This window comes from Novosphingobium aquimarinum, assembly GCF_009746585.1.
Lineage (GTDB): Bacteria > Pseudomonadota > Alphaproteobacteria > Sphingomonadales > Sphingomonadaceae > Novosphingobium > Novosphingobium aquimarinum.
This window is the reverse complement of the sequence record NZ_WRPO01000002.1, coordinates 1-230,686: the sequence shown is the minus strand read 5'-3', so window position 1 is coordinate 230,686 and position 230,686 is coordinate 1. Positions and strand designations below refer to the sequence as shown.

Sequence of the window (230,686 nt, the reverse complement as noted above, 5' to 3'; positions counted from 1 at the left end):
AGGTTCTCGCGCAGCTTCGCGGCGAGGCGTTCCTCACGCGAAGCGGGGGCCTGACGTGAAGCGGGGGCGGAGCCTTCGGACATCGCCACCTCATGCCGCAATCGTACCGCGAGATGCAAGGCGCGCTTGACAATGACCCCTCTCGCGCACAATAGCGCCCGCCTGCCGAACAGCCCCGTTTCGCGCTGTCGGCGACCGTTTTCGCTGCTGTAGCTCAGTGGTAGAGCGCACCCTTGGTAAGGGTGAGGTCGGGAGTTCAATCCTCCCCAGCAGCACCACGGTCCCAGGCCCCGAAGGCCGCCGGTTGCGCCATCGGGCCAACCGCCCCGCATGAAATTGCTTTGCTTGAAAGACAACGCCTTGGCAGTCCCGCCGCAAATGCGATAGGGGCGCTCCACCGGGTGCGGGAAAAGGACGATTCGGTGGGGTTGATCACGCGTACGGGCAGGACCGGTTTTGCCGTCATGCTGGCAGTCGGAGCGGCGGTGGCTGCTGCGCCCGCGCAAGCCGATGTGCTCGAAGTCGGTACGGATGGTTATGCGTGGATCGCAGGCGGCCCGCAGCCATCTTCGCAGACCGACGGGGTGCTGACTCCGGATGAGATCGCCGCCTTCGCTCCCGATGGCGCCGCGTTGCACCCCCAGTCGTTGACCGAGGCGGTCGACGCGGCCGGCCCGGACCGCTGGCGGGCGCATGTCGCCGCGATGGCCGCCAAATACGATATCAGCCCGACGCTGCTCGAAGCCGTCGTCTGGCAGGAAAGCCGCTGGAACGAGCGCGCGGTCTCGCCGGTGGGTGCGCGCGGTCTCGCGCAGCTGATGCCCGGCACCGCGCGGCAGATGGGCGTCGATCCCGGCAACCCCGAAGCCAATCTCGAGGGCGGTGCGCGGTACCTGCGCATGCAGCTCGACGCGTTCGGCGGCGATATCGAGAAGGCGCTTGCCGCTTACAACGCCGGGCCCGGACGCGTGGTCCGTGCCGGCGGCATCCCCGCGATCCGCGAAACCCAGCTCTACGTCGCCTCGATCATGGCGCGGCTGACCGATCCGGTGCGCCAGTGACGCGCGTCCTGGCATCGGCGAGCCGTCTCGCAGCGCTGCTCGCGGCCTTCGTCGGGTTCGCGCCGGCCGCGATGGCGCAAACCGCCGATCCCGCCGGAAGCGGGCCGATCGTCAATGCCCTGGCCTGGCTCCAGGGGACGCTGCTGGGCAACGTCGCGACGGCGGTGGCCGTGATGGCGGTCGCCGCAGTGGGCTTCATGATGCTGACCGGACGGCTCAACTGGCGGTTCGGCGCGACGGTGATCATCGGCGTCTTCATTCTGTTCGGCGCGGGGGCGATCGTTACGGGCATCCAATCCGCGGCGGGAGGGTGAACGCAGGACGGGGATAAAAACCGGCCGGCGCGAAAAACCACCCGGCCACAGACTGGGGGGATCCGATGGCAATAACCGATCACGTCGATTTCAACGGCTTCATGGAAGGCGTCAAACGGCGCAATCCGCACCAGCCCGAGTTCGTGCAGGCGGTGCAGGAAGTCGCCGAGGACATCTTCGCCTTCATCCAGGACAAGGAAGAATACCACGAGCAGCAGATCCTGCGCCGGATCGCCGAACCCGATCGGGTGGTCTCGTTCCGCGTCTGCTGGGAGGACGACAACGGCAACATTCGCGTCCAGCGCGGCTATCGGGTGCAGAACAACAACGCGATCGGCCCCTACAAGGGCGGCATCCGCTTCCACCCGAGCGTGAACGAAAGCGTCCTGAAGTTCCTCGCCTTCGAGCAGACCTTCAAGAACGCGCTGACCGGTTTGCCGATGGGCGGCGGCAAGGGCGGATCGAACTTCAATCCCAAGGGCAAGAGCGTGCGCGAGATCATGCGCTTCTGCCAATCGTTCATGACCGAGCTCTATCGCCACATCGGCGCCGACGTCGACGTGCCGGCAGGCGACATCGGCGTGGGCGGGCGCGAGATTGGCTACATGTTCGGCCAGTACAAGCGCATCACCAACCAGTTCACCGTCGTGCTGACCGGCAAGGGGCTGGAATACGGTGGATCGCTGATCCGGCCCGAGGCGACCGGCTATGGCGCGGTTTACTTCCTGGCGAACATGCTCGCGGTCAAGGACATGACGCTCGAGGGCAAGACCGCGGTCATTTCGGGATCCGGGAACGTCGCGACGCATGCGGCCGAGAAAGTCGTGCACTTGGGTGGCAAGCCGGTCACGCTGTCCGATTCGGCGGGCTTCATCCATGATCCCGAGGGGCTGACGCTCGAAAAGATCGACTGGGTCAAGAAGCACAAGACTTATCGCCGCGGCCGCATCGCGGACTATTGCGACGAATTCAAAGGCGCCACGTATCACGAGGGCAAGACGCCGTGGGGCGTGGCGTGCGACGTGGCTCTACCATGCGCCACGCAGAACGAATTGCTGGGCGACGATGCCAGGACACTGGTGGCCAACGGCTGCATCGGCGTGTCCGAAGGCGCCAACATGCCGACCAATTTGGAAGGCGTGCACGTCTTCAAGGACGCCAGGATCCTGTTCGCGCCGGGCAAGGCCGCAAATGCCGGCGGCGTCGCGGTTTCGGGTCTGGAGATGAGTCAGAACTCGGAGCGACGCTCGTGGAGCGAGACGGAACTGCAGCAGATGCTCAAGGACATCATGTCGGGCATTCATTCGAACTGCCTGACTTATGGCGAGATGGGCGGGGGCTATGTCGATTACGTAAAGGGCGCCAATATCGCCGGCTTCAAGAAAGTGGCCGACGCGATGCTGGCGTTCGGAGTGGTGTAGGGCAACAGGGATCATCGATGGCGGAAACCGAATTCGAAGGCAGTCGCGACAGGCATCCGGCGGACGATCCGGTCCCCGCAGAATTCCGCTTCGACGATACGCGCTACAGTCCGCACGCGGTTCATCTCGTGCGCACCGCGATGACCAATCACATGGCGCTCAGCCAGATGGCCGACCAGAAGGCCAACATCCTGCTGGGCGCCAACTTCCTCGCTTTCACGCTGGCCGTCGGGCAGTTCGGCGGGGGAAGATATTCGGTCTCGCTGCTGGTGCTGGCCGTCACGGCGTTCTTCTCGGCGCTGCTCGCGATCGTGGCGGTGGTGCCCAAGACCGCGACCATGATCGACCTCGACCGACCCGATGCCAATCTCCTGTTCTTCGGCACCTATACGTCGCTGGCTCAGGAAGAATGGGTCGAACGCATCATGGTCCGCTCCCAGACGGACGGCCGGGTGCTGTCGACCATGCTGCGCGACATCTATCAGAACGGCGCGGTGCTGAGCGCGAAGAAATACCGCTACCTCGGGTACGCCTTCAATGTTTTTCGCGTCGGGCTGATCGTCGCCTTCGTGCTGTTCCTGTTCGAGAATCGCACGCTGATCGGTGCGGTCACGCTCTAGCGCGCATTGCCTGAGTGAGTCGGGATCCCTGGCCATCCGCGTATCGTCATCCTGAACTCGTTTCAGGATCCATCCCGCCAGCCCGCTCAGGTCGCCCGAGGGGGCACCATGGATGCTGAAACAAGTTCAGCATGACGGGATGGGCAATGGTGTGGTGCTTCAAGACATGACAGGGCCGGCCATCACGCCCTGAACGCCGGTCATCTCCCCTCGGCCTGAAGTTCGGTCACCCCGGCACCGACCGCTTTACTTGATGCCGAGGATCGCCGCTTGCTGGCGCAAATACTCGGCCTTGGCCGGGTTCGCCTTGACCGCATCGGCCAGGGCCTTTTGCGCCTGCGCCGGCTGTTCGAGCACGACCCGGCTGCGCATCAGCATGATCCAGCCATCGACGTTGGCGGGCTCGGTCTGCAACCGCTGTTCGAGCCGCGCGACCATCCCTTCGGCCATTTGCTGCTGTTCGGCAGGCCGGATGTTCGAGGCCGAAGCCAGGTCCTGCGCGCTCGGTCCCGGTATCGCCTGAGCGGCGACGGGCCGCGCGGCCGCAGGAGACTTGGCGCCGGCATCGGCCAGTTTTTTCGTCACGTCGATTTCGTGGATCTTGCCGACTTGTTCGATCGTACGGATCAGATCGGTGCGCCAGGGGGCGTCGGCGGGGGTGTCTTCGAGCAGGGCGAGCCAGTCGGCGATCGCGCCTCGATGATCGTTCGCCAGGTCCTTGCGCACGGCGAGAAAATACCGCGCGCGTGGATCCTTCGAATCGAGGGTCAGCGCCCGTTCGAATGCCTCTGCAGCATCGGCTGGCATCGGATCGCGTTCGCTCGCCATGACCCGCGCCTCGCCCAGTGCCGACCATACGATGGCCTGGCCCGGATCGAGCTCGGCCGCGGTCTGGTAGCTGCGCGCCGCGTCGGCGAACCGGTCCGATTCGAAATAGGCCATGCCCAGTTGTTGCCAGGCTGCCGCATCCCTCGGATTCGCACGCGTTTTGGCCTCGAGGTCGGAGATGATGTCCCCCGACCCGGCTGGCGTAGTTGCAATGGTATCAGAAGCTTCGTTGCCACGATTGCGCGAGATCGCGAAGACTATGGCGAAAGCAGCAACCATTGCAGCCAATACCAGCAATACCTTCCCTAGTCGGAAAGTTTTCGTGGCGTGTTGTATCATCGGCGAATACCGTTCATTACAAGGTGGGAAACCGAGGGGCGATGTTCGGTCTGCCTAGGGGATTTGCGCGAATTTGCAGAGGGCAGATTTGCAGGAAAGGGCAAATCGCTTTTGGGGCTGTGACGGGGGTGAAGGGGTGGAAACTCGCGTTCGCATAGCTGTTGTCGGGTCCGGACCGGCCGGAATGAGCGCCGCGGGGCGTGCCGCCGCGCTCGGCATCCCGCATGTTCTGCTCGAGAAGACCGATCACTTGTCCGATACGATTTACAAGTATCAGAAGGGCAAGCACGTCATGGCGACGCCCAACCAGTTGATCTTGCGCTCCGATCACGAGTTCGATGCCGGCAAGCGTGAACAGATCCTGGAAAAGTGGGTCGGCCGTACCGACGAGCTCAAGATCAACGTCAAGTACAACGCCGAGGTCAAGGCGATCCGCGGCACCGGTCCGGCGATCCCGGGCAGCGTCCAGAAAATCGTCATGCGCCGGCGCGGCAAGCCCGACGAGGTACAGGAAATCCAGCGCCACGAACCGCCTTACGAAATCGAGCTGACGAGCGGCGAGACGATCATCGCCGAAACGGTGATTCTCGCCATCGGCACGCAAGGCAACCCGACGCTCGTCACTGCGCCCGGCGGCGACTTGCCGCATGTGACGTACCAGCTCGACGATCCGACCGAAGTGCTGGACGAGCATATCGTCGTCGTCGGCGTGGGCGATGCGGGGATCGAGAACGCGCGCGGTCTGGCCGAGGATCCGGCGCAGCGCAACGTCGTCTCGATTCTCAACCGCAAGCCCAAGTCGACCAACGTTCGCGAAAGCTTCGCCAACGCCAAGGAGCCCAATGCCAAGGCGCTGATCGAGGACGATGCCGAGGGCAAGCTGACGATCCGCTACGAATCCGAGATCAAGCAAGTCGAGGAAGGCTGGGTCACGCTTTCGACGCGCGACGGCGAGGAGCGGATCAAATGCGACCGCGTGATCGCACGCATCGGTTCGGCGCCGCCGCGCACGTTCGTCGAACAGTGCGGCATCGAGTTCACCAGCGACGACCGCCAGGCCTATCCAACGCTTTCGCCGGTGTTCGAATCGACCGCGCCCGGCATCTTCGTGATCGGCGCGCTGGCGGGCTATCCGCTGATCAAGCACTGCATGAACCAGGGCTACGACGTCGTCGAGTTCATCAACGGCAACACCGAGCTCAAGCCCGCCGACGAACCGCTGTTGGTCGAGACCTTTGCGGGACTGCCGCACAATAAGTCGGTCGAGGACTGGCTGGCGCATCTCAAGGCCAACGTCTCGATCCTGCACGACATGAGCACGCTGCAGCTGCGCGAATTCATGCTCGATTCGGACATGCGTGCCTATGCCGCGGGAGAGACGATTTTCGAAAAGAGCGCGCCGGGCTCCTCGCTGTTCGCCATCGTCGAGGGCAGCGTGTCCGTCCGGATCGACAAGAACGATCCGACCAAGACGGTGACGATCCCGCAAGGCTCGATCTTCGGGGAAGTCGGCCTGATTTCCGGCCGCCGCCGCAGCGCCACCGTGGTCGCCGCCGAGCAGACGATCTGTGTCGAGATCAGCCGCAACGCCGCGCTCAAGCTGATGAGCCAGGTCCCGCCCGCCAAGCGCGAGATCGAGCGGATTTCGACCGAGCGACAGCTGTTGCAGATGTTCGGATCGGGCCTCACCGCCGAAGACCTTTCCGAAGTCATGGCCACTGCCAAGTTCAAGACGATCCCGGCAGGCACCGAGATCATCACCGAGGGCGATCGCGGCAAGAACATCTTCGTCATCCGTTCCGGATCGATGACGGTCGAGAAGAACATCGGCGGCAAGCCGGTGTTCCTCTCCTACCTGCCCGCAGGCTCCTATGTCGGCGAAATGGCGCTGATCGACGATCTCCCACGCTCGGCAACGGTGCGCGCGGCGATCAAATCCGACGTCATCGAGCTCGACGGCGAGGCTTTCCAGCGCGTGCTGCAGGCGAAGCCCGCGCTGTTCGCATCGGCGCGCAAGGAGATGGAAGTGCGCCGCCGCACCAACGAGATGATCGAATCGCGCAAGGAGAACTTCTCCACGATCGTTCAGCTCTATTCCGAACAAGCCGACTTCCTCGTCTCGCAAGGCATCGGCGAGGCGACCGACGTGCTGCTGATCGACGAAACGCTGTGCGTCGGCTGCGACAATTGCGAAAAGGCCTGCGCCGACAGCCACGACGGCCTCTCGCGGCTCGATCGCGAAGCCGGACTGACGTTCGCGCACTTGCACGTGCCGACCAGTTGCCGTCATTGCGAACACCCGCACTGCATGGCCGACTGCCCGCCCAATGCGCTGCATCGCGGGCCCGACGGCGAAGTCTCGATCGACGAGACCTGCATCGGCTGCGGCAACTGCCAGCGCAACTGCCCCTACGGCGTCATCCGGATGGACGCCCGGCCGCCCAAGAAACCATCGCTGCTCGCCTGGATGTTCCTCGGCAAGGGGCCGGGCCCGGGCGAGGCCTCGAAGCTGTGGCGCAAGAAGAATTCGCAGGGCGATCAGGTCAAGAAGGCGATCAAGTGCGACATGTGCACTGGTATCGAAGGCGGTCCGAGCTGCGTGCGCGCGTGCCCGACCGGCGCCGCGATCCGCGTCTCGCCCGACGTGTTCCTTTCGGTCACCAACATGGTGGACGAAGGCTGATGGCGACCAACCTCTCCTCGGGCGCGCTCCAGGCGGGCCGCGAATTCCGCACCGACCACGAGAGCTTCCTGCAGCATCGCAGCTTCCGCTGGCTCAAGCTGTCGAGCCTGCTGATGCTGGTCTGCATCGCCGCCTATTTCCTGATCGACGTCGAGCCGCGCCCCAATGGCGGGACCTGGGTGGGCTACACGCTGGGGACGATCGGCGCGGGGCTGATCGTGTGGCTCTCGCTGCTGGGCTTTCGCAAGCGTGCGATCACCGAGGGTGGCTGGTCGCTGAAGGCCTGGACGTCGGCGCACGTCTATCTCGGACTTTCACTGATCGTCATCGCCACACTCCACACCGGTTTCCAGCTCGGCTGGAACGTGCATACACTGGCCTATGCGCTGATGATGCTGGTGATCGTCTCGGGCATCGTCGGCATCTGGTTCTACAGCACGATCCCGGCCGAACTCAGCCTCAACCGCCGTGAGATGACGCAGCGACAAATGCTCGAAGGCCTGAAAGCGCTCGACCGCCAGCTCAACGAGGCGGCGCAGCCACTGCCGCGCGATCAGGCCGATACGGTGCTGGCGGCGCTGGGCGATAGCCCATTCTCGGCGGGCTTCTGGCGGCGCACGTTCAACTACTACCCCGGCTGCAAGACGACACGGGCCATCGCCGTGTTCGACGACGTGCCTGCGTCCGACAAGGATGCGAAGCGCGTCCAGCGCCTGCTGATGCGGCGCAAGGGGCAGCTCGAGCGCATCCGCCGGCACATGAAGCTCAAGGCGCTGCTGGAATCCTGGCTATTCGTGCACGTCCCCGCGACGCTGGCCCTGATCGCCGCGCTCGCCGCGCACATCGTCAGCGTCTTCTTCTACTGGTAGGCCGCGGCGATGGCGTTCAAGCTCAGGTCGATCGACGTTACGGCCACCGGGCGCGAAATCGTTCGCGATACGGACCTGGCAAGCAATGTCCTGACGATCGGTCGCTCGGCGGAGTGCGACATCCATCTGCCCGATCTTGCGCTCGAATCGCGGCACGCGCGGATGAGCCTGCTCGCGGGTGGACGTGTCGCGATCGAGGCCACTGGTACGCTCGGCTTCAGCGTCGATGGAACCGATGCCAAGGCGGCGGAAATCGATCCGCAAATCGGCGCCGAACTGGGATTTGCGACGTATCGCATCACGATCGGGCGCGAAGGCGAGGATGTCCTTCTCACCGTGCGCAAGACCGCCTCGGTCGGCGGGGATCTCGAGGAAAAGCAGGGCTTCTCGCTCGCTGGCGTGCTGCCGAGCAAGCGCTGGATTTCGTGGGCCCTCGTGCTCGTCATTCTCGCTGCGTTCCTCGCGGTGCCGATCATCAGCCACGCCACGCGCGATGCGGCGGCGAAGGAAAAAGTGATCGGCGATGCCGCATGGAGCACCGGAGAGCTCAGCCTGGCGCACCATTCGCTCAAGGACAGCTGCGAATCTTGCCACGTCGATGCTTTCGTTTCGGTCCGCGACGAGACCTGCAAGTCCTGCCACAAGGACACGCACGACCACGCCAGCCGCGAGCGGTTGCTCGCCGCGCACGGCAACCAGCCCTGGGGTACCAAGCTCTTGTGGTCGGTGGCGGAGACGTTCGGCAAGGAAGGGCAGGACTCGTGCTCGGACTGCCATAGCGAGCACGAGGGCCCGGTCGAACTGCAAGCAGAGAACCAGCAGTTCTGCTCGGACTGCCATGCCGATCTCAAAAGCAACCTGGCCGACACGCGGCTTGGCAACGCGTCCGATTTCGGCCTGGAGCACCCGCAATTCATGCCGGCGATCGTCGCCGATCCCGCAACCAGGACGATCAAGCGCGTGCCGCTCGACGGCGACCTGAAAGAGGACAACGGCCTCAAGTTCCCGCACAAGCTCCATCTCGATCCGCGCGGCGGGGTTGCGCGGATGGCGGCGAACATCGGTGCGGAGCGCGGCTACGGATCCAACGGGATGGAATGCAAGGATTGCCACCATCCGACCCAGGACGGCGCCCGGTTCGTCAAGGTCGATATGGACCGCGATTGCGAGGCTTGTCACAGCTTGTCCTTCGATGAAGTCGGTGGCCAGTTCCGCAAGCTCGACCATGGCAATATCCAGAAGATCGTCGCCGAGCTGAATTCCGCGGACGTCTCGCGGCCGCTGCCCAATCCGCGGCGCCGGCCCGGGCTCTATTCCGAGGGACCGTACCGCTTCGCCTTCTCGGCGCCGGTCTGGCGCGGACTGCAATGGCGCACGGCGCTGTCGCCTCAGGGTGTTTGCGGCGAATGCCATCGTCCCGAGTTTCAGGGCGGCAAGCCCGGAGTGATGCCGGTGACGCTGCAGACGCGCTACTTCCACAAGGGCTGGTTCGATCACGAACCGCACAGCCAGGAAAAATGCGAGACCTGCCATCTGGCGGACGCCTCGACCAGCAACACCGACTTGCTGCTACCCGGCGTGAAGGATTGCCGCACCTGCCACCTCGGGGAGGACGCCAGGGCCCCCAAAATTCCCTCGACGTGCGCGATGTGCCATGGCTTCCATACGCCGGCGCAAGGAGTTCTCTCCCAATTCGACGATTCCAAGCCAGCCAAGACGACGATCAACGATAAGAAGAAAACGAACGAAGCGAGTTAGAGCGCGGGAGACAGGAAGGCTCATGTGCTGATCGCACAGATTACGGATATCCATGTCGGCTTCGACCGCGGGAACGCCGACGAACACAACTTGCGACGGCTTCGCGCCGTCTTGAACCGATTGAACGACGGCCCGGACCGGCCCGATCTCCTGCTGCTGACGGGCGATCTGACCGAGTACGGCGATCGCGAAAGCTATGCGCTCTTGCAGGAGGCGCTGCAGGACTGCGCCTACCCGGTCTGGCCGGCGGCGGGAAATCACGACATGCGCAGCGCGCTGATCGAGGCGTTTCCGCAAGTCCCGGCGCAGGACGGCTTCGTCCAGTACGTGCTGGATTACCCCGCGATCAGCATCATCGTCATCGACACGCTCGAGGAGGGTCGTCACGGCGGTGCGTTCTGCGAGGTTCGCGCGGACTGGCTCGAGAAGGCGCTGGCGCCGCGTGCGGACCGCCCCTGTATCATTGTCATGCATCATCCGCCGTTTGAATCGGGGATCGCCTGGCTCGACAGCGGCGCCGAGGAACCCTGGATCCAACGCTTTGCCACAACCGTCGCGGGGCACGATCAGGTCGTCGCGATCCTGTCCGGCCATCTTCACCGCCCGATCAGCACGGTGTGGAACGGCATCGCGCTGACGGTGGCGGGATCGACGGCCCCACTCGCCGCGCTGGACCTGACGGCCATCGATATCACGCGTCCCGATGGCCGGGCGATGATTTCCAACGAGCCGCCGGTGCTCACGCTGCATCGTTGGGACGGACGACGATTGATCTCGCACATGGAAGGCGTCGAAGGCGCGCAGATCCTCGCGCGCTACGACGAGAAATTCCTGCCGGTGGTGCAACTGATCGACCGGGAGCGACGCGAGCGCTGAGGGCGATCAGGCCGTACCGCTCACCACGATCAGCGGATCGCCATGCAGGCCGTCGGCGAGGACATCGCCGCCGATATCTCGGAATCCCGCCGCCTCCAGGTAGAGCGCGACGAGGCGGGCGCGGTTCTGCAGATCCAGTTCGAGCCAGATCCGCACTGCTTTGGTCGGGAAGCAGCGGTTCGAGATGGAAATGTGGACCCGGCCACCCGGTCGCAGCATGCGCCGGACGTCGGAGAACACTTCGGCGGGCTGGACGAGGTATTGCACCGATACGCAGCACAGCGCCGCGTCGAACGCGGCATCGCCAAGCGGCAGGCCGGGATCGCGGTTGAGATCGTGCATCAGTCGCTGCGTCAGGCGCGGATTCGCCTCCAGTTCGGCGCGGTTCATGCCTTGCCCGACGACGTCGCCGAGCCGCAGATCGTCCGGCAAATGGCTCACCCAGCTCGACATCAGATCGAGCACATCGGCCCCCGGCGACAGGACACTGCGATAGTGCGCGGTCAGCGCCGCGATCGCGCCTTCGTCGATATGCGTGACCAGCCGTTCGGGCGCGTAGAAGCGGCCATCATCACTCTCGTCCTGACGACGAAAAGCGCCTGCTGGAAGTTGCGCCAACGCGCTCAATTTGGAATCGCTCAATCCTTGGCGAGGCGCCGCATGGGGATCCAGGCGGTCATGTCCGGCTCGTCGCTCACCTTATAGGGCACGCCGCGCCGATTGATGAACAGCTTTTCCATCTCGGGCCGCGTGAAAGGCCGCGAGCCGAGCCGGCCGAACACTGCGATCTGCCCGCCGGTCTCGTCGACACCGCGGTCGCGGTCGAGACCCTTGGACAGCGCGCGGGCCGGTGAAGGGGTGCGCGCCCAGGCGATCAGCTCGGGCTTGGGCGGCGGCGAGAAGCCGTAGAAGTTGGGCTGGATTTCTGGCGAGGTGAGCTGCAGCACCTTGAGCCCGTTGCGGCCATCGGCGACGTAAGCGAACAGCGAGGCGTTGGTGGTGGCGACGACCACGTCCATCGCATCGTTGAGCTGCCCGTCGAGCGTGACCTTCTGGTAGATCCGCGGGCTTTCCGGCCGCGTCACGTTGACGATCACCAGCCCGTCCTGCTTCGCCGCGACATAGGCGTAAGTGCGTGCGACATAGACTCGCTGCGCATCGGCGAGCGGCACCGTGGCGGCGGGGATCGCGACCGGCTGGCGCAAGTTGGTCACGTCGAACAGTTGCAGGCCGGCGCCCGACGTCAGCCACAAGTAGCGGAACTGCACCGCCGTCGCGCGCGCGTCCGCCACCGGCAGCACCGCGGTGACCTTGGGCTCCAGTGGCTTCGCCAGATCGACCACCACCAGCCCGGCATCGGCGGTCACGTAAGCGATCTCGCCCGCCAGCGTGATATGCCGCGCGCCCTTGAGCACGCCGTCCGGGTTCCAGGTCAGCGAGCGCTTGAGGAAGTTGTTGCGGAACTCGCCGTCCTGCAAGGTATCGACATCGACCAGGATCAGGCCCTCCTCGCTGTCGGTGATCACGGCGTAGCGGTAGATGTCCCGCATGCGCTGTTCCTGATTGACGTCGAGCAGGCTCAGCGGGCTGCCGTCGGCCTTCATCACCGGCTTGCCGTCGTCGCCCTTGATCTGGTTCGCGGCCATGTCGTCGTTGCGCTTGACCGAGACCGGCTGGTTGGTCGCCAGCGCCATGCAAGTCGCGTTCTTGCTGGAGACCCGCGTGTCCTGGCCGAGCGGCGAGAACGGCGCGGTGATCAGCGCGTCGGAGAAGGTCTTGTTGCCGATCGAGGCGGCATCGTAGACGTGGAAGCCCCCCTTGCCCTCGGCCACGTAGACGTATTCGCCGCGCAGCTGGATGCAGCCGACTTGCCCGCGCGTGGATTGCACCACGTTGCGGAAGTTTTCCAGCGCCTTGGTCTCGCCCGATCCGGCGGCGTCGAAGGCCTTGCCGCGCACCCAGGACTTGAGCTCGCGCTTGTTGTCGTCGACGTGCATGCGCCAGTAGTCGGGATAGGCGTATTTCTGGAGATAGGAGCCGATCACGGCTTGCGGCTCGTCCCACTCGGTGACGCGCACTGCCTCGATGCCGCTGTCGAGCCCGACCCAGGCGTTGAGCCCGACGAAGTTCACGAAATTGGTACCCAGCAACAGCGTCTGCGCCATGATCGCGTTGTTATCGTCCTGGGCGGAGACGTGACAGTCGGTGCAGGTCTTGGTCTCGGTCAGGCGCACAGTGTGCGGGAAATGCGGCGCAAAGGCCTGGCTCGAATAGCCCGGCGCGCTGACCGGCGGCTGTTGTACATAGATGCGCTCTCGATTGACGTTGGTCGAGGAGAGCACCAGCGCCGAGGACGAGCGGATCGGCGCGACCTGATTGCCCTTGGTGGTCATGTGCTTGCCGAGCTGGAAGATCTGGTCGCGCGCCACTTGCGGGTTGTAAGTCGCGAAGTTGCGCGTCTCCTCACCCTCGTAGTGGTGCATCACCGTCTTCCAGTTCGCCTCGATCGGCAAGTGGCAGCCGCCGCAGCTGGTCGACCACGAGAGGTGGCAGGTGAAGCACGCCATCTCGCCGTCCTTGTGCGCCCGGTCTTCGAGCGGGACGCCGGGGCCGAAGCCGAATGTGCCGTCGTCGGCACCCGATGCGCTCATCAGCTTGGCGCGCGCGGACTTGGCGTTGAATTCGGGCGAGGCGGGATCGACCGAGTTCTTCACCAGGCTGACGTTCCATTGCAGTCCGGGATCGGCGATGGAGCGCTGGATCAGATGCCTGCGGCCGAAGCTGTCGGTGCTCCACTCGAAGCGGCGCGAACCGTCGGGGTTGCGCAGCAATGCGAGGTTGTTGCCCTTGGGGGGCGCGGCGGGGCCCGAGGTCATCAGCGTCGGGTACGCGTCGGCAGTGCCGTGGCAGTCGTTGCAGCGGATTTCGACCGCATTGGCCACTTCGGTGTAGATCAACCCATTGCCGTGCGCGTCCTGTGCGAAGTGGCAATCGGCGCACTGCATGCCCTTCTCGGCATGGATGTCCATCATATGGACCGCCTTGCCGGGGTTCGTGCCGGGCTGGACCCACTTGCCCTCGCCGCCCTTGCGGAACTTCTCGGGATCGTCGTTGGCGACCATGTGCGCCGTGTCGGTGCCGTACGTCGCCTGGTTGCCGTCCTTGTCGAGTAGGTTGCCGTCGCGGTCACGCTTGAACACGGCGCGGAAGTTCCAGCCATGACCGTGGTAATCCGCGAACTGCGTGTCCTTGAGGTCCTTGTTGAGATCGTAGACGTTACGCAGGAAGTCGACGTCGGCCCAGCGCCCGCGCGCGGCGGCGGCTTCCGGATTGCGCTCGTAGGCAAGGTGGACTTCCTCGGCGGTCGGATAGCGCTGGTTCTTCGGCCACATCGCCGGCGCATCGGATTCGTAGTCCCACATCGTGTAGCCGAGGTAGGGATTCACGAAGACGTTGGGCTGGTGCATGTGGCAGTTCATGCACATCGAGGTCGGGATGGCGCGGGTGAAGACGTGCTGCAGCGGGTGGCCGTATTCCCGATCGTCCTCGTCGCTGCGCGAATAGGGCTCGGGGTCCTTCCAGCCTTCGTGGTGGCCTTCGTCCTTGGCCTCCTTCTTGCCGCCTTCGTAGGCCACCTTCTCGCCGTAGCCTTCGTCGCCGTGCTTCGCGTCGTCGTGCCCGCCCTTGAGGCCACCGTGCGCGCCGGGCTGCTTGAGGCGCGCGATCGTCGGGTCCTTGGTGATCGATTGGCCGTCGCGCCCGAGCGGGGCGTAGATCGAGCTTTCGCGCGGTTCGCGGCTGTTGGCGTAAATCACGTGGCAAGAGGAACAGCCCGAGCTGCGATAGTCGCCCGGCTGGTCGTTGGTGCCCATGAACCAGGTGAACGGGTCGTTGAGGCGCGTCTTGGTGATGTTGAGCACCGGGATCGACACGCGCAGGCCCGTACCGGGGCCACGGTTCGACTGGCGGATGTCCGGCCGGCCGGGTTCCTCGAGCCGCTGGATCAGCCCGGTCGGATTGGGCAGGCCGACTTCGGCGAACTGGGTATTGATGTTGCGGCCGCCGCGCTCGAACACGCGGAACACGTCGGCGGGCGGCACGACGGTCCAGGCGGGCAGCGGATAAAGCGTCGCGATGGCGCCGCGCGCTTCCTGTTCCTTGGTGATCGTGCCGGGCTTCTCGCCGGGCGACTGGATCACCGCAGGCTCGCCCTCGCGGGTATAGGCTTCGCCGAGGACGTAGTTCTTGAAGGGCAGAATGCCGTTGTTGTACGATCCGCCGCCCCACAGCATGGCGCCCGAGGCCATGATCGACCGCTCCGCCGCCTCGATCACCGGCATGTGGCAGGCGCCGCAGGCTTCGCGCGCAATGCGGTAGTCGCCGGGGTTCACGAACCGCACGAACTCGGGCGATTCCTTATTGAGCAGGGTGTAGCTGCGCTCCGGATTGCGCGAGTGCGGATAGTGCCAGCTTTCGGGATACTTGGGCAGCACGTGCGCCTGTTCGCGCGCGGCGACGTATTGCGGATGCTCGAAGCCGAGCTCGGGATTACCCATCACCGAAGCGTTGCCGCCGTGACAGTCGATGCAGCCCAACTTGACCGCGGGCGTCGCGTGCATGCTCGGCGCGTCGGACGCGGTGTGGCACGAAACGCAGCCTGCCGACTTGGCGTCCACTTCGGCTTGGGTCTGGCGCGCTGGTGCGGGGCCCGCCTTGACCAGCGAATAGTCGCGCGAGACCGGTTTCTCGCCGCCGGAGGCGAAGACGGTGGTCGCCGGCACGGCGAGGATCGCCAGGAGGGCGGCCACGATGAGGAGCAAGCGCGAGATCGGCATCGGATGGCGCATCAGTAGGTCAACACTATGTTGCCGAGGATCGAGTAGTAATTCTCGTTCCCGTCGAAGTTGGTGAACAGGTCGTTGAAGCCGTCACCCGGCACCAGGACCGCGCCCGAGAGCCGGAAGACGATGTTCTGGTTGGCCTTGGGCCGCCAGGTCGCGGCGGCGGACAAGTCCCAGCCGATCTCCTTGGGAATCGAGCCTTCGCTGCGCAGCGTCTGCAGCACTGCGGTGTTCTCGAACCACAAGTGGTTGGCATTGGTCGCGATGCGCAAGGTCGGCGTCAGGTCGAAGTCCGCGCCGGCACCGACGAGGATCGTGCCCGGATTGATGAAGTTCGACTGGCCTTGCTCCTTGGAGGAGCGCAAGTCGTTGAGAATGCCGTTGCGGCCGTTGATCCCGACCGCGCGGCCACCGCCGATGAAGGGGACCGGCTGGCGGATCCAGTAGCTGGTGTCGGCGCCTGCAAAGACCGGATTTTCGAAGATCGCATCGAAGCCGTTTTCGGTGTCGTCGAAAGGATCGTCGTCGCCGCTGGCGTAGAGTCCGGAAAGGCGGAAGCGCACCCAGTTGCGGTCGTAGCTCAGTTCCGCGGCGCCGAAGAAGGCGCGAATGTCCGCCGGGCGGCCGGTAAAGACGTTGTCGCGGTCTTCGCCCAGCGCGGCGTAGCCGAAAGCCGTGAGGTTGAGCCGTCCCAGGCGCCCGTCGACGCCGTAGCCGAGATAGGCGACGTCGTAGTCGCGCCCCTGAAGATTGCCGATCAGCGCCGGGCGGACCGGAAAGCCGTTGTCGTCGGACTTCGTCTCGTTCGCCTCGCGGTTGATGTTGATCGCCGCGATCAGTTCGCTGGTCATGCCGACGAACGGAAAGTCCTGCCGGTAGATATTGCCGATGAAGACGTAGTCCTGCCTTGGCGCCTGAACGATCGAATTGAGGCCGCTGTTGGTGTCCTTTTCGAGGCGCCAGGCGAGGTACAGATTATACTGGAAGCGGTTGTTGTCACGGTTGCCGAAGTAGCGGAACGACAGCTGGTTGTCGTTGAACAGGAAGCCGCGGAAATCGGCCTGAAACGGCTGGATGCCGACCCGCAGCGATTCGAAGTCGTAGCGGTCCGACGTGTTGCGCACGTGATAATCGAGGAACGCTTCCTGCACGCCAAGGAACTGGTCGAAGCGAGTGCGGCCCTTGGTCGGCTTGACGTAGAGGATGCGCTTTTCGGGCACCTCGACGTAGTTCATGTTGTAGGCGAGCGTGACGCGCCATTCGACGTCCGGCGGCTTGTAGGCGGTGTAGCCCTTGATCAGCGCCGCACCGACGAGGAACGTCTGCGACGCGATCAGACTGGTCGGGCGGCCGAAGACGTCGTTGGAGCCCGGCCGCGCGGGATACTGGATGCCCACCGGCAGCGGCAGGCTGCGCGGTTCGATCACGGTATCCGAGACGGCGTTGAGCACGAAGAACCAGTCCTCGCCCTTGATCGGCAGCCAGGGGACCTTGGCCTTGTTGATCGGCCGATCGCCCTTGTAGGTGTTCTGGTGATAGGGGTCCCAGAAGTTCTCGGTGACCAGCCCCAGCGTCTGGATCAGGCGCCAGCGGTCGGGAATCGCGATCTGCTCGGCCGGAAAGGCTTCGGGCGGCGGCGCGCGCACGGCTCCGGGATTGTCCTGCGTCACCGCCTCGGGCAGCTCGGCCTGCACGCCGGGGCGGCGGCGGCCGTCGATCAGTTCGTCCTCGACCGCGTCGGGTTCGTCATCGCTGCCGGGGCGGCCGATGATGTTTTCGGGAGCGGTCTCGTCCCCACCGACTGCCGGCGGTGCTTCGTCGCTCGCGCCGTCCTCGGTGGGCGGCGTATCCGCGGGCGGTGGCACCGGCGCATTCGCGGTGTCCGCCGCGGGTTGGGCGAAAAGCAGCGGAAGCGCGAGAGACCAGTACGCCATTATTTGCCCTGGCAGACGTTCTGTTCGGGCGTGCCGATGAACGGCGCGAACGGGCAGGCGATGAAGGTCAGTTGCTGCTGGCCGCTGCCGGCGGGAATGACGATCTGGTCGGAGCGGATCCCGAGCGGCGGGACGTTGATCGAACCGAGCTTCTGGCTGGCGTTGAACAGGCCGAGGAAGGCGATCATGTCGCTCTGGTCGTCGCCGTCGCCCGAGGAGCCGATCGCGCCGACCAGCTCGTTGCCGCGATAGATCGGGGTGCCGCCCGCGAACAGGGTGATGCCGTTGTTGATCCGGTTCTTGCCCGTCGCCGGTACGATCGGCAGGTCCGAACACATCTTGGGCACGTCGGGCCCGTTACCCAAGATGAAGTTCACGTGCTGGATGATGTCGGGCGTGATCAGTGCCGACTGCAGCCCCGTGTTGAAGATGCTGAATTTCGTCTCGGGCACCGAAAGCGGCCCCGGCGGATTGCCGCGCTCGCCATCGGGGAAATTGGGCCGCGCGAGGTTGCCGATCGCCCGCACCGAGTAGGCGGTGCCGCCGGTGAGCGCGCTGGCATCGTTGACGAAGGCGCGGAACGCCGCGACGTAGGGCGGTACGTCGGGATCGGCCGCAGCAAGCAAGTCGGGAGCGGCGAACCGGCTCGAGAAGAACGCCATCGTGCGGGCCTTCTGCGGCACCGCGTCGATCGCGTCGACCAGCGCGTCGGGTCCGCGCACCAGCCCCAGGATCTCCCCGTTGGTATCGACCACCACGATCGTATTCTGCGCACGGTTGTCGACCGGGCGGCGGACTTGCGCGCGGGCGCGGCGCTGCACGTCGAACGCCTCGACCAGCATCGTACGCACTTCGTTCTCGGTCAGCGGCTGCGAGACGTTTGCGCCGTCGGTCCCGGCCTTGGGCAGGTAGCGGGTGTTGCCAGTGCCGTCGCTCACCACCCAGATGTCGGGATCGTTGTAGCCGTCCGAGGGCTTGGCCGGGCGGATCCCCGATTCCTCGGTCCCGTAGATTGCCCCTGCGAGAATGCCGAAACTGGCGTCGTAGTAGCCGGGAACATTGAGAAAGCTGCCGACCGATCCATTCAGCGCGGCGAAGCTGGACGTGGCGCCCGAGCTCTTGAAATCGGCGGGTGTGGCTTCGGAAAAGCGCAGCAACGTGCCGTCGATGCTGATGCGCGGGGCCTTGATCTCTTCTGCGGGTTCGAAGCCGCGCGTGGCGGCAAGCGCAACGATTTCCTCGCGCAAATCGGCGTCGCGCTCGCGGTATTCGGTGTCGAAGCCGTAGACGCCGTCTCCGATCACCGCGACCGAACCGACCACTGCACCCTGTTTGTAGAGCGGGAAGGCTCCCGCATCCGCGCCGACGCCGAGCGGGCCGCGCTTGGTGCCCGCGAGATTGCCCGGGACGCCCACGCCGAGGAAGCGGCGCGAGACGTCCGAGCAGGGCAGCTGGCTGAACTGGACGCTGAAAAGCGCGCCGCTCTCGAGGCCTTGCGTCAACTTCGAGGGCGGAAAGACGTCCTGGACGATGTCGTTGGCGGTGCGGCTCGAGAAGGCGCCGCCGACCGACGAGAAGTAGGAGGAAGTCAGCGCCTTGGAAATGCCCCCGGCCACCGCGGCGGGGGCGGGCAAGTCGAGCCCCTGCAAGTTCGTCAGCGACGAATCGAGCCGCGAGCCATCGGGCGCGGGCGGGGTCTTGAGCGTGAGGTCGGTGCCGTTCATCGCCCAGACCGCGAGCACGTTGCCGACGCGATCGATCACGACGAAGCCTGCGTTGAAGTTCTGTGCCTGCGCCTCGGCAACGCCCTGAGTGATGACCTTTTCGATGTCCGCGACCGTGAGGCCGACTTGCGCGGGCACCTGGAAGACGCTGCCCGAAGGCGGTGGCGGCACGGTCGGGCTCGGTGTCGGCGTCGGGCTCGGCGACGAATCGTCATCGCCCCCGCAGGCCGACAGCAGCAGCGCGAGGCTGCAGACAATCGCCGTGACTCCCCGCACCAGCATCAGCGCAGCCTGCCGATGGCGCCCGCCGCCTGCCCGAGAGCGCTCCGGAAGGTTCCGGGATCGAAGCTTTCGGGTGAGCCGACGGCGGCATAGGCGCGATTGATGTTCGAACGGATGCCTGCGGCGGCGCCGACAGTGACGCGGCCTTCGCGCACCAGCGCATTGAGCAGCGTATCGATCGCCATCACCGCCTGCGCCGAACCGGCATAGTCCGTGAAGCGCGGGGCGGTGGTCTTGCCGGCGATGGCCGCGATCACCTGGAACGCCGTCTCGCCCGAATAGCCGCGTGCGGCCAGGGCGTCGGAAAGGCCCGCGGCCGCCGAAGCCAGCTTCTGCGCCGCAGCCGCCGCTTCGTCGCGGCCCTTGCCCATCGCGACGTGGAAATTGCGCGCAGCCGCGTCGAAGCTCGCGCCTTGTCCCGGCGCGAGGACCTTGGACACGGCCGAGAGCATGATGATGTTCTCGTCGTTGTAGGGCGGATTGCCGAAAGGGATCGGACGGGCGGGATTGGTCTCGAAGGTCCGCTTGGCATCCGGATTGTCGCTGATGCCGCGATGGCAGCTGTGGCAATCGAAAAAGTAGAACTGCGGGAAGGCGCCTTCCGTGCCGAACTTCGGATCGGCGTAGAGCGTGGCCTGCCGCCGTACCGCTTCGGCCTGGCCGACCGCCCACATCTGGACACTGTCCGGCTGCCCCTTGCGGCGCACGTAATCGGCATCGAGGTTGTAGTGCTGCTGCAGCGAAGAGAACAGGTCGAGCTCGAACGAGACGCGCGGATGCCCGGCGGCCATCATCGAATGCGTGACGAACTGGCCGGCGTCGCTGCTGCCGAAGTGGCAATCGAGGCAGACCTGCGCGCGCACCTTGGGCCGCTCGAGCGGAACGAGACCGGCAGCGACGTTGGAGGCATGCGTCGCCGGCAGCGCATAGTGCGCGGAAAGCCAGCCCGAGGCGGCGCCGTGGCAGCCTTCGCACGAAACGCCGTCCGAGGCCTGATAGCGATCGCCGCGCGCGCCGGCCGGGGCATTGGTCGCGTGGCAGCCGAGGCACGCCGTCGCGCTTCCCGCGCGGCCGAGACCCAGCGCGGACGCGATCCGCTCGCCGCGCGGGGTCGAAAGCACGGCAGCGGCCCGACTGTGCGCGCCGGTCTTGCTCGAGGGTTCCTGCCAGATGCGCAGCTCGTCCTGACGCACGATCTTGCCATCGCCCTCGTTGCGGCCATGGCAGGTCGATCCGGCGCAGCTCGCCACGCCTTCGAAGGTGCCCGCCGCCTGCGCGACGCTCCAGACGCCGCAAGCGATCAGGAACAGGACAAGTACTTCAAATCCTTTGAAGACTTTCCGTAAGGACCAGCACAACGCCCCCGTTTGCGCCACAGTCATGACCCCCCTTGTTTACAGCGATCCGAATCGTCTTCGCTGCACTCCCCTTCCCACAAGTCGTCATTACCTACTCCGGTCACCGGTTCGTCAACAAGAGGCAGCAGCGAATCCAGGGGACTTTCTTCGAACCCGACGAGTACTGATGCGGTGCCGGAGAGTTCTTCGGGATCGGCGGGCGTGCCGATGCCGTCACCCCCGCCCGGAATGGCGATGGCTTCGTTGATCGCTTTGATCTGATCGCTGCGCGGCAAGTCCTTGGTGATGGACGGCGGTTCGGTTGGTGTCGGAGTTGGAGTTGGAGTTGGAGTCGGAGTTGGTGTGGGTGTCGGAGTTGGAGTCGGCGTCGGAGTTGGTGTGGGTGTTGGAGTGGGCGTTGGTGTCGGTGTCGGAGTGGGCGTCGGCGTCGGAGTCGGAGTTGGTGTGGGTGTTGGTGTTGGTGTTGGTGTTGGCGTCGGCGTTGGCGTTGGTGTCGGAGTGGGCGTTGGCGTCGGCACGGGGGTAGGTGTCGGTGTCGGCACCGGCGTAGGAGTTGGGGTCGGAACGGGAGTCGGAGTGGGTGTCGGAGTCGGCACAGGTGTAGGAGTTGGAGTCGGCGTCGGCACCGGCGTTGGAGTTGGTGTCGGTGTCGGTACCGGGGTCGGAGTGGGCGTGGGTACCGGCGTCGGAGTCGGTGTCGGAGTTGGCGTCGGAGTGACGCCGCAGCCGGTGGCGGTCGCGCCGATCACGCAGCCGTTGATCGTCGAGCGCGCATCGAAGCCGCTCGCCGTGGGGGCGGGCGTTCCGTTGATGATCACTGCACTCTCGGTGGCCAGACCCTGCCGGTCGTTGACGATGCCGTTGATGGCGATGATCGTATCGGGGGAACCGGTCGCGATCGCCAAGGCATCGCTGTTGATCCCGCGACGATCTGCATATTCGGTCGTCGCACCGGTGTTCTGTACTGCAAGCAGCGACCCGGCATTGGCCACGATCGCGTTGGCAACGATGACATCGGGCGAAGCCGAAGCCGTGTAAGGCTGATTCGTCAGCGCCGTCACTTGATCGGCCGTGGTCGCAGCGTCGATCGCGGAAATCGTGCTGGTCGTGGCGGCGATGATCTCGTCGGCGCTCAGCTGAAGATTGCCGGTCGGCGTATTCCCGTTGGTAATTTCGATCAGCCCGTCACGGTCGAGCACGATCTCGATCCGGCGCGCCGTAATCGCGACGGTGGAATCGTTGCTGGGGCTGGTCGCGACGAACGGCCCGTTGACCTGGACGAGACCGCCGTTCGCGATGGTCAGCGTGCCGCCATCGCCGATTTGTCCGCCGGATCCGAACACCGGGGAGAACGAATCGATCAGGGTGGGGAAGGCGGCGTCTCCCGGCGAGGCGATGATGATCTCGGTGTCGGCGGCCAGCTGCTCGAATTCCGCCTGACTGACCCCGAACGAGGGCCCCGAACCGACGACGCCGATTTCCACGGGAATGTCGGGATCGGTATTGATCAGGCTGATCGTGTCGGTCGTCCCGAAAGCGCCGACTTGTCCCCCGCTCAGCAATTGCAGATCGCTGCCGGCGATCTCGATCGTGGAGCCCAGGATCGTATTGTTGATGAAGACGGTGTCGCCGGCGTCGAACGCCGCATCCGTCGTCGCCGTCACGGTGCCGTCGACGAAGATGTCGGTGCCAGCCCGGACGGTGACGGTATTGCCCTCGACCGATTGCGAGATGGTAACCGAGCTGTCCGTGCTGATCAGGGTAACGTCATCAGGATCGACGATATCGACGTTCAGCGCGCCGACGGTCCGGACGAAGATGTCGCCCGGCGCCTGAATTTCGGCAAAATCCAGGGTGCCCAGCGATTCGATCCGCACGTCGCTGCCGGAGAAGGCGGTGACTTTCCCGTCCGATTCGAGATCGATGCTCACCGTAATCGGGCCGTCGCTCGCATCGAGCTGCGTCGTGCCGCCCGAGGCGAGCCGCTCGAGTTCGATACCCTGCGGCGCGGTGAGCGTCACCGCGCCACCCGCGACGATCGCGCCGGTGCCGCTGATCGTGTTGCCATCGACTGTCAGCGTGCCCGAGGTCGTGTCGAACGTCCCCCCGGCAGCGACGTCGATGCGGACGCCGCCCGTGGCGTCGAGCGCGCTCTGACCGGCCACCACGAGATCACCGTTCAGATCGATCTCGATGGCTGGCGAAGCGCCCGCGATTTGCCCCAGGGAATTGACGAGAAGGTCGCCGCCGACGTCGAGCGAGCCTGATCCCGCCCCGGTGGCAACGATTTGCGCGAGTCCGGCCGTGCTGGGGCCAGTCGCGCTCGATGAATCGACACCCCCGAACCCGCTGCTTTCGATGAGGAGATCGCCGGAGATCGTGTTGGCGCCGTTGCCGAGGCCGAGCGTCGCGGTGCCGCCAAGGCCGCGACCGCCGGGCGCACCCGAAGCGCTTTCGCTGCCCCCGAACCCGCTCGCGTCGAGCATCGCCGCGCCATTAACGGTGAAAGAGCCGCCGGCTTCGTTGAAGGCGACGCTGCCGCCTTGTCCCGTTCCGCCGGCTGTCGAGCCCCCCGAAGAACGGCCGCCGAACCCGCGTGCGCGGTAATCGAACCGATCGAACGTGTCATTGTCGCCGACCACGAATTGCCCGCCCGATGAGATCGAGACGACGTTGCCGAGGCTGCTGGCGTCGAGGAAACCGCCGGTGCCCGTACCGCCGGTTCCTCCATTGGTGGCATCGCCGCCCTCTCCGTTCGCTTCGAAGAAGACCGAACTCACCGTCGTGAAGAGGCCGTCGTTCCGCACGAAGCCACCGACCGAACCGCCGGTGCCAGCGCCGCCATTTCCGCCCGCAACGCTGGCGCCACCGATGCCGGTCGCACTGAAGGATGCGCCGAGGCGTGTATTCAGTATGCCGCCGTCGATATCGAACTGCACGCTGCCGCCTTGCGCCGAGCCGCCTGCCGCGTTGGCGTCGTTGCTTTGCCCACCAATCGCCGAGGCATCGGCGGAGAAGCCGCCTTCGGAGCCGTCGATCGCTATGGTCCCGCCGCCGATGGCGTTGATCGCGATCGCGCCGCCCACCGCGTCGCCCGGCGTGAAATCGCCACCCGTCGCCTCGCCGGCCAGCGCGCGCGCGCTGGCGTAGAGGTCGCCGTCGATCTGCAGCAAGCCATCGTTCCGGGCGGCAATCTCGACGGTGCCACCCCTGGCGTCCGCTCCGGTGTAGACTGTGAGCGGTGTTCCGGCGCGCGTCGCGTCGGCAAGCAGGCTGGGGCTGTTCGAGATCGTGATCGATCCGCCGTCAGCCGCCAGAGTGATGTCGCCGCCCGTGTTGACCGCAGGGTCGAACGTTTCCCCCGAGCCATAGAGGGCCCGAGCTTCCATGCGCAGGCGCTCCAAGGTGACGGTACCTGCGGTGGCGCTCAGCCCGATCGTGCCGCCCGACGCAGTGCCGCCGGTCGCGTCGGGGCCGATCCCCGAGGACGCGACACCGCTGGCATCGAACGAGGTAGTGCCCAGCACATCGAGCGTGCCGCTGGCCACCGCGATGCGGGCCGTGCCGCCGGTGCCGTTGCCGCCGCCGCCATCGCCCGAGGGATCCACGGCCTGTCCGCCCACGGCCATGGTGAGGTTCCCGGAAACGTCGACGTCGGCTCCGGTAAGGTCGAACGTGGCGGTGCCCCCCGTCGCATCGCCCGATGGCGCGGCATTCGCTCCAGAGCCGCCGAGAGCCGACGCATTGAGCGCCAGATTGCCGGTGTCGAGAACGCCCGGTCCGGCGTTGATCGCGATGATCCCGCCCGTCGCCGCGCCGCCGGCGCCATTGCTCGTGCTGTTGCCGCCCGTCGCATTGGCCGCGATCTGGATGGGGCCGGCGATGGCGATGGTCCCGCCCGTGTCGAGATTCAGCGTGACAGTGCCACCGAAGGCATCGCCGGTGGCGATATCCACTGGACTTCCGCCTTCGACGAGATCGCCGGCGGTCGCGCTCGCGTTAACCGTGAACAGACCGCTGCTGGTCGTGATCTCGCCTGCGTTGAGCGCTTCGATCAGGACCGTGCCGCCGCGCGCGTCGTGACCGGTGTAGGCGGTGGGTGTGGGTGTAGGAGTGGGAGTCGGTGTCGGGGCTCTGCGGCTCGCGCTCGCCGAAACCGCGAGGTCGTTGACCAAAGCGATGGATCCGCCATCGGCCCTTGCCGTCGCGCGCCCGCCAGTGGCTGCGGCGGGATTGAATTGCGCGCCCGAGCCGTAGAGCGCATCGGCGAACACCATGCCTCTGTCGGCGTCGATCGATCCCCCGGCGGACGCTATCAACGACGCGCTGCCACCGAAGGCATTGCCGCCGCGCGCATCCTCAGCTGTTGAGGAGCCGCCCAAGGCCTGGCCGTAGATCAGGATGTCCTGAGCGGAAACCGCGCCGCCGTCGGCGATGAGCGAAGCCTCGCCGCCGGTCGCATCGCCCGCGCCGGCATTCGCAGAATCGCGCGTGACGGCATTGGCGCGCACGTCGATCGACGATCCGCTCGCAAGCGATCCGGACGAGGCCGTCAGCGTTGCTGAGCCGCCGGTGGCACTGCCGGTCGCGTCGCCCGACACCGAGTCTCCGCCAGTCGCCAGTGCCGACACGAGCACGTAGCTGGCCGCAACCGCGGCGCCGTCGATGCCGAGGACGGCATCGCCGCCCGTCGCGCTCCCGCCCGCGCCCGCGACGCCAGTCGCACCAGTGGCGTTGGCCCGCACGACGAACTGGTTTTCGACGCTGACCGTCCCCGCATCGAGCTGCGCTGTGGCGGTGCCACCCCGAGCGGTGCCGCCGTCGTCGCCGATATAGGCGGACGCGTTGGGCGCGTCGGCCGCCACCACGAGCGTGCCGCCCACGGTCACGCTGGTCGAACCGCTGACAGTGCCTTCGCCAGTGATCAGCTGCGCGGTGCCGCCCGTGGCGTTGTAGTTCACGCCGAGCGGCGGCGCGTAGAAGGCGTAGTCCGATTCCTTGGCGGAAGCCTCGATCGTGATCGTATCGTCGGTCGCTACGGTGCCGCCCAAAACCGAAAGGGACGCATTGCCCCCCTCGACTTCGGCCGGAGTCGTCCCGCCGCGATAGCCGGACGCGCTCGCATCGATCGTCAGCGTGCCGATTGTTGCGGTCGGCGTGGGTGTGGGAGTTGGCGTAGGAGTGGGAGTGGGCGTCGGGGTTGGTGTGGGCGTCGGGGTCGGCGCCGGTGCTGGGGCGGGGACGTTCAAAGTCCCGCCATCGCGCACGATGACTTCGGCAGTGCCGCCCAGGCTCGTACCGCCAGTCACGCGCGCGCCGGTGTTGGCCGCTTGCGCCAGGACTCTGACGCTGCGGGCGTCGACCGATCCGCCGTCGATGGTGATCCGGGCAGTGCCGCCCTGCAAGTTCGGCGTGGTATCCCGCACCGCCGGACCGCCGTCGTTGCCGAGCACCCCGGCCGAAGCATTGAGCGTCAGATCGCCGCCGACGCTCAGCGCGCTGCCTGCGCCGACGGAAATCTCGACTTGTCCGGCCGTCGCCGCATTCGCGAAGTTGGACGCGCCGGTCGTGCCGAACGCGACCATCTCAACGTTCCCGGACACGTTCAGGGCGGTGCCGTTGCTGAGCGACAGCAGCGATCCCGCGTCGCCCGGCGCGGCATTGCCATTGGTCCCGTCGGAGCTCGCGAAGCCGCCCGTCGCGCTGCTCGAGCTTAAGAGCGAGTTCCAGTTCTGGACACCGCCACCCGCCAGCGAAATCCGGATCGAGCCACTCGTGCCGTCGCCGCCTTGGATCGATCCGAAATCGCCCTCGCCGCGCGCGAGCAGAGTCACGTCGGACAAGGCGAAGGTGCCGCCCGTATCGATCAGGCTGACTTGCCCGCCGATCCCGTTTCCACCGGTATCATCGGAGAAGCCACCGTTGCCCAACGCGGAGGCGAACAGACTCCCCGATATCGATCCGCCATCGGAGACGGTGAGCGAGATCGCTCCCCCCTGGCCATCACCGCCGCTGACGTCTCCGAACGCGCCATTGCCGAGCGCCAGGAGCTGCAGGCTGCTGGCGGATATGCGCGCATCGCCGTCGGCCAGCAGCACGATGGTTCCGCCGGTGCCGGTCTGGGTGGGATCCCCGCTGTTGCCATCGGCGCGAAAGGCGGCACTGCCGGTGATGTCGATGGCGGCGTCGTCAAGCGCTTCGACCGTGATCGTCCCACCGGACGGTTGCCCCGAAACATCGACATCGAGGCTGTTCGCGAAAATCGCGCCTTCGACGCCCGAGGCCCGCAACGTCACCGCATTTGCGGCATCGAGCGTCAGATCGCTCTGGAAGAAGGCCGTTTGATCGGCGGTAGGCACTACGTCGATCGCGTCCGTGGCATAGGCCGAAACCCGGTTGGACCAGTCGCTGGCGCCGATCTCGATGCTGCCCGACGCGGCAGGATCGGCCGGCGCGCTGTCGAACGTGTATCCCCCGTCGGCACCGGCACCCTGGCCTGCCGCCAGGACCACGGCGCTGCCGTCGTTCGAGGCGAGAGTGGCGGGGGTATAGCCGATGGTGCCGGTCAGCAGCATCGTCAGGGCATCGTTCTTGGGGATCGCGACGACGCGGATTTCCTGCACGTCGCTCGGGCCGGTGCTGGCACCGCCGAAAGTCGAACCGGTGTGGACGATGCCGTTGCCGTCTTCGGTGCCGACCGTGACATCGATGTCGATCAGGCCGGTGTTGATCGTCAGCGTGGCCGCTTCGGCTGCGACGAGAGCCGCGGGTGCGCCCTCGGTGCCGAGATTGACGCGCCCGGCTTGCTCGATGCGCGGAGCGACCGCCGCGAAGTAATTCGAGACCCGGATCGAATCTTCGAGCGTGTTCGACGGCGCTTCGATCGTGATCCGCGAATCGGAAAGGGCCGGGGTCAGCGAGCGAATCTGGCTTTCGGTGAACAGCCCACTCGAATAGTCGATGTCCATCGTCGAGAGCAGCAGGCCGCCGACGTTGAAGCGCGCGTCCTGGCCGATGACGATGCCGTAAGGCGAAAAGAACCAGACATCGCCGCCAGTGCCGTTGACCGCACCGTTGAACTGCACGAGCTGGCCCGCATCGTCCGGAATGATTCGGTTGAGCACGGTGAAGCGGCCGGAAAAGCCGCTGCCGGTCTCGAACGTAGCAGTGGTTCCTGCCGGCTGGAAATCCCACACGGCGGGCGGCGGTGTTGGGGCTGGCGCCGGGGTCGGTGTCGGGGTCGGCCGCCAGGTGATGACGGTTTCGGCGTTGTTGAGCTCGACGGTGGTAGTGCCGCTGCCGTTGAAGATAGCGGGATTGCCGAGATCGGCGGTCGGATCGCCTTGGAACGATTGCGCCCCCGCTGTGCCGGGCAGCGCCAGTCCCACCACCAGCGCGGCGAGGCTGGTTCCGCCCAGAACCCGATGGCGGCACGCGGCGGAGCGGGGCGTGAAGCTGCGGGCGTGTCTTGGCTGTTCCATCATCAGCGACCCCATGGCGCCAGCAGCGCCCTCACATTGAAAAGCACGCGCACGTCACCGCGCTTGGTCTCGTCGGGCGCCGTCTTGAGCGGCGCGGCGACGGTCAGGCTGGCCTGGATGCGGTTGCCCCAGCGGCCGCGCACGCCGCCGCCCGCCGATTGCACGTTCACCGGATCGTCGATCGTGCCGCGGTCGCGGTTGGTCCAGACCCAGGCGGTGTCGAAGAAGGCGAAAGGCTGGATCGAGAACGAGTCAAGCGATTGCGGAATGATCTTGCCGTAGCTGATCTCGAACGAACTGCCGATGCCGCTGTCGCCGATCACTTCGCCGGGATCGTAGCCGCGTCCGTTGGTGTAGTTGCTGACGCTGTACTGTTCGAACCCGAGCAGCGCATCGGGGGAATACTGAATGCGCGGTTCCGCCGAAATGGCGAGCTCTGGCGTCGGACGATATTCGGCGCGCGCGTCGAACCGCGCGACGAAGGCGGAGGGATCGGCGAAGAAGCGGCTGATCGGGGTGTTGGGAGCCACGCAATTGCTGACCGGGGAGCAATCGTTGCTGGCGCCGAGCCCCGACAGGCCCTGGCGCAGCTCGAGCGCGCCCGACACGCGCCACCGGGGCTCACTGTAGGAATAACCGTCGCGGCCGAGATTGCTGTCCGCGTCAGTCGCATCGCCCTCGATCCGGGCGAACAGGACGCGCAGCTTGTCCTTGGTGAAGGGAACCGCGCCGAAATCGACCGACTGGTCGACGATGTCGAAGCCGCCGGCGGCGTAGACGTTGCCGAGGCGCGAGCGCAGCAGCGGATAGCGCAGTTCCAGACTGCCGACGAACGTTTCGGAGCTGAATACGCCGCCGTTCGAGGACGGCTCGCTCTTGGCATAAAGCAGTCGGCCGCCGAGGCGTAGGCCATCGGCATTGAGCGCGAAGTCATGCCCGATTTGCGCGACCAGTTGTTCTTCGAAGTCGATCGTCGCCAAGCCGGAGACGATCGTGCGATCACCCAGGCCGGTCAGGTCGTTGAGCACGAGTTGCGCGGAAAGCGATGTCGGGCCCACCGCCTTCGACCCGTAATTGAGGGCGCCGACCGCGAACTGCACCGGCGTCCGCTCGACGAGGACGTCGCCGACCACCTCGCCCGGGGCGCCGTTCGCCGGACGCAGCTTGAGCCGCACCGTGTATCCAGGAAGATCGCCAAGCAGCAGCAAATGCCGCTCGGCCTGCAAGGCATTGAAGTATTGGCCCTGAGCCAGCTTGGCAAGGTGGCGCTCGATCAGCTTGCCGCTCGGCCCGATATCGCCGCGCGCCTGCACTTCGACGAGCCGCGCGATCAGCACATCGAGGCGCACCGTTCCCATCGGCTCGATGCGTTGCGGCGGGATCTGCACTGCGGCGAGATAACCCAGCGAGCGCAGGATCGTCGCCGCACGGTCGCGCACTTCGCACAAGGTCGAGACGGGAACTTCGCGGCCCGCGAATTCCTGCCAGGTCGAATCGAGTTGCGTGGGGGAGATGACCGTGAGCTGCGGAAACTCCACACGCGCGAACGTTACCTTCGTATTGGCGAAGGAGGGATCGGCGAAAGGGCAGGGACCGCGCTCGATATCGCCTTCCACCGACAGCCGCGGACCTTGCGTGCCTGGTTCCTGGGAGGTGTCGATCCCCAGCTCTTCGCGCGTGGGCGGGGCTTCCGCCTGCTGCGCGGCAGCGGGAAGCGCTGCACCCGCCAGACCGGCGACCGCCAGCGCGACGCAAGACGCGTGCCTCAGACGGAAAGACGACGAGTGCCTTACACGTGCCAACGATACCCCCCAACCGCACTCGCGAAACCGCGAGTCACCTTACAGTCTCAAACCCCTGCCGAGTGCCCGTCGCAAGCTAGCCCCCTCGCTCGCGGAATGGCCCGGATCCGTCTTCTTGGTGGCAGTACTGATACCTTACGGCAAGAGTACAGTCACGACTTAACCTATTGGCAGCGCCATGGCATCCGCCAACATGCGCAACTGTGCATTGCATTGATTGGCAATGAGCGCGCTTGCCAGATCTTCTGCCGTTGCCGGTTGGGCGGGAAGCACCACGAACGTGACGTCACGGCTCGGGCCCGGGCCGCTGATGCGATACGTCGTGCCGTTCGCGATCGGGCTTCCGGCCGGCTGCCAAGTGCCGACATAGGTGTTGCTGTTGAACGTGACGCGCGATTCGGCCGCTTCATCGACCGAACCATTGACCGGACGGATCGAGAAGGACGTCGCGTTGCTGCCGTCGGGCCGCCAGATGCTGACCGAGGCGGGATTGACGATGCACATCCGGCCGTCGCCGGTGGCATCGAGATTCCAGATGTTGGTGTTGCGCGCGGTGCTGCCCGATCCGCGGACGGCACCGGTGCGCACCCGGGTCGGCCGGACCAGCGCGTTGAACGCGACCGTACGCGAGCGCGTGTCGCCGCCGCCGACCTGCTGCGGTCCCGGGCCGCGCAGAACACGCGTGCCGCCGCTGCTGAGTATAGTGACCGAGTCGCCGGCACTCAGCCGGATCGTTGCAGTATCGTCGAGCTTGGTTCCCGTCGGATACTTGGCCGCGGACGGGCCGCTCGAGGCCACGACAACCCCCGCTATCGCCATACCAGGCAACGCCAGGGTGGTGGCTGAGAGCAGGATCGCTGCTCCTTTACCCCAGGACATACGCATTATCCCCTTCACACTCCGAAAGTCGTTTTAGCAGACATTGCAATGCCGTGTCAGCAGGGTGCTTGTCTGTGGTCTTTCGCACGATTGTGATCGCTTCATCGTAATTTGTTGCGAGCAACTTTATTGCGCGAGACAATTGCTCGCGATCTTCGGCGGGAAAGTCGGGTCGCGGCTCGAACAGCTCGATCGGACTGGCGCGGCCGCGCAGGACGACGCGGCCCATCGGCCGCCACCAGTCGAGTCCGGATCTCTCGGCGAATTCGCGACTCGCCATGACGGCCGAGCCCAGCGGCTTGTTGGCCGATTCCAGTCGCGCCGCCGTATTCATCGCCTCGCCCAGCGCGGTGTACTGGATCCGCCGCTCGCCCCCGAAGTTGCCGACCACGGCTTCTCCGAAGTGCATCCCCACTCGCGTCTTGCCCACCGGCGGCATGCCGGGATCGAGGCTTCTGCGAAAATCCTCGCCCGCCTGCCACATCGCGTATCCGGCCAGCGCCGCCTTCTGGCCATCGTTGGCGCGCGCGATCGGCGCACCCCAGAACGCGACGACCGCATCGCCCACGTACTTGTCGATAATGCCGCCGTGTTCGAGCACCACCGCGCTCAGCCGATCGAGATAGTCGTTGAGCAATCGCGCCACTTGTTCGGGCGCGAGCTGGTGCGACAGCTCGGTAAAGCCCTCGAGATCGCTGAACACGATGTAAAGCTCGCGCTTCGCGCCGCTGAGTGCCAGCTTTTCGGGATTGTCGATGATTTCCTGCGCGATGTCCTGCGGCAGATACTTGCCCAGCGCGGTCTGCGCGAATTCGCGTTCGACCGCCGAGGATGCGCGCACCAGCGAACTCACTGCGAACAGCGCCAGCACCCAGGCGATCAGCCAGCCCGCCGCCGGGAGCCCCAGCGTGTCGTAGCCGCTATCCTGCATCCAGAACGGGATGCCGACGATCATGCCGACTTGCAGCATCAGGAACGGGATCGCGCGGCTCACCCGGGTTTCGATGAGACTGGTCAGCCCCGCCGCCGTCACCCACAGCAGCGCGGTCAGCCACAGCTGCCAGGGCGCGAGATGCGGCAGTTTCGCTCCATCGAGCATCTGCGAAATCATCGCGGCGTGGACCCGGATCCCGGGCGGTGCGGGCGACAGGTCTTCGATCGGCTTGGCGCAGTATTGCGAGCCGTCTTCCGCCATTTCCATCTGGCAATCGGGCAGGAACGGGGTGAACGGTGTCTCGACTCGATCGTTGTCGACGATCTCGCCGCCGATCAGCACGTAACGATCGCGGATCTGCGCAGCGAACAGCGCGATCAACTCGGGATCGAGATCGGCGAGAGTCTCGATCGGCAAGGCGGAGAAGACCGGCGTCGAATCGCCCGCAGGCAGGCGGTAACGGATCGCGCCGGTGTAGTCCGCGAAACGCCGCCAGGCCGGATCGCCCGCATCCTTGAGCATCGATTTGCCGAGGATCAGGGGAAATCCCGCGAGCCGCGCCGGCCAGTTGCGTGCAGCGCCGTCCTCGTAGTTGAGGCGGATACTCGCGGGATGCGCGCGCGATCCCTTCAACCGCGCCATGAATGTGTTGAGGTTTTCCTGCTGGCGATAGACGATGTTCTGGGCATTTCCCTCCATCGTGGTGAAGGCGATGCTGACGGGCGTCTTCATCCCGCGCAGGACCTCGATAAGCTCGTCGTCTTCGTCCTGCTGCTGGTCGAACAGGATATCGATACCGATGGCGCGAGCTCCCATCGCATCGAGATTGCGCAAGACTCGTGCGAGCAGTCCCCGGTCGAGCGGCGAGCGCTTGCCCAGGTTGATCAGCGTGTCATCGGTATAGGCAACGATCGTGACGCGTTGGTCTTGTTCGACGTGTTCGGCCGTGGCGAAAACGCGCAAGTCGTAAAGCGATCGCTCGGCCGCGCCGACGACCGGCAGCTCCCAGCTGTATCGCGCCAGCAGCAGTGCGAGGACCAGCAGCAGCAGGTTGGTCGCCATGCGCAGCGGGCTCGCGGCCCGCACGCTGCGCCAGCCCCGCTTGAGCAGCGAAAAGCCGCTCTTCCCGCTCGTGTCCCGCGCCACGGGAAGTCCGTCAGTTGCCCGAGATCGGCTTGGCCGCGTCTCCGATGATGGCGAAGCCCGCCCAGTAAAACGGGTGCGAGGTCGCCGGATCGTTCATCAGCTTGAGTTCGGCCTGGCGCATGGCCTCGCCCATCGAGGCGCCGCGATCCTGGTAGAAGGTGGTGAACAGGCGCTCGGTGGCATCGTAGTCGTCGGGCGCCGGCCAGTGGCTGGCGATGACCTGCCGCCCGCCCGCGGCGATGAAGGCGCGCACCAGACCGTCGAGCGCCTGCCCGCCGCCGCCGACCACGCCCGCGTCGCGCGTCGCCTCCATGCTCGCGCCGCCCGCGGTGTCGCAGGCGGAAAGCACGACCAGATCGGCGTCGAGCCGCAAGTCGAAGATCTCGGAGAAGGACAGCAGACCGTCGGACTGCGGTCCCCCGAACGACGTCAGCAGCGCCGGGCGGACCGGGCAGCCCATCGCCGGCGCCGTGACCAGCCCGTGGGTGGCGAAGTGGAGGATGCGGTAATTGTCGAGATCGCCCCGCTGCTTGATCGCGGTATCGGTGAAGGCGGCGTCGGTGATGAGCGTCGCCCCGCCCGGATTGAGCACTTGCGAGGCAGTCACCAGCTCGGACTTGGAGATCGGATTGTTCCAGACTTCCTCGGGCCAGAAGCAACCGCTGTCGTCGCCGGCCGCCGTGCCGCCGCGTACGCCATTGGGAAAGCCCGAGGATCCGAGCGGCGCATTCTCGCCAAGGCCGAGGAAGGCGTTGCCGGCGCGCGAACGCGGCGCGGCCCTGGCGTCGCGGAAGCTGGCGGCGGACAGCGAGGTGCTGACGGCGCGGTCGCGTCCCACCCAGTCGATCCCGGTGAAATCGTATTCGTCGCCGCCCTTGGCGACGCGCGTGCGGTAGGCCGTCACGCCGGACGTATCGCCGGTCAGCAGATTGATCGGCAGTTCGAGTAGCGCCCCGTCGGGTTCGAAGACGACATGCCTCGTCGCCGCCAGATCGCCCGATACGGGGCCAAGCAGCGCATCGTAGAGCTCCATCGCGGCATCGACCTGGAACGGATAGGTCGTCTGTGCGCCGTTGACGACGATCGAGATGCTGTCCCGCATTGTCGCGACGAGTTCGTTGATCCGTCCGGCCGGGATCGCCAGCTTCCACGCCGCGACTTTGGCGGGGCTGGCGTAGATCGCGTAATCATTGCCTGCCAGCTCAACCATCTTGAGATAGGCCTCGCCAGCGCCGAGCGTGCTGCGCAGTTCCGGCAGATCGATCGTCTTCGAGGCGACCGCGCGGTAGGCCGGGTACGCAGACAGAGCGTTGACCGTCTCGCGCTGTTCGGCGGCAAGGCGCGTCACGGCCTCTTCGGCCGCGGGCAACTGCTCGGGGTTGGCGCCCGCGCTTGCGGCGGCCTTGAGCCGCGCGAGTTCGATGCGAGCGCGTTCGAGCGCGCGGCTCTGTTCCTGCACGCGGCGGAAGAGTTCGCCGGCTTCTCCGCTTCCCGATTCGAGCGCGCGCGTAAGCTGGATCAGGGTGTCGGCGGCGCCAGGCCGGGGAACCAGCTGGGCGACGGCGAACAGTTCCGCGACGGCCTCAGGCGAAGTCGCACTCTGCGCTACGAGCATGTCGAAATAGGGGCGCATCAGATTTTCGAAGCCGGTCAGCTGGCCGCGTGAGGATGCGACGTTGCTCACCACCTCGCGATACAGCGTCCGCGCGTCGTCGGTCTGGCCACGGCGGGAATAGAACCCTGCCAGCCGCGCCCGCGCCATGTTGACCGACGTGCTGTCCGGATATTGCAGTTCGACCAGATCGAGTGCGCGCCGCAAGTTGGCTTCGGCCTCGCCGTAGTTCCGTTCCGACTCGTAGATCGCGGCGAGCTCGGAATAGATCTGCGAGCGCAGCCGCGAGATCGAGGCGACTCGCCCGTTGCGCACGCTGACCGCCGTCTCGAGCGCGGACACGAGGTCGGCGCGTGCAGCCGCGAGCTCGCCGTTGAGCCGCTGTGCAGTGCCGCGCAATTGCTGCGCCTGCGCATCGATGATGGTCGCGCGCTCCTGCGGCGAAAGCCGGGTTTCCTGGCCCAGCGTGCGCGACACGACATTGGATTGCGCCGAATTGAGGCCGGCAGCGGTGAACGCGTCGATCCGAACCGCGCCGCCATCGGTCATCGGCGAGGCCATCAACGGCGGCACTTCGCCGTCGAGAATCCGGATCGCCTCCTCGCGCTGGCCGCGATTGAGGGCGTGGATCGCGGTGTAATTGCGCGTGAGGCGCGATTGGATCACGCCCGTCACCCCGTCCGTCTCCGCTTCGGCGAAGAGCCGGTCGGCCTGTTTGAAGTCGCCCAGATTGGAAAGCTGCAAGGCGCGGTTGATCTTGGCTTCGTGCAGCCGGTCGGCGCGCGCCTCGATCGTGTCTGAGCCTTTCTCGATCAGCAGCGGCGCTGCGGCGAAGGCTTGCGCGGCCTCGGCGTAGGCCCCCGCGCTGTTGCCGCGATAGCCTTCGCCGACAAGCGTTTCGGCATCGCTAACGTCGCCGCGTGCCCGCATCGTCGAGCCGCCGGTGCCGATCGCGGCGATGGCGACTTCGCCCGGGACCACCGCATCCTGGGCGAGGTTTGCAAGCGTCAGCCGGATCGCGCTGTCGTAGCCGGACAGCCCTTCGACGACATAGTCCTTGCCATTGGCGCTGAGCACATAGCTGTTCCAGTCGAGCCCCGACTCGCGTCCTTTGCAGCGGCGCATCTGGGCGTCGGCGCTGCCGGGAAGGTCGACCGCTTCGGCGGCGCCGCAATCGAGCGCTTCCTCGCGCGCGGGTTCGGCGCGGGCCAGCGGGTCGCTACCGCGCTCGAACGCGTAGGCCGTGGCGACGGGAAGCGAGATGTCGGAGCACAGGACCAGCCACTTGCGCTCGAAGACCGAGCGGCGCTGCTGCCCCATGCTGACGCCTTGGGCGTCGCACGACGTCCCCGATGTGCCGACCGGAAAGCTGGAAGCGACCGAAGGCTTCGGCTCGGCCGCGAGCGCGCCTTGCAGACTGAAAGACAAGAGCCCGCCGACGATGGGCCCGAAGAGTGCAAGTCGTCCTGCGATCACGTCTGTTCCCCCAGCTGTAAGCCGGCATGACGGACGAATCGGTTCTGTGGCCGATTTCGATTTCGTCCTCACCGCCGATCCGGCAATTCCAGTTCCCCACGCAGCACAATTAAACCCAACCGGCGCCTGCGGACAAGTATTTGCGACGCGGCCGCTAAGTCATAAGCAAATACGCAGACAAAATTCGCGGCGATGCGCCGCGCGGCGGTGCCCTTGCCGCACGGCGGTTTCGCGCTAAGGGCTATCCATGGACAAGATCATCATCCGCGGCGGCTGCAAGCTGTCGGGCACGCTGCCGATTAGCGGTGCCAAGAATGCCGCGCTCACGCTGGTGCCGTGCGCCTTGCTGACAGACGAGCCGCTGACCCTGCGCAACTTGCCGCGCCTGGCCGATATCGACGGCTTCCAGCATCTGATGAACCAGTTCGGCGTATCGACCACGATCGCCGGCTCGCGCCCCGAGGACTTCGGCCGAGTCATGACGTTCGAGGCGCCGCGCATCACCGGCACGGTCGCGCCTTACGATCTGGTGCGCAAGATGCGCGCCTCGATCCTGGTGCTCGGCCCGATGCTTGCGCGCATGGGCGAGGCGACCGTTTCGCTGCCCGGCGGCTGTGCCATCGGCAATCGTCCGATCGATCTGCATCTCAAGGTGCTCGAGGCGATCGGCGCCGAGATCGAGCTGGCCGCGGGCTATGTCCGGGCCCGCGCGCCTGATGGCGGCTTGCCCGGCGGGCGGTTCTCGTTTCCGGTGGTTTCGGTCGGCGCGACCGAGAACGCGCTGATGGCCGCGGTCCTCGCCAACGGCAAGACGACGCTCCACAACGCCGCGCGCGAGCCCGAGATCGTCGACTTGTGCCGGTTGCTGGTCGCGATGGGCGCCAAGATCGAGGGGATCGGCAGCAGCGACATCACCATTCATGGCGTCAAGCGGCTGCATGGCGCGACCTATCGTGTCATGTCGGACCGGATCGAGGCCGGGTCCTACGCGTGCGCGGCCGCCATCACCGGCGGCGAAGTGATGCTTGCCGGCGCCGAGATCGAGGAGATGGAAGCGACCGTCGCCGCGCTGCGCCAGGCGGGCGTCCACGTCGAGCCGACGCAGGAGGGGCTGCACGTCGCGGCCAACGGCGCGTTGCGCGCGGTGAACTTGTCCACTGCGCCCTACCCCGGCTTCGCCACCGACATGCAGGCGCAACTGATGGCGCTCTTGTGCCGCGCCGAGGGCACCAGCGTGCTCAACGAAACGATTTTCGAGAACCGCTACATGCACGTGCCCGAGCTCAATCGGATGGGCGCGCATATCGAAACATCGGGCCGTACCGCGATCGTTCACGGCGTCGCGCAGCTTTCGGGCGCGGAAGTGATGGCGACCGACTTGCGCGCTTCGATGAGTCTCGTGATCGCCGGGCTAGCGGCCGAGGGGGAGACTCAGGTCCACCGGCTGTACCATCTCGATCGCGGTTACGAGCGCCTCGAAGAGAAACTGTCGCTGATCGGCGCGGATATCGAGCGGGTCGGCGACGGCTGAGCGAAGCCTTACGGCGGGCGGCCCGCCGCTTGCGCACGACGATCTTCCGTCCAGCCGTGAAACCGGATGCCTTCTGGGGCGTTTAACCCCCGAATATCCCAGAAGGAGGCAATACCATGGGTCTCATCAAGATGGCCGTCGCCGGCGCTGCCGGTTATGCGCTTTACAAGTACGCGACACGCGAAGACGAATACTCATATGCAGGCAATGTCCGCGATGCCGGTCCCGGTTCAATGAAAGAGCCGCCCAAGTCGTGGAGCAAGGTCGACGAAGCGAGTGACGAAAGCTTCCCCGCCAGCGACCCGCCAGCGACTTACTGACGCAATCGCAATTGATTGCCCGAGGCGGGCGGAGACCTTGTGTTTCCGCCCGCCTTTCGCATGCACCGACGCCTTATGCCGCGCTTTTAGCTATTCGTCCGCTGCGGTGCGCGCAGAGGTCGAGACCAGCCAGACTCTGATCGCTCCCGCCAGGCCGGGAGGCGTCTCTGCTTCGAGTCGCGCCGCATCGATCCGCGCGACCAGTGCGTTGATCGGAATGCCCTCGCATGAGGCGCGTTGGCGCAACATGTCCCAGAACACGGGCTCGAGACTGATCGAGGTCTTGTGCCCGGCGATTTCGACCGAGCGCTTCACCGGCGGATGAAAGGGAACCGTCATCGTATGAGGGCTTAACCGGGCTGTGGTGAGGGACCTACGAATTTTTTGGGGTCGCGATCTCGCGCGGCGCTCCGTAACCCATGGCTGAAAAACCGCGACATGGTTCGGACCATACGATGCAGCAGGGCTACCAGGATCTTACCGAGCGCGAGAAGCAGACGCTTCGGCTGATGCTGCGCGGCCACGACGCGAAGTCGATGGCCCGCGAACTCGATCTGTCGGTCCACACGATCAATGAGCGGCTGCGGTATGCGCGGCGCAAGCTCTCGGTTTCGAGCAGCCGCGAGGCCGCCCGGATCGTTCACGAAATCGAGGAGGCATCCCCCAATTCGCCGGGGGACGCAAGTTTGGGGGATGCCGATCGCGCCCCAAGTCCGGCATGCCAATCGGATTCGAAGCCCGGCGGGATCGCGAACCCGAGGTTCGCCTGGCTCACTGGAGGAACCCTTGTCATGTCCATCCTGATCGCTGCCGTCGCGTTATCGTCCACGTCGTATCTCGCCTCGGACCCACCGCAAACCGCGCCGACGCCGGCGCACGCGACCGAGCTTCGCCCCGCCGCGGAAACCGAAGTGGTCACGAGCGCCCGCAGCTGGCTGGCGCTGGTCGACGCCTATCGCTGGGACGCAAGCTGGGAGGCCACCGGCACGCAGTTCCGCGAACTCAACACGCGCGAGACCTGGGCCTCGCTGTCGAAGGAAGTCCGGCCGCCGTTCGGCGCCGTCGAATCGCGGACCCTGATGTCCCAGGAAGAGGTTCCGGCGCCGCCGCGCGGCTACGAAATCGTGAAGTTCCGCACCAGTTTCGCCAATAAGCCGGAGACGATCGAAACCCTCTCGCTCGAGCGGGAAGGTACGCAATGGAAAGTCGTCGGGTACTGGATCGGATAAGGCCTGAGCCGGGGGCAGGGGGCGGCACGATCGCCTGCCCCCTGCCATCTTGGCTCAGTACATGTGCTGGCCGCCGTTGATCGACAGCGTCGACCCGGTCACGAAGGCGGCGTTGTCCGAGCACAGGAAGGCGACGCCGCGGGCGATTTCGTGTGCCTGGCCGAGGCGTCCCACCGGAATGCGCGAAACGATCTTCTCCAGCACCGGCTCGGGCACGGCGGCGACCATGTCGGTGTCGATGTAGCCCGGCGCGATCGCGTTGACGGTCACGCCGAACTTGGCGCCTTCCTGTGCCAGCGCCTTGGTGAAGCCGTGAATGCCGGACTTGGCCGCGGCGTAATTTACCTGCCCGTACTGCCCGGCCTGGCCGTTGACCGAGCCGATGTTGACGATGCGGCCCCACTTGCGCTCGCGCATGCCGGGGAAGCAGGCCTTAGCCATGTTGAAGCAGCCGCCGAGGTTGATCCGCATGACGTCGTTCCAGTCTTCGAACGACATTTTGTGCAGCACGCCGTCGCGCGTGATGCCGGCGTTGTTGACGACGATGTCGACCGGGCCGATTTCGGCGGCGACTTTCTCGCAACCGGCGATCGTCGCCTCGTGGTCGCCCACGTCCCACTTGTAGACAGGGATGTCGTGCTTCTGGGAAAAGGCTTGTGCCCTTTCGTCGTTACCGCCGTAGTTCGCGACGACCGTATGTCCGCGCTCCTTGAGCGCGAGCGAGACGGCCTCGCCAATGCCTCGCGTACCGCCCGTGACGATTGCTACCTTAGCCATTTGCAAAATGCTCCCAATCAGGCCTCTCCAGCGCACTTGCTAGAAAAGCACGCAAGCGGCGGCAATAGCGCGATGTCCGGCTCGATACGGTATTTTTCGCATCGATGCTTGCACGCCATGCAAACAGGATGGGATTGATTCAGAACTTGAATTGAGTGCCGACGTAGACGGCCTGGCTGTCCTGCTTGCCGTCGGTGAGCGGAACCAGGCGTTCGCGATCCTGCGAATAGCGAACCCCCGCGGTCACATCCAGGTTCTTGGTCAGGCGATAGGCACCGCCCAGATCGACTTCGCCGGCCTCGCCCGCGAAAGTGCGCGGCGCGCGCCCGGCGGTTTGCTTCTCGTCGATGGAAATGCGCGGGCTGAACCGCCCGTCGTCCGGCTTGCCACCGGGTTTCAGGCTGAAGTTGCCGAGATCGGGCAGCTCGCCACTCGGCTTGCGCTGCACGTCGGCGACGAGATCCTGCGAAAACCCGCGATACCCCCGCGAGACGCCGAGATTGAACGCGCTGGAGGCGATTCGCAGCTTGCTCGCGTCGGTTTCGCCCGAAGCCATGCGAGAGCGTCCGCGCACGGTGATGGCCTTGGCCGTGGCGGCATCGACGCGCACTGCAACGGTGACCGCACGATCGGGCTGATCGGGAGTCTCCGCCGGCGTGAAGGGAAAGAGCTGCCCCTTGGCGAGTGATCGCAGCGGAATCGCGCTGGCGAAGTCCGCGCCGGTCGGTTGCGCGTTCATGGGTGCGATTTCGCGCTCCGCGCCGGTCTTCGGCGGATTGTCGAAGCTGACGGTGAAGGCGAGGACGGCGCTGGGCAATGCGAGCAGGCCGACGGTGCAGGCGAGCACAATGCCGGCTCTCGCGCCCGAGCGCGAGGATGCCCGCGTCGCCGCGTTCGTCTCCACTTCTCCCAGGTCGTCGATTTCGTTGTCCATCCCGCTCATACTCTTCGATGCAACGGCGCGATCGATGCGCTGTCCGGTGCAGGTCACCTTGCCTGTGGCTTTTGGCTCCGGCTTTTTGCTTCGCGGAGCTTAACACACGATGACACGCGATCACAGCCCGGCGTCGCTCCCCCGTGACCGTCCGGGGCCTCGTGCACGTCCGCCCCTTGCCGCATCGGCGGCGTGGCGATAGAGGCTGTTGCGCCGCGCTCGGCCGGTTATCGGCATTGCGAGCGCCACGAGGATACGCGACGACCATGACTGCCCATTCCCGACACTTGCGCAATTTCGCCGTCTACGGCCTGTGCGGCGCCATGGCGCTTTCGCTCGCGGCCTGTGGCGGCAAGAAGAAGGTGGCGGACCGAGTCGCGCCCTCGATGGTCACCACGATCGGCGTCAACGGCTATCTGTGGCGCGCCAGCCTCGATACGCTGTCGTTCATGCCGCTGCTCCAGACCGACAGTGCCGGCGGCGTGATCCTGACCGACTGGTATACCAATCCGTCGAACCCCGGCGAGCGCGTCAAGGTCACTGTCACCATCCTCGACCAGGATCTGCGCGCCGATGCGGTGAAGGTTGCCGCCAGCCGTGAAGTCAATACGGGCGGCGGCTGGGTCGCCGCGCCGGTGCAGGCCGCTACCGTGCAGAAGCTCGAAGACATCATTCTTACCCGCGCCCGCGACCTGAGGCGCAATTCGGTCGGCTGAGGCCGGCTCGGGAGACGCAATCACCATGAACGAGCGGTTCGACCCCGCAGTAGCCGACCAGCGCTGGCAGCGGGTCTGGGACGAGCGGCAGTGCTTCGCCGCCAGCGACACCACCGACAAGCCGCGCGCCTATGTCCTGGAGATGTTCCCCTATCCTTCGGGGCGCATCCATATGGGCCATGTGCGCAATTACACGCTGGGCGACGTGCTCGCGCGCTACAAGCGCATGACCGGCCACGAAGTGCTGCACCCGATGGGCTGGGACGCCTTCGGCATGCCCGCCGAGAACGCGGCGATGGAAAAGGGTGTCCACCCGGGCGGCTGGACGCGCGAGAACATCGCCAACATGAAGGCGCAGTTGAAGCGCCTCGGCTTCGCGCTCGACTGGAGCCGCGAACTCGCCACGTGCGAGCCCGATTACTACGGCCACGAACAGGCGCTGTTCCTCGACCTCTATGAGGCGGGACTGGTTTATCGCAAGGAATCGGCGGTCAACTGGGACCCGGTCGATATGACCGTGCTTGCCAACGAGCAAGTGATCGACGGGCGCGGTTGGCGCTCGGGCGCGCTGGTCGAGAAGCGCAAGCTCTCGCAGTGGTTCTTGAAGATCACTGACTTCGCTGAGGAACTGCTCGAAGGGCTGGGCGACCTCAAGGATTGGCCGGACAAGGTCAAGCTGATGCAGGAAAACTGGATCGGCAAGTCGCAGGGGCTGGAGTTCGCCTTCACCCTGTCGAACGGCGAAAGCCTGCCGGTCTACACCACGCGCCCCGACACGATCTTCGGCGCGAGCTTCGTCGCGGTCGCCGCCGATCACCCGGTCGCGCAGACAGTGGCGGAAGGGTCGAGCGAGGCGCAGGCGTTCATCGTGGAATGCAAGCGCGGTGGCACCACCGCGGCTGAACTCGAAACCGCCGAAAAGCTGGGCTTCGACACCGGCCTCACCGCCAGGCACCCGTTCAGCGGCGCGGACCTGCCCGTTTACATCGCCAATTTCGTGCTGATGGACTACGGCACCGGCGCGATCATGGCCGTGCCCGGTCACGACCAGCGCGACTTCGATTTCGCCACAAAGTACGGTCTGCCGATCGTGCGCGTCGTCGCCACCGATCCGGCGGAGGCCGACAAGCCCTTCGCGGGCGAGGCGGAAGCGGGCGACGGCGTCATCGTCAACTCGGACTTCCTTAACGGCAAGAGCGTGGCGGACGCCAAGGCCGATGTCATCGCTCGGGCCGAACAAGGCGGCTGGGGCGAGGGCAAGACCGTGTGGCGCCTGCGCGACTGGGGCGTCTCGCGTCAGCGCTACTGGGGCACGCCGATCCCGTTCATTCATTGCGATGCTTGCGGCGTCGTTCCCGTGCCCAAGGACCAACTTCCGGTGGTGCTGCCCGAGGATGTCGATTTCCAGACGCCGGGCAATCCGCTGCTGCGTCATCCGACCTGGAAGCATGTCGATTGCCCCAAGTGCGGCAAGCCCGCGACGCGCGAGACCGACACGCTCGACACGTTCGTCGACAGTTCGTGGTATTTCCTGCGCTTCGCCAGCCAGCCCGCCGACCGGCCGTTCGATCCCGGCGTCGTCGCGCAATGGCTCCCGGTCGAGCAGTACATCGGCGGCATCGAGCACGCGATCCTGCACTTGCTCTACGCCCGCTTCTGGACTCGCGCGCTGCGCCGCACCGGCCTGATCAATGTCGGCGAACCCTTCGCGAGCTTGTTTACACAAGGCATGGTGACGCACGAGACGTACTCGCGCGAGCAGAACGGTCGCGATGTGTTCTACAGCCCTGCCGAAGTCGAACGCGGCGGCGAAAGCGCGACACTGATCGAAGACGGCGGGCCAGTCGAGATCGGCCGGGTCATCAAGATGTCGAAGTCGAAGAAGAACGTCGTCGATCCCGACGCGATCCTCGCCGACTACGGCGCCGACGCGATCCGCTGGTTCATGATCTCCGACAGCCCGCCCGAGCGCGATCTGCCCTGGTCGATCGCCGGCATCGAAGGCTGCGCGCGCTTCGTCCAGCGCCTGTGGCGCTTGTTCGGCCAGTACGATGCTGGGGCCGAGGGCGAGGACAAGGCGCTCGACCGCAAGCGCGACCAGACCGTCGCCGCCGTGGCCGACGATATTGAGGCGCTGGCCTTCAACAAGGCGGTCGCGCGCGTCTACGAACTCACCACCGCGATCGAAAAGGCGCAGCCCAGCGCCAGCCGCTCCTCCGCGATCCGCGCAATCCTGCTGCTCGTTGCGCCGATGATGCCGCACCTGGCCGAAGAGGCCTGGGACGCCATCGGCGAGGAAGGGCTGATTGCCGAGGCCGCGTGGCCCCCGGTCGATCCGGCGCTGCTGGTCGATGACGAAGTGACCATCGCGATCCAGGTCAAAGGCAAGCTGCGCGATACGGTGACCGTCGCCAAGGGCACTGCCAAGGACGAGCTGGAGGCGCTTGCGCTCGCCAGTGAGAAGGTCCAGCGTGCGCTCGACGGGGCGGAGATAAGGAAAGTGATTGTCGTGCCCGACCGTCTGGTGAATCTGGTGGCATGAGAGGGCCTTCTGCCCTTTCCTCGTCCTTCCCGCGAAGGCGGAAGGGTATTCTGCTTTGCGTCCTGCTGCTCGGGTCTGCGTCGCTCGCGAGCTGCGGGCTGCAGCCGATGTACGCGGGCGGCAGCAGCGGCGCGGTGGCGCGCGGGCTGTCCGAAGTCGAGGTGTCCGCCATCGAAGGCCGCGCCGGCTGGCTGGTGCGCAATGCGCTGGTCGATCGGCTCGATGCCTCGCAGGGAACCGGCCGCTACCGGCTCGACGTACGGCTCGATGACAATCTCGAAGGTTTCGCGCTGCTGTCCGACGACACCATCAGTCGCGAACGCCGCACCTTGCGCGCGCGCTACCAGTTGGTCGACATCGGCAGCAACGCGATCCTGATCGACGACACCGTCGGCTCCGACGCGGGTATCGACGTGCTCCAGTCCGACTATGCGACGATCGCGGCGGAACAGACCGCGCTTGAGAACCTGAGCAAGGTCATCGCCGATCGCATCGTCACCAATCTCTCGCTGCGCCTGCGCGATCAGGGCGGAGGGTCCACGGGCGCGAGCCGGTGAAGGCGACTCAGAAGGACTTCGCTTCGGTTGCGCCGCGCGCGGTGCGCGATGCGCGCATCTTCTACTTCTGCGGCCAGGACGAATCGGGCATCCATGATGCCGCCGCACGGATCGTCGCCTTGCTGCCCGATCCTGGCGAGCGCATCGAGATGTCGGGAGCGGACTTGCGCAAGGATCCGGTGCGGCTCGGCGACGAGGCAAGGTCGAACTCGCTGTTCGGCGATTCGCGTCACATCTGGGTCCGCGCGCAAGGCGACGATGCCCACGATGCGGTGGCCAATCTGATCGATGGCGAAGGCGAGCCGTGCCCGGTCCTGATTCTCGCCAGCAGCGCCACGGACAAATCTCGCATTGCCAAGCTGCTGGAAAAGCGCAGCGACAGCCTCGTCACGATGTTCTGGCCGCCCGACTTGCGTTCGGTCGCCGTCACGGTGCGGGCGCAGGCGGACGCCCTCGGGCTGCAGCTTGCCAGCGATCTTGCCGAACGCATTGCACGCGGCGCCGGTCTCGATACGCGGCTGGCGCGCTCGGAACTGGAAAAGCTCGCCTTGTATCTCGACGTCGCGCCGGAACGGCCCCGGCGAGTCGCGGTGACGGATCTGAACGCCATATCCGCGCAGACCGAGGACGATGGCTTTCAGGCGCTCGTCGATGCGATTCTCGGCGGGACGGCGCCGGTGGTCGGCACCGAGCTGAAACGGCTGCGCGAACTGGGCCTGAATCCCGTGGGCCTTCTGCTCGCTCTCGAACGACGCTGTGCGCAGCTGGCAGCGCTTGCAGCACGGATGAGCGGTCAGCGCGACGTGGGGAGCTTCGTCGAGGCAGAGGCGAAGGCGCGGCGCATCTTTTGGAAGGATAAAGGCGCGATCGCCGTGCAGTTGCGCGCCTGGCAAGGACAACGGCTGCAATGGTTGCAGCATGCGCTCATGACTATGCATCAGAATCTGCTTGCGAATAGCGCGGATGCGGACCTGCTTCTATCGCAGGGCCTCACCATTATTGCGCGTCGCCGTCTCGCATTGACACACCGCAAGTGATGCACAGCAGGACCCTCATCATCGCTTAGCCGTTGCCTTGCCCTGAACTACTGGATTATACGTAGTGCAGCGCAGCATTACTTGACTGCGCATGGGGAACGCACGCTTGTCCGATGTCGATGGACTTCAGGCCGCGAGGCAAATGGTGGGGGGGGCGATGCCGGTGGTTGCGCCGGTACGCGTCCAGCCCGTGCCTGCGCCGTTCGCCGGAGCCGATGATCTGCTCATCGCGCCATCGCTCGAACGGCGTCGGCTGCAATGCTACCTCGCCCTCATTCTTGCCGATATCGCGATCCTGCTGTTCGGTTTCGGCACCGCAGGCTACGTCTATTCGGGAGCCAGCGGCGGCTGGAGCGCGCTGGTTCGCGCGCAGGTTCTGCTGCCGATCTTCCTGACGATCGCCACCTATAACGGCTCCTATTCGATCAAGGCGCTGCGCGATCCGCTCAGCGGCAGCGCCCGGGCGCTGGTCGCGCTGGCTTTGTCCTTCGCCGCCGTCGTGTTCATTGCCTTCTACGCGCGAACGTCGACGGCCTATTCGCGATTCGGATTCAGCGCAGGCGCTATTCTCGGGGGCATTCTGCTTATCGTCGGCAGATGGAAAATGCGCCGGTTCGTCCGCTGGCGGTGCGGCGCAAATGCCATCAACGAACTCGTGATCGACGATGGCGGCCCGCGGATCGACATTGCCGGATCGATCCGGATTTCCGCCGCCGGGATGGGGCTCAAGGCCGATCTCGAAGATCCGCACGCGCTGGACCGGCTCGGCCTCGTGCTGCGCAACATCGATCGTGTGGTGGTGAGCTGCCCGCCCGAGCGTCGCTACGCCTGGTCGATGCTGCTCAAAGGCGCCAATGTCGATGGCGAAGTCCTCGACGATCAAGTCGTCCGGCTGGGCGCCCAAGGCGCGCGCGTGGTCGGCCACCATGGCCTGCTGATGATCTCGACCGGGCCGCTCGGCCTGCGCGATCGCGTAATCAAGCGCGCGTTCGATTTCGGGCTTACCGGTCTGGGAGTCCTGGCGCTGTCGCCGTTGATGATCGCCATCGCCATTGCCGTCAAACTCGAGGACGGCGGGCCGGTGTTTTTCGTCCAGCGCCGCATGGGGCGCGGCAATTGCTTCTTCCAGATGTACAAGTTCCGCTCGATGTCGGTCACCAAGTCCGACAGCGACGGCACCGTGTCAGCCTCGAAGGACGATCAGCGGGTGACGCGCGTCGGCCGGTTCATTCGCTCGACCAGTCTTGACGAGTTGCCGCAGCTGCTGAACGTGCTGCGTGGGGACATGAGCCTGGTCGGCCCGCGGCCCCATGCGATCGGTTCGCAAGCGGGCCAGAAACTGTTCTGGGAAGTCGACTTGCGCTATTGGCAGCGCCATTCCCTCAAGCCCGGTCTCAGCGGCCTGGCCCAGGTGCGCGGATTTCGCGGCGCGACCGATCACGAGCGCGATCTCGTGCAGCGGCTGCAGTCCGACCTCGAGTACCTCGAAGGCTGGACGATCTGGCGCGATCTCAAGATCCTGCTGCTGACCGCGCGCGTGCTGGTTCACGACCGGGCGTTTTGATTGCTGCGATCACGACATCCGTCGTGACCTTGGCGGCATCGGCCTAGAGCCGTTGTGAATGGCAACCTGCATCCGCCGGTACCGCACACTCGTCACAACCCTGACGAGCGCGCGCCGCAGAACCCTCGAACTTACTGCTTGGGAACGCTGAACGTGCCCGAAACGCGGCCCTCGGCGGCTGAAACGCCGCTGTTGAGATCGATCACGAAGCGGTTGCCGCGCAGCGTGTCGCTGCCCCGCTTGAGCGAGGCGTTGCCGACCATGGTGATGATCCGACGATTGAAGTCGTAGACCGCGACATCGCCGGTCGCGACTTCGTTCTGACGATTGACCCGGACGCCGCCCGTGGCCGTGATGCGCTGGATGCGCAGCGCGCCGGCATCGCTGAAGTTGACGATCGTACGCGCCGCCTGCAGCCGCAGGTCGGCCTGCTTGATGTCCACGTTGCCCGACAGGACGACGCGATCCTGCCTGTCTTGCAGCTCGATCCGATCCGCCGCGTAGTCGACGGGCGCATTGGTGTTGTGGCCGGGAAAGCCCTGCGCCCCGGATTGTTGGATCGTCAGGAGCCCGGCGCCTGCCAGCGCGAGAGCAAGGACGGGGCGGATCATGCGCGAACTCATTGCGGTATCCTCATCTTGCCCGGCACCATGCGCAGTCGCGCGTTGCCGTCGAGCGTGACCGTCCGATTCTCGAGATCCGCGACCATGCGCTCGGCGCGGAAGGTTCCGGTCGGCACTTGTCCCGAAACGCCGCCGGTGCCCACCGCCGTGCGGTTCTTGAGGTCAATCTCGACGTTGTTCGTATTCATGCGGTAGCCGTCCGGACCGGCGAAGGCGACGGGGCCGTTCACATCGATGCGCGATTGGTCGTAATCGTAGGCGCCCCGCGGCGCGCGGATCTCGGCCGGACCGTCATTGAGCTGCATCTGGGCCAGCAGCGTTTCCATCTGCACCACCGGCGCGCTGGAGCTCTGCTGCACGGCACTTCCAGCCTTCACCACGAAGGGTCGGCCAGTGGTGTCCTTGCCGCGATAGGCGGCATCGTCGACCGCGAGCCGCTCGTTGGTAATCGCCACCTTGTTGCGATCGAGCAGGAAGCTGATCTCACCACGCGGGCTCAGAGGGACGAGGATCATCACCGCCGCGACCACGCCGATACCGATCGGCATCGCTTTGCCGAGGAAGCCGACGAACCGATCCAGCGACCCGCCGGGAGTCGCGAACTGGCGCCGCCGGTTGCGCATCTGCGTGGCTTCGACTGACATGGCGCGGCTCAGGCCGATTCGTGACTGAAGATGTCGTGATCGGGCCAGCCGGCGAGATCGAGCCGCGCGCGGGCAGGCAGGAAATCGAAGCAGGCCTGAGCCAGTTCGGTCCGATGCTCGCGCGCGAGTCGTTCGACCAGGATCGTGTGCATCGCGTGGAGATAGCGCACGTCGGACGCGGCATATTCGCGCTGGGCGTCGCTCAGTTCGGGCGCGCCCCAGTCGCTCGACTGCTGCTGCTTGGAAATCTCCTTGCCCAGCAGCTCGCGCACCAGATCCTTCAGCCCATGCCGGTCGGTATAGGTGCGCACCATCTTGCTGGCGATCTTGGTGCAGAACACCGGCGCGGCGGTCACGCCGAGATAATGCTCGATCGCGGCCAGATCGAAGCGGGCGAAGTGATAGAGCTTTAACCGCGCCGGATCGGCCAGGACCGCCTTGAGATTGGGGGCCGCATAAGGACTGTCGGGCGCGAACCGGACCAGGTGCTCGTCGCCGCCTCCGTCCGAAATCTGCACGACGCACAAGCGGTCGCGCAGGGTGATGAGCCCCATGGTTTCGGTATCGACCGCAATGGGGCCCGGCGCGAGCACGCCTTCGGGGAGATCTTCTTCGTGGAGATGGACAGCCATAATCGCAAAATGCTTAGGGACTGGGCCTGTCTTACGCAATGGGCCAGTCCTTCTCCAAACGGATATGCGAGGCGATGAACGGGCAAACGAACGTCACACCAGTCCCCCCAAGCTGGCAAGCCGCGCTGGATCCGGTGCTGAACACGCCCGAATCGCGCAAGCTCGGCGGGTTTCTGCAAGCGGAGGAAGCGGCCGGCAAAACGATCTATCCGCCCCGCGGCGTTCGACTGCGCGCGCTCGAACTGACGCCGCTCGATGCGGTCAAAGTCGTGATTCTCGGGCAGGACCCTTACCACGGCCCCGGACAAGCGCACGGCCTCGCCTTTTCGGTGCAGTCCGGCGTGAAAGTGCCGCCGTCGCTGGTGAACATCTTCAAGGAACTGGAAAGCGATTGCGGCTGCCGGCGGCCCGCTCACGGCAATCTCGAAACCTGGGCGCGGCAGGGCGTGCTGTTGCTCAACAATGCGCTGACTGTCGAGGCCGGACGCGCTGGCGCGCATCAGGGATTGGGCTGGGAAGCGATCACCGATGCCGTGGTGGCGGCAGTGGCAGCCAAGCCCGAGCCTTGCGTGTTCCTGCTGTGGGGCAACCATGCGCGCCGCAAGGCGGAACGCGTGCCGGGCCTGCGAGGCAGCCACCACCTGGTGCTGACCGCGCCGCATCCGAGCCCGCTTTCGGCCCATTCGGGCTTTCTCGGCTGCAAGCACTTCAGCCGCGCGAACGCGTTTCTCGAAGAGCATGGACGCGGCGCCATCGACTGGCAGCTGTGATCATCGCGAAATCTGCCAAGCTCGAACTTGCGTCCGGCAGCGATAATTCACTTACGCCGAGGCACCCGGAATAGGTTCGTCCATCTCGTAGTGGCTGACGCGGCCGCCGGACGTGAGATTAGCGAAGCGCGCGCTGAAGGCCTTGAAAGGCGCGAGCGAGCGTGCCGCCATATGATCTTCGATCGAGGTCCACACCACGTTGAGCAAGAACGTGCTGGGGTCTTCGACGCCGCGGCCCAGCCGCACCGAGACCACACCCTTGCATTGTGCCAGATCGGAGAGCCCGCCGCCGGCGTTCATGATGTCGGCAAACTCTTCTTCCATGCCTGGGACGCATTCGACTTCGGCGACTTCCAGCAGCATTCGGCCTTCCCTTCGCAGAGATATCGCAGTTTTCTGCGATCCGCCCATAGATGCGTCAAGCGCGATCGCGTCGCAAATCATCCCAAGTGGTCATGGCAGGCGAGCGCGATCTTGTTGCCTTCCGGATCCCGAAGGTACGCGCCGTAATAGTCCGAGTGATAGTTTGGACGCAGGCCCGGCGCGCCCTCGTCGGAGCCACCGGCCGCGAGCGCTGCGGCATGCGCGGCATCGACCAGCGCCCGGCTGGGTGCGAGCAGGGCCAGCATGACGCCGTTGCCGGGATTGGGTTCGCCCTCGAGCGGTCTGCCGTAGACGAGCAGTGGTCGTCCGGTCGGCCCGTCGAGATGCACGGGCTGCCAGGCAGCCCAAGGCTTGTCCGGTTCGCAGAAGCGCAGCTTCCAGCCGAGCGGCGGCAGCAGCTGGGTCCAGAAGCGATGCGCGCGCTCGAAATCGCGGACGGGCAGATGGACGTGGCTGATCACCGGCCCATGCCCCCGCGCTTGGTCAGCGCGGCAGTTCGCTCTTTCCCATCAGCGCGAGGTCGACGGCGCGGGCGCACTGGCGGCCTTCGCGGATCGCCCAGACGACCAGGCTTTGTCCGCGCCGCATGTCGCCGCAGGCAAAAATCTGCTCGTCGCTCGACTGGTATTGCACCGTATCGGCCTTGACGTTGCCGCGCGGGTCGAGTTCGAGCCCGGCCTGCTCGAGCATGCCCTTGCGAGGACCGAGAAAGCCCATCGCGAGCAGGATCAGATCGGCCTGGAGCGTGAATTCGCTGCCGGCGATTTCCTGCATGCGGCCGTCTTTCCATTCGACGCGGACACATTCGAGGCCCTTGACGTCGTTGTCGCCGACGACGCGCTTGGTCAGGATCGCCCAGTCGCGCTCGCAGCCTTCCTCGTGGCTGGAAGAGGTGCGCAGCTTGAGCGGCCAGAACGGCCAGCTCATCGCCTTGTCTTCCTTCTCGGGCGGCTTGGGCATGATCTCGAGCTGGGTGACGGACGCCGCGCCCTGGCGGTTCGATGTGCCGACGCAGTCCGAACCGGTGTCGCCGCCGCCGATGACGATGACGTGCTTGCCGGTCGCGGTGAGCGAGCCGCGCGGGGCGGCGCGCAGTTCGTCGTCGCCCGCGTTGCGCTTGTTCTGCTGCGTGAGGAATTCCATCGCGGCGCGCACGCTGGGCAGCTCGGCGCCGGGAATCTCCAGTCGACGCGCTTCCTCGGCGCCGCCTGCCAGGACGACGATGTCGAAGTTTTCCTTCAGTGACTTCATCGACACGTCGACACCGACTTCGGTCGAAGTGCGGAAGGTCACGCCTTCCGCTTCCATCTGTACCGCGCGGCGGTTGATGTGGTGCTTTTCCATCTTGAAGTCGGGAATGCCGTAGCGCAGCAACCCGCCGACGCGGTCCGACTTTTCGATGACGGTTACCGAATGGCCCGCGCGGGCGAGCTGCTGCGCGCAGGCCATGCCCGCCGGACCCGAACCGACCACCGCGACCGACTTGCCGGTCTTCTCGGCGGGAACGCGCGGGGCGATCCAGCCTTCCTGCCACCCGCGATCGACGATGGCGCATTCGATCGACTTGATCGTCACCGGCTCGTCGATGATGTTGAGCGTGCACGCCGCCTCGCACGGGGCGGGGCAAATGCGGCCGGTGAACTCGGGGAAGTTGTTGGTCGAGTGCAGGACCTCGAGCGCGTTCTTCCAGTCCGCTTCGTAGACCAGGTGGTTCCAGTCCGGGATGATGTTGTTGACCGGGCAGCCCGTGTGGCAGTGCGGCACACCGCAGTTCATGCAGCGCGACGCCTGCGCCTTCAGCGCATCTTCCGGAAGCGGGACGACGAACTCCTTGTAGTCCTTCAGCCGCTTGGCGGGGTCCTCATAAGTCCGGTCATGCCGGTCAAGCTCGAGGAAGCCGGTTTCCTTGCCCATGGTTTCCTCCTTATTCCGCCGCGACGCTGGCGGCTTCGAGGCGCTCGGCCTCGAGCTGACGCAGCGCCTTCGCGTAATCGCGCGGCATCACCTTTTTGAACTTGCCCACCGCGTTGTCGAAATCGTCGAGCAGCGCGCGCGCCCGCTTCGAGCCCGTATGCAGGTGGTGGCGTTCGAGCAGGATCCGCAAACGATCGGCGTCGTGGCGCAGCATGTCGCCCATGCCGAGATCGTTGACCCCGTTGGTGCGCTGCTGCGGACGGCCAGTCCCTTCGTCCTCGTCGCTGGTCGGCGAAATCGTTTCGAGATCGACCATCGCCATGTTGCACAGCTTATCGAAAACATCGTCCTCGTCGTAGACGTAGGCGACGCCGCCCGACATGCCCGCCGCGAAGTTGCGCCCGGTCTTGCCGAGCACGACGACCACGCCGCCGGTCATGTACTCGCAGCCGTGGTCGCCCACGCCTTCCACCACCGCGATCGCGCCCGAATTGCGCACCGCGAAACGTTCACCGGCGACGCCGTTGAAGAACGCTTCGCCGCTGATCGCGCCGTAAAGCACGGTGTTGCCGACGATGATATTATTGAGCGGATCGCGGTTCACGCGCTCGGGCTGGCGCACGATCACTCGGCCACCCGACAAGCCCTTGCCCACGTAATCGTTGGCATCGCCGGTCAGGTCCAGAGTAACGCCATGCGCGAGCCAGGCACCGAAGCTCTGCCCGGCGACACCGGTGAGCTTCACGTTGATCGTGTTGTCGGGAAGGCCCGCGTGGCCGTAACGCCGCGCGACTTGGCCCGAAAGCATCGCGCCCACCGTGCGGTTGACGTTGATGATCGGTTTTTCGATGCGGACCGCCTGGCGGCTTTCCAGCGCATCGGCCGCCGCTTCGATCAGTTCGTTGTCGAGCGCGTTTTCCAGGCCGTGATCCTGCGTGCCCGACCAGTTGAGCGAGGGGCTGTCGCCTTGTCCGGGGAAATGCAGCACCTTCGAGAGGTCAACGCCCTTCGCCTTGTAGTGCGAAATCGCCTTCTTCATGTCGAGGCGGTCGACGCGGCCGACCATTTCCTCGACGGTGCGGAAGCCCATCTCGGCCATGATCGCGCGCAGTTCCTCGGCGACGAAGAAGAAGTAGTTGACCACATGCTCGGGCGCGCCAGTGAAGCGCGCGCGCAGCACCGGGTCCTGCGTCGCGACGCCGACCGGGCACGTGTTGAGGTGGCACTTGCGCATCATGATGCAGCCCGCCGCGATCAGCGGGGCGGTGGCGAAGCCGAACTCGTCGGCGCCGAGCAGCGCCGCGACCGCGACGTCGCGTCCCGTGCGCAGACCGCCGTCGGCTTGCACCGCGATGCGGCTCCGCAAGTTGTTGAGCAGCAGCGTCTGCTGGGTCTCGGCCAGGCCGATTTCCCAAGGCGAACCCGCATGCGTCAGCGACGTCAACGGCGAAGCGCCGGTGCCGCCTTCGTAGCCTGAGATCGTGACGTGATCCGCGCGCGCCTTGGAAACGCCCGCCGCGACCGTGCCGACGCCAACTTCGGAGACGAGCTTGACCGAGATCCGCGCGGCCGAATTGACGTTCTTCAAGTCGTGGATCAGCTGCGCCAGATCCTCGATCGAGTAGATGTCGTGGTGCGGCGGCGGCGAAATCAGGCCGACGCCCGGCGTCGAGTGCCGCACTTTGCCGATCGTCTTGTCGACCTTGTGACCGGGCAACTGACCGCCCTCGCCGGGCTTGGCGCCCTGCGCCATCTTGATCTGGATGTCGTCGGCGTTGACGAGGTATTCGGTGGTCACGCCGAAGCGGCCCGAGGCGACCTGCTTGATCGCCGAGCGCATCGAATCGCCGTTGTCCATCGGCGTGAAGCGATCGACTTCCTCGCCACCTTCGCCGGTGTTCGACTTGCCGCCAATGCGGTTCATTGCCATCGCCAGCGTGGTGTGCGCCTCGCGGCTGATCGAGCCGAAGCTCATCGCGCCGGTGGCGAACCGCTTGACGATCTCGTTGGCGGGCTCGACTTCGGAAATGTCGATCGGCTTGTCCGCCGCCTTCAGTTCCATCAGTCCGCGGATCGTCAGCATGCGCTCCGACTGGTCATTGATCGTCTTGGCGAACTCGGCGTACTTTTCGGGCACGTTGCCGCGCACCGCGTGCTGCAGATTGCCGATGTTCTCCGACGTCCACGCGTGCTCTTCGCCGCGCACCCGCGAGCCATAGATGCCGCCGACGTCGAGCATGTTGGCGTAGATCGGGTTGTCGCCATAGGCCTCGGCGTGGCGGCGCACGGTTTCCTCGGCGATTTCGGCAAGGCCCGCGCCTTCGATCGTGGTCGCGGTGCCGGTGAAGTAGGCATCGACGAACTTGCTCGACAAGCCGACCGCATCGAAGATCTGCGCGCCGCAATATGACTGGTAGGTCGAGATGCCCATCTTAGACATCACCTTCCGAATACCCTTGCCGATCGCGTAGATGTAGTTCTTGCGCGCCTGATCGGCGTCGATCGGCAGCTTCTTGCGAACCCGCATGGCTTCGATCGTCTCGAACGCGACGTAGGGGTTGATTGCTTCGGCGCCATAGCCCGCGAGCGCGCAGAAATGGTGCACTTCGCGCGCTTCGCCGGTTTCGACGACGAGGCCGGTCTGCATACGTAGGCCTTGGCGAACGAGGTGATGGTGCACGGCGGCGGTCGCCAGCAGCGCGGGCATCGGGATGCGATCGGGACCTTGCGCACGGTCGGACAGGATGAGGATGTTCTTGTCCGCCAGCACCGCCTCGGTCGCGGCCCAGCACATTTCCTTGATCGCCATTTCCAGGCCCTCGGCGCCGCTTACGGCATCCCAGGTCATGTCGATGGTCTCGGTGCGAAACGCGCCGTCGAGCGCGGCCTCCACCGAACGAATCTTGGCCAAGCCCTGGTCGGTGAGGATCGGCTGGCTGACTTCGAGCCGCTTGTGCGTGCCCGCATCGCGGCCCAGCAGGTTGGGGCGCGGGCCGATCATCGAGACCAGGCTCATCACCAGCTCCTCGCGGATCGGATCGATCGGAGGGTTGGTGACTTGCGCGAAGTTCTGCTTGAAATAGTCGTAGAGCAGGCGCGACTTGTTCGACAGCACCGGGATCGGCGTGTCGGTGCCCATCGAGCCGATCGGATCGTCGGCATTCACCGCCATCGGCTCGAGGAAACGGCTCAAGTCTTCCTGCGTGTACCCGAAGGCCTGCTGGCGATCGAGCAGGCTGCCGGTCGGCTGCGGCAGTTCGGCCAGCTCGGGCTCGATCACGTCGAGGTCCTTGAGCATGTACTGCGCCTTGTCGAGCCACATCTGATAGGGCTCTTCAGCGGCGAGCTGGGTCTTGAGCTCCTCGTCCTCGATGATGCGGCCCTGCTCGAAGTCGATCAGCAGCATGCGGCCGGGCTGAAGCCGCCACTTGCGCACGATGTTGTCTTCCTTGATCGGCAGCACGCCCGATTCCGACGCCATCACGCACAGATCGTCATCGGTGACGAGGAAGCGCGCGGGGCGCAAACCGTTGCGGTCGAGCGTGGCGCCGATCTGGCGGCCATCGGTGAAGGCGACGGCGGCGGGTCCGTCCCACGGCTCCATCAGCGCGGCATGATACTCGTAGAACGCGCGGCGTTCCGGGCTCATCAGCGGATTGCCGGCCCAGGCTTCCGGGATCAGCATCATCATCGCGTGGCTAAGCGAATAGCCGCCCGCGAGCAGCAGCTCGAATGCGTTGTCGAGGCAGGCCGTGTCCGACTGGCCGTGCGGGATCAGCGGCCACATCTTGTCGAGATCGGAGCCCAGGAGCTCCGATTCCATCGTGCGGCGGCGTGCGTTCATCCAGTTCACGTTGCCGCGAACGGTGTTGATCTCGCCGTTGTGCGCCATGAAGCGATAGGGGTGCGCCAGCTTCCAGCTCGGGAAGGTGTTGGTGCTGAAGCGCTGGTGGACGAGGCCGAGCGCGGACACGCACGCGGGATCGCGCAAATCGTCGTAGAAGCTGCCGACCTGGGTCGCCAGCAGCAGGCCCTTGTAGACGCACGTGCGGCTCGAGAAGCTTGGCATGTATAGCTCGGTCAGGCCCGGAAGCTGATGCTTCGCGGCCATCTGCGCGAGCGGGTTCTGCGTCTGCTTGCGGATCGAGAGCAGCTTGCGCTCGAACGCGTCCTGATCGGGCGTGCCGGCCCCGCGCGCGACGAAGCACTGGCGCACGACCGGCATCGAGGCGATCACCGCCTTGCCCAGGCCATCGAGAGTCGTCGGCACATCGCGCCAGCCGATCAGCTCCTGGCCTTCCTTCTTGATGAACTTCTCGAAGGTCTCGATCACGAGATCGCGCGCGGCTTCGTCCTGCGGGAGGAAACACATCGCGACGGCGTAATCGCCTTCGGCGGGAAGCGTCTTGCCTTCACCTTCGGCCCACTTGCGGAACAGCGCGTCGGGCATCTGGATCAGAATGCCGGCGCCGTCACCCATCAGCGGATCAGCCCCAACCGCGCCGCGATGATCGAGGTTTTTCAGAATCTCCAGGGCCTGGGTTACGATCGCATGCGATTTCTGCCCTTTGATATGGGCAACAAAGCCCACACCGCAGGAATCGTGTTCGTTACGCGCGTCGTAAAGGCCTTGGGGTTCCGGAAATCCCATCTATATCATCCATCCTGTCTGTTGCGGGTCCGCGCCCCGGCTCTCGCGCTTGCCGAACGCGATTCGCGCAGCCGCGCGCTGCGACGAGACCACCCGAATTTTCCCCATGACGAAACAACATGCTTTTTGCAACCGCGAAGCCGAATCAACGAACGAAAATGACCCGCAGAACGCGGGTCATCGTTCGATAGTTGTGCGCTAAGGCAGCAGAGAGGAACCGAATGTCGGTTCCGCGCGATTCAGGCCGCGCCGCTGATCCGCTGCAGGTTCGCGAGTGCGGCCCGCAGTCGCCGCTCGGTTTCTTCGGCCTCGTCGCGCGATTCGGCGGCTGCCGGCGGATCGAAGGGACGCTGGTCCGAGAAGGGGTTGTCGAAGGCGGCCGCATCATCCTTGCGAACCGATTTGTCCTCGCCGGGAAAGACGACGAACGGCTGGACTTCGTCGCTGGTCTCGGGCTCGTCGATCCGGACGAACTGCTTGTCGAACGGTCGCGACAGATTGAGCAGCGAGGAATAGCCTTCTTCCAGCGCTTCGGCGTCTTCCTCGCCGTCGCCTTCGTCTTCGTCGGTGTCCGCCGCCGCGCGCGATGCCGCCGGGATCGATGTGTTCATCGCCATGCCGATGCTGCGCGGGGGCACATAGCCGGGAAGTTCGTCGTCCTCGCCATCGGCTTCGAACGAAACCGGGCGCAGCGCCGCGGGGATCGTGCGGGGCATCGCCAAGGGCTGGGGAGCCATGTCTTCGGGTTCGTCGGATTCTTCCGGTTCGTCCGAAACATCCGAAGGAATCGGGAGAATGTCGCTCCAGGGATTGGGCATGGGCGACGGGTCTTCTGCCGGCGCCTCTGCTGTCGGCATTTGCGCTTCGGGAGCGGACGCGTCCCCGACCGCCGTAGCGCGATCGAGCCGGCGCCGTGCCATCGACATGGCCAGACGCTCGAGCAGTTCGACCGGCGAGAGTTCATCCAGTTCGCTGGACGCGATCCGCTCTGCCGCGGTCGAGTCCCTGCCATCGATCTCGGCTGTATCCAGCGGCGCGGGATCGTCGCGACCTTGGGCTTCTTCTTCCGATGGCTCTTCCAGAGCATCGTCCTGAGACGTTACTTCGTCATCCTGAACCTCGAACATCGTCGGTTCGGTTTCCGGCGCATCCGGGGCTGCCGCGGGCGCGTCTTCCGCGCTGTCAGTGAACGGCGCGGGTTCTTCGGTCGCTTCGTGCGTCGCGGCGATGGATCGCGGGAACAGCGGCGCGTAGTGCTCGGGCGCGGCTTCGCTGGTCTCGTCGAGTTCGGTTTCGTCCCAATCGCCGAGGGCCAGGCGCGGCAGCAATCGCGCGTTCGGCTCCGCAGTCGTCGCTTCGGTGCGCTTGAACAGCGGATTGGCTGCGGCCGCGGTCGCGCGTTCGGCGCGGGAGGCGATTTCGCGGGAATAGGCCTCGAACAAGCGATTGTTGAGCGAGGAGCGCGACGCGGTTTCCGACGTCGGTGCGGCGTCCGGGAAGGCGACGTCGCTGTCCGCGAACGGTGGCGCCTGGAACGCCTGGCGATCGGCTTCGTCAGCAGTGGGCTCCGTATCCAGAGCCTCGGCTGACGCTTCGGTAGTCTCTTCGTCAGCCGCTTCGTCAACGGGTTCGTCTTCGAGATCCGCTTCGAGCTCCATTATGGAAAACCCTGGATTCGGCGCGAAGACTTGCGCGTCAGCGGGAAGCTGGATCGACCGGGCGGGGGCCGCCTGCTCGCGGAACGCGTCTTCGAATGCTTCGCCTTCGTCTTCGTCTTCGGAAGCCAGGAAGGCGGGCTCACGATCCCGGTCATCATACTCTTCGTGATCGTACGGTTCGTGATTGCCGGCACCGGCACGGTCATCGTCATCAGCGTCGGCCAATTCCGGCTCGTCATCGCCAAGCTGTTCGAAGCCCTCGAGCTCGAACTCGGTGACGTCGAGAATGCGCGCCGAATGGCCGGGGACAGGCGCGTTGTCGCGGGCTTCGAGCGGGCTCGTGTCTTCCTGCATCGCCAGCGCGCGGCGGCGGGGCGAAGCGGCACCGGTCGTGGCTTCGGGCAATTCGGCAGCGTGTACGCTGGCGCTCTTGGGGGCGCGGCGCCGTTCGGGCTTTTCCTGGCTGGGTCGCGAAATCTGGCGCGCGATCAGCCCGCCGATCAGTCCGCCAAGGCCGGTCATAGCGAGCGCCAGCAGGATGCGGGTGGTCACGCCGAGCGGTGGCGCAGCCATCGGGATCACGCTGTCGATTCCGCCCGCCAGCACCATCTGCTCGATCAGCGCGGGCCGAATCGCCAGGCTCCCGAGACCGAACAGCGCAGCGAACCACAACGCGACGATCGCGGGGAAGAGCGGGTGACGGGTCAGGGATGGACGGCTGACCGGTTTCTTGCGGTTCATTTCGGACAAAATCATACCCCGTTGCAGCCGTTGGCGGGAGCGATCACGTCAGGCGACCGCGCCAAGCCCCGTTTTTTCGACACTCGGGGGTAACAAGCTTTGGTAAACGGGAAGATAACGCGCAACATTGCGGGCCCAATCGTGGGACTCGCGGACATGCGCCTGACCCGCCTTGAGGTAGTTCGCCCAGTCGCCGCGATGGGTGAGCAGATTGGCCAGCGCACCGGCACAAGCGGCCGCATCGTCCGGCTCGAACAGTCGTCCGGTGACGCCATCCTCGATCAGTTCGCGGTGGCCCCCGACGTCGGACGCCGCCACGAGCTTGTCTTGCGCCATCGCTTCGAGCGGCTTGAGCGGCGTCACCAGATCGGTGAGGCGGCTGCGCTTGCGCGGATAGGCCATGATATCGGCCAGTGCGTAATAGCGCTCGACTTGGTCATGGGGCACGCGGCCGACGAAGCGAATCGCGTCGGCGGCAGGGCTGGCGGCGGCCTGCTCGCGCAAGGCGGCCTCCATCGGGCCGCCGCCGACAAGCATAAGGCGGGCATCGCGATGATAGCGCGTGAGCAGCGCCATCGCATCGATCAGGACGTCGATGCCTTCGTAATCGTAGAAGCTGCCGATGAAGCCGATCACGGGGCGCGGACCAGTCTCGCTCACGAAACCGAGTTCGCGGGCAAGGCTTTCGTCGCGCGGCACCGGCTCGCCGAACATGGCGAGGTCGACGCCGTTCGGCATGACCGTGATCTTGTCCGCCGCGTGGCCTCGGCGGATCAGATCCGCCCGCAGGCCCTCGCAGATCGTGACGACCGCGTCCGCCTGCGCGATCACGCGGTCCTCGAGACGGCGCGTGAGCCGATAGCGCAGCGAGCCTTCGCTGCCGGTTCCGTTGCCGACGGCAGCATCTTCCCAGAAAGCGCGGATCTCATAGACGAACGGCAGCTTGAGCCGCCGGGCCGCGCGTGCCGCGGCCTCGCCGCAAAGCGCGGGCGAATGGGCGTGGATGATATCGGGGCGCCAGTCTTGGGCCAGGGTCTCGATCGCCTGGGACAGCATCGCGATCTCGCGCCATTCGCGCAGGCCAACCGGTCCGCTGGCGACGCCGGGGGTGCGGTGGAACAACAGCCCGTCCGCCGCTTCTGCCGGAGGCCCTTCCGCCGTGTGGCGCAGCCCGGTGATCCCGCGAATCTCGAACCCCATCGCCTGCTGCGACTTGAGAATGGCGCGTGTGCGGAAGGTGTAGCCACTGTGCAGCGGCAGCGAGTGATCGAGGACATGAAGGATACGCGTCATGATCCGAATTCCTAGACCGCGAAGGCTTAACGCGCCGTCAACTCCGTTCTTCTATGGATTTGCCACAGGTTAGCGGACCTGAGGCGCAGGCCTCATTGTCATGGCGCAATTCGGAACGAGGGCAAGCATGGTCGACATTTTCGCGCTCGCGCTGCCGCATGCCTTGCTCGTGATCGCGTTGTTGCGGATCGTGATGCGCGACGATCTCGACGACGAGAACGAACCGGGCGACGAAATCGGCGCGCCACAGGGTTCGGCGTCACAGGGTTCATCCGTCCGTCGCGCGCGCGTTGCGCGTGGAGTGCGTGTGCGTGACTGAGCTTGGCCTGCTCGCCGTCTTCGGGATCTTCCTCGCCCTGGGCTTTCGCCGGCCCTTCGTGTGGGTCCTGCTCTATCTTTGGGTCGATATCCTCGCGCCGCAGCTGATCGGCTATCGCATCTTGCCACTTCTTCCGGTTTCGCAGATCGCCTTCGCCGCGGCGTTCGGCGGCTGGCTGCTGGTCGACGACAAGACCGATTCGCGTTTCACCTGGCGGCAGGGCCTGATTGTCGTGCTGATGATCTACTGCGGCATCAGCACGCTCGGCGCGACGTTCGCGGAGGAAGCGGCCGGCAAGTGGTCGTGGGTGTGGAAAGCGCTGCTCTTCGCGATCTTCCTGCCGCTCACGCTGCGCACTCGTCTGCGGATCGAGGCGGCGACGCTGGTCATCACACTGTCGATCGCGGCGATCATCATCGACGGCGGCATCAAGACCGTGATCAGCGGCGGCGGCTACGGCACAATGCAATTCTTCGTGTCGAACAACATCGGCCTCTACGAAAGCTCGATCATTTCGACGGTGGCGATCTCGGTAATCCCGATCACGATCTGGCTTGCGCGCCACGGCACGATCTTTCCCAGCGACTGGCGAGTCTGGACGTTCGCTTGCGCGCTGGTGTTCTCATGCGCGCTGATCCCCGTCGGCACTGCCGCGCGCACCGGGCTCGTCTGCCTGCTACTGCTTTGCGCCTTGTACTTGCGGACCGCGAAGCACCGCTTGTTGATCGGGGGGGCGATGGCCCTGGCCGGTCTTGTCGCGGTCCCGTTCCTGCCCTCCGCGTTTACGCAGCGCATGAGCACGATCGAGAACCATGCCGCCGATGAATCGGCCAGCACCCGCCTGGCGGTCTGGGCCTGGACGCTCGACTATGTGAAGGATCACCCGTTCGGCGGTGGTTTCGACATCTACCGGGCCAACAAGCTCAGCTTCGAGACGGTCGAGGCGGACACTTCGGGCGCGACGACGATGGTCGAAACCAAGGAAGTCACCGAGAACGGCCGCGCCTTTCATTCGAGCTATTTCGAAATGCTGGGCGAACAGGGCTGGCCCGGTCTGTTCATATGGCTGCTGCTGCAAGTCTCGGGGCTGTGGCAGATGGAGATCGTGCGCCGCCGCTATCGCAAGCGCGAGGAGCCCGAGTGGCAATGGACCGCGCCCTTCGCCAACGCGCTACAGCTCGCGCACATCGTCTATCTGGCGGGTTCGGCCTTCGTCGGGATCGCCTTCCAGCCGTTCATCTATATGCTGATCGGCCTGCAGTGCGGCTTGTGGACCTACTTGCGCCGCGTCGATCCGGTGGTGACGCACAAGCGTCGCGAGCCGAAACGCGGGGTCCGTGCGGAACCTCTCGCCGAAGCCGGCTGAGCCGGCCTCGCAAGATCAGACTGCGGCGAGGTGCGGGAGCAGGCTCGATCCGCGCAGCCCGGCAGGCGTCGGCACGCCGAGCAGTTCGAGCATGGTCGGGAGGATATCGAGGATCGAGGGACGCTCTTCGAACCGGCGATGTGCGCCGGTCTGAATCCACAAGCAGCCGTCGGGATGGTGACGCCCGCTCTTGATCGCTTCGATCTGGTAGAACAGCGAGCCGAACGGCACGGTCCGGCCCGTGGCTTCGTCGTGGACCGGCGTGTCGGGCGCGGTCTTGCGCGCGATCTGGCAGCCGAGATAGAGGCCGTGGCCGGCGGCCCGTATCGCCGGAAAGTCGAAGATCGCGCGGCCCGCCTCGGGGCCCTCGCCCGCCAGCACGAAAGCGGCCAACCGCGCGCGCGCCGCCTCGTGCTCCGCAGCGCTGGCGAAGCTGGCGAGATACTGGTGCGTCATCGTCGGATCGACGTCGCTGCAGGCGATGCCGACGCTTTTGAGGAAGCCGCGCACGTCGTGCAGGCGGTGGAAATGCTGGCCGCCGGTTTCCTCGTGCCGCAGGAACGGCTGCTGGCTGAGCGCGGTCATGAACACCAGGGTCGCACCTTCGCGGCGCGCGAAGGTCCGGAACTCGCCGACCAGCTTGTCCATCGCCTCGTAGCCGAAACGAATCGCATCGCCGTAAATCGCCATTTCCCGCGCATCGGGCCGGACCGTGAACGCGTTGGGGTCCATGTGCCGCCAGTAGCTATGCTGCAGATGGGCGATCGAATTGGCGAAGAAGCTCGCGTAGTGCGGGCGATGGCGGCGCCAGGTGCTGCGAAAGACATCGAATTGCAGCCGATCGAGCAACGCGACGCGCTTCCATGAAAGCGCGGGATCGCGTCTCTTTTCGTCGGCGAGCTGCGCGAGGATCTGAAAAACGGTTCGCGCCGAAAGTCCGTGCGAGGCCATGAAGGCGAGAAAGCGCGCTTGTTCGGCCTTGCCGAGCCCCCCGGCCGCGTTCGAATATTCGCGCACATTGTGGCTGACGAAGCGGTTGTAGATGTTCAGTTCGGCTGGCGAGGCGTTGCCGTCCTCGGTCCAGGGATCGCCGAGATAGACGCTGCCGGGCGCCGAAAACGGCGCGACGTTCATGCTGGCGAAGCTCGCCACGCGCCGCCCCGCCGCCATCAGCATGCGATAGATATCGGGATGACCCGCACGAGCGCCATCGGTCAAGTGGAAGACCCGATGCTCCTCGTAGGGCAGGCCGGTGTGAATCGAGTACCACTGGATCCAGGGTTCGAGCTGCGCCGGCTCTGTCACGTCGGCGCTGGTCACGTGGACGGCGCTTTCCTCGTACAGCGCCCGGAAGTTGGGCAGCCGGCCCTCGGCCATCCAGCGTTCGAGCAAATCGGGGCACAGCTCGTTCAGCTCGAGCGCGATTATGCGCTCGGCGCGCGGCGCGCCGGATTCGAAGTGCATCGGAAGGTCTGTCATCAGCTTGGTCTCGCGCAATCCTGGCAGGGGGCGGGGATTGCAGCCTTCCATAGCGGCAAGGAATTTCAATGTGGTTGACGAACCGGTCCCGAAGCGGGGCATAGCGGGTTGGGCATGTTAAGGATTAGACGCGATGTCATGCATCGCCGGAACCGCTCCAAATATCTGACGCACATCGGCTTTGGGTCATCTTTGCGCCGATTGTCGATGCTGGAAGACAACGCGCGCTTGTGTGAAAAAATGTGATGCAAACGGGCCACAGCTTCTAAGGGAAACTACTTGGAATCAAAGGCTAAACGAGCTTAGGATAAAATTAACCTTTAACCTTCATAGTTCGCATGGTTAATTCGAGGCAGTATCCAGTTCAGCCGGATAGCCGCAAAAAACGCGTGAACACCACACTAGGGCAATCAGGGGGATCTCCCGAATGCGAGTGCTACTGATCGAGGACGAGCCGACCACAGCACGGGCCATTGAGCTCATGCTTTCGGCTGAGGGCTTCAATGTCTACTCCACCGATCTGGGCGAAGAAGGCCTCGATCTGGGCAAGCTGTATGATTACGACATCATCCTGCTCGACCTGAACCTGCCCGACATGCACGGGTACGACGTGCTGAAGAAGCTGCGCGTGTCCAAGGTTCAAACGCCGGTGCTGATCCTCTCGGGTATTTCCGAAATGGATTCCAAGGTGCGCAGCTTCGGCTTCGGTGCCGATGACTACGTGACCAAGCCTTTCCATCGCGAGGAACTGGTCGCGCGCATCCACGCCGTGGTGCGCCGTTCCAAGGGACATTCGCAGTCGGTCATCAAGACCGGCAAGCTGCTGGTCAACCTCGATGCCAAGACGGTCGAGGTGGATGGAGCGCGGGTGCATCTGACCGGCAAGGAATATGCGATGCTCGAGCTGCTTTCGCTGCGCAAGGGCACCACGCTGACCAAGGAAATGTTCCTCAATCACCTTTACGGCGGGATGGACGAGCCCGAACTCAAGATCATCGACGTGTTCATCTGCAAGCTGCGCAAGAAGCTCAGCCATGCGTGCGGCGGCGCCAACTACATCGAAACCGTCTGGGGCCGCGGCTACGTGCTGCGCGATCCGGACGAGCAGGCCGAAGCCGCCTGATCCCCTTTCGCTTGCGGGAAATGCGAACGGCTCGTCTGCACAGGCGGGCCGTTTTCACGTTTGAGCCGGATGACCGTTTGGCCCGCGACCAGGGTGATGCAGGTCATTCTTCTTCGTGCGTCGCGGCCCAGACCACGCTTCCCGCGGTGAAGCCGTGGACGATCGTCGAAAGCACGATAGTGAAGACGACCGTGGCCCACAGGACGCCGGCCTCGGCGAAATGCTCCGTCCCGGCGGCGTAAGCCATGTAATAGACCGATCCGAGCCCCCTCACGCCGTAGAAACCGACGACGGCCCGCTGGCTGGTCGAATACTCGGTCCGAAAGAGCGAGAGGAACCCGAACAGGGGACGAATGACGAAGATCAGCGCAATCGCGATGAGGGCGTGCTGCCAATCGAGGTAAGGCAGCAGCGCAGGGATCGCACCGCCCAGAAACACCAGCAGGATCGCAGTCACCGCATGTTCCAGCGCCGCGGTAAAGCCATGCAACCGGCCGTGAAACTCGTGCTCGGATTCCGCTCTGCGCAAGAAGAAGCCCATGACGAACGCGGCGATGAAGCCATAGCCCTCGATCAGTTCACACGCGCCGTAAGTGAGCAAGAGGCCCGCCATCGCGACCACGCCCGAGGTCGTATCCGCTAGGGGATTGCTGCGCGGCACGCTGAATAGCAGTTTGCCCAAGAGCCAACCCGCGCCCGCTCCGACGGCGACGCCGACGACGATCTTGTAAATCAGGTAGAGGCCGAACCATTCGCCGAACCATTCGCCTGCGGCTCCCGCGGAGGCGATGAACAAAGCGAGATAGATGAACGGAAACGCCAGTCCGTCATTGAGGCCCGCCTCGGTGGTGAGCGCAAACCGCACCGGATGCTCTCCACCCTCGAGCGGCGGGCCAACTTGCACGTCGGCCGCGAGCACCGGATCGGTCGGCGCAAGCACTGCGGCCAGCAGCACCGCCGCGGCGAGGCCGAGGCCCGCGACCATCCCGGCGAGCGTGACCGCAAGCATGCACAAGGGCATGGCGATCACCAGCAGCCGAACGGTCGGCGTCCACAACCCCGCGCCAATGACGCGATCGATGCGCAGGCCCGTTCCGAACAGCGCCGCGATTACCGCGAACTCGGAGGTGATCTCCCAGAAACCGGGGCGCTCGAGGGGACTGAAGATCGGCGCCACGCCTGGGATCATCCCGAAGGTGATAACACCGCCGAGGATCAGCAGGGCGGATCCCGCCGGCTCTCGCCCTGAAAAGAACCGCGGCAGCCAGTAGCCCAGAACGATCACCAGACCGCAGGCGAGCATGAGATAGTGATACGGCGACAAGCCGAAAAACGCATCCTTCATCGCGGAGCAACGCGGCCGGGCCGCCGATGTGCCCGATCGTTATCGGATTTCGACCGCCCCGGCTGCCGTGCCCCTCGAATAGTGGTTGAAGCAGGCCGGTGTTCAGGCGACCGCCGGCTCCAACAGGCGGATCGAACCGGCATCCGCGTCGATCTCCGCCATCGCACCGACGGGAAGCGGGATCTGGCGCCCGACATGGCCGAACTGCGCGCCCTGAAAGGCGGGCACCCCGAGCTTCGCGAAGTGCTGGTCCATCACTTCGTAGACGGTGAAGTTGCCGTAGCCCGCATCCTGGTTCACGCAGTTACTGCATTGGCCGAAGACGACCCCGGCGACGTTGCCGAGAATTCCGGCCAGCGCGAGCTGCGTGAGCATCCGGTCGATGCGGTACTCCGATTCGTTGGTATCCTCGAGAAACAGGATCGCGCCGGTGAAGTCCGGCAGATACGGCGTTCCCGCCAGTGCCGAAAGCACGGTGAGATTGCCGCCGAGCAGCCGTCCGCGCGCGCTTCCGCCGTGAAAGCGACGCAACTGGCCGGCGGTGCGGCCGAGGCCCCCCGTCCTTTGCTCCGACACGGTCCAGGTCGGCGTTGCGCCGTCGAAAGCGACCGCGCGGAAATCGTTCCAGGCCGCCTCGGGCCACGACGAGGAGGCGTTGGGGCCATGAATGCCGATCACGCCGGTGCGCGCGGCGAAGGCGAGGTGCAGGGCAGTGTTGTCGCTGAAACCGACGTAGAGCTTGGGATGCCGCGCAATCTTGGCGAAATCGAGCAGCGGCAGCAGCCTTGCGCAGCCCCAGCCGCCGCGCACCGCCATCACCGCGCGCACCGCATCGTCCTCGAACATCGCCGTGAGCTCATGAGCCCGCACGGCATCGGTGCCGGCCAGGTAGCCCTCGCGCGCGGTCACGTGCGGCGCGACTTTGGGCACCAGGCCCATCGCGCGCACCGTGTCCTCGATCGCCTCGATGCCGAAGCGATCGGCGACGAAGCCTGCGGGCGCCACGAGCCCTAACGTATCGCCTTCGCGCAGCCGTGGCGGTTTCACCGCGTGCGGGTCTGCGCCGAGGCGCGGAGCAACGGCGATGGTGGCGAGGCCAGCGGCAAGGCCGCCGAGTAAAGTACGACGGGTAGGCATGGCAAAGCTTGCTAGCGGCAATGCGCGCGCCTCGCGAGCCCTGCCTGCCCGCTTTTGCACTCGACGCTGCGCGGCCGAAGCGCCAAGGAGCCAGAATGACCAAGACGACAGACGAAAAGAACATCAATCGCCGCCGCTTCTACAAGGCCGAGCAGGAAGCGAATTTCGCCGACAAGCAGGCAGGCACGTTGCAGACGACGCACCCGGCCTACCGGCTGGCATTCCGCGACACCGACTTCCTGCTGCGCGACGAGCTGCGGCCGGTGCGCTTCCAGCTCGAATTGCTCAAGCCCGAGATGCTGTTCGAGGAAGCCAACATCGGCTCGACCCTGGTGGTCTACGGATCGGCGCGCATCCCGGCGCCCGAGCAATGCGACGCGCTGCTGGAGGCGGCCACGACGCCCGAAGCCAAGGCCGTTGCCGAAAAGCTGGTGGCCAAGGCGAAGTATTACGACGAGGCGCGCAAGCTCGCGCGGCTCGCCAGCCAGTGCGCGATCGTCGAGGACGGCAAGCGGCACTTCGTGGTCTGCTCGGGCGGCGGACCGTCGATCATGGAAGCGGCCAATCGCGGCGCGGCCGACGTCGGCGCCGAGACTCTGGGGCTCAACATCGTCCTGCCGCACGAGCAGGCGCCCAACCCTTACGTGACGCCGCGGCTCTCATTCCAGTTCCACTACTTCGCGCTGCGCAAGATGCACTTCCTGCTGCGCGCACGCGCCGTGGCCGCGTTCCCGGGCGGGTTCGGCACGCTCGACGAACTGCTCGAACTGCTGACGCTGGTGCAGACCGGCAAGATGAAGCCGATCCCGATCCTGCTGTTCGGCCGCGAATACTGGAGCCGCGTCGTCAATTTCGAGGCGATGGCCGAGGAAGGCGTGATCAATCCGCAAGACCTCGATCTGTTCCGCTGGTGCGAAACCGCCGAGGAAGGCTGGGAGCACATTACCAAGTTCTACGATCTCGACTGCGCCTGAGGGCAGCCAGTGGCGCCGGTACGGATCCGCACCGAGCGATTGCTACTGCGCACGGCACAGGCTGACGATCTTGCCGGACTCCACCGCGTCCTTTCCGATCCGCGCGCGACGCGGTTCTGGTCGACCCCGCCGCACGAAACCCTCGCCGTCACGCGGCAATGGCTGGATGCCATGCTGTCGATCCCCGATGGAGAGGGCGAGGACTTCGTCGTCGAGGCCGAAGGCAGAGTCATCGGCAAGGCGGGGTTCTTCCGCTTTCCGGAGATCGGCTTCATGCTCCATCCCGATATGTGGGGCCGGGGGCTGATGCGCGAGGCTTTGGCGGCGGTGATTTCCCGCGCCTTCGAGGTTCACCAGTTGCCGTCCATCGAGGCCGATGTCGATCCGCGCAACGACCGCTGCCTTGCGCTTCTCGCGCGCCTGGGCTTTCGCGAAACGGGACGTGAGGCGCGCACCTGGCAAGTCGGCGACGAATGGTGTGATAGCGTCTACCTGGCGCTGGACGCGGGTGATCAGTGCACCGCCTGATGCCCCATCGGTCCATGGCCGGCACCGAAGCCCGGCGCGGCATCGAGCGCGGCGCGCACGAATTCGCGGGCAGCTGCAACCGCCTCCACCAGGTCGAGACCGCGACCGAGCCCAGTGGCGATCGCGCTCGATAACGTGCAGCCAGTGCCGTGCGAATGGCGCGTCCGGATGCGCGGCGCGCGCCAGACGACGGGCTCTCGACCGGGCCGTTCGAGCCGGTCCTCCACCACATCCCCGGTCGCGTCGCCGCCCTTGGCGAGGTAGGCGATGCCGCGCTCGCGCAGGGCTTCGTCGCCGCCCAGCGCCGCGAGTTCGGGCACGTTGGGCGTGGTCAGCGCGGCAAGCTGCATCAGGCGTTCGAAGGCGGTGATCGTCTCCGCGTCGGCCAGCACGGACCCGCTCGTTGCGACCATCACCGGATCGAACACCACCGGCACGGCGATGGCTTCCAGCCGGTCGGCGACGGCCTGCGCAATCGCGGCCGAGCCGAGCATGCCGATCTTCACCGCATCGACGCCGATGTCCGACACGCAGGCGTCGATTTGCTCGGCGACGAAGTCGGGCGACAGCACTTCCACGCCCGTCACGCCGGTCGAGTTCTGCGCCGTGATCGCGGTCAACGCGGTCATCGCATAGCCGCCCAGCATCGTGATCGTCTTGATGTCGGCCTGAATGCCGGCGCCGCCCGAGCTGTCGGAACCGGCGATCGAGAGGATGCGGGGGGGCTTGGTCATGCGGGAGGTGTTAGGGGCTTGCTGGCGGGTCGGGCAAGCATCCTTCGACAAGCTCAGGATGAGCGGGACTCGTGGGAAAACTGGTCACATCGACCGGAAATCGACCGCATTAGGGCTGTCACAACCTTCAGGACCGTCATGCTGAACTTGTTTCAGCTTCCATCGTGCCTCCCAGACGGACGGCGCGCGGAGAGAAATGGATCCTGAAACGAGTTCAGGATGACGAGTGGAAAGGACACGGATCAGGCGCTCTAACTCTATCGCACCCTCTCTCCCGCTCACCCTGAGCCTGTCGAAGGGCGAGCGTCGCGGCTACGCCCGATACCGGCGTTCGTCCGATGGCGGATGCTTCGCGTGATGCCGTTCGGCGCGAGTCGGGCGGTCGACGAGTTCGCCGCCGCAATTGGGGCAACGATCGTCGAGCGTTTCGGCGCACTCGGCGCAAAAAGTGCATTCGAAGCTGCAGATGAACGCGCCGGGCGCTTCGGCGGGCAAGTCCACGCCGCAGCGCTCGCAGTCCGGACGCATTTGCAAAGTCATCAGCAGGGACGCGCGATCATGCCGCCGCGCGGGCGACCGCGCCGCAAATGTTGGCGACCGCTTCCTCGATGAGCGATGCATCGTCGCCTTCGGCCATCACGCGGATCACCGGCTCGGTCCCGGACGGGCGGATCACGAGCCGGCCCTTGCCGTCGAGCGCGGCTTCGGCATCGGCGATGGCGGATTTGACGCCATTGTCCTCCAAAGGCTTGCCCTTGGCGAAACGCACGTTGCGCAGCAGCTGCGGCAGCGGATCGAACACGTGGAGCAGTTCGCTCGCGCGCTTGCCCGATTGCACCAGTGCCGCCAGCACTTGCAGCGCGGCGATCGTACCGTCGCCGGTGGTGGCATGGTCGAGCAGGATCATGTGGCCCGATTGCTCGCCGCCGACGTTGTAGCCGCCCTTGCGCATCGCTTCGAGCACGTGGCGATCGCCGACTGCGGTGCGCACCAGATTGAGGCCCTCTCCGGCGAGGAACCTTTCGAGGCCGAGATTGGACATGACCGTGGCGACGACGCCACCCCCGGTCAGGCGCCCGCTGGCAGCCCACTGGCTCCCGATCAGCGCCATGATCTGGTCGCCATCGACCACGCGGCCCTTCTCGTCGACCACGATCAGCCGGTCCGCATCTCCATCCAGCGCGATGCCGATGTCGGCGCCCTCGGCGACGACCGCCTCGGTAAGGCTCTCGACATGCGTCGAACCGCAGGCCTCGTTGATGTTCTTGCCGTTGGGATTGACGCCCAGCGCGACGATTTCGGCGCCCAGTTCCCACAAGGCGGAGGGCGCGACCTGGTAGGCAGCGCCGTTCGCGCAGTCGATCGCGATCTTGAGTCCGTCGAGCCGGACCTGATTGCCGAGCGATTGCTTGACCGCGTGGATGTAGCGCCCGCGCGCATCGTCGATCCGGCGCGCGCGACCGATTTCTTCGGAGGAGGCAAGGTCCAGGTCCTGCCCCAGCATCGCCTCGATCGCCAGTTCGTCGTCGTCCGACAGCTTGAAGCCGTCCGGCCCGAACAGCTTGATGCCGTTGTCCTCGTAAGGGTTGTGGCTCGCCGAAATCATCACGCCGACATCGGCGCGCAGTTCCTGCGTGAGTAGCGCGACCGCGGGGGTGGGCATCGGACCCAGCAGGACCACATCCATCCCGACCGAAGTGAAGCCCGCCACCATGGCATTCTCGAGCATGTAGCCCGAGAGCCGCGTGTCCTTGCCGATCACCACGCGGTGGCGATGGTCGCCGCGCAGAAAGCGCGTGCCGGCCGCCTGGCCGACTTTCATCGCGATGGCGGCAGTCATCACGCCCGCGTTGGTGCGACCGCGGATCCCGTCGGTGCCGAAGAATTGCTTGCCCATGAACCATCCATACGAGCCAGTTGTCTATAAATTGCTATGTCGCGGCAGACTGATAAAGTCACGCCCGCATGAGCCATTTCCCAGGATGAACGACGCTACGGGCCCATCCCGCATCCCCGAAATCAGGGTTCCCGGCTGGCTGACGCTGGGCGGTCTCATAGCCGGGCTCACGCTGGGCCTGCTGACGGGCGATGGCCGCGCCATGGCGCCGCTGCTGGAGATCGCCGGGACGGTCGGCACGCTGTGGCTGCAGGCGCTCAAGATGACGATCCTGCCGCTCGTCTGCGGCCTGCTGTTCACCGGTATCGCCGATACCGCCATGGCGGCTCGCGCCGGCGCGCTGGCACGGCGCACGCTGGGCGCGATCGTTGGTCTGCTGGCGCTGAGTACGCTTGCCGGTGCGTTGCTGATGCCGCTGTGGTTGCGCCTGTCACCGGTGCCGGCAGGGATCGCCATCGAGGGGAGCGCGACACCAGAAAGCGCGGTGCCGACGCTGGGAGACTTCTTCCTCTCGCTCATCCCGAGCAACGTGATGACGGCGGCTGCCGAGGATAGCTTGCTGCCGGTCATCATTTTCATCGCCTTGTTCGCGGCGGCGACCACGCGGCTGTCCGACAGGCATCGGATCGCGCTGACGACGTTGTTCGAGGCTCTGATGGCGGCGATGCTGGTGTTGGTCGGCTGGGTGCTCAAGCTCGCGCCGATCGGCGTCTTCGCGCTGGGTCTGACGCTCGCGGCGTCGAGCGGGGCTTCAGCGCTGGGCGCGCTGGCGCATTACATCGCGCTGGTCTCGTCGGTGGGGCTGGTCATGCTGGTGCTGGCATATCCGCTGGCGCTGTTCGTCGGCCGCCGATCGCTCGGCGCGTTCGCCCGCGCGGTGTTCCCGGCGCAAGTCTTCGCGCTTTCAACGCAGTCCTCGCTCGCCAGCCTGCCGACCATGCTGTCGTCCTGCAGCGCCTTGCGGGTAACGGCGGCCACCGCGGAATTCGTGCTGCCGCTCGCGGTCACGCTGTTCCGCGCGACCAGTCCGGGGATGAACGTGGCAGTGTGCATCTACGCCGCACACCTGGCGGGCGTCGAGCTCACTCCGGCGGCGATCGCGGCCGGTGCGCTGGTCGCCTTCATCACCACGTTCGGCACGGTGTCGCTGCCTGGCACCTTGAGCTTCATCGCGTCGACCGCCCCGATCGCGGCGGCGATGGGCGCGCCGCTGTGGCCGCTCGGCGTGCTGGTGGCGGTAGAGATGCTGCCCGACATGATGCGCACCGTCGCCAACGTGACGATGGATGTCGCGCTGGCGACGAGCGTCGATGCGCAGGATGTCGCGAGCGACGGCGAGGGGATGGCGCCGGAATGACGAAGGCCCCCGCGCGGGGCTGAGGCCTTCTCGTTCAAACTGCAAGTTGCCCAAGGTGCAGGGGATAGGCCCTGGCAAGACCGCCCGACCGGACAGGCCGGGACGGTCTTTGGCGATGCGAGCTTAGGGCGTGCGCGCGCTGGCCCGGGCCTGATCGAATTCGCTCGGCGACAGAAAGGTGTCGCCATCGTCGTCGAAGTAGAAGAACGTCGTTCCGGCTTCGTTGATCTGCTCCGGCGAAAGGTACGGGCGCTTCTGATCGTTCGCCTTGGGATCGGTCGGATCGACGCGGGCCGCCCAGATCGCGTATTCGGCGACCGAGAGCTTGCCGTCGTTATTGCGATCGAGATAAGTGAAATCCATCTGGCTGCGCGGCATCGGAGCGCCGCCGCTTCCCGCGTTGGAATTCATCGCGTCGGGCGTTGCGGTTGCATCTGCGTTCGAGGGATCCGATGTCCCCATTCCCGAATTCATCTGTGGGTTCTCGGCAGGCGTCGCCGCCACCAGGATCGTCCCGTATTCTTCCGCCACGGCATCGCGGTCCATCGCATCGAAATTGGCTTGCTGCTGCGCGTTCAGCGGCTGCCCCACCGGATAGGCATCATCGGCGATGACGGCGACCCCGGGTTCGGTTTGGGTTTCCTGTACCGGCACTTCTTCCGTGTTGTCGCAACCAGACAAACTCAAAGCGACAGCGATCAATGGTACTGCGACTAGATGTTTCAAAGCGTACTCCTGTGTGTTTGTTCGTCAAAGCTTACTGACTATTCAACACACGGATTCGATGTTTGTTCACTATAAATTTGGATCGGGATTGATACCCAACCTGCGGCACATCGTGCGACATTCAAAGGCCGATGCCAAGCCGTCAGAAGAACCTTGCCAGCTTGAACTGGATGCGGTGGCGGGAGCTCTGATACAGCGCATAGTTGGAATCGACGCGGATGTACTGGTACTCGGCCGAGGGTGAGAAACCCGCGACGCGTACGTTGCGCAGGCCTGCGTAAGCCCGGCCCTGGAGTCGCCAGTCCTCGCGGCGATCGAACGAGAAGAAGACTTGCGGTTCGTCATATCGCGACCATGTCGCACCGCCGGATAGTCCCGCGTTGATGCCGAACGGCAGTTCGCCGCCGATCCCGCCGCTGACCCCCAGCGTGGTGTTCGAATAAGCCTCGACCGTATCGAATTCGCGCCGACCGATGAGGCTGGCCGAAACGATCGCGGAGCGCTCGACCACTTGTTCGTACGTCAGGTTGGCGGCGACTTGCCAGCCATCGAACCCTGAGTTGATCTCCGAAACATTGTGCCGCCCGTCGAGCTGCAGAGCGACGCGCTTGTCGCGGCCGATCTCCTGCTGGAGGGTGGCGCGCGCACCGAATTGGCGCGCCGCGGTGTCGCCGCCGTACCAGCGATTGAGCGCGATCGCCTGCACGGTCAGCGTCCGGCCTTCGTCGAGCCGCAGTTCGGGGCCGCCCGCGACTTGCATGGTGTAGTCGTCGAGATTGCTGCCCTCGTAGTTCACCATGGAAAGATTGGTGTCGAACACCAGCGACATCGCCTCGGCGGTGGGCAGGCGCAGACTGGCGTAGCCACTCGCGGTCACGCCGACGCCCGAACGCTCGCGCGCCGCATCATCGAGCTCGAGCGGCAGGCGGGTCGAGCCGAAGTTGACGTCGATCGTTTCGGCGGCGGTGGCCGAATTGATATTGCTGTCGGGCGCAAAGCCGAAGTCGAACCCGAAGCGGAACCGGCGATTGGAGCGGATCACGTTGCGCGCATCGCCGATGACGCGGGCGATGTCCTCGGGCAGGCTCTCGTCCTCGGCGGCGAGCCGCAAGTGGTATTCGGCGCCGTCGTAGTTGCGCAGGGCGAGCAGCGCGCGCGCCAGTTCGAGCCGGACGCGGGTCTGTTCGGGGTGCGCCTGGAGGATCGCGCGGAATTGCCCGGCCGCCGCTTTCGCATCGCCTTCGCCGAGCAGGATCAGGCCTTCGAGGAAGCCATGAGGGATCTCCATGCCCGGCGCACTGCGCAGCGCGGCGACCAGGGGACGGGCCTCGTCGTATTTATGCGCGAGCACCAGTTTCTCGGCCAGTGCGAGCATCTGCCCCGGCGCGAGCCGGAAAGTGCATTGTCCGGCCGAGCAATCGGCGCGCGAGAGCCCGGCGGCCCCTTCGGCCACCGGAGCGTCCCCGGCGTGGGCGGAAGGCGCAAGGGCCGCAGCGCCCGCCGCCGCGCAGGCGATGGCGAGGCGCTGCATCGCGATAGCCATGATTATTTGCCGATGAAGGCGCCGAGAATGTCGATCCGCTCGTCCGGCGTGCCGCCGACGATGCGGAACCCACCGCCCACTTCTTCCGCCGCCGGGCCGTAGAAGGCGCCGTCGAGGCTGGAGCCGGCAATGTTGACGTCATAGCGGGACCCGTCGGGATTGACGAAGCCGGCCTGCGAGAATTCGCCACGGAACCCGCCGAAGTTGGCGAGGTTGATCGTGCCCGCGCCGGTGGCCGAGAACGTCGCGCCCTGGGCCAGGACGCCTTCGCCGGTGAAGCCGCTGACCCCGTCGTCTTGCGTGGCGAAGGCGCGACCGCTCAGATCGAGACCGATCGTGCCGGCGGCGAAGTTCACCGCGAGGTTTGCGCTGCCTTCCACCCACTGGAAATAGCTGGGGTAAATGTCGGAGCCGACCTGGCTCTGGCCATCGAGCGTCGGGTTGAAGATCATCGATGCGATCATCGAGCCCTGGTAGCTCGCGCTGCCGGTCTTCGGCACCGCGGCGGTATTGGTCAATTCGCCGTAAGCAAAGGCGCCACGCTGCAAGGTGAAATCGACGACATCGAAATTGACCTCTTCCCCTGCAGCGTTCGTCGCGGAATCTTCCGACCAGGAAATCTGGTTGCTGACGAAGCCCGCATAAGTGACGTATTGGGTTTCGCTTCCGGGCTTCAGCATGAACATCGTCGTGATGTCGAGTGACTCGTCGGTTTGGCCGACAGGCGGTGTCTCCGCGCCACCCTTGGACGCATCGCCGGTACCGCTTTCGAGGAACTGGACATTGGGATTCTGGAAACGTGCGTTGCCGAACTGGGGTTCGTTAGCGCCGCCAAAGTCCACCCGGTGTGCCGGGTCTTGAAAGCGACCATCGAACGACGCGCCAGATAGCGCGTCGACAACCTTGAGAGTGTAGATCGCGTCGCGCGGATCATAGGAGATCGAAATATCGGAATCGCGCACGGTCGAGGCATTGCCCTGATAGAGCTGGCCAGTTTGGCCATTGTTATCGCTGCGATCTTCGACCCGGTATTGAAAGGTGTGCGTGCCGCCGATCGCCTTGTAGGTCTTGGCTTCGGTTGGATCGACGAACGAGCCTTCCTTACCGCCGACAACCGGGGGCGGAGCACTGACGACATCGGGACCGGCGCCACTGCCACCTCCACAAGCACCCAGAAGAAGCGTCGTGGTCAGCAAGAGATATTTGCGCATTGGATAAAGCCCCCGATCCGAATTGGCGGAGCGAGACCTAGAGGAACGCGGTTAACACCGAGTAAAATCTCTTAACGACGAACGCCGTATAGCGCGATTATTCAAGCTTCGAGTGCGACGTCCCAGTAAAGCCAGTCGCGCCAGGTCTCATGCAGGAAGTTTGGCGGGAACGCGCGGCCCCGTTCCTGCAATTGCCAGCTCGTCGGCCGGATCGGATGGACGATCGGCGGCATCTTCGCCTGCTTGGGGGTACGCCCGCCCTTGCGCATGTTGCACGGCGCGCAGGCGGTCAGGATGTTTTCCCAGCTGGTCCGGCCCCCGAGACGGCGCGGCACGACATGGTCGAAGGTCAGGTTCTGCGGGCTGCCGCAGTACTGGCAGCTGAACCTGTCGCGCAGGAACACGTTGAAGCGGGTGAACGCGGGAAACTCGGAAGGGCGGACATATTGCCTGAGCGCGATCACCGAGGGGATCTGCATCGTCCAGCTCGGGCTGTGCACCGCGCGCGCATAGCTTTCGAGAATGTCGACGCGTTCTAGCACCACCGCCTTGATCGCGGTCTGCCAGGGCCACAGGCTCAGCGGGTAATAGGAGAGCGGCGTGTAGTCCGCATTGAGAACGAGGGCAGGACAATCGGCGAGATTTCTGGAGGGATCCTCCGAGGCGCTACGGAAACGGGCCGCGCGCTCTATCAGCTCCGACTTGAGCATGGCCTCCTGTGGCAAATCTCGATTGCGGTTTGATGGCAGCGCATGGCGATAAATCAGCACTTGCACGGGATAACGTCAAGACGGGTCCACAGGCGCAATCCACAGCGCGGGCGCGGGGCAGCCCATGACGCTTTCCGGAACGGGTGGAGCACCCTATTTGCAAGCCGATGATCGTCACGCGCTTCGCGCCCAGCCCCAATGGACCGCTGCATCTCGGCCATGCCTATGCGGCAATCGTCGCGCATGATCTCGCTCGGGCGCGGGGCGGCGAAGCGCTGCTGCGGATCGAGGACATCGACGGCGGACGCAGTCGCCCCGAATGGATCGCGGAGCACGTGGCGGATCTGGCCTGGCTGGGACTGGAATGGGATCGCGCGCCGGTCCGGCAGTCGCAGCGGCTCGAAAGCTACCGCGCCGCCGGCGAAAGCTTGAAGCGGCTGGGCCTGCTTTACCCGTGCCGCTGCACCCGCGCCGAGATCACGGCCGCAGCGACCCGCACCGGACCCGACGGCCCGGTCTACCCCGGCACCTGCCGCGGCCGTTCTGTCGATCCAGAAGGCGCGGCTTGGCGGCTCGATGTTGCCGCCGCGCTCGCACGGACCGGTCCGCTCGAGTGGACCGACGAACGCGCGGGCACCCAACGGGCCGATCCGGCGCGCTTCGGTGATGTCGTGCTGCTCCGGAAGGATCTGCCGGCGAGCTACCACCTCGCCGCAACGCTCGACGACGCGACCGACGGCGTGACGCTGGTGACGCGCGGGATGGACCTGTTCGCGGCCAGCCATCTGCACCGGCTGCTGCAGGCTCTGCTCGGCCTTCCGGTGCCGGTCTGGCATCATCATCCGCTGCTGGTCGAGCCCGACGGCCGCAAACTCGCCAAGCGGCGCGGGTCGCCTTCGCTCGCCGATCGGCGCCGCGCGGGCGAGGATGGCATCGCGCTGGCCGGTGCCCTCAGGGACGGGGTGCTCCCCGCTGGCATTTCGCTGTCATCACGCCTACATTAGGCCCATGACCTATGTACTCGTCCCGCTCATAATCATCTTCATGGTGATGGTCGTCGTCAGCCTGGTGCGCGGGATCGCCGCGTTCCTCAAAAGCACGCGCGAGGATTTGGAGCGTGATTCCGGGCAAGGCGCGACCGAGATGCAGATGATGCAGAACAAGATGATGTTCGCGCGAATCAAGTATCAGGCGGCCGCGGTCGTGGTGGTTGCGCTGCTCATGGCGATGGCGAAGTAGCCGCGCGCCAGCCGGTACGGTCGACACTTCCTTGGTTCGCCTCAACAAGATCTACACCCGCACCGGGGACGACGGGACGACCGGGCTGGTCGACGGCTCGCGCGTACCGAAGCACGCCGCGCGCATGGAAGCGATCGGCGCGGTCGACGAGGCAAACAGTGCGATCGGCCTGGTGCTGGTCGTGGTCTCCTACGGCGAGCCGCTCGGCCGTGACCTGCATCGCATTCAGAACGATCTGTTCGATCTTGGAGCCGATCTGGCGACGCCCGGCGATGACTTCACTCCGTCCGAGATGGTCTTGCGGATCGTCGATGCGCAAGTCGAATGGGTCGAGGGAGCGATCGACACGCTGAACGAGCACCTCGCCCCGCTCACCAGCTTCATCCTGCCCGGCGGCAGCGAAGTTTCGGCCCGGCTGCACATTGCGCGCGCTGCCACTCGCCGCGCCGAGCGCTCGGTCGCCGCGCTGGCGGCAGTGGACAGCGTCAATCCGGCGGCACTCGCTTACATCAATCGCCTGAGCGACTTTCTGTTCGTCGCGGCTCGCGCTGCCAATCACGATGCCGGCGGCGATGTGCTATGGGTTCCGGGCGCAAATCGCTGATTGCCTCGGCAAGGCAAAAACATCAGGTTTTCTCCATCGCATCGACGCGCTAGGCAGCGCGCGATTGGCTATTGAGGGAGACCACGTGTGAAGACAGTCGCGATCATCGGTTCGGGTATCATGGGTTCGGGCATCGCCCAGACCGTCGCCGGCAAGGGCATCGACGTTCTGCTTTCCGACATCGAGCTCGCGATCGCCGAGAAGGGCAAGGCCGGCATCGAGAAGGGCCTCGGCAAGCTCGTCGCCAAAGGCAAGATCGAACAGGCCGATGCCGACGCGACGCTGGCGCGGATCACGCCGGTCGGCGACTATGCGCGCTTCGGCGAGGCCGATCTCGTGATCGAGGCGGCGACCGAGCGCGAGGACATCAAGCTCCAGATCTTCAAGAAGGCCGGCGAAGTGCTGGCGCCGAATGCGATCATGGCGTCGAACACCAGCTCGATCCCGATCACGCGGATGGCGGCGAGCTCGCCCGATCCGACGCGGTTCTGCGGCCTGCATTTCTTCAACCCGGTGCCCGTCATGGGCCTGGTCGAAGTCATTCCCGGTCTAGCGACTTCGCAGGATACGATAGACCGGATGAAGGCTTTCGGTGAGACGCTAGGCAAGACCGTCGTACTCGCCGGCGACGCGCCGGGCTTCGTCGTCAACCGCATCCTGTGCCCGATGCTCAACGAGGCGATCTTCGTGCTGGGCGAGGGGCTGGCCTCGGTGGAGGACATCGATGCGGGGTGCCGCGTCGGCCTCAATCACCCGATGGGTCCGCTCACTCTGTGCGATTTTGTCGGCCTCGATACGCTATACGAGGTCATGAAGGTGTTCCATTCGACCACTGGCGATCCCAAGTACCGCCCGGCGCCGCTGCTCCAGAAATACGTCGAGGCGGGCTGGTATGGGCGCAAATCGGGCAAGGGCTTCTACGACTACTCCGGCGAAAAGCCCGTTCCGACCCGCTGATCGGACGTTCGGCGGAACCTGCTCCCGCGCCCGGCCGTTGTGTCGGGCAAAGGAGATCATCATGACCGAACGCAAACCCGATCCCGCACGCGACGGATTCACCCCGGATACGAAAAATACCGAGCAAGTCGACGTCGACACGCAAGCACAGACCGTGGCCGATCAGGCGCGTGCCGCGTCGACTTCGACGATGTCGCTGGAGGAAAGCACCAAAGAGAACGGCGGCATCGAAGATGTCGACACGCAGGATCTCGTCGATCACATGAACCAGATGGAGCGCAGCGGCACGATCGACATGTCGGCGTTCCGAGGCGAAGACAGCCACGACGATCTCGAGAGCCGTCACGGCCGCGCGGGCGCTCCCGATCCGGAAGTGTCCGGCGACGATAGCTGATCGATCGGCGCTTTAGTCTCCGAAGCCCGCGCCTGGCTCGATCATGGGTTCAGGCGTGAGGCCTTCGGGGACGAGCATCGGCTCGGGCGGCACGTCGGCTGAAGGATCGACGCCGGTGGCGTCATCGACCAGCGTTTCTTCCAGGCCCTCGTAATGCTCTTCGGCCGCAGCTTCGTCCGCCATCGGCATGGCGACTGGCGCCGCTTTGCGGGCTTCGCGCGGAGACGGAGAAAGCGCCTGGGCCGTAGCGATTTCTCGCGGCGCCGATTGAAGGCCTTGCGTGACCAGTCCGCCGCGATCCTCGGTACCGACCGCCAGCAGGGCTGCGATCAGCACCACGACCATCAGCACGAGTGCCGCAAGGATGCGAAGGCCTGGTTTAGCAAGCATGGCCTTCGACTTGTAAGTGCTCGTGGTTAACCGAGTCTCACCGGGCCGGGCGGCCTCTACGCGCCCTGACTTGCTTCGCGTTTCAGCTCGTACAGCAACTCCAGCGCCTCGCGCGGGCTGAGCGCATCGACATCGATCGTATCGAATTTGTCGCGCAAGGTGTCGCAATGCTCCTCGCGCGCACCCGCGGCCGCGGCGAACAGCGGCAAGTCGCCCAATCCGGCCGCGAGCCCGCCCGTTTCCGCCCGCCCCTTTTCGAGCTTCTGCAGCACCGCCTTGGCGCGCGCGATCACGGGCGCGGGAACGCCCGCGAGACGCGCGACGGCGAGGCCATAGCTACGATCCGCCGGACCGGTCGCGAGTTCGTGGAGCAGCACCAGCTCGCCTTTCCACTCGCGCGCGCGGACGTGATGCAGAGACAGCGCGTCGCAAGTCTCGGCCAGTCGCGCGAGCTCGTGGTAATGCGTCGCGAACAGGCAGCGGCAGCGATTGCTCTCGTGCACCGCTTCGGCGACCGCCCAGGCCAGCGCCAGGCCATCGTACGTCGACGTGCCGCGTCCGACTTCGTCGAGAATCACGAAGCTGCGTTCGCTGGCTTGTGCGAGGATCGCGGCGGTTTCGACCATCTCGACCATGAAAGTAGACCGCCCCCGCGCCAGGTTGTCCGATGCGCCGACGCGGCTGAACAAGCGGTCCACCAGCCCGATCGTCGCGGTCTTGGCGGGGACGAAGCCGCCCGCCTGCGCGAGGATCACGATCAGCGCGTTCTGCCGCAGAAAGGTCGACTTGCCGCCCATGTTCGGGCCGCCGATCAGCCATAGGCGATCGCTTTCGTCAAGCCGGCAATCGTTGGCGACGAAGCGCTCGCCTCCCGCCGCCAAGGCAGCTTCTACCACTGGATGCCGACCGCTCTCGATCTCGAGGCAGGCAGCGTCGCTGATCGTCGGGCGACACCAGCCGCCCTCCGCCGCGCGTTCTGCCTGCCCGGCGCAGACGTCGAGCCGTGCCAGGGCCGCGGCCGTCCCGGCTATGCTTTCGCGCGCGGCCACGACCATTTTTACCAGCTCGGCGAAATGGCCTTCTTCCGCCGTCAGCGCATGCGCGCCGGCCTCGGTGATCCGGCTGGCTTCATCGTGCAGTTCGAGCGCGTTGAACCGCATCGCGCCGGCCATCGTCTGACGGTGCGTGAAGCCGCTGTCGGCCTCCATCAGTGTATCGGCATGGCGCTGCGGCACTTCCACGAAGTAGCCGAGGACATTGTTGTGCTTGATCTTGAGCGCGGCGATGCCGGTCTGCTCGCGGTAGCGCGCCTCGAGCGCGGCGATCGCGCGCCGCGCGTTGCCGGCGGTCCGGCGCAGTTCGTCGAGCGTGGCATCGAAGCCCTCGGCGATGAAGCCACCCTGCGTGCGCTCGGTTGGCGGCGACGGCACCAGCGCGCGCGACAAATGATCGACCAACGCGCCGTGTCCCGCCAGCGCTGGACGCAGCGTCGCGGCAAGATCGGGCAAGTCGCGGTCGGCCAGGCGCTCGTGCAGCGCGCGGGCCCCGCCCAGGCCATCGCGCAATTGGCCAAGGTCGCGCGGGCTGCCACGACCCGCGACGAGGCGGCCCAGCGCGCGCCCGATATCCGGCAAGGCGCGCAAGGCGGCGCGCAGCTCGTCGCGGAGCAGCGCATCCTCATGCAGCCACGAAACGGCACCCAGCCTTGCGGCGATGGCGCTGGCATCGGTGAGGGGGGCGGACAGATCCTCCGCCAGCTGGCGCGCGCCTGCACCGGTCACGCAGCGGTCGATCGCATCGAGCAGGCTGCCCTTGCGACCGCCCCCTGCCGCTTCGAGAATCTCGAGGCTGGTCCGCGTGGCCTCGTCCATCGCCAGCACCGCGCCGCCTTCGCGCGGGCGTGGCGGCAACAGCAGCGGCAGAGCGCCGCGCCCGACATGCTCGAGATAGGCGATAAGCCCGCCCGCCGCCGCCAGCATCGCGCGCGAGAAGGCGCCGAAGCCATCGAGTGTCGCGACGCCATGCACGCTGCGCAGCCGCGCGTCGCCGCTTTCGCTGGCGAAGTCGCGCGCGGGCCGCGCGATCGCATCGGCGGGAGCGTCGTCCCAGCTTTCAGGCGCGACCACCTCGCTGGCCCCGAGCCGCGCGAGCGCCGCGCCCAGCGCTTCGGGTGCGCACTCCTCTACGTCCATGCGCCCGGTGGAGATGTCGCAAGCCGCCACCCCGCACGTCCCGCGCAGCTCGCAGACGGCGGCAAGCACGTTGGCGCGGCGCGGTTCGAGCAGCGCGTCTTCGGTGAGCGTGCCCGCGGTGACGAAGCGCACGATGTCGCGCGCCACCAGTGATTTGGAGGCCCGGCCTTCGCGGCGCGCGCGTTCCTTGGCTTGTGCAGGTGTTTCGGTTTGCTCGGCGATGGCGACGCGGCAGCCGGCGCGGATCAGCCGGGCGAGGTAGCTTTCGGCGGAATGCACCGGCACGCCGCACATCGGGATCGGCGCACCGTCGTGCTCGCCGCGCGTGGTCAGCGCGATGTCGAGGATCGCGGCGGCGCGCTTGGCATCTTCGAAGAACAGCTCGAAGAAGTCGCCCATCCGGTAAAACAGCAGGCAATCGCCCGCTTCCTCGCGCAATGCGAGATACTGGGCCATCATCGGGGTCGCGCCGCCTGCCATCACGAGACCCTAGAGCAAGCGCGCATCGATTCGGAAAGCGCCACGCCCGAAGCTTTCCCCTATTCAGTCCAGTTATCATTGGTTAGGGCGGGCTCGCACTGGGGAGTTAGCGCGTGTCCGATCAGAATAAAGTCGAATTCACCGAGCGCGAGGCGCTCTTCTATCACCAGACGATTCGTCCGGGTAAGATCGAGATCATCGCCTCGAAACCCATGGCAAGCCAGCGCGATCTCAGCCTGGCCTATTCACCAGGTGTCGCCGTGCCGGTGCGCGCGATCGCCGCCGATCCCAATGCTGCCTACGATTACACCGCCAAGGGTAACCTCGTCGCTGTGATCTCGAACGGGACCGCGATCCTGGGCCTGGGCAATCTGGGCGCGCTTGCCTCGAAGCCGGTGATGGAAGGCAAGGCGGTGCTGTTCAAGCGCTTCGCCGACGTCGATTCGATCGACATCGAGTTGAACACCGAAGACCCCGACGCCTTCATCGAAGCCGTCGCGCTGCTCGAACCCACGTTCGGCGGCATCAATCTGGAAGACATCGCCGCCCCCGAGTGTTTCCAGATCGAGCAAGCCCTGCGCGAGCGGATGAACATCCCGGTGATGCACGACGATCAGCACGGCACCGCGATCATCTCGGCCGCCGGTCTCGTCAACGCGTGCCATCTGACGAACCGCGAGTTCAAGGACGTGAAGGTCGTGGTGAACGGTGCCGGTGCCGCCGCGATCGCGTGTACCGAGCTCATCAAGGCGATGGGCGTGCGCCAGGAAAACGTGCTGATGTGCGATTCCAAGGGCGTGATCCATCGCGGGCGCACCGATCTCGACCAGTTCAAGTCGGCGCATGCGGCCGATACCGATCGACGGACGCTGGCCGATGCGCTGAAGGGGGCGGATATCTTCCTCGGCCTTTCGGTCGCGCGCGCGGTGACGCAGGACATGGTCAAGTCGATGGCGGATCAGCCGATCATCTTCGCCATGGCCAATCCCGATCCTGAGATCACTCCGCCCGAAGTGAAGGCGGCGCGGCCCGACGCGATCGTCGCCACGGGCCGGTCGGACTATCCGAATCAGGTCAACAACGTGCTCGGGTTCCCCTTCATCTTCCGCGGCGCACTCGATGTCCGGGCAACCGCGATCAACGAGGAAATGAAGATCGCCGCAGCCACCGCGATCGCCGAACTGGCGCGCGAGCAAGTGCCCGAGGAAGTCGCCGCCGCTTACGGCAAGAACCACCAGTTCGGGCTGGACTACATCATCCCCGCGCCGTTCGATCCGCGCTTGATGGAAGTGGTTTCGTCCGCGGTCGCCAAGGCGGCGATGGACACGGGCGTCGCGCGCAAGCAGATCGAGGATTTCGACGCCTACCGCCACGCGTTGAAGAGCCGGCTCAATCCGACGACTTCGGTGCTCACGCATGTCTACGCCGAGGTGAAGCAGAATCCCAAGCGGATGATCTTCGCCGAGGCCGAGAACGAAGTCGTGCTGCGTGCCGCGATTCAGTACCGCGATTTCGGCTATGGCGAACCGATTCTGGTCGGTCGCACTCAGGCCGTGCTCGACAAATTCGCCGAACTGGGCGTCAGCGATCCGGAAAGCTATCGGATCGAGAACTCGCTGGTGTCCGAGCATGTCGAGCCGATGGTCGAGATGCTCTACGAGCGGCTGCAGCGCCGCGGTTACCTGGAACGCGACGTGCGCCGCATGGTCAACCAGGATCGCAACGTGTTCTCCTCCGGCCTGCTCAAGCTGGGCGTGGGCGATGCGATGGTCACGGGCATGACTCGCCCGTTCGGCCAGTCAATGACCGAAGTGCGCCGCGTGCTCGATGCCAAGGAGGGCGCGCTGCCTTTCGGCATCCACATGATGGTGGGCAAGGCGCACACCGTGTTCCTCGCCGATACCACGATCAACGAACGTCCGAGCTCGGAAGATCTTGCGGTGATCGCGACCGAGACCGCGGCCGTCGCGCGCCGCATGGGTCACGAGCCCCGCGTCGCTTTCCTCAGCTATTCGACTTTCGGCAATCCTTCGGGGCGCTGGCTCGAGAACATCCGCGATGCGGTGCACATTCTCGACCAACAGCAGCCGGGCTTCGAGTACGAGGGCGATGTCGCCCCCGATGCCGCGCTCAACCCCAAGGTCATGGCGCAGTATCCGTTCTCGCGGCTCAGCGCGCCGGCCAACGTGTTGGTCATGCCCGGGCTGCAATCGGCCAACATCTCGGCCAAGCTGCTGCGCGAGCTAGCGGGCACGACCACCATCGGCCCGATGCTGATCGGCATGGAAAAGCCGGTGCAGATCGTGCCGATGACCGCGATCGCGCCCGATGTCCTGACGCTGGCGGTGCTCGCTGCCGCCGGGATCTCGGGGTAAGCCGCCAGGCGCCAGGCGGTTACTCCCCCGGCAACATCCGGTTCGCGTAGAAATCGGCCTCGTCTTCTGCCGCCGGTGGATCGAGGTTGGCGAGCGCGACGACGATCGCGTCCAGCTCGGGATAGACGCGGATCGATGAATTCATCCCCGGTGCGCCGCCGCCGTGGCCCCAGTTGCGCGTCAGTCCTTCGCCCGCGACGATGAAGCCGAAGCCGTACCAGCCATCGGGTCGCTGGGGGCTGGTGGCTTCGGCGAGCAGATCGGCGGGGATCAGCCGTCCCGCGCGCAGTGCCGCCATGAAGCGCACCATGTCGCCCGCGGTCGAATAGCCGCCGCCTGCGGAAGAGCCGCGCCAGGGGAGCGTGTTCGCATTGTCGCGCAGCGCGCCGTCCTGTTGCACATAGCCTTTCGAGCGGTTCGGGACCGGCGTTTCCTCGGGCAGCGAGCCGGTGTCGCGCATGCCGGCGGGCGCGAAAATATGGCGGCGCACATAATCGTAGTAGGTTTCGCCCGAGACCACTTCGACGATCCTTCCGAGCAAGACAAAACCGTAGTTGGCGTAGGCTCCCTTGCCCGCCTCGCTCGTGTCCGGTGCACGATCGCCGAACAGCGTTACGTAGTCGGCGAGCGTGCGGGTCTGCAGCCGGGCCTTTTCGTACTCCTCAGTGAAGATGTCGCCTGCGCCGCCAGTATGGCTGAGGAGCTGTCGGATGGTGACGCTCCTAGCGAACTCCTTGTTCGGATAGTCGGGCAGGTAGTCGCCGACCGTCGCGTCGAGCGAGATGTCGCCTTTCGCGACCCGCTGCAGCACGCTGACGGCGGTGAACATCTTGTTGGCCGAGCCGAGGCGAAACTTCGTATTTATCGTCACCGGCGCTTCGGATTCGCGGTCGGCGAGACCCGCTGCCGTTTGATAGACGACTTCGCCATGGCGCACGACAAGCACCGTTCCCGCGAAGCGGTCGGCGGCGACGTCGGCCGCGATCTTGCGGTCCGCCATCGCATTGAGCTGCGCTTGCGGGAAACGCGGCAATGCGAACTCGGGCGGGCGATTTGCCGTCGTCAGGCCGTTGCCCGGTTTCTCGAGCAACTGCATCGGGTTGTCCGGATCGATGCTGATCTTGGAGCTCCAGAAGGCGTCGCCCTTTTCGGGCGCGAACAGCACCAAGATTTCGTTGGGGCCGTCCGACGTGACTTTCACCGGCGTCAGCGTGCCGGTGGTCGCGTGCATGGCGATCCAGTCCTCGGGCGGCGCCTTGCGATCGTAGAGCGCGTTGTATCGCTCGAGCTGCGCGCGGTCGGCGGAATTGTAGGCCTCGAGCCAGGTCCGCTCGAACCGGCCGGCAGGCGTGTCGGGCATTTCCACGGCGGGGTACGTCGGGTTGGACGCGGGTGTTTCGATGGCCGGGGGCGAGGCGGCGGCGGGGCTGGCGCTCGACGCTGCCAGCAGCGCTGCGGCCAGGACGGTTGACGTTGGCAAAAGCACGATCCTCTCCAGATGACGTGACGCGCATCGAAGAGGATCGGGGGCTCGGAGGAAACCCGCAAAAACTTGGGGTCTGCGCTATTGGGCGTTTCTCAGGCCCTCAAAACCAGGCTTTCCAGATACCAAAAGCGCTGGTGAGCGTGAGCACCACGCCCACCATGATGAGCATGGGCTTGGGCGGAATCCGCTTGGCGGCCCAGGCGCCGATCGGCGCGGCGAGCACGCCGCCGATCAAGAGACCGAGCGTCGCGCCGGCCACATCCGCGACCCCCAGATGCCAGATGAAGGCGATCGAGACGGTGACGGTGAGGAAGAATTCGACGGTGTTGACCGTGCCCACCACCTTGCGCGGTTCGGCGCCCTGGATCAGCAAATTGGAGGTCACCACCGGTCCCCAGCCGCCGCCGCCCGCGGCATCGAGAAAGCCGCCGACGAGGCCCAGCGGGGCGATGAACTTCGCTTCCTTGAGCTGAGGCGGGTAGAGCAGGCCGCGCACTAGCAGCCACACGCCGATGGCCACGAGGTAGAGCAGCACGAAGGGTTTGACGACACTCGCATCGAGGTTGGACAAGACATAAGCGCCCAGAATGCCGCCGACCACGCCTGGTATCAGCAGACGGAAGAACAGTTTTCCGTCGATGTTGCGATGAAGCAGGTGGCTGATGCCCGATGTCGCGGTGGTGAAGCACTCGACGAGATGGACGCGCTGCGATGCCAAGGCCGGGGGAACCCCGAGGACGGCCACCAGCAGGGTATTGGACAAGACGCCGAACGCCATTCCCAAGGCCCCGTCCACCAGTTGCGCCGCGAAGCCGACGGCAATGAAGGGAAGCAGCGCGGTAAGATCGAAACTTCCGAAATCCATGCCTGTCGTCTCCGTGAATCAAACTCGACCCACGGAGTAGAGATTTAATCTCAACTCAAACAGTAGAATTTTATTGTCAGCGCCGAAGCGAGGCTTTTCAGCGCCGGTTCGAGCGAAGCGCCGCGTGATGATCGCAAGACCGTGAAGGGCAGGACGGCTCGAAGCGTGACGCCGCCGAAAGTGCTCTCAGCCGATGTGAGGCTCTGTCAAATCGTGAGCCTCGGGCGCGGCAGCCAGCAAACCCTTCAACGACTTCATGAGGTCGGCAGGCAATTGCGATCCTGCCGCGGCGTGATCATCGCGGCTGGCCCAGTGCTCGATGAAGAAGAACCGGTGGGGCTCACTGTCGACGGCCAGCAGATCGATCCGCAGGCTTCCTTCACACTCTGACACGACCGTGCGCAACTCGGCCAGCACTCGAGCGAGTGCCTCTGCCTGGTCAGGCGTAGTCGTCATGACATAATGGCGGACAAACGACATGCTTCACTCCAGATCTGCACCTTCACAGGGCGCGTGGCCTTCGACCTAAAGAGCACGGACACTTCTGTCTACGCCCCTGCCTGAAGCACAGGCAGGCGACCTCCTCTCACCGTGAGAGGAGATCGCCTTAGTCTTTACGGCGCCATGTATTGACCGCCGTTGACGTCCATCGATGCGCCGCTCACCACTTTCGAATAATCGGACACCATGAACAACACTGCCTTCGCGCAATCCTCTTCCGGAGGAATGATGCCGATGGGGATGCGCGCGGTGATCTCGCCCACCACTTCGTCGCGATCGCGCCCGGCGGCGACTTCGCGATCGATGTGGCCCCATACGGGCGCGCCGCCGATCCAGCCCATGCGCGTTACGTTGACGCGAATGCCGAAGCGGCCGAAGTCCTTGGCCATATGCCGGGTAAGCGCGTTCATCCCGCCCTTGCCCGCGGAGTAGGCGCCCTCGCCGGGAAACGGATTGACGGTCGACATCGTCGAGACATTGACGATCGCGCCCTTCGTTTCCTTCAAAGAGGGGAGGCAGGCCTGCGCCATCCGCAGCGCGCCAGCGCAGTTCACGTTGAAGACGGACGCGAATTCCTCGGGATCGGCTTCGTCCACCGTCTTCCACTCGCCATGCGCGTAAGCCGAATTGACCAGGCCGTCGATCTTGCCGAACGTATCCTGCGCCGCCTTGGCAAGCGCGTCGCACTGGCTCCGATTGGTGACATCCGTCGCAAGGGCGATCGCCTCACCGCCTGCCGCTTTGATTTCGGCTACGACGGAATCCAGGAACTCCTTGTTGCGCGCGCCCAGCGCCACTTTCGCGCCTTCGGCAGCCGCAATCTTTCCCAGCGACTGGCCCATGCCGGGGCCCACACCGCTGATCACGATAACCTTGTCTTTCAGTAACATCCCATTCTCCTGTTTGCTTGGACGGGCGCCGAAGCGAGCGCCTAGTCGAAGTTTGCTTGACCCCCGTCGAGGGGCACCGTGGCGCCTGTAAGATAGCCCATGTCGGGACCGCACAACGCGGCGACCGCTCTGCCGATGTCTTCTTCGCAGCGACCGATGCGCCGCAGCGGGATCGTCTGGAAAAACGCTTCGGCTTCTTCAGGCCTGGCTTCGATCCAGGCTTTGAGACCGGGCGAGTCCGCATGTGGTGCGACGGTGAGCACGCGGATCCCGTCGGGGCCCCACTCCGCCGCCGCGGCTCGCGTGAGCGAACGGGTGGCTTGCTTCACCGCGGAATAGGCGCCGTACCCGGCCATATCCCAGCGAACCGCCGCCGAAGTCGCCAGATTGATGATGACGCCTTCGCCCGTTCGCTTGAGATGCGGATGACAGATCTTCATCAAGCGAAAGCTCGCGAGCGGGCCGGAGACGAAACCCGCCTCGAAGGCCGCGTCATCGACCGACAGCAACGGCCCCAGAGGCACTTCCTGGGCATTGTTGACGAGGATGTCGAGGCTGCCGAGCTTAGCCACGACGCCATCGACAAGCGCCGCGAGCGAGGCCGCGTTTTTGACATCGCTTTCGAACGCCTCCGCGCGTCCGCCCGCATCCGAAATCTCCTGGGCAACCGTCTCGACCTTCGACCGCGTGCGACCGGCCAGCGCAACTGCGGCGCCGGCCTTGGCGAGCGCGAGCGCGATGCCGCGCCCCACGCCCTGGCCCGCCCCGGTCACGAGCGCGACTTTGCCGCCAAGCACAGCCTCGCTCACGCTTTCATGGCCGGTGCGCAATTGGGCAGCATCGCTTCATAGTGCCCGGCGGTCCAGCCACCATCGACGGCTATCTCAGCGCCCGAGACATAGCTTGCATCGTCGCTCGCAACGAAGAGCGTGACGCGCGCGATTTCCTCGGCCTCGCCGATGCGCTGCAGCGGCACGCGCTGGAAACTGCGCGCGTTGACCACGTCGGCCGCTTCGTTGCCGGGATTGCCCATTTCGGTGTTCACGCCGCCGGGATGAACCGAGACCACGCGAATGCCATGCGGCCCAAATTCATACGCATAGGATTTCGTGATACCACGCACCGCCCACTTCGAGGCCGTGTACGCGGTGAGGCCGTTGCACCCGCGCAGTCCATCGACCGACGAGATATTGACGATCACGCCCTTGCCATTGGCTTTCAGCGCCGGGACGGCATGCTTCACGCCCATCATCGTGCCGATGACGTTGATCCCGAGTACTCGCTCGGCATCTTCCTTCACCATGTCTTCGGCGGCGGTGAAATGCACCACGGCGGCGTTGTTGACGAGAATGTCGAGCTTGCCGAAACGATCCGTCGCCGCCTTGACGATGGCGCTCCAGTCTTCTTCGGAGCGAACGTCGAGATGCTGGAACAGCGCGGCTTCGCCAATTTCATCGGCAAGGGCACGCCCCTTGTCATCCAGGATATCTCCAAGAACCACCTTGGCGCCTTCGGCCGCGAACAGGCGCGCCGTTGCCGCCCCCATGCCTTGCGCCGCGCCGCTGATGATGGCGACCTTATCTTGAAGCCTGCCCATGTTCCTCTCCCTCGAATCGATTTCTTTATATCATGACTACGCAAGCGCCTTGTCAGTCGGGTGAGGGTGTGCGGTAATGCGTTGTCAATTTCAAGCTTGGTTCTGCATACGACCATAGCATAAGACCCATTCGAAGATCGGCGTCAGGCCGAGCGATTGAGAAGGAGAGGTTTATGGACCCCGTCGACACTTTGCTGGCGATCGAAGGCGTAAAGCGCTGCAAGGCGGAGTATTTCCGCTGCGTGGACGAAAAAGATTGGGACGGACTCGTCGCCAATTTCACGGTCGATGCCGAAACCGATATGCGCGAGGCCGTCGAGCCGCATAACCCGGACCTGCTGACCAGGGACCCCAAGGCCTTCGCCGCGAACAACGGCTACGTGCTGGAGGGCGTTACCACGGCGCACTTCGGCTACATGCCGCGGATCGAAGTCCTCTCCGAAACGGAAGCAACGGCGGTCTGGTCGATGGAAGACTGGCTGTGGGTACCTGAAGGAAATTCGGTGCTGCCCGCAGGCCGGATGCATGGCTGGGGGCACTACTTTGATCGATACACCAAGGTCGGCGATCGCTGGTTGATCTCGGCGACCAGGCTGACCCGGATCAAGATCGAGTTCCGCGCATGAGCCGGCCACTCGATGGCAAGCGCGCGCTCGTCACCGGGGCCAGTTCGGGGCTGGGTGAAGGCATCGCCAGGCGACTCGCAGAAGAGGGTGCCGTGCTGTGCATCCATGGCCGGGATGCCGAGCGTCTGGACGCGGCGCGAAGCCGGCTGACCGTTGGAACTGGCACCCCTGTCCACGTGGCGATCGGCTCACTCTCCGACGACGAGAGCGCCGATGCGGTGTTCAAGACGGCCGAGCAGGCGCTCGGCGGCATCGATATTCTGGTCAACAATGCCGGCGGCGAGTCCGCCGGGAACGGGACGATGCCCTGGCTCGATGTCGAGCCGGATCTCTGGAACCGGCACTACAACAGCAACGTCACCTCGATGGTTCGCCTTATTCGTAATGCGGTGCCGGCGATGAAAGAGAACGGGTGGGGCCGACTGATCCAGCTTTCGAGCGAATCGGCCAGTTTCCCGATGCCCATCATTCCGGACTATCAGGCGGCCAAACTGGCTATTCGCTCGCTGACCCGCAGTCTGGCGATGGCCCTGGCACGCACGGGAATTACCGCGAACAGCGTAAGTCCGGGATTGACGCATTCCGACGGGCCCGACCGCTGGCTGGCCAAGATAGCCAAGGAAAAAGGCTGGGAGGATGATTGGGACGCGATCACGCGCCACGTGCAGGACGAGATGATCTCGAACTTCGCGGGACGTATCGGGGAACCCGCGGACGTCGCGCATGCAATCGCGTTCCTTGCAGACCCGCGTGCCGATTTCATCAACGGCATCGACATCGCGGTAGACGGAGGGCGATAAGTCTAAAGAAAAATCCGGCCGCAATCGCGCGGCCGGATCAGTTGATGATGGAAGAACGATGCTGGCGCCACCGACATCGCCTGGCCATAATGCAAGAATAGGCAGGCAGCAGGCGGATCGTCACGTTCGGCAACGGACAGGGGATCAAGAGATGATGCCGGATAGATCCTACGGTGATACGAGCGCGCGGGAGGAGGGTGCTTTGCTCGCTGCCTTGCGGCGTGCGCTGAGTGGGGCGGGCTGGACTCAGGCGGGGATCGCCACCGAGCTCGGAGTGGGTACCGCAACGGTGAAGCGCTGGCTGCACGGGCGCGGCCTCAGCTTCCATACGCTAGGCACGCTGTGCGCCATGGCGGATACCACGCTGGCCGAGCTCGCCGAAACCAGCCGGATGACCGCGCAACAGCAGGACAAGCTGACGCTTGCCCAGGAAGAAGCGCTGACCAAGGATTCCAATCTTTCCACTCTCTTTTTCCTGATCGTCAACGGCTGGCCGCCGAGCGAAGCGACCGAAGCCTTTCACATCGCGGCCGAAGAAGTCGAACATCATGTGCAACGTCTGGAACGCCTGGCTCTGGTCGATCGGTTGCCGGGCGGGCGGTTGCGCGCGCGACTCAGCCCCACCCATGCCTGGCAGCGCACACCCATGCGACGGCACTTCGAGCGGCACTTGAAGCCGCTGTTCTTCACGATGGATTACGGCGAGCCGGACGCAATCTACGGTGCGGAGACAATCAAGCTGTCTCCATTGGGGCTCGCACGACTGCGCGAACGCATCGAGGGCTTTCGTGCAGAAATGCGGGCGCTCGAAACAGAGGATCGGCGCACGTCATCGCTACCGGCCGATTGGTACGCGGTTCTTGCCGTCGCTCGGTCGATGGGGCCGATGATCAAGCCTTGATCATGGCGCTGCGCTGGCGCGAAGAATTATCGAAGCCCTCTTGACGCCTGCGCTCGTTCTTTTAGTTCTTCCAAGCAGCATTCCTTGAGAAATGCGTAGCTATGGGTGCACTTCCGCTTCGCGGATGTCGCATTGGGAGACAAAGCAGTATGATGAAACGGGATCATCTAGCCTGAATTTCGACGCATGAGCGGCTGACCGGCACAGTCGGCAGCGCGCCTCTTGCTCATATGGTGCCACGAACATTCACGGGTGAGCCTGCGCTCATCCCGCCCCGAAAACGTGCCGACAAAAACCCGATAAAAAATAACAGGAGTGGATTGCCATGAGGATCAGTACAATTGCGCTCGCTCTCGCCGGAGTGTCCGGCATGGCGACAGCAGCCCACGCGCAGAGCACGGACGTAGAGCCGCTCGTCAGTGATACGAAAGCGCCGGTCTCCAAAACCACGCCGCCCGCCGAGCCTGACGGATACACCGGTCTGGCCGACATCGTCGTGACGGCGCAGCGCCGCGAGGAAAGCCTGCAGAAGGTTCCGGTCGCGGTCACCGCGATCAGCAGCGAGCAGATCGATCAGCTTCGCGTGACCAACGTCAAGAACCTCGCGGGCGTTGCGCCGAGCCTTCAGATCAACAACCAGGGCCTGTCCTCGAACTCGACCATTATCGTGCGCGGTATTGCTTCAGGTACGTCGAACAACGCAGTCGATCCCAAGGTCGGCATCTACATCGATGGCGTCTATGTCGGCCGTACCGTGGGTTCGATCTTCGATCTCGCTGACATTCAGCGCGTCGAAGTGCTTCGCGGACCGCAGGGAACGCTGTTCGGCCGTAACGCCACTTCGGGCGCGATCAGCCTCGTTTCGGCACCGCCAAAGGGCGAGTGGGGCCTCAAGGCGACCGCGTCCTACGGCAATTACGACCAGCTTCGCGGCAAGGCGGTTCTGGACTTGCCGGCGTTCGGTCCGTTCACCGTCAAGCTTGCTTATCTGCATGACGAGATCGAAGGCGATTACACCAACCTCATCGGCGGGCAGACGATCGACTTGTCCTTCCGGGCTCCCTCGTTCGGCACGCAGAAGTTCGCCAAGAAACTGGGCAGGCGCAACGTGGACGGCGGACAAGTCGCCGTCCGCGGCATCTTTGGCGATGTCACCGCCGATTATCGCTTCGACTACACCGATGCGCGCGCGACGGGCCGTCCGGTGCAGGCCTTCGGCGTGATCCCCGATCAGTCCGGGCAATTGCTCCAACCCATTATCAGTCTGCAGCCTTTGTTCGGAGGCATTACCAACCAATCGCCGACGCGCTTGGACCAGGTCGCGAACGCCACGAGCGAGGAACGTACCGTTACGCAGGGCCATAGCCTGACGCTTACCGCGATCGGTTCGGATCATCTCACCGTCAAAAGCATCACCGCGTTCCGCAAGTTCAAGCAGTACCCCAATATCTTTGACCTCGCCGCTACGGGCGGCCTGCGTTTCAGCGCGGCGCAATTCGGCGCTTTCCTCGATCCTACGCTCACCAACGAACAGCGGCAGGCGATCCTGTTCAATCCGGCCAACGCGCCGGGCATGAACGATTACTTCTTCTCGCTGCTGACAGCGCGCTCCACTAAGCAGAAGCAGTTCAGTCAGGAACTTCAGTTCCAGTTGAGCGACGATGCATATGAACTGACCGGCGGCTTGTTCTATTTCCACGAACGCTCGCCCGCGACCGACGTTCTCGGCATTCTCGAGCCCATTATTGGGGGAACCGTGGTGCCGCTTCCGTTCGATGCGGCATTCGGCAGCGGCACCACGCGCACGCTGGCGATCAACGATTCCATGGCGGGTTACGCGCAAGGCACCCTGCACCTGACCGATACCCTCGACATCACCGCAGGCTTGCGTGGCACGATCGACGATCGTGAGTTGCAGATCGACGAAATTGCCGGCGGTCAGGGGGGTGTTCTGGGCGTGGGTACCTACAAAGTCAGCTACAAGAAGCTGACGTATACCGGCATCGTCACCTGGCGCCCGAATACGGACAGCACGCTCTACGCCAAGATTTCGACCGGTTATGTTTCCGGCGGCATCCTGAGCGGCATTCCGTACAAGCCTGAAACGCTGACCGCTTACGAAATCGGCGCGAAGACGACCATGCTGAACAATCGGCTGCGCGTGAACGCGGCCGCGTTCTACTCCGACTACAAGGATCTGCAGACGCAGAATTTCATCAACGGTCGGCAGTTTTTCGACAACGCGGGCAAGGCGACAATCAAAGGCTTCGAAGTCGAGGCTGAATTTATACCCGTCGACGGCCTGACGCTCAGCGGCAACGTCGGGTATGCCGATCTCAACTACGACACTTTCATCCTGAACGGCGTCGAAGTCGCGGACTTTGCTCGTACAACGTATAATTCCGATTGGACCGGCCGCCTGGCCGCGCAATACGACTCGCCCGAAGTGTTCGCGGGCGCGCACTTGCAGGCTCGCATCGAAGGACGGTATCGGAGCGGCTATTTCCTGACGTCAACGCCGTTGCGCAATCTCGCTGGGCAGGAAGTCTTGGAAGACCTCAACAAGCAGCCAGGCTTCTGGCTTGTTGATGCGCGCGCGGGGCTCGTCGACTTTGATCTCGGCGGTTCCAAAGTGTCGATTTCGGCCTTCGGTCAAAACATCTTTGATAAGCAGGTCGTCTCGTTCGGCGCGCCGGTTCTGTCGCTCATTGGCAGCTACGAGCGTGGCCGCCTCTACGGCGTCGAAGTCGGATACGCGTTCTGATCGAAAATGCCGCCGGAGCATGCGTGCTTGCTCCGGCGGAGTTTCGGAGTTACTATCCGAAAATAATCCGACACCGAGTCAGCGCGAACTGACCGGGCGGATTAGGCGCCGCAGTTTGGAGAGCGATGATGAACGATATCGCGTCGAAGGTAAGTGATGCCGACTACGCCTACTACAACGGTAGTGGACCCAGCTACACGACGGAGAGCTCGACGCTGATCAGCTCCTCGCCCTATCTCAATCACCGGGAACTCCGGTCCTTGATTGCGCAGGAAATGCTGCGGCGGAATGGGCCCGATGTTCCCAACACCGCCTACATTCCCAATGTCGTGAAGATCCTCATGGAGCTTGAGGATTGGCCGCGCATCTTCCAGCTGTTCGAGGAAGAAAAGGCCCGCCTGCCTCTGTTCAAGTCCTGGCTCGAAGGGCGCAAGATCTCGCTGTTCACGCCAGAGGAACTGAAGGATGCCAAACCCGGCACCTTGCGCGCGGTGATCCATGATTTCGTGGTGAACAGTGGTTACAACATGGACCACTTCTACCAGGGTATGGAAATCAAGACGGACTTCGACTTCTACATGAAGGAGAGGACGCACACCCACGACATCGAGCACATGATCACCGGGTTCGAGACGAACCATGCCGGTGAAGTCGCGCTGCTGGCGGCCAACGCGCGCGCGCTCTACAGCTACTTCACGCCCGAACTGGCGGCGTTCTTCAATCGCGTCAGCGCCTATCTCAAGGCCAAGACCACGATGAAGAGCGGCCTGTTCTATCCCGAAGCCTACAAGGTCGAGCTTGACGCCGAGGATATCGGCGCCGTGCAGGGCCGGGCCTGGAAGCATCCGCTCTTCCTGATCCCATTCCGCGACTATCTCGATCATCAGGTCAGCGACATTCGCGAGGAATTCGGCATCACCAATCCGCCGCCGGCGGGTGAGTGGGCCTGGACCACGGCCGTTAGCGAGGATCCGCGCTTCGACAACGATGACAGCCCGATGGCCACCGCCGCCGAATAGATCGCAAAGTCAAACCTTACCCAACCGAACGGCGCTTCTCCTCACAGGGGCGCCGTTTTGGTTTGGAGGACACGTTCTTTCGCGCGCTGATCAAGACGCAAGGTCGATCGTGCGAACCGGCTCTTGCCCATCCCAAGCACGCGCTTCCGCCACGCCGGCTTCCCACATCTCCCGCATGCCCTCGCCCTGGATGAACTCGAATAGCGTTTCGGGTTCGTCAGGAGTGCTCAGGTAGGCGACACGGGTCGACGGGTTCGAAGCCGTGAAAACCACGACCAGGCCGCGAGCTTGCGCGTCACGGACCGCGAGGTCCAGGTCGTCCACGATATGGGCTATATGGTGCAGACCCCGCAGTCGCCGACCATCGGCGGCGCGATAGGGAGAGGCGGCCTCGTCCGTGACCGCGATCAGCTCGATTTGCATGTCGCCCTGATAGCCCAGGGCAACGTCCATGCCGACCCTGGTCGGAGCGCCGCGATAGTGGCCATCCAGCACGACATTGCGGAACACTGTCCACGGCCCGACGCCGAATTGCCGGATCCATCGCGCGATGGCCGCGTCGAGATCGTCGACCAGAAATCCGATCTGATCGATGGCTTGCGCTCTTGTGTCCATTTCCTCTCCTTGAAAAACGAAAAGGGCGGGCCGCATATGGCGGCCCGCCCTCCCCCGTGACATTCGCAATCAGCGCAGCTTATTCGGCTGGTTCCAGCTCGCTTTCGGCCTCGACCGGACTTGCCGTCGGGTTGAGATAGGTACCCGGCCGGTTGCCGGTGTACTCGCCGTCGGCAAAGGTCTTGACGCCGTTGACCAGGGTGAGGCGCATCGGCGCGGCCTGGCGGGTGAAGCGCCACGTGGTGCCGCCTTCCCCGTCGGGAACGTCGAACCGCTTTTCCATGTTGCGGTAGCCAATTTCCTTGAGATCGAAGACGACGACGTCCGCTCGGCGGCCGACCTTGAGTTCGCCCGTCTCGTGCAAGCCGAAGAAATTGGCGAGCTTGCCGGTCATGATGTGCACCGCCTGCTCCAGCGTCAGCACCCCTTCCTCCACGTACTTGGTGAAGAGCAGGATGTTCTCGCCGCCGCCGCACAGCATCTGCAGGTGTGCGCCCGCATCCGAGATGTTGCCGACGGATTTGGGATCGAGCATGAGATCGAGCGTCAGGTCCTCGTCCTTCGGGAACGGGGCCATGTGTACGGTCGAGCGGGTGCCGTTTTCGAGGATCCATTGCGCCATCGCGTCCGAACGATGCAGGCCACGGCTCTCGGCGAATTCCTTCAGCGTGCCGCCGACCGGACCCGTGCCGTTCTCGCTATCCAGCAGGAACAGGTCCTGCGGATTGTTCATCGGCGAATGCGGCCAGGCCTTGGTATCCCAGCTTTCGCGGGCCCGAGCGCGCCAGTCCTCATCGGCCAGCAGGCGGGCCTTTTCCTCGTGCGATTCGGCCAGCACGACTTCATGCCAGACGTAATCGTTCGATTGCGCGAAGATAAGAGACTTGATGAGGCTGAGCGTGCTGGTCGGCGAGACGTGGGCATAGCCCGGCCATATGTCAGCGCCTTCGGAGCGGAGACGAGCCAGGGTTTCCTGCAGCTGCGGCAAGATGTCCTTCTGGAATTCCAGCGTGGGAACGGCGCCCGCGATCTGCATGCGAATGCCGCGGCCATGCGTCAGACGGCCAAGGCGTTCCAGGCTTTCCGGACCGGTCTTGCGCATGAAGGTGTCGATGATGCACTGATAGGTCGTGCCGGGGTAACGCTGCATGACGTCGAACAGCGCTTCGAATTCCGCGTCGTCCGCCAACAGCGTGGGGATCGCGCGGTCATCGCCGTCGTGGTCGTGCAGGTTGTCGGACATGCCGAGCGCGCCTGCGGCCAGTGCGTCTTCCAGCAGTTCGGCCATCTTGGCGATTTCGTCCGCCGTTGCGGCGCGTTCCCAGGCTTCGATGCCCATCGTCGCGAGGCGCAGCGCGATGTGCCCGACGAAAGCCGAATAGTTGGTCGGCAGCTGGACGTTCTTGGCCATCGAATCCTTGTACTGCGACCAGGTTTCCCAATCCCAGGGCACATGCTCGAGGAACGGCTTGAGCGGAATGTCCTCGAAGAAGGAGAAGATCTTGATCATCTCCAGCTGCGCGGCCTTGTCCTTGGAGAGCGGCGCGGCGGTGAAGCCGCAGTTGCCCAGAATGACGGTGGTCGCGCCGTTGCCGGGCAGCGGATCGAGATCGGGCTGCCACCACATGGTGGCGTCGTAGTGCGTGTGGCTTTCGATGAAGCCGGGCGAGACGTAGCACCCCGTCGCATCGACCACTTCGTCGCCCGAAGCAGCGCTGAGGCCTTCGCCGATCTCGACGATGCGCTCGCCTTCGACGCGAACGTCGGCGCTGTACGGCTTGGCTCCGGTTCCATCGACGACAGTGCCGCCGCGAATAAGAATATTGGCCATGGTCTTACCTCTCCTTCTGTTTATTCCGCCGCGATCGCGACAGTGTCATCGTTTTGGGCCGGTTCCAGGAAGGCGCCCGCCTTCACGCCGGTATAGGCGCCGTCGCGGAAGATCGGTTCGCCATTGACGAGGGTCAGCTTCATCGGCGCGGCCTTGCGAGTATAGCGCCAGGTCGTTCCGCCCTTGCCGTCGGTGACGTCATAGACCTTTTCCATGTCGTGCTGGCGGATCTCGTCGAAATCGAAGACGACGATGTCGGCGCGCTTGCCTTCCTTGATCTCGCCGATGTCGGTCAGATGGAAATGCTTGGCGAGCTTGCCGGTCATCGAATGCACGGCCTCCTCGACGCTGATGGCCTTCTGATCGCGCACGTACTTGGTGAGATAGATGAGGTTCTCACCGCCGCCGCAGAGCATCTGCAAGTGCGCCCCGGCGTCGGTGATGTTGCCGACCGTCTTGGGATCGCGGATCATCTCGACGACGACTTCGTCGTCCATGTCGAATGGCGCCATGCGGACCGTCGAAAGCACGCCGTTGGCGAGCAGCCAGTCGGCCATCGCATCGGAGCGATGCAGGCCGCGCTCCTTGGCGTATTCCTCCAGCGTGCAGAACGGACCCGCGCCGTTGTCCGAGCCCAGTTCGGTGAGCAGCAGCATGCCCGGATTGTTCATCGGCGACTGCGGGTAGCACTGGGTGTCCCAGCTTTCCCGGGCGCGCGCACGCCAGTCGGGATCGCGCAGCAGCGCTTCCTTGGCCTCCGCGCCATCGGCCAGCACGACTTCGTGCCACACGTAATCGTTCGACTGCGCGAAGATCAGCGACTTGTAGAGGCTGAGCTGACCCGTCAGTGGCACGTGCGCATAGCCCGGCCACACGTCGATGCCGTCCTTGCGCATCTGCTCGACGCGGTCGCGCATCGGCTGCAGCAGGTACTTCTGGTAAGCGACGGTCGGGATGGCGCCGGTCAGTTGGACGCGGATGTTGCGGCCTTTCAGCAGCTTGGCCATGCGATCCGTCTGTTCGGGGCCCGTATCGCGCATCAGCCCCACGTCGATGATGCACTGGAACGTCGTGGCCGGGTACTGGTCGAGCACGTCGAACAGGGCGGAAAATTCCGCGTCGTCGGCGACGAGGCTGGGGATTGGCCGGTTTTCCCCGTCATGATCGAGCAGGTTGGTGGACAGGCCCAGCGCGCCGTTGGCAAGCGCCTCGTCCAGCAACTTCGCCATCTTCGCGCGCTCGTCCTCGTTGGCGGGGCGCTCCCAGGCGTCCGTACCCATCGCCGCCATGCGCAGCGCGATATGGCCGACATACGCCGCATGGTTCAGCGGCAGGCGCACGTTCTTCTCGACCGAGGTCTTGTACTCGGGCCAGCTGCGCCAGTCCCACGGCACATTCTTAAGGAACGGCTCGAGCGGAATATCCTCGAAGAAGGAGAAGATCTTGATCATCTCCATCTGCGCGGCCTTGTCCTGCGACAGCGGCGCGGCGGTGAAGCCGCAGTTGCCGGTGATGATGGTGGTCGCACCCACGCCCGGCAGCGGATCGAGATCGGGCTGCCACCACATGGTCGCGTCGTAGTGCGTATGGCCCTCGATGAACCCCGGCGCGACGTAGCAGCCGCTGGCATCGACCACTTCTTCGCCGTCCTGCGGCTTGAGGTCCGCTCCGACCTCGACGATCCTGTCGCCTTGCAGCCGCACATCGGCCTTGAAACCGGGTGCCCCGGTGCCATCGACGACGGTGCCTCCCTGAATCAGCATATCGCTCATAATCACTCTCCCGTTATCAGCTCGACGGGCGGGTACGATTGGATGGCCGCACCTTCGCCTCGCGGTTCGAATTGCTGTGGGAGTGAGGCTATGCGGAGCGTGTTTCGCTCACAATCGACCTGAAGGCCAAGGGATCAATGAGTGGGCTGCAAGGTAGCGTCAGATGATCCCGCCATGTGCTGGCTCGAGGCATCGCAGCGGAGCCAGGCACGGCGCAATTCGTACCCCGTGACGAGGTCGTTCCAGCTCACGTCCGGCGCCTTTTCCAGGCGCAATCCCGGCAGTCGCAACAGCCGAATCAGGAAGATGTCGGCCTCCTGAATCGCGAGGAAACCGCCAGGGCAGCGGTGATGCCCGTCACCGAAGCTCATCACCGCTGAACCCGCCCGGTGCATCGGGCAGCGATCGGGTTTCACCGTCAGGGGTTCCTCGCCGCTGACGGCCGGATCGGCGTTGACCGCGCGGACGTCGATCGCCACGCGCTCGCCTTCGGGGATGGTCACGTTGTCCAGTGCGACGTCCGCCGTGGTGCGGCGAAACAGCGTGCCGACGACCGGTTCCAGCCGCAGCACTTCCTCCAGCAGCGTATGGCGCTCCGGCTCGTCTGCTTCGACATAGCGCTGGCGCAGCGCGGGATCGTCGAGCAAGTGCCAGGCGCACACGGTGATGAACTCGCGCGTGGTTACCATTCCCGCGGCACCATACGTGATGCATTCGGTCAGGATCTCGCTGTCCCGGTAGCCTTGGGACAGCAAATGCGAGATTACGTCCTCTTGCGGCTGCTTGCGGCGCGCGGCGATGCTCGGGCGAACGTCCAGCCAATAGAAGCGCGCAAGCCGCGCCTGGGCGACCAGCGCCTGCCAAAGCCTTTTGAATCTCCCGCCGCTGTCCTCAAGACCACCGGCGAAGAAGGCGTTGATGCGCCGGTCGAGACCGCGCACACGGCTGTCGGTCAGGCCGACCACTTCGGAGGCGACGCCGACTGCCATTTCCATGCCCATGGCGCTCAGCTCGCCGCGCCCTGCCTTCGCGAAACGACCGATGACGTCGTCGGCCAGGCGGGCCATCAGTTCGCGGTAACGCGTGTCCACCGCGCGCGGCGTGAAGAACGGCGCGGTCAGCCGCCGCTGTTCGTGATGTACCTTGCCTTCGAGGAACAGGATCGGGACATGCCCTTGTCGCGGCAGCTTTTCCAGCAAATCTGCCTTGAAGCCTGCCTGCCGCGTGGCATCACCCCGCAGCAGCTTGCGCGCATCCGCGAAAGTGCGGATGTGCCAGGTGCCTGCGTCATCCCGTTCGATGGGTACCGATGATGGGGTGTGCCCTTGCGCGGTTCGCCGCGAATCATGCTGCGTGGCCATCGCGCATTTCTCCCTGACATCCTTTTACGGAACCAGGTTATCGAATTAATCAGGCTTCCGCAAATTCTTGCGCGAAAGGCGCCTTTCTTCATCGCGGAGAATGGCTTCCAAGGGCTCTCGCCAGTCGTCCGCCGCCGCCTCGTCCGCGTAATCGTCCGCCGCGGCGCGCAAGTGCGGCAGCTCGTCGTCGTCCCATGTCGCGAGGGCTGCGGACAGTTCCCTTGCCTGACTGGTTCCCCGCCCTGCCAGCGCGCCGAAGTGACCGGCGGCGACTGCCGCGCCGAGCACGATCTTGGTCATCGCGCGGTAGATTCGCATGGCATCTTCCGACGTGAAGCCACGCGACTTGAGCGCACCCAGAAACGTGTCGACGAATTCCAGTTCGACCGAGATTCCCCACCGCGCCTCTAGAAATTCGATGACGAGCGCGGGGTCATGGCCGACGGAGCTGAACAGCGATTCCGCAGATTGGCACACGATGGTCTGCCAGGACTGCCCCGTATCGACCGGCGCCGCGCGGCGCGCGCGCCGGCCCGCTGCGAGCCGGATCAGCGCATCGCGATTGTCGACGTAGCGGTAAAGTGTGGCGATGCCGACGTTCAGCCGGCTGGCCAGTTCCTTCATGCTGAGGTCGGCCAGGCCGAGCTCTAGCGCCGCATCCAGCAGTTCTTCGAGAGTCAGGCGCCGGGGACGTCCGACGCCGCGCGCAACAGGTTCCAGATCAGCCACCCGCGCATCTTGCGGACGCGCGGGCGGCAATCAAGAGGTGTTGAGCCGGTTTGTTCTTACATATCCCGATATTGCGCGACGATCTCCTTGATCGCCGGCACGATGTCGTTGCGGCGATAGCCGAGCAGGGCGGCCTCCTCGGCATCCACTTCGTAGTAGAGCTTGTTGCCGCGACCGAACGGCATCGCCGAGTCCGGCAGCAGGGGATGCTCTTCATCGCGAATGGGCGGACGCTCACGGCCAACCGCCTCGAAGAACGCCCCGAAGTAGTCTTGCCAGGTCAGGTTCTCGTCACCCACCAGGTAAGACGCCCCAGCCTTGCCGCGCTCCAGGCCACCCTCGGCGGCTTCGGCGAGCGACTGCGTGGAAATGAAGTTCACCCCGCCCGGCGGCACGAACTCGGGCATGGGCGCGAACTTGCCCTGGGCATACTGGGTATAAGCGACGAACATCGGAATGATGAGCCCCGGCACAGTGCCCACCACGAACGGCGCGTTGACGCTCATCGCGGTGAAATTGTCGTCGGCCAGCGCGCAGACCCCTTCATCGGATTCCTTGCGCGAGCGGATATAGGCGTTGCCCTCCACCAGCTGCGGGGCCGCTTGCGGATAGTAGCTGCCGATATTGACCGCGCGGCGAATGCCGGCGGACTTGGCGGCCTCGAAAAAGCGCGGAATGCCGATCGAGTTCACGCGTTCCCAGTAACTGTCATCCTCGCCTTCCGGCAGGTGGCGGATGTCGTTACCGGCGGCGAACACCATGGCATCGAACCCGCCGAGCGCATCGGGATCGAATTCCATATTGACGAAGTCGATGCGCTGAAACGGCAGATCGCCCAGCGGCGTCCCCGCTTCGGGCGCGTTGCGCCCGGCGATCGTTACGTCATGCCCCTTGCTTTTCAGATGCAGCGCGGTGCGGCCACCGATCATGCCGGCGCCGCCGACGATAAGAGTTTTCATGAAAATTATCTCCGTTTCAGAAATTCAGACCATTGCCGCTGATGATCGGCATGTTCGTCCAGACACCGCGCTCATCGCGGTACCAGCCGGCGGCGGCGAGGGCGCCGCCATCGATATGCAGCGCGGTGCCGGTGATCCACGCGGCGTGCTCGCTCGCCAGGAACAGAATGCCGCTGGCCATGTCCTTGGGCTGGCCGAAACGCCCGAGCGGCAGCCACGTGGAGACATGCTTGCGGTTCTCTTCCGGCACCATCATCGAGACGGGCACTTGCGGGGTATCGGTGGTTTCGGGTGCGATCAGGTTGACGCGGATGCCCACCGGTCCGAGTTCGAGCGCCAGGCTTTGCGTGAAGCCCGTGATGCCCGCCTTGCACGCCGCATAGACGGCGCAATTGGGAATGCCGCGAAAGCCTTCGACCGAGGAAACCGAAACGATGCTGCTGCCCGGCGCGTTGTTGCGCAACAGCGGGAGCATCGCATGCGTGACGCCGAAAACGTGGCCCAGGTTCGTCATGTAGAGGCGATGGATGTCGGCTTCGGACAGCTGCTCGAACGGAGCGGCCAGATTGAGGAAATCTCCGACGTTGTTGACCAGCACGTCAAGCCCGCCAAAGCGATCCTCGATCGTCTTGGCGGCATCGCGCGCAACCTCGGACTGCGTCACGTCGCCGGTGATGACGAGCGCGTCGTCACCCAGTGCCGCTTCCGCGTCGGCGGCCCGCTCCGGATCGATCTCGATGATCGCCACCCGGGCACCTGCTTTTGCGAAGGCTTCGACGGTCGCGCGGCCAATGCCCGCGCCGCCGCCCGTGACCAGCACGGTCTTTCCTGCAAAATCAAACATCGTCTCTCCTCGGTTTCGTGTTCGTGGGAAGGTGGTTCGCGCCTAGGCGCGCAAGGTTTGTAACGATGCCGCCGCCAGCGCGATTGCCTGATCGGCGATCGGCGCCATGCCGAAGAAACTGGCGAAGCCGTGGATGGCGCCGCCGAAATCGTGCAGATCCGTCGGCACATCCGCCGCGCGCAGTCTCTGCGCGTAGGCCAGCCCTTCATCGTGCAGCGGATCGTTGGCGGCGATGATAATCGTCGCGGGCGCCAGACCGCTCAGATCCTTGGCGCGCAGCGGCGCCGCCAGCTCGTTGGGTTCGGAAGCGCCGATGTAGGCGTCCCAGAAAAAGCGCATCATGCCAGATGTGAGGAACGCGTCATCCGGCGTGGCCCGGTACGACGGGGTTTCAAAATCGGCATCCATCACCGGATAAAAAAGGATCTGGCGGGCTGGCGCGTTGTCCTTCCCGCGCAGCGCAAGCGCGACCGCGGCGGCGAGATTGCCGCCCGCGCTGTCCCCCACCACGGCATAGCCGTTGGCGCGAACTCCGAACTCCGCCGCGCGCGAGGGCAATTCGGCGATCACCGCGAGGCAATCGTCCAAGGGCGCCGGGAAGGGATGTTCCGGCGCCAACCGATAAGCGATGGAGAGGACCGCGCATCCCGATTCGCGCGCCAGGATACGAGCAAGGCCATCATGCGTGTCGAGCGTTCCCAACACCCAGCCGCCCCCGTGCATCAGCAGCGCCAGCGGCCGCACTTCGCCAGGCGCCGGATGATACAGCCGTGCCGCGATCGGACCTGCGGCTCCTGCAACCTCGACCTCGCGTACGGCGGCGACTTCGACTGGCGGCGCCGGCATGGGCACGTCCATGACCGCACGCAGGGCCGGGGCCGTCATCGGCTCCGGCAGCTGAACCCCGCTCTCCGCCATCGCCACCAAGATTTGCTGCAAATGGGGATCGATCATTATAAGACTCCTCTACCATGCCGGAGTTGAACCCCCAGGCCGAATATGCGGACACGTCAGGCGTGTTGGCTGCGCTTTTCTCCAGCCTGCTGGATAAAGAACCGTGGTCTGCGTTTCTTGACCGGCTTCGGCACGAAGCGCAAGCCAGCTATGCCACCTTAATCCTAACCCCGCGCACGGCTGAGCAGCCCGGCATGATCCTCACGCCGGGCGCGGACCCGAGCGTGGGAGCCGATTATGCCAGTCGGCTGTTCACGATCGACCCATTCACGGGTCTTCCGGAAGGGCAGGTCGCCAGTTTTCGCGAATTCGTTTCCGAAGAGGCGCTCCAGCGCAATCCGGCTTTCCGCGATTTCATGTCGAGCCTTGAAGTGCTCGGCGTCGATATCGATCTGCCCGATCGCCTGCAGTTGCGATTGCGGCTGACCCGCGCCGTGCATGAACCGCCCTTCGCGCGCGAAGACATCGAACGGCTGCAGCAGCTTGTTCCGCATGTGCGGATCGCCTTGCAACTGTTCGAACGTCTCTCGTCGGTGGAGACGGAGCAGCAGATCTATGCGGGAGCGGTCGCGCAGATGGCGATCGGCGTCGTTATCCTCAATCGCGAGGGCAAGGCGATGCGCCTCAACAGTCAAGCATCCGCCATTCTGGCGAAGTCGGACGGCATATCGCTGCGCAATGACACCGTGATGTTCGAAAATGCCGACCTCGGGCGGCAATTACGCGCCCGCCTGGCCGATACGCAGAACACCGAGCCTCTCACGCTGCGCATCGATCGGCCATCAGGCGCAGGGGACTTGCTCCTGGTAATCTCGCGCGCACCCGGTCCGGACCACGTGGCGGCGGGCGTCGGTCCGGCGGCAGTGCTGTTTCTCACCGATCCGACCGATACCCCGCCGATCGCCGCCGAAGCCTTGCGCGATCTGCTTGGTCTGACGCCTGGCGAAGCCGAAGTCGCTGCGCGTCTCGCCGATGGTCTGAGCCTTGCCGAAGTGGCGGACCGGCTCGGCATATCGCCTAACACGGTCCGCGCGCACTTGCGATCGATCTTCGGGAAGACCGGGGTCAAGCGGCAAAGCCAGCTCATTCAGCTGGTCCACCATAGCTTGCCCGGGCTCGTTCACTCCGTGAGCTAGTTACTCCGCATCGAAGGGAGGAAAGGCGGCCGCATAACCGGCATCCACGACCTGCGCATGCCCATTGATGCCGGCAGAGCGCCGCGAAAGCAGGAACAAGGCTACTTCCGCGATGTGCTGAGCGGAAAGCCCGCCGCGATAATCCGGATCGTCGAGCACGTCTGTAATGGCATTGTCCTGGGGCACGCCGTTCATGGGCGTCAGCACGTTGCCGGGGCATATCGCGTTCACCCTCAGCCCGCGATCGGCGAAAGCCCTTGCCGCAGACCGCACCAGCCCCAGCACGCCGTGCTTCGACGTGGCGTAGGCCGCCGCTTCCGAAAAGCCCAGTAAAGCTGCTGCCGAAGCCGTCACGACACAAGCTCCTTCAGGCCGCAGCCGAGTTCGCGCCTGCTGCAATCCCAGGAAGACGCTTCTGAGGTTTACCGCCAGAACGCGATCGAAGATCTCGAGCGAAACCTCCTCGAATGGCACATAAGGTTGCAGCATGCCGGCATTGAGGAACGCGTGATCGATCCCGCCAAACGCCTGCTTCGCGGCATCGAACATCGCCACCGTGTCGGCTTCGCTGGATACATCGGCAGCGATGGCGATGGCTTCCCCGCCTACGCTTTCGATCAGCGAGACCGTCTCCTCCGCGCGCTTCTTGTCGAGGTCTGCGACCGCGACATTGGCGCCTTCCTGCCCGAGCCGCTGGCAAGCGGCCCGGCCGATGCCGGAGCCGCCACCCGTGACGAGGACAGTCTTGCCCTCAAACTGCAGGCCGGTCATTCAGCCGCCAGCACCTGCTCTTCGCGAAAGTGCGGAATGACCTTTTCGCCAATGTTCTTGATCGTTTCCATGATCGCCCAGTGCGGAACCGTGCCCATCTGGAAGAGAAACAGCACTTCGTCGGCACCGGCTTCCTGCAGACGAGACACGTAGCGGATGCAATCGTCAGCATTGCCGTAGGCGTCTTGCGCAACCGTGTAATTGCTGGTCATCGCGTCGCCGTCCGCGATCTTTTCTTCCGAGATGTAGGCGACGACCTGCTCGCGCGCCTCTTCGAGCGCCTTGGCGTTCTCTTCGTCGGATTCGATGTGCACGGTCGGCTTGGGGCCACCCTGGTACCAGTGAGCGATCGCCTCGGCGAAAAAGCGCTGACCCTTCAGGCCGATGCGGCGCGCTTCGTCGCGGTCGTCAAGCACGCAAGCGGCGCAGAATGCCGCCAAGTGCTCGGTGGGAACGATGCCGACCTGGTCTTCCACCTTCCGGTTGCGGAAATTCTCCCGGTAGACGGCATTCTTGCGCGCGATTTCTTCCGGGCCGGAAAAGCCGAGGACCAGTGCGCCAATGCCGCGCCGACCGGCCAGCTCGAGCGTCGCCTCGCGGGTGCAGGCGTAATAGAGCGGCGGATGCGGATTTTGCAGCGGCTTGGGATGGATCGGGCGACGTGGGATCTTGATGTATTCGCCGTCATGCTCGATCTCGTCCTGCGTCATGATCTTGGGGATCAGGTACATGGACTCGTCGATCATCGGCTGCAGCTGCGTCAGATCGTAGCCGAAGGTGCCGGCCTCCTGCTGGGTACCGCCCTTGCCCATACCGAAATGAACGCGTCCGCCTGAAAGGATGTCCAGCGTCGCCACGCGCTCGGCTACCTTCACGGGATGGTTCATCGCCGGCGGCAGGCAGGTGACACCGTGACCGATGCCGATGCGCGTCGTCTTGCCGGCGAGATAAGCCAGCATGGTCTCGGGCGCGGACATATGCGCATATTGCGTGAGTGCGGTGTGTTCCACGCACCAGACGTTGTCGAACCCTTGCTCTTCAGCGAACATGACCTGTTCGACGATTTCGTTGAAGCAACGAACCTCGGATTCCGGCGAAGGGTCGGCCATCTGAGCTTCGTAAATGATCGAAAATTTCATTGTATGCCTCTCCTGTACCGGTCAGTTCGCCGTCTTGGTGCGCAAGCCATAAAACACGGTCTCACCGCCGGCATCGTCCATTTAGACTAGACTTGCATGTCCAACTCGCCATTTTCCGCATTCGGCGCCATCGGGTGGCCACCATGCGCACTTCATTCCGCGAAGTGAAGTTATTTTTGCGTGTAGATGATGATTTGCGTCGCATATCCTTGTTCTCCCCACGAACAAGAGCTACCCACTTTGGTTCGAGGGCGAGGTTCACATAAATCGAGAGGGGAGCGCGATGCTTGGCAGGGTTACGATAGCTGAGACGGATCTTTCGGTCAGTCCCCTGTGCTACGGCACCAATATGCTGGGCACCGCCGTAGACCAGGAGCACTCCAGCGCGATCCTGGATCAATTCCAGGCGCTTGGCGGCAATTTCATCGACACGGCGCGTTCTTACGGAGACTGGGTGCCCACCGCGCCGGTGGGCGCCAGCGAGCGGGCTGTCGGCACATGGCTGAAGACCAAGCGGCGGGACGAGATCGTGATCGCCACCAAGGGCGGTCAGTTCGATCTGCGCGCGGGCGATTGGCGCAACCGCGTCACGACCGAGGATCTGACCCAGGATCTCACCGAAAGCCTTGAGCATCTGCAAGTCGACACGATCGATCTGTACTGGCTTCACGCCGACAATCCCGAAGCGCCGGTCGGGCCGATCATCGATACTTTGCTTGGTTTTCAGGAAAAGGGCCTGATCCGGTATTTCGGCGCGTCCAACTGGTCGGCGGCACGGATTGGCGAAGCGAATGCCTACGCGCGCTCGATCGGCAAGCAGGGCTTCGTCGCTGCCCAGCCCTTCTGGGGGCTCGCGGTCCCCAACGTCGAGAACGCGGCGGCGCAAGGCTATCAGCTGCATTACGAAGGCCATTACGAAGCGCTGCATGCCGATGGCCTTCCGATGATTCCCTATGCCGGACAAAGCGGCGGTTATTTCACCAAGCTGGCGGAAGGCGGCGAGGCTGCCTTGTCCGATATGCTGAAATCTCGCTACGACGATCCCCGCAACCGTCCGCGTCTTGCCGCCTTGCAGAAGCTGGCTGAGGCGCATGGGGTGTCCGTCAATGAAATCGCGCTGGCTTATCTGCTGAATCAGCCGCACCAGACGATCCCGATCATCGGCGCAACCAGGCCCGAACAGCTGCGAGACAGCGTGAAGGCGGCGGATATCACGCTGTCGCCTGATGAATTGGCACAACTGCGCGCCGAGGCCTGACGCGCGCGTCGACGCGGCCGCTATGATGGGTCCGGAAAGGCCCACGAGGAGAGGAATAATGACAGATAAGCCGTTCGATCCATTCGCTGTGTACGACCCGGAAACGCTGGTCGCGTCCGACCCGATCGAGATCGATGCGCCTGCTTCGATCGTGTGGGAGGTGCTCACGGACATGCCGCGCTATGGGGAATGGAACCCGTTTTGCGTCCACGCCGAATCGACGCTGGAGATGGGGGCGCCGGTGAAGATGTCGCTGGTCAATTACGCGAACCCCGGACAGCTCGCGCCCAATCTCGAATACGTCTGCGCTTTCGAACCCGAACGTCTGCTTTCCTGGGAGCTGCGCGACAATCCGGTGTGGCCCTACCCGGCCCGGCGCGATCAGGTTATCGAAGCGCTTGGCCCAAACCGCTGCCGGTATCTTTCGACCGACGCCTTTCTGGGGCCGAACGGCATCCATGTGATGCGTTTCTGCGGTCCTTGGGTGACCCGCGCGTTCAATGACACCGCACAGGCGCTGAAGGCGCGTGCGCAAGCCATTTACGCGGAACGGGGCGGGGCGGACGCCAACTAGCGCCCCAAGGCACCTATCGCTCGATTGCGCGCAGTACGCTCGAAAGGGCGGCGCGCGCACGGTCCTGTTGCGAAAGGCCGCGATCGATCGCGGCATCGCGCGGCAATTCGATACTGGCAAGACAGTTGGGCGGCAGCGCTTGCGAAAAGCCCCGCAGATCGAGAGCGCCATCGCCCGCCAGCATGCGATCGCTGGACGCCTCGTACGCATGCTGCGCGGCATCGCGTTGCAGTGGCGCATCGCAATATTGCGCGTAGAGGATGTGCTCCGGTGAAGTCGCAGCCAACTGTGCGATGTCGCCACCGGACCGATACAAGTGAAGCAGATCGACGTTGATGCCGATCGTATCGCCCCCGTCCAGCGCGCGCAGCTGAGCCGCTGCGGTGGTTAAGGAAGGGATCTGCGAAGCAGGAAAGAACTCGACGACCACGCCCAAATCGAATGACGTAGCAAGTGCGCAAAATTGCGCGAGTCGTTCCAGGCGTCGCTCAGGATCGCGATCATACATCAGGACGTTGACGAACCTCGCGTCGAGGTCAGCGGCTGCTTCCAGGCTCGGTTTGAAATCCCGCACTTCTGTCCGGCCGGCCAGCGTGAAGGGGTATGCGAGATCCAGGCTTATACCCAAGTCGGTCATCCTGACTTTGGCTTCGCGCCGCGCCGCGCGATCATCGACGAGCGAAAAGCGCGGCATCCGTGGCAGGACGTCCATGGATTCGAGGAAGAGGCAGACCGCCCGATACCCGGTCGTCGCCGCGACTTCGATCAGCTCATGGGGCATGGCGTCGACCACGGTGAGATGATCGAGGGCGAACCTTTGATTTTGCAGGCCCAGGACTGCCTCCCTAGTTTTTGTTTGTCTTCGACCTATGCGTACGCGGGTTTATAGCCATATGCGCAGACAAGAAGCGATTTGAGCTTGCCAAGAATGAGGCTTTCGTGTCGCCTAACATCAAACTGCGTAGGGGGATACGATGCTGAAGTGCGTGGCGATGTTGAAGGCCAAGCAAGGCCTGAGCCGGGATCAGTTCATCGAATACTACGAGAGCAATCACGCGCCCTTGATCCTGAAATTGATGCCGGAAATCAGGGAATATCGCCGCAACTTTTTCGAGACGGAGGGGGCCTTCGAATTTGGCGCGGCCCGGCAATTCGACGTGGTTACCGAGCTATGGTTCGAGGACCGCGCCGCTTACGATCGGTTCGTCGAGCGTTCCACCGATCCCGATATCGCACGCCAGATCGCCGAGGACGAGGAAAACGTGTTCGATCGCGGGGCGACGCGGATGTATATCGTTGAGGAGCGGTCTAGCCCCTCGCGCGCGCCGGCTGGAACGCGGCACGAACTTCGCGAATTGCACGATGAACGCGACATCGTCCGCCAGCTGTCGCGGTTCGCGCGCATACTCGATCGCAAGGAGTGGGACGCGCTAGAGCAGGTCTTCGCGACCGACCTCACTTTCGAATATGGCGAAGGCGAGAAAAGCGGGCTGTCGGCCTTGACCGAGCAGATGCGCCGCTATCTCGATATCTGCGGGGGAACGCAGCATTTGCTGGGCAGCATTCTCGTCGATCTGGACGGCGATACGGCCATCAGCCGCGCTTATGTGCAGGCGCGCCATCAGCGCACGAACGATCCCGTAGGCCCCATTTTCGATTCCAATGGCGAATATGTCGATCGTTGGGAGCGGCGCCCGCAGGGCTGGCGTATCGTGCGACGCGACGCGATCTGGGCCACGCAAAGCGGGGACCCGGCAATCCTCTATCCCACGCACGACTGACGCGCGAATTGCCGCAGCAATTCCACCAAGGCGCGGGTCAGATCGAAGAACGATCCGCGCCCATCAGCGGCAGCAGGCGATAGACCGGATCCTCTTCTCCGGCATGGCCCACCGCCACGCCCTCGCTGCCGAAGTCGTCGCCCGTTTCCACCGTGCGTTCCTCCGACCAGTCGAGGATGAACGCACGGTGCTGAAACCGCCACACGCCGTCCCTGCGCGTGTAGCGATCGGCATAGCGACCATGCGCGACGAAATCCCTCTTGCCATCGGTCGTGCGATGCCAGGCTGTCGCACGCACTTCGCCTTCGGCCTGGTCGCCGTCGATCACGTAAATACCGGTATCGACCCGATGGGATGTCGCGCGCCAGTTGCCCAGCATGCTGGGCAGCCATGCGATATAGCCCGCCACCGGGCCGCAATAATACGGACTGTGATCGTCGATCGCGTCGTCGTGATAGAGCGTCGCGAGCAAGGCGTAGTCGCGCCGGTCGATCGCATGGCAATAAGCCGCGACCAAATGCTGCAGCGCGAGCCGATCGGCGATTTCATCGGCATCGATGACATGAGGGCGGCGCGTGGCCGCCCTCGTAGCGTGATCAGACACCGAAGCCACCGGCGACCGAGATACGCTGGCCGGTGATGTAATTGGCGCGGTCGGAAGCCAAGAACACCGCCGCCTGGCCAATGTCCTCGGCCTTGCCCCAGCGTTTGATCGGGAGCATTTTCTTGACTTCGCGCTCCCAGTTTTCGTCGAAAGTGCCTTGTTCCTGGCCGACCTTGAACTGGCCCGCGTCGATCACGCCCACCAGGATCGAATTGGCGCGAATCTCGTTCACGCCCTCTTCCTTCGCGATGCCCGTGATGAGCGCTTCGTTGCTCGCCTTTGGTGCCACGGAAAGACCATCGAGATGCGGCCACCAGTCGTGCCCGGCCGAGCCGAGGTGCACGAAGGAGCCACCGCCCCGTTCACGGAAGTGCGGAATGGCGGCGCGCGTCGCGTGATAGAAGCCGAACACCTCGATTTCCATCGACGCGCGGTATTGCTCGTCCGTCCAGTCGGCGACCGGGACTTGCGGCACGACCGGGCCCGCGCCCCAGACGACGGTATGGATGCGGCCATGCTGACCGGCGGCGTCATCGAACGCGGCCTGTAGTTGCGCGCGATCGCGCACGTCCGCCTTGTGAATGCTGGCGTTCACGCCCAGGTCGCGTACCTCCTGCGCGGCTTTTTCCGCCACATCGGCCTTAGAATGGTAACAGATCGCGACCGCACTTCCCGCCTTCGCGAATTCCTTCGCGATACCGCGACCAATGCCGCCGCTGCCGCCGAATATAATCACCGCGCCTTCCGGAAAATCGCCGGCCATCAAGTCTCTCCTGCTATGTCTGAAAAATTAGGTTGGTGTGGACATCAGGCCGGTGTGGCCAAGGATGCGACCACGGCTTCCGCCGCGCCTCTGATCGCGCCCTCGATGTACGAGACGCCGGTCGCGTCTCCATAGGCATGCACCATGAGGCCGTCTTGCTTGAGGCTGTCGGCCAGACTGGTGTCGCCATGCGCGCCCATCGCCACGATGACATGGTCCGCCGCCGCGCTTTGCGGGTTGCCTTCCGCATCGAGGAAACGCACCGCTGCCTTGTCGATGGCGATCTCACGAGCGCCTGGAAACATCGCCACGCCATGCTCCTTGAGTTCCGCCAGCAGACGCATGCGTCGCACCAGCAGCAGGCCGCCGCCGAACTTCGTCGCTTCGCCCACCACGGTTACGTTGCGGCCACGCTCCATCAGGAATTCGGCCAGCTCCACGCCCACCAGCTCGCCGCCGATGATGACGATGTTCTGGCCAAGCGGCATCCAGTGATGCGTCGCCTTGCGGACGAGGTCCAGATTGGCGGTCGCCCCCGTCGCCGCGCCGACCTTGGTGGCGATCCGCGTGGTCCAGCTGGTCTTGCGCTTCAGGGCCTGCGTGTCTTCGCCCAGCATCATCGCGCGCATGTCGTCGCCGCTGTAGACATGATCGAGGTCGCTGCCGGGGATCGCGGGCATGTCGCGAACTGCGCCGGTGGCGACGAAGACGACGTCGGGCTTCAGCGCCTTGACCATATCGGCGGTGGCCTCGGTATTGAGACGGACATTGATCGCCGCATGCTCGACCTCGTGCCGCAGCCAGTCGAGCAGCCGCTCGTTCGGCTCGTAGGCGAGCCCGGCAAAGCGCAAGGTGCCACCGAGGCGATCGGACTTTTCGAACAGGATCACTTCGTCACCGCTTGCCGCCAGGCGGCGGGCCGCTTCCATCCCGCCCGGGCCGCCGCCGATCACCACCGCGCGGCGGGGCGCATGTTCGGGGAGCCAGTTCCGGCTTTCGAAGGCCGTTTCGGGCCGGACCGCGCAGCGCACCGGTTCGCGCAAGTACGCGGTGCTGACACACGTGTAGCAGTAGATGCAGGGCCGGATCTCGGCCATGCGGTTCTGGGCCAGTTTGTTGGGCAGGTCCGGGTCCGCGAGCAACTTGCGTCCCATCGCCAGGAAATCGAAGCCGCCGTCGGCCAAGCTGCGTTCCGCGACATCCATCTCGAGACGCCCCGATGCGATGACGGGAATGTTGAGCGCGCTCTTGATGGCCTTCGCCGCCTCGAGATGGACGCCGGGTTCATGCGGAATGTTCGAGGCGGAGTGCAGCTTGCCTTGGCCGACGTCGTGATAGGCCGTCACCGTAATCGCATCGGCGCCGGCCGCTTCGACCAGCGGCGCGACGGCGCGGGCATCGTCGAGCTGAATGCCGACCTTCTTGCCCATCTCGCGCGAATCGAGCTTCACCCAGACCGCGAAGTCCGGGCCGACGGCCGCGCGGACGGCGCGCACCACTTCCAGCAGTAGCCGGGCACGATTCTCGAGCGAGCCGCCGAACTCGTCCGTTCGGCTGTTGGTCGAGGGCGACATGAAGGAGGAGAGCAGATAGCCATGGCCACCGTGGATCTCGACGCCGTCGAAACCGGCCTTTTGCGCGCGCAGCGCGGCATCGGCGAATTGGCGGATGGCGTGATCGATGTCCTCGCGCTCGAGAACCTTGACCGTGGGCACCGCGCCGCCGGCAAAAGCAGCCAGTTCCTCGGGCAGGAAGTAATCCGGAAAGTCGCCGGTAAACGCTGGCGGCACCGCTGGCGCCCAGAGCTGATGGCCATCCCCCGCACTGTGCGTGGCGACCAGACCGCCATGATGCAGCTGCGCGGCGATTTTCCCGCCCTCCGCGTGCACGGCGTCGACGAGGCGGGTGAGGCCCGGCAGGAAGCGATCGTCCGAAATCGCGGTCTGGTTGGGCTGAACCGAGCCGACCGGCCAGGCGACTCCGGTCACGCCCATGATGATCAGGCCCGCGCCGCCCTTTGCCTGCGCGACATGATAATCGATCAGCCGATCGCCGACCGTGCCGTCTGCTTCGGCAAGGCTTACGCCCATCGCGGTCACGATCATGCGGTTCTTGACCGTAAGCGCGCCGATGCGCCCTTCCGACAGAAGCGTCGGGTGGTTGGCGCCGCGATTGGCGGGGCGTCTTGCGGCTTGCGTCTGTGCCATTTTCAGGTCCTTTGTCCCGCCTCAGGCGAGCTTGCGAAAATCGTATTGGCTGGTCGGCAGCACGTCGATCCCGCCCGGCATCTCGACGAAACGGGCGCAGCTATCGGCCATTTCCTGCGCGTTGCGCTGGAATTTCGCTTCGTCGCCCGCCGCATCGAAGAACGTCTGCGGATCGTCCATCGCTTCGGTCGGAAAGCACTCTTCCACGATCGCCGCATAAGGATGAGGCCCTTCGATCAGCGGGCGCACCACCAGGTTCTGCACGTATTCGAAATTGGATTGCGTCTCGATCGCGACGGGCGTGTGCAGCACTTGCCAGTTGTAACGCCACTGATCGAACGAGAAGCGATCGGGCCGCTTGATGAAGCAGAACTGCGACCAGCCATACGTGCGCCCCCCGGGTTGCGAAGGATGCAGCGTATTGGGGATCACACACGATTCCAGTACGACCCACGCCGCAATGCGGCCCGTCGCGGCGGCGAGCATCTCGTCCAGCGGCTTGCGGAATTCGTCATGCGAAACATCGACCCAGACCTGCAGAGCGGCGTCCATCTGCGGGTCGGTGCCGTGCTGACGAAGCGGCTCGGCGCGCGCGACGGCATCGTCTTGCAGATTGATCCGCAAGCCGTGCACGTTCGGCAAATCCAGCAGGCCGGGCGCCGTCTCGTCCTTCAGGCGCTGGTTGAACGTCTCCCGGCTTTCGCCGTGCTTGCGCCAAAGCGCATAGATGATCTTCTCCACGGCAATTTCCTATCTTTGCGCAGGACCAGTGTCATCTTTCGTGGCATTATTCGGCCAAAGCGACAAGCGGAAAGCCGATTGCGTAAAAGAGTAGCGATCTTTAGCACCGTCCTGAAGGAGAGGATCGATGCAGGAATGGCTGGACCGGATCATGCTGGCGGACCTTGTCGCGCTGTATTGCAGGGGCTGCGACCGTCGCGACTTCGCGCTCGTCCGCTCTTTGTATCATGACGATGCGATCGACGATCACGGCGCGATGTTTCGCGGCGGGCCCGATGCGTTCGTCGCGTGGCTTCCCGAAGCGATGGCGCCGTGGGAGCTGACCGTGCACAGCCTCTCCAACAGCCTCTTCGCGATCGACGGCGATGAAGCCGAAGGCGAGCATCACGTCGTGGCCTATCACCGGACTCACCCGCCCGAGAGGCGGGAATATATCGTCCATGGGCGCTATCTCGATCGCTACTCCCGGCGCGATGGCCGGTGGAAATTCAGCCATCGCTCGCTCGTTTTCGATTACGGCGAGATAAAGCAGGTCGATGAAGAAAACTTCGCGCGGATCGGTGCCGATGCCGCCCATGGCCGCGCGAACCGCGAGGATCCCTCGTGGCAATTGGAACGGCTGGCGCAAAGGAGAGGCTGATGCGGGGAATCGTGTTCGATGGCGAACGATTGCAACTGACGGACGCGCTTTCAGTGCGTGACCCCGGCGCTGGCGAGGTCAGGGTCAGGGTGCTGCGCTCGGGTATCTGCCATAGCGATCTCAACATGGTCGAAGGCGGGATGATCCGCACACCGGTCGTGCTGGGCCATGAAGCCGCGGGCGAAGTCGCCGAACTTGGCGACGGCGTGGAAGGCTTCGCGGTGGGCGACCGGGTGATGGTCGGTACCCAGACTCCTTGCGGCAAGTGCCGCGAGTGCGAGCGCGGTTCGCCCGCGAACTGTGATACGACCTGGGGCATGACCGCCGGGCAACCCTTCACCTGGAACGGCCGCCCCACGTATTCCTTTTCGAATGTGTCATCGTTCGCCGGCGAAATCGTGGTCAAGGCGAGCCAGCTGTACAAAACGGGCGACCTTCCCGCCGAACAGGCGGCGCTGATCGGCTGCGCGGTATCGACCGGGCATGGCGCGGCGCGCAATCTCGGGAAAGTCGGCCAGGGCGATCGGGTAGTGGTGATCGGCGTTGGCGGGATCGGCGTGAATGCCATCACCAGCGCGGCGCTGACCGGCGCCCAAGTGCTTGCCGTCGACCTCAACCCCGCCAAGGCGCAAGTGGCGATGGACGCCGGTGCGACGCGGTTCCTGACGGCGGAGCGGGGGATGGATGCGCGGGCCCTTGCCGACGCCCTGCAATCCGCCTTCGCGCCGATCGATGTCGCGATCGAATGCAGCGGCGCGGCGGTTGCCGCCGAAGCCGCGATCGTCGGTACCAAGCGCGGTGGCCGGGTGGTGCTCATCGGCCAAAGCGGGGTGGGCGCGCGCGCGTCGTTCGATCTGAATGGCGTGACGATGGGCAAGGAGATCGTCGCCACGCTGAATGGCGGCGCGCGGCCCGAAACGGACTATCCGGAACTGATCGCCCTGGCACAGGCTCACAAGATCGATCTCGCCGCGCAAGTGACGCAAGTCTGGCCATTGGCCGAATTTGAGGACGCGATCGCGGCCTTGCATTCGGGGAAGGTGACGCGCGCGGTTCTGGACCACACGGCCTGAACGATCACCCGGTCTGAGCGCCGGCGATCCGCCTCCCCATCGCGTCGGCCAGCGACCGCGTCAGCAGCGCGGCCTGCGCGGTCTGCGGCGCGCCGGCGCGGTACAACAGCCATAGCGCGGTATCGTAACGGGTGTCGGGAGGCGCGATCCGTTCCAGGGCCTCGTCAGGATCGGCGGCGAAACACCAGAGCCAGGCGGTCCCAAGGCCATCGCGGACGGCCTGGCGAAGCTCGGTCCAGGAATTGAATCGGCTTGCTGGCTGATCGTCTGGCAGATTGGCGGCGGTCCAGTGCCTTGGCAGAGCAAGCTCCACTTCCGAACCCCAGCCAAGCGGCTGCCGGCTGCCCCCGCCGCGCCGGGCGTAGAGGGCTTGTGACACGCTCGCCACGTGCACGCCGGCAAGCCGTCTCGGTGGGGCGCGCACCAGGGCGACGGCAAGGTCGGCCCGGCGGTAGGTTACGGCTTCGATCGGATCGATCGCGCCTGTCAGTTCCAGAGTGATGTCGCTCGAGTTCGCGCAGAAGGCGACGATTTCCGGCATGAATTCCGCCGCTATTCCAACGCTGCCGGCGATGCGGATGGGCGCGGTATCAACCGGGACGACGCCGAATTGCCGGGATACGGCGGCGACTTCCGCTTCCATCCGTTCTGCGGCGGCCAGCAGCATCTGGCCGGCGTGTGTCGGTTCGGGACCGAAGGGAGTCTCGCGGAAAAGCGATAGGCCGAGCGCCGCTTCCAAGGCATTAATGCGTCGACCGACGGTGGTTCGGTTCATGTTCAGGCGCGGCCCGGCAGCGGTGTAGGACCCGGCGCGAACTGCGGTGATAAAGACGCGAAGATCGTCCCAATTCATCGCCGTGCATTGTTGCACACCCTGTGTGTGCGTCAAGAAAGTCGTCTAAAATCTCGCATTGCGAGGGAAGGGCTGCTATGTGGGAAACAACGGACCGCCGGCGTGACCGGCGTCGACCAAGGGATTGAGTGATGGCGACAAGCAAAGATTATGGCCTCGGTGAATTCCAGTTCCCCCGTGGCTGGTTCATGATCGCGGGCGCGGGCGAGGTAACCTCCACGCCCACGCCAATGCGCTACTTCGGGCAGGATCTGGTGGCGTACCGCGGTGAAAGCGGCACGGCCTACGTGGTCGAGGCCTATTGCCCCCACATGGGCGCGCATCTGGCGAAGAACACCACGTCCTACATCGTGCGCGACAACGAACAGGTGCAAGGCGAATCCATTCGCTGCCCGTTCCACGGCTGGCGCTTCGGTCCCGATGGGGCCTGCAACGAAGTGCCCTATTCGAAATTCGTGCCCAAGGCGGCCGCGCTCAAGACCTTTCCGGTGATCGAGCGCGCTGGCATCATCTGGATGTGGCACGATCCCGAAGGGTTGGAGCCGGAATGGGACCTGCCGGATTTCGGCAACCACTATGGCGAACCCGGATGGGTCGAATGGAAGATCGACTACATGGGCGATCTCAATTGCCATGGCATCGAGATCGTCGACAATATGGCGGACTTCGGCCACTTCGTGCCGATCCATGGAGCGAAGGACTTCACGTACTTCGCCAACGAATTCACCGATCACATCGTCCACCAGTATTACAGCGCCGGTCACCGTACGCTGACCGCGTCGGAAGGCGATCAGCTGGTGCTGGATACCTGGTACGAAGGGCCGGGCTTCCTTCAGTCGGAAATGGCGGGTGAGTACGATTCGTTCATCATGATCGCGAACACGCCGATCGACGATGGCATCACCCGCGCCTGGCATGCGCTGATGGTCAACGTGAACGATGGCAGCAAGCCCATCACCGATGGCGAGCGGGAGCTTGCGGCCGCCTATCAGGAAGCGAGCCGCGCCGCTTTCGCGCAGGACGTGGAGATCTGGCAGAACAAGCGCGCGTGCCTCAATCCGCTCGCGATTCCGAACGACGGGCCCTACGGCAAGGTGCGGACCTGGTATCGCCAGTTCTATAATCCGCGCGACCAGGCGCCAACGATCCGCCAGCGGTCGAACGGGCTGGTGGTGACACACGATACGCGCCCCGGAAGCCAGGCCGCCTAAACGCCTCGCTAATCAGGGGGCTAAGGTTTGGTCAGTTTTGCGAACGGCTGCGCGCTGGTGTTCGGCGGCAGTGGCGGGATCGGTCGCGGAATTTCCGCAGCCTTTCTGGATGCGGGAAGCGACGTTGCGGTCGGGTTCCACAGCAACCGGGAGCGCGCTGGTGAAATCGTGGCGCATGCCGACTCGGTCGGACTTCGCGCATCCATGCATGGCGGCGACGTTGCGAATGGCGACGATGTCCGGCGTATGGTCGCGGAGGCGATCGCCGAGCACGGCCGCATCCATACCGTAGTCTGGGCGGCCGGGCCGCTGGTCAACCAACGCTACCTTGCCTCCACGCCGATGGATGAATGGCGCCATGCCTTCGACGTGGAAGTGCATGGCTTTTTCCAGGTCGTTCAAGCAGTCGTTCCGCACATGCGCAACATGGGAGGCGGCAGCTTCGTGACGCTTGGTTCGGCGGGGCATGACTGGTGGCCGGCGCGCGATGGCATGTCCGTGGCAGTGAAGGCCGCGAACGAACAAGTGGTCCGGGGCATCGCCAAGGAGGAAGGGCGCTACGGCATTCGCGCCAATTCCGTCCTCGTCGGCGTGATCGATGCGGGGCAACTGCACGAATTGACCGCACGCGGACAAATCGATGAGCGATGGGTCGACAACACCCATCGCCTGCTGTGCATCAAGCGTTGGGGGACGCCGCAGGAAATCGGTCACGCCTGCGTGTTCTTCGCGTCGAACGAGGCGGCTTACGTGACCGGCCAACGCATATCGGTTTCAGGAGGATTTGGAGTATGACCACCGAGCGCAAGGTCGCCGTCGTAACCGGCGCGAGCCGGGGGGCGGGACGAGGTATCGCGATCGCGCTCGGGGAAGCGGGCTGGCGGGTCTACGTCACCGGCCGCACGCTGAAGGAAGGAACGGCGCCGCTTCCGGGCACGATCGCTTCGGCGGCCGAAGCCGTGACGCAAGCGGGCGGTGAAGGCATCGCCGTCCAGGTCGACCATGGTGTCGACAGCGAGATTGCCGAGCTGTTCGCACGAGTCGAGACAGAGTGCGGCCGGCTCGACCTGCTGGTCAACAATGTCGCCGACATTCACGACGATCTCGTGGCCCCTGGGCCTTTCTGGGCGAAGTCGCCGGATCTGGCGGGCATTCTCGATGTCGGTCTGCGCTCCCATTATCTGGCGTCCTGGCATGCCGCGCCGATGCTGGCGAAGCAGGAGAAGGGGCTGATCGTCTTCACCTCGTCGTTCGGCTCCGTGTGCTACATGCACGGACCGGCCTATGGCGCGCAGAAGGCGGGAGTCGACAAATTCGCCGCCGACATGGCGGTCGACTTTCGCGAGGTTGCGCCCGGCGTTGCCGCGATCTCGATGTGGATGGGGCCGCTTCTGACCGAACGCAGCCGGCGCACGCTGGAAGAACATCCCGAGCAGTACGAAGGCCTGATGGCGCAAGCCGAAACGCCCGAGTTCAATGGCCGGGTGATCCTGGCGATGTATGATGATCCCGCCTTGCGCGACTTGAACGGCAAGACGGTGATCAGCGCCGAGATGGCGGAGAAATACGGGATCACCGAGGCCGAAGGACGCCAGCCCCCCTCGCATCGCGCGATGCTGGGCGACCCGCGCGAGCCGCACCCGGCGGTCATTCGCTAAGCGATGGTCAAGTCCGCAGGTCCGTTCGAAACGCGCCAGGGGGACGGCCGACGACACGGCGAAACGCGGTGGAAAAGGCCGCGGCCGAGCTGAATCCCAAGACTTCGGCGATGCCCGCCAGCGAATGATCGCCTTGGGCCAGCATCGCTTTCGCCCGCGTCATGCGTGCACGCTGCAGGAATACGCCGGGACTGAGACCCGTGCCCGCGCGGAAGGTCCGCATGAAATGAAAACGACTGAGCTCGCATAAGCGCGCCAGTTCGTCGATCGAGGGTGGGCGTCCGGGTTGGTCGATCCGCTCGAGCACTCGCCGCATCTGTCGTGGAGTCAGGCCGCCCGAGCGCCGCGTGGCCAATTTCTCCGCCGCCGACAAGTAGCGCGCCAGATCGATGCAGAGCGTCTTGATTACCAGGCTGGCGAGCGCGCGGCTGTCCGCGCGGGGGCTGGCGACTTCATGCGCCAACCGCAGCATCGCGTCCTCGATCGACTGCACGCCAATGTCGAAGCAGGCGGCCAGCTGTCCCGGACTGAGCGACTCGGCACGCAAGCCATGCGGTAGCGAATTGGGGTCGAACCGGCAGCGGATCGTCTCAAACGCGCCGCCCCCGAAGCGCATTTCAGAGGGCACGCCCGCCGGCCGAAAGCTCAAGGATCCGAACCGCGCGAATCGTACGGGGGCGGCGCCAAAACGGCCCTCCGACTCTTTCAGCAAGGGTGTCAGGCCCAAGGTCAGAACGCTGCTTTTCTCGACGACCGTCACCGTCTCGGGCGCGACTTCGGGAAACCCGCAAAGTTCGACGGCCACGCCCGGTAACTCCAGCGAAGCGCGGACCAATCGCGGATTGCCCTGCGCTTCGATGATTGGAACGGGTTTTGTCGTCTCATTCATACCCGCGATGTACCGTATGAAAATCGGGAAGGCAGCGGTAAACTTGTCCGATCATGCGCCGATATTCGCGATCGTGCGCAATTGTGCGGGCGGCAGTAACCGTCGCTTTGGCCTTCGGATACCAAAGCGTATGCTCTCCAAAACACAACGATCAGGAGACGGCATGCCGCAAGCTGCCTTGTCCGCATCGGCGGACGCCGCATCGACGGCGGCGGAAATCATCAGCGGTCACGATCTGACGGGCAAGACCGCAATCGTCACCGGCGCCTCGTCCGGTATCGGCGTGGAGATTGCCCGCACGCTGGCTGGTGCTGGCGCGCGCGTAACCCTGGCCGTGCGCGATGGCGATGCGGGCAAACGGGTTGCGGAGGCAATTAGCGTGGACACAGGCAGTACGGTGGCTGTCGAGGCGATCGATCTGCTTTCGCTCCAAAGCGTACGCCGGTTCGCGGAACGCTGGGGAGACGCGCCGCTCGACCTGCTGATCAACAACGCCGGACTGATGGCGCCGCCGCTCACGCGGACCGATGACGGGTTCGAAAGCCAGATGGCGGTGAATTACTACGCGCCCTTCCTCCTGTCGGAATTGCTGCTGCCCAACCTGATGGCGGCAGCGCCGGCACGCGTGGTGATCGTGTCTTCGGGCTCGCATCAGCTTGCCGAATTGCGGCTGGATGATCTCGATTATCGGCATCGCGCCTACGACAAGTTCGAAGCCTACGGGCATGCGAAGCTGTGCGCGAACCTGCTCGCGGTCGAATTTAGCCGGCGCTACGCCGCAGCGGGCGTGACGATGAATGCCGTGACACCAGGCGGTGTGCAAACCAATCTTGGCCGACACGTCACCTTCGAGGATGCCGTAAGGCTCGGCTGGGTGAATGCCGATGGCAGCCTTCCGCAAGGCGAGATGAAGTCCATCGCGCAAGGGGCCGCCAGCCCCATTTGGGCCGCCGTTGCCAAGGACTTGGACGGACTTGGCGGCCTTTACATCGAAGATTGCGCGATCGCTGCAACCTGGACCCCGGGAATGCCGGTCGGTTGGGGCGTCGCGGCCGCATCGCTGGATCCCGAGAACGCCCGCAAGCTGTGGGACGTGGCGCAACCGAAAATCGTGGAGCCTGAAACATGAATGAGCATATCCGCGGCCTGGTCTCCGCCAACGACAACATCGCTGCCGAAACGTCGCGCTGGGAGGCGGAAACGCGCGCTCCTTTCGTAGCGGCGAACCCGGAACGGCGGGACACATTCACCACGCAGGCCCTGAAGTGGCCGATAAAAGCGCTCTATACGCCCGCCGATCTGGATGCGGTGGGCTTCGATTACGCCGCCGATCTCGGGTTTCCTGGAGAATACCCATACACGCGCTCGACCAGGCCAAACGGGCATCGCTCGCAGTACTGGACGATGACCCAGGTCACCGGTTTCGGGAAAGGTGAGGCCTGGGCGAAGCGCGCACGCTACATGCTCGATCAGGGGCTGTCCGGCCTGATCCTCGAATACGATCTCGCCACGACCAATGGCTACGACAGCGACGATCCCATCGTCGAAGGCGAGGTCGGGCGCGCGGGCATGGCGCTCGACAGTCTGGAGGATCTCGAGAACGCCTTCGATTTGCCCTTCGACAAGCTGCAGTATCTGATGAGCGTGTGCAACGCGCCCCAGCCCGTCAATCTCGCGATGATCATCGCGGCGCTGGAGAAGAAGGGCGTCGATCCGTCGGAATTCGTGCTGCACATCGTCAACGGCATTCTGATCGAATATACGTGCGTGGGCCGCTACATCTATCCGCCCGAGCATGGCCTGCGCATCGCCACGGACGCGATCGAATACATCATCCGCAATCACCCGAACTGGGCGCCGCTGTCGATCATCTCCGCACAGTTGCAGCCGGCCAAGGCGAACCCGGTGCAGGAGATCGCTTTCAGCCTGGCGATTTGCTGCGCCTATATAGACGCCACGCTGGAACGCGGGTTCGATATCGACACCATCGCGCCTTACCTCAATCACTTCGTCGTCAACGTCGACATGGATTTCTTCGAAGGCATCTGCAAGCTGCGCGCCTTTCGCAAGTGCTGGGCGCGGCTGATGAAGGAACGCTACGGCGCGAGCCGGCCCGAAGCGCTCAAGATCCGCATGATGACGTCACCCACCACGATTGCGCTCACCTTGCAGCAGCCGCTCAACAATATCGCGCGCCTTGGCATCATGGCCACCGCCTGCGCGCTCGGCGGCGCGGGCGAGAACATGACGACGCCGCTGCATGACGAGGCCCACTCGCTGCCCGCCGAGGAAGCGATCCGGGTGGGCGCCGCCATCCAGCACCTCGTCGCGCACGAGACGGGTGTGGCCGAAACCATCGATCCGCTCGCTGGCTCGTACTACGTCGAGACGCTGACCAAGCAGATGGAAGACGCCGCCTTCGCCGAGATGGACAAGATCTTCGCCATGGGCGGCGCGACCAAGGCGATCGAGAGCGGCTATTTCCAGCGCGCGCTCGGCCGCGAGCAGTACGAGCGCAACAAGGACATCGAGGAAGGGCGCCGCAAATGGGTCGGCGTGAACCACTTGGTCCTGCCCGAGGAGAAGCGCGAGATCGAGATCTTCCGGCTCGATGACAGCATGGAAGAAGAACAAATCGCAAAGTTGCGTGATTTGCGGGCTCGCCGCGATCAAGGCGCGGTCGATGCCGCGCTCGAAAAGGTGCGGGCGGCAGCGCGCGGGGATGACAATTTGGTGGCGGTCTGCCTCGAGGCGGTGAAAGTCTATGCGACCCATGGCGAAATCTGCAATGCCATGCGCGACGTCTTCGGTGTCCATGCGCCCGACAGCCAGCTGGCGGGGGTGTGAACAATGCTGGATGATTTGCCGCAGCGCCCGCTTCGGGTCCTGCTCGCCAAGCTCGGCATGGATACGCATACCGTCGGCGTCACGATCATCGCCCACGCTTTGCGCGAAGCGGGCATGGAGGTGATTTTTACCGGCCTCAAACAGACGCCCGAAATGGTCTGCGCCGCGGCTATTCAGGAGGACGTCGACGTTGTCGGCATCTCGACCTTGTCGGCGGGCCATACCCGCCATTTGCCAAAGCTCGCCCGATTGCTGCGCGAAGCGGGCGCCGAGGACAAGTTGTTGCTCGCGGGCGGCGTGATCCCGCAGGAAGATCAGCCCATGCTGCTGGAGGCCGGAGTGGGTAAGATTTTTACCATGGGGGCCGATACCCGCGACATCGTCACGTATCTGAAGGCCTGGTGGGCCGAGCGGCAAGCGGCCGAAGTCCCATAAATGATGGACGTCACCGAGTTCGGTCATGCGGTGCTCGCGGGCAAGGTCGCGGCAGGCGCGCGCGCGATCCGCTGGCTAGACGATGGCGACTCGCGCGGAGCCGCCGTGCTGCGCAGCATTTTTGCAGCAACGGGCCGTGCGCACGTGGTCGGGATCACGGGGCCGCCGGGTGCGGGCAAGTCCACGCTTACCGATATGCTGGTGGCCGAGCTGCGCAAGCGTGAGCGGCGCGTCGGCGTGATCGCGATCGACCCTTCGAGTCCGTTCACCGGCGGCGCGATCCTGGGCGACCGCGTCCGCATGGCGCGCCACACCCTGGATCCGAACGTGTTCATCCGATCGATCGGGACGCGCGGCCAGGCGGGTGGCCTGTCCCGGTCGACCCACGATGCCGCGCTCGTGCTCGATGCTATGGGTTACGACACGATCCTGATCGAGACCGTGGGCGTGGGACAGGACGAGATCGACGTCGTGAACCTCGCGCATACGACCGTCATCGTCGGCGTGCCGGGCCTGGGCGATGAGGTGCAGGCAGTGAAGGCTGGCCTCATGGAAGCGGGCGAGGTGTTCGTGGTCAACAAGGCGGACCGCGAGGGCTTCGAGGCCACTTTGCGGCAATTTGAACTTATGCTGCATCTGCGCGAACAATCGCGACCGGAGGATGCATGGTCCGCGCCCTTGCTGCGCGCGGTGGCGAACCGCGACGAGGGTGGTGGGGCGATCGTCGACGCAATTGAAGCGCACCGCACCTTCCTGAAAGCCAGCGATGGTTTCGAACGGCGTTCCGGTCGGCGCGAGCGCGAGCAAGTGCTGACATTACTGCGCGCGCAGTTGGTCGCGGAGATCATGCGTGGTGATCGGGCGGCGTCCATCCTGGATGATGTCACCGCGCGGCGCATCGACCCTTACAGCGCCGCCGACGCTCTGATGTCTGACTGGCGCCAATAACGAAAGGAGAGTTTGGCGTGACCAAAAGCATCTGCGCCCTGGTGCATCGGCCGGATTCCGATCGGGAGGCGTTTCAGCGCTATTACGAAGAGCGCCACGCCCCGCTTGGAGTGCGGCATTTCCCCTTTACGCGCTATGTACGCAACCACCTGCTCGATGCGCCCGATATTGGCTTCGACACGATTTCGGAATTCTGGGCGGACGATATCGCCGCCACCGCCGCCTTGATGGACGGTCCGGTGGGCGAGATCATGCGCGCGGATGAAGAGCGCTTCATGGACCGCTCGCGGATCGCGCCGGGGGGCTCTGACGAGCATGTCCTATCCGCCGGCGCGCTGGCGGATGCGCATGAGGAGCGGTACGCCGTTTTGATCCGCTATGGCGCAGAAGACAGCATGGATATGCGGGACAAGGTCCTGGGATGGGCGAGCGAAATGGCGGAACGAACTTCCGGGGTGTCTGTCGACTTCGTCCAGAGTTGGCAAACGCCGGCTTTTCCCGCCGATGCCGTCCTGTGGACACCTGACCTAAGCGGGAACGTCCCGGATCAGCTCGCCCAGTCGCAAGTCGTGCGCGTGCGCCGTGTCGAAGCCCCGGCCCATACCCTGCTTGGCAGGGCACAAGCCCAATAAGCGGGCCGCAACGACTTATGACTTTTTACAGGGCGTCGAGGTCGGGTGTCCAAGCCGCTCCGTTGATATGCGACCCTCCGTCGACGAAAAGCGTGTTGCCGGTCATGTAGCGCGCATCCTCGCTCGCGAGGAATAGCGCGACGCCGCCGATATCCTGTTCGGGATCGCCCATGCGGCCCATCGGGTTGGCGCTTGCCGTCGCGGCGGCCATTTCTGGCTGCGCTGCCGCGAAGGCGCGGTATGCCGCGGAGATGGCGGCGGGGCAGATGATGTTCGCGCAAATGCCGTGCCGCGCGCATTCCCTCGCCGCCGTGCGGGTGTAGCTGCGCAGCGCCTCCTTGCCGACGTTGTACTCGGCGGAACCCATATGCGCGTTGACTCCGTTCAGCGAGGCGATGTTGACGATCCGCCCCCAGCCGCGTTCGCGCATGTGCGGCATGGCCGCTTCCATCGACCATTTCGCGGCATAGAGGCAGATCCTCATGCCATAGTCGAAGACGGCATCGGTCTTGTCTTCGATGCGCGCGAGGCCGCTGCCGCTATAGGCATTGTTCACCAGGATATCGATCGAACCGAAGCGCTCGACACAGGCCGCTACGGCATCCGTTACTTGCTGCTTGTCCGTGACGTCGCACCGCAGAAAGTCGATCGACCCACCTTCGGCCTTCAACGCTTCGGTGGTGTCGCGGCCCTTCTCCTCATCGAAGTCCGTAAGCAGCACCGAGCCACCGGCTTGGGCAAAGCGCGCCGCGATGCCTCGGCCAATGCCATCGGCGCCGCCCGTTATCAGCGCGGCTCGTCCCGCAAGAACGCCTTCAGTCATGCTTCCCCTCCCCCATTGTTCTCATTATCGGTCGGTCGTTCAAATGAGGTCCGGCCGCATGATCGCATCGGTACCGCCATCGTTGTAAATGACCTGTCCAACCAGATAGTGGCCTTCGAAGTTCAGCAGGAAGTCGACCATTTCGGCCATTTCTTCCGGCTCGGCATAGCCTTCGACGGCCATCGGATTGGACTGCTTCAGCGCCTCCTGCATTTCGGGCATGTCGAACAGCGGTGCCGTCATCGGCGTTTTCACCACGCCCGGCGCGATCGCGTTCAGCAGAATGCCCGAACCGCCCCATTCCTTGGAGACGGCGGCGCGGCGCAACCAGAGGCCAAGCGCGCGCTTGCTGGTCATGTAGGCGGTTTGCGGCCGTTCCTCCATCAGTGCGCAGGCCTGCTCTTCGCTGCCCGCCAGACACTCTGCGATAACCCCTTCTTCGGTCGGGAGCAGCACGGAGGTGGAGCAAATCGCGACCGCGCGGGAACTAGGACGTTTGGCGAGCAGCGGACGCAGCCCTTGCAGCGTTGCCAGCGCGCCGAAGTAGTTGATCGCGATCGTCTGGCGCGGCCGGTCGAATACGGAAATGCCGGCCCCGGCGAGCACGCCATCGAGCCCGTCCGGCGCCATTTTCGAGGCTTCCTCGATCATGTGCGCACGGCCGTCCGCGGTGCCGAGATCGGCGATGATATCCGCGTCGCGAAGGTCGACGCCGATGACGCGCAGCCCCTTGTCGCGCAACCTCTGGGCCGTCGCCTTGCCGATGCCCGAGCCCGATCCGGTTAACAGTACAACCCTTTGCGCCACGCTCTCGTCTCCCATGATGCCGCTCGGACATCCGGCGGCAGGTCTTTGGCCAGAGGTCTATGGCTGCGCAGTGCACAGGCAAAGCAAAAATTGCGTCCGTGGATCACAAGATGCGTAGTTTACTCGCCGTGCTGCGATGCATTCCGACGTATCCGGTGCCGGTAAGCCCTTGGTGTCTCGCCGGTCGCGCGTCGGAATGCTGCGCAGAAGGAGGACGGCGTCGCAAATCGCAAGTGGGCCGCAACCTCCGCCACCGCATGACTTTCGTCTTCGAGCAATTCGCGCGCCCGCTCCATCCGCAACACGGCGATATGGGTTGCGAGCGAGAGCGCGCTGCTTTGGCGGAACGCGCGCATCACATGGCCGGCGCTGATGCCGCAAAGCGCGGCCAGTTCGCTGACGCTGCAATCCCAATGACCGGACAGGATATAGTCGTCGATGCGGCGCAATTGCCATGGAGCGAGGCCGCCCTTGTGTCCGCTGCCGGGCTTGGCGAAGCCCTTCGCCAGTTCTGCGGCAATCTGCAGTCCAAGGCCCTCGATCATCGCGACATCGGCGAAACCCGGTGCCATCACTTCGCGAGCCAGACGCGAAAGGCTTCTGGCGATCACGGGACTGGACCAGTTCAGGCACTGCTCGAACACGCCGGCTTCGTGCGGGCGCGGCAAGCTCACGTGCGCGGGCAAACGACAATGCAGCATGCGCCGGGCAGGCGTTGCGCTGGCTTTTACGTGCAAGGGAACGTTGCCGGGCACAACGACGATGCGCCCCATGCGCGCATGACCGCCGGACCACTGCGCGGACAGGAATCGGCCCTGCGAGCCGTTGGGCTGCGACGACAGCCAAAGACCCAGTGTCGTGTTCGAATCGATGTGCGTGCGCTCGATCGTCTCGGCCGGGGGATGCTCGGCGACAGCGGCCCATACGCCGCCCACCTCTTTCTCGCCCAGGACACGCCATTGGGTCAGGGTCATCGTCATGCTCTCCTGCGCCGCATAATGTCGCCAAACGCGCACAAAGGCCAGCGCTCCGATTGAAGCCGGGCGCCGAAAATGAAATCTCCTTCGGGAAGGAGAAATGCCATGAACGATACTTCGGTTGCACCGAAAACGGCGTCTCGGACCGATGGCGACGAAGTCCGCCTCGCGTCCGTTTGGCGCGAATTCTGCGAGCGCCTGGCCGAATCCGGCGACATCCTGCTTCGCGAGCAAGCACCCGCGACGCCGCTCGATCAGGCGGAGGGGCTGCGCTATCTCAGCCGCCTGACGCGCACCGCGCTCAACATGCTGGTTGATTCGTCCGACCCCGATTTCCCGCGCATTTTCCTGCTGTGCGATGACAAGATCAAGATCGGCGCGGACAACCCGGATAATCTCTACCAGCAGATCGTCGTTCGCGGCGATCGCGACTATCGCATCTGGGGCACGCGCGGGACCGTTCCCTATCTGAGCATCGGCAGCAAGGCGAACCGCTATGCGATTGACGGCACGATGGCGTCGACTGGCGAGATCGAATTCGACGATGTGAAGCTGGAGGACGATGGCAGCTTCGAAATCATCGTCAGCCGCAATGAGCAGCCCGGTCGCAACTGGCTGCCGATGGCCGAAGACACGACCTTGCTCATCATACGGCAGACTTTCGAGGACAAGGCGACCCAGACCCCGGCCCTGATGCAGGTGGAGTGTCTGGGCGGACCCGCCGTCCCTGAACTGCTGACGCCCAAACAGATCGAAGAGCAGCTGATGGGGAGCGCCGCCTGGGTCAAGGGTACGGCGAACACGTTCGCGAACTGGTCCGAATGGTTCAAGGAAGAGCCGAACAGCATCTACCTCGGCAAGGATCAGTCGGTCTACTTGCGCGCCGGTGGCGATCCGAAAATCTGGTACGGGCACATCTACTTCGAGCTTCAGCCCGGCGAAGCGCTCGAATTGGAAGTGATGCCGCCAAAGTGCCGCATGTGGAATTTCCAGATCGACAACTGGTGGATGGAATCGCTCGATCACGTGCATCAGAAGGTCTGGATCAACAGCGCGCAAGCCAAGTACGAGGACGACGGACGCATACTGCTGGTCTGCGCGGACAAGGATCCGGGCTATGGCAACTGGATCGATCTCGCTGGCCATCGCCAGGGGACCGGGCTGTGGCGTTGGTTCGAGGCCGAGGAATTCCCCGTGCCCGAGGTTCGCGTGGTGAAGCTGTAAACTTTCCGGCATGGCCGCTTCGCATGGCGCGAGGCGGCCGGCCTCTTCAGATCAGGTACCCGCCGTCGATGACGAGTTCTGCCCCCATGACGAACTTGGCCTCGTCCGAAGCGAGGTAGAGCACGCCATAGGCCACATCGTCGGGTTCGCCCAGGTGGCCGATCGGGTGCGCCGCGATCTGGGGATCGAGCGCTTCGGGATGCTCGTCGAGGTAGGCGCGGACCAGGGGCGTGATGCACATGCCAGGATGGATCGAGTTCACTCGGATCGGCAGCTTGTGCGTGGCGCAATGCACGGCGGCCGCCTTGGTCAGATTGCGAACACCGCCCTTGCTGGCACTGTAGGCGGCGGTCGTGGGCTCGGCCGTCATGCCCATGGTCGATGAGATATTGATGATCGAGCCAGGTTCACCGTTCAGCGCGATCGTACGGATTGCCGCTCGAGTGCCGAGGAACGTGCCGTCGAGATTGATCGACAAGGTCTTGCGCCAATCCTCGAAGGACATGGCCATATCGCCGCTGATGGCAACGCCCGCGTTGTTGACCAGCACGTTGAGCTTGCCTGCCCAATCGATCGTCTCGGCCATTGCCCGATCCCATGCCGCCTCGTCCGCGACATCGAGTTTGATGAAATGCGCGCGGTTTGGGGCGGCCTGGTTCAGCTCTTCGACGAGGCCCGCCCCACGGCCCGCGTCAATGTCCGCGACCACGACGCGCGCGCCTTCCTTCGCCAGCATGCGCACCATGGCCTCGCCAAGGCCGCTCGCGCCGCCCGTGACGAAGGCCACTTTGCCCTGAACGCGCCCGGGCATGCTCAGTCCGCTAATTTCACAGCAGCGCGCGCGCTTGCTCGGCGAGTTCCGGACGCTCCTGGTTCTGCATATATTGGATACGCCGTTCGACCGCCTCGCGCGTCATATCGGGCTGCGAATCCACCCAGAAGCGGTTTTCGGCCATCTTTCGCACGAATTCGGCACAGCCTTCGTCGAGGTCCATGCCGTATGCCTGCATCATGTCGCGCATGGCCTTGCGGTGACGATCCGATCCCTCGGGCTCGCCCTTGCCGGCATCGACGTCGAAGATGCTGGTCTTCAGCATGCCGGGAATGACGGAGCAGACGTGGATCGGGGCTTCGGCCAGCTCCATCTCGAGATAGAGACACTCGCTGAACGCCTGCACCGCATGCTTGGACATGATGTAGGACGTCTGCGTCGGCATCGTGCCAAAGGACCCGATCGAGGCGAGATTGGCGATCCAGGCTTCGCCGCCCTGCTTCAGCATGTAGGGCACGAAGGCGCGGCAGCCATGCACAATTCCATGGATATTGATGTTGAGCGTCGCTTCCCAGCGCTCGACGGGAATTTCCCAGGTGTATCCGATCGTCTCGATCCCGGCGTTGTTCACCAGCACGCGAACGGCGCCATGCTTCTCGAAAACGGTCTTCGCCAGACGGTCGAGCTCGGCGGGCTGCGATACATCGACGACCATCGCTTCGGCCTTGCCGCCGCTGTCGCGAATTTCCGCCGCCACCTTCTCCGCGCGTTCGCCCGACACGTCCGTGACGACCACAGTCATCCCCACGGCGGCGAGGCGGCGGGCAAACCCCATGCCGATGCCCGCGCCGGCGCCAGTGACGACGGCGACACCGCCGCTGAACTTTTCCTCTTCAATGGACATTCGTTACTCCAGGTGGGGGAATTGGGTCCGCCTAGTCTTGCTCCACGACGGACAGGACATGGCTCGCCTTATCGGGAAAGACGTAGTCGAATTCGAAGAACATCGACTGACCGAGCGGACCGCTCGAAAAGATGTCGGTCTCAACGAAAGCCTGAACCCCGTTGCGGCCATAGGCATAGCGATCGACATCGCCGTAGATCGGGGAGGCATCGAGCCTGGCATCGACATCGGCATCGCCTTTGCGCGCGCGATTGTACGTGATGCGCAAGCGGCCCTTCAGGTCGGGATCGCTGCGATTGGCTTCCTCAAGGGCCTGAAACCGCGTTTCCAGTTCCTCGAGGCTTTCGACCAGAAAGCCGACATGAAAGCCGTACTCCGGATCCTGGTCGTACTGGTGACGCAATTCGGCGACGGCGGGATGTTCCTCCGCCGTGCCGACCTTGAGTGCCGCTCCGGTGGCTTCGAGCAGCTTGCGCTGGGCATCCGGCAGAGCGGAAAGATAGAGGATTCCGTCCCCGCGCGCGTGATGCCGATCGTCGACCACGAACCGGTAGAAGGTGGTACCGTTCTCGAGCAGCAGCTTTTGCGTTTCGTTAAATCCGAACATCGCCAGCAGGCGAGCTGCCAACGGTCCTTCATGCGGCGCGTTGTAATGGAGCGCGACATGCCCGAGCGAACGTGCGGCGCCCACGTGCTCCTGGGTCAGGACTTCGGCCATCGGTACTCCCTTCGCTTTTGACGTTCGCAAGCGCGCGCTTGAGTCATTCCCCTGTCAGCGAAGCGGGCGCGCCGGGCAGATTGTCGTGGTAGTAACCGGCGGCCCAGCCGCCATCGACGCCCAGTTCCGCCGCGCTGATGTAGGATGCTTCGTCCGAGCAAAGGAACAGGCTGGCGGCGGCAATCTCCTCGGGCGCGCCGATCCGCTGGAGCGGCACACGGCGGTGGGCGTAATTCAGTTCTTCGATCGATCTGTCGCCGCCATTGACCATCGGCGTGTTGACGCCGCCGGGGTGGACGGAGTTCACCCGCACGCCGTGGGGCCCCAATTCGAGCGCGGCGGTCTTGGTCATGCCGCGCACGGCCCATTTCGACGAGGAATAGAGGCCTAGTGCGTTGGCCCCGCGAAACCCGTCGATCGACGCGATATTGACGATCGCGCCGCGCCCGGCCGACCGCATGGCGCCGCCGACGTGCTTGATCCCGAAGAACACGCCTTTCACATTGATGCCGTAAACCCGGTCGAACTCGTCCGCTTCGGCGAAGACCAGCTCACCGAAGCTCAGCACGCCGGCATTGGCGACCAGAGCATCGATCCGCCCGAACTCGGCGACGGTGTCTTTCACGAGGGAGACCCAGTCCGCCTCGTTGCTGACATCGAGGCGGACGAAGCGTGCGTTGCCACCAAGGTCCTGGGCAAGAGCGCGTCCCTCATCCTCCAGGACATCGGCAACCATGACGGTCGCGCCTTCTTGCGCGAACAAACGAGACGTCGCCGCCCCCATGCCCCGCGCGCCACCCGTGATGATCGCGACCTTGTCCGTAAGCCGTCCCATAATATCCTCTCCGTTCATTGCGCGGTAGCGGAGCTCTCTCCAGCGCGCAACGATGATCTGCGTAGATCTATTGACTATATAATGCGCGCAGGCAGAACGTTCGCAAGAAGGGATTGCGACTCGCGCAGTCATGGAGGGCGTGGATTATGAGTGAGAGTGCGCAGCCGCATTGGGCTGGAAGTCGGCGTCTGGCCGGCAAGGGGGCTGTCGTGGCGGGAGCGAGCACGGGCATCGGCCGCGCCACGGCCTTGCGGTTGGCAGGCGAGGGAGCCCGGGTGCTTGTCGGTTCGCCCGCCGGTGAGCGAGCCCTGATCGATAGTCTGGTCGATGAAATCAGGGATTCCGGCGGCGAGGCCTACGGCGCGGACTTCGACGCGACGGACGAGGCTTCGATCGCTGCGCTGATCGAACAGGGCGCGGCGCATCTCGGTAGCATCGATGCGGTGCACGCCAATTTCGCCGATCTGCAAATCATCTTCGAGGACTCCGATGCGGTGAGCGTCAGCGACGAAGTGATCGAGCGCACGCTCGACGTGAACCTGAAAGGCATGATTCGCATCACGCGCCACGCCGTCCCGCGCTTGCTTGAAGGTGGCGGCGGGGCGATGATCTATACGTCATCGACCGCCTCGATCGTCGGAGAGGCGACGCGGCCCTGTTACGCGATCGCCAAAAGCGGCATCAATGCCCTCGTTCGCCATACCGCCTCGCGGTGGGGTCGCGAGGGCCTGCGTGCCAACGCGGTATTGCCGGGCCTAGTGATCACGCCCGAAAAGCGGAACTCGATGCCCACCGATTTTCAGGCTGAAGTGCTCGAGTTGGGGCGGTCCCCCCGGCTTGGCGAGCCCGAGGATATCGCGGCCATGGTCGCGCTTCTGGCGTCGCAGGATGGGTACTGGATCAACGGTCAGTGTATCGCGGTGGACGGCGGCAATACGCTGAGCCGCGGATAGCGAAAGGCCAGTGCATACGGCGGCGCGCTGTTCAGCCGCCGCCGCGTTTGCTTACACTGCCGCGAGAAAGTCCAGCATCGCTTGGTTGAAGGCCTCGGGCCTTTCCTGCTGGACGAAGTGCCCCGCGCTCGCGATCTCGACGATGCCCGCGAGACCAGGCACGCGCCGCTCCATGCGTTCGCGCCACTCGGGGAAAAAGGCGAAGGAGGGATCCGCCTCACCATAAACGAACAGCGTCGGCACGCTCACGTCATGGTCCGCCCATCGCGCGCCCAGACGCCAGTTCTCATCGGCGGCGCGATAGGATGCGAGGCCGCCGATCAGGACGCGGGCCGGATCGGGGTGCGCGAAGTCGGCGACGAAGCGATCGAATTCCGCTTGCGACAGCCAGGGCCACGGCAGTGGCGGCGCGGGGGGCAGGGCGTTGAGGTAGCCCGTGCCTTCGCTCTGATGCCCGGTCCAGCTCCACAAGTCGCCCGCCGCGCTCAGCGCGAAATAGTCGCGGCGGAGGAATTCCGCGAGACGCGGCGCAAGCTCCGCCTCGGCCGGGCCGACGGGTTGGAAATAGTGGAAATGCACGAAGTGCTCGGCCGCCATCGCGGCGAAACGCTCCGTCGGTCTGCTGTTGGGTGAGGCACCCTCGGGCCGTGCCGGCGTGCCTTCCGGCTCGGTGCGTCGGCTTCCCAGCATGGCCCGTCCCGCCAGATCGTAGTCGTAGGGAATAGTGGTGATTAGCGCGCGCACGCGCTCTTCCGAGCGGACGGCGAGGTTCCAGGCATGCTGCGCGCCGAAGTCTTGCCCGATGACGATGGCCTGATCGCCGAAGTGGTCGATCACGCCCAGCAGCTGCCGCCTCGCGTGTTCCGAATCGTAGAATTCCTGTTCGAGCGGGCGGTCGCTGCGGCCATATCCCAGGCAATCGATCGCGACCGCGCGGTAGCCCGCATCGGCAAGTGGGCTTAGCTGGTGGCGCCAGGAATAGGCGCAGCCGGGAAAGCCATGCACGAGCAGAACCAGCGGCCCCTCGCCTTGGACGAGAGCATGGAGGGTAACGCCGTCCGTCTCTATCCAGACGTGGCGGGGATCGGCCTGGTTAGGGTCGGCGGCCGCGCTCAGCGCGCCATCTCGCGAAGCTCCGTGCGCAAGACCTTGCCTCCCGCGTTGCGGGGCAGCTCCTCCACGAACTCGATCGAGCGAGGCACTTTGTAATTGGCCATGTTTTCGCGCGCCCAGGTGATGATCGCTTGGGCATCGGCGGTGTGATCGGGACGCAGCACGACGAACGCCTTGCCGACTTCGCCCATGCGCTCGTCGGGAACGCCGATCACCGCGGCCAACTCGATCGCCGGATGGCCCGCCAGCAGCTTTTCGATTTCCGCCGGATAGCAGTTGAAGCCGCCCGAAATGTACATGTCCTTCATGCGATCGGTGATCCGCAGATACCCCTGCGCATCGATCGAACCCACGTCCCCGGTGCGCAGCCAGCCGTCAGCATCGATGGCCTCGGCGGTCGCTTCGGGGTTCTCGAAATAGCCGATCATCCGGCCGCGACCGCGAACGAGGATCTCGCCCGTTTCGCCCGGATCGACGATGCGATCCGCATCATCGACACACTTCAGCTCCACACCGGGCAGCGGGAAGCCGCACGTCTGCGAGATGATTTCGGGCGAATCGCCCTTGCCGGTCATGGTGATGGCGCCGAATTCGGTCATGCCATAACCATTGACGACGTTCTCCATGCCAAGCTCGCGACGCATCCGTTCGACCAGGATGGGCGGAACCGGGGCCGCGCCGGTCACCGCGACGCGCATGGAGGAAAAGTCACGCTGCTGACCGGCGAGGCCTTGCAAAAGTGACTGGTAGATCGCGGGCGGGCCCGGAATGAAACTGACCTGCTTCTGTTCGATGAGGTCGGCCATCGCGTTGACGTCGAACGTCGCCATCGGCAGCATCGTAACACCCAGCGCCAAGCATGTGACCCAACCGGCCTTGTAGCCAAAGGTGTGGAAGAACGGATTGGCGATCAGATAGCGATCGTCTTCCTGAAGATCGACGCGCTCGGCCCAGTGGCGGAACAGGGGTACGACATTGCCATGGCTATGCAGCACGCCCTTGGGGCTTCCCGTGGTGCCGCTGGTAAACATGATGTCGGACAAATCATCGGGCGTGACGGCGGCTTCGGCCGCATCGACCGCCGCTTCGTCGACATCGTTGCCGCGCGCGAGGAAGTCCTCCCAGCCGTCCTCGCCTTCACCGTCGAGCCGCACGATCCGGTCGAGGTTCGGCAAGTCGTGCCCGCTGACCATCGCCGGGTAATCGAAACCCAGGAAAGTCTCGGTGCACATCAGCAACCTGGCATAGGATCGGCGCAAGATATCGGCCGCCTCGCCGCCTTTCATTCGCGTGTTGAGCGGCGTGATCGCGGCGCCCGCGATATGCGCGCCCAAAGCGGCGAGTATCCAGTGCCGACAATTGGGTGCCCAGATGCCGACGACGTCCCCCTTGCGAATGCCGAGCGCGAGATAGGCCGCAGCCACGCGCCGGGCGTCGCGATAGAGTTGCTGGAACGTCCAGCTTTCCTCCCCCTCGATGAGGGCGATCGTGTCGGGCAGGCGTTCTGCCGTGGCGCGGGCTGCGGCGGGGATGGTCTCCGGGAGCATCGTTGTCAGGCCCCTCTGGGCTCGCGTGGCAGGCCCAGCGCCCGCTCCGAGATGATGTTGCGCTGGATCTGGTCCGTGCCCGCATAGATCGTGTCGGACCGGCTCATCAGGTACATGGTGGGAAGCGACGGCATGCGCTCTTCGATGAGGCCGATCTCGCCTTCCTGGCCGAGCACGTCCATGGCGATTTCGCCCAGCTGCTTGTGCCAGTTGGACCAGTAAAGCTTGTAGGTGAAGGCCGCGCCCGAAAGTGAACCGCCATCGTCCTCGGCCAGCATGCGCAAGGCGTTGTAGCGCATGATCTTGAGGCCGGCATGAGCCTTGGCGATCTTCTGGCGGATGATCGGATCGCTCGCCCGGCCATTGCGTTTCGCGATCGCCACGATCTCGTCCAATTCGTTGCGAAAATGCATTTGCTGCGCGAGGGTCGAGACGCCGCGCTCGAAGCCGAGCAGGGCCATCGCGACTTTCCAGCCGTCATCCTCGTCCCCGATGCGATCGGCCACTTTGGCTTCGGCGCCGTCGAAGAAGACTTCGGCGAATTCGGCTTCACCGGTCATCTGCCGGATCGGTCGCGGATCGACCCCGTCCTGGTCCATGTCGACAAGCAGGAACGACAGCCCCTTGGGCCCGACGCTGCCCGCCTTGGTGCGCGCGATCACGAAGCACCAGTCGGAGATCATGCCCATCGAGGTCCAGATCTTCTGGCCATCGATAAGGTAACGATCGCCATCGCGCCGCGCCTTCGTCTTGACGTTGGCGAGATCGGATCCCGCACCGGGCTCCGAATAGCCCTGGCACCAGATTGTCTTGCCTTGCGCGATGTCGGGCAGGAACCGCGCTTTTTGCTCTTCGGTACCCAGCGCCAGAAGCGTCGGCCCGACCAGCTCGACGCCGAGATGCCCGACACGCGGCGGTCCCTTGGCGCGCGCATATTCTTCCGCGAAGATGACTTGCTGCGCGATCGACGCGTTGCGGCCGCCCCATTCCTCCGGCCAGCCGACCACGCTCCACCGCGCCTCGCCCATGGCCTGTTCGAAGGCGCGGCGTTCCTCGACGTTGTCGACCTGGTTGGTCTGGCCGCGAATGGCCTTGAACGGGCCCGAGAGCGCGGTTTCCAGCCAACCGGCGGCCTCTTCGCGGAAAGCCTTGAGTTCAGGGGCAAAGGCAAGTTTCATCGATCAGGCGACCTCGAACAGTCCCGCGGCGCCCATGCCGCCGGCGATGCACATGGACACGACCACGTATTTGACGCCGCGCTTCTTGCCTTCGATCAGGGCGTGACCGACCTGGCGGCTGCCCGTCATGCCGAACGGGTGGCCGATGGCGATCGCACCGCCGTTGACGTTGAGCTTTTCGGGATCGATCTCGAGGAAGCGCTGGCAGTACAGGGCCTGGCTGGCGAAAGCCTCGTTCAGTTCGAACAGGCCGATATCATCCATCTTCAACCCGGCGCGCTGGAGCAGCTTGGGGATGGCGTAGATCGGGCCGATGCCCATTTCTTCGGCCTTGCAGCCAGCCACCTGAAATCCGCGATAGATGCCCAGAACCGGCAGCTTTTCCTTCTGTGCGGTGGCCAGGTCCATGATCACTTGCGCCGAGGCACCATCCGACAACTGCGAGGCATTGCCCGCCGTGATGTGCTTGCCTTCTTCGATCACCAGGCCGTTCTTGAACACGGGCTTGAGCGAGGCGAGCTTCTCATACGTGGTGCCGGCGCGCACGCCTTCGTCGCGGTCGAGCGTGACGTCTTCTTTGCCGGTCTCGTTGCCTTCCTTGTCGAACACCGCCTTGGTGACGGTGATCGGGACGATCTCCTCGTCGAACGCACCGGCCTCTTGCCCGGCGGCGGCGCGCTGCTGGCTCTCGGCCGAGAAGCGATCCTGATCCTCGCGGCTGATGCCATAGCGCTCCGCCACGATTTCGGCGGTTTCGATCATCGCCATGTAGGCATGCGGATCGTGCTCTTTCACGAATTCCGACCGATTGCGGAAAGCCGGCGTGTGCTTGTTGAGCGTCAGCGAGATGCTTTCCGCACCGCCCGCGACCGCGACGTCGATCTCGTCCGCGACGATGCCGCGTGCCGCCAGCGCGATCGCCGTCAGTCCCGATCCGCACTTGCGATCGAGTGTGAAGCCCGCCGTCTCGTCCGGCAGCACCGAAACATGGCTGGTGAGGCGACCGAGGTTGTAGCTTTGCGTGTTCCACTGGTTGGCGACGCCAAGGTACACATCGTCCACGCGCGCCGGATCGATGCCCGCGCGGGAGATCGCGGCGTTCACGACATGGGCGGTGAGGACAGGGGCTTCGGTATCGTTGAACGCGCCCCGATAAGCCTTGCCGACGCCGGTGCGGGCCGTGGAGACGATGGCTGCTTCGCGCATGAGCTTTCCTTAAAATCCGTGCATGTTGAGCGGGCCGAAATAGGCGCGCATTTCGATGACCTGATTGTCATCGTTGAACTTGAACGTATCGATCACGTCGATCGTCTTGTCCGACCCTTCGACCTGGAGCGCCACGGAGAAGGCGAAGGCGGCGTGGTTGCCGGCAATGCGCACGGGGCCTTCCAGCTTGAGCTTGGCTCCGGTCTTCATCGATTCGGCATAGAAGGCCCGGATTGCGTCGTGCCCTTCGTGGGCCGGTGTGCCCACGGGGTCTTCCACGGTGGCGTCGGGGGCGAAGATCGCGGTAACGGCGTCGGGATCGCCCTTGTCGAACGCGGCAACGTACGCATGGACGGCGGCTTGCATCTTTTCGGGATCAGACATCATTCACTCTCCGGGAAATAGCGGTTTATCGTGTCGACCACGCAGGCCGGCTTGTCCTTGCCTTCAATTTCAACAGTGACGCGGGTGACGCTCTGAATGGCACCGCCTTTCACTTCCTCGGCGGAAATGATTTCGCCGGTTCCGCGAATGCGCGAGCCGACGACGACCGGCTGCAGGAAGCGGGTCTTGTCCATGCCGACATTCACACCGGCGGAGAACCGCCGCACGTCGATCATTTGCGGCATGAAGAGATTGACGAGGCTGAGCGTGAGATAGCCGTGCGCGATCGTCGCGCCGAACGGGCCGTCCTTCGCGCGAACAGGGTCGACATGGATCCACTGCAAGTCGCCTGTCACTCGTCCGAATTCATCGATCCGGTCCTGCTCGATCGTCAGCCAGTCGCTGGCCTCGAGCTTGGTGCCTTCCTGCCCCAGCAGATCGCGCGGCGATGCGAATACGGTGGCCATCGCCTTAGGCCCTCTGGCTCGAGACAGAGACGATCTCGCCGGTCATGTAGGACGACAAGTCGGACGCCAGGAACATCATGACATTGGCGATTTCCCACACTTCGGCGGGACGACCGAACGCTTCTTTCTCGACCAGCTTGTCGAGCGCTTCCTGCGTCGTCACCTTGGCAAGGAAGGGGTGCATGGCAAGGCTCGGCGAAACCGCATTGATGCGCACGTTGTGCTCGGCCGCTTCCAGCGCGGAGCAGCGCGTGAACGCCATGACCCCGGCCTTGGCGGCGGCGTAATGCGCCTGGCCCTTCTGCGCGCGCCAGCCGAGCACCGAGGCGTTGTTGACCATGACGCCAGATTTTGCCGCGTACATCGACGGCAGGAACGCACGCGTCATGCGAAACAGGCTGGTGAGCGTCACGTCGAGGACGCGGCTCCACTGCTCATCGGTCATGTCGACGACATCGACCTCGCCGCCCAACCCGGCGTTGTTGATGAGGACATCGACGCGCCCGAGGCTCGAGAGCGCGGCGTCGCGCAGACCCTGCACCTGCTCCTCGCTGGTGACGTCGCACACGAAGGTTGCCGGACGCGTGCCGACCTTTTCCGCGATGCGATCCGCCGCTTCGCCCAGACGCCGCTCGTGAAAGTCGCTGATCATCAGCGAAGCACCTTCCTCTGCGGCGCGCTGGGCGGCGGAAAAGCCGATTCCCGTGCCGGCGGCGGCGGTCACCACTACCGTCTTGCCTTTGAGCAGGCCACGCGCTTCGGGGTAGGGGGGGACTGGCGAAGTGACGGTCATGCAGGCTCCTGAAGAATGATCCGTGCCAGCGCTTCGCGATGCGCCTCGGGCGTACCGAGCCAGCTGGAAGTCGCGCGGGCGCGCTTGAAATAGAGATGGGCGTGATGTTCCCAGGTGAAGCCGATCCCGCCGTGCAGCTGAATCGCTTCGCCCGAACAATGGCGAAAGCAGTCCGCCGCCCAGGACTGGGCCACGTGGCAGGCCTCGGCGAGCTCTTCGCCATCCTCGTCGATCGCCGCCGCCGCATAGAGCGCGGCGGACCGCGACGCTTCGATCTGCACCATCATGTCGGCCAGCATGTGCTTGTAGGCCTGGAACGAGCCGATGAGGCGTCCGAACTGCGAGCGTTGCTTGGCGTATTCGACCGTGCTGTCGAGGCAGAACTGCGCGCCGCCGGTCTGTTCGGATGCGAGCAGGCCCGCGCCGATCGTCAGCACCCGATCGATCGCGCTAGTGGCGCTGCCGGCACTGCCCAGCACGGCGTGGTCCGGTACGGCGCAATCGAACGAAAGCTGGGCAAAACGGCGGGTCCGGTCGAGCGTCGGCAGGGCTCCCGCGACGAGGCCCGACGTATCCATGGGAAGGGCCAAGAGGCTGCCGTCAGTCGTGGCGACAATCACGAGGTCCGCGACATGGCCGAACGTGACGTAGTTCGCGGTGCCGGTCAGCTTTCCGTCACCAAGCGTCGGACGGTCGGCGGTGCCCGCGAAGCAGGCCTTGATCTGGCCGCTCGCGAGCTTTGGCAGCAGATCGGCTTTCTGCGCCTCGGTCCCGCACGCCATCACCGCCTGCACGGCAAGCACGGCGGTCTCGAAGAAAGGCACGGCGGCCAGCGTCCGGCCGGTTTGCTCCAGCACCAGCGCCATTTCGACCGCGCCCAGGCCGGAGCCGCCATGGGCTTCGGGGATCATCAGGCCGACGAAGCCCATCTCGCCCGCGAGGCTGGACCATAGCGCCTCATCGAACCCAGTCGCGCCTTCGACGGCGGCGCGCAAAGCATCGGGGCCTGCCGCATCGCTGAGGAAGGCTTGCGCGCTTTCCTGAATGAAGCGCTGGTCCTCGGTAAGCGCGAAATCCATTTAGCCGGCGCCGTAAACGGGCTTGGCGGGCTCGCGGTCGGCGATCAGCTTGCGCACGATCGGATCGAGTTCCGCAGCTTCGAACCGCGATCCCTTGTCGTGGGCCTCGCTGTCCGACCAACCCTGCGACAGGAAGATCGTGCCGCCCTTCAATTCGAAGACCTGGCCGCTAACGCCCTGCGATTGCTCGGAAACGAGATAGGCGACGAGCGGCGCCATGTTCTCCGGCGCAAAGACGTCGAACTCGCCGTCCTTGACGTCCATGTCGAACGAGCCGGTATCGGTCATGCGGGTCCGGGCATTGGGCGCGAGCGCGTTGGCGGTGATGCCTAGCCGTGCGAGCTCGGCCGCCTGCACCAGTGTCAACGTGGCGATGCCGCCTTTCGCGGTCGAATAGGCCGATTGTCCGATCGAACCCTGCAAGCCAGCGCCGCTGGTCGTGTTGATGATCCGCGCGTCCACCGGACGGCCCGCCTTGCTTTCGGCACGCCAGTATTCGGCGGCGTGGCGGCTGGTGCAGAAGTGCCCGCGCAAGTGCACGCGAATGACCGCGTCCCACTCTTCGGGCGAGCAGGTGAAGAACATGCGATCACGCACGAAGCCGGCGTTGTTCACCACCGCATGCAGCGCGCCGAAGCTGTCGAGCGCCTGCTCGAGCATGCGCTTGCCCGATTCCCACTCGGCGACGTCATCAGTATTGGCCACGGCTTCGCCGCCCATCGCCTTGATCTCGTCGACCACCTGTTCGGCCGCGCCCTTGGTCGCGCCGGCTTCGCCATGCGTGCCCACGCCCAGATCGTTGACGACGACTTTCGCGCCTTCCGCCGCGAGGCCCAGCGCATAGGCCTTGCCGAGCCCGTTACCGGCGCCGGTGACGATGGCCACCCGTCCTTCGCAAATTCCCATAACTTACCGTTTCTCCAAGAAGCGCATGGTGTCAGTTGGCGACGGGCACGAGCATGTGCTGGCTCATGTCGCCCACCAGATCGAGCATTGAATAATCGCGTTCGGCAAAGCGCCAGGCGCCTGCCTCGCGCACGAAAACGTCGTGATATCGGCCCGCGCAGACCACTTGCAGCGGCAAGTCCGGCGCCGCTTGCAGGACGGTGTAGTAGGACCGGCAAGTGGCGCGGTCCGCGTCCTCGTCGATCTCCAGAATAGGATTGGTGATGACGTGCTTGGTGCGCGGTGTGCCATCGGGATGAAGCTTCACGAAACGCCGCCACAGCTCGAGCATTGGCGCCGATCCCTCGACCTCGCCATCGCCGGTGCGGATGCGCGCCTTTTCGAACAGCGCGGCCACGCCCTCCAGATCGCCCGCGTCCATGCGCTCGGCATAAATGTGGAGCAGATTGGTGATGGCGAGCGCGGCGTCGTTCATGAGCCGGCTGCCTGATGGGCGACGCGCCGCTCGCGTTCCGCGGCGGAAGGGCCGGAGAGCCGCACCGCGATCGCGTCCGACTTCGGGCGGGGCCGATCGGGCTCCGCTTCAGTGAGAGGCGCCACTTCGACCAGTTCGGTCAGCGCCGCGCGTGCGAGGCGCTGGTATTCGCCATCGCCGTCGTTGCGCCAGGTGACCTGATGCGGTTCGAACGTCTTGACCACCTTGGCCGGATTGCCCGCGACCAGGCTGCGCTCCGGCGTCACCGTGTCCGAGCGGACGAGCGCCAACGCCGCGACCAGGTTCTCCGCGCCGATCACCGCATTGTCGAGGATCACCGCGTTCATGCCGACGAGCGCGTTCTCGCCAATCTCGCAGCCATGGATGATCGCTCCATGCGCGATCGTGGCGCCGCGTCGGATGACCGTGTCGCGCAAGGTGTTCGCATGCACGGTCACCGAATCCTGGACGCTGCTGTCACCCTCGACCACGATCCGCCCGAAGTCGCCGCGAAGCGAGGCGCCAGGCGCGATGAAGCAGCCGGGCCCCACGATCACGTCACCGATCAGCGATGCAAGCGGATGCACATAGCTGGTCGGATCGACGACGGGGACAATCCCCTGATAAGCGTAGCAGGGCATGGCGGCCGTTTCCTCCTAGAGCCGCTCGATGATGGTGACGTTGGCCTGGCCACCGCCCTCGCACATCGTCTGCAGGCCATAGCGGCCGCCGGTGCGCTCCAAGGCGTTCAGCAAGGTGGTCATCAGTCGCGCGCCGGTGGCCCCGATCGGGTGCCCCAGGGCGATGCCGCCGCCCTGCACGTTCACCTTCTCGTGCGGGATGCCGAGTTCCTTCATCCACGCCATTGGCACCGAAGCGAACGCCTCGTTGCACTCGAACAAGTCGATGTCGTCCAGCGACATGCCGGACTTTTCCAGCGCATAGCGGGTCGCCGGGATGGGCCCGGTCAACATCCACACGGGATTGTCGGCGCGGACCGAAAGGTGATGAATGCGAGCGCGGGGCTTGAGGTTGTGACTTTTCACCGCCGCTTCGCCTGCGATGAGCAGCGCGGCGGCGCCATCGCAGTTCTGGCTGGCAACGCCGGCGGTGATGAGGCCGCCCTCGTTCACCGGCTTCAGCGATGCCAAACCTTCCAGCGACGTCGTCGGGCGGATCGTCTCATCATGATCCAGCCCTTCGAGCGGCGCGATTTCGTGCGCAAACCAGCCGTTTTCCGTCGCCGCTTGCGCGCGCTGGTGCGAGGCGAGGCTGAATTCCTCCATCTCCTCGCGGCTGATTTCCCACTTCTCGGCGATCATCTCGGCCGAGCGAATCTGATTGACCTCCTCATCGCCGTACCGTTCGATCCAGCCCGGCGAACTGTCGAACGGCGTGTTGAAGCCGAACTGCGCGCCGACCATCATTGCCGACGAAATCGGAATACGGTTCATCGCCTGACTGCCGCCGACGACGACCAGATCCTGCGTGCCGCTCATCACGCCTTGCGCGCCGAAGTGCAGGGCTTGCTGCGACGATCCACACTGGCGGTCGATCGTGACGCCGGGGACATGCTCGGGAAGGCCGCCAACAAGCCACGCGGTGCGGCCGATATCGCCGGCCTGTCCGCCGATCGTATCGCAGCAGCCCCAGACGACATCGTCCACGGCGGCGGGATCGATCCCCGTCCGCTCGATCAAGGCTTTCATCGGATGAGCGCCGAGATCGGCGGGGTGCAGGTTGGCAAGGCTGCCCTTCTTGCGCCCGATCGGGCTGCGAACGGCATCGATGATGTAAGCTTCGGGCATTATGCGGCCTCGTGTGCGAAGAGCTGGTCAGGGCCGGCGGGATGGCGGAACAGGCGTTCGGCCACGCGGGCGCGGTGAAAGGCGGGATCGCCCCAGGCGTACGTCAGGGCCATGGCCCGCTTCAGGAAGAAGTGAACGTCGACTTCCCAGGAATATCCCATCGCGCCATGCACTTGTATCGAGCTGCGCCCCGCCTGATCGGCCGCCTCGAGAGCGACCAGCTTGGCGTGGCTGACGCGGGCCCGGGCATGGTCATCCTGACGACCGATCGCGGCGGCCGCCGCCTGCACCACGGGCCGCGCGAATTCGACCGCGACTTGCGCCGAGGCGAGGTGATGCTTGACCGCCTGATAGCTGCCGATCGGCTTGCCGAACTGCGTGCGCTCCTTGGCGTAGTCCACGGCGAGGTCGATGGCGCGCTGCGCGAGGCCCAGGCCTTGCGCGGCAGCGAACAGCGCGGCGCGGTCCAGCGCCAGATCCCAGCCTGCCTGATCCGCCTCGACGCGGGTCTCGGCCGTTGGGCTCCAGTCCACGCGGAACAGCCGGCGAAACGGATCGATGCTCTCTTCCCGCGTCAGACTGACGGCGGAGGCGGCAACGACATGGGTTTCGTTCTCATGCCGCAGGATCAGCACGGTGGCGGTATCCGCGTCGGCCACGAAGGGGTTGAGCGGGTGCTGGATCGCGATCGTGGCCGAAGGGTCGGTCAGGACGTCGTGATCAGGCGCGATCGCGGCCAACAGAGGCGCGGCCACGCCCGCGCTCTCGACCAGCGGTTCGGGCAAGCCGGCGTATCCCGCGGCCTCGGCGATCGGCGCGAAGTCGACTTCGGCGAGATCGAGGCCGCCGGCAGCTTCCGGCAGCAGGACCAGAGTAAGGCCCGTCTCGACGATCGCGTTCCAGCGCGTATCGTCGCGCGCCTCGCCGCGCGCCATCATTTCGCGCAAGTGCGCCGGCGTGCAAGTGTCGGTCAGCAGCGTGCGCGCCGTCTCGGCGAACATCAGCTGCTCTTCTGTATACGTGAAGTTCATCGATCGTCCTCTCAGCGCGGCAGGCCAAGCATGCGCTCGGCGATGATGTTGCGCTGAATCTCGTTCGATCCGGCATAGATCGGACCGGCGAGAGCGAAGATGTAATCGTCAAGCCAATCGCCCACGTCGCCCGCATCGGGTGCGGTCGGCAGAAGTTCGGCGCGCGGGCCGAGAATGGCGAGCGCGGTCTGGTGCAAGTGGATGTCGAGCTCCGACCAGAAGATCTTGTTGGTGCTCGCCTCCGGGCCGATCTTCGCCCCCGCCATCAGCTTGCTGGCGGTCGAGTAGATAGATAGCGCATAGGCCTCGGCATTCATGAAGGCGCGCACGACGTCGTTGCGGATTGCGGGGTCGACGCTGTTCTCGTGCTGCTTGTAAAGCGCCGCGAGCTTGGCGGCGGCGACCTGGTAGCGCGCGGGCGAACGCAGCATCAGGCCGCGCTCGAAGCCGGCCGTCGCCATGCAGATGTGCCAGCCCTGACCTTCGTCACCCAGGCGGTTGAAGGCCGGAACGCGTACGTCTTCTAGGAAGATTTCGGCAAAACCGGCGTGACCGTTGATCTTCTGGATGGCGTTCACCGTCACCCCCGGCGCGTCGAGCGGGAAGAAGATGAGCGAGAGGCCCTTGTGACGTTCGGTGCCGGGCTCGCGAAACAGGCCAAAGGCCCAGTCGGCGAAGACCGCGCGGCTCGACCAGATCTTGTGGCCATTGAGCACGTATTCGTCGCCCTCGCGCACGGCGGTGGCGCGGACCCCGGCGAGATCGGACCCGGCTTGGGGTTCCGACCAGGCCTGCGCCCAGATCTCTTCGCCCGATGCCATGGCTGGGAGGAAGCGGCCCTTCTGCTCGGGCGTGCCGAATTCGATGAGCGTCGGGCCGAGGAGGAAGATGCCGTTCTGGTTCACTCGGCCGGGGGCGCCCGCGCGGTAGTATTCTTCCTCGAAGATCAACCACTGGATCAGATCGAGACCGCGCCCGCCATATTCGCGCGGCCAGGTCACCATGCCCCAATCGCCCGACTTCAGCGTGCGCTCCCAGTCGCGATGCGCTTCGAAACCCTCGCGCGTCGCATCGAAGTGTTCCAGCGGAGTCGCCGGCACGTGCGCCTCCAGCCAGGCGCGCACTTCGGCGCGAAACGCGTCTTGTTCAGGAGTGTAGGCGAGATCCATCAGAACTTGGCGGCCTTGCCCGTTTCCACGAAGGCATCGCGCGCCTTCTGGCTGTCTTCATGCATGTACATTTCCAGCGTGAAGCCCTGCTCCCAGCGGTAATTGCGATCGACGTCGGTCGCCTCGATGCCGTTCAGCGCTTCCTTGGCGATGACCAGCGCGGTGCGCGACTTGGATGCGATCACCGCGCAGAAGGCGCGCGCTTCCTCGACAAGCGATTCAGGCGCGACGACTTTTTCGACCGCGCCCAGGCGATAGGCTTCCTGCGCGGGAATGTTGCCGCCGGTGAAGAACGCGGCCCGCACCTTGTGCAAGGGAAGCATGCGCGACATGTGGCTCGCTCCGCCCATCGCGCCACGATCGATCTCGGGCAGGGAGAAGAACGCGTCCTCGGCCGCGATGATCGTATCCGACGCGCCGCAAATGCCGATACCGCCGCCGATGACGAACTTGTGAACCGCCGCGACCACGGGGACCGGGCAAGCGCGGATCGCCTGAAACGTCAGGAAGTTGCCGCGATTGAGCAGGGGGATCCGCTCAGGGTGTGCCTGCATTTCCTTGATATCGACGCCGCCGCAAAAGCCGCGACCTTCGGCGCGGATCAGGATCACGTTCACATCCGGGTTGTGCCCCGCTTCCGTGATCATATCCGGCAGGCTGTTCCAGGTCGCGCTGTCGAACGCGTTCACCGGCGGAACGTCGAAGACGATCTCGGCAATGCGATCCTGAATCGAAACGGTGATCGGCATTTTTAAACTCCTGCGGCGCGTTGCGCGCCAGCGGCACTTTGCGAGGGGGTGGAAGCAAGCGAGGCCAGGGCGGCGAGTCGGTCGTGCGCTTCGGCGACGATCCGATCGACCAGCTCCTGGCAGGTCGGAACATCGCTGACCCGCCCGCCGACCACGCCCGTCGCCATCACGCCGTTCTCGACGTCGCCATCGACGACCGCCTTCTGGATCATCATCGGCATGTTCGCGGCCATGATCGCCTGCTTGAGCGGCATCGCTCCATGCGCGGTCATGCCGCGCGCGGACTTGATCAGCTGGAGCCAGGAGGCACCGGTCTGCGCCTTCATCTGGCGGCCGCTTTCGAAGGCGCGCAGCCACATGCCCAGCGGGCCAGAGCGTTCGATCCGTTCCATCGCCTTCGATCGCACCATGCGCTGGGGAATCCCGTCGAGCTTGGTGGTGACGACGATGCCGTCGGTCGAAGCCTTGAGGTATTCGCCCTTGGTACTCTCGGGCACCGGGCTTTCCTGGGTCAGCAGGAACCGGGTACCCATGGCGATACCCACGGCGCCATAGGCGAGGGCGGCGGCCAAGCCGCGACCGTCCGCGAAACCGCCGCTGGCTATGACCGGCACGTCGACGGCGTCGAGCACTTGCGGCAACAGCACCGTGGTCGCGACCGAGCCGGTGTGACCGCCGCCTTCGCCGCCTTGCACGTTCACCATGTCGACGCCGAGCTGCACCATTTTCTGCGCGTGCTTCACAGCCCCCACGGTGGGGACGCACAGGATGCCCGCGTCCTTGAAGCGGCCGATCATCTTGGCGTCGGGGCCACGCCCGAACGAGACGGCGCGGACCTGTTCCTTGTTCTCGATGATGAGGTCGACGATCTCATTCGCGCCGGGCTGAAAGCTGTGAAAGTTCACGCCAAACGGGCGATCGGTACCGCGCCGCACTTGCAGCAGCTTCTCGCGCGCCTCGTCCGGCGTCATCACGGCGGCGCCGAGGAAACCGAAGGCACCCGCATTGCTGCTGCCGATCACCAGGCTCGGTTCCGCGACCCAGCCCATCGCCGTCTGAATGATCGGCCAGCGGCAGCCCAGCCGTTCGACCATGATCGTGTGAAGCGGATCGGCCATCAACTGTCCTTCGAACCTTTGTCCTTAGCAGCGGCCCGGTCGGCTTCCGCCGCCTTGTTCGCCGCCGCCATCGATCGGGCGTCCTGGCCACCCAGGCTGTTCGAGGACGTCAGGTCGTTCTGCGCATGCGCGAAATGGTGCATGTGGAAGGCGGCATCCATCGCGGTACGCTTGCCTCGCAGATCCTCGACGTGGTTGAGCGCCTGCTTGGTCAGCCAATTGCCCAGCCGTGGCCGCGAAGCGAGTTCGTCGGCGATCTTCTTGACGTCGGCCAGCAATGTCTCGCGGGCCGACAGCCGATTGACCATGCCGAAGTTGTAGGCTCGTTCCGCCGGCATGCGTTCGCCGAGCAGAATGAATTCCTTGGCGATGCGCGGCGGCAGTTCGAAGCCATGAGCGAAATATTCGACGCCCGGAATGCCCATCCGGTTGACCGGATCCTGGAAGAAGGCGTCCTCGGTCGCGACGATGAGGTCGCACACCCAGGCGAGCATCAGTCCGCCGGCGATGCACGCGCCCTGGATCGCCGCGATGGTTGGCTTCGGCACATCGCGCCAACGGCGGCACATGCCGATGTAGACTTCCTGCTCGCGGGTATAGAGGAATTCCGCCGCCGGCTTGTTCACGTGATCCGGCACCAGATGCTTGCGCTCCCAGGACTTGGCGACGTCGCGGCCGGGCGTACCGATGTCGTGCCCGGCGGAGAAGTGCTTGCCCTCTCCGCGCAGCACGATCGCGCGCACGGCATCGTCGTCCACCGCGCGCCGGAAGGCGTCGTCCAACGCATAGGTCATCTGACTGTTCTGGGCGTTGTTGAAGCCCGGCCGGTTCATGATGATATGCGCGACCGCGCCATCGACTTCGTAACGGACCGGTTCGTCCGTTTCGTACGTGATGTCGGCCTGACGAGGCGGTACGAGGTCGTCCATCAGGTGCTCCGCGCTGCGGGATTGTCTTTGATGACGCTGGCGCGGACGCCGTGCGGGTCGAGAATGGCGATGATGTCCAGTTCCTCTGCACCGGGCAGCGGAGTCTCGACAATGTCGCCCTTTTCGAGCTCGAATCCGGTTTCGGCTTGCACGTCCTCGAAGGACACGCCGGGATGCAGCGAGATCACGCGGATGGCGTTATCCGTTCCCCCGAAGTCCATGACGCACAAGTTGGTCACGATGCGGCGGAGGTCGACGCCCGAGTAATTGCCGCCCGCCACGCGTTTGGCCGGATTGTAGCCCACGCCCGACACCATATCGACTTCGCCGGGAACCAGCGTGCGAGCCGTGTGCGACGGGAAGAAGAAGCTGTTCGCGTGATAGATGGTGTTGCCCGGAAAGCCGCGCACGCCGAGCATCTGGATCTTCGGCTTGTCGTACGTACCGCCCAGATAGCTCAGGTTGATCTGCCCGAAGCGGTCGATCTGGGTCGGCGTGACCATCGCGTGGCGTCGGCCGGTCCAGACCGCGCTGTCGAAGAAGCGCGAGAAGGGCAGGTAGCCGGCCGCCTTACGGTCATCGTAGCCGCGCGGGCCGATCGGCACCGGCTGCTCCACCAGATAGGCTTCGCCATCGGTCATCATCAGTTCTGGTGTGTGCGTCAGCTTGGCCAGCCCGGCGGCAAGCCGGGGTACGGGCCCCACGCCGGTCGCCACGATCTCACCATTGCCGCGGAAGGCCTCGGAGCAGGCGAAAATGCATAGTTCTGCGAGTGTTACGTCCGTCATCAGAATATCGGGAGCGGGAGAGCCGCAACCGCCTCCTTTCCACCGATGCTATTGAGATAGGCGTCTTCGTCCGCGCCCACGAATTTGTCCGCCACGGCCGACCAGTCTCCGGGATCCTTGGCGGCGGCCGCGTAAGCCTTGAACGCCTTCATGTCCCAGCCGTAAGCGGGCGGCATGGAACTCGGGTGCGCGCCGCCCGGCATATGAACGACGCCGGTGACGAAGCAGCGTTCGAACACGTTGAGTCGCGCGTCGTCCGGGTAATGGTCCTCCATCTTGTCGACGAGCTCCTCGCACGAGACGTAGGCCTTGTCGGCGGCCTTGGCGAACCACTCGTCGTAATAAACGTCGGCCCCGAAGAGATGGACGTTGCCGCGATAGTCGCTGCGATTGGCATGGATCAGCGCCACGTCCAGCTTCAGGGCGGGCATCGCGATCAGGGTCTCGCCGTCCTCATAAGGAGACTGGACCGTCTTGAGACCGCCCAGTTCGGCAAGGTCGGTGCCGAGGCCCACGCGGCAAGGGAGGAAAGGCAGGCCGAAAGCGGCGGCCTTGAGGCCCCACTGGAACATGCCTTCGTCGAGTTCGAGAATTTCGAGGCTGCCCGATTCGCGCGCCTTGCGGAACCATGGCTCGAGCGGAATCGCATCCAGCGACACGAACGCGAAGACGAGCTTCTTCACCTTGCCCGCCGCGCACAGCATGCCGACATCGGCGCCGCCATAGGCGACGATCGTCAGGTCCTTGAGGTCGGATCGTAGGATCTCGCGCACCAGCGCCATCGGCTTGCGCCGGGGCCCCCAACCGCCGATGCCGATGGTCATGCCATCGCTCAGGCTGGCGACGATGTCCTTGGCGGACATTCGCTTATCCAGAACAGGTCTATTCATTTCAGTCACTTTCATGTGCCCACTTGTGGCCCCAATCGCTCACGCCGAGGCTTGTCGTGGGTACCCAGGTATCGGGGTCGATGACCAGCCCGTTCCAACCGTATTCGATGTCGAAACCGCTCGGCGTGCGCATGTAGAACGAGGTCATCTTGTCGTTGAGGTGTTGTCCCAGGGATGCGGAAAGCGGGACATTGCCCTTGCTCTTGAGCACCCGGTCGTAGGCGCGCCCGACATCCTCGAGCGTGCCAACTTCCAGCATCATGTGCACTGCGCCGTTCGGGCTTTCGGGCATTTGCCCGAGCGCGAGGCTGTGGTGACGCCCGTTGCGCGCGTGAAGGAAGGCAAAGCCGACGCCGGCATCGTCCCGGCCGCCGCCATCGAGGTAGAAGCGTCCGAGATCGGTGTCGCCGAAGCCCAGCACGGACTTATAGAAGTCGTGCGTCTCTTCGAAGTTGGGCGCGGTCAGCACGACGTGGCCCAGGCCCATGTCGCCATTGTCGCCCGTCACGAACTTGCTGACCGCCATGGGGGAAACGAACGGCGCGTAATCGTAGAAGCGGCCGTAAAACAGCTCGAAGGCATTGCCCGCCGGATCGGAAGAGCGTGCCAGTTCGTATACTTGGCGCGCCCGCGCTTCCATGACGTCCGCGACTTCCACTTCGCAACCTGCAGCGCTTAACCGCTCCAGGGCCTGATCATAGGCCTGCTTGGAAGCGAACTCCCAGCCGGGCGCTATGAAGGCGTCGCGCTCGCCCTTGCGCACCCAAAGGCGGAAGGGGCGATCATCGATGCGCAGAAGCAGAACATCATCACTCGGCGATTCTGCCGCCATTGCGCCTAATATTTGCGTTCCGAATTCTTGCCACGCTTCAAGGTCACGCGTTTCGATGATAACGTAACCCAGTGAACTGACTGCCACCGCTCGCCGCCTCCCTGACAAACACCCATTCCAGCGGATTGCTACGCAAATCACGCCGACTAAGTCTTGCTGCCACATTAAACCGCTGGTGCAGGACCGCCCTTTGGTGCAAAATCCTACTAAGTGTTCAATGCGGACGACGCAAGCCCCGTCGAGGACTTGACAGTTTGCGTAGAAGAGATCAAGTTCAATTACGCAAACACAGTTTTTGAGATGCCAGCCTAAGGCAGGGAGGAATGACATGAACGTAGCGAGTGCAGCCGTTTCGTTCGCTGACGCCGAAGCCGAGGATACGGGCCATGGCGAAGCGATTACGCCGGACGTTCTGATCGAGCGCGCGCGCAAGATGGTGCCGGTCCTCAAAGAGCGCGCTCGGCGCGCGACGGCGGAGCGCCGCATTCCCGACGAAACGATCGCCGAGATGCAGGAAGCCGGGTTTTTCCGCGTGCTGCAGCCCAAGCGCTGGGGTGGCTATGAAATGCACCCCAATGTGTTCTTCGAGATCCAGAAGCTGCTCGCCGAAGGCTGCATGTCGACCGGCTGGGTCTACGGCGTTGTCGGCGGCCATCCTTACGAACTGGCACTGTTCCACGATCAGGCGCAGGTCGACGTATGGGGCGATGACGACAGCATCCTGGTTTCCTCGTCCTACCAGCCGGTGGGCAAGGTGGAGAGGACCGATGGCGGCTTCTACCTTTCCGGACGCTGGGGCTTTTCATCCGGTTCGGAGCACTGCCAGTGGGTGCTGCTGGGCGCGCTGATCCCGCCCGAGAACGAGGGCGACGCGCCCGACATGCGCACGTTCCTGGTGCCGCGTGCCGATTACGCGATCGAGGAGACTTGGGATGTGTTCGGCCTGCAGGGAACGGGCAGCCAGGACATCGTCGTCGATCGTGCCTTCGTTCCCGACTATCGCACGCACCGTGCCGTCGACGGTTTCCTGTGCAAGAATCCAGGGCAAGCCGAAAACGATGCGCCGATGTTTCGCCTGCCGTGGGCGCAGATCTTCGTGCGCCTCGTCTCGACGGCGGCCCTCGGCGGCGCCAAAGCAGGCATCAAGGCGGCTATGGACATCGCGGCCAGCCGGGTCTCGACCAACACCGGGAAGGCGTCCAAAACCGATCCGCTCCTGCTGAACGCGGTGGCGAAGGCCTACGCGCAGGTCGACGAAATGGAAGTGGTTCTGCGCCGAAACATGGACGAGATGATCGCTCATGCCGAAAATGGCGAAGACGTGCCGATGGAGAAGCGGACGCTCTACCGGTATCAGTCCGCTTCGGTAGTGCGTCGCTGTGCGGATTTGATCGATGAATTGATGCCGCTGCTCGGCGGCCGCGCGATTTACATGTCGAGTCCCGTAATCCAGCCCTGGCTCGATCTGCATGCTGCTCGCGCGCACGTCGCCAACGATCCGGGCAATATGTCGGGCGACGTGGTCGGGAGCCTCTCGGGGCAGCCTCCCGCCTTCATGTTCCTGTGATGACTCAGGTTTGAAGGAGAGGCGCTTGAGTGAGTTTCGGAACAGTGTTCACCGCGTGAGCGGTGATCACGACATCGCGATCAATGAAGCGGGACCGGCCGACGGGCCGGTCGTCGTCTTCATCCACGGCAGTGGCCCGGGTGCCTCTGGCCAATCCAATTTTCGCCAGAACGTTCAAGCGTTCGTCGATGGCGGCTTCCGGGTCCTACTTCCCGATCTCATCGGTTACGGTCAGTCCTCCAAGCCGGAGGGCATCGATTACACTCTTGCCCTGTTCACCGACACTTTGTTCGAGGCGCTGCAGGCGAGCGGGATCGCCAAGGCCACGTTGATCGGCAATTCGCTGGGCGGCGGCATCGCGATCCAAATGGCGCTCGATCATCCCGAATTCGTCGATCGGCTAATTCTGATGGCGCCGGGCTGCATCGAAGAGCGCGAAGTCTATTTCGCCATGCCCGGTATCGCGAGCATGGTCGGATCGTTCGGCGGCCCGGACTTCGACGAGACCGAGCAACGCCGACTGATCACCAACCTGGTGCATGATCCGGTCCATGCGACCGATGCGCTGGTGGCCGAACGCTTCGCGGTCGCCCGAACCCAGCCCAAGGACGTGATCGTGCGGATGCGCACGCCCAATCTTCAGCCGCGCCTTGGCGAACTGAAAATGCCGATCTTGCTCTTCTGGGGCAGCGAGGAGCGCTTCATGCCGCTCACCGGCATCGACTATTTCCTGAAGCAGTGCGACGACGTGCGCGTCGTGACCTTCAACAAGGTGGGGCACTGGGTCCAAGTGGAGCGTGCCGACGAGTTCAACCGGTATTCGCTGACTTTCCTCCATGGCTGAAGCGGGCACGTCCTTTGAGGGAAGTGACGTGGACGTCGATTTCCGCAATGCCATGCGGCGGCTGTCCTCAGCCGTCGCCATTGTCGTTGCCGAAGGAGTCGACGGTTTCACAGGCATGGCGGCGACGTCGATCACGTCTTTGACGCTCGAGCCGCCGGCCGTGCTGATCTGCGTGAACAAGTCCGCCAGCCTGCACGCTTGCATTCAGGATGGAGCGCCGTTCACGGTCAACCTCCTGTCTCGCCACCAGCGCGAAGTGTCGGCGGCATTTGGCGGGGCAGTGGCACGCGAGCTGCGCTTCACTGTCGGGCAATGGACGCGCGACCCTTACGGCATTCCGATGCTCGACGATACGCAGGCGAACCTGTCCTGCGTCGTGGACGGGATCATGGCCTATGGGACGCACAGCATCGTCGTCGGGCGGGTTCGCCACGTCCGGCTGACCGGTGAAATTGCGCCGCTCATCTATCAGGACGGAACCTACTTATGAGCCTGACGGCCACCGCCCAGACGGATAGATACGCGCAGGAACTCTACGAGGCCTTGCGGCAAGGCAAAACCGTCCCACCGCTGATCTCGCGTGATCCGACGCTCACTATCGACGATGCTTATGCGATCTCGCTCGGTGCGTTGAAGCGCCGTCAGGACGATGGCGAGCGCGTTGTGGGCAAGAAGATCGGCGTCACCTCGAAAGCCGTTCAGGACATGCTCGGCGTGCACCAGCCGGATTTTGGCTTTCTGACCGACCGGATGTGGATCGAAGGCGATATCGACATCGCCGCAGAAGGCTTGATTCAGCCGCGCGCCGAAGCCGAGATCGCCTTTATTCTCAAAAGTGACCTGAACGGCCCCGGTGTCACCGCCGAGGACGTCCTCGAAGCCACCGAATTCATCGCGCCGTGTTTCGAGATCGTCGACAGCCGTATCGACGATTGGAAGATCGCGATCGTCGATACGGTGGCCGATAATGCGTCCTGCGGGGTGTTCGTGCTGGGAGATGCGCGGGTCGATCCGCGCGGCCTCGATCTGCCGGCCTTGCACGTCACCGTCACCAAGAATGGTGAGCCGTTGTCGGAAGGTTATGGCTCGGCGGTGCAGGGCTCTCCGCTGCAAGCGGTCGCCTGGCTGGCCAACACTCTCGGGGCTTACGGGGTTACGCTCGACAAGGGCGATGTGATCCTGTCGGGTAGCCTGGTGCCGCTGGCGCCCGCCCAGGCGGGCGACGTTTTCGAAATGGAACTGCATGGGATCGGGCGCTGTGTCGCTCGGTTCGTCTAAGGAGAGACGAGTTGACGAAGGTCAAGGCGGCGATCATCGGATCGGGTAACATCGGTACTGACCTGATGATCAAGATGATCAAATACCCGCAGAACATGGAACTCGTCGCCGTCGTCGGCATCGACGAGAAGTCCGAAGGTCTTGCCATGGCGCGGGAGCGCGGCGTGGCGACCACGCACGAGGGTATCGACGGCCTCAAAAAGATGGACGTCTATCCCGAGATCGGCATCGTCTTCGACGCGACCTCGGCCTATGCCCACAAGGAACACGATGCCGCGCTGCGTGCCGACGGCAAGCAAGTGGTCGATCTGACGCCCGCCGCGATCGGTCCTTTCACCATTCCGCCGGTGAACATGGAAGCGCATCTCGACCAGCCGAACGTCAACATGGTGACGTGCGGCGGGCAGGCGACGATCCCCATGGTCGCGGCCGTCAGTCAGGTTGCCAAAGTGCACTATGCCGAGATCGTCGCTTCGGTCTCGTCACGCTCTGCCGGGCCTGGCACGCGCGCCAACATCGATGAATTCACCCGCACCACGGCCGCCGCGATCGAGAAGGTCGGGGGCGCCGATCAGGGCAAGGCCATCATCATCCTCAACCCGGCCGAGCCGCCGATGATCATGCGCGATACGGTCTTCACGCTTTCGGAAGGCGCGGACGAGGACGCGATCCGTGCTTCGGTGGAAGCCATGGTGAAGAAGGTGCAGGCGTACGTGCCCGGCTACCGCCTGAAGCAGCAGGTGCAGTTCGAACGCTACGGTGACAACAACAAGCTCAAGATTCCTGGGCGCGGCGAGTTCACGGGCGTGAAGACCTCGATCTTCCTCGAAGTCGAAGGCGCGGGCGATTATCTGCCCAGCTATTCCGGCAATCTCGACATCATGACGGCGGCGGCGAAGGCCACCGGTGAACTTCTGGCGCAAAAGGTTCTGGATCGGAGGGCCGCGGCATGAGCTTCGACGTGAGCAAGGACAAGCTCTACATCCAGGATGTGACACTGCGCGACGGCATGCACGCCATCCGCCATATGTATGGCGTCGATCATGTCGCCGCCATCGCCAAGGCGCTCGATCAGGCCGGGGTCGACGCGATCGAAGTGGCACATGGCGACGGTCTGTCCGGCGCCAGCTTCAACTATGGGTTCGGCGCGCATACCGATTGGGAATGGCTGGAAGCCGTTGCCGACGTGCTGGATAAGGCGGTTCTCACCACTCTCATCCTGCCTGGTGTCGGGACGGTCGAGGAATTGAAGCGGGCTTACGATCTTGGCGTGCGTTCGGTGCGAGTGGCCACGCATTGCACCGAGGCGGACGTCTCCAAGCAGCACATCGGCATCGCTCGCGATCTGGGGATGGACGTGTCGGGCTTCCTGATGATGAGCCATATGATCGAGCCCGATGCTCTCGCGCAGCAAGCGGTCCTGATGGAAAGCTATGGCGCGCAGTGCGTCTATGTCACCGACAGCGGCGGCGCGCTCGACATGGATGGCGTGCGCGAGCGGCTGCGCGCCTACGATCGCGTTCTCAAGCCCGAAACGCAGCGCGGTATGCATGCGCATCACAACCTGTCGCTTGGCGTCGCCAACTCTATGATTGCCGCGCAGGAAGGCGCGATCCGCATCGACGCGAGCCTCGCGGGCATGGGCGCCGGCGCCGGTAACGCGCCGCTCGAAGTCTTCGTCGCGGCCGCCGATCGCAAGGGCTGGAATCACGGCTGCGATGTGATGGCGCTGATGGACGCGGCGGAGGATCTCGTCCGTCCCTTGCAGGACCGGCCCGTTCGAGTCGATCGCGAGACGCTCGCGCTGGGCTATGCGGGGGTCTACTCCTCGTTCTTGCGCCATGCCGAGAAGGCGGCGGCCGATCACGGGCTCGATACCAGGGCGATCCTGGTCGAACTCGGTCGCCGCAAGATGGTCGGCGGGCAGGAGGATATGATCGTCGACGTCGCGCTCGACATGGTGAAGGCGCGCGACGCGGCCTGAGTCTGGTCTGTAAACGTATCTAGCCATGCGGTCGCCAGTGCGTTTGCTCTCCAATTGAGAGGCCGCACTGGAGAGCCGCATGTTCGAACACGAGGTTATCGCCCTGAGAGCCGAGATCGCGGGGCTGCGCGCCGAAGTGGCCGCGCTTCGCGATCGGCAGGCGATCGCGGATCTCATCGCGAATTACGGGCCCGCCGTCGATCGGGGCGACAGCGAGGGCGCGGCCGCCTTGTGGGCCTCTGACGGCAGCTATGACCTTGGCGACATGGGTGTGGCGCGGGGGCAGGACGCCATCGCTGCCCTGTTCGAAGCCGACCTCCACCAGGGGCTGATCGCCAACGGCGCTGCGCACATGCTCGGCCCACCCCGCATCGCCATAACCGGCGATCGCGCCGTCGCGGTTTGCTATTCCTGCGTCGCGCGCTGGACCGGCACGGCTTTCGAGCTTTATCGTGTGGCGGCCAATCGCTGGTCCTTGCGCCGCGACACCGAGGGATGGCGCATCATCAATCGCGAGAACCGGCTTCTGGACGGTTCGAAAGATGCGAGGGCTTTGTTAAACGCGTAGCGAAAAACGGCTAATTCTGCGGAGATTGGCGCTCTTGACCCAGATGTTTGGCGTATCTCGCTAGAAAGTTCTGGACTGAAGTCCAAAAATATATAGACCCGCCAACATAAGCCTGGGAGAGGCTATGGCAGACGCAGAACAGACATACATGACTATGCTCACCGGCCCGGGCGGGCCGTTCGAGCTTATCGATATCGTGGTCGAAGGCCATGAGATGCGGGGCCTCCGCCGCGCCGAGGCCAGTCTGACTTCGTTGTTCGACAGCTTCGCGGCTCATGCCGACAGGACGTACATCGTCGATTCCGATCAGCGCCTGACTTTTGCCGAGACGGAAGCGGCGGCCGCGCGTCTCGTGGAAACCCTTCGTGACGCTGGCGTGGGGCCGGGGGATCGGGTCGCTCTCGCCGGTGCCAATTCAGCGGCATGGATGATCGGTTTCATCGCCGCCGTGGCTTGCGGCGCGATACCGGCCCTGGTCAATAGTCGCGGCACGGCCGAGGACATCGCGGCCTCGATCGAACTCGTCGAAGCCAGCCTGGTGATCGCCGACGCGCGCCGCGCCGCGATGCTGGAAGACTGCGGCGTTCCGTGCCTGGTGCCGACACTCGATCCTTCGCCCGGTGCGCCGCCTCTGCCCCGGCCGGACGTGAGCGCGGATGATCCCGCGATGATCCTGTTTACGTCGGGTACCACGGGGCGTGCGAAGGGTGCGACGCTCAGCCACCGCGCCGCGCTGACCGGGTTGCTGCTATCGCAAATGGCGGGCGCGATGATCGCGCTGAAAATGGCTGGTCCCGCCGCCTTGGCCGCGCCTCGGCCGCAGCCTGTCAGCCTGCTTGCCTTTCCCCTGTTCCACGTAAGCGGCTGCCATTCGATTTTCCTCGCCGGGCTGGCCTCCGGCGGCAAAGTGGTGGTGCCGCCACGCTGGAATGCCTCGGATATTCTGGACCTCATCGAAAAAGAGCGGGTCAGTGCCTTTTCCGGCTCCCCGACCATGGTGTGGGACCTGATCCAGGCGCAGAAGACCTCGGGGGCGGACTTGTCGTCGCTGTTTTCGGTGTCGACGGGCGGGCAGGCACAACCGGTCAACCTGCTCCAGGCCGTGGTCGAGACCTTTCCCAACTCGGTGGTCGGCACCGGTTACGGCGCAACCGAGACGGCCGGCGCCATCGCCATGCACACGGGCCCCGATTACCTCGCGAATCCCCGCGCCGCCGGGATGGTCCTTCCGCTGGCCGAAGTGTCGATCCGCAACGCCGAGGGTACCGAGCTCGGCGCTGGCGAACCGGGCGAGATCACGGTGCGCGGGCCCATGGTGATGTCGTACTACTGGAACGATCCGGTCGCCACCAAGCGGGCGATCACCGACGGTTGGCTCCGCACCGGCGACGTCGGCGCGCTGGATGAGGAGGGCCGCCTCACGATCCTAGACCGACTGACCGACATGGTCATCTCGGGCGGCGAGAACATCTACTGCGCCGAAGTCGAAGCCGCCTTGCAGCGCCATGCCGCCGTCGTCGAAGCGGCCGCCTACGGCGTGCCGGACGATCGCATGGGCGAGCGCCTCGTCGCCGTGGTTTGCGGACAAGGCAACGCCACTATCGATCCCGCTGAACTGGAGGCCCACATCCGCGACGTGCTCGCGGATTATAAGCGTCCCACGCAGATCTTGTACCGAAACACGGGCCTCCCGCGCAATGCGCTCGGCAAGGTCGACAAGCGCGCGCTTCGCGCCGCCCACCATCAAGGAGAAGACGCCGATGCGCCCGCGTGACATCAAGGTAATCGACACGATGCTGGGCGTGCCGATGAAGGAGGACCGGTCCGACTGGTTCGACTTTTTCAAGCCGCTGCTGCGCGACCAGCAGAGCCTGCAGCAATTCTCGATGCCCGCGCAGTACATGTTCCGAAACATCCCCGCCGCCGAGGGCGTGGACGATCTGCCCGGATGGACCGTTGGCGAAATGGATCGCTTCGGCATCGAACGCGCGCTGATCGGTTACAACGAAGGGTCGCCGCTCAACGATATCGTGCGCGATCGCTTCGCGGATCGCTTCATTTTCGATATGCCGGTTGACCCCAACGGCGGCGTGGACGTGGTGCGCGCCATCCGCCGTGCCCATGCCGAGGTCGGCATCAAGGCGATCAGCGTCTTCCCCTCCGGTTGCGTGCCGCAAGTGCCGATCAACGACAAGCGGATGTGGCCGATCTACACGCTCGCCTGCGAACTCGACATCGCCGTGCTGGTCAATGTCGGCGTTCCCGGCCCGCGCGTACCGATGGCGCCCCAGCATGTCGAACTGGTCGACGAGGTCTGCTACTTCTTTCCGGAGCTGCGGTTCATCATGCGCCACGGCGCGGAGCCCTGGGAGGCTCTCGCGGTCAAGCTGATGCTGAAGTACCCGAACCTCTATTATTCGACGAGCGCGTTCGCGCCCAAGCACTATCCCAAGGCCATCATCGACTACGCGAACACGCGCGGCGCGGACAAGATCATCTATGCCGGCTATTTCCCGATGGGACTGAGCCTGGAGCGCATTTTTTCGGATCTCGATCAGGTGCCTTTCAAGGATCACGTCTGGCCGAAGTTCCTTCGCGAAAACGCCATGCGCGCGCTCAAGCTCGACTGACCGCACGGGCGGACAAGCGCCCGAATTCGTACCGACACTGACCGCCGCCGAACGGACGAAATGTCCTTCGGCGCTCCGCCGAGGCCACCGATGCAATTTGCCCTGACCGATGAGCAGACCCTTGTTGCCGACACCGCGCGCGGGGTGTTTTCCGACTTTCGGCCCGCCTTGCGCGAGACGATGGAGACGGCTGACGGCTTCGACCGGACGCAATGGCGCAGCGCGGTGAACGAGATGGGCTTCGGCAGTCTGGCCGTGCCCGAGGATCTCGGCGGATCCGGCCTTGGCATGGTGGAACTCGCGCTGGTGATGATCGAGATGGGGCGCACCTTGTGGCCTTCTCCATTCCTGCCGAGCATTGCCACGGCGCTCCCGCTTATCTTGGCGGCGGCACCTGAAACGATGGCGTCCAACTGGGTAGAAAAGCTCGCCAGTGGCGAGGCGATCGCGACCTTCCTGCACGCGCCTGTCTCGGCCCTGTCGCGCGAAGGGGAAGGCTGGCGCTTGCGAGCCGAGGGACTCGCGCCGTTCGGCCATGTCGCGGATCTGGTTGTGGTGATCGTGGAGGACCGGATCGCCGTCCTCGAACCGACTTTCGCTGGCATCACCGTTCAACGTAAGCAGACGATGGACCGCACGCGTCCGCTGGCCTCGGTCACGATCGATGCCCTGCTCGGTGCATCGCAAGTCGGCGACGTGGCGTCAGACGCCATCGCGCAGGCGCTCGATCGCGCGCGGGTGGCGTTGGCCGCTGAGAGCCTGGGCGGTGCGGATGCGGTGCTCGATCACACCGTGGACTACACCAAGCAGCGCCATCAGTTCGGCCGGCCGATCGGCAGCTTCCAGGCGCTCAAGCACCGCATGGCGGATATGATGATCGCCGCCGAAGCCGCGCGTTCCGCTGTTTACTACGCGGCCGCCGCCGCGGACGGACAGGATCCGACTTTCGCGGAAGCCGCCGCCATCGCGCATATGACCGCGATCGAGACCTATCAGGCCAATGCCGGCCATTCGATCCAGCTGCACGGCGGCATCGGCTTCACCTGGGAGCACGACGCGCACTTGTATTTCAAGCGCGCGCGCAGTGCCTCGACCTTGCTGGGTACCACCGATCAATCGCGCGACCGCCTTGCCGGGCTGGTCGGTCTGTCGGCGGAGGCGGCCTGATGCGTCTGGGATTCACGCCCGAGCAGGAAGCGTTTCGCCAGGAGGCGGCGGACTGGCTGCAAACGCAGATGGATGGCCCTTTCGCCATGCTCAAGAACCTCAAGAGCCAGAGCGCGATGCCGGCCGAACGCCGGGCCTGGGAACGCGCCTTGTACGAAGCCGGGTGGAGCGTGGTCGGCTGGCCGAAGGAACACGGCGGCCGGGGCGCGAGCCTTGCCGAACAAGTGATTTTCGCAGAGGAATATGCCCGCGCCGGGGCGCCGGGCCGGATGAGCCATATCGGCATCGAATTGGCGGGCCCCACCATGATCCATTTCGGATCGCCGGAGCAGAAAGCACGCTTTTTGCCGAAAATGGCGTCGGGCGAGGAATTCTGGGCACAAGGCTATTCCGAGCCGAACGCCGGCTCCGACCTTGGCAGTGTGCGCACGCGCGCCGAACTCGACAACGGCGAGTGGGTGGTGAACGGCCAGAAGATCTGGACCTCGCTGGCGCAATACGCCGACTGGATCTTCGTCCTCGCGCGGACCGAGCCGGGGAGCAAGGGTCCGAAGGGCCTGTCTTTCCTGCTGCTGCCGATCGATCAGCCGGGTATCACCATTCGCCCGATCCGCCAGATCAACGGCGAGGCCGAATTCAACGAGACGTTTTTCGATGACGCACGCACGGCGGAGGAAAACGTCGTCGGCGGGGTCGGCAACGGCTGGCAAGTCGCGATGGGACTGCTTGCCTTTGAGCGGGGCGTCGGGACCCTGGGCCAGCAGATGGGCTTCATCGCCGAGTACGACGCGATCGTCGCGGCGGCCAAGGCGAACGGCGCGATCGACGATCCCGACATTCGCCGCCGCCTGACCAATGCCTACGCGGGCCTGCGGATCATGCGCTATACCGCGTTGCGCACGCTGTCGGCGGCGGAAGGGCATAGCCTGTCGCGCGAGGCCATGACGCAGAAGGTCTATTGGGCGACGTGGTATCGCTCGCTGGGCGAACTGGCGATGGATGTGGCGGGGCAAGCCGGCGAAGTATCCGATGACGGCGAGGATCACCTGCCCTTCGCGCAGAACCTGTTCCTGTCGACACGGGCCTCGACGATTTACGGCGGCACCAACCAGATCCAGCGCAACCTGATCGCCGAACGCGGATTGGGCCTACCGCGCGAACCGCGCGGGGACGGAAAGACATCCTGATGAGCCAGCTACCCGACGAAGCGGACTACGTCATCATCGGGGCAGGGTCTGCCGGTTGCGTGCTGGCGAACCGGCTCAGCGCCGATCCGTCGAACCGCGTTGTCGTGCTCGAGGCGGGGGGGCAGAACGCCGGCCTGTTGGCGACGATGCCCGCCGGCATGGCGACGCTGATGCGTGGCCCGAATGCGAGCAACTGGGCCTTTTCATCCGAGCCGGTCTCGGCGCTTGGCGGCCGCAGCATGTTCGTGCCGCGTGGCAAGGGCTGGGGCGGCTCCTCCTCGATCAACGGCATGCTCTACGTTCGCGGCAATGCAGCGGACTTCAATCAATGGCGGCAGATGGGTCTGGCCGGGTGGGGCTATGACGATGTGCTGCCGTTCTTCCGGCGCATGGAGGATGGCCCCGATGGTGCGGACGCGTATCACGGCGAGGGTGGTCCGCTCCCTGTCCGCTATGGTCCGTGGGAAGAACCGATCTATCCCGCGTTCATCGAGGCCGGGCAGCAAGCCGGCTATTCGAAGAGCGAAGATTTCAACGGCGCGCGGCAGGAGGGCGTCGGGCGTTACCAGGTGAACATCGAAGGCGGACGACGCGCCGGTGCGCGCCGGGCCTTTCTGGTACCCGCGCTGAAACGCCCTAATCTGACTGCCGGAACCGATATCCACGTCACCCGGATCGTCGTCGAAGAGGGCCGTACCGTCGCGGTCGAATATGCTCGGGGGCGGGGGCGTGCGCCGGGCCGCATCACCGCGCGCCGGGAGATCATCGTGGCGGCGGGCACGATGCAATCGCCGCACATCCTTGGCCTTTCGGGCATCGGCGATGCGGACCGGCTGCGCGAGCTCGGCTTGCCGGTTGTCAGCGCGCTGACGGGTGTCGGCCGCAACTTGCAGGATCACGTCGATGCGGCGGTGACCTATCGTTCGCGTTTGCCCTTGCTGTGGTCGCGCACGAAGGGCTGGCGCGCCGCGCTGATAGGCCTGCGCTATCTGCTGCGTCGCGATGGCCTGGGCACGAGCAATTCGCTCGAAGCGGGCGGCTTCGTTCGGACCCGACCCGAACTCGATCGTCCTGATGTGCAAATTCAATTCATCCCCGGCGCCATGGCCAATCATGGACAAAAGGGGATGCAGCCTTTCGACGGTTTTTCGGTCGACATGATCGCGCTGCACCCCGAAAGCCGGGGCGAGGTGTCGCTGCGATCGGCGGATCCGTTCGACGCGCCGCGTATCGATCCCAATCATCTCGCCACGCCCGGCGACGTGGCGACGTTGCGTGCAGCGATCCGGATCGCACGCCGCATCGGCGAGCAGCCCGCGCTATCCCCCTGGCGCATCGCCGAGGACGAACCGGGCGCGGACGTGGTCAGCGACGCTGCGATCGACGATTGGCTTCGCGATCATGCGGCCACGATTTTTCATCCCGTCGGCACATGCCGGATGGGCACGAAGGACGATCCCGGCGCGGTCGTCGATGAACGCTTGCGTGTGCGTGGCGTGGAAGGGCTGCGCGTGGTCGATGCCTCGGTGATGCCCACCATCGTGACGGGCAACACCAACGCGGCTACGATGATGATCGCGGAAAAAGCCTCGGACATGATCCTTGGCCATTCCCGCCCTGCACAGTAACCTGGACTGAAATCGGCCAAATCCTTGCAACGACAAGGATTCGCAAAAAAGCCGAGTGAGAGGAAACCATGGCTGGAACGCTCAACAACGCGGAGCTGAGAACCGACCACGCTCGTGTCCGTGTCTATACCTATCGCTATGATACGCCGTCGCGCCAGTCCCGCTCGCCCAATCAGGACGTTCTGGCGCTGTTTCGGGATCAGGCACGCACGGCCTCCGCGTTCTTTCGAACCGGTGAAACCACCAGTCGCATGTTTCCCTTGGGCGGAATGATGATCGTGCCGGCAGGGGTGGAAATTGATGCGGTCGGTCCCGGCGGGGACAGGCGCCTGGCGTCCTGCACGATGGCGGGGGGCATACTCCCCGAGGAATTCGATCGGTGCAGTCAGGCGGATCTGGCCACATGCGGTGACATTCGCGATCCCAATGTGCGCGGCGCCATGCAGCGTATGGCGGCCGAAGCGATCCAGCCCGGTTTCGGCGCCGATGTCCTCGTTGATGCGCTTTCGGCCGCGTTGAAGGTGGACCTGGCCCGCTATTTCGCCCGCAGCCGACCAGAGCAGCCGTCCCACGCCGGGGTACTCGCCCCATGGCAATTGCGCCGCCTGGAAGAATACGTTCACGCGACCAATGCGGGCGGTATGCGCATTGCCGACCTTGCGAGCCTCGTCGACATCAGCCCCAGCCATCTTGCGCGCACGTTCAAGAAGACCACGGGCCGGACGGTCCATCAATTCGTCGAGGAAGCGCGCATCGCTCGTGCGGCGGCCTTGCTCAGCGACACGACGATCCCTCTCAAGCAGATTGCCGCGCAAGTGGGCTTCGGCACCCCCAGCAGTTTCTCGCAAGCCTTCCGCCGCGCCACCGGCGTTGCCCCCGGGCAGTTCCGGGACGAGGGTCGCACGCTGAATTAGCGACAGAGAATTCTTCCCGGCGCCTGGCGGGTTGCGCATTATGCGTTCCGCAAAGCTGATGATTCGCCGTGGATCTGCAATTAAGTCTTGCTAAGAGGATGGAATTGCGCAGCATGTTCGTCTCTAGGTTTGGCAAATCATGCCGATGATGCTCCGTTTTGAACAGTCATGGAGGTTTTTGACAATCCGCTGATCCGCGCGGCCGCTAAAATGTTTCTAAAGTGCCTTCACGAGATAAAACATGGAGGTGAGGGTGAAAGCTCTGCGAGGTATTCTTGCGGCCGGGGCCGCGTCGTGGATTCTGGGAGGAACCGCGATCGCGCAGACGGCCGGTGATGCCGAAACTCAAGGACAATCCGAACAGACCCTGCCCACGCAGCCGGCGGGCAACGCGGGTTTGCAGGATATTGTCGTCACGGCCGAAAAGCGCCAGGAATCGCTGCAGCGCACGCCGCTCGCGATCAGCGCGGTCAGCTCGGAGTTGATCGCGGCGCGCAATATCACGACCGCCGCGCAGCTTGGTGCAATCGCGCCGAACATCACAACCACGCAAGGTCCAAACTCGTCCTCGCATCTCATCGTGCACATTCGCGGTATCGGCGAATCCGAGCCGATCCTGACGTCCGATCCGCCGGTCAGCATTTATGTCGATGGCATTGTCGTGGGTCGCTCTACGGGCGCGATCTTCGATGTCGTCGATCTGGAACGGATCGAGGTGCTGCGCGGTCCGCAAGGCACGCTCTATGGCCGCAACACCACGGGCGGCGCGGTCAACTTCATCACGCGCAAGCCGAGCGAGGATTTCGGCGTTCGCCTGATGGCGGGTTACGGCAATTACAATGCGCTGCAGACCCGGGTGAGCCTCGATACCGGTGCCTTCGGCGACAGCGGCTTCAAGGCGACCTTGTCCTACATGCACAAGGAGCGCGACGGCTATGTCGACAGTTTGCTCCAGAAGGACAGTAAGGACCCGGGCGCTTACAACAACGAAGCGTTCCGCGTGGCCCTTGCCTACGACAAGGACGGTCCGTTCCGCGCCAATTACGCCTTCGACTGGACGGAAGCAAAAGCCGTCTCTCCCGCCAGCCAGCTAGCTGCGGCAAACCCCAACCAACTGGCCTATTTCAGCCGGTCGCCCAACTTCGGGGGGACGGAACTAATCGGCCCCTCGCTGACGCGGCTTTCAACGATTCGGTCCGAAGGCACGTTTACTCTGGACAAGACCCAGTCGCATTCGTTGACGCTGGAAGCAGACCTCACCGACGATATCACGCTGCGTTCGCTGACGGGCTTGCGCAAATGGCGCGGCGACACGGCGAATACGGACATCGACGGCAATGCGGGATTGCGGGGACTCGTCGTCAGCCCGCCGCCTCCTGGAGTGGCGCCAGTCTCGTTTTTCGGCGCCGAGAAGTTCGACAAACAGCGCCAGTTTTCGCAAGAGCTGAACCTTCTCGGCACAGTCGGCGCGGTCGATTTCCTGCTTGGCGGTTTCTACTTCCGGGAGCGCGCGCGCGAGGATAACCCGCAGTTCTACACCTTCGTGATCGCCAATCCGCAGCTTCCGGGCGGTGTGGGGGGCGTCAACCTGACTAATCGCCTCATCTATCGTACGAAGAACGTGTCGAAGGCCGTCTTTGGGCAGGTCACCTGGCATGTCGACGACAAGCTGAGCCTGACCGGCGGCTTGCGGTACACGGCGGACGAAAAGGAACTGGATCAGTCTTCGCCAGCCAGTCTGGTGCGAAACCTGAACCGCAAGTTCGACAAGCTGAATTACGCGGCCACCGTGCAGTATCAGGCGACGCCGGAGTTCATGGTCTATGCCCGCACGGCATCGGGCTACAAGGCGGGCGGCTTCAATGCCCGGTCGGCCAACGACGGGTATGATCCGGAAAGCGTTACCAATTACGAGATCGGCGCGAAGGCGGATATGTTCGACCGCCGTCTGCGGGTCAACGGGACCTTGTTCTACGCCAAGCTGGACGACAAGCAGCTCAATCAGTTCACCGCCAACAGCGGCGGCGCCGCCAGTATCACGGTGAACGCGGGCAGCGCTGAGTTCAAGGGTGTGGAATTGGAAGTCGAGGCGCTGCCGATCGACGCGCTGCGCCTGAACGCGTCATTCGGCTATACCGATCGCAGCTTCAAGACCTTCAACATCCTCGACCCGGCCACCAACCAGATCGTGGATATCGCCGACGAAGCGCAATTCAGCTATTCCGCGAGCACCACTTTCACGGGCGGCGCACAGTACACCATCGGCGAGATGTTCGGCGGGCAACTGTCCGCTCGCGTGGATTACACGTATCGCAGCCGGCTCTATTTCAACGTCGCGCCCCGCTTCGCCCCGTTCGATGACGTAATCAGCGCGCCGGGCGTCGGACTGCTTGATGGTCGCATCGCGCTCAGCAAAGTCGATATCGGCGGGAGCAATGCGGAATTCGCGATCTGGGGCCGCAACCTGACGGACGAAGAATACCGCATTTCGGGTATCGACTTCGGCTCGCTGGGCTTCGCGACCAATACCTATGGTTTGCCTCGCACGTACGGCGCGGAAATTCGGATGGAGTTCTGATTTGGTGACAGGCGAACGTGTCATCCGCATCGGCGGCGGGTCCGCCTACTTCGCCGACAGCGCGCTGGGTGTGCCCCAGCTGCTGGCGGCGGGCGGGCTCGACTACCTGGTGTTCGATTACCTCGCCGAAGCAAGCATGGGCATGTTCGGGCGTCAGCGGCGCGCGGACCCGCCCGTGCTCTACCCACAGGACTTCCTGACGGTTCATGTCGGGCCTCACCTGCATGAAATCGCGCGGCAGAAGATTCGTGTGATCGCCAATGCCGGCGCGCTCGATCCGATCGGATTGGCAAAGGCCGTCGAAGCGAGGATCGCGTCCGAGGGGCTTTCGCTCAAGGTCGCGGCGGTCACGGGTGACGAACTGATTGACCGTGTCGACCAGCTGCGCGAACGCGGCGTGACCGACATGTTCACGGGCGCGTCGCTTCCCGACAAGGTGCTGACGTGTAACGCCTATCTGGGCGCTTTTCCGATAGCCGAAGCGCTCGCCGCCGGCGCCGATATCGTCATCACCGGGCGCGTGGTGGACAGCGCGATCGTGCTCGGCGCCCTGGTGCACGAATTCGGCTGGAAGGCCGACGATCATGATTTGCTCGCGGCGGGAACGCTTGCGGGCCACTTGCTCGAATGCAGCACCCAGATCACCGGCGGCACGTTTACCGACTGGCGCGACGTGCAGGGCTGGGAACAGATCGGCTTTCCGATCGGCGAATGCCGCGCGGACGGCAGCGTCGTCATCACCAAGCCCGTCGGCAGCGGCGGGCTTGTCTCGGTGGGCACGGTCTCGGAGCAGCTGCTCTACGAAGTGAGCGATCCCGCCGACTACGTCGTCGCCGATGTCTCCTGCGACTTCAGCGACGTCTCCGTGGTCCAGGAAGGACCCGACCGGGTGCGCGTCACCGGAGCGAAGGGCCGGCCGCCTACGCCCTTCCTGAAAGCCAGCATCACGTACGATCAGGGCTGGCGGACGGTCGCCTATCAGCCGATCGTGGGCGAGGAGGCGGGGGCCAAGGCCAGGCGTCAGGGCGAGGCGCTGTTCACGCGCGCGAAGGCGTTGCTGCGTGGACGCAACATGGCCGAATTCACGGACACCGCGTTCACGGTGATTGGCGAGGAGGCTAGCTTCGGACCGCATGCCCGGATCAGCGGCGCGCGCGAAGTGATCCTGAAGATGACCGCCGATCACCCGACCATGGAAGGCGCAGGCCTGTTCGCGCGCGAGCAGGCCTCGGGCATCACCACGATGTCTGTGGGCACCGGCGTTAACCTCGCGACGAGCGTCCTGCCGCTCACTGGCATTTTCGGCTTCTTGCTGCCGCGCGAGGAAGCCCCGGCGACCGTGACGATGGGCGACAAGAGCTGGACGGTCGACCCACGATCCGGCCTGAGCACGTCACCCGAAGCATCCCCCGTTCCCGATCAACCGGACGCGGACGAAGACCTGATAGAGATCGACGTCGTCCGCCTCGCCTGGTTGCGCAGCGGCGACAAGGGCAGCCTGTTCAATGTCGCGGTGATCGCGCGCGAGCCGGAGTTCCTGCCCTGGATCGCCGCCGCGATGACACCGCAAGCCGTCGCGGCCTGGTACGCGCATCTCAGTTCCGACGGGTCGCCGCTGCCGGTCGAGCGCTTTTATGCGCCGGGCTTCAACGCGCTGAACTTCGTCGTGCGCAATTCGCTCGATGGCGGCATCCTGAGCGGCAAGGGGCTCGACCCCGCCGCCAAGGGCATGGGCCAGATGATCGCGCGGTTCCCGGTGAGCGTGCCCGTATCCCTCGCCGAAGCGCTTGAGGAAAAGGTGCGGCAGCCATGAGCGATGCAGATATGCAAAACCTGAACGAGGAGGCCGCCGGTAATGCTTCGACCGCGCCCGAAGCCATTGTCGGTTACGTGGGGGCGGGCGGGGTTCAGCTTGTCGCCACTCGCTATGGCCCCGATGACGGTGCCCCAATCCTGCTGCTTCATGGCGGCGGACAGACCCGCGGGTCCTGGCGCGTCTCGGCGCGCCGCATGGCGGAGCAAGGCTTCGCGGTGACGGCGCTCGACATGCGCGGGCACGGCGACAGCGACTGGACGCCGGGCGGCGGCTATACGATGGACTTGTTCGCCGACGACGTTCGCGCGGTGATCGCGGAATTCGATCGGCCACCCCTGGTCGGCGGGGCTTCGCTGGGCGGTCTCGCCTCACTACTGGCGCTGGGGGAAGCGCCCCAAGCCAAAGTGGCGGGACTAGTGCTGGTGGACATCGTTCCCTGGATCGAGCCGAGCGGCGGCGAACAAGTCGTGGGCTTCATGCGCGGCACGTCCGACGGGTTCGATACGCTGGAGGAAGCCGCCGACGCGATCGCCGATTATCTGCCGCATCGCCCCCGCCCCGAACGGCTCGACGGCTTGTCTCGCAACTTGCGGCAGAGAGCGGACGGGCGATGGTATTGGCACTGGGATCCCAGTTTCGTGCGCCCCCAGGAAGGCTGGGATCTCGATCGCATGAACGAGCGGCTTTCCAACGCGGCTCGCGCGATCGACGCGCCGATGCTGCTGCTGCACGGCACCAAGAGCGAGATCGTGACCGCCGATGGCGCCGAGCGCTTCGCGAAGATCCTGCCCAAGGCGGACGTGATCCCGATTGAGGGCGCGCATCACATGGTGGCGGGCGATGACAACGATGCCTTCATCGATGCGATGCTCCCCTTCCTGAAGAGGAACGCGGCATGACCAAGACATTTGAAGCGCCCCCCCGTGAAGTGTCCATGCAGCGCCTGATGCGCGGGTATCAGCGTGTCGCCGATTTTGCGCGGGACATGCCCTATACGGTGGCGGACAGGCTGGAAGAGCGCGCCGCCGATGCGGCAGACGAAGCGTTTATCCTGTTTGAAGAGCAGCGCATCACCTTTGCCGAGATGAACGCGCGCGCCAATCGGGTCGCGAATGCCGCGCTTGAGGCGGGGTTTAAGAAGGGCGATGTCGTCGCGCTGCTGATGCTCAATCGACCCGAGTACGTCATGATCTGGCTCGGCCTCGCCAAGGCGGGGATCGTCACCGCGCTGATCAACACCACCGCCACGGGCGATGTTCTCGCTCACGCCTTGCGGCAAGTCGAGGCGCGAGGCCTGATCGTTGGCTCGGAACTGGCCGAGGCGGTGGAGACGCTGTCGTCCGAGGCTTTGCCTGCGATGGTCTGGGAGCAATCGGAGACGGGCGCGGATCGTTCGTCGCTCGGCTTCAGGGATTTCGACGCGGCTATGGCGGCGGCGTCCGATGCCGATCCGGACAAGGGCTTGCGTGACGGGCTGACGATGTCGGATACGCTGTATCTGATCTTCACCTCCGGAACGACCGGTCTGCCAAAGGCCGCGAAAATGAGCCACATGCGCTTCATCAACGCGGGCGAGATGATGGCCGGGCTGATGCAGTTCGGCGAGGGCGACACCTTCTACTGCATGCTGCCGCTTTATCACGGCGCGGGCGGGATGGTGGTTCCGTCCGTATCTCTGGCGACTGGTCGGCCCTTCGTGTTGCGGCGCAAGTTCAGCCGAAGCGGCTTCTGGCCCGACGTGCGCCGGCACACGATCACGGCAACCTACTACATCGGCGAGATCGTGCGTTACCTGTTGGCGTCCGAACCTTCATCCGACGATCGCGATCATAGCCTGCGGGTGATGTGCGGCGCGGGCATGAAGCCCGACGTCTGGACCGCGTTCCAGGACCGCTTCGGTATTGAGGACATTTACGAGGGGCTCGGCTCGACCGAGGCCAACTTCGGGATCACCAATGCCGATAACCGCATCGGATCGGTTGGAAGGTTGCCCTATCCGGAACACAGCAACATCCGCATCCTCAAATACGACGTCGAAACCGGCGAACACGTGCGCGATGCCGAGGGCAATTATGTCCTGGCAGGACCCCATGAAGTGGGCGAGCTCGTGGCCGAAGTGCTCGACGGGACCGGCGTTGCCGGCTTTTTCGAAGGCTACACCTCGCGCGAGGCGACCGAAGCGAAGCTGATGCGCGACCTGTTTCGCCCGGGTGACCGCTATTTCCGTTCGGGCGATCTCGTGCGCTTCGACGAGGACGATTACTTCTTCTTCGTCGACCGCGTTGGCGACACATTCCGCTGGAAAAGCGAGAACGTCTCGACGGCCGAAGTCGAGACCGTCCTGTCCGGCTACAAGGGACCGTCCGTCGTCAATGTCTACGGTGTCACCATTCCGAATGCGGAAGGCCGCGCCGGAATGGTCGCGCTGACATACCCGGAAGGGGTGAGCTTCGAGCCAGACAGCTTCTACGCCTATGCGCAGGACCATCTGGCGCATTACGCGGTGCCGGTTTTCGTGCGGCTGACCGAAGGCGCGGATATGACTTCCACGTTCAAGCTGCGCAAGGTGCAGCTGCAGCGCGAGGGTTACGATCCCGGCGCGGTAGACCAGGACCCCCTCTACGTCGCCGATCCCGATGCGGGCCGTTACGTGCCGCTTACCGCCGAGGCGCTCGATCGCCTTGGCATTCCCCCGATGGAGACAACGCATGCACGTTGATTTCACAGAAGACCAAAAGGCAATCCGGGCGGAGTTTCGAGCTTACCTCGCCAAACTGATGACACCGGAAGTGCGCGCGGCGACGGTCAGCGTCGAAAGCGGCGAAACCTATCGTCAGGTCATCCGCCAGATGGGCGAGGATGGCTGGCTGACCCCCGGCTGGCCCGAGGCTTACGGGGGGAGGGGGCTCGACTCCCTCACGCAGAAGATTCTGCTCGAGGAACTGGTGCTCGCAGAAGCGCCGTTCCCCTTCGTGACCGTGAACACCGTTGGGCCGGCCCTGATGCGGCTTGGCACCGAGAAGCAGAAGGCGGAGATCCTGCCGCGCATCGCCACGGGCGAACTGATCTTCGCGATCGGCTATTCCGAGCCGAGCGCCGGGACCGACCTTGCCAGCCTCAAGACGCGCGCGGTCCGCGAGGGCGATGAGTACGTCGTCAACGGCCAGAAGATCTTCACCAGTGGTGCGGAGGGCGCGGACTACGTGTTCCTCGCCGTCAGGACTGATCCCGAAGCTCCGCCGCACAAGGGCATCACCATCCTGATGATGGACACGAAGCTGCCCGGCTTTTCGGTTTCGCCGATCTGGACGGTTGGCGGGGTGCGCACCAACATCACCTATTACGAAGACGTGCGCGTGCCGGCCGACATGGTGATCGGCGAAGTGAACGCGGGATGGCGCCTGATCGCCGAGCAGCTCAATCACGAGCGCATCGGCCTTGCCGCGCTGACCTATGGCGCCAACGGCTGCTTCGATCAGGTGGTCGAATGGGCGGGCCAGGTCGAGACGGGCGAGGGCGCGCGGCTCCTCGACGTATCGTGGGTGCAATCGTCGCTGGGCGAGGCTTACGCGCTGCTGCGCGCCATCGATGTGATGGGCAACCGTGTCGCCGCGCAAGTCGCGGAAGGTTCGACGCGGGCAGACCTCGCGAGCGGGCTCAAGGTCTTCGGGACCGAGGGCGTCATCAAGGTCATGCGCCTACTGCTCGACGTGATCGGATCGGCGGGGCTCGTCACGGCGGGCTCGCCGGGGGCCGTGCTGAAAGGCCGGATCGAGCGCGAATACCGCAAGTGTCAGATCAACACGTTCGGCGGCGGAACCGCCGAAGTACTGCGCGACATGGTGGCGCAAGTGGGCCTCGGTATGCCGCGAGGAGCACGCTGATGGAAACCCTGCTCGACAAGGCTCGCGCCTGGGTCGGAAAGGCCGCGAATGCGCCGACGACCGCGCGCGACCCGGTGAACCTGCCCATGATCCGCCGCTGGTGCGAGGCCATGGGCGATACCAATCCGATCTACACCGATGAAGCGGCCGCGAAGGCCGCCGGTCATCCCGGCATCGTTGCCCCGCCGGCGATGCTCGATGTCTGGACGATGGCGCCGTATCGGCCCGGCGGCCGGACCGCCGAACAAGGCTTCGAGGTGCTCAATCTGTTCGATGAGGCGGGCTATGGCGGCGTCGTCGCCACCAACGTGACGCAGGAATACGGCCGGTACCTGCGGCTCGGCGATCTCGTCACGATGTCGACGTTGGTTTCCGACGTGTCCGACGAGAAGAAGACCGGTCTCGGCACCGGACATTTCGTGACGCTTGCCTACGAATTCACCAACCAGGACGGCGAGTTCCTGGGCCGCGAGACGTTCCGCGTGCTGAAGTTCAAGCCGAACATTCCTGACACGAAGCCTCAATCGGACACGAAAGAGAAGTCGGACGGCACGCCCGAATTCCCGCACCCGCGCCCCGCGATCACGCATGACAACGCGTTCTACTGGGAAGGGCTGAACCAGCGCAAACTGCTGTTCCAATCCTGCGAGGGCCGCCTGCGGCATCCGCCCGGGCCGATGGACCCGGTCAGCGGATCGCTCGACTTCGAGATCGTCGAGGCAAGCGGGCGCGGCACGATTCACAGCTTCGTGGTCATGCATCAGCCGCGCTTGCCGGGCTTCGAGTACCCCCTGCCGGTGGTCCTCGTCGAGCTGGAAGAAGGGGTGCGCATCGTTGCCAACATGATCGATGCCAAGCCCGAAGACGTCGAGATCGGACGCGCCGTCATGGCGGATTTCGTCGAGGTCGAGCCAGATTACGTCCTTCCCGCCTTCCGCTTCGCCTGAGGCCCCCTTTACCTGAGAACTGAACATGGATTTTTCCCTTTCCGACGATCAGCGCGAACTGCGTGATCTGGCCGCCCGCATCCTTGGCGATGCGATCACCGATGAAAGCCTGCGCGACTTCGCCGATAGCGATGCCGCCTACGATGAGGCGCTGTGGAAGACGCTCGCCGAGGCGGGGCTGCTCGCGATGGCGATCTCCGAAGACAGGGGCGGGCTTGGTCTCGGAATGATCGAACTCGGGCTTCTGCTCGAGGAGCAGGGGCGCACGCTCGCGCCGCTGCCGATCGTGCCCACGATCGCCATGGCGGCGATGACCCTTGATCGCGACGGCACGGACGCTCAGCGCGAATGGCTGCCCAAGGTGACCGGCGGCGAGGCCATCCTCGCCGTTGCCCTGGAAGAAATCGGCGGTATCGATGCGGCGGCCCCCGCGCTCAAGGCAGAACCCGATGGCAACGGTTGGCGGCTCACGGGCACCAAGATCGCGGTCTCTTATGGGGCCGAGGCCGCCGCGCTGCTGGTGACGGCGGCGACACCGCAAGGCCCGGCGCTGTTCCTGGTCGACCCGCGGACGTCCGGAGTCGAGATCGAGGCGCAAACCTCCACCAGCGGTGAGCCGCAGGCGCGCATCACTTTTGACGCCGTGCAACTTGGCGGCGACGATGTGATCGGCAGCATCGAGGACGGAACGCGCATCGTGCGCGCGCTCGTCGATCGTGGACAAGTCGCCCTTGCGCAGCGGCAAGTGGGCGTCGCGGCCGAAGCCCTGCGGCGAACGGCGGAATATTCCAGCGGTCGCACACAGTTCGGCAAGCCGCTCGGATCGTTTCAGGCCGTGCAGCAGCGCGCCGCCGACGGTTTCATCGATATCGAGGCGATGCGCTCGACCGCGATGCTGGCGGCATGGTCGTTGGACGAGGGCCGCGCGCAAAGCGCCGACATCGCCACGGCGAAGTACTGGGCCGCGATCGGCGGCCACCGGGTGGTGCACACGGCGCAGCATCTGCACGGCGGCATGGGGGCGGATATCACGTATCCCATTCATCGCTACTTCCTGACGGCGACCCAGATCGGCGCGGCGCTGGGCGGTTCCGCCCCGATGCTGGCCCGGATCGGCCGCGAAGTCGCCGCCGGCGCCACCGCGCCGCTTGCTTGAGGGATCCGACATGACCATCACCGACATTCAGGCCGGCCAATCCTTGCCCGAACTCGCCGTTCCCATCACGGCCAGCGCGATCGTCGCGGGCGCGATTGCGACCGACGATTTCGAGGACGTGCATCACGACAAGGCCGCCGCGCAAGGCAAAGGCGTGCCCGATATCTTCATGAACATCCTGACGACCAATGGCTTCGTCCAGCGCTACGTCAGCGACTGGTGCGGCAGCGCGGCGCGGATCGCGGCGGTCGACATCAAGCTCGGCGCGCCGAACTTCGTCGGCGATACGATGACGTTTACCGGAGAAGTCGCCCAGGTCGAAGGCAGCCGTGTCGCCGTGAAGGTACGCGGGCGCAACCGCATCGGTGATCACGTCGTGGCGACCGTCAATCTTGACTTCGGGAGCGCGCAATGACTGGCACTTTGGCAAACAAGGCCGCGATCGTCGGGATCGGCGCCACCGAGTTCTCGAAGGAAAGCGGCCGCTCGGAATTGCGCCTGGCGGTCGAAGCGATCACCGCCGCGCTCGAGGACGCGGGGATCGATCGTTCGGAGGTGGACGGGCTGTGCACCTACACGATGGACAACAACCCGGAGATCGAAGTCTTCCGGAACATCGGCGGCAAGCAGCTCAAGTTCTTCAGCCGCATTCACTACGGTGGCGGCGCCGCGTGCGCGCCCGTGATGCAGGCGGCGATGGCGGTGGCCACCGGCGTCGCGGACGTGGTGGTGTGCTATCGCGCGATGAACGAGCGCTCGCAGTATCGCTTCGGTTCCGGTTACACGCCGCCGCCGGTCCCGAACGCGGAGTCGGCGCATTACGGGTACTATGTCCCGTTCGGTCTGGTATCGCCTGCATCGTGGGTTGCGATGGCCGCTCAGCGATACATGCATGAAACGGGCGCTACGTCCGAGGATTTCGGACGCGTGGCGGTTGCCTGCCGCCGGCATGCCGCGACGAACCCGTATGCCTGGTTCTACCAGAAGCCGATCACGCTGGACGATCATCAGGCCTCGCGCTGGATCGTCGAGCCGCTGCATCTGCTCGATTGCTGCCAGGAATCCGATGGGGCGCAAGCCCTGGTCGTGACGAGCGTGGAGCGCGCCAAGTCGCTTCGCCAAACCCCCGCGATCATCCGCGCCGCGGCGCAAGGCGCGGCCGACGATCAGCAGATGATGACCAGCTATTACCGGCCCGATATCTCGCGCCTGTCCGAAATGGATCTGGTTGCCCAGCAGCTTTACGATCAGGCCGGCATCGGGCCAGACGCGATCCGCACCGCCGTGCTGTACGATCACTTCTCGCCCTTCGTACTGCCGCAGATCGAGGCGTTCGGCTTCGCCAAACCGGGCCAGGCCAAGGACTTCATCCGCGAGGAAGGCATCGAACTGGGCGGGCGCCTGCCCGTCAATACCAATGGCGGCCAGCTCGGCGAAGCCTATATCCACGGCATGAACGGCATTGCCGAAGGCGTGCGGCAAGTGCGCGGCACTTCGGTGAATCAGGTGAAGGGCGATGGCCATGTGCTCGTAACGGCGGGGACGGGCGTTCCCACCAGCGGGCTGATCCTGGGCAATGCCTGATCGCCATTATGACAATCGACAAGGCATGAAGGGAAGGGGTTAGACCATGGACGACACGCCCTATCTGATGCGGGGGCTACAGCCCGTCAGCACCGAGAGCAGCACGCTGATCAGCTCATCGGATTTTCTGAACGAGCCCCGGTTGCGCGACTGGGTGGCCACGCACTTCTTGCGCCGCAGCGGCAAGGATACCCCGACCACGTCGGATGCCTACAAGCTTCACCTGATCCTCAAAGAGGTTCAGGATCAGGACCGGATCGAAGAGCTCTTCACCGAGGAGCGCAAGCACAATTCCGAACTCGATACATGGATGAGCGAAGGGTTCGTATCCACGTTCACGCCGGACAATCTTCTGGAGAACCCGCCGGGCTCGCTCGGCTACATCTTCGGGCGTTATCTGACGGACAACAATTTCCAAGTGGACATCGTCCCGCGTTTCGAACCCAAGACGCAGTTTGAATACTATGCGCTGCGCAGCGGACAGACGCACGACCTCGAACATATCGTTTGTGGCGGCGGGTTCGACATTCTGGGCGAGCTGGTTCCCTATTACATGCGCCTCAGCAACGTTCCGCGTTTCCTGAGCCCCGAACTCGCCGGATCGGTCAACGCGATGCAATTGCTCGGCTCGACCCGCATTATGATGCGCACGGGCCTGCATTACCCGCAGTCCTACCCGATGGCTTTGCGCGCGGCGCAGTGCGGCATGAGAGTGGGGCAGGAATCCGGCCCGATCTTCATGGCGCGGTACGAGGATGTGTTTCACCTGCCCATTCCCGAAGCGCGCGAGGCGCTCGGGATCCGGGGCGCGGTCGATCTGGATTCACGTGAAGCTTCGCTCGCCTGGCACGAATATCACTGATCGGTCGGCGTGGCGGCTCGGATCCGCGCGGACGGAGGTTCATCACGGCATGTAGAGCTGCACGGCCTTGCCGCCATCGACGGGTAGGGCCACGCCGGTGATGTAGCTGGCATCGTCGGACAGCAGAAAGGTGATCGCCGCGGCAAGCTCGTTCGGTTGGCCGGAACGCTTCATCGGAATGGCGGCGGTCGTGGCATCGGCCGTGTCCGGCGTCATCTCCTGATAGGCTAGGGTTGCCGGCGTGGCGACTTGTCCCGGCACGATCGTGTTGACGCGCACGTTGTGCGGCGCGCCCTCCATCGCCGCGACAGCGGTGAAGTGGATGAGGGCCGCCTTCGACGCCGAATAACTGGCCATCCCGGACAGGGCCCGCAGCCCCGTGGTGGAGGAAATGTTCACGATCGCGCCCGAGCCTTGGGGGATCATCACGCGCATCGCTTCGCGCGTGCCGATAAAGACCGCGTCGGCATTGACCGCAAAGTCCTCGCGCCAGTCGTCGAGTGTGGCATCCAGCAGCGGCCCGTAATGGACCGACATGGCATTGTTCACCAGAATATCGAGCCGACCGTGTCGCTCGGCCACATCGCCAATCATGGCCGCGAACGCTTCCGCATCGCTGACATCGAGGACCTGCGTTTCGACCGAGCCGCCGGAAGCCTCGATCGCGGCCTGCGTCTCGGCCAGTCGATCCGCCCGTCTCGCGCAGATCACGACATGCGCCCCTTCGCTGCAGAGTCTCTCTACGGTCGCTCGCCCGATGCCGTCGCTGCCACCCGTGACGATGGCAACTTTGCCCTTGAACCGTTCCACGGCACATCCCCTGATGTATTATACTCTAGTCTATACATATACTCTGATGCAGAACGATCGGGTAGATCAAAAACAAGCGAGGGGAGTTTCGATGGCAGGATCAGTCGATGAGGGTGCACCGCATTTGCCGCCCATGAACTTGTCGCGGCGCGAGGTTGTCGCAGGCGTGGTGGCGACCGCTGCAGGGGCCTCGCTGGCAGGTCGGGCGAGCGCAGCCGCTGCGCCTTCGAGCGTTCTGGAGGAGCACGACGCTCTTGGGCTGGCGCGGCTGGTGGCGCGCAAGCAGGTCACGGCTGCAGAGCTTCTGGATATGGCGATCGTCCGGGCGGAAGCCTTGAACCCGGCCTACAACTTCCTGGCGCGAAAACACTACGACTATGCGCGCAAGGCCATTGCCCGCGGTTTGCCAGAAGGCCCATTCACAGGGGTGCCCTGGCTGATCAAGGATCTGAGTACGTACATCGCAGGCGAAGTGACCGGGCAGGGCAGCAGATACTACAAGGATGCCAGAGCGACCGTCACTTCGGAGCTGGTCCGCCGCCATGAACGGGCTGGCCTCGTCATCTTCGGAAAGACCACCACGCCCGAGTTCGGACTGACGCCGACAACCGAATCGGCGGCGACCGGCGCCACGCGAAATCCCTGGGATCCTTCGCGCACCAGCGGTGGTTCGAGCGGCGGCGCGGCGGTTGCGGTGGCGGCGGGGGTCATCCCCGCCGCGCATGCCACCGACGGTGGCGGGTCTATCCGAATCCCCGCGTCTTGCTGCGGCTTGTTCGGCCTGAAGCCCAGTCGCGGCCGCGTGCCCATGGGCCCGCTGCGCACCGAAGGCTGGGGAGGAATGTCAGTCGCTCATGCCATCACCCGCAGCGTGCGGGACAGCGCTGCAATTCTCGATGCGACCCATGGCATCGAACCCGGCTCGCGTTATGGCGCGCCCTCTCCCGAGCGGCCGTTTCTGGACGAGGTGCGCACAAATCCCGGCAAGCTGCGCATCGCGCTAAGCGTCACGCCGATGGCGGGTACGCCGGTCGATCCAGAGGTCGTAGCGGCAGTGCAGGCCGCCGCGCGGCTGTGCGAAAGTCTCGGTCATCATGTGGAGGAGGCCGCTCCTCAGCTGGACGCGGGCAAGCTCGGGAGAGCCAGCTTCGCCATCGTCTCGTCGTCACTCGCCGCAGACCTTCAGGCCCGCGAGACGGCGACGGGCATCGCCCCCGGCCTCGACGGTCTCGAGCCGGTGACGCTCGCTTATTACACCATGGGTCTCAAGACGACCGGCGTCGAATATGCCCGCGCCAACAATGATTTGCAGGAAGCGGCCGTCACCATGGCGCAATTCATGGAGCGGTACGATGTCTTGCTGACTCCCACTCTGGCGTCGCCGCCCTTGCCGCTGGGGGTTCTCGGCCTCTCGCCCGCACAGATGAGCGACTACTTCACGGCCGTTTCGGCTTTCACACCCTTCACCGGAATCATGAATTACACGGGACAGCCCAGCATGTCTGTGCCGCTCGCCACTTCGCGAAGCGGGCTGCCGATCGGCGTGATGTTTTCGGGGCGCTATGGCGAGGAGGCACTCCTCTTTCGCCTTGCCGGGCAACTGGAGCAAGCCGCGCCCTGGGCGGCGCGGCGACCCGACGTCTGACGGAGCCGAACGGCGCTGGCGCCAGCGCATCTCTATACGGGCGCTCGGCCATGCATTATCGGACGGGCAATCTTGCAGCGAGACAGAGACCACGTGAACCAGCAGGCAACGCAATCCCGGCGAGAGCTCAACAAGGCGAGGACGCGTGCTGCGATCATGAAGGCGGCGCGCTCCCACTTTGCAACGGCCGGTGCGACCGGCGTCACCATGGACCAGATCGCCCAAGCGGCCGAAGTCTCGCGCGCCACCTTGTTCAACTACTTCGCCAGCAAGGCGGCGATCATCGCGGCTTTGGTAGAGCAGCTGGACACCGACTTCATCGCCTTGATCGACAGCTACCGCGAGCGGCCCCTCGCGACGGCGGACCGGATCATCGGAATTTTCACCGAAAGTGCCCGCAATCTCGAAAAGCGCGGCGATGCGGTGCGCTTCCTCGTCGGGATCAGCGAGCAGAGCTGGGGGGATCAGCCGGGCATCGACCGACTTGCGCGCCTCACTGACGCGTTCCTGCGGCTTCTTGATGCCGAAGAAACCGATGACGTTCGCAGCGATGTCGAGCGCCGTGTGCTCGGCGAGATGCTGGTGAGCGTTTACATCGGCATCATTCACAACTGGCGAATGCTCGACTCTTACCCGCTCGAAGCCCGTCTGCATGCCGCTGCCACGATCATTGCAGGGGCTGTGACCCGACAGTGACGAGTATCAGATCAAAAAAGCTGGACTAGAGTATAAAATTAGGCGATAGGTCAAGGAAAGCGAGGATCGACAAGGAATCGCGCCTAGCGCTCGTCTTGGCGTAGCAGCGCGTGAGGGAGAGATGGTTATGGCACATGATCACGCGTCATCGGACGCACGCACGGCGCCCGTCGCGGTCTGGAAGGTGCTCGGCGCCTTGCGCGGGGATGAGCTGAAGAACTGGCGCGTCGCCCCCATCGAGAACAAAGTCAGCGCGGAAGAACGCGGCGCGCTCGATCTGCCTTATCCCTACGGCTGGTACGTCCTGTGCTATTCCGACGAATTGCCCTCCGGCGAAGCCAAGCCCTTGCGCTACTTCGGCAAGGAGCTGGCGGCATGGCGCGGCGAGGACGGCAAGGCGCGCGTGATCGATGCCTACTGCCGTCATCTCGGTGCGCATATGGGCTACGGCGGGCGGGTGAATGGCAACGATCTCGAATGCCCGTTTCACGCCTGGCGCTATGATGAAACCGGCGCGGTCGTCGACGTTCCCTATTCCAAGTCGATCCCGCCCCAGGCCAAGCGACCCTGCGGCGGTTGGCCGACGGCAGAAGCGAACGGCTTCGTGTGGGTCTGGTATCATCCGATGGGTGAGGCGCCGATGTGGGACATCGACGTTTTCCCGGAGACCAGCGATCCGGAATGGACCGCCTACGATCGCTACGAATGGCTGGTCCACGCGCCCCTGCAATTCATGGCGGAGAACGCGGCCGACAACGCGCACTTCAAATACGTGCACGGGACGGCGACATATCCCGATGCCGAGGTCGGCTTCGACGGGCATCGCCGAACGGGTCTCGTAAAGGCGAAGATGGGCACGCCCAAAGGCGAGATCGACGGTCGGATCGCGAATGCCAGCATCGGGCCGGGGCAATCGTGGACGCGCTTCAGCGGTATCTCGGAAACGCTGCTGGTCGCGGGCACGACTCCGATCGATCGCGACCTCGTGCGCGTGCGGTTTGCGTTCACCCAGCCGCGCTCCGAGGCGGAAGGTCCCATGGCGGGCCTCGCCCGGGCGCTGATCCGCGACATCGTCAAGCAGTTCGATCAGGACAAGGTAATCTGGGATCGCCAGCGCTTCGTGGAACGCGCGTTGATCTGCGAGGGCGATGGTCCGATCGCGGACTTCCGCCGGTGGTATTATCAGTTCTACGCCGAGTGGGCGGGGCCGGAAGGTCAGAAGGCGCAAGCCAAGGCCGCGGCCTGAACGTGCCTATGCGGACGAGAAGCGTCGCTTCCCGTCCGCATGGATTTTGCCGATACGGCAATCAGTAGACGGTCGCGCCGCCGTCGATCACGAGCGGATGCCCGGTGATGAAGCTGGCCTGGTCCGAACATAGCCAGACCACCGCGGCGGCGATTTCTTCGGGGCGTCCCATCCGGCCCATCGGCGTCATCTGCTCGATGATGGCGCGGATTTGCGGGTCCGACGCGGCGGTCGCGGACATAGGCGTGTCGATGACGCCGGGGCATACCGCGTTCACGCGAATGCCGGCTTGCGCCCATTTCAGCGCCGCGCTGCGAGTGAGGCCGACCACGCCATGCTTGCCGGCGGTATAGGCGGGCTGGCTGGCATTGCCGACAAGCCCATTGATCGACGCGGTGTTGACGATCGCGCCGCCTCCGTTCTTGAGCATTTCGGTCGCTTCCTCGCGCATGCACAGCATGACGCCCTTGAGGTTGATCGAAAGGCTGCGCTCGTAGGCGGCCTCGTCCCATTCATCCACGGCGGGGTTGTTGATGCCCGCGTTGTTGTGCGCGAAGTCGAGACGGCCGAATTCGCTGACGGCCCGAGCGACCAGTGCTTTGACGTCTTCGGCATTGCTGACATCGCAGCTTTGAAACGCGGCCTTGCCGCCAGCGGATGTCACTTGATCGACCGTTTCCCGGCCCCCGCTCTCGTTCACATCGGCCACGATCACTGCGGCACCCGACCGTGCAAAGGCGAGGGCGGTCGCGCGCCCGATCCCGCCCGCCGCACCGGTCACCAGCGCCACTTTTCCTGCCATGTCGTCAGTCATATCCGCTCCCTGCTTGAGGCTCGGCAAAGCCCCGTCTCTTCCGAAAGAATGTCAGTAAGATTGGATCGCGCCGGGCGTTTCGCTGAAGGGCGCGCCCTGGCCGGTAATAAGCGGTGTCTGCCGCGCGGACGGCTTTCGCTGGAGAGCTTACTGCTCGTAGAAGTCCGGGAAGCGCTCGAGAAGCTTGCCGATCTCCTGGTCGGAAATGTTGAATTCGAATCCTTCGGTCTCGCCGCGACGGCGGTAGCCATAGACGTTCGTCCAGGACCATCCGGGTATCGCGTTCGGGGGGAAGACTTCCCAGGTCACATGACACAGCGCGGCATCGTCGGACACCGGTTCGCAGCGGAACGACGTCAGCCGGATGTCGGATCCGACCCCGGCCCTTTCGAAGCGGGCGATCTGATCGATGCAAGCCGCGTCTGCGCTGTCTCGATCCTCGAAACTGTGGACGTGGCCCAGCGTGAAGGAGATGTAAGGGAACAGATAGTGGCCGGCGATCTGCCGCCCGTCCTTGACCCGCATGGCCTCACCATAACTGCGACAGAAGGCGTCGGGCCCTTTCAACTTCGTTTCCCTCATGATCGTGTCGCTCCTCCCTGTATCGTTATGTCTTTCAGTGGCTCATTTGCTGCAACGGCAACCCTCGTCCCCGGCTGGCACCGTAACCTTCGCCCGATCCAGGAACCAAAGCCAAAACCCGATTCCAATGCGGCGGGTGAATTTCATGTTCCTTTGAGACGATTCCCTTGGTGGCCAAACCCGGGAGCGCCAAATATGCTGAGGACAGTGCCAACGTCTCGACGGCGTCCGACGCCGAGCGTGGGCACGCTGACGAAAAAATAAAAGAAACTTATCGCCGCCAGGAGATCCGAGGATGTCTACCTCCTACCCAGCGAAAATCGCCGCGTTGCAATCCCGCGAGTACGTGAAAAATCACGACAAGGCGGGCTGGCTGAACCTGTTCGCTCCCGATGGGGTCATCGAAGATCCGATCGGCGTATCGTATCTGGACCCCGCCGGGCGCGGACACCGAACGCCGGAGGAGCGCGAGATTTTCTGGAACAGCAATATCGCCAACAGCGATATCGCCATCACGATCCATCAATCTTACGGCGCGGCGAACGAGTGCGCCAACCACGTGACTCTCGACTTGAGGACTGAGGCCGAGGGCGTCCAATCCCATATCCGGATCAACGGCATCTTCACCTACAGCGTCAACGAGGACGGTTTGCTCACGTCGCTCCGGGGCTACTGGGAACCGGATGCCATCGAACAGATGTCGTAGATATGGCGCAGTTTTCCGGAATTCAGACTCCAAGAAATATGGGAGAGTAAAAAGTGCGGTTTCATTGCGCCGAAGGCATGACGCAGATCACCAATTTCGTCCCTCTCGCGCAAGCGGTCGAAGCGCAGGGCTATGCCGGGTTCGCGATTCCGGACAGCCTGATCTATCCCAAGGCGTCCGACACCCAGTACAGCTACACTGACGATGGCGGGCGCGAGTTCCTCGAGAACAAGCCGTTCGTCGAAAGCTTCATCATCGCAACGGCCATCGGCACTGCCACCAAGACGCTCGAACTGACCACGAACGTCGTGAAGCTCCCGGTTCGGCCGCCGCTTTACTCCGCCAAACTGGCGGCATCCGTCGCGGCGATCACCAACGATCGCTTCAACTTCGGGGTGGGTCTGAGCGTCTGGCCCGAAGACTACGCGGTGATGGGCGTCGACTATGCCAAGCGGGGCAAGCGGTTTGACGAGTGCATCGCCATCGTTCGCGGTCTGTGCACGGGCGACTACTTCGAATTTCACGGCGAATTCTACGACCTGCCGCCGGTGAAGATCAATCCCGCGCCCGCGAAGCCACTGCCTATCCTGATTGGCGGACATTCCGACGCGGCGCTCAAGCGCGCCGCGCGCAACGATGGCTTCATGTATGCGGGCGGCGGTGTCGGGCAGCTCGAACCGCTGCTGGAAAAGATCGCCAATTACCGCGAGGAATACGGGCGCACCAGCGAGCCTTTCCGCATCTTCGCAACCGAGATGGGCGAAATCACGACCGATGTCGTCAAGCGGATGGAAGACCTTGGCGTCACCGATATGCCGGTCGCCTTCCGCAATCTCTACGCCGTGGAGGAAGACACGCAGCCGCTTCAGGACAAGATCGACGACTTCGCGCGCTTCGCCGACAGAGTGATCGCCAAACTGTGATGCGGCCGATGGTGGTCGCACAGGGAATATAAATCGAGGGGGGGAACGCTCAGCGCTCCCCCCTCGACGTTTGTAGGACGGTTAAGAACGTCAGGTCGCTACCGCCCTCTCGTCTTGATGAATTGCAAGGCGAGAAGGCGGCATGATCAGAAATTGACGCCCAAAGTCAGCCCATAGGTGCGCGGCGGGATGAAGTTCGCCGTCGTCAGGCCGCCGAAGCTCGGCCCGAAATCGATATAGGTCAGTTCCTTTTCCGCATCGAAGACATTTCGCCCAAACGCGGTCAGCGACCACTTGACGCCGCCCATGTCGATTTCGCTGAGCACGGCGCGCAGATCGACGACGGTGCGGGCAGGGGCCTGCGTGTTGTAGGCGGTCTGCGTGCCCACCGGTCCGCGCAGCGCGAACGGGAAGATGAAGTACTTCGCCGTGTACGCCACGTCCGCGATCAGGTTGAGGCGCATGCCGTCAGCCGCCTCGAAGGCGCGCCAGTCGACGCTGCCGTTGGCTTGGTAATGCGGCGCGTGACTGAAGGCGCGATTGTCCGCCACGTCCTGCCCGCGATCGATGAAGGTCTTGTACTTCGGATCGAGGTACGCGAACGAGCCGCTGACCGTGAGGCTGTCCACCGGACGCGCGACGGCCTCCACTTCCAACCCGCGAATGCGCGCGGAGCCGGCGTTGAGAACGATGGACGACGCCGCGCCCTGGCCCGTGAAGACCGACAGCTGCAGATCCTTGCTCTCGTTCCAGAACGCCGCGATATTCAGCGTAAGCCGGTTGTCGAGCAGGCGGGATTTCAGGCCGATTTCATAGCTGTCCAGCTTTTCGGGCCGGTAGGGCGTGGCCAGCTCGTTGGGATCCGAGGATTCGCCATTGAAGCCGCCGCTCTTGAAGCCCTTCGCGTACTTTGCGTAGAGGTTCACTTCCTGGGTCGGCTTGTAGCTGACCACCAGCGTCGGCGAGACGTTGCTGTATTTCGCCTTCGGCGTCGTATAAATTTGGTCCGCCGTCAGGAAGCCGGCGGGCACGTCCGGCCCCGGAACCTTGTCCAGGTTGTAGGCGAAGCTGTTGGCCGGATTGGCAAGGTCACCATAGAGGCGGCTGATCGTCTTGCGCTCCTTGGTGAGGCGCAAACCGCCCGTGAGCGTGATCTGGTCCGTCACTTCATAGTCGACTTGCCCGAACGCCGCGTAGGACTTCGTCGTGCCCGCATAGCGGGAATCATACTGGGCCGATCCAGCAAAGAAGCTCTGCGGATTGATGGTCTTGGCCTTGTCGGCCGAATAGTACAGGCCGACGACGTACGTCAGGCGATCGAGACTTCCGGCCAGTTGCAGTTCCTGGCTGAACGCGTGGTAGTGCGAATCGCGACCCGACGTCGCCAGCGGCAGGGGCGATCCGTCCAGATCGAGCCGGTCGTCGAAATTGACGCTGCGGTAGGCGGTGATCGACTTCAGTTCGCCAATGTCGCCCAGATCGAGCGCGCCGGTCAGGCTGTGCCCATATACGCGCACGCGTTCGAACACATCCTCATTGATCGAGGCTACGTCCTGGCGCTCCGTGTTCACGTACTTGTCGTAAGGGAACGTGGCGCCGACGAACGGATAGGCGGGCGATGTCGGATCGAAGAAACCGCCCGAATAAAAGCTATAGGGTTGCGTGTAGGCGGGGCGCTGATCGACCTTGCTGTAATCGAACGCATAATCGAGCGTCAGCGCTTCGACAGGATTATAGCGCACTTGCGCCATGAAGCTCTTGGTGTCCTGATTGTCGACCGACTTCACGTTGCTCTGTCCCGCCAGCGGGACGTTCGGCACGGGATTGGGCACGACTTTGTAGAAGCCATCGCGCTTGGTGATCTGTCCCGAAAGCTTGACCGCGAAACCCGCGAAGCTGGGCAGGTCGAGATTGCCGCGAACCTGGCGGAAATCGTAATTGCCGTAGCTGACTTGCGCCTTGCCGCCGAACTCGCCCGTAGGCTTCTGCGTGATGATGTTGATCGCGCCGGCCAGCGTGTTGCGGCCGTAAAGCGTGCCCTGCGGACCACGCAGTACCTCGACCCGGGCAATGTCTGCCACGTCGAAGAAGCCGCCTTGCGCCTTGCCGAGGTAGACGCCGTCCAGGTAAAGCCCGACCGTGGGCTCCCAGGTAAGCGCCGGGTTGATCGTGGTGGCGCCACGGATCGTGATCTGCGCAACCGTCGTGTTGCTGGCGCCGCGTTCGATCTTCACGTTCGGCGCGATATTGCCGAGCTGTTCGATCGAGGTGATGTTGCGCTGCTCCAGATAGCGCTCGTCGACGGCGGAAACCGCGATCGGAACATCCTGCAGGTTCTGCTCGCGCCGCTGCGCGGTGACGACGATGTCGCCATAGGCTTCCGGTGCTGCCGGGGGCGCTGGGGGCGTTACGGCGGTGTCCTGCGCTTGCGCAAAAACCGAAGTGCACGGCAACGCCACAAGCGACACGCCCGACAGAATCGCCGCTCGCAGGCCCTTCCCGCGCGTGAACATCGTACCCTCCATTACATCCTATCCCTTGAATACTTGAGCGACGTGCGCCGCGATGAGCGCAATCGCTTCTTCCGTTGTTGCAATAGCCCCCTACAGCCCAACCTCCCGCTGCGCAAGTGGCGCATAGATATCGATCTTGTGAGCAGTTTGCGGTATGGTGAGGATAGAAAAGTACGCACCTAGCTTATCAGTCGAGATGCGAAAATTGGCCTTGGCGGTGGCTGTTACCGAAAGGCACGGTAACAACACTCGTGAAAGCGCCATTGTCCATGAATGCGGATGATTTCGAACATTCGCGCTATCATGCGACAAAAACGTGGTCGCCAATCGATATATGATCCGATAAGTCTCACTTTGCGTAACGTGAGGCTCGAAATCTCACGCGGTAGCTTTCGCGCGCTCCTTAGACGGGCTTGCGAATAAAAAGATCGGGTCAGGGTACGGGCTGTTCGAGATCGCCCGGATCAACGTTCACTCGATCAAGGAGAGAGGCATGAGCCATAAGGCCGGCGAAATCGTTGCGGTGGTGACCGGCGCAAGCCGTGGCGCGGGTTCCGGATTGGCAGTTGGCCTGGGTTGCACGGGCGCGACGGTCTACGTCACCGGTCGTACGCTCGAGGCGGGGCAGTCCCGCTTCCCCGGTTCCATTCAAGAGACCGCTGATGCGATCACGGCCGCCGGAGGACAAGGCATTCCGGTCGCGGTGGACCACGGTGATGATCGGCAGGTCAAGGCGCTGTTCGAACGGGTGGCCGACGAGCAACAGGGACGGCTCGATATCCTCGTCAACAACGTCGCGTACATCGACGACGATCTGATTAATCCGGGCGTTTTCTGGGAAAAGCCGCTCGATTTGGTGAAGATCCTCGATATCGGCCTGCGCTCGCAATATGTGGCTTCGTACTATGCGGTGCCACTGATGGTCGCGCGCTCAAGCGGTCTGGTCACGTTCTCGTCGTCCTTCGGATCGGCCTGCTACATGCACGGGCCTGCCTATGGCGCGCAAAAAGCCGGCGTCGACAAGTTCGCAGCCGATATGGCGGTCGACCTGAAGGACACCGGCGTCTCGGCGGTTTCGATCTGGATGGGGCCGCTCAAGACCCATCGTACGGACGTGGCCGCGGCGGCGCATCCCGAACAATACGCCGAGTTCATGAAGGTGGCCGAATCGCCCGAATTCACCGGCCGCATCATTCGCGCGATCCATGACGATCCGGAACGCGAAAGCCTTTCCGGCCAGACGCTGATCGGGGCGGAGATCGCGACCCGCTACGGGATCCTTGATGATGGCGATGTGCAGCCGCCTTCCTATCGCGAGATGCTTGGCGAACCGCGCATTCCCCACCCCGCGATCGTTCGATGAGACGAATAAGCCGTCATTATAGCGGCTCGCATTGAGTGCGCGGTCGATTCCACAGGCCGTCCTAACGACGGAGTAGTTGAAGCGCTCCGACAGGCGCGGCCGATAAAACAAGTCCGCACCGAGCACCTTCGGCAGCGGAAGCCCATCAGGGGCATCATGGGAGTTTCAAATTGATGGATGCCCGCGCGAGCACCCCAGCTGACCAAGGCTCGAGTCTCAGCCGATTTTGGCTGATCGCCGTCCTCTTGACCGGGTCCGCTTACTCGGGCCTCATCTTTGTCGTCGTCGGCCCGATTCTGCCGAACCTCGCCAACCGATTTGCCGACGATGGCGGCGATGTGCTTGCGCAATGGGTCATGACCGTGCCCGCGATCGGTCTCGTTCTTGGTGGGCTGTCTGGCGGCTGGCTGCTCAGCCGCTTCAGTTTCGGCTTGCTGTTGCCGTTCCTGCTGCTGGTCTACGGCTTGGCCGGGAGCGCCGGCGCGATCCTCGAAAGCGCGCCGCTGCTCCTGGTCAGCCGCTTCCTGATCGGCTTTTGCGCCGTCATCATTTCGCTAGGCACGACCGTACTGATCGCGGATCGCTTTACCGATGTCGATCGCGCGAAAATGCTTGGTTACAAGAATTCCCTTTCCTCGGCCACGAGCATCGCCGGCATGTTGCTTGCGGGACTGCTGGCCGAGACTTTCGGTTGGCGGATCGCTTTCCTGCTTTACGCCATCGCGCTCGCCTTCGTGCTGCCTGCGATCCTGTTACTCAAGCAAGGCCGTACGATCGCGAGCCAGCCCCAGCAGGGTAAGCTGTTCGCGCCGCTCGCTTCGGCGCGGCTGCTTTACCTTGGCGTCATCCTTTTCGGCATCCTCGTAATGGCGCCCCTTACGCAAGTGCCTTTCCTCTTGCGGGAAATCGACATTACCGGGGCGGGCACGCTTTCGCTCATTCTGGGCTTCACCTCCATCGGCAGCACCTTGGGCGCCTTTGCCTATGGCCGTGTCTATGCCTTGCTGGGAGCATCCGCCACGCTGGTCGCCTTCATGACGCTTTGGGGCACCGGCATGCTCACCCTGGGCACGACGGCGTCGGTCGCGCAGACGATCGTGGGTTGCGGGTTGTGCGGTATCGCCAGCGGGCTGTTCATGGTCCACATGGCGAACCTGATGGTGAGCCGCGTGGCACCGAACGATCGCGCCAACGCGATGGGCTTGCTCTACGTGTCCCTCTTCCTGGGAGACTTCCTGACGCCGCTCGTCCTGGTACCGCTGGCCTCGACGTTCGGGCGACATACCGCCTTTATGCTTCTGGCGGTTCCGTGCTTCGTTACCGCCGCCGGGGCATTCCTGGCTTCGCGCCGCCCTTCGGCCGCTCGGGCCTGACGTCAGACGTTCGCCTTGGCGACATGTCGCGCGGCGCGGCGACCAGAGAACACGCAATCGGCATAAGATAGCCCGCTGACATACGTCTGCGAGGCGATCCCCACCGCGCACCGACCCGCAGCATAAAGCCCTTGTATCGGTTTCCCTTCCGGATCGAGCACTAGCCCCGTCTCTTCCTCGACCCGCAGCCCACCAAAGCTGATGACGGGTAGCGGCAGGAACCGGCTCGCGACCGAGATGTCCATTGCATAGAACGGCCCTTGCTCGATCGTCTGCATATCCGAGATTTCCTTGCCGAAAGGATCGGGCGCTTCGCCGCGCGCGGCGCGGTTGTAATCGGCGACCGTCCGAACCAGCACTGCGGGATCGAACGGCATTTTCGCCGCCAGTGCTTCCAGCGTAGGCGCCTTCTGATAATTGAACAGCAGGTTGAGCAGAGTGACGTCGCGCTGGAACGGCACCAGGATGGGATCGCGCGCCTGCTTAAAGGCCGCCTTGCGCGCGGCGGCGTCGTAAATGATCCAGGCCCGGCCGCCCTGGTGGTCGCCGATGTGTTCGCCCAGCGTCGCGCCATAGACGGTCTCGTCGACGAAGCGCTCGCCGCGCGCGTTGACGACGATGGCATCGGCCCAGGCCTTGGGCGGATTGATGAAGCGCCAGGCGCTGATCTTGCTCATCAGCGCGGTGGATCCGCCAGCGGAGATGCCAAGGTAGATGCCCGCACCCTGATCGCCCAGCGTGCCGTTGGGCATGCCCTCGCGATAGTCGGGCGCATGCTCTGCCACCATCTTGGGGTTCATGATGTAGCCGCCGGCGCTCAGCAAGACGCCTTCGCGCGCGCGGATCCAGCGCGTGACGCGGCCCCGCGATTCGATCGCCATGGCCTTGCGCAAGTAATGGTTGCCGATGCCGATGGTGACCGCGGCAAAGGGCAGGGCGGGGGGCAGCATCGCCAGGAACTTGTCGGCACGGGCGATGTAGCGGCTGAAGCGCTTCGCCTGAGGCGATCCTTCGGGGATCGACAGGACCTTCACGCCGATGACGCGGCCGCTGGTGTCCATGGCCAGTTGCCTGGCTTCGCTATGGCGGTGGAAGCGCATGCCAAGCTTCAGCGCCGCGTCGCGCAAGGGTTCGTAAAGCGCAATGCCGAGGCCCCAGGCCTTCTTGCCGTTGCGCACGAAAGCCCGGTGCCCGCGCGCGGCCGGCTTGGCGCGGCGGGCATAGCTGCCGACCAGTGTGTTGTCCGGATGGTAGAGAAAGTAGTCGAGCGGGGGATAGGACGCTTTTTTGCGCCAGGTCTTCGAATTGAACGGGCCACCGTGTGACATGAGCCAGTCCACGGTCGAAACGCTCTCATCCACGAACCGGCGCAGTGTTGCATCCGATACGACGTCTCCTGCCTCGATCTTGAGGTATTTGTACATCTCTTCGGGCGTGTCCTCCTCGCCCGCTTCCTTTTGGATCGCCGTGCCGCCGCCTGCGTAGAATATCCCACCATTGGCGGCCGTGGAGCCGCCTCCTTCGTACCGATCGACAGCGATGACGCTGGCGCCACGCTCGACGGCCTCAAGCGCCGCCGATACCCCCGCGCCGCCCAGGCCGACGACGACGAGGTCGGCTTCCTCGTCCCAGGCGTGCTGATCGGGATCATCGAGGATGAGCGGGTCCTCGATTTCAAGGCCGAGTTCGCGCGCCTTTTGCGCGACGCCGCCGGTGCTCTGTCGCATATCGTCCCCCAATCAGTCGCCAAGGGCTTCGCGCGGACCGATTGTCCGCTCACGGCCTCGTGCGGTGAGTTTTGACACCTATAATCTGCAATACGATGATGCAATGAAGCATACGTCGTGAGAGATGTGCTTGATCTGGCTTCCGTCTACGCAAATAGCTGCCTACACGTTGCACGCGGAGGCCAGAACCGATCACGGTCACGGGCGTGGGCGTGGGCGTGGGGAGAGTTGACGAATGGTCCGGGCAGAAGATGAACGGATCACGCGCGGTCACGTGCAACTGATCGCGCTGCTGACGATCGTAGTGATGTTCGAAGGGTTCGACGTCAGCGTCACCAGCGTTGTCCTGCCGTACATCAGCAAGGACTTCGGCGCGACGTCGTCCGCGCTGGGCGACGCGCTGGCGCTGATCGCGATCGGATCGATCCTCGCGTTCGCCACGGTACGGCTGGCCGATCGCTTCGGTCGCCGGCCCGTCCTGCTGGTATCCGCGACGGCGTTCTCGCTCGGCTCGCTCGGCACCGTCTTCGTCGATAGCCTCGCGGCCTACACCGCGGTGCAGCTGATCACGCGCATCTTCCTCGTCACCCAGATCGCCACCGCATACGTGATCGTCAGCGAAGTGCTGCCCGCCAGGGCGCGCGGGCGCGCAAACGGCCTGCTGGGCGCGTTCGGCAGCTTTGGCGCCGCCTTGCCGTACCTTCTGCTTTCGCCCGCGGTTACCTCCCCGCTGGGCTGGCGGCTGTTGTTCGTGGTGGGGGCGGCGCCGCTACTGACGTTGCCGTTCCTCTATCGCTGGCTGCCAGAGACGCCGGTCTGGCAAGCGGCGCGAAATCCCGGCGAGCGACGGTTCTCAGCGCTGCAAGAGCTGCGCGCGCTGCTCGCGCCCGCGCTGCGCAAGCGCACCGTCGCGATGACATTGGTCTGGCTCATCATCAATTTCGCCAGTTCGGTCTCCACCTTGTTCTTCACGCTTTACGTCGTGCAGGAGCGGCAGTGGAATCCCGGCGACCTCGCGCTGATCGCGCCTTTCGGACTGGTGGGCGCCTTTACCGGTTATCTAGGTGCCGGCTTCCTGATGGACAGGATCGGGCGGCGCTGGACCCTGTCGCTGCTTCTGGGAGCGCTGGGGACGCTGACCCTTGTTTGCTATCTCAGCCACGATTGGTGGGCGGTGGCGCTCGGCTTCGTCGGAATACAGACGTCGATCGGTGTCTGGGTGGTCGCCTATACGCTCAATTCCGAGTTGTTTCCCACCGAGTTGCGCGCGGCGGCGAACGGCTGGTGCCACAATCTCGTGGCGCGTTGGGGCGTGGTACTCGCGCCTTGGGCTTTGGGAGCCTTGTCCGCGCGACTGGGCGCCATCGCGCCGGCTGCGGCGACGCTGGGCCTGCTCACCTTCCTTGCCATTCCTCTGGTCTGGATATTGCTACCCGAAACCCGGGGGCAGCGGCTTGAGGACAGCGCCGCGTGATGCGTCAGCCTGCGGCGGCGCTGCGCCCCGCCTGACGGCCGAAGAACGTGCAGTCGGCCAAGCTCATCCCCGAGCTATAGCCATGCCCCCAGCGCGGCAGACCCGAAGTCGCGCGGCCCGCCGCATAGAGCCCCGGCACCGGCTCGCCCGCGCGATCGCGCACCTGCCCGGTGGGCAGGGTGGACAGGCCGCCCAGCGTGAAGAACGAAAAGTAGCTATCCGAAAAATTCAGTTCGAGCGCGGCAAACGGCCCTTCGTCCAGCACTTTGAGCCACTGCGGCGCCTTGTGGAACACGGGGTCGTGTCCCTCCCTGGCATAGCGGTTGAACGTCTCGACCGTCGCCGCGAGCGTGCCCGGAGCCAGCTCGAGCTCGCTTTCGACCTCTTCCCAGGTCTCGCCCACCGCCGCGATCGAAATGCGCGCCAGTTCGATCGGCTGGCTGAAGATCGCGTTGTCGACGAGCAGCCAGACTTTGCGGCCCGGCTGATCCACGATCGTGCGGCTCACCCGGCCGTGATAGCAATCCTCGTTGATGAAGCGATTGCCCGCTTCATTGACGAAGATGCCCTTCACGAAATCGGGCGGCATAATCCAGGGGCAGGTGGTAAAGAATTCGTCCATATGAATGGCGTCGCCGCCAGCGCCCATGCCCATCAGGATGCCCGAGCCATTGTCGTTCTCGCCAATCGGGTCGGAGAGCTTGAGCGTGCCGGGCGCATAGCGCGCCAGCATCTCGGCATTCATCGCGAAGCCGCCGGTACACAGCACGACGCCGCGTCGCGCGCGGACATTCAGCGACTGGTTGTCGATCCGCACGACCAGGCCCACCACGCGCTCGTCGTCCATGATCAGCGACTGCACGCGGGCATCGGTGCGGACGTCCACGCCAGCTTCGCGCACGCGCGCTTCGAGGATATCGATCAGCATGCGGCCGCCGCCCCAGCCCATGAACTGAAGCACGTGGCCGCGCGGCGCGGGTTTGGCGGTTTCAGAGAACGGCCAGGCCTCCTCGCTGCCGGACCAGATCAGCGTGTCTCCTCGGGCGGCTCGATGATCTTGCCGGGCAGGTACGTGCCCTTGTACGGCACGCCTTGTTCCTTGAGCCATTCGTAATGCGCAAGGCTGTTCTCGGCATAAAGGTCGCACTTGGCGACATCGGCATCCGGCCCGCCCGCCAGCTTCAGATACGCCGCGAGCGCCTCGGTCGTGTCCTCGAACCCGGCCGAGCGCTGCACGTCGGTGCCGCCGCCGATATAGATCTCGCCACCCGATAGCGCCGAAGCGCCGCCGCTGCCCGAACCCGCCTCGAACAAGGTGACCGAGGCCCCCGCGCGCGCCGCTTCCAACGCGGCGCAGGCGCCCGATGCACCGAAGCCCACCACCGCGACGTCGGTTTCGATATCCCAGCTCTCGACATCCTGCGCCAGCAACGGCCTGTGCAAGGTTCCGCGTGCCATACGTCTCTCCCAAATCTTTGCGCCGACTAGCGCCGGCTTTCCGCTTCCAGATGTCGTTAAACAATGAATTGCGCAACCGTAAGAGGGTTTCGAGACGCAAATGACGATTAGGCGCCTTATTGCCGCGTAAGGATCATTTCCGCCGCCTTTTCCGCAATCATCATCGTAGGCACGTTGGTGTTGCCGCCCGGAACGCGCGGCATCACCGAAGCATCGACGACGCGCAGGCCGGACACCCCATGCACGCACAATTGCGGATCGACGACCGCCATTGGATCGTGACCCATCCGGCACGTCCCCACCGTATGAATGTCGGATACCGCCGTCTCGCGCAGATAGACGTCGAGCTCGTCATCGCTTTGTAGATGCGTCCCCGGTGCCAGTTCCTCGCCGCGCATCGGATCGAACGGAGCTTGCGCGAAGATCTTCCGTACCGCTCGGATCGCGGCCCGGCCCGCCGCCATGTCGCCCGGCGTCGCGAGGATATTCGGATCGATCGCGGGGGCGGCGAGGGGGTCGGCACAGGTCAGCCGGATCTCGCCCACGCTTTCGGGTTTGAGCAAATCGATATGCGCGAAGTAGCCGTGCTGGTTGATCAGCTTGCGCCCCATCGCTTCATAAAGTGCCATCGCGAAGTGGATCTTGATGTCGGGCTCCTGCGAGCCGGGCATGGTGCGCACATAAGCGGCGACTTCGGCGGGCGGCGTGGCCAGCGGACCCTTGCGGAACAGAACGAAGTCGATCACGGCGCGGGAAGCCGCGAGCGGGTGAAAAAAGTTCCACATCGACAGCGGCAACGTGGACGCCTGCTTCACCGTGACCGCAACGTGATCGCGGTAATTCTGCCCCACCCCCGGCAAGTGATGGGTGACGGCGATGCCGTGTTCGGCGAGATGCGAAGCGTCGCCGATGCCGGACAGCATCAGCAAATGCGGCGAATGGATCGCGCCGGCCGAAACGATCACTTCGCGCGCGGCGGTTGCGCGCTCCCGCTTGCCGCCGCGCGCGTCGTACTCGACGCCGATCGCGCGGCCCTCTTCCACAAGGATGCGCCGGACATGCGCGCCCGTCACCACACGCAAGTTGGCCCGGCGTCTGGCGGGGCGCAAATAGGCGCGCGCCGCGCTGTAGCGTCGTCCGCGAGAGGCAGTCACGTCCGCTGGGCCGACGCCTTCGCGCTTGGCGCCGTTGAAATCCGCATTGTAAGAAAGGCCCGCCGCCTGCGCCGCCTCGCTGAACGCTTTGGCAAGCGGGTGCTGTATGCCCGGACGGCTGACATGCACGGGGCCACCGGTGGCGTGAAAGGCGTCTTCGCCCGGTTGATAATCCTCGAGCTTCTTGAAGTAAGGCAGCACGTCCTCATAGCTCCAGCCCTCGTTGCCGAGCTGGCGCCAGCCATCGTAGTCGCTCGCCGTGCCGCGATCGTAGACCATGCCGTTGATCGCCGAGGAGCCGCCCAGCACTTTCCCGCGCGGCGTGTAGACCTGGCGACCGCCCGCGTGTTTCTGAGGCACGCTGACATGCATCCATTGGAACCAGCCCTGATGCATGATCGGCAGCAACCCGCCGGGCGCATGGATGAACACGCTCCGGTCGCGGCCGCCCGCTTCGATCAGCAGGACGCGGTTTCGCGAATCCGCCGAGAGCCGGTTGGCAAGAACGCAACCCGCCGAGCCGGCGCCGACGATGATGAAGTCGTATGCTGAGGCTTGCGTCACGCGTGATCTTTCGCATTGTGGGGACGGGAGACGGAAAGCGCATCGGGTTTCGCCAGCGCCGAAACGAACCGCCAAGCGTCGTGCGGCCCTTCCTATTTCGCGCAGAACTATGCGTTAACGACCTTGCATCTGCAAAGCCGAAAGTTCAATCAGCCAATCAAACGCGTAAATTGGCGCTAAGGAAGGATCCGAGATGGCAGGCACGAATTGGGATGAGGAAGTGGACGTGCTCGTCGTCGGTTCGGGGGCAGGCGGCCTGACCGCCGCGGTCGCCGCCGCCGATGCTCATGCCCGGGTGCTGGTGATCGAGAAGGGGGACGAATATGGCGGGACTTCCGCCACGTCCGGCGGCGGCATCTGGATCCCGAACAGTCCGCTCGCGCAAGAGCACGGCCACGAGGACAGCGAGGAGGAGGCCTTCGCCTATGTCCGCCCGCAAAGTGCCCCCAACGTGCCCGACGAGCTGATCCGCGCCTATATTCGCAAAGCGCCTGAGATGCTGACGTGGCTTCACGAGCAGACGCCCGTTCGCTTTGCCGCGATGCCGTATCCAGATTATCATGTCGAATATCCGGGCGGGAAAATGGGCTATCGCACCCATCTCCCCCTGCCTTTCGACGGCAAGGAACTGGGCGAGGATATCCTGACCTTGCGGGGGCCGTCGCCCGCCGCCAGCCTGCTCGGCGTCATCAACTGGCGGTTCGATGAGACGTACGCGCTGCTGCTTCGCCCCAAGGGCTGGACGGGAACGCTGGGCAAGATGCTGTGGCGCTACGCCTCGGACATGCCGCATCGCTTTCGTTCGATGAAGGACCGCCATCTGACCCTTGGCAATGCCTTGATCGGCGGCCTGCGCCTGGCGCTCAAGCGGCGTAACGTACCGCTGCGGCTCAAAACCGGTCTCGTCCAGCTGGTGCGCGAGGATGATCGCGTTGTCGGCGCCATTGTCGATCAGGACGGCAAGCGCCGGCGCATCGGGATCACGCACGGCGTTATCCTCGCGGCAGGCGGATTCGAGCGTAACCCGGCGCTGCGCAAGGCGCACCTTCCCGGCTCCGACGATCCGACGATGAGCGGCTCGCAAATCAACAACACCGGCGATTCCATCATGGCCGCGCAAGCCGTCGGCGCGGCGCTGCGCAACATGCATTCGACCTGGTCGGCGCCCGTCTTCCGTGTGCCGGGCGAAAAGCGCGCGCGCCTTTCCACGATCGAGCGCGCGCTGCCCGGCTGCATCATCGTCAATCAGGCTGGCAAGCGATACATGAACGAGGCCGCCTCCTACCATGTGGTCGGGCGCCAGATGCTCGAGAATGACAAGCCGGGAGCCGGTACTCAGCCCAGCTTCGTGATCTTCGATGCGACCTTCCGGCACAAGTATCCGATGGGACCCCTGCTGCCGTTGGTTCCGGATGCGCTGCAACTGCCCGCCGTCAAGCGCACCATGTGCAAGGCCGACACGATCGCCGCTCTCGCACCGAAGTTGAGCATTGACCCCGAAGTGCTGGAGGCGACCATTGCTCGATTCAATGCCGATGCCGTGAAAGGTGTCGATACCGAATTCGATCGCGGTGGTCCGGCTTACGACAAGATGTATGGCGACCCCAGGGTTCAGCCCAATCCCACGCTTGCCCCGCTGGTGAAGGCGCCGTTTTATGCGATGCCGATTTATGGCGGGGACATCGGCACCAATGGTGGCATCGTCACCGATGAAAACGCGCGCGTGCTGGATGAGCACGACCAGCCGATCGCGGGGCTTTACGCGGTGGGCAACAATGCGGCCTCGGTCATGGGGGAAAGCTACCCCGGAGCGGGTGTAACGCTGGGGCCGGCCATGACTTTCGGTTATGTCGCGGGCCGGCACGCGATGGGCGCGAACACCTGATCGACCGCGCTTGATCGTGGCGGGGCCGGCCGCCCCGCCGCCCGATCACCCCATGATCACCGGGGTGGCGGCACTGGACCTTCCGCGTCCGAGCGACCCGCCACTTCCACGCGCATGATGCCATCGGGACCGACCGTCCCGACCAGCATCGACATGCGCCGGCTGACCGTGCGTGAGATCAGCCAGCCGCCCTCCTTGCGGACGAACTCGTCGTCGTAATTCACCGCCAGCTGGGTCTGGCGGCCGCTCGCCGTGTCGATCTGGAAGAAGTAAAGGTCGAACGCGCCCGTGGCCCGGTCTCCGTTGAGGGAAATGATCGGATGCAGGCCGTGATGCATGTCGACGATGTTGGGCACGCACCCCCACTTGCGAAACACGTCGACGAAGGCATCGGCGTCGGTGAAGAGCGGAAAGCCCTCGTAGTCGATCACCGCATCATCGGTGAAGCACGCCCGCACATCCTCGGGCTGCTTGCGGTCGCAGGCGCGCAGATAGCGCCATTTCAGCTCTTCGATCGCACGAATATCTTCCAGCGCGGCCAGGCGCTCTTCGATCGATGGCTGGGTCATGTCGGTCCTTTTTCGTTGCTGGCAGCGCGCAGCAGACGCTGCGACGTCGTTAGGAAGGCGGTTGTTCCCGCAACTGCGCAATTCATGCAAGCAATTACCGAACACTCTTCCTTTGCGTATCAGAAATAACCCGCTAGACAGCAGATCGTGTCTTGCTCAAATGGGTTGCCGTTATCGTCGCGCCCTTTGAGGGCAAGGCCGCGAAGACGACAGCATAGTCGAATGGGAGAAACAAACATGGTCAGCGCCGCCGCTGCAACCGGGCAACCCGCCTTCGATCGCGAGACCCTGCTCGACGCGGCGCGTCAGCGCGCGGGGCTCGACGATTTCGGGGACACCTGGTTTTTCGAGCCGATGGACAAGTTCATCGAATCCGCCAACGCCGAGGCGAAGCTGACCCCCGCCGGCTTCGAAGCGCAGACCGAAGTGATCGTGAAGGGCCTGGTCAGCCGGCTGCGCATGGTCGAGGACATCAAGCGCCATCCCGAGATCCTGGACGAAAAGGTCGAGGTCGCGGGTATCATCCTGGGCCTTCCGCGCACCGGCAGCACCATCTTCCACCGCCTGCTCGCCAGCAGCCCCGGCATGACCGCGATCCGCTGGTTCGAAGCGCAGAACTTCGCGCCGTTCCCCGGCGAAACGTTGGGCGATCCCAAGGAGCGGCGCGCCTACGCCGAAGCGATGATCGAGGGCTGGCTGCAGGCCGCGCCCGAACTGACCTCGATCCACCCGCTCGAAGCCGAAGGTCCCGACGAGGAAATCCTCATTCTGGGACAGATGTTCGTCAGCACGATGGTCGAGGGCATGACCTTCGTTCCCGGCTTCACCGCATGGCTCGACGATTACGATCAGTCGCGCGGGCATGAGGATCTGAAGACGATCCTCAAGTATCTGCAATGGCAGGAGCCTGCCCGGCGCGGATCGAAGTGGATCCTCAAAAGCCCCTCCAACCTGCCCTATACCGAAGTCGCGGCGCGCGCCTTTCCCGACGCGCTGCTGATCATGACGCATCGCGATCCTGTGCAGACGGTCCCGTCCTACGTCTCGATGCAGGCGACCCTGTACAAGCTTGGCGCGACAATCGACGATCGCGATGTGGGGGCGTACTGGTTCGCGCGGCTAGTCAACTGGATGAAGCGCTTCGAAGCCGCGCGTCAGCGGATCGGCGAGGATCGCTTTATCGATATCGACTATCGCGACGTGGCGCGCGAGCCTCTGGTTCAGGCGCAGCGCGTGCTCGAACGCATGGGGCTCCCGGTCGATGGCGGCAGCGAAGCCGCGATGGCCGAGTTCATGGCGGGCAACCAGCGTGAGCAGCGGCCGATGCACGATTACTCGCCAGAGCAGTACGGCCTTGACGAGGGCGAGATCAAGCAAGCCTTCGCGGATTATCGCAGCCGTTACATCAAGCGCGACTGAGGAGCGGGCGTGATGGAAATCCGCCCCGGAATACGCCGAACGCCCGAGGAACGGTTCGCGGGGCTGCCGGGCTATGACTTTGCCCCGCGCTACGTCGATATCGCCGGTGGCGCGCTCGGCCCGCTGCGGATGCATTATCTCGACGAAGGACCGCGAGGGGCACCCGTCGTGCTGATGCTGCATGGGAACCCTACCTGGAGCTTCCTCTACCGGCACATGATCGGGCCCGTCGTTGATGCGGGCTATCGCGTCATCGCGCCGGACATGATCGGCTTCGGCCGTTCCGACAAGCCGAACGCGCGCGATGCCTATGGCTACGATCGCTTTGTCGATTGGATGGCGCAGTTCGTGCGCGCGCTAGGCCTCAAGGCGATCACTCTGGTCTGCCAGGACTGGGGTGGGCCGATCGGGCTGCGCGTCCTGTCGGAATTGCCGGACAGGTTCGATGCGGTCCTCGCCACCAACACGCTCCTGCCCAATTGCGAGCCGCCGCCCGCCGGAGTTCCGGGGTGGCCGGGCGAGGGCATCGAGGCGTGGATCAAAACCTGCCGCACGAGCGATGATCTTCCCACGAGCGAAGTCTTTGCCGGCGCCACGGTACAGCGCCCCGCGGATGACGTTCTTGCCGGTTACGACGCCCCCTTCCCGGATGCGGCCGACAAGGCGGGCATGCTGCAGATCACGTGCGGCATCCCGGTGGACGAGAATGCCGAAGGGCTCGAGGCGAACCGCGCCGCCTGGCGCGCTCTGGAAGAGTGGCACAAGCCGTTCCTCACCGCCTTCAGCGACGGTGACCCCGCCACCGCCGCCTGGGCCGACGTGTTCCGTCGCCGCGTGCCGGGGGCAGCCGATCAGCCGCATACCGTGATCCCGAACGCGGGCCATTTCGTGCAGGAAGAGCAAGGCGCCGCGCTTGCCGGAGTGCTGGTCGATTTCCTCGCCCGCAACCGGGCAACCGCCTGAGTCCAGGCGCCTTTGAAGCAACAGGAGTTGGTGATGCTGAGCCTATCCCATCGCGGCATTTGCATAAGCGACATGGCCCGTTCCGAACGGTTCTATCGCGAGGCGCTGGGTTTCGAGCCCTACCAGGACCATGGCACGGTCACGGGTCCGGACATGGAAAAGACCATGCAGTTGCCGGGCGTCCAGCTTCGCTGCATCATGCTCAAGCACCCGGACGGGCCGGTGATCGAACTGCTGCATTTCCTCGCGCCGGAATCGTTCGGACCGCGCGAGCGGCGCTCGATGCTGGACTATGGCCTGGTCCACTTGTCGTTCTACGTCGACGATATCGACGCCTCGGCGGAACGGATCGTCGCGGCCGGCGGCAAGGTCTACGAAGAGACGCGTGCGCACTACGCGGAAGGCGGCACGACGATGCTCTACTGCACCGACCCCGATGGCGTGCGCATCGAACTGATGCATGCGGACGGCGTGCCGGCCCGCTTTTCGCACAGCGGCATCTGCGTCGACGATATCGAAGCATCGATGCGCTATTACCAGGCGCTGGGCTTCGAGCCTTCCGACAATCACATGCTCGACACCGGCATGGATTGGCTGGGCACGATCATGGAAGTGCCGGGCATTAAGCTGCGCGCGCAGATGATCCAGGACGGCGCGGGCAACGTCATCGAATTGCTCAAGGTGTTCGAGCCTGGCTCGACCGGCTCTCGCGAACGGCGCAAGCTCAACCAGTACGGGCTTACGCATCTCGCCTTCTGGGACGATCAGCCGGATGCGACGGTCGACGCACTCACCTCGCGGGGCGGGCATTTCGTCGAGGACGCGCACGTCAAAACGCCGGGTATCGAGCTGTTCCATGGCGCTGATCCGGACGGGGTTCGCATCGAACTGATGAAGCCGATGGCGGCCTGATTCGACGATGGCGCAGTGGACGCACCGGCATGAGACGATCAACGGTATTCGCGTCCATTACGTCGAACAGGGCACGGGGCCGCTGTTGGTGCTTTGCCACGGGTTTCCGCATCTCTGGCTGAGCTGGCACCGGCAGATCGCGGCGCTGGCGGCCGCCGGCTGGCGTGTCATCGCCCCCGACATGCGCGGGATGGGGCAAACCGAGGCGCCCGCCGATTTTGCTGCCTACGATGTCGTGCATACCGTCGGCGATCTAGTCGGGTTGCTCAATCACTTGGGAGAGGCGCAGGCGGTCTTCGCGGGCCTCGATTTCGGGCTTTTCGCGATCTACGATCTCGCTCACCGGCATCCTGAACGGGTGCGGGCGATCATCGCGCTGGAAAATCCACACTTTCCCGATCGGCCCGACATCACGCCGCTGGCCGAAGCGGCGGATTGGGCATCGCGCCACTTTGTGCACATTCACTATTTCGTGCCGCCCGGTATCGCCGATCGCGATCTCGCGGCGCGGCCGAGGACGTTTCTGCACCGCGTGTTTTACGCCTTATCCGGCGACTTCCACTACATCGACATTTGGAAGCATCCTCCCGGCACCACGTACATCGACGCCTTGCCCGAAGCGCCGCCGCTTCCCTGGTCTTGGCTTACGGAGTGGGAGCTCGAATGGTTCGTCTCCGAATACAGCCGTTCGGGGTTCACCGGGGGGCTCAACTGGTATCGCGCGATGGATCTGCGCTGGCATCAACGCGCGGCCTATCGCGGCCACAAACTCAAGCCGCCGTTCTATTTCATCGGCAGCACGCACGATGTCGACCTAGAGGTCTGGCACGGTGACGATCCGCTGAGCGCCATCGCCGATCATCACGAGGATGTGCGCCGGGTCGAGATGATCGAGGGGGCCGGCCACATGATGCAGCTAGAGCGCGCCGAAGAGGTCACGCGCCTGATGCTGGAATTTTGCGAGGAGATTGCATGACCGAAGACCTAGCCCGCCGGATCGACAGGCTGGAATCCATCGACGCGATTCGGCAGCTTGCCGCCAAGTACTCGCTCGCGCTCGACATGCGCGATTCCGATGCCTGGGTGAACCTGTTTCCCGAGGACGTGAAGGTCGGTGGTGGCAAGACCGGCCGCAAGGCACTGCGCGACTGGTTCGACGAAACGCACTCGATGCAGTTCGATGGAACCTCGCATCACATCGGCGGTCACATCATCGACTTCGACGATCCCGATCATGCGCAAGGCGTGGTCTATTCAAAGAACGAGCACGAGACCGGGGCCGAATGGGTCATCATGCAAATGATGTATTTCGACCAGTACGAGCGGATCGAGGGTCGCTGGTTCTTCCGCCGCCGGCTGCCGCTGTATTGGTATGCGAGCGACCTGAACAAGCCGCCGATCGGCGAGCGCAAGATGCGCTGGCCGGGGCACGCGCCCTATCACGGCAGCTTCCACGACCTGTTCCCGTCATGGAAGGCGTATTGGGCGCGCGAAGGCAAGGCGCACGATGCGCCGGTGGCGGAGCCCGCGCCGCTGGAGAAATTCATCGACACTATGCGGGCCGGGGCGCCGCTACCCAAACCGCGCGTGCGCAGCTGATCCGGTCGGTCCGCCGAACGGCTAAAAGGAGATGACGGGGGCGGTTCGCGAGAACCGCCCCCGCATCACATTCAGGCCGCTTCCGTTTCCGGCTGGGCGAAAGGCAGGCAGACACTGTCGAAGCCCAGCACATGGGCTACCCGGCCAAGGCCGACCCAGGAGGCGACGCTGTGCGCGAGATCGACGATCTCACCGTCGCTGAATTCGGCCTTGGTTCGCGTCCAGAAATCCTCGTCGGCGGCCAGCACCTTCGGTTCTTCGGCAAAGCGTTCGGCGAACTCGATCGCCAGCCGTTCGCGCGTGCTGAACACGGGCGACGTGCGCCAATCGCTCACCGCTTCGTAGAACGCTTCGTCCGGCGCGGGGCCGTTGTCGGACACCAAGTGATCGGGCCTCGTGCCCGTGGCCGAGAACATCGCCGGCGCGTCGCGTGCCGCTCGGAACTGCTGGCAGATGATGCAGCCATTGATCTGCGCCGTGCGCGAACGGGCGCCTTCGAATTCGCGCAGCGAAAGCTGGGAGCGGGTGTAGACGGCTTTCGAAAAATCGGATGCGGCCGCCATGATCTCGCGCGCATGGTTGGCGCTGGCGTAGGAATAGGGGTCGTGGCCGTGCTCGTCGGGAATGTCGATGCGTATCATCACTCTCTCCTCTTGCCTGATCTTGTCTTCTCTATTCAGACCTTCATCGTGAATTCGGCGTCATGAGTTTTGCGCCGTAAGTTTGGCGTCGCGGTCGGCGGACGCGATTTGCCAGCCCAATCCCGCGATATCGGCCGCGAGCGCGCCGTGCCGTGCGGCCACGTCGCTTGAAGCGTTTCCGTCCAGGGCGCGGCGGAAGACACCCTGTCGAATGGCCGCATTGCGGAACGTCGCGAAAGCCAGCGCATAAGCCCATGTTTCCGGCGGCGGCACAGGAATACCCCTGCGCTCGCAATACGACTCCAGATACCATGCCTCGCTCGGGATGCCCAGCGCCGCCAGATCGACATCGGCGAGGCCGCGATAACCTTCGTGCGGCACCCGCCAGGCCATCATGTGCTGCGCCAGATCGGCGAGCGGATCGCCAAGGGTCGAAAGCTCCCAGTCGAGTATCGCGCGCACCTTCGGCTCGCATTCATCGAAGATCATGTTGTCGTTGCGAAAATCGCCGTGGACGATGCGGCTTTCCGCTCTGCCGGGATTGTTGGCCGGCAGCCAGTCGATCAATCGCTCCATCGCCTCGATCCGGCTCGTCTGGGTGGCGCGATACTGCTTGGTCCAGCGGGCCACTTGCCGCCCGAAATAATCGCCGGGCCGTCCGAACTCGGCAAGCCCCACCGCCTCGGGATCGACAGCGTGCAACGCCGCGAGGGACCGGTTCATTTCCTGGTAGATGGCCTTGCGCTCGGCCAGATCCATGCCTGGCAGCCGCGCGTCCCAGAAATTGCGTCCGGCAACGTAGTCCATGACGAAGAACGGCGTACCGATCACGCTCGCATCCTCGCATAGCGCGAGCGGCCGCGCGACCGGTACGGCGCTGTCCTTCAAGGCATCGGTCACGCGGTACTCGCGCTCGACCGCGTGCGCCGATGGCAGCAACACCCCCGGCGGCTTCTTGCGCAGGACATAGCGAGGCGTGCCAGCGATATGGATCGCGTACGTCGGGTTCGACTGGCCGCCAGAGAACTTGTGCGCTTCGATCTCCCCATCCAGCGCGGGCAGCGCCGAGGACCACCAGCGTCTCAGCGCATCCAGATCGAGAGCATGCGGGTCAGCCATATTTGGCGAGCTCGAGCCTGCCCAGCTGATGCCGATGCACTTCGTCCGGACCATCGGCGAAGCGGATCTTGCGGGCATGGGCGTAGTAATTGGCAAGGAAGGTATCCTGGCTGATCCCCATCCCGCCGTGCGCTTGCATGGCCCAGTCGATCACTTGGCAGGCCATGCTTGGGGCCGCGACCTTGATCATCGCGATCTCGGCCTTGGCCGCCTTGTTGCCGACTTCGTCCATCCGGTGCGCGGCCTGCAGCGTGAGCAGCCGTGCCTGGTCGATCATGATCCGCGAATTGGCAATCCGTTCGATGATGACGCCTTGTTCGGCCAGCGGCTTGCCGAAGGCGACGCGGCTCTTGACCCGGCGGCACATCGCTTCGAGCGCGCGCTCCGCCATGCCGATCATGCGCATGCAGTGGTGGATACGTCCGGGGCCGAGCCGCGCTTGCGCGATCTCGAACCCGCGCCCTTCGCCCAACAGCAAGTTGGAGGCGGGCACGCGCACGTCTTCGAACAGGATTTCCATGTGGCCGTGCGGGGCATCGTCATAGCCGAGCACGGTCAGCGGGCGCAGCACGGTCACGCCGGGCGTATCGCGCGGCACCAGGATCATCGATTGCTGCTTGTGCCGGGGGGCATCGAAATCGGTCTTACCCAGCAGGATCATGATCGCGCACTCGGGATCTCCCATGCCGGAGATCCACCACTTGCGGCCGTTGATGACGTAATCGTCGCCATCGCGAACGATGCTGGTCTCGATATTGGTGGCATCGGACGAGGCGACAGCGGGCTCGGTCATCGCGAAGGCCGAGCGGATCTTGCCATCGAGCAAGGGTTGCAGCCAGCGCTGCTTGTGTTCGTCGGTGCCGAAGCGTTCGAGCGTCTCCATGTTGCCGGTGTCGGGCGCGGCGCAGTTGAACACCTGCGGCGACCAGTGAACGCGGCCCATTTCCTCGCAAAGCGGCGCGTAATCGAGATTGGAAAGACCCGCGCCATGGCCGCTTTCGGGCAGGAACAGATTCCAAAGGCCCGCCTCGCGCGCCTTGGGCTGCAGTTCCTTCACCAGCGGCACCGTTGCCCAGCGATCGCCGTCGGCCACCTGGCGATAATACAGCGCCTCCTGCGGATAGACGTGCTCGGCCATGAAGGCGCGCAGCCGCTCCAGCAACTCCGTCGTGCGGGGGCTGGGATCGAGACCGCGGCTCATCCGTAGAACCCCTTGCCCTCTTCCGCCAGGCGCACCAGCAGCGGCGACGGCGTCCAGTATCCGGCGCCTTGTTCGTCCTGGAAACGCTCGATCGTCCGAAGCACGTGGTCGAGGCCAAGCTGGTCGGCCCAGAACATCGGTCCTCCCGTATAAGCGGGCCAGCCCAGCCCGTTGACCATGGCCACATCGATGTCCTGAGGCCGCGATGCGACGCCTTCATCGAGGATCTTCGCGCCTTCGTTCACCATTGCGAACAGCAGCCGTTCCCGCACTTCCTGATCGCCGATGTCGCGCAAGGTCAGACCGTGCCGTTCGGCATGTGCGGCGATCATGCGCGTGGTATCCTCGTTCGCGCTGGCCTTGCGGTTCTCGTCATAGCTGTACCAGCCCGATCCGGTCTTTTGACCCAGACGCCCGGCGGCGACCAGTTGCTCGGGAAAATCGGCCCGAAGCTCGCGCGCGGTGGCGCTGTCCTTCCGGGATGCGCGCGCGGCCGCCTGGACGTCGAGCCCGGCCAGATCGCCTAGCGCGAGCGGACCCATCGGGAACCCGTAATCGACCAGCACGTTGTCGATCGCGGCGGGCGCGGCCCCTTCCTCGACGAGGAAGAACGCCTCGCGCGACCGCTTCGATAGCATGCGGTTGACGATGAACCCTTCGCACACGCCTGACAGCACGGGGAGCTTTCCGATGGTCTTGCCGAACGCCATGATGGTGGCGACGACATCGGGCGCGGTTCCTGCGGCGCGGACGTTTTCGAGCAATCGCATGATATGCGCGGGATTGAAAAAGTGCATGCCGCACGTGTCTTCGGACCGCTGCGAGGCCTTCGCCAAGGCTTCGATATCGAGGAAAGAGGTGTTGCTGGCGAGGATCGTGCCGGGGCGCGTTGCCTTGCCAAGCGCGGCGAAGACCTCGCGCTTGATTGCGATGTCCTCGGTCACCGCTTCGATCACCAGATCGGCATCGGCCAGGTCCTCTATCGCGACCGACCACTGGATGCGCTCGAGCCGCCGATCCATCTCGTCTTGCTTCAGGCGGCCCTTGTCGACCGTGGAGGACAACATCTTGGTAATGGCCTTTTGCGCCGCCGCCAGATGATCCGCATCGGCGGCGACAGCCGTGACCGGGATTCCGGCTGCTGCGATCGCCATGACGATCCCGCGCCCCATTACGCCAAGGCCGATGACTCCGGCCCGCTTGATGTCGCGCGGGGCGACATCGGCCGAAAGCCCGGGGACTTTCACCACCTCGCGCTCCGCCGCGAAGATATGGCGCAAGGCGCGTGACTGCGGCGCCGCGATCATTTCCTTGCACATCTCGTACTCACGCACGAGCGCGCTTTCGAAGTCCATTTCGTAACCCAGACGGATCGCCTCGAGCGCTTTCATCGGCGCTTCCTGCCCGCGCATCTCGCGGCCGAGCGATTTGCGCGCCTTGTCGAACAGGTCCGGATCATCGGTCGGCATCGGCAAGTCGCCCGCGCGCCGTGGTCCCTTGCCTTCCGCGACCAATCGCCGAGCGAAAGCGCGCGCCGCTTCGACGAGATCGCCTTGCGCCACCTCGTCCACCAATCCCATCGCTTCGGCCTTGCTCGCGGAAATCGGCTTGCCTTCGGTGATGAGGGTGATCGTGTCGGCGAGGCCAGCAAGCCGCACACCGCGCTGCGTTCCGCCCGCGCCGGGGACGAGGCCCAGTTTGACTTCCGGGAAGCCGAAGCGGGCGTCCGCCGCCGCGACCCGATAGTGACAGGCGAGCGCCACTTCGAACCCTCCGCCCAGCACTGTCCCGTGAACCGCCGCGACGATCGGCTTGTCGCAATGATCGATCGCCTTGAGCACGTCCGGCAGCGGCGGCGGCAGGGCAGGGCGGCCAAATTCCTTGATGTCCGCGCCTGCCACGAAGGTCTTGCCTGCGCAGCGCACGACCATGGCCTTCGCGTCGGCGTCACCGCCGAAACGGCGCACGGCCTCGTCCAGACCGGCACGCACCGCGTGCGATGTCGCGTTGACGGGTGGGTTATCGATCAGCACATCGGCAATGCCGTCATGCAGCTCATAGGAAACGACTTCGTTCACGAGTGGTCCTTCTTGTGCGTGTCACGAATGGCCAGGATCACCTTGCCCTGGGCGCGGCGTTCCATGACGTGTTCGAGAGCGGCCACCGCGTCTTCCATGGGGAAGACGCGATCGATGACCGGATTGATGCGACCGGCAGCGAGGCGGCCGAGGAGATCGGAGATATTGCCCGCGTGATGCGCCGGATCGGCGCGCAGCGACATGCCCCAAAGCACGCCAAGCGAGGCGGCGCTTTTCAGCAGCAGGAGATTGGCGGGGATCTTGGGAATATCGCCCGTCGCGAAACCCACCACCAGATGGCGTCCACCCCAGGCAAGCGACTTGACCGCCGCCAAACTGCTCTCGCCGCCGACCGGATCGTAGACGACATCGACACCCGCACCGTCGGTCAGCGCCTTCACGCGCTCGCGCAAATCCTCGTCGGAATAGCGGATCGTCTCGCTCGCCCCGCGATCCCTAGCAAGCGCCAGCTTGGCATCGGTCGAAGCCGCCGCGACGACGCGCGCGCCCATCATCGCGCCGAGCTCGACCGCCGCCAGTCCGACGCCGCCCGCCGCCCCCAGCACCAGCAAAGTTTCGCCCGACGCCAGCCGCGCCCGATCCTTCAGCGCATAGTACGAGGTGCCATACGTGATAAGAAGGCCCGCCGCGTCCACCATGTCGACTTCATCCGGCAGCGCATAGACTTGCGTGGCGGGAACGGCCGCTTGCTCCGCGAAGGCTCCGGTGCCGCTGAACGCCGCGACCCGGTCACCCGGCTGGAACCCATTCACCTTGGTGCCCACAGAAACGACCACGCCCGCCAGTTCGCTGCCCGGCGCGAAGGGCAGGGGCGGTTTTGTCTGATACTTACCCTGCACGATCAGGCCGTCGGGAAAGTTCACCCCGGCCGCGTGCACATCGATCAGGACGTCGCCATCGCCCATGGCGGGTGAAGGCATGTCGGCAATCGTCAGGTCGCTCAGCGATGCGAAGGCCTGACAGAGAACCCCTCTCATTTCTTTCCCCAACTACTGTATGAAACAAGCGTTTGAACAGCGTTGGGGCTTATGTCAATGAGGAACGACGCGAAGGACGAGGCGGGCCACACTGGAAGGGGCGGGCGTGATGTCTATAAGGCGAGGATGACCCAACAGGCGGATGCGCCCGAACCAGCAGAACCGAAACCCGCCGCCCGATCAGGCGAGGGCGGCGGCGCGCGTGAACGCATCTTTCGCGCGGCCGAATGGCTGGTCGCGGAGCATGGCTTCGACGGCGTATCGACCCGCGACATCGTGGCGCGCGCCGGCGCCAACGTCGCTGCGGTCAATTATCACTACGGGTCCAAAACCCGGCTGCTGCTGGAAATCTTTCGCGCCCGCGCGACCGAACTCAATCGCGAGCGTACCCAATTGCTACGTCAGACGCTGGAGGCGGAACCGGACAATCCCCGGGCCATCTTGCGAGCGCTGATCGAGCCGCCGACTTTGTGGGTCGACGATGACCGTCGCATAGCCCTGCGCTTTCTCAATCGTGCCCGCTACGAAGGTCCGCTGGAAATCCGCGAACTCATCCGCACCGACGTGCGGCATTTGCGACGCTTCGCCGATGCGCTTGCCAGCGCCCTACCAGAACTGCCGCGAGACGAAGTGATCTGGCGGTTGCACTTCGCGCTTGGCGTCCTGCATTACAATCAGCCGACGGATTACGCTCGGCTCGCTCTCATCTCCGATGGTGCGTGCACACCGGAAGACCGGGAGGCCTTGATGGAACGGCTGCTGCAATTCATCTGTGGCGGGTTCGGTTTTTAAGCGCGTGTGAAGCGCCGATCGCCGGTCTGTGGGCTCTAGTCCTTGTCGCCGGTGATCCGGGCAATGCCGACTTCGTACTTCACATTGTGGACCGAGACCGAAGTGATCACGTCGCGCACGCCTTCGAGCGACCGGATGCGTTGGAAGATGAGCGCGTTCACTTGCTCGATATTGGTGAACAGCCCCATCGCCAGCAGACTGTACCGCCCGAGCAGCACCACGACGCAGTTAATCTCGGGAATCTCGGCGAGCTGCTTCGCCAGCCCGCCGACGCGGCTTGGATCGGCCTGAATGCCGAGCATGACCAGGTTCGGCGATCCCGCCACGCGAAAGTCCGTCACCACCGTGAACTGGATCAGCTGTTCGGCCTGCAGCCGCTTGATCCGGCTGCGAATGGTGCCTTCGGTCACCTTGAGCTCGGATGCGATCTGCCGGTTGGACACGCGCGCATCGCGCCCCAGCTTCTCGATGATGGAGCGGTCGAGGTCGTCGAGGCGATAAGTGCTGCTGCTCATAGGGGCGCCACGTTGAATTCGAACTTCACGATGTCGGCTGCGATACCTGGATCCAGCGCATCGACTCCTGCGATGCCCGCCACGTGATCGAGCAGGAAGACGTTGATGTCCGCATAATCATGCAGCGCCACCAGCATCTCGATGTCCTTCGGCCCATTCATGATGTTCACGCTGAACACCTCGGGCAGCCTGGCAAGATCGCGGGCGACATCCTGAACCTCGCGACCCGCCACTTTGACGCCCACGGCAATCAGGACGTTGTAGCCGTGCGCGGCGAAATCGGTGACCGCGACGACGCGAGACGCGCCCAGCTCATCAAGCCGGCGCAGGCGCGAGGATACGGTCGCCGCCGTGACGGACAGCTTTTCCGCGATTTCCTGATTGGTCGCGCGGCCGTTCACGCGCAGCAGCTCGATGATGCCGTTGTCGAGCGCATCGAGCGCGGTGGGAGATAATGTCTTGCCCGACCTGATCTGCAACTTCGCACTCCCTTCACCCGCCAGGAAGCGCGATGTAGCGAACGGGCCCCGGAAAGCCAAGGCCCGGCCCGATCGGGATGATGATGGTTCAGCCTTGGCGGGCTGCTTCCTCGTTGACGATCTCTAGAAACAAAGGGCGCTCGCCCCCGCCATGAACCGAAAGCTCGGTGCCGCTGACATAAGCCGCCATCGGCGATGCGAGATAGGCGACCGCATCCGCAATGTCCGATCCCCGGCCCATGCGCTTGAGCGGAAGCGACGCCGCGATCCGATCCTGCGCCTCCTGGGTGCCGTACGTGAGCTCGGACGTCTCGGTTTCGATCAGACCGACAATGATGGCGTTCACGCGGATATTCGGGCCCCATTCCTGCGCGAGGCTTTTGGTGAGGCTGAGCAATCCGGCCTTGGCCGCGCCGTAGATCGCGGTGCCCGGCGAGGGGCGGACCCCCGCGACACTGGCGATGTTGACGATCGCACCGTTCGTCTCCTTGAGGTGCGGGTAGGCCGCTTGCGCCATGTGCAGCGGCGCGAGCAGGTTCAGCGCCAGGATCGCTTCGGAGAAGCGAGGGCTGGCGGTGGCCGCCTCGACCGGCGGCGACCCGCCGGCATTGTTGACGACGATATCCAGGCGACCGAAGCGGGCGACCACGTTGTCGACGAAATCTCGGACCTGGGCGGGATCGCGCACGTCACAGGCAACGAAGTGCGCTTCGCGGCCGTCGGCTTGCGGCAACTGCTCGGGGGCTTTGCGCCCACACGTGGCGACTTCGCACCCCGCCGCAAGCAGGCGGCGGACGATAGCGGCGCCAATCCCCCGCGTTCCGCCCGTCACGATCGCGACTTTCCCCTGCAAACCGTCCATTCCCGACCTCAACTTCCTTTCATCGCCCTCGCCTCGCGCCCATGCTCGCAAAAAGGGTGGAGGACAACCGCTCCCTTAGCCTTTGGCGGTTCGATCGCACAAGCCAGAGACGCGAGTCGCGCTTGTATTAGAAATTAGGTCGAGGATCGCGTTTTTTATGAGCACCCTTGCTGCGCACGTGGCAAAAGCGCATGTGGTGCTTACGCCATTCTGGAAGACGTACGCATATGGATATTTTTTCGCCGGTCATCCTGGGCGCGCTGTCGCTGTCGAACCGGATCGTCATGGCGCCGATGACCCGCGACCGCGCCGGTCCTGACGACGCACCGACCCCGCTGATGGCGGAGTACTATCGCCAGCGGGCCAGCGCGGGATTGATCGTGACCGAAGGCGTCCAGCCCAGTCCCGAAGGCAAGGGCTACTGGCGCACGCCAGGCCTCCACAGCGATGCGCAAGTCGATGGCTGGCGGCAAGTTGCCGATGCCGTGCATGACCGTGGTGGACGGATCGTCGCGCAGCTCATGCACGTGGGGCGCGCGGCGGTGGCGGCGAACAAGGGGGCGGGCGTCGATACGGTCGCGCCGTCGGCGATCGCCTCGCGCGAGCCCATTCCCGGCCCCGATGGTGTTCCCGTCGCCACCGTCATGCCGCGCGCCCTGGAAACGGACGAAATTCGCCACGTGATCGAACAGTACGTGCAAGCGGCACGAAACGCCCGCGCCGCCGGGCTCGACGGCGTGGAGCTTCACTGCACCAGCGGCTACCTGCCGATGCAGTTCCTGTCGACGGGCAGCAATCGTCGCGACGATCGCTATGGCGGGAGCACGGCGAACCGGATCCGTTTCGTGGTCGAAACCATGGAAGCGATGGCCGAGGCGATCGGCGCCGATCGCGTGGGCTTCCGGATCTTTCCCGGCAACCCCTACAACGACATGTCCGACGAGGATCCGGCCGATACCTATGGCGCGCTGATCGATGCGCTTGATCCGGGCGGCTTTGCTTACTTGCATCTCATTCACTACGCGACGCCCAAGCTCGATGCCCTGGCGTTGCTACGGCCGCGCTGGCGCGGCGCGATCATTGCGAACAATGCGCTCACGCTGGAAAGCGCACGGGCGCTGCTGGACACGGGCCAAGTCGATGCGGTGTCGTTCGGCCGGCCCTTCATCAGCAATCCCGACCTCGTCGAGCGCTTTCGCGCCGGGGCGCCGCTGGCACCTCAGGACCGCGAATTTCTCTATAGCGGCGAGGAGCGCGGCTATACCGACTATCCGCGCTGGGCGGGGCAAAAGGAGTCAACCGGCGCCTGACGCGATCCGGCGACCGATAACACCAGGAAGAGAGGGTTAATCATGGCCTATACGCTGCAACAGCTGTCCGATTTCGAAGATATCCGTACGCTCAAGCATCGCTACTATCGCGCGATCGACACGGCGGATGTCGCGCTGCTCGACACCCTGTTCACCGATGACGTCTCGGTCGATTATCGGGGCGGCGGCTACCGCGTGACACTCACCGGGCGCCAGGAGATGGTCGACTTTCTGGCGAGCAGCTTCCACTCCGATTTCGCCGGCATGCATTACGGACACATGCCCGAGATCACTTTGACCGGCGACGATGAAGCCGAAGGCATCTGGTATCTCGAAGACATCGCCATCTTCACCGACAGCGGCGTCCACACCAGTGGTTCGGCCGTGTACAAGGACCGCTATCGCCGCGAGGACGGGCGCTGGAAGATCGCGCACACCGAATACGACCGGATCGTCGAAGTGGTGCGAAAGTTGACGCCCGACGAGAAGGTGACCGCGCACTATCTCGCCAAGGCGGGCCTCAAGCCGCACGAGCGCAAGGATATCTCGCACCTCATCACCTGGTTCGACGAAGCGGCCTGAGAGGCTTCCGTCGGCTTGCTAGCCGGCGGACACTTCGGGGATCGGCTCCATGTCGGGCGTATTGTAGGTATAGGCCATCTCCTCGTACCGCGAGGAGATGCGCCAGCCGTCCGGAGTGCGGACAAGCTCGTCGCGATACCACAGGCCGATGAAGAACACCTGGTCCTCGCCGTCCGGCTTGCGATAAGTCATCGGGTTGAACAGGATCGTCCGGCTGGTCGCCTTGTCGCCATCCAGTTTGAGTTGGGTGGTCGCCACCATGTGCTGGAACATGGGAAAGCGCTTCATGGCGACCGGCAGCCATGCCTTGATCTCGCCGACCGTTCCCTTGGCGCCGCCTGTTTCGCTGTAATCGATGACCGCGTCCGGCGTGAAGACCGTGTCCAGCACGTCGAAATCGCGATCATCGATGGCGAAGGAATAGCGCGCGAAGAGATCCTGAATTTCCAGCCGGTCGGATATTTCCTGAAGCGACAGCATGCATCCTCTCCTTTATCTTCGTTCGGTGTAGGCATCGCAGAAAGCCTGGGATCACGCAATCGATTAGCAAAGCGCCGGCAAAGGCTTGAATTGCGTTTTGATCGGGCGCAATGAAAACGAAACTGAGGGGAAATCTGTTGGCAAACCTAGTAGGCGGCGCGGCCGCCGGCCTTCTTGTGGCGTTAAGCGCCGCACCCGTGTCGGCGCAGGATATGACCGCAGCGCCCATCGGAGCCTCGACCGACGGTTCGGACACGACCGACATCATCGTCACCGCGCGCCGCCGTGAGGAACGGCTTCAGGACGTTCCGATCGCGATCACGGCCATCGGAGCCGAGGCGCTCAACAGCCGGGGCTTGGACTCGGTCACTCAAGTCTCGCAAATCGCGCCGAACCTCCAGTTCACGCCGGGGCAGGGCGGCAACAGCGGCGGCATTGCGGCCTTCATCCGGGGCGTGGGTGAGAACGACTTCATCATCACGTCCGACCCGGCGGTCGCGGTCTATATCGATGGCGTCTATGTCGCGCGCACCTTTGGCGCGACTACCGAGCTGCTTGGCATCGACCGGATCGAAGTCCTGCGCGGGCCACAGGGCTCGCTCTTCGGCAAGAACACGATTGGCGGCGCGATCAACGTCGTGTCATCGATCCCGGGGCAAACGCCGCGCATCGAGGGAGACTTGCGGTACGGCTCCTACAACACCGTGCGCGCGCGCGCGATGGTGGAGCAGCCGTTGAGCGATACGCTGTCGCTCGGCGTTTCCGCATTGGGCGAATTCGGCGAAGGCTGGCAGAAGGTGCCTTCGGGCAAGAACCTGAGCAATCGCAATGTCATCGCTGCCAAGGCGGCGCTCCACTACGATGCGAACCCGCTCGACGTGGTGCTGACCGTCGATGGCTTGCGTCGCCGCCAGAACGGCGCCGCGCACAGCATGCTGGCATTCCAGCCGAGTTTTTTCTCGACGCTCTTTTCCGATTTCATCGCGCCTTGCTGCACCGTGCCCGATCGCAAGGACCGCACCGACACCACGCCCTTCTTCAACCGCGACGATACCGACGCGATCAATGCATCGCTCACCGTATCCGCCAATCTCGGCGCGGTCCTGCTGAAGTCGATCACCGGCTACCGTTTCGTCGACGCACAGTTCGGCCGCGATGGCGATGCTTCGGCCGAGCTGAATTACGCAGGCGATTTCCATGACGAGCGCGCCCGCCAATGGAGCCAGGAGCTGCAGCTTTCGACCGATCTGGGCGGGCGTGGCAGCGTGCTGGTCGGCGCTTACGCGTTCCGCGAGCGCAGCCGCGACAATACGATCCTGATCGTTGCCGACGCCCTTTACCCCAGGCTGATCGCCGCTGGGTTTGATCCCGCCCTGGCCACGATGCTCGACTTCAACATCGATTTCCGCAATCGCCAGACGACGACGAATTACGCCGTCTTCGGTAACGCGACGTATGATCTGACCGATGCGCTGACGCTGGAAGTGGGCGGCCGCTATACGTACGAGCGCAAGCGCTTCAGCCAGGCGGCGACCCGCATCTACAGCGGCGCGCCGCTGCTGGCGGGAACGCCGGAATATACGCTGAAGAAAAGCTGGGATTCGTTTACGCCGCGCGCGTCGTTGAGCTACGATTTCACCCCCGGCGTGATGGGCTACGCCTCCTGGTCGCGCGGGTTCCGCTCCGGCGGGTTCAATGGTCGCCCGACATCGGTCGAGGAAATCGGTAGTTACGATCCCGAGCGTCTGACGTCCTATGAAGTGGGCCTGAAGACCAGTTTTGGTCGTATCGCGACGATCAATCTCGCGGTGTTCCGCAACGATTACCAGGATCAGCAGATCCTCGTGAATACGGTAAGCGAAAACACCGGTCTGATCATCTCGCGCAACGAGAATGCCGGCAAATCGCGCATCCAGGGGATCGAGCTCGACGCCAATATCAGGATGTCGCCGCGTCTCTCGTTGATTGGCTCGTTTGGCTATCTCGATGCCGACTATCTGGAATATACCTCGGTGATTGCCGGCGTGCCGACCGACGTCAGCTTCCGCACGCCGAAGCAGGCGCCCGACCTGACCGCCAGCATGAGCGCCGTTTACCGCCTGCCACTGGCGAACGAAAGCGCGGCGACCTTCCGGGTCGATGCGAGCTATCGCAGTTCGGTTTTCCTCGATGTCGAAAATACCGATCTGCTGGAAACGCCCGACAACGTGCTGCTCAACGCCAGCGTCGAATACGACATCGGCGACAGCGGCTTTTCGGTGCGGGCCCAGGCCGACAACATCACCGACAAGCAGATCCTTACGGCCGGCGTCGACTTGCGGCCCGCCTTCGGCTTCGTCGAAGGCTATTACAGCCAGCCGCGACGGCTCTGGCTGTCGATCGCTTATCGGCGCTGATCGGCTGACCATGCGCCTGCGATTTGCCGGTCACCTTGGTCTTCGCGATCCCTTGCGGCCGCTGTTCGCGGAGCTGGCCGGGTCGGATGACCCGACCGCGCAGATCGCCTGGCTGGGCGAGCACGGGTTCGCCGGTGTGTTCGACAATGGCCTGTCCGCGCGTCCCGAGGCGGAGCAGATCGCGATCGGCGAAGCGGCCCGGCGGCATGGTCTCGCCTTCGGCAGCATCGCCCTCGATCCGGTGGGTTGGGCGACGCCGCTCTGGAGCCGCACCGATGCGGCGTCGCGAGAGCGGCAGCGCGAAGTGGTGGAGTTCGCGCTCGAGGCAGCCGCGCGCGTTGGCGGCAGGACGATCAGCTGCGTTACGGGATTGGTCAGCGATGAGCCGGCGGGGGCGCAGTGCGATGCCATGGCGGACAATCTCGCACGTGTCGCGCACTTGGCGAGCGAAAAGGGCGTGATGCTCTGCGTGGAACCTGTCGCACCAGACTTCATACCAGGTCTGCTGGTACGGCGCCTCGACGAGGCATTGACGATCGTAGAGCGTGCATCCCATCCCGCAATCCGCGTGGCGTACGATGTCGGCCATATTGCGATGACGGGCGACGATCCCGTGGCAGGTATCGGGAAGGCGAGTGCGCTGATCGGCCTCGTGCAGATCGCCGACGCGCCGGGGCGCGCCGATCCGGGCGCGGGCACGATTGACTGGACTGCTCTTTTCGCCGCGCTCGAGGCCACTGGCTACACCGGGCTGATCGAGGTCGAGACCTTGCCGATGGAGCCGGGGCGGGAAGGGGAGGCGGCCCTGCTCGCGCGCCTCCAAGATCTAGACACGAGGACCGAGGGAGAATGAGCATGCGGTTCGAAGGCAAGCGCGCCATCGTGACGGGGGCGGCATCGGGCATCGGCCTTGCGGTGGCAAAACTTCTCGCGAGCGAAGGCGCGAAGGTCGTAATTGGCGATCTCAACGTGAAGGGACTGGAGACCGCGGCGGCCGACATCGGCGGCGCGGCGCTGGCGTTCCCGATCGACGTCAGCGATCATGACGCCTGCCAGCGCATGGTCGAGACAGCCGTGAGCGAGCACGGCGGCCTCGATATTCTGTGCAACATCGCCGGGGTGCTGGACATGGCGCCGCTCGCGCAATTCACGCCCGAGCGCTGGGCGCGGATGATCGGCGTGAACCTGAGCGGCGTGTTCTTCCTGTCGCGAGCTGCGATGCCGCACCTGATCGAGACGCGCGGCAGCATCGTCAACATGGCGTCCGCTTCCGGCCTGGTCGGTGTGCCGTACAACTCACCTTACAGCGCGTCGAAGCATGGCGTCGTGGGCCTGACCAAGGCGATGGCGCTGGAATTCGCGAACCAGGGCGTGCGCGTCAATGCGATCTGCCCGGGCGGTGTGAAGACGCCTTTGCTGAACGCGCCGCCGCCCGAGGGGGTCGATTGGGAGGCGGTGATGCGCTCGGCCTCGTGGCTCGACCATGGCGAAATGTGTGAGCCCGAGGATATCGCCAATGCCGTCGCCTTCCTGGCATCGAACGATGCGCGAATGGTCACCGGCGTCGCCTTCCCGGTCGATGGCGGCCAGACCGCCGGATGACTGCGGCAAAGTCAGGAGAAGGGTGGTGAGGGCATGAGCGATCCCTTGTTCCAGCCCTTCAGCATCGGCTCGCTGTCCTTGCGCAACCGCATCGTCATGTCGCCGATGGGGCAGGGCAAAGCCCCCGGGGGCATTCCCGATGCGCGCTACGTCGAATATTTCCAGGCGCGCGCGGAAGGCGAGACGGGGCTGATCATCAGCGGCACGACCGCCGTCGATCATCCCCAGGCCGCGTTCGACGATCACGAACCGCACATGCACGGCGCGGCCGTGCCGGTGTGGCGGCGGATCGTCTCGGCGGTGCATGCGCGTGGCGGGCGCATGATCGCGCAATTGGGGCATGCCGGCCTGCAAGGCCTCGCGCCCAATCCGCCGGCTTGGCTGGGGCTGAGCCCCTCGGGTCTATGGATGCAAGGCGCGCAAGTGGGGTGGGAGCCCGTCGGTGAAATGCGCGAGGCGCCGATGACCGCGGCGCAAATCGACGATGTGATCGCCGCCTTCGCCCGGAGTGCGCTGACCGCCCAGTCCATCGGCTTCGATGGTATCGAGATTCACGGCGCGCACGGCTTTCTGATCGACCAGTTCTTGTGGTCGCACACCAACCAGCGGACCGACGATTATGGCGCCGAACGCACGCGGTTTGCGGCCGAAATCATCGCGGCGTGCCGGTCGGCGGTTGGGCCTGAGCTACCCATCCTGTTCCGCTTTTCCCAATTCAAGATGACGGATTACGCGGCCAAGCTGGGTCAGACCGCTGCCGAGCTGGAAGCCTTGCTGCGACCGCTGGTCGATGCGGGCGTGACGATGTTCGATTGTTCGCAGCGGCGCTTCTGGCGGCCGGAATTTCCGGATAGCTCCTTGAACCTCGCGGGTTGGGTCAAGAAACTCAGCGGTCGCCCCACGATCGGCGGGGGCGGCGTGGGCCTGGAAAAGACCTCGCTCGAATATGGTGAAGAGGGGGTCTACGGCCACGTCGCGTCCGCCTCGACCGCGCATCTCGACGAGCTGCGCGAGCGCATCGATCGTGGCGAATTCGATCTCGTCTCCATTGGCCGCGCCATTCTCGGCGATCCACACTGGGCGCGCAAAGTGCGGACTGGGGACACCGATAGCCTGCAGCCCTACCGTCCCGAAGTGCTGGTCTGGTGATCCGCCCCCTGTCGCCATGGACACCCGTAGAGCAATGCGCGAGATGATGGATATGCCATCCGACCAACCTATTCAGGACGCGCAGCTTTCGCGCGAGTTCTTCACGCGGCAGGCAGGGCCGGGACATCTGATCGATTGCGATCTCGATGAGGTGGACCTTTCCGAACTCGACCTTTCCCGCTGGACCTTCGAACGGTGCAGCTTCCGGCACACGGACTTCGCGGACAGCGGCTTGGAAGAGGCCGTGCTCCGGTCCTGCCGAGGCGCTTATGCCAACTTTCGCGGCTGCAATCTGAGCGAGGCGCGGCTGGAAGCGTGCGACTTCAACAACAGCACGTTCGGCAATGCCGTCCTCGGCGCCGCGCAATTCGTCCGCTGCAAGCTGACGGGAGCGGATCTCGCCGATGCGCGAATGATGGACGCGCGGTTCGAGGAAACGATTCTGGTCGGTGCCAAGCTTGCCGGGCAATCGTTTCGCAAGGCCACGCTGCGTCAGCTCGACTTTTCCGATGCGGACTTGCGCAAGGTCGATTTTCGCCAGACCGACTTCGAGGGCTGCAGCCTGCGCGACGCGGACGTGATGGGCGCCCGCTTCGACGGCGCCGACTTGCGCGGCGCAGACCTGGGTGGTGTCAGGCTCGCGAACGCCGACTTGTTTCGCGGAGCGACCATCTCGCGCGAGCAGGCAGGGCAGCTCCTGGAGGAACTGGGGCTGCGGGTGCTGTAACCCTTCGCCTCGGCGCGGCTATTTGCGCCGGTAGCGGAAGTACCAGACCTTAGTGGTCATACTATCATAATACATTGATATATAATAATTAAGTGGCATTTTTTGATGCCTATTTTCTCGGCTAGCAATCACCGGGTAATCACCATGTCAAATTTGGCAAGCACGCGCCCCCATGAACGGATTTCTGCGATTGCGATCATAATGCAGGCGCTGCCAACCGGAAGCAGGTGGCGAAACGCTTGCGATCAGCCGCGCTTATCCCTGCTTCTGTGAATAGGTGTTCCCACCGTGTCGCTACGATTCTGCTCATGTCTTCGGCGATTGCTTTCGCGTCATCAGGGCCGAGGTCGAAGACTGCGGCACCAGCGAGAGCATTCTCGATCGTTGCATTGCGGCCTTCCGGCCCCACACCGAGGACGAGCCGTCGCTCCAGCCCCAGCTGCGGTTTCGGCACTACATCGTAAAGCGGAGATAGCCGCCAACCCTCACCATCGAACAGGAAGCCATGGTTACGTAGGTGATCATCATCATTCGTGACGAGGATATTGAGCAGCATACGACGAAATAGCTCGTGTAGATCCTGGCGTACTTCGGTTCCGAATTGCCGGATCGCTCCTGCGAGATCCGCATAGCTGAAGCTGCTGACCTCGCTCTCATGCGCCCCGAGCATTGTGAGCCCCGATGCAAAGGGCCTACGTTCCAGCCAGTTGCCGTGAGGAATCCGATCGAACCGCTCGATCAGATAGATGTCGCGATCAAGGACACAGCGGAAGTCGAGTGGCGGCACATCGAGACCACATTCGCTGGCAAGCCGCATCGTCGCCAGTTCAACTCTGCATTCGGGAAAGCTGTCCCCGCGCTTCTGGAATTTCGCGATCCAGGGTTGCTCGCCGATCTTTGTAGCTGCCTTCGGTCGGGCACCGCCCAGAGATGATCCGGCTGCCAGCAAGGCTCTCAAGTTCTCGTCGAGTTCGTCGACATGCTGCGCGCGTTCGGCGGCTTCCGCTAGCTCTGCGAGCGTGAACTCTTCGCCCGGAGCAGGGCCCCCCCCCCATGGCGTAATTCTCTCCGGCCGGGCGGGTGTTGGCCCGAAGGCGAGCGCGCCTACACGATGTTCGCCCGAGGCCAAAATGAGATCGATTTCGCTCGGCAACCGATCGCCCATCGCCTTGTACATCAGGTATTGGCCCCAGCCGTCAGGAGCAGCATCTCGAATGCCACCGAACACGGCAAAGCCTTCTTCCGTCCTGAACGTTCGAGAAGTTCCAGCTTCGTGCAACGGGAGAGCTACAGGATCGACCGGAATACGGTCAGCGCGTTCAAGATAACGCCGCCCGTAGGCGAAGGTAGCAAACTGGTTGCGCGGTTCGTCGGTCATCGTGAGAAGGCCTGCCGGAACAGGTCCTTCCTCAAGATGCACGAAAACATAGGTGCGGATGGTCGTCACGGCTTGCTAGAAATCCAGATCATCGTCGTTGCCAGCATGGGTCTTTTGGGGCAGGCGGGACAAATCTTCGCTGATTCCGGCCCGATCACTGTCTGGGGTTACCAACTCAGCAAGGCGCTGTGTCATCCCAAGGACATGAAGGGCGCTCGCCAGAACCGCGAGGCCCACGGTAGGATCCCCCGCTTCGAGACGTTGCAGCGTTTGAACCGAGACGATCATCCGCTCGGCCATCAAACGCTGAGGGAGTTTTCTCCGGCGGCGAGCAAGGGCGATATCCTTGCCTAGCCGTGTAATCGCACGTTGGCTCTGGGGCGGTAGTCCGCTAGCAGCTCGAGACGAACGGGGCATGACCCGATATATGACATATCATGCGAAATTCCGCAAATAGAAATGATATGTCATGTTTTTGTGCTCTTTCGCTTGAAGCAGATTTACCGAAGGAAGATGCTTCACCGCCTCCTGCACGAGGCTTACAATGACCATGACTGAGTGGAGAGGCGCTGGTGAGCGGTCGCTAGGCCGCGGCTTGACCATCGTACTTCAAAAGTCGCTGTGCAGTTGCGCGAATTGTCTCAGCGACTATATCGCAAACGTCACGCATGTCGGCACAAGCCGACAGCTTCGGAAGAATTCCGAGGTCCCGTCCTCCAGTTGGAGGTTAACCGGCGGACCCTGCAGAGGGTTCGCCGAATTTTGTTCGAACGCTCTCGCAGGTCCAACCCGATGGAGCATCGAATGCATTATTCAGACGAGGAAATCGAACGCGCGAAGACATTATTCGCTCGTGAAAATGATCAACCCGGCCATGGCAGAATGGCGGTTGCCGCGATGGCGGGAATGAGCAAGCCCGGCAAAATCAGCCATATCACTCATCGACGGACTTGGCGGGACTACCTTCCGAAGGCACGACGCGATTTGCAAAAGGAAAGATCGGACCGGAATTTTCGATTAGGTAACGTGTCGCATGATCTAAACTGACCAGGTCGTGGGGCAGCGATAAGGATCAATGGCGCTAGTGAGAAGTCACTACGAATAATCGGTAGACCTCGCGGGTGAGCGGCGATGTCGATGTGACGCTCAAATCGACGGGCTCGCAGTGCAGACGTGAATCCCCTCCGACCTGTTCTTACAACACAGAAGGGCTGGAGGGGAGGAGGGCCTTTGTGAGCGAGCCGAAAGGATCGCGATGTGCCATGTCCCACCGATATTCCACCAAGATAAGCTCTTTGGAAGAAGCCGCCCGCCGCATCTGTGAAAACCGGGGCGGCAAATGGTCCGGCACAAAGGGCATGGCCTGCTGCCCTGCACATGACGACCGTACGCCGTCACTCGGTGTGTCGCTCGGCCAAAAAGCGATCCTTTTCCATTGTTTTGCGGGATGTGATCAGCAGAGCGTGCTGGCTGCTCTGGCGAGTGAAGGTGTCGACGCAACCTCGCTCTTTTCAGGTTCTGCGACTATCAACGGTCCCGAGCCGACCATAACGAGCAAACCCTCGGCGGCAGCGCTGAGGATCTGGCGCGACGCACAGCCACTGCGTGCCAGTCCGGCAAAGGCATATCTTGAGAGCCGCGGCATCCTCGCCGCATCTCCGGCCCTCCGCTTTCATCCGCGAACGCCGCTTGGCCCGAAAGGACGGACCCGCTTTCTGCCCGCCATGATCGCGGCGGTCAGCCTCGACGAGGGCCCCATCGCCATCCACCGCACGTTCCTGTCTACCGAAGCTTCAGGTAAGGCCGCTTTCGAAAAGCCGAAACGCGCGCTTGGCGCGCTCGGTGAAGCTGCTGTCCGCCTCTTCGCTCCGGCCTCCGGCAAGCTCGGCCTCGCCGAGGGCATCGAGAGCGCGATGTCGGCCTATGCGCTAACCGGCATCCCCGTCTGGGCGACTCTGGGCAATGAGCGCTTCGGCCTCGTCAGCGTGCCAGAGAGCGTGACTGAACTCCATCTCTTCGTCGATCACGATGCTGGCGGCGAGCTGGCCGCCTCGCGTGGCATGGCAGCTTATGCCCGCGATGGGCGGAAGATCCACGTTCGCAAGCCATCCTCAAGCGAGACAGACTGGAACGACGAACTTACAGCATGGCTGCGCCGCAAAGCGGCACAGTAAGAGGAGAGAGGGCTTCTCGAATTCCTGATCCGGCAGAGGGCGCGTCCCGATGCCATCATCAGGAGGACGAATTGCCATGTTTCAATCAGACCTGTTTCCCACCGGCGAACACTTGCCGTCAGAGCCCCTGGCCTATGCCACCGGCACCAGGATTGCCGCGCTTCTTGCCTCGGGGCGTCATCTTACCCGTGCCGACATTTCCGGGCTGTTCGCCGAAGAGACCGGCGTCCAGGGCTGGGGAAGCGCCTGGACGATCGACGACTACAACAACGCCGTCGAGATCGGCGCTCTGCTCTGGCTTCGCGAGTCCTCGCGCATCGACCTGGCGACAAGCGTGCATGAAGCCGAAGCGCGGTTCGACTGGCTCGAAGCAGCCTTGCCGCCGCGGCACGTGCGCAGTGAAGGACAGGTCGAGCCGCACCGGGACGGGTATCGCCGTTCGCCTGGTCAAGTTCGACAAGACGCAGACTGCGTCCGCGCCAGTTATCACCGGAGATACTGGCGACCTGATCGAAGTCCACGAGCTTATCACTGCGCTTCCGCCACGCGTACAGACCTCCGCCAACATCCATCGCTTGCCAGTCGGTAAGCCAGTGAGCCTCGTTGGTAAGACTTCAACGCATCGCGCGCCGGTCCGGCCGGTGGCGCCGTTTGCAGCGACAACACCAGCCACAGCGAATGCGATCGATCTTACCTATTCGGTCTTGGCCGACCCCGCACCGGTGCCCGAACAGACCGGCATCTATCTGCCATACCGGCCCAGCCGCATCGCGTTCGAAGACGCGCCGGTCCATCCCACGCCGCTCGTGGAATCGGTCGCCATGGGTTCTGTCGCGGCGCCTCAGCCGGACGTCACACCGCGTCTTCCCGCTGGCTGGCAGGCCGATGGCCTTCTGTCCGAAGCGCAGTGCGAGACATTGGTCTATGCAGCCCAGGCATTTGCGCGCGACCTGCCGGGCCAGTTCAAGGTCAGCCAGGAAGGCACCGCGCTGGAACTCTCCGAGGACGGAAACTTCTACCGCCAAGGCTTCTTCCTCGGCGACGGAACCGGAGCGGGCAAAGGACGGCAGATCGCCGCGGTCATCATGGATCGCTGGCTCGCAGGCGAGCGCCGACATGTCTGGATCACCAAGAACGAGGCGCTGCTCGAAGATGCACGCCGCGACTGGGAAGCGCTTGGCGGGCTGCCGCTCGATCTCCAGCCGCTCTCGCGCTGGAAACTCGGCCAGCCCGTAACGATGTCCGAAGGCATTCTCTTCGTCACCTATCCGACGCTGCGCTCAGGCCGCGCCGAGGATACGCGGCTCGACCAGATCCTTGCCTGGGCAGGCGAGGATTTCGACGGCGTGATCGCTTTCGACGAAGCCCATGCGATGGCCAATGCGCTCGGGGGCTCTTCAATCCGCGGCAAGGTCAAGGGCTCCGAACAGGGCATGGCGGGTCTGAGGTTGCAGAACCATCTCCCGCGCGCCCGCGTGCTCTACGCGTCTGCCACTGGCGCTTCGGATATCGTCAACCTCGGTTACACTTCCCGCCTCGGCCTTTGGGGACCGGAGACCGCTTTTCCGACCCACGAGGCATTCATGACCGAGATCCGCGCTGGCGGCGTCGCGGCGATGGAGCTCGTCGCCCGTGATCTCAAGGCCCAGGGTCTCTATCTTGCCCGTGCGCTGTCCTTCGCCGGGGTCGAGTACGAGATCCTCGAACACAGCCTGACCGAAGCGCAAATAAAAATCTATGATGCCTATGCTGATGCCTGGGCGATCATTCACCGCAACCTCGAAGCTGCGCTCGAAGCAACCCGCGTGGTCGACGAGGACAGCGGCGACACGCTCAACCGCAATGCCAAGGCTGCGGCGCTATCGATCTTGGAAGGCACCAAGCAGCGCTTCTTTGCCCAGCTCCTGCTTTCGATGAAATTGCCGAGCCTGATCCCCGCGATGGAAGTAGCGCTTGGCGAAGAGCATTCGGTTGTCGTGCAGCTGGTCTCGACCGCCGAGGCCATGCTCGACCGGCGCGTTGCTGACCTTACCGTGGAAGAACGCGAAGCTCTCGATATCGATCTGTCCCCGCGTGAATACGTGTAATGTTGAGCTCAACATTACACGTATTCTTTGCAGTCGCAGTTTATGTCGAGCGTGGCGGCAGGAGGCGCAGGTTTCCTTCGGTTTTCCATGATTTCACTCCAGATAATATATGAGGATCAGGGGAATGTCTGGGGACGGGTCAG

The 230,686-nt window shown here is 64.4% G+C and carries 205 protein-coding genes and 1 tRNA gene (1 of these 206 cut by a window edge); 100 read left to right on the top strand and 106 right to left on the bottom strand.

Going from position 1 to position 230,686, the window contains the following annotated elements; translation table 11 throughout:
* A protein-coding gene (locus GQO94_RS03075; protein WP_156839674.1) for a hypothetical protein crosses the window boundary here: on the bottom strand, positions 1-83 show its 5' end (the start). The gene continues 109 nt to the left of window position 1, outside the view; the window shows 83 of its 192 coding nt (coding positions 1-83); the start codon lies at positions 81-83; its stop codon lies off the left edge, out of view.
* A gap of 120 nt (positions 84-203) precedes the next feature.
* Between GQO94_RS03075 and GQO94_RS03070 the strand changes: the two genes are divergently transcribed.
* The 5 genes from GQO94_RS03070 (at position 204) to GQO94_RS03050 (ending at position 3,416) form a co-directional block, all read left to right on the top strand.
* Positions 204-278, top strand: a tRNA-Thr gene (locus GQO94_RS03070).
* A gap of 150 nt (positions 279-428) precedes the next feature.
* A complete protein-coding gene (locus GQO94_RS03065) occupies positions 429-1,061 on the top strand; it encodes a lytic transglycosylase domain-containing protein (RefSeq protein ID WP_408636583.1) in 633 nt (210 codons plus the stop codon).
* Positions 1,062-1,069: 8 nt separating this feature from the next.
* Complete coding sequence (locus GQO94_RS03060) at positions 1,070-1,375, top strand: TrbC/VirB2 family protein (RefSeq protein WP_156839863.1); 306 nt, start codon at positions 1,070-1,072, stop codon at positions 1,373-1,375.
* Positions 1,376-1,440: 65 nt separating this feature from the next.
* Positions 1,441-2,796 (top strand): NADP-specific glutamate dehydrogenase, encoded by a 1,356-nt coding sequence (gdhA, locus tag GQO94_RS03055; protein ID WP_156839673.1) that lies wholly within the window; start codon positions 1,441-1,443, stop codon positions 2,794-2,796.
* Between the two features lie 17 nt (positions 2,797-2,813).
* Entirely contained in the window at positions 2,814-3,416 is a 603-nt protein-coding gene (locus GQO94_RS03050; protein WP_198045776.1) for a Pycsar system effector family protein, read from the top strand.
* Between the two features lie 246 nt (positions 3,417-3,662).
* On the opposite strand, the gene GQO94_RS03045 is transcribed toward GQO94_RS03050, so the two are convergent.
* A complete protein-coding gene (locus tag GQO94_RS03045) occupies positions 3,663-4,523 on the bottom strand; it encodes a tetratricopeptide repeat protein (RefSeq protein WP_332310828.1) in 861 nt (286 codons plus the stop codon).
* 196 nt (positions 4,524-4,719) lie between these two features.
* Here GQO94_RS03045 and GQO94_RS03040 point away from each other — a divergent pair, with 196 nt between their 5' ends.
* From GQO94_RS03040 to GQO94_RS03025, 4 genes are read left to right on the top strand one after another with little or no spacing between them, the layout of a single operon-like run.
* Entirely contained in the window at positions 4,720-7,266 is a 2,547-nt protein-coding gene (locus GQO94_RS03040; RefSeq protein ID WP_156839671.1) for a cyclic nucleotide-binding domain-containing protein, read from the top strand.
* Positions 7,266-8,135, top strand: a complete 870-nt coding sequence (locus tag GQO94_RS03035; protein WP_156839670.1) for a hypothetical protein — start codon at positions 7,266-7,268, stop codon at positions 8,133-8,135. Before GQO94_RS03040 ends, GQO94_RS03035 begins: the two co-directional genes overlap by 1 nt.
* A gap of 9 nt (positions 8,136-8,144) precedes the next feature.
* Positions 8,145-9,893, top strand: coding sequence for a cytochrome c3 family protein (locus GQO94_RS03030; RefSeq protein WP_156839669.1), 1,749 nt, complete (start codon positions 8,145-8,147; stop codon positions 9,891-9,893).
* A 24-nt stretch (positions 9,894-9,917) separates the two neighbouring features.
* Entirely contained in the window at positions 9,918-10,769 is an 852-nt protein-coding gene (locus tag GQO94_RS03025) for a metallophosphoesterase (protein ID WP_156839668.1), read from the top strand.
* Between the two features lie 6 nt (positions 10,770-10,775).
* Here GQO94_RS03025 and GQO94_RS03020 read toward each other — a convergent pair whose 3' ends face one another.
* From GQO94_RS03020 to GQO94_RS02975, 10 genes are all read right to left on the bottom strand, one after another.
* Positions 10,776-11,411: a class I SAM-dependent methyltransferase gene (locus GQO94_RS03020; protein ID WP_232332747.1), complete on the bottom strand. Its 636-nt coding sequence runs from the start codon at positions 11,409-11,411 to the stop codon at positions 10,776-10,778.
* The gene (locus tag GQO94_RS03015) at positions 11,408-15,616 is read right to left on the bottom strand and encodes an LVIVD repeat-containing protein (RefSeq protein WP_232332746.1); all 4,209 of its coding nucleotides are present in this window, start codon (positions 15,614-15,616) and stop codon (positions 11,408-11,410) included. Before GQO94_RS03015 ends, GQO94_RS03020 begins: the two co-directional genes overlap by 4 nt.
* The gene (locus GQO94_RS03010; RefSeq protein WP_232332745.1) at positions 15,616-17,544 is read right to left on the bottom strand and encodes a hypothetical protein; all 1,929 of its coding nucleotides are present in this window, start codon (positions 17,542-17,544) and stop codon (positions 15,616-15,618) included. Before GQO94_RS03010 ends, GQO94_RS03015 begins: the two co-directional genes overlap by 1 nt.
* Positions 17,544-19,550 (bottom strand): heme-degrading domain-containing protein, encoded by a 2,007-nt coding sequence (locus GQO94_RS03005; protein WP_156839666.1) that lies wholly within the window; start codon positions 19,548-19,550, stop codon positions 17,544-17,546. The genes GQO94_RS03010 and GQO94_RS03005 overlap by 1 nt, the downstream gene beginning before the upstream one ends.
* Entirely contained in the window at positions 19,550-20,932 is a 1,383-nt protein-coding gene (locus tag GQO94_RS03000) for a multiheme c-type cytochrome (protein WP_156839665.1), read from the bottom strand. The genes GQO94_RS03005 and GQO94_RS03000 overlap by 1 nt, the downstream gene beginning before the upstream one ends.
* A complete protein-coding gene (locus GQO94_RS21205) occupies positions 20,929-28,392 on the bottom strand; it encodes a hypothetical protein (RefSeq protein WP_198045775.1) in 7,464 nt (2,487 codons plus the stop codon). The genes GQO94_RS03000 and GQO94_RS21205 overlap by 4 nt, the downstream gene beginning before the upstream one ends.
* Positions 28,392-30,191: a ShlB/FhaC/HecB family hemolysin secretion/activation protein gene (locus GQO94_RS02990; protein ID WP_232332744.1), complete on the bottom strand. Its 1,800-nt coding sequence runs from the start codon at positions 30,189-30,191 to the stop codon at positions 28,392-28,394. Before GQO94_RS02990 ends, GQO94_RS21205 begins: the two co-directional genes overlap by 1 nt.
* Before the next feature lie 159 nt (positions 30,192-30,350).
* Entirely contained in the window at positions 30,351-31,070 is a 720-nt protein-coding gene (locus tag GQO94_RS02985) for a hypothetical protein (RefSeq protein ID WP_156839663.1), read from the bottom strand.
* Positions 31,057-33,150, bottom strand: a complete 2,094-nt coding sequence (locus tag GQO94_RS02980; RefSeq protein ID WP_232332743.1) for an adenylate/guanylate cyclase domain-containing protein — start codon at positions 33,148-33,150, stop codon at positions 31,057-31,059. The genes GQO94_RS02985 and GQO94_RS02980 overlap by 14 nt, the downstream gene beginning before the upstream one ends.
* 10 nt (positions 33,151-33,160) lie before the next feature.
* Positions 33,161-36,238, bottom strand: coding sequence for a CHAT domain-containing protein (locus GQO94_RS02975; RefSeq protein ID WP_232332742.1), 3,078 nt, complete (start codon positions 36,236-36,238; stop codon positions 33,161-33,163).
* Between the two features lie 247 nt (positions 36,239-36,485).
* Here GQO94_RS02975 and murA point away from each other — a divergent pair, with 247 nt between their 5' ends.
* Both murA and GQO94_RS02965 read left to right on the top strand, forming a co-directional pair.
* Entirely contained in the window at positions 36,486-37,769 is a 1,284-nt protein-coding gene (murA, locus tag GQO94_RS02970) for a UDP-N-acetylglucosamine 1-carboxyvinyltransferase (protein WP_156839662.1), read from the top strand.
* Positions 37,770-37,885: 116 nt separating this feature from the next.
* Entirely contained in the window at positions 37,886-38,089 is a 204-nt protein-coding gene (locus tag GQO94_RS02965) for a hypothetical protein (protein WP_156839661.1), read from the top strand.
* Between the two features lie 90 nt (positions 38,090-38,179).
* Here the strand turns inward: GQO94_RS02965 and GQO94_RS02960 are convergent, their stop codons facing one another.
* Positions 38,180-38,428: a ribbon-helix-helix domain-containing protein gene (locus GQO94_RS02960; protein ID WP_156839660.1), complete on the bottom strand. Its 249-nt coding sequence runs from the start codon at positions 38,426-38,428 to the stop codon at positions 38,180-38,182.
* An 80-nt stretch (positions 38,429-38,508) separates the two neighbouring features.
* Between GQO94_RS02960 and GQO94_RS02955 the strand changes: the two genes are divergently transcribed.
* Positions 38,509-39,318, top strand: a complete 810-nt coding sequence (locus tag GQO94_RS02955; protein WP_232332741.1) for a helix-turn-helix domain-containing protein — start codon at positions 38,509-38,511, stop codon at positions 39,316-39,318.
* A 54-nt stretch (positions 39,319-39,372) separates the two neighbouring features.
* Here the strand turns inward: GQO94_RS02955 and phbB are convergent, their stop codons facing one another.
* Both phbB and GQO94_RS02945 read right to left on the bottom strand, forming a co-directional pair.
* Positions 39,373-40,095 (bottom strand): acetoacetyl-CoA reductase, encoded by a 723-nt coding sequence (gene phbB, locus GQO94_RS02950; RefSeq protein WP_156839659.1) that lies wholly within the window; start codon positions 40,093-40,095, stop codon positions 39,373-39,375.
* Positions 40,096-40,234: 139 nt separating this feature from the next.
* Positions 40,235-41,029 carry a hypothetical protein gene (locus tag GQO94_RS02945; protein ID WP_232332740.1) on the bottom strand — a complete coding sequence of 265 codons (795 nt, stop codon included), beginning with the start codon at positions 41,027-41,029 and terminating at the stop codon, positions 40,235-40,237.
* A gap of 266 nt (positions 41,030-41,295) precedes the next feature.
* Here GQO94_RS02945 and GQO94_RS02940 point away from each other — a divergent pair, with 266 nt between their 5' ends.
* The 5 genes from GQO94_RS02940 (at position 41,296) to GQO94_RS02920 (ending at position 47,445) form a co-directional block, all read left to right on the top strand.
* Positions 41,296-41,745 (top strand): DUF3576 domain-containing protein, encoded by a 450-nt coding sequence (locus GQO94_RS02940; protein WP_156839658.1) that lies wholly within the window; start codon positions 41,296-41,298, stop codon positions 41,743-41,745.
* A 25-nt stretch (positions 41,746-41,770) separates the two neighbouring features.
* Positions 41,771-44,287 carry a leucine--tRNA ligase gene (gene leuS, locus GQO94_RS02935; RefSeq protein ID WP_156839657.1) on the top strand — a complete coding sequence of 839 codons (2,517 nt, stop codon included), beginning with the start codon at positions 41,771-41,773 and terminating at the stop codon, positions 44,285-44,287.
* Positions 44,288-44,394: 107 nt separating this feature from the next.
* On the top strand, positions 44,395-44,844 hold the full coding sequence (lptE, locus tag GQO94_RS02930) for an LPS assembly lipoprotein LptE (protein ID WP_198045774.1): 450 nt from the start codon (positions 44,395-44,397) through the stop codon (positions 44,842-44,844).
* Positions 44,841-45,881 (top strand): DNA polymerase III subunit delta, encoded by a 1,041-nt coding sequence (holA, locus tag GQO94_RS02925; RefSeq protein WP_156839655.1) that lies wholly within the window; start codon positions 44,841-44,843, stop codon positions 45,879-45,881. Before lptE ends, holA begins: the two co-directional genes overlap by 4 nt.
* A gap of 163 nt (positions 45,882-46,044) precedes the next feature.
* A complete protein-coding gene (locus GQO94_RS02920; RefSeq protein WP_408636582.1) occupies positions 46,045-47,445 on the top strand; it encodes an exopolysaccharide biosynthesis polyprenyl glycosylphosphotransferase in 1,401 nt (466 codons plus the stop codon).
* A gap of 131 nt (positions 47,446-47,576) precedes the next feature.
* Here GQO94_RS02920 and GQO94_RS02915 read toward each other — a convergent pair whose 3' ends face one another.
* The 3 genes from GQO94_RS02915 to GQO94_RS02905 are packed head-to-tail and all read right to left on the bottom strand — an operon-like array spanning position 47,577 to position 49,344.
* Positions 47,577-48,056: an LptA/OstA family protein gene (locus GQO94_RS02915; RefSeq protein WP_232332739.1), complete on the bottom strand. Its 480-nt coding sequence runs from the start codon at positions 48,054-48,056 to the stop codon at positions 47,577-47,579.
* 8 nt (positions 48,057-48,064) lie between these two features.
* Positions 48,065-48,712, bottom strand: coding sequence for an LPS export ABC transporter periplasmic protein LptC (lptC, locus tag GQO94_RS02910; RefSeq protein ID WP_156839653.1), 648 nt, complete (start codon positions 48,710-48,712; stop codon positions 48,065-48,067).
* 8 nt (positions 48,713-48,720) lie between these two features.
* Entirely contained in the window at positions 48,721-49,344 is a 624-nt protein-coding gene (locus GQO94_RS02905; protein ID WP_156839652.1) for a ribonuclease D, read from the bottom strand.
* Between the two features lie 74 nt (positions 49,345-49,418).
* Between GQO94_RS02905 and ung the strand changes: the two genes are divergently transcribed.
* On the top strand, positions 49,419-50,114 hold the full coding sequence (gene ung, locus GQO94_RS02900; RefSeq protein ID WP_156839651.1) for a uracil-DNA glycosylase: 696 nt from the start codon (positions 49,419-49,421) through the stop codon (positions 50,112-50,114).
* A 51-nt stretch (positions 50,115-50,165) separates the two neighbouring features.
* On the opposite strand, the gene GQO94_RS02895 is transcribed toward ung, so the two are convergent.
* The 6 genes from GQO94_RS02895 to GQO94_RS02870 all read right to left on the bottom strand — a co-directional run bounded on the left by GQO94_RS02895 (position 50,166) and on the right by GQO94_RS02870 (position 60,755).
* Positions 50,166-50,477 (bottom strand): antibiotic biosynthesis monooxygenase family protein, encoded by a 312-nt coding sequence (locus tag GQO94_RS02895; RefSeq protein ID WP_156839650.1) that lies wholly within the window; start codon positions 50,475-50,477, stop codon positions 50,166-50,168.
* Between the two features lie 77 nt (positions 50,478-50,554).
* Entirely contained in the window at positions 50,555-50,959 is a 405-nt protein-coding gene (locus tag GQO94_RS02890; RefSeq protein WP_156839649.1) for a VOC family protein, read from the bottom strand.
* A 22-nt stretch (positions 50,960-50,981) separates the two neighbouring features.
* On the bottom strand, positions 50,982-52,412 hold the full coding sequence (locus GQO94_RS02885; protein WP_156839648.1) for a glutamate synthase subunit beta: 1,431 nt from the start codon (positions 52,410-52,412) through the stop codon (positions 50,982-50,984).
* Between the two features lie 10 nt (positions 52,413-52,422).
* The gene (gene gltB, locus GQO94_RS02880) at positions 52,423-57,063 is read right to left on the bottom strand and encodes a glutamate synthase large subunit (RefSeq protein WP_156839647.1); all 4,641 of its coding nucleotides are present in this window, start codon (positions 57,061-57,063) and stop codon (positions 52,423-52,425) included.
* Positions 57,064-57,302: 239 nt separating this feature from the next.
* Positions 57,303-59,462, bottom strand: coding sequence for a hypothetical protein (locus tag GQO94_RS02875; RefSeq protein ID WP_156839646.1), 2,160 nt, complete (start codon positions 59,460-59,462; stop codon positions 57,303-57,305).
* Positions 59,463-59,510: 48 nt separating this feature from the next.
* Complete coding sequence (locus GQO94_RS02870; RefSeq protein ID WP_156839645.1) at positions 59,511-60,755, bottom strand: TIGR04063 family PEP-CTERM/XrtA system glycosyltransferase; 1,245 nt, start codon at positions 60,753-60,755, stop codon at positions 59,511-59,513.
* 127 nt (positions 60,756-60,882) lie between these two features.
* On the opposite strand from GQO94_RS02870, the gene GQO94_RS02865 reads away from it, so the two are divergent.
* Together GQO94_RS02865 and GQO94_RS02860 are read left to right on the top strand one after the other, a co-directional pair.
* Entirely contained in the window at positions 60,883-61,074 is a 192-nt protein-coding gene (locus GQO94_RS02865) for a hypothetical protein (protein WP_156839644.1), read from the top strand.
* Positions 61,067-62,440 carry a putative O-glycosylation ligase, exosortase A system-associated gene (locus tag GQO94_RS02860; protein WP_156839643.1) on the top strand — a complete coding sequence of 458 codons (1,374 nt, stop codon included), beginning with the start codon at positions 61,067-61,069 and terminating at the stop codon, positions 62,438-62,440. The genes GQO94_RS02865 and GQO94_RS02860 overlap by 8 nt, the downstream gene beginning before the upstream one ends.
* Positions 62,441-62,455: 15 nt before the next feature.
* On the opposite strand, the gene GQO94_RS02855 is transcribed toward GQO94_RS02860, so the two are convergent.
* Positions 62,456-63,919, bottom strand: coding sequence for an alkaline phosphatase family protein (locus GQO94_RS02855; protein WP_156839642.1), 1,464 nt, complete (start codon positions 63,917-63,919; stop codon positions 62,456-62,458).
* A 427-nt stretch (positions 63,920-64,346) separates the two neighbouring features.
* Here GQO94_RS02855 and ctrA point away from each other — a divergent pair, with 427 nt between their 5' ends.
* Positions 64,347-65,042, top strand: coding sequence for a response regulator transcription factor CtrA (gene ctrA / locus GQO94_RS02850; protein ID WP_156839641.1), 696 nt, complete (start codon positions 64,347-64,349; stop codon positions 65,040-65,042).
* A gap of 103 nt (positions 65,043-65,145) precedes the next feature.
* Here the strand turns inward: ctrA and GQO94_RS02845 are convergent, their stop codons facing one another.
* Together GQO94_RS02845 and GQO94_RS02840 are read right to left on the bottom strand one after the other, a co-directional pair.
* The gene (locus GQO94_RS02845; RefSeq protein ID WP_156839640.1) at positions 65,146-66,387 is read right to left on the bottom strand and encodes a cation:proton antiporter; all 1,242 of its coding nucleotides are present in this window, start codon (positions 66,385-66,387) and stop codon (positions 65,146-65,148) included.
* Positions 66,388-66,489: 102 nt separating this feature from the next.
* Positions 66,490-67,524 carry a S66 peptidase family protein gene (locus tag GQO94_RS02840; protein ID WP_156839639.1) on the bottom strand — a complete coding sequence of 345 codons (1,035 nt, stop codon included), beginning with the start codon at positions 67,522-67,524 and terminating at the stop codon, positions 66,490-66,492.
* A gap of 95 nt (positions 67,525-67,619) precedes the next feature.
* On the opposite strand from GQO94_RS02840, the gene GQO94_RS02835 reads away from it, so the two are divergent.
* Together GQO94_RS02835 and GQO94_RS02830 are read left to right on the top strand one after the other, a co-directional pair.
* Positions 67,620-68,498, top strand: coding sequence for an LOG family protein (locus GQO94_RS02835; RefSeq protein WP_156839638.1), 879 nt, complete (start codon positions 67,620-67,622; stop codon positions 68,496-68,498).
* A 9-nt stretch (positions 68,499-68,507) separates the two neighbouring features.
* Positions 68,508-69,026: a GNAT family N-acetyltransferase gene (locus tag GQO94_RS02830; protein WP_156839637.1), complete on the top strand. Its 519-nt coding sequence runs from the start codon at positions 68,508-68,510 to the stop codon at positions 69,024-69,026.
* Here the strand turns inward: GQO94_RS02830 and thiD are convergent.
* From thiD to glmM, 3 genes are all read right to left on the bottom strand, one after another.
* Positions 69,011-69,760 carry a bifunctional hydroxymethylpyrimidine kinase/phosphomethylpyrimidine kinase gene (gene thiD, locus GQO94_RS02825; RefSeq protein WP_156839636.1) on the bottom strand — a complete coding sequence of 250 codons (750 nt, stop codon included), beginning with the start codon at positions 69,758-69,760 and terminating at the stop codon, positions 69,011-69,013. The genes GQO94_RS02830 and thiD overlap by 16 nt on opposite strands.
* A 312-nt stretch (positions 69,761-70,072) precedes the next feature.
* The gene (locus tag GQO94_RS02820) at positions 70,073-70,300 is read right to left on the bottom strand and encodes a DUF1272 domain-containing protein (protein ID WP_156839635.1); all 228 of its coding nucleotides are present in this window, start codon (positions 70,298-70,300) and stop codon (positions 70,073-70,075) included.
* Positions 70,301-70,316: 16 nt separating this feature from the next.
* Positions 70,317-71,657, bottom strand: a complete 1,341-nt coding sequence (glmM, locus tag GQO94_RS02815; protein WP_156839634.1) for a phosphoglucosamine mutase — start codon at positions 71,655-71,657, stop codon at positions 70,317-70,319.
* Positions 71,658-71,742: 85 nt separating this feature from the next.
* Here glmM and GQO94_RS02810 point away from each other — a divergent pair, with 85 nt between their 5' ends.
* Positions 71,743-73,014, top strand: a complete 1,272-nt coding sequence (locus GQO94_RS02810) for a dicarboxylate/amino acid:cation symporter (RefSeq protein ID WP_156839633.1) — start codon at positions 71,743-71,745, stop codon at positions 73,012-73,014.
* A gap of 123 nt (positions 73,015-73,137) precedes the next feature.
* Here the strand turns inward: GQO94_RS02810 and GQO94_RS02805 are convergent, their stop codons facing one another.
* The 4 genes from GQO94_RS02805 to GQO94_RS02790 all read right to left on the bottom strand — a co-directional run bounded on the left by GQO94_RS02805 (position 73,138) and on the right by GQO94_RS02790 (position 77,204).
* Entirely contained in the window at positions 73,138-73,740 is a 603-nt protein-coding gene (locus GQO94_RS02805) for an EF-hand domain-containing protein (RefSeq protein ID WP_156839632.1), read from the bottom strand.
* 142 nt (positions 73,741-73,882) lie between these two features.
* Positions 73,883-75,283: a surface lipoprotein assembly modifier gene (locus GQO94_RS02800; RefSeq protein WP_156839631.1), complete on the bottom strand. Its 1,401-nt coding sequence runs from the start codon at positions 75,281-75,283 to the stop codon at positions 73,883-73,885.
* Between the two features lie 2 nt (positions 75,284-75,285).
* Complete coding sequence (locus tag GQO94_RS02795) at positions 75,286-76,494, bottom strand: transferrin-binding protein-like solute binding protein (RefSeq protein ID WP_156839630.1); 1,209 nt, start codon at positions 76,492-76,494, stop codon at positions 75,286-75,288.
* Between the two features lie 101 nt (positions 76,495-76,595).
* On the bottom strand, positions 76,596-77,204 hold the full coding sequence (locus GQO94_RS02790) for an HNH endonuclease (protein WP_156839629.1): 609 nt from the start codon (positions 77,202-77,204) through the stop codon (positions 76,596-76,598).
* 167 nt (positions 77,205-77,371) lie between these two features.
* Between GQO94_RS02790 and gluQRS the strand changes: the two genes are divergently transcribed.
* The 5 genes from gluQRS (at position 77,372) to GQO94_RS02765 (ending at position 80,398) form a co-directional block, all read left to right on the top strand.
* Positions 77,372-78,208 (top strand): tRNA glutamyl-Q(34) synthetase GluQRS, encoded by an 837-nt coding sequence (gene gluQRS, locus GQO94_RS02785; protein WP_156839628.1) that lies wholly within the window; start codon positions 77,372-77,374, stop codon positions 78,206-78,208.
* Between the two features lie 4 nt (positions 78,209-78,212).
* On the top strand, positions 78,213-78,443 hold the full coding sequence (locus GQO94_RS02780; protein ID WP_156839627.1) for an HIG1 domain-containing protein: 231 nt from the start codon (positions 78,213-78,215) through the stop codon (positions 78,441-78,443).
* A gap of 31 nt (positions 78,444-78,474) precedes the next feature.
* Positions 78,475-79,047, top strand: coding sequence for a cob(I)yrinic acid a,c-diamide adenosyltransferase (locus GQO94_RS02775; protein WP_156839626.1), 573 nt, complete (start codon positions 78,475-78,477; stop codon positions 79,045-79,047).
* 87 nt (positions 79,048-79,134) lie between these two features.
* Positions 79,135-80,004 carry a 3-hydroxyacyl-CoA dehydrogenase family protein gene (locus GQO94_RS02770; RefSeq protein ID WP_156839625.1) on the top strand — a complete coding sequence of 290 codons (870 nt, stop codon included), beginning with the start codon at positions 79,135-79,137 and terminating at the stop codon, positions 80,002-80,004.
* Positions 80,005-80,065: 61 nt separating this feature from the next.
* Positions 80,066-80,398: a hypothetical protein gene (locus GQO94_RS02765; protein WP_156839624.1), complete on the top strand. Its 333-nt coding sequence runs from the start codon at positions 80,066-80,068 to the stop codon at positions 80,396-80,398.
* Between the two features lie 12 nt (positions 80,399-80,410).
* Here GQO94_RS02765 and GQO94_RS02760 read toward each other — a convergent pair whose 3' ends face one another.
* Positions 80,411-80,788 carry a hypothetical protein gene (locus tag GQO94_RS02760; RefSeq protein ID WP_156839623.1) on the bottom strand — a complete coding sequence of 126 codons (378 nt, stop codon included), beginning with the start codon at positions 80,786-80,788 and terminating at the stop codon, positions 80,411-80,413.
* Between the two features lie 56 nt (positions 80,789-80,844).
* Complete coding sequence (gene mutS, locus GQO94_RS02755; RefSeq protein WP_198045773.1) at positions 80,845-83,460, bottom strand: DNA mismatch repair protein MutS; 2,616 nt, start codon at positions 83,458-83,460, stop codon at positions 80,845-80,847.
* 113 nt (positions 83,461-83,573) lie between these two features.
* Here mutS and GQO94_RS02750 point away from each other — a divergent pair, with 113 nt between their 5' ends.
* On the top strand, positions 83,574-85,835 hold the full coding sequence (locus tag GQO94_RS02750; RefSeq protein ID WP_156839622.1) for an NADP-dependent malic enzyme: 2,262 nt from the start codon (positions 83,574-83,576) through the stop codon (positions 85,833-85,835).
* Between the two features lie 19 nt (positions 85,836-85,854).
* Here the strand turns inward: GQO94_RS02750 and GQO94_RS02745 are convergent, their stop codons facing one another.
* The 6 genes from GQO94_RS02745 to GQO94_RS02720 form a co-directional block, all read right to left on the bottom strand.
* On the bottom strand, positions 85,855-87,321 hold the full coding sequence (locus tag GQO94_RS02745; protein WP_198045772.1) for a serine hydrolase domain-containing protein: 1,467 nt from the start codon (positions 87,319-87,321) through the stop codon (positions 85,855-85,857).
* A 100-nt stretch (positions 87,322-87,421) separates the two neighbouring features.
* Positions 87,422-88,186, bottom strand: a complete 765-nt coding sequence (locus tag GQO94_RS02740; protein ID WP_156839620.1) for a sulfite exporter TauE/SafE family protein — start codon at positions 88,184-88,186, stop codon at positions 87,422-87,424.
* A 186-nt stretch (positions 88,187-88,372) separates the two neighbouring features.
* Entirely contained in the window at positions 88,373-88,666 is a 294-nt protein-coding gene (locus tag GQO94_RS02735; protein ID WP_156839619.1) for a putative quinol monooxygenase, read from the bottom strand.
* Between the two features lie 134 nt (positions 88,667-88,800).
* A complete protein-coding gene (locus tag GQO94_RS02730) occupies positions 88,801-89,577 on the bottom strand; it encodes an SDR family oxidoreductase (protein WP_156839618.1) in 777 nt (258 codons plus the stop codon).
* Positions 89,578-89,618: 41 nt separating this feature from the next.
* Positions 89,619-90,386 (bottom strand): SDR family NAD(P)-dependent oxidoreductase, encoded by a 768-nt coding sequence (locus GQO94_RS02725; RefSeq protein WP_156839617.1) that lies wholly within the window; start codon positions 90,384-90,386, stop codon positions 89,619-89,621.
* On the bottom strand, positions 90,383-91,174 hold the full coding sequence (locus GQO94_RS02720; protein WP_156839616.1) for an SDR family NAD(P)-dependent oxidoreductase: 792 nt from the start codon (positions 91,172-91,174) through the stop codon (positions 90,383-90,385). Before GQO94_RS02720 ends, GQO94_RS02725 begins: the two co-directional genes overlap by 4 nt.
* Before the next feature lie 173 nt (positions 91,175-91,347).
* Here GQO94_RS02720 and GQO94_RS02715 point away from each other — a divergent pair, with 173 nt between their 5' ends.
* The 5 genes from GQO94_RS02715 to GQO94_RS02695 all read left to right on the top strand — a co-directional run bounded on the left by GQO94_RS02715 (position 91,348) and on the right by GQO94_RS02695 (position 97,284).
* Entirely contained in the window at positions 91,348-91,800 is a 453-nt protein-coding gene (locus GQO94_RS02715) for a nuclear transport factor 2 family protein (RefSeq protein ID WP_156839615.1), read from the top strand.
* A complete protein-coding gene (locus GQO94_RS02710) occupies positions 91,797-92,600 on the top strand; it encodes an SDR family NAD(P)-dependent oxidoreductase (protein ID WP_156839614.1) in 804 nt (267 codons plus the stop codon). Before GQO94_RS02715 ends, GQO94_RS02710 begins: the two co-directional genes overlap by 4 nt.
* Positions 92,601-92,751: 151 nt before the next feature.
* A complete protein-coding gene (locus tag GQO94_RS02705; protein WP_156839613.1) occupies positions 92,752-93,501 on the top strand; it encodes a helix-turn-helix domain-containing protein in 750 nt (249 codons plus the stop codon).
* A gap of 325 nt (positions 93,502-93,826) precedes the next feature.
* Complete coding sequence (locus GQO94_RS02700) at positions 93,827-96,265, top strand: TonB-dependent receptor (protein ID WP_156839612.1); 2,439 nt, start codon at positions 93,827-93,829, stop codon at positions 96,263-96,265.
* 128 nt (positions 96,266-96,393) lie between these two features.
* Positions 96,394-97,284: a Coq4 family protein gene (locus GQO94_RS02695; protein WP_232332738.1), complete on the top strand. Its 891-nt coding sequence runs from the start codon at positions 96,394-96,396 to the stop codon at positions 97,282-97,284.
* A 90-nt stretch (positions 97,285-97,374) separates the two neighbouring features.
* Here the strand turns inward: GQO94_RS02695 and GQO94_RS02690 are convergent, their stop codons facing one another.
* The 8 genes from GQO94_RS02690 to GQO94_RS02655 all read right to left on the bottom strand — a co-directional run bounded on the left by GQO94_RS02690 (position 97,375) and on the right by GQO94_RS02655 (position 106,349).
* A complete protein-coding gene (locus tag GQO94_RS02690) occupies positions 97,375-97,899 on the bottom strand; it encodes a VOC family protein (RefSeq protein WP_156839610.1) in 525 nt (174 codons plus the stop codon).
* A gap of 79 nt (positions 97,900-97,978) precedes the next feature.
* Positions 97,979-99,730, bottom strand: a complete 1,752-nt coding sequence (locus GQO94_RS02685) for an N-acyl-D-amino-acid deacylase family protein (protein WP_156839609.1) — start codon at positions 99,728-99,730, stop codon at positions 97,979-97,981.
* Positions 99,731-99,750: 20 nt separating this feature from the next.
* On the bottom strand, positions 99,751-101,502 hold the full coding sequence (locus GQO94_RS02680) for an N-acyl-D-amino-acid deacylase family protein (protein WP_156839608.1): 1,752 nt from the start codon (positions 101,500-101,502) through the stop codon (positions 99,751-99,753).
* Positions 101,503-101,636: 134 nt separating this feature from the next.
* Positions 101,637-102,863, bottom strand: a complete 1,227-nt coding sequence (locus tag GQO94_RS02675; protein ID WP_156839607.1) for a cytochrome P450 — start codon at positions 102,861-102,863, stop codon at positions 101,637-101,639.
* 45 nt (positions 102,864-102,908) lie between these two features.
* Positions 102,909-103,592 carry a TetR/AcrR family transcriptional regulator gene (locus GQO94_RS02670; RefSeq protein WP_232332737.1) on the bottom strand — a complete coding sequence of 228 codons (684 nt, stop codon included), beginning with the start codon at positions 103,590-103,592 and terminating at the stop codon, positions 102,909-102,911.
* Positions 103,593-103,648: 56 nt separating this feature from the next.
* Positions 103,649-104,551, bottom strand: a complete 903-nt coding sequence (locus GQO94_RS02665) for an NAD-dependent epimerase/dehydratase family protein (RefSeq protein WP_156839606.1) — start codon at positions 104,549-104,551, stop codon at positions 103,649-103,651.
* A gap of 16 nt (positions 104,552-104,567) precedes the next feature.
* Complete coding sequence (locus tag GQO94_RS02660) at positions 104,568-105,395, bottom strand: SDR family NAD(P)-dependent oxidoreductase (RefSeq protein ID WP_156839605.1); 828 nt, start codon at positions 105,393-105,395, stop codon at positions 104,568-104,570.
* Between the two features lie 42 nt (positions 105,396-105,437).
* On the bottom strand, positions 105,438-106,349 hold the full coding sequence (locus tag GQO94_RS02655) for an alpha/beta hydrolase (RefSeq protein WP_156839604.1): 912 nt from the start codon (positions 106,347-106,349) through the stop codon (positions 105,438-105,440).
* Positions 106,350-106,366: 17 nt separating this feature from the next.
* On the opposite strand from GQO94_RS02655, the gene GQO94_RS02650 reads away from it, so the two are divergent.
* Positions 106,367-107,485: a helix-turn-helix transcriptional regulator gene (locus GQO94_RS02650; RefSeq protein ID WP_156839603.1), complete on the top strand. Its 1,119-nt coding sequence runs from the start codon at positions 106,367-106,369 to the stop codon at positions 107,483-107,485.
* Here the strand turns inward: GQO94_RS02650 and GQO94_RS02645 are convergent, their stop codons facing one another.
* Both GQO94_RS02645 and GQO94_RS02640 read right to left on the bottom strand, forming a co-directional pair.
* Positions 107,486-108,256: an SDR family NAD(P)-dependent oxidoreductase gene (locus GQO94_RS02645; protein WP_156839602.1), complete on the bottom strand. Its 771-nt coding sequence runs from the start codon at positions 108,254-108,256 to the stop codon at positions 107,486-107,488.
* Complete coding sequence (locus GQO94_RS02640) at positions 108,253-109,395, bottom strand: LLM class flavin-dependent oxidoreductase (RefSeq protein WP_156839601.1); 1,143 nt, start codon at positions 109,393-109,395, stop codon at positions 108,253-108,255. The genes GQO94_RS02645 and GQO94_RS02640 overlap by 4 nt, the downstream gene beginning before the upstream one ends.
* Positions 109,396-109,678: 283 nt before the next feature.
* On the opposite strand from GQO94_RS02640, the gene GQO94_RS02635 reads away from it, so the two are divergent.
* A complete protein-coding gene (locus GQO94_RS02635; protein ID WP_156839600.1) occupies positions 109,679-110,653 on the top strand; it encodes an aldo/keto reductase in 975 nt (324 codons plus the stop codon).
* 58 nt (positions 110,654-110,711) lie between these two features.
* On the top strand, positions 110,712-111,227 hold the full coding sequence (locus GQO94_RS02630; protein WP_156839599.1) for an SRPBCC domain-containing protein: 516 nt from the start codon (positions 110,712-110,714) through the stop codon (positions 111,225-111,227).
* Positions 111,228-111,240: 13 nt separating this feature from the next.
* Here GQO94_RS02630 and GQO94_RS02625 read toward each other — a convergent pair whose 3' ends face one another.
* Entirely contained in the window at positions 111,241-112,008 is a 768-nt protein-coding gene (locus GQO94_RS02625; protein ID WP_232332736.1) for a sugar phosphate isomerase/epimerase family protein, read from the bottom strand.
* Between the two features lie 193 nt (positions 112,009-112,201).
* On the opposite strand from GQO94_RS02625, the gene GQO94_RS02620 reads away from it, so the two are divergent.
* The gene (locus tag GQO94_RS02620) at positions 112,202-113,008 is read left to right on the top strand and encodes an EthD family reductase (protein WP_156839597.1); all 807 of its coding nucleotides are present in this window, start codon (positions 112,202-112,204) and stop codon (positions 113,006-113,008) included.
* Positions 113,009-113,045: 37 nt separating this feature from the next.
* Here the strand turns inward: GQO94_RS02620 and GQO94_RS02615 are convergent, their stop codons facing one another.
* The 4 genes from GQO94_RS02615 to GQO94_RS02600 are packed head-to-tail and all read right to left on the bottom strand — an operon-like array spanning position 113,046 to position 117,323.
* The gene (locus GQO94_RS02615) at positions 113,046-113,612 is read right to left on the bottom strand and encodes a nuclear transport factor 2 family protein (RefSeq protein WP_232332735.1); all 567 of its coding nucleotides are present in this window, start codon (positions 113,610-113,612) and stop codon (positions 113,046-113,048) included.
* The gene (locus GQO94_RS02610) at positions 113,605-114,375 is read right to left on the bottom strand and encodes an SDR family NAD(P)-dependent oxidoreductase (protein WP_156839596.1); all 771 of its coding nucleotides are present in this window, start codon (positions 114,373-114,375) and stop codon (positions 113,605-113,607) included. The genes GQO94_RS02615 and GQO94_RS02610 overlap by 8 nt, the downstream gene beginning before the upstream one ends.
* Positions 114,376-114,419: 44 nt before the next feature.
* Positions 114,420-116,582: an oxidoreductase gene (locus tag GQO94_RS02605; protein WP_156839595.1), complete on the bottom strand. Its 2,163-nt coding sequence runs from the start codon at positions 116,580-116,582 to the stop codon at positions 114,420-114,422.
* Positions 116,583-116,603: 21 nt separating this feature from the next.
* Positions 116,604-117,323: an EthD domain-containing protein gene (locus GQO94_RS02600; protein WP_156839594.1), complete on the bottom strand. Its 720-nt coding sequence runs from the start codon at positions 117,321-117,323 to the stop codon at positions 116,604-116,606.
* Positions 117,324-117,450: 127 nt separating this feature from the next.
* Between GQO94_RS02600 and GQO94_RS02595 the strand changes: the two genes are divergently transcribed.
* Together GQO94_RS02595 and GQO94_RS02590 are read left to right on the top strand one after the other, a co-directional pair.
* Positions 117,451-117,963 carry a nuclear transport factor 2 family protein gene (locus tag GQO94_RS02595; RefSeq protein WP_156839593.1) on the top strand — a complete coding sequence of 171 codons (513 nt, stop codon included), beginning with the start codon at positions 117,451-117,453 and terminating at the stop codon, positions 117,961-117,963.
* Complete coding sequence (locus GQO94_RS02590; RefSeq protein WP_156839592.1) at positions 117,963-119,036, top strand: alcohol dehydrogenase catalytic domain-containing protein; 1,074 nt, start codon at positions 117,963-117,965, stop codon at positions 119,034-119,036. The genes GQO94_RS02595 and GQO94_RS02590 overlap by 1 nt, the downstream gene beginning before the upstream one ends.
* A gap of 4 nt (positions 119,037-119,040) precedes the next feature.
* Here the strand turns inward: GQO94_RS02590 and GQO94_RS02585 are convergent, their stop codons facing one another.
* Complete coding sequence (locus tag GQO94_RS02585; protein ID WP_156839591.1) at positions 119,041-119,889, bottom strand: LysR family transcriptional regulator; 849 nt, start codon at positions 119,887-119,889, stop codon at positions 119,041-119,043.
* A gap of 131 nt (positions 119,890-120,020) precedes the next feature.
* Between GQO94_RS02585 and GQO94_RS02580 the strand changes: the two genes are divergently transcribed.
* The 3 genes from GQO94_RS02580 to GQO94_RS02570 are packed head-to-tail and all read left to right on the top strand — an operon-like array spanning position 120,021 to position 122,758.
* On the top strand, positions 120,021-121,100 hold the full coding sequence (locus GQO94_RS02580; RefSeq protein WP_156839590.1) for a Rieske 2Fe-2S domain-containing protein: 1,080 nt from the start codon (positions 120,021-120,023) through the stop codon (positions 121,098-121,100).
* Positions 121,101-121,127: 27 nt separating this feature from the next.
* Positions 121,128-121,895, top strand: coding sequence for an SDR family NAD(P)-dependent oxidoreductase (locus tag GQO94_RS02575; RefSeq protein WP_156839589.1), 768 nt, complete (start codon positions 121,128-121,130; stop codon positions 121,893-121,895).
* On the top strand, positions 121,892-122,758 hold the full coding sequence (locus GQO94_RS02570) for an SDR family NAD(P)-dependent oxidoreductase (RefSeq protein WP_156839588.1): 867 nt from the start codon (positions 121,892-121,894) through the stop codon (positions 122,756-122,758). The genes GQO94_RS02575 and GQO94_RS02570 overlap by 4 nt, the downstream gene beginning before the upstream one ends.
* 7 nt (positions 122,759-122,765) lie before the next feature.
* On the opposite strand, the gene GQO94_RS02565 is transcribed toward GQO94_RS02570, so the two are convergent.
* Positions 122,766-123,563 (bottom strand): helix-turn-helix domain-containing protein, encoded by a 798-nt coding sequence (locus GQO94_RS02565; RefSeq protein ID WP_198045771.1) that lies wholly within the window; start codon positions 123,561-123,563, stop codon positions 122,766-122,768.
* Between the two features lie 247 nt (positions 123,564-123,810).
* Between GQO94_RS02565 and GQO94_RS02560 the strand changes: the two genes are divergently transcribed.
* Genes GQO94_RS02560 through GQO94_RS02540 form a run of 5 tightly spaced genes read left to right on the top strand, consistent with a single transcriptional unit; the run spans position 123,811 to position 128,509 of the window.
* Positions 123,811-124,776 carry an SDR family NAD(P)-dependent oxidoreductase gene (locus GQO94_RS02560; protein ID WP_156839586.1) on the top strand — a complete coding sequence of 322 codons (966 nt, stop codon included), beginning with the start codon at positions 123,811-123,813 and terminating at the stop codon, positions 124,774-124,776.
* Entirely contained in the window at positions 124,773-126,494 is a 1,722-nt protein-coding gene (locus tag GQO94_RS02555; protein ID WP_156839585.1) for a methylmalonyl-CoA mutase family protein, read from the top strand. The genes GQO94_RS02560 and GQO94_RS02555 overlap by 4 nt, the downstream gene beginning before the upstream one ends.
* 3 nt (positions 126,495-126,497) lie before the next feature.
* A complete protein-coding gene (locus GQO94_RS02550) occupies positions 126,498-126,929 on the top strand; it encodes a cobalamin B12-binding domain-containing protein (RefSeq protein WP_156839584.1) in 432 nt (143 codons plus the stop codon).
* Positions 126,930-127,877, top strand: a complete 948-nt coding sequence (gene meaB / locus GQO94_RS02545) for a methylmalonyl Co-A mutase-associated GTPase MeaB (RefSeq protein WP_198045770.1) — start codon at positions 126,930-126,932, stop codon at positions 127,875-127,877.
* Positions 127,878-127,894: 17 nt separating this feature from the next.
* Entirely contained in the window at positions 127,895-128,509 is a 615-nt protein-coding gene (locus GQO94_RS02540) for an EthD domain-containing protein (protein WP_156839583.1), read from the top strand.
* 25 nt (positions 128,510-128,534) lie between these two features.
* Here GQO94_RS02540 and GQO94_RS02535 read toward each other — a convergent pair whose 3' ends face one another.
* The 3 genes from GQO94_RS02535 to GQO94_RS02525 all read right to left on the bottom strand — a co-directional run bounded on the left by GQO94_RS02535 (position 128,535) and on the right by GQO94_RS02525 (position 131,113).
* Positions 128,535-129,332 (bottom strand): SDR family NAD(P)-dependent oxidoreductase, encoded by a 798-nt coding sequence (locus GQO94_RS02535; protein ID WP_156839582.1) that lies wholly within the window; start codon positions 129,330-129,332, stop codon positions 128,535-128,537.
* A gap of 39 nt (positions 129,333-129,371) precedes the next feature.
* Positions 129,372-130,139 carry an SDR family oxidoreductase gene (locus GQO94_RS02530; RefSeq protein WP_198045769.1) on the bottom strand — a complete coding sequence of 256 codons (768 nt, stop codon included), beginning with the start codon at positions 130,137-130,139 and terminating at the stop codon, positions 129,372-129,374.
* A 119-nt stretch (positions 130,140-130,258) separates the two neighbouring features.
* Positions 130,259-131,113, bottom strand: coding sequence for a helix-turn-helix transcriptional regulator (locus GQO94_RS02525; RefSeq protein ID WP_198045768.1), 855 nt, complete (start codon positions 131,111-131,113; stop codon positions 130,259-130,261).
* 108 nt (positions 131,114-131,221) lie between these two features.
* On the opposite strand from GQO94_RS02525, the gene GQO94_RS02520 reads away from it, so the two are divergent.
* Positions 131,222-132,340, top strand: coding sequence for a DUF1214 domain-containing protein (locus GQO94_RS02520; protein WP_156839579.1), 1,119 nt, complete (start codon positions 131,222-131,224; stop codon positions 132,338-132,340).
* Positions 132,341-132,386: 46 nt separating this feature from the next.
* On the opposite strand, the gene GQO94_RS02515 is transcribed toward GQO94_RS02520, so the two are convergent.
* Genes GQO94_RS02515 through GQO94_RS02500 form a run of 4 tightly spaced genes read right to left on the bottom strand, consistent with a single transcriptional unit; the run spans position 132,387 to position 135,569 of the window.
* Complete coding sequence (locus tag GQO94_RS02515; RefSeq protein ID WP_156839578.1) at positions 132,387-133,151, bottom strand: glucose 1-dehydrogenase; 765 nt, start codon at positions 133,149-133,151, stop codon at positions 132,387-132,389.
* A 16-nt stretch (positions 133,152-133,167) separates the two neighbouring features.
* Positions 133,168-134,016 (bottom strand): SDR family NAD(P)-dependent oxidoreductase, encoded by an 849-nt coding sequence (locus GQO94_RS02510; RefSeq protein WP_156839577.1) that lies wholly within the window; start codon positions 134,014-134,016, stop codon positions 133,168-133,170.
* Positions 134,017-134,047: 31 nt separating this feature from the next.
* Positions 134,048-134,734 carry a hypothetical protein gene (locus tag GQO94_RS02505; RefSeq protein WP_156839576.1) on the bottom strand — a complete coding sequence of 229 codons (687 nt, stop codon included), beginning with the start codon at positions 134,732-134,734 and terminating at the stop codon, positions 134,048-134,050.
* A gap of 43 nt (positions 134,735-134,777) precedes the next feature.
* Positions 134,778-135,569, bottom strand: a complete 792-nt coding sequence (locus GQO94_RS02500; RefSeq protein WP_156839575.1) for an SDR family NAD(P)-dependent oxidoreductase — start codon at positions 135,567-135,569, stop codon at positions 134,778-134,780.
* A 146-nt stretch (positions 135,570-135,715) separates the two neighbouring features.
* Here GQO94_RS02500 and GQO94_RS02495 point away from each other — a divergent pair, with 146 nt between their 5' ends.
* Positions 135,716-136,522 carry an SDR family NAD(P)-dependent oxidoreductase gene (locus tag GQO94_RS02495; RefSeq protein ID WP_156839574.1) on the top strand — a complete coding sequence of 269 codons (807 nt, stop codon included), beginning with the start codon at positions 135,716-135,718 and terminating at the stop codon, positions 136,520-136,522.
* A 51-nt stretch (positions 136,523-136,573) separates the two neighbouring features.
* Here GQO94_RS02495 and GQO94_RS02490 read toward each other — a convergent pair whose 3' ends face one another.
* From GQO94_RS02490 to GQO94_RS02395, 20 genes are read right to left on the bottom strand one after another with little or no spacing between them, the layout of a single operon-like run.
* Positions 136,574-137,590, bottom strand: coding sequence for an alpha/beta fold hydrolase (locus tag GQO94_RS02490; protein WP_156839573.1), 1,017 nt, complete (start codon positions 137,588-137,590; stop codon positions 136,574-136,576).
* A 44-nt stretch (positions 137,591-137,634) separates the two neighbouring features.
* On the bottom strand, positions 137,635-139,182 hold the full coding sequence (locus tag GQO94_RS02485) for a FadD3 family acyl-CoA ligase (protein WP_156839572.1): 1,548 nt from the start codon (positions 139,180-139,182) through the stop codon (positions 137,635-137,637).
* A gap of 5 nt (positions 139,183-139,187) precedes the next feature.
* The gene (locus GQO94_RS02480) at positions 139,188-140,360 is read right to left on the bottom strand and encodes an acyl-CoA dehydrogenase family protein (protein WP_156839571.1); all 1,173 of its coding nucleotides are present in this window, start codon (positions 140,358-140,360) and stop codon (positions 139,188-139,190) included.
* A gap of 3 nt (positions 140,361-140,363) precedes the next feature.
* Positions 140,364-141,566 (bottom strand): thiolase family protein, encoded by a 1,203-nt coding sequence (locus GQO94_RS02475; RefSeq protein WP_156839570.1) that lies wholly within the window; start codon positions 141,564-141,566, stop codon positions 140,364-140,366.
* 9 nt (positions 141,567-141,575) lie between these two features.
* Positions 141,576-141,950, bottom strand: coding sequence for a steroid Delta-isomerase (locus GQO94_RS02470; protein WP_156839850.1), 375 nt, complete (start codon positions 141,948-141,950; stop codon positions 141,576-141,578).
* A complete protein-coding gene (locus tag GQO94_RS02465) occupies positions 141,950-142,417 on the bottom strand; it encodes a MaoC family dehydratase (RefSeq protein ID WP_156839569.1) in 468 nt (155 codons plus the stop codon). Before GQO94_RS02465 ends, GQO94_RS02470 begins: the two co-directional genes overlap by 1 nt.
* A gap of 4 nt (positions 142,418-142,421) precedes the next feature.
* Positions 142,422-143,210, bottom strand: coding sequence for an SDR family oxidoreductase (locus GQO94_RS02460; protein WP_156839568.1), 789 nt, complete (start codon positions 143,208-143,210; stop codon positions 142,422-142,424).
* Positions 143,207-144,289, bottom strand: a complete 1,083-nt coding sequence (locus GQO94_RS02455) for an acyl-CoA dehydrogenase family protein (protein ID WP_156839567.1) — start codon at positions 144,287-144,289, stop codon at positions 143,207-143,209. Before GQO94_RS02455 ends, GQO94_RS02460 begins: the two co-directional genes overlap by 4 nt.
* Positions 144,290-145,195 carry an SDR family oxidoreductase gene (locus GQO94_RS02450; protein WP_156839566.1) on the bottom strand — a complete coding sequence of 302 codons (906 nt, stop codon included), beginning with the start codon at positions 145,193-145,195 and terminating at the stop codon, positions 144,290-144,292.
* A 31-nt stretch (positions 145,196-145,226) separates the two neighbouring features.
* Positions 145,227-145,670, bottom strand: a complete 444-nt coding sequence (locus GQO94_RS02445) for a nuclear transport factor 2 family protein (RefSeq protein WP_156839565.1) — start codon at positions 145,668-145,670, stop codon at positions 145,227-145,229.
* Complete coding sequence (locus GQO94_RS02440) at positions 145,667-146,311, bottom strand: gamma carbonic anhydrase family protein (RefSeq protein WP_156839564.1); 645 nt, start codon at positions 146,309-146,311, stop codon at positions 145,667-145,669. The genes GQO94_RS02445 and GQO94_RS02440 overlap by 4 nt, the downstream gene beginning before the upstream one ends.
* A 15-nt stretch (positions 146,312-146,326) precedes the next feature.
* Complete coding sequence (locus tag GQO94_RS02435; protein WP_156839563.1) at positions 146,327-147,478, bottom strand: acetyl-CoA C-acetyltransferase; 1,152 nt, start codon at positions 147,476-147,478, stop codon at positions 146,327-146,329.
* Complete coding sequence (locus GQO94_RS02430) at positions 147,478-148,509, bottom strand: acyl-CoA dehydrogenase family protein (RefSeq protein ID WP_156839562.1); 1,032 nt, start codon at positions 148,507-148,509, stop codon at positions 147,478-147,480. The genes GQO94_RS02435 and GQO94_RS02430 overlap by 1 nt, the downstream gene beginning before the upstream one ends.
* Positions 148,510-148,520: 11 nt before the next feature.
* Positions 148,521-149,678: an acyl-CoA dehydrogenase gene (locus GQO94_RS02425; protein ID WP_156839561.1), complete on the bottom strand. Its 1,158-nt coding sequence runs from the start codon at positions 149,676-149,678 to the stop codon at positions 148,521-148,523.
* Positions 149,678-150,427: an enoyl-CoA hydratase family protein gene (locus tag GQO94_RS02420; RefSeq protein WP_156839560.1), complete on the bottom strand. Its 750-nt coding sequence runs from the start codon at positions 150,425-150,427 to the stop codon at positions 149,678-149,680. The genes GQO94_RS02425 and GQO94_RS02420 overlap by 1 nt, the downstream gene beginning before the upstream one ends.
* 2 nt (positions 150,428-150,429) lie before the next feature.
* Positions 150,430-151,545: an NAD(P)H-dependent flavin oxidoreductase gene (locus tag GQO94_RS02415; protein ID WP_156839559.1), complete on the bottom strand. Its 1,116-nt coding sequence runs from the start codon at positions 151,543-151,545 to the stop codon at positions 150,430-150,432.
* Complete coding sequence (locus GQO94_RS02410) at positions 151,545-152,474, bottom strand: enoyl-CoA hydratase (RefSeq protein WP_156839558.1); 930 nt, start codon at positions 152,472-152,474, stop codon at positions 151,545-151,547. Before GQO94_RS02410 ends, GQO94_RS02415 begins: the two co-directional genes overlap by 1 nt.
* Positions 152,474-153,262: a CoA-transferase subunit beta gene (locus tag GQO94_RS02405; protein WP_156839557.1), complete on the bottom strand. Its 789-nt coding sequence runs from the start codon at positions 153,260-153,262 to the stop codon at positions 152,474-152,476. The genes GQO94_RS02410 and GQO94_RS02405 overlap by 1 nt, the downstream gene beginning before the upstream one ends.
* A complete protein-coding gene (locus tag GQO94_RS02400; RefSeq protein ID WP_232332732.1) occupies positions 153,262-154,125 on the bottom strand; it encodes a CoA transferase subunit A in 864 nt (287 codons plus the stop codon). The genes GQO94_RS02405 and GQO94_RS02400 overlap by 1 nt, the downstream gene beginning before the upstream one ends.
* Positions 154,126-154,153: 28 nt before the next feature.
* The gene (locus tag GQO94_RS02395; RefSeq protein ID WP_408636581.1) at positions 154,154-155,149 is read right to left on the bottom strand and encodes a VOC family protein; all 996 of its coding nucleotides are present in this window, start codon (positions 155,147-155,149) and stop codon (positions 154,154-154,156) included.
* A 268-nt stretch (positions 155,150-155,417) separates the two neighbouring features.
* Between GQO94_RS02395 and GQO94_RS02390 the strand changes: the two genes are divergently transcribed.
* The 23 genes from GQO94_RS02390 to GQO94_RS02280 all read left to right on the top strand — a co-directional run bounded on the left by GQO94_RS02390 (position 155,418) and on the right by GQO94_RS02280 (position 181,578).
* On the top strand, positions 155,418-156,551 hold the full coding sequence (locus GQO94_RS02390; RefSeq protein ID WP_156839848.1) for an acyl-CoA dehydrogenase family protein: 1,134 nt from the start codon (positions 155,418-155,420) through the stop codon (positions 156,549-156,551).
* Positions 156,552-156,576: 25 nt separating this feature from the next.
* Positions 156,577-157,395 (top strand): alpha/beta fold hydrolase, encoded by an 819-nt coding sequence (locus GQO94_RS02385; RefSeq protein WP_232332731.1) that lies wholly within the window; start codon positions 156,577-156,579, stop codon positions 157,393-157,395.
* A 28-nt stretch (positions 157,396-157,423) separates the two neighbouring features.
* Complete coding sequence (locus tag GQO94_RS02380; protein WP_198045765.1) at positions 157,424-157,885, top strand: flavin reductase family protein; 462 nt, start codon at positions 157,424-157,426, stop codon at positions 157,883-157,885.
* Complete coding sequence (locus GQO94_RS02375) at positions 157,882-158,673, top strand: fumarylacetoacetate hydrolase family protein (RefSeq protein WP_156839553.1); 792 nt, start codon at positions 157,882-157,884, stop codon at positions 158,671-158,673. Before GQO94_RS02380 ends, GQO94_RS02375 begins: the two co-directional genes overlap by 4 nt.
* Positions 158,674-158,684: 11 nt before the next feature.
* Positions 158,685-159,626 (top strand): acetaldehyde dehydrogenase (acetylating), encoded by a 942-nt coding sequence (locus GQO94_RS02370; protein ID WP_156839552.1) that lies wholly within the window; start codon positions 158,685-158,687, stop codon positions 159,624-159,626.
* Entirely contained in the window at positions 159,623-160,657 is a 1,035-nt protein-coding gene (gene dmpG, locus GQO94_RS02365) for a 4-hydroxy-2-oxovalerate aldolase (protein ID WP_156839551.1), read from the top strand. The genes GQO94_RS02370 and dmpG overlap by 4 nt, the downstream gene beginning before the upstream one ends.
* A 79-nt stretch (positions 160,658-160,736) precedes the next feature.
* Positions 160,737-161,225, top strand: coding sequence for a nuclear transport factor 2 family protein (locus GQO94_RS02360; RefSeq protein ID WP_156839550.1), 489 nt, complete (start codon positions 160,737-160,739; stop codon positions 161,223-161,225).
* Between the two features lie 148 nt (positions 161,226-161,373).
* Positions 161,374-162,999: a class I adenylate-forming enzyme family protein gene (locus GQO94_RS02355; protein ID WP_198045764.1), complete on the top strand. Its 1,626-nt coding sequence runs from the start codon at positions 161,374-161,376 to the stop codon at positions 162,997-162,999.
* Entirely contained in the window at positions 162,986-163,855 is an 870-nt protein-coding gene (locus tag GQO94_RS02350; RefSeq protein ID WP_156839548.1) for an amidohydrolase family protein, read from the top strand. The genes GQO94_RS02355 and GQO94_RS02350 overlap by 14 nt, the downstream gene beginning before the upstream one ends.
* Before the next feature lie 90 nt (positions 163,856-163,945).
* Entirely contained in the window at positions 163,946-165,022 is a 1,077-nt protein-coding gene (locus tag GQO94_RS02345) for an acyl-CoA dehydrogenase family protein (protein ID WP_198045763.1), read from the top strand.
* Complete coding sequence (locus GQO94_RS02340) at positions 165,022-166,209, top strand: acyl-CoA dehydrogenase family protein (RefSeq protein ID WP_156839546.1); 1,188 nt, start codon at positions 165,022-165,024, stop codon at positions 166,207-166,209. The genes GQO94_RS02345 and GQO94_RS02340 overlap by 1 nt, the downstream gene beginning before the upstream one ends.
* Positions 166,209-167,837, top strand: coding sequence for a GMC family oxidoreductase (locus GQO94_RS02335; protein ID WP_156839545.1), 1,629 nt, complete (start codon positions 166,209-166,211; stop codon positions 167,835-167,837). Before GQO94_RS02340 ends, GQO94_RS02335 begins: the two co-directional genes overlap by 1 nt.
* A 68-nt stretch (positions 167,838-167,905) precedes the next feature.
* Positions 167,906-168,751: a helix-turn-helix transcriptional regulator gene (locus GQO94_RS02330; protein ID WP_156839544.1), complete on the top strand. Its 846-nt coding sequence runs from the start codon at positions 167,906-167,908 to the stop codon at positions 168,749-168,751.
* A 253-nt stretch (positions 168,752-169,004) separates the two neighbouring features.
* Positions 169,005-171,329, top strand: coding sequence for a TonB-dependent receptor (locus tag GQO94_RS02325; RefSeq protein ID WP_232332730.1), 2,325 nt, complete (start codon positions 169,005-169,007; stop codon positions 171,327-171,329).
* Between the two features lie 4 nt (positions 171,330-171,333).
* A complete protein-coding gene (locus GQO94_RS02320; protein ID WP_232332729.1) occupies positions 171,334-173,142 on the top strand; it encodes an acyclic terpene utilization AtuA family protein in 1,809 nt (602 codons plus the stop codon).
* Positions 173,139-174,044: an alpha/beta fold hydrolase gene (locus tag GQO94_RS02315; protein ID WP_232332728.1), complete on the top strand. Its 906-nt coding sequence runs from the start codon at positions 173,139-173,141 to the stop codon at positions 174,042-174,044. The genes GQO94_RS02320 and GQO94_RS02315 overlap by 4 nt, the downstream gene beginning before the upstream one ends.
* Positions 174,041-175,864, top strand: a complete 1,824-nt coding sequence (locus GQO94_RS02310; RefSeq protein ID WP_156839541.1) for a long-chain-acyl-CoA synthetase — start codon at positions 174,041-174,043, stop codon at positions 175,862-175,864. The genes GQO94_RS02315 and GQO94_RS02310 overlap by 4 nt, the downstream gene beginning before the upstream one ends.
* Entirely contained in the window at positions 175,854-177,029 is a 1,176-nt protein-coding gene (locus GQO94_RS02305; RefSeq protein WP_156839540.1) for an acyl-CoA dehydrogenase family protein, read from the top strand. Before GQO94_RS02310 ends, GQO94_RS02305 begins: the two co-directional genes overlap by 11 nt.
* Complete coding sequence (locus GQO94_RS02300) at positions 177,029-177,976, top strand: bifunctional MaoC family dehydratase N-terminal/OB-fold nucleic acid binding domain-containing protein (RefSeq protein ID WP_156839539.1); 948 nt, start codon at positions 177,029-177,031, stop codon at positions 177,974-177,976. The genes GQO94_RS02305 and GQO94_RS02300 overlap by 1 nt, the downstream gene beginning before the upstream one ends.
* Positions 177,977-178,001: 25 nt before the next feature.
* Complete coding sequence (locus tag GQO94_RS02295; protein ID WP_156839538.1) at positions 178,002-179,132, top strand: acyl-CoA dehydrogenase family protein; 1,131 nt, start codon at positions 178,002-178,004, stop codon at positions 179,130-179,132.
* Positions 179,133-179,142: 10 nt separating this feature from the next.
* Positions 179,143-179,547, top strand: coding sequence for a MaoC/PaaZ C-terminal domain-containing protein (locus tag GQO94_RS02290; RefSeq protein WP_156839537.1), 405 nt, complete (start codon positions 179,143-179,145; stop codon positions 179,545-179,547).
* Positions 179,544-180,716, top strand: a complete 1,173-nt coding sequence (locus GQO94_RS02285; protein WP_156839536.1) for a lipid-transfer protein — start codon at positions 179,544-179,546, stop codon at positions 180,714-180,716. The genes GQO94_RS02290 and GQO94_RS02285 overlap by 4 nt, the downstream gene beginning before the upstream one ends.
* A 46-nt stretch (positions 180,717-180,762) precedes the next feature.
* Entirely contained in the window at positions 180,763-181,578 is an 816-nt protein-coding gene (locus GQO94_RS02280; RefSeq protein WP_156839535.1) for a Coq4 family protein, read from the top strand.
* A gap of 42 nt (positions 181,579-181,620) precedes the next feature.
* On the opposite strand, the gene GQO94_RS02275 is transcribed toward GQO94_RS02280, so the two are convergent.
* Positions 181,621-182,388 carry an SDR family NAD(P)-dependent oxidoreductase gene (locus GQO94_RS02275; protein WP_156839534.1) on the bottom strand — a complete coding sequence of 256 codons (768 nt, stop codon included), beginning with the start codon at positions 182,386-182,388 and terminating at the stop codon, positions 181,621-181,623.
* A 91-nt stretch (positions 182,389-182,479) separates the two neighbouring features.
* On the opposite strand from GQO94_RS02275, the gene GQO94_RS02270 reads away from it, so the two are divergent.
* From GQO94_RS02270 to GQO94_RS02260, 3 genes are all read left to right on the top strand, one after another.
* Complete coding sequence (locus GQO94_RS02270; RefSeq protein ID WP_232332727.1) at positions 182,480-184,033, top strand: amidase; 1,554 nt, start codon at positions 182,480-182,482, stop codon at positions 184,031-184,033.
* 93 nt (positions 184,034-184,126) lie between these two features.
* The gene (locus tag GQO94_RS02265; RefSeq protein ID WP_156839533.1) at positions 184,127-184,729 is read left to right on the top strand and encodes a TetR/AcrR family transcriptional regulator; all 603 of its coding nucleotides are present in this window, start codon (positions 184,127-184,129) and stop codon (positions 184,727-184,729) included.
* 127 nt (positions 184,730-184,856) lie between these two features.
* Positions 184,857-185,975 (top strand): aromatic ring-hydroxylating oxygenase subunit alpha, encoded by a 1,119-nt coding sequence (locus tag GQO94_RS02260; protein WP_156839532.1) that lies wholly within the window; start codon positions 184,857-184,859, stop codon positions 185,973-185,975.
* Positions 185,976-186,036: 61 nt separating this feature from the next.
* Here GQO94_RS02260 and GQO94_RS02255 read toward each other — a convergent pair whose 3' ends face one another.
* Complete coding sequence (locus tag GQO94_RS02255; RefSeq protein ID WP_156839531.1) at positions 186,037-186,789, bottom strand: glucose 1-dehydrogenase; 753 nt, start codon at positions 186,787-186,789, stop codon at positions 186,037-186,039.
* Between the two features lie 147 nt (positions 186,790-186,936).
* Entirely contained in the window at positions 186,937-187,371 is a 435-nt protein-coding gene (locus GQO94_RS02250; RefSeq protein WP_232332726.1) for a hypothetical protein, read from the bottom strand.
* A 295-nt stretch (positions 187,372-187,666) separates the two neighbouring features.
* On the opposite strand from GQO94_RS02250, the gene GQO94_RS02245 reads away from it, so the two are divergent.
* Both GQO94_RS02245 and GQO94_RS02240 read left to right on the top strand, forming a co-directional pair.
* Entirely contained in the window at positions 187,667-188,077 is a 411-nt protein-coding gene (locus tag GQO94_RS02245; protein WP_156839529.1) for a nuclear transport factor 2 family protein, read from the top strand.
* 53 nt (positions 188,078-188,130) lie between these two features.
* Complete coding sequence (locus tag GQO94_RS02240) at positions 188,131-189,000, top strand: LLM class flavin-dependent oxidoreductase (RefSeq protein ID WP_156839528.1); 870 nt, start codon at positions 188,131-188,133, stop codon at positions 188,998-189,000.
* 146 nt (positions 189,001-189,146) lie between these two features.
* Here the strand turns inward: GQO94_RS02240 and GQO94_RS02235 are convergent, their stop codons facing one another.
* Positions 189,147-191,513: a TonB-dependent receptor gene (locus GQO94_RS02235; protein WP_156839527.1), complete on the bottom strand. Its 2,367-nt coding sequence runs from the start codon at positions 191,511-191,513 to the stop codon at positions 189,147-189,149.
* Between the two features lie 493 nt (positions 191,514-192,006).
* On the opposite strand from GQO94_RS02235, the gene GQO94_RS02230 reads away from it, so the two are divergent.
* Together GQO94_RS02230 and GQO94_RS02225 are read left to right on the top strand one after the other, a co-directional pair.
* Positions 192,007-192,876: an SDR family NAD(P)-dependent oxidoreductase gene (locus GQO94_RS02230; RefSeq protein ID WP_156839526.1), complete on the top strand. Its 870-nt coding sequence runs from the start codon at positions 192,007-192,009 to the stop codon at positions 192,874-192,876.
* Between the two features lie 245 nt (positions 192,877-193,121).
* Complete coding sequence (locus GQO94_RS02225) at positions 193,122-194,249, top strand: MFS transporter (protein WP_198045762.1); 1,128 nt, start codon at positions 193,122-193,124, stop codon at positions 194,247-194,249.
* A 2-nt stretch (positions 194,250-194,251) separates the two neighbouring features.
* Here the strand turns inward: GQO94_RS02225 and GQO94_RS02220 are convergent, their stop codons facing one another.
* The gene (locus GQO94_RS02220; protein ID WP_156839524.1) at positions 194,252-195,976 is read right to left on the bottom strand and encodes an FAD-binding protein; all 1,725 of its coding nucleotides are present in this window, start codon (positions 195,974-195,976) and stop codon (positions 194,252-194,254) included.
* Between the two features lie 235 nt (positions 195,977-196,211).
* Between GQO94_RS02220 and GQO94_RS02215 the strand changes: the two genes are divergently transcribed.
* Entirely contained in the window at positions 196,212-197,450 is a 1,239-nt protein-coding gene (locus GQO94_RS02215) for an MFS transporter (protein ID WP_156839523.1), read from the top strand.
* Between the two features lie 4 nt (positions 197,451-197,454).
* On the opposite strand, the gene GQO94_RS02210 is transcribed toward GQO94_RS02215, so the two are convergent.
* From GQO94_RS02210 to GQO94_RS02205, 3 genes are all read right to left on the bottom strand, one after another.
* Entirely contained in the window at positions 197,455-198,558 is a 1,104-nt protein-coding gene (locus GQO94_RS02210) for an FAD-dependent oxidoreductase (RefSeq protein ID WP_269748727.1), read from the bottom strand.
* The gene (locus GQO94_RS21200; RefSeq protein ID WP_269748725.1) at positions 198,477-198,908 is read right to left on the bottom strand and encodes an FAD-dependent oxidoreductase; all 432 of its coding nucleotides are present in this window, start codon (positions 198,906-198,908) and stop codon (positions 198,477-198,479) included. The genes GQO94_RS02210 and GQO94_RS21200 overlap by 82 nt, the downstream gene beginning before the upstream one ends.
* A 116-nt stretch (positions 198,909-199,024) precedes the next feature.
* On the bottom strand, positions 199,025-200,626 hold the full coding sequence (locus GQO94_RS02205; RefSeq protein ID WP_156839522.1) for a GMC family oxidoreductase: 1,602 nt from the start codon (positions 200,624-200,626) through the stop codon (positions 199,025-199,027).
* Between the two features lie 193 nt (positions 200,627-200,819).
* On the opposite strand from GQO94_RS02205, the gene GQO94_RS02200 reads away from it, so the two are divergent.
* Complete coding sequence (locus tag GQO94_RS02200) at positions 200,820-202,511, top strand: FAD-dependent oxidoreductase (RefSeq protein WP_156839521.1); 1,692 nt, start codon at positions 200,820-200,822, stop codon at positions 202,509-202,511.
* A gap of 56 nt (positions 202,512-202,567) precedes the next feature.
* Here the strand turns inward: GQO94_RS02200 and GQO94_RS02195 are convergent, their stop codons facing one another.
* Positions 202,568-203,080 (bottom strand): nuclear transport factor 2 family protein, encoded by a 513-nt coding sequence (locus GQO94_RS02195; RefSeq protein WP_156839520.1) that lies wholly within the window; start codon positions 203,078-203,080, stop codon positions 202,568-202,570.
* Positions 203,081-203,317: 237 nt separating this feature from the next.
* Between GQO94_RS02195 and GQO94_RS02190 the strand changes: the two genes are divergently transcribed.
* The 5 genes from GQO94_RS02190 to GQO94_RS02170 are packed head-to-tail and all read left to right on the top strand — an operon-like array spanning position 203,318 to position 207,973.
* The gene (locus GQO94_RS02190) at positions 203,318-204,499 is read left to right on the top strand and encodes a sulfotransferase family protein (protein ID WP_156839519.1); all 1,182 of its coding nucleotides are present in this window, start codon (positions 203,318-203,320) and stop codon (positions 204,497-204,499) included.
* A gap of 12 nt (positions 204,500-204,511) precedes the next feature.
* The gene (locus GQO94_RS02185) at positions 204,512-205,462 is read left to right on the top strand and encodes a haloalkane dehalogenase (RefSeq protein ID WP_156839518.1); all 951 of its coding nucleotides are present in this window, start codon (positions 204,512-204,514) and stop codon (positions 205,460-205,462) included.
* 33 nt (positions 205,463-205,495) lie between these two features.
* Positions 205,496-206,374, top strand: a complete 879-nt coding sequence (locus tag GQO94_RS02180; protein WP_156839517.1) for a VOC family protein — start codon at positions 205,496-205,498, stop codon at positions 206,372-206,374.
* A gap of 7 nt (positions 206,375-206,381) precedes the next feature.
* Complete coding sequence (locus tag GQO94_RS02175; protein ID WP_156839516.1) at positions 206,382-207,350, top strand: alpha/beta fold hydrolase; 969 nt, start codon at positions 206,382-206,384, stop codon at positions 207,348-207,350.
* Positions 207,347-207,973: a nuclear transport factor 2 family protein gene (locus GQO94_RS02170; RefSeq protein ID WP_156839515.1), complete on the top strand. Its 627-nt coding sequence runs from the start codon at positions 207,347-207,349 to the stop codon at positions 207,971-207,973. The genes GQO94_RS02175 and GQO94_RS02170 overlap by 4 nt, the downstream gene beginning before the upstream one ends.
* A 71-nt stretch (positions 207,974-208,044) precedes the next feature.
* Here the strand turns inward: GQO94_RS02170 and GQO94_RS02165 are convergent, their stop codons facing one another.
* The 5 genes from GQO94_RS02165 to GQO94_RS02145 are packed head-to-tail and all read right to left on the bottom strand — an operon-like array spanning position 208,045 to position 214,010.
* Positions 208,045-208,614, bottom strand: a complete 570-nt coding sequence (locus GQO94_RS02165) for a carboxymuconolactone decarboxylase family protein (RefSeq protein ID WP_198045761.1) — start codon at positions 208,612-208,614, stop codon at positions 208,045-208,047.
* 60 nt (positions 208,615-208,674) lie between these two features.
* A complete protein-coding gene (locus GQO94_RS02160; protein ID WP_156839514.1) occupies positions 208,675-209,733 on the bottom strand; it encodes a phosphotransferase family protein in 1,059 nt (352 codons plus the stop codon).
* Positions 209,726-210,934, bottom strand: coding sequence for an acyl-CoA dehydrogenase family protein (locus GQO94_RS02155; protein WP_156839513.1), 1,209 nt, complete (start codon positions 210,932-210,934; stop codon positions 209,726-209,728). Before GQO94_RS02155 ends, GQO94_RS02160 begins: the two co-directional genes overlap by 8 nt.
* A complete protein-coding gene (locus tag GQO94_RS02150; protein WP_156839512.1) occupies positions 210,931-213,012 on the bottom strand; it encodes a 3-hydroxyacyl-CoA dehydrogenase NAD-binding domain-containing protein in 2,082 nt (693 codons plus the stop codon). The genes GQO94_RS02155 and GQO94_RS02150 overlap by 4 nt, the downstream gene beginning before the upstream one ends.
* Positions 213,009-214,010, bottom strand: a complete 1,002-nt coding sequence (locus GQO94_RS02145; protein WP_156839511.1) for an NADPH:quinone oxidoreductase family protein — start codon at positions 214,008-214,010, stop codon at positions 213,009-213,011. The genes GQO94_RS02150 and GQO94_RS02145 overlap by 4 nt, the downstream gene beginning before the upstream one ends.
* Before the next feature lie 126 nt (positions 214,011-214,136).
* Here GQO94_RS02145 and GQO94_RS02140 point away from each other — a divergent pair, with 126 nt between their 5' ends.
* The gene (locus GQO94_RS02140) at positions 214,137-214,802 is read left to right on the top strand and encodes a TetR/AcrR family transcriptional regulator (protein WP_156839510.1); all 666 of its coding nucleotides are present in this window, start codon (positions 214,137-214,139) and stop codon (positions 214,800-214,802) included.
* 35 nt (positions 214,803-214,837) lie between these two features.
* On the opposite strand, the gene GQO94_RS02135 is transcribed toward GQO94_RS02140, so the two are convergent.
* The 3 genes from GQO94_RS02135 to GQO94_RS02125 all read right to left on the bottom strand — a co-directional run bounded on the left by GQO94_RS02135 (position 214,838) and on the right by GQO94_RS02125 (position 216,658).
* The gene (locus GQO94_RS02135) at positions 214,838-215,317 is read right to left on the bottom strand and encodes an Lrp/AsnC family transcriptional regulator (protein ID WP_156839509.1); all 480 of its coding nucleotides are present in this window, start codon (positions 215,315-215,317) and stop codon (positions 214,838-214,840) included.
* Positions 215,314-215,796: an Lrp/AsnC family transcriptional regulator gene (locus GQO94_RS02130; RefSeq protein WP_232332725.1), complete on the bottom strand. Its 483-nt coding sequence runs from the start codon at positions 215,794-215,796 to the stop codon at positions 215,314-215,316. The genes GQO94_RS02135 and GQO94_RS02130 overlap by 4 nt, the downstream gene beginning before the upstream one ends.
* Before the next feature lie 88 nt (positions 215,797-215,884).
* Positions 215,885-216,658, bottom strand: a complete 774-nt coding sequence (locus GQO94_RS02125) for an SDR family oxidoreductase (RefSeq protein WP_156839508.1) — start codon at positions 216,656-216,658, stop codon at positions 215,885-215,887.
* Positions 216,659-216,885: 227 nt separating this feature from the next.
* On the opposite strand from GQO94_RS02125, the gene GQO94_RS02120 reads away from it, so the two are divergent.
* Both GQO94_RS02120 and GQO94_RS02115 read left to right on the top strand, forming a co-directional pair.
* Entirely contained in the window at positions 216,886-217,968 is a 1,083-nt protein-coding gene (locus tag GQO94_RS02120) for an alkene reductase (RefSeq protein ID WP_156839507.1), read from the top strand.
* A 42-nt stretch (positions 217,969-218,010) separates the two neighbouring features.
* The gene (locus GQO94_RS02115; protein ID WP_156839506.1) at positions 218,011-218,550 is read left to right on the top strand and encodes a nuclear transport factor 2 family protein; all 540 of its coding nucleotides are present in this window, start codon (positions 218,011-218,013) and stop codon (positions 218,548-218,550) included.
* Between the two features lie 18 nt (positions 218,551-218,568).
* On the opposite strand, the gene GQO94_RS02110 is transcribed toward GQO94_RS02115, so the two are convergent.
* Complete coding sequence (locus tag GQO94_RS02110; RefSeq protein WP_156839505.1) at positions 218,569-219,030, bottom strand: nuclear transport factor 2 family protein; 462 nt, start codon at positions 219,028-219,030, stop codon at positions 218,569-218,571.
* Positions 219,031-219,242: 212 nt separating this feature from the next.
* Here GQO94_RS02110 and GQO94_RS02105 point away from each other — a divergent pair, with 212 nt between their 5' ends.
* From GQO94_RS02105 to GQO94_RS02085, 5 genes are read left to right on the top strand one after another with little or no spacing between them, the layout of a single operon-like run.
* A complete protein-coding gene (locus tag GQO94_RS02105) occupies positions 219,243-221,426 on the top strand; it encodes a TonB-dependent receptor (protein ID WP_156839504.1) in 2,184 nt (727 codons plus the stop codon).
* 10 nt (positions 221,427-221,436) lie between these two features.
* The gene (locus tag GQO94_RS02100; RefSeq protein ID WP_156839503.1) at positions 221,437-222,279 is read left to right on the top strand and encodes a sugar phosphate isomerase/epimerase family protein; all 843 of its coding nucleotides are present in this window, start codon (positions 221,437-221,439) and stop codon (positions 222,277-222,279) included.
* Positions 222,276-223,028, top strand: coding sequence for an SDR family NAD(P)-dependent oxidoreductase (locus GQO94_RS02095; protein ID WP_156839502.1), 753 nt, complete (start codon positions 222,276-222,278; stop codon positions 223,026-223,028). The genes GQO94_RS02100 and GQO94_RS02095 overlap by 4 nt, the downstream gene beginning before the upstream one ends.
* Positions 223,029-223,061: 33 nt before the next feature.
* Positions 223,062-224,177 (top strand): oxidoreductase, encoded by a 1,116-nt coding sequence (locus GQO94_RS02090; RefSeq protein ID WP_156839501.1) that lies wholly within the window; start codon positions 223,062-223,064, stop codon positions 224,175-224,177.
* Positions 224,178-224,220: 43 nt separating this feature from the next.
* Positions 224,221-224,904, top strand: coding sequence for a pentapeptide repeat-containing protein (locus GQO94_RS02085; protein ID WP_156839500.1), 684 nt, complete (start codon positions 224,221-224,223; stop codon positions 224,902-224,904).
* A 196-nt stretch (positions 224,905-225,100) separates the two neighbouring features.
* Here the strand turns inward: GQO94_RS02085 and GQO94_RS02080 are convergent, their stop codons facing one another.
* Both GQO94_RS02080 and GQO94_RS02075 read right to left on the bottom strand, forming a co-directional pair.
* Positions 225,101-226,351 (bottom strand): type II toxin-antitoxin system HipA family toxin, encoded by a 1,251-nt coding sequence (locus GQO94_RS02080; RefSeq protein ID WP_119513707.1) that lies wholly within the window; start codon positions 226,349-226,351, stop codon positions 225,101-225,103.
* 6 nt (positions 226,352-226,357) lie between these two features.
* A complete protein-coding gene (locus GQO94_RS02075) occupies positions 226,358-226,582 on the bottom strand; it encodes an XRE family transcriptional regulator (RefSeq protein WP_232332724.1) in 225 nt (74 codons plus the stop codon).
* Between the two features lie 504 nt (positions 226,583-227,086).
* Between GQO94_RS02075 and GQO94_RS02070 the strand changes: the two genes are divergently transcribed.
* The 4 genes from GQO94_RS02070 to GQO94_RS02060 all read left to right on the top strand — a co-directional run bounded on the left by GQO94_RS02070 (position 227,087) and on the right by GQO94_RS02060 (position 230,543).
* Positions 227,087-227,329 (top strand): hypothetical protein, encoded by a 243-nt coding sequence (locus GQO94_RS02070; protein WP_151884781.1) that lies wholly within the window; start codon positions 227,087-227,089, stop codon positions 227,327-227,329.
* Between the two features lie 215 nt (positions 227,330-227,544).
* Positions 227,545-228,456 (top strand): DUF7146 domain-containing protein, encoded by a 912-nt coding sequence (locus tag GQO94_RS02065; protein WP_156839842.1) that lies wholly within the window; start codon positions 227,545-227,547, stop codon positions 228,454-228,456.
* A 76-nt stretch (positions 228,457-228,532) separates the two neighbouring features.
* Positions 228,533-229,045, top strand: a complete 513-nt coding sequence (locus GQO94_RS21350) for a hypothetical protein (RefSeq protein ID WP_408636571.1) — start codon at positions 228,533-228,535, stop codon at positions 229,043-229,045.
* 52 nt (positions 229,046-229,097) lie between these two features.
* A complete protein-coding gene (locus GQO94_RS02060; protein WP_408636570.1) occupies positions 229,098-230,543 on the top strand; it encodes a strawberry notch family protein in 1,446 nt (481 codons plus the stop codon).
* Positions 230,544-230,686: the final 143 nt, after the last annotated feature.

Bases quoted from the DNA above. Each gene is read 5' to 3' on its own strand.
- GQO94_RS02780 (WP_156839627.1), top strand. From the start codon at position 78,213: ATGACCTATGTACTCGTCCCGCTCATAATCATCTTCATGGTGATGGTC.
- GQO94_RS02635 (WP_156839600.1), top strand. From the start codon at position 109,679: ATGCTTGGCAGGGTTACGATAGCTGAGACGGATCTTTCGGTCAGTCCC.
- GQO94_RS02145 (WP_156839511.1), bottom strand. From the start codon at position 214,010: ATGAGAGGGGTTCTCTGTCAGGCCTTCGCATCGCTGAGCGACCTGACG.
- lptE (WP_198045774.1), top strand. From the start codon at position 44,395: ATGTACGCGGGCGGCAGCAGCGGCGCGGTGGCGCGCGGGCTGTCCGAA.
- GQO94_RS02520 (WP_156839579.1), top strand. From the start codon at position 131,222: ATGAACGATACTTCGGTTGCACCGAAAACGGCGTCTCGGACCGATGGC.
- GQO94_RS21200 (WP_269748725.1), bottom strand. From the start codon at position 198,908: ATGGCACGCGGAACCTTGCACAGGCCGTTGCTGGCGCAGGATGTCGAG.
- GQO94_RS02465 (WP_156839569.1), bottom strand. From the start codon at position 142,417: ATGGCCACCGTATTCGCATCGCCGCGCGATCTGCTGGGGCAGGAAGGC.
- GQO94_RS02140 (WP_156839510.1), top strand. From the start codon at position 214,137: ATGACCCAACAGGCGGATGCGCCCGAACCAGCAGAACCGAAACCCGCC.
- GQO94_RS02945 (WP_232332740.1), bottom strand. From the start codon at position 41,029: ATGGACAACGAAATCGACGACCTGGGAGAAGTGGAGACGAACGCGGCG.
- GQO94_RS02875 (WP_156839646.1), bottom strand. From the start codon at position 59,462: ATGAACCGCAAGAAACCGGTCAGCCGTCCATCCCTGACCCGTCACCCG.
- GQO94_RS02270 (WP_232332727.1), top strand. From the start codon at position 182,480: ATGGCAGGATCAGTCGATGAGGGTGCACCGCATTTGCCGCCCATGAAC.
- ctrA (WP_156839641.1), top strand. From the start codon at position 64,347: ATGCGAGTGCTACTGATCGAGGACGAGCCGACCACAGCACGGGCCATT.
- GQO94_RS02715 (WP_156839615.1), top strand. From the start codon at position 91,348: ATGGACCCCGTCGACACTTTGCTGGCGATCGAAGGCGTAAAGCGCTGC.
- GQO94_RS02940 (WP_156839658.1), top strand. From the start codon at position 41,296: ATGACTGCCCATTCCCGACACTTGCGCAATTTCGCCGTCTACGGCCTG.
- glmM (WP_156839634.1), bottom strand. From the start codon at position 71,657: ATGGGCAAGCAATTCTTCGGCACCGACGGGATCCGCGGTCGCACCAAC.
- GQO94_RS03045 (WP_332310828.1), bottom strand. From the start codon at position 4,523: ATGGTTGCTGCTTTCGCCATAGTCTTCGCGATCTCGCGCAATCGTGGC.
- gltB (WP_156839647.1), bottom strand. From the start codon at position 57,063: ATGGGATTTCCGGAACCCCAAGGCCTTTACGACGCGCGTAACGAACAC.
- GQO94_RS02170 (WP_156839515.1), top strand. From the start codon at position 207,347: ATGACCGAAGACCTAGCCCGCCGGATCGACAGGCTGGAATCCATCGAC.
- GQO94_RS02175 (WP_156839516.1), top strand. From the start codon at position 206,382: ATGGCGCAGTGGACGCACCGGCATGAGACGATCAACGGTATTCGCGTC.
- GQO94_RS02810 (WP_156839633.1), top strand. From the start codon at position 71,743: ATGAACGACGCTACGGGCCCATCCCGCATCCCCGAAATCAGGGTTCCC.
- GQO94_RS02280 (WP_156839535.1), top strand. From the start codon at position 180,763: ATGGACGACACGCCCTATCTGATGCGGGGGCTACAGCCCGTCAGCACC.
- GQO94_RS02690 (WP_156839610.1), bottom strand. From the start codon at position 97,899: ATGGACACAAGAGCGCAAGCCATCGATCAGATCGGATTTCTGGTCGAC.
- GQO94_RS02855 (WP_156839642.1), bottom strand. From the start codon at position 63,919: ATGACAGACCTTCCGATGCACTTCGAATCCGGCGCGCCGCGCGCCGAG.
- GQO94_RS02720 (WP_156839616.1), bottom strand. From the start codon at position 91,174: ATGGGCAGGCTTCAAGATAAGGTCGCCATCATCAGCGGCGCGGCGCAA.
- GQO94_RS02985 (WP_156839663.1), bottom strand. From the start codon at position 31,070: ATGTCCTGGGGTAAAGGAGCAGCGATCCTGCTCTCAGCCACCACCCTG.
- GQO94_RS02915 (WP_232332739.1), bottom strand. From the start codon at position 48,056: ATGATCCGCCCCGTCCTTGCTCTCGCGCTGGCAGGCGCCGGGCTCCTG.
- GQO94_RS02525 (WP_198045768.1), bottom strand. From the start codon at position 131,113: ATGACCCTGACCCAATGGCGTGTCCTGGGCGAGAAAGAGGTGGGCGGC.
- GQO94_RS02705 (WP_156839613.1), top strand. From the start codon at position 92,752: ATGATGCCGGATAGATCCTACGGTGATACGAGCGCGCGGGAGGAGGGT.
- GQO94_RS02355 (WP_198045764.1), top strand. From the start codon at position 161,374: ATGACTATGCTCACCGGCCCGGGCGGGCCGTTCGAGCTTATCGATATC.
- GQO94_RS02535 (WP_156839582.1), bottom strand. From the start codon at position 129,332: ATGACTGAAGGCGTTCTTGCGGGACGAGCCGCGCTGATAACGGGCGGC.
- GQO94_RS02510 (WP_156839577.1), bottom strand. From the start codon at position 134,016: ATGTCCATTGAAGAGGAAAAGTTCAGCGGCGGTGTCGCCGTCGTCACT.
- GQO94_RS02695 (WP_232332738.1), top strand. From the start codon at position 96,394: ATGAACGATATCGCGTCGAAGGTAAGTGATGCCGACTACGCCTACTAC.
- phbB (WP_156839659.1), bottom strand. From the start codon at position 40,095: ATGGCTAAGGTAGCAATCGTCACGGGCGGTACGCGAGGCATTGGCGAG.
- GQO94_RS02700 (WP_156839612.1), top strand. From the start codon at position 93,827: ATGAGGATCAGTACAATTGCGCTCGCTCTCGCCGGAGTGTCCGGCATG.
- GQO94_RS02095 (WP_156839502.1), top strand. From the start codon at position 222,276: ATGAGCATGCGGTTCGAAGGCAAGCGCGCCATCGTGACGGGGGCGGCA.
- GQO94_RS02195 (WP_156839520.1), bottom strand. From the start codon at position 203,080: ATGACCCAGCCATCGATCGAAGAGCGCCTGGCCGCGCTGGAAGATATT.
- GQO94_RS02090 (WP_156839501.1), top strand. From the start codon at position 223,062: ATGAGCGATCCCTTGTTCCAGCCCTTCAGCATCGGCTCGCTGTCCTTG.
- GQO94_RS02475 (WP_156839570.1), bottom strand. From the start codon at position 141,566: ATGCGCGAAGCAGCCATCGTCTCCACGGCCCGCACCGGCGTCGGCAAG.
- GQO94_RS02220 (WP_156839524.1), bottom strand. From the start codon at position 195,976: ATGCGACAGAGCACCGGCGGCGTCGCGCAAAAGGCGCGCGAACTCGGC.
- GQO94_RS02420 (WP_156839560.1), bottom strand. From the start codon at position 150,427: ATGCCGATCACCGTTTCGATTCAGGATCGCATTGCCGAGATCGTCTTC.
- thiD (WP_156839636.1), bottom strand. From the start codon at position 69,760: ATGACCAAGCCCCCCCGCATCCTCTCGATCGCCGGTTCCGACAGCTCG.
- mutS (WP_198045773.1), bottom strand. From the start codon at position 83,460: ATGGCAGGCGGCGCGACCCCGATGATGGCCCAGTATCTCGCATTGCGC.
- GQO94_RS02255 (WP_156839531.1), bottom strand. From the start codon at position 186,789: ATGACTGACGACATGGCAGGAAAAGTGGCGCTGGTGACCGGTGCGGCG.
- gluQRS (WP_156839628.1), top strand. From the start codon at position 77,372: ATGATCGTCACGCGCTTCGCGCCCAGCCCCAATGGACCGCTGCATCTC.
- GQO94_RS02790 (WP_156839629.1), bottom strand. From the start codon at position 77,204: ATGCTCAAGTCGGAGCTGATAGAGCGCGCGGCCCGTTTCCGTAGCGCC.
- GQO94_RS02710 (WP_156839614.1), top strand. From the start codon at position 91,797: ATGAGCCGGCCACTCGATGGCAAGCGCGCGCTCGTCACCGGGGCCAGT.
- GQO94_RS02395 (WP_408636581.1), bottom strand. From the start codon at position 155,149: ATGTGGCAGCAAGACTTAGTCGGCGTGATTTGCGTAGCAATCCGCTGG.
- GQO94_RS02400 (WP_232332732.1), bottom strand. From the start codon at position 154,125: ATGTCCGCCAAGGACATCGTCGCCAGCCTGAGCGATGGCATGACCATC.
- GQO94_RS02585 (WP_156839591.1), bottom strand. From the start codon at position 119,889: ATGAATTGGGACGATCTTCGCGTCTTTATCACCGCAGTTCGCGCCGGG.
- GQO94_RS02740 (WP_156839620.1), bottom strand. From the start codon at position 88,186: ATGGATTTCGGAAGTTTCGATCTTACCGCGCTGCTTCCCTTCATTGCC.
- GQO94_RS02125 (WP_156839508.1), bottom strand. From the start codon at position 216,658: ATGGACGGTTTGCAGGGGAAAGTCGCGATCGTGACGGGCGGAACGCGG.
- GQO94_RS02620 (WP_156839597.1), top strand. From the start codon at position 112,202: ATGCTGAAGTGCGTGGCGATGTTGAAGGCCAAGCAAGGCCTGAGCCGG.
- GQO94_RS02765 (WP_156839624.1), top strand. From the start codon at position 80,066: ATGACCGAACGCAAACCCGATCCCGCACGCGACGGATTCACCCCGGAT.
- GQO94_RS02595 (WP_156839593.1), top strand. From the start codon at position 117,451: ATGCAGGAATGGCTGGACCGGATCATGCTGGCGGACCTTGTCGCGCTG.
- GQO94_RS03015 (WP_232332746.1), bottom strand. From the start codon at position 15,616: ATGCGCCATCCGATGCCGATCTCGCGCTTGCTCCTCATCGTGGCCGCC.
- GQO94_RS02450 (WP_156839566.1), bottom strand. From the start codon at position 145,195: ATGGGAATTTGCGAAGGACGGGTGGCCATCGTCACCGGCGCCGGTAAC.
- GQO94_RS02410 (WP_156839558.1), bottom strand. From the start codon at position 152,474: ATGGACGACCTCGTACCGCCTCGTCAGGCCGACATCACGTACGAAACG.
- GQO94_RS02865 (WP_156839644.1), top strand. From the start codon at position 60,883: ATGGTCGACATTTTCGCGCTCGCGCTGCCGCATGCCTTGCTCGTGATC.
- GQO94_RS02160 (WP_156839514.1), bottom strand. From the start codon at position 209,733: ATGGCTGACCCGCATGCTCTCGATCTGGATGCGCTGAGACGCTGGTGG.
- GQO94_RS02075 (WP_232332724.1), bottom strand. From the start codon at position 226,582: ATGGCCGAGCGGATGATCGTCTCGGTTCAAACGCTGCAACGTCTCGAA.
- GQO94_RS02360 (WP_156839550.1), top strand. From the start codon at position 160,737: ATGTTCGAACACGAGGTTATCGCCCTGAGAGCCGAGATCGCGGGGCTG.
- GQO94_RS02905 (WP_156839652.1), bottom strand. From the start codon at position 49,344: ATGGCTGTCCATCTCCACGAAGAAGATCTCCCCGAAGGCGTGCTCGCG.
- GQO94_RS02445 (WP_156839565.1), bottom strand. From the start codon at position 145,670: ATGAACGACGCCGCGCTCGCCATCACCAATCTGCTCCACATTTATGCC.
- GQO94_RS02895 (WP_156839650.1), bottom strand. From the start codon at position 50,477: ATGCTGCTGGAAGTCGCCGAAGTCGAATGCGTCCCAGGCATGGAAGAA.
- GQO94_RS02235 (WP_156839527.1), bottom strand. From the start codon at position 191,513: ATGTTCACGCGCGGGAAGGGCCTGCGAGCGGCGATTCTGTCGGGCGTG.
- GQO94_RS02840 (WP_156839639.1), bottom strand. From the start codon at position 67,524: ATGCCTACCCGTCGTACTTTACTCGGCGGCCTTGCCGCTGGCCTCGCC.
- GQO94_RS02455 (WP_156839567.1), bottom strand. From the start codon at position 144,289: ATGGATTTCGCGCTTACCGAGGACCAGCGCTTCATTCAGGAAAGCGCG.
- GQO94_RS02135 (WP_156839509.1), bottom strand. From the start codon at position 215,317: ATGAGCAGCAGCACTTATCGCCTCGACGACCTCGACCGCTCCATCATC.
- GQO94_RS21205 (WP_198045775.1), bottom strand. From the start codon at position 28,392: ATGATGGAACAGCCAAGACACGCCCGCAGCTTCACGCCCCGCTCCGCC.
- GQO94_RS02330 (WP_156839544.1), top strand. From the start codon at position 167,906: ATGGCTGGAACGCTCAACAACGCGGAGCTGAGAACCGACCACGCTCGT.
- GQO94_RS03030 (WP_156839669.1), top strand. From the start codon at position 8,145: ATGGCGTTCAAGCTCAGGTCGATCGACGTTACGGCCACCGGGCGCGAA.
- GQO94_RS02675 (WP_156839607.1), bottom strand. From the start codon at position 102,863: ATGGCCACGCAGCATGATTCGCGGCGAACCGCGCAAGGGCACACCCCA.
- GQO94_RS02230 (WP_156839526.1), top strand. From the start codon at position 192,007: ATGAGCCATAAGGCCGGCGAAATCGTTGCGGTGGTGACCGGCGCAAGC.
- GQO94_RS02115 (WP_156839506.1), top strand. From the start codon at position 218,011: ATGGCCTATACGCTGCAACAGCTGTCCGATTTCGAAGATATCCGTACG.
- GQO94_RS02065 (WP_156839842.1), top strand. From the start codon at position 227,545: ATGTCCCACCGATATTCCACCAAGATAAGCTCTTTGGAAGAAGCCGCC.
- GQO94_RS02120 (WP_156839507.1), top strand. From the start codon at position 216,886: ATGGATATTTTTTCGCCGGTCATCCTGGGCGCGCTGTCGCTGTCGAAC.
- GQO94_RS02485 (WP_156839572.1), bottom strand. From the start codon at position 139,182: ATGCTCCCGGAGACCATCCCCGCCGCAGCCCGCGCCACGGCAGAACGC.
- GQO94_RS02730 (WP_156839618.1), bottom strand. From the start codon at position 89,577: ATGTTACTGAAAGACAAGGTTATCGTGATCAGCGGTGTGGGCCCCGGC.
- leuS (WP_156839657.1), top strand. From the start codon at position 41,771: ATGAACGAGCGGTTCGACCCCGCAGTAGCCGACCAGCGCTGGCAGCGG.
- GQO94_RS03000 (WP_156839665.1), bottom strand. From the start codon at position 20,932: ATGACTGTGGCGCAAACGGGGGCGTTGTGCTGGTCCTTACGGAAAGTC.
- GQO94_RS02245 (WP_156839529.1), top strand. From the start codon at position 187,667: ATGTCTACCTCCTACCCAGCGAAAATCGCCGCGTTGCAATCCCGCGAG.
- GQO94_RS02735 (WP_156839619.1), bottom strand. From the start codon at position 88,666: ATGTCGTTTGTCCGCCATTATGTCATGACGACTACGCCTGACCAGGCA.
- GQO94_RS02650 (WP_156839603.1), top strand. From the start codon at position 106,367: ATGCCGGAGTTGAACCCCCAGGCCGAATATGCGGACACGTCAGGCGTG.
- GQO94_RS02610 (WP_156839596.1), bottom strand. From the start codon at position 114,375: ATGGCCGGCGATTTTCCGGAAGGCGCGGTGATTATATTCGGCGGCAGC.
- GQO94_RS02185 (WP_156839518.1), top strand. From the start codon at position 204,512: ATGGAAATCCGCCCCGGAATACGCCGAACGCCCGAGGAACGGTTCGCG.
- gdhA (WP_156839673.1), top strand. From the start codon at position 1,441: ATGGCAATAACCGATCACGTCGATTTCAACGGCTTCATGGAAGGCGTC.
- GQO94_RS02345 (WP_198045763.1), top strand. From the start codon at position 163,946: ATGCAATTTGCCCTGACCGATGAGCAGACCCTTGTTGCCGACACCGCG.
- GQO94_RS02390 (WP_156839848.1), top strand. From the start codon at position 155,418: ATGGTGCCGGTCCTCAAAGAGCGCGCTCGGCGCGCGACGGCGGAGCGC.
- GQO94_RS02845 (WP_156839640.1), bottom strand. From the start codon at position 66,387: ATGAAGGATGCGTTTTTCGGCTTGTCGCCGTATCACTATCTCATGCTC.
- GQO94_RS02440 (WP_156839564.1), bottom strand. From the start codon at position 146,311: ATGCCCTGCTACGCTTATCAGGGGATTGTCCCCGTCGTCGATCCGACC.
- GQO94_RS03050 (WP_198045776.1), top strand. From the start codon at position 2,814: ATGGCGGAAACCGAATTCGAAGGCAGTCGCGACAGGCATCCGGCGGAC.
- GQO94_RS02315 (WP_232332728.1), top strand. From the start codon at position 173,139: ATGAGCGATGCAGATATGCAAAACCTGAACGAGGAGGCCGCCGGTAAT.
- GQO94_RS02305 (WP_156839540.1), top strand. From the start codon at position 175,854: ATGCACGTTGATTTCACAGAAGACCAAAAGGCAATCCGGGCGGAGTTT.
- GQO94_RS03005 (WP_156839666.1), bottom strand. From the start codon at position 19,550: ATGCTGGTGCGGGGAGTCACGGCGATTGTCTGCAGCCTCGCGCTGCTG.
- GQO94_RS02105 (WP_156839504.1), top strand. From the start codon at position 219,243: ATGACCGCAGCGCCCATCGGAGCCTCGACCGACGGTTCGGACACGACC.
- GQO94_RS02200 (WP_156839521.1), top strand. From the start codon at position 200,820: ATGGCAGGCACGAATTGGGATGAGGAAGTGGACGTGCTCGTCGTCGGT.
- GQO94_RS02800 (WP_156839631.1), bottom strand. From the start codon at position 75,283: ATGGCTATCGCGATGCAGCGCCTCGCCATCGCCTGCGCGGCGGCGGGC.
- GQO94_RS02495 (WP_156839574.1), top strand. From the start codon at position 135,716: ATGAGTGAGAGTGCGCAGCCGCATTGGGCTGGAAGTCGGCGTCTGGCC.
- GQO94_RS02760 (WP_156839623.1), bottom strand. From the start codon at position 80,788: ATGCTTGCTAAACCAGGCCTTCGCATCCTTGCGGCACTCGTGCTGATG.
- GQO94_RS02500 (WP_156839575.1), bottom strand. From the start codon at position 135,569: ATGGGACGGCTTACGGACAAGGTCGCGATCATCACGGGTGGCGCGCGG.
- GQO94_RS02415 (WP_156839559.1), bottom strand. From the start codon at position 151,545: ATGGCCGATCCGCTTCACACGATCATGGTCGAACGGCTGGGCTGCCGC.
- GQO94_RS02560 (WP_156839586.1), top strand. From the start codon at position 123,811: ATGCCGCAAGCTGCCTTGTCCGCATCGGCGGACGCCGCATCGACGGCG.
- GQO94_RS03035 (WP_156839670.1), top strand. From the start codon at position 7,266: ATGGCGACCAACCTCTCCTCGGGCGCGCTCCAGGCGGGCCGCGAATTC.
- GQO94_RS02190 (WP_156839519.1), top strand. From the start codon at position 203,318: ATGGTCAGCGCCGCCGCTGCAACCGGGCAACCCGCCTTCGATCGCGAG.
- GQO94_RS02470 (WP_156839850.1), bottom strand. From the start codon at position 141,950: ATGTCTGATCCCGAAAAGATGCAAGCCGCCGTCCATGCGTACGTTGCC.
- GQO94_RS02350 (WP_156839548.1), top strand. From the start codon at position 162,986: ATGCGCCCGCGTGACATCAAGGTAATCGACACGATGCTGGGCGTGCCG.
- GQO94_RS02100 (WP_156839503.1), top strand. From the start codon at position 221,437: ATGCGCCTGCGATTTGCCGGTCACCTTGGTCTTCGCGATCCCTTGCGG.
- GQO94_RS02660 (WP_156839605.1), bottom strand. From the start codon at position 105,395: ATGTTTGATTTTGCAGGAAAGACCGTGCTGGTCACGGGCGGCGGCGCG.
- GQO94_RS02260 (WP_156839532.1), top strand. From the start codon at position 184,857: ATGGCACATGATCACGCGTCATCGGACGCACGCACGGCGCCCGTCGCG.
- GQO94_RS02290 (WP_156839537.1), top strand. From the start codon at position 179,143: ATGACCATCACCGACATTCAGGCCGGCCAATCCTTGCCCGAACTCGCC.
- GQO94_RS02335 (WP_156839545.1), top strand. From the start codon at position 166,209: ATGAGCCAGCTACCCGACGAAGCGGACTACGTCATCATCGGGGCAGGG.
- GQO94_RS02155 (WP_156839513.1), bottom strand. From the start codon at position 210,934: ATGAGCCGCGGTCTCGATCCCAGCCCCCGCACGACGGAGTTGCTGGAG.
- GQO94_RS02630 (WP_156839599.1), top strand. From the start codon at position 110,712: ATGACAGATAAGCCGTTCGATCCATTCGCTGTGTACGACCCGGAAACG.
- GQO94_RS02820 (WP_156839635.1), bottom strand. From the start codon at position 70,300: ATGACTTTGCAAATGCGTCCGGACTGCGAGCGCTGCGGCGTGGACTTG.
- GQO94_RS02885 (WP_156839648.1), bottom strand. From the start codon at position 52,412: ATGGGCAAGGAAACCGGCTTCCTCGAGCTTGACCGGCATGACCGGACT.
- GQO94_RS02295 (WP_156839538.1), top strand. From the start codon at position 178,002: ATGGATTTTTCCCTTTCCGACGATCAGCGCGAACTGCGTGATCTGGCC.
- GQO94_RS02795 (WP_156839630.1), bottom strand. From the start codon at position 76,494: ATGCGCAAATATCTCTTGCTGACCACGACGCTTCTTCTGGGTGCTTGT.
- GQO94_RS02340 (WP_156839546.1), top strand. From the start codon at position 165,022: ATGCGTCTGGGATTCACGCCCGAGCAGGAAGCGTTTCGCCAGGAGGCG.
- GQO94_RS02580 (WP_156839590.1), top strand. From the start codon at position 120,021: ATGGCGACAAGCAAAGATTATGGCCTCGGTGAATTCCAGTTCCCCCGT.
- GQO94_RS02110 (WP_156839505.1), bottom strand. From the start codon at position 219,030: ATGCTGTCGCTTCAGGAAATATCCGACCGGCTGGAAATTCAGGATCTC.
- GQO94_RS02870 (WP_156839645.1), bottom strand. From the start codon at position 60,755: ATGACGCGTATCCTTCATGTCCTCGATCACTCGCTGCCGCTGCACAGT.
- dmpG (WP_156839551.1), top strand. From the start codon at position 159,623: ATGAGCTTCGACGTGAGCAAGGACAAGCTCTACATCCAGGATGTGACA.
- GQO94_RS02655 (WP_156839604.1), bottom strand. From the start codon at position 106,349: ATGATCGATCCCCATTTGCAGCAAATCTTGGTGGCGATGGCGGAGAGC.
- GQO94_RS02425 (WP_156839561.1), bottom strand. From the start codon at position 149,678: ATGGATCTCGCCTACACTCCTGAACAAGACGCGTTTCGCGCCGAAGTG.
- GQO94_RS03010 (WP_232332745.1), bottom strand. From the start codon at position 17,544: ATGGCGTACTGGTCTCTCGCGCTTCCGCTGCTTTTCGCCCAACCCGCG.
- GQO94_RS02210 (WP_269748727.1), bottom strand. From the start codon at position 198,558: ATGGCTCAAGGAACAAGGCGTGCCGTACAAGGGCACGTACCTGCCCGG.
- GQO94_RS02515 (WP_156839578.1), bottom strand. From the start codon at position 133,151: ATGCCCGGGCGCGTTCAGGGCAAAGTGGCCTTCGTCACGGGCGGCGCG.
- GQO94_RS02645 (WP_156839602.1), bottom strand. From the start codon at position 108,256: ATGACCGGCCTGCAGTTTGAGGGCAAGACTGTCCTCGTCACGGGTGGC.
- GQO94_RS02680 (WP_156839608.1), bottom strand. From the start codon at position 101,502: ATGAGCGATATGCTGATTCAGGGAGGCACCGTCGTCGATGGCACCGGG.
- GQO94_RS02250 (WP_232332726.1), bottom strand. From the start codon at position 187,371: ATGAGGGAAACGAAGTTGAAAGGGCCCGACGCCTTCTGTCGCAGTTAT.
- GQO94_RS02460 (WP_156839568.1), bottom strand. From the start codon at position 143,210: ATGACCGTCACTTCGCCAGTCCCCCCCTACCCCGAAGCGCGTGGCCTG.
- GQO94_RS02285 (WP_156839536.1), top strand. From the start codon at position 179,544: ATGACTGGCACTTTGGCAAACAAGGCCGCGATCGTCGGGATCGGCGCC.
- GQO94_RS02165 (WP_198045761.1), bottom strand. From the start codon at position 208,614: ATGATACGCATCGACATTCCCGACGAGCACGGCCACGACCCCTATTCC.
- lptC (WP_156839653.1), bottom strand. From the start codon at position 48,712: ATGTCAGTCGAAGCCACGCAGATGCGCAACCGGCGGCGCCAGTTCGCG.
- GQO94_RS02605 (WP_156839595.1), bottom strand. From the start codon at position 116,582: ATGGCACAGACGCAAGCCGCAAGACGCCCCGCCAATCGCGGCGCCAAC.
- GQO94_RS02085 (WP_156839500.1), top strand. From the start codon at position 224,221: ATGATGGATATGCCATCCGACCAACCTATTCAGGACGCGCAGCTTTCG.
- GQO94_RS02480 (WP_156839571.1), bottom strand. From the start codon at position 140,360: ATGAAACTTGCCTTTGCCCCTGAACTCAAGGCTTTCCGCGAAGAGGCC.
- GQO94_RS02550 (WP_156839584.1), top strand. From the start codon at position 126,498: ATGCTGGATGATTTGCCGCAGCGCCCGCTTCGGGTCCTGCTCGCCAAG.
- GQO94_RS02215 (WP_156839523.1), top strand. From the start codon at position 196,212: ATGGTCCGGGCAGAAGATGAACGGATCACGCGCGGTCACGTGCAACTG.
- GQO94_RS02070 (WP_151884781.1), top strand. From the start codon at position 227,087: ATGCATTATTCAGACGAGGAAATCGAACGCGCGAAGACATTATTCGCT.
- GQO94_RS02835 (WP_156839638.1), top strand. From the start codon at position 67,620: ATGACCAAGACGACAGACGAAAAGAACATCAATCGCCGCCGCTTCTAC.
- GQO94_RS02640 (WP_156839601.1), bottom strand. From the start codon at position 109,395: ATGAAATTTTCGATCATTTACGAAGCTCAGATGGCCGACCCTTCGCCG.
- GQO94_RS02430 (WP_156839562.1), bottom strand. From the start codon at position 148,509: ATGAACTTCACGTATACAGAAGAGCAGCTGATGTTCGCCGAGACGGCG.
- GQO94_RS02300 (WP_156839539.1), top strand. From the start codon at position 177,029: ATGGAAACCCTGCTCGACAAGGCTCGCGCCTGGGTCGGAAAGGCCGCG.
- GQO94_RS02590 (WP_156839592.1), top strand. From the start codon at position 117,963: ATGCGGGGAATCGTGTTCGATGGCGAACGATTGCAACTGACGGACGCG.
- GQO94_RS02375 (WP_156839553.1), top strand. From the start codon at position 157,882: ATGAGCCTGACGGCCACCGCCCAGACGGATAGATACGCGCAGGAACTC.
- GQO94_RS02625 (WP_232332736.1), bottom strand. From the start codon at position 112,008: ATGCCCCATGAGCTGATCGAAGTCGCGGCGACGACCGGGTATCGGGCG.
- GQO94_RS02665 (WP_156839606.1), bottom strand. From the start codon at position 104,551: ATGAAAACTCTTATCGTCGGCGGCGCCGGCATGATCGGTGGCCGCACC.
- GQO94_RS02965 (WP_156839661.1), top strand. From the start codon at position 37,886: ATGGGTCTCATCAAGATGGCCGTCGCCGGCGCTGCCGGTTATGCGCTT.
- GQO94_RS02685 (WP_156839609.1), bottom strand. From the start codon at position 99,730: ATGGCCAATATTCTTATTCGCGGCGGCACTGTCGTCGATGGAACCGGA.
- meaB (WP_198045770.1), top strand. From the start codon at position 126,930: ATGATGGACGTCACCGAGTTCGGTCATGCGGTGCTCGCGGGCAAGGTC.
- GQO94_RS02310 (WP_156839541.1), top strand. From the start codon at position 174,041: ATGACCAAGACATTTGAAGCGCCCCCCCGTGAAGTGTCCATGCAGCGC.
- GQO94_RS02960 (WP_156839660.1), bottom strand. From the start codon at position 38,428: ATGACGGTTCCCTTTCATCCGCCGGTGAAGCGCTCGGTCGAAATCGCC.
- GQO94_RS02555 (WP_156839585.1), top strand. From the start codon at position 124,773: ATGAATGAGCATATCCGCGGCCTGGTCTCCGCCAACGACAACATCGCT.
- GQO94_RS21350 (WP_408636571.1), top strand. From the start codon at position 228,533: ATGTTTCAATCAGACCTGTTTCCCACCGGCGAACACTTGCCGTCAGAG.
- GQO94_RS02435 (WP_156839563.1), bottom strand. From the start codon at position 147,478: ATGCCCGAAGCTTACATCATCGATGCCGTTCGCAGCCCGATCGGGCGC.
- GQO94_RS02180 (WP_156839517.1), top strand. From the start codon at position 205,496: ATGCTGAGCCTATCCCATCGCGGCATTTGCATAAGCGACATGGCCCGT.
- GQO94_RS02955 (WP_232332741.1), top strand. From the start codon at position 38,509: ATGGCTGAAAAACCGCGACATGGTTCGGACCATACGATGCAGCAGGGC.
- murA (WP_156839662.1), top strand. From the start codon at position 36,486: ATGGACAAGATCATCATCCGCGGCGGCTGCAAGCTGTCGGGCACGCTG.
- GQO94_RS02505 (WP_156839576.1), bottom strand. From the start codon at position 134,734: ATGGCCGAAGTCCTGACCCAGGAGCACGTGGGCGCCGCACGTTCGCTC.
- GQO94_RS02405 (WP_156839557.1), bottom strand. From the start codon at position 153,262: ATGACGGACGTAACACTCGCAGAACTATGCATTTTCGCCTGCTCCGAG.
- ung (WP_156839651.1), top strand. From the start codon at position 49,419: ATGAACGGGCAAACGAACGTCACACCAGTCCCCCCAAGCTGGCAAGCC.
- GQO94_RS02570 (WP_156839588.1), top strand. From the start codon at position 121,892: ATGACCACCGAGCGCAAGGTCGCCGTCGTAACCGGCGCGAGCCGGGGG.